Below are 220998 nucleotides of genomic sequence, written 5' to 3'. Positions count from 1 at the left end.
GAGACCTGCTCGCGCACTTCCATATGGCCGTGCAGATAGGCTTGCGCATCAGCGTCGGCAGGTGCGTTGGCGGTGTCGTGCAGGTCGGCCATGCGTTGAATCCCCTCGTCGTTATCGCGGACTTACACCGAGGCGCCCGCCCCGCTCAAGCCCGCAGTCATGCCTTGATCAGGCCAGCGCCTCGAACTGATCCACCAGACGCTCCAGCCTCTGGCAGCCCACGCTCCAGAAGGCCGGGTCGCGCGGGTCCAGGCCGAACGGCTTCAGCGCCTCGACATAGGTGCGCGATCCGCCGCCGGCCAATAGCTCGCGATACAGTGGCGTGAAGCCCGTCGGATCGTTGCGCCGCGCCTCCATCAGGGCCGCCACCAGCAGATCGCCGAACGCATAGGCGTAAACATAGAACGGCGAATGGACGAAGTGGCTGACGTAGGCCCACCAGTGTTCATAGCCGGGGTTCAGCTTGACCGACGGCCCCAGCGAGGCGGCCATCTCCTCCAGCCACAGCTGGTTGATGCGCTGCTGCGACACCTCGCCCTGCAGGCGCTCGTCGTGGAATCGGGTCTCGAAACGGTGGAAGGCGATCTGGCGCACGACGGTGTTCAGCCCGTCCTCGATCCGGCCGGCCAGCAGGCCGCGCTGTTCCGACTTGGGCGCCGTCGCCAGCAGGCGATCGAACGTCAGACCCTCGGCGAAGATGGACGCGGTTTCAGCCAAGGTCAGCGGCGTGTCGGCCAGAAGCGTGCCCTGATCGGCCGCGAGCGTCTGGTGGACGCCATGCCCCAGTTCGTGCGCCAGGGTCAGGACGTCGCGCCGCTCGCCCATCCAGTTCAGGAAGACATAGGGGTGGCGGTCGGCGGTGACGGGGTGGGCGTAGGCGCCCGACTGCTTGCCCGCCCGCGCCCGACCGTCGATCCACGGCTTGTCGAAGAAGCCGCCCGCCCGGTCGGCGAAATCGCCGCCCAGGTCCGAGAAACTGTCCAGCACGATCTCGCGCCCCTGGGTCCAGGTGAAGGCGCGTGGCGCAGTGGTCTCGATGGGGGCGTTGCGATCCCAATGGTCCAGCCGCGCCTTGCCCATCGCCTTGGCCTTCAGCGCATAATAGCGATGCGACAGGCGCGGATAGGCGGCGGCGACAGCCTCGGCCATGGCGTCCACGGCCTCGCCGTCAACCTCGTTGCCCAGGTGGCGGCTGTCGGCCGGACGTTTGAAACCGCGCCAGCGATCCTCCATCGCCTTGTCGGCGGCGACGGTGTTCAGCACCAGGGCCAAAGTCGGGGCGCGGGCGGCCAAAGCTTCCGACAGGCCCTCGGCGGCGGCCTTGCGGCGCGCAGGCTTGGCGTCAGACAGACGGTTCAGCGCCTCGGCCAGGGTCAGGCTTTCGCTGCCCGCTTTCGCACGCAGCGCGGCCAGCTGCTCATCGAACAGACGCGGCCATTGGGCGGTGATCGGGCCGCGCTCGGCGATGAAGGTCTCCAGCTCGGACGACAGCTCATGCGGCTTCATCGCCCGCACCCGCCGCAACCACGGCCGCCAGCGCGCCGCGCCGGCGTGGGCGGTCAGGGCGGCCTCCAGCGCCGAGTCGTCGATCTGATTGATCTCCAGCGTCAGCCAGACGGTGGGGGTGGCGATGGCGGTGATCTTCTCGCGCACATCGGCCTCGAACCCCTGGGCCGTCGCATCGTCGCGCGCGGTCGAGGCCGAGAGGAAGGCATAGGCGCCCAGCGCGCCCAGCACGTCCGACGCCTGCTCATACAGATGGATGGCCCGGTCCAGCACGGCGCCCAGGCCGGCGGCGTCCTGTTCGGCGGCCAGTTTCCCCTTCAACCCATTCAGCGAATCCACCAGGCCCCGCGCCTTTTCCAGGTCGGCCGCGACCTTGGCGTCGTCGCGCGAGGCGTAGAGGTCGGTCAGGTCCCACAGCGGGGCTTCGGTGCTGGGCGTCTTGAAGGGAGCGTTCATGACCCCTGTTCTGGGGATGTCGGACGACGGCTGCAACCTTCCGCCACGCTTTCTCGACGATGCCAGCCGTGCAATCCTGCGTTTTGGAGACATGTGAATGACCGAGACGACGCATCAAGACACCGGCCGCACAGGCCTGGGCGGGGCGTCCGGCCTGTTCGCGATTCGGTTGGCGACCGGTTTGGTCCAAGGCTTGGCGCTTTATCTGCTGTATCTGGCGGCCGACAAGAATGCCTGGCCCGAGACCCAGCCAGCCCTGTTCGGCGCCTTGGCCCTGGCGGCGGGTTATGGTCCCGTGGTCGTGCTGGCGGCGGCGGGGCGGATTAAGCCGCTGGCCCTAGCCCTGTGGACGGGCGTGGCTGCGGTGGTTCTGGCCTTGCTGGGCGCACACGACGTAGCGCGTCAGTCGGCGGACGCCTTCCGTCAGGCGCCCTTCCTCAGCTTCCCGGTCCTGGCGTTCGGCGCGGCGGCCCTGTTCATCGCCCATCACCTGATCGTCCCGGCGATCCGCGAACGGCGCTGGATCGTCGACTATCCCGAGTATTTCGATGTGGCCTGGAAGGCCGGGGTGCAACTGGCCCTGTCTCTGGGGTTCACTGGCGCCTTCTGGCTGCTGCTGCATCTGGGCGCGGCCCTGTTCAAGATGATCGGCCTCAGCTTCCTGCAGGATATCCTGCGCGAAGCCTGGTTTTCCATCCCCGTCACGGTCCTGATCTTCGCCACGGCGGTCCAGCTGACCGACGTGCGCGACGGTCTGATCCGGGGCGTGCGGACGGTGGCCCTGATGCTGCTGTCGTGGCTGCTGCTGGTGATCACCGTGCTGGTCGGCGGCTTCCTGGCGGCCCTGCCCTTCACCGGCCTGGACGGCCTGTGGGAGACGCGCAGCGCCACGGCCCTGGTCCTGTCGGCCGCCGCCGCCCTGATCGTGCTGATCAACACGGCCTATCAGGACGGGCGGCCCGACAATCTGCCGCCGGTCGTGCTGAAGTACGGTGTGCGCGTCGCCTCGGTGTTGATCGCGCCTCTGGTCATCCTGGCCCTGTGGGGACTGGGCCTGCGGATCGGCCAGCACGGCCTGACGCCCGACCGGATCATCGCCGCCGCCTGCGCCCTGGTGGGAGCGGTCTATGGCGTGGGCTATCTGCTGGCGGCGGCGAAGCCTGGCGGCTGGATGAAGCCGCTGGAGCGGACCAATGTCGTCGCCGCCGTCCTGTCGGTTCTGGTCATCCTGGCCCTGTTCAGCCCCCTGGCCGATCCCGCCATGATGTCGGTGAAGGATCAGATCGCGCGTCTGGAACGCGGCGCGGTCTCGGCGCGGGACTTCGACTATGATTTCCTGAGGTTCGAGAGCGGCAAGGTGGGGACGGCCGCCCTTGATGTGTTGACGCGATCCGCCAATGCCGAAACCGCGCGCCTGGCCCGCGCGGCCAAGGCCCGTGACTATCGTTCGGGCTCCACGCCACGCGATCGCCGCGACCGCGCGACGGCCATTCGGCTCCAGCCCGCGCTCGGCCAGACCATCCCCGCCAGCTTCACCGAGCAGCTCGAACGCCAGGTCGATCAGCTGTTCAACTGCACGAGCGACAGTCCGTGCACCGTGCGGACGCTGGATCTGGACGGCGACGGCCGAGAGGATGTGCTGGTGGCGATGGCGCGGACGGTCCTGGCCTATGATCAGGACGCCGAGGGGCAATGGCGCCTCGCCGCCCGCTATGAAGTTTCGTGCAGCCGCAACGCCGAGGCCCTGGAATCGGCTCTGAGCACCGGCGTGACCACGGCCCCGGCCGCCCTGCCAGACCTGGTCGTCGGCGGCCAGAAACTGCAGGCGTCTCCCGAGATTCGGTGCGACGATACTCGCCGTCGTTAACGCGGCGGACACCATGCCCTCTCACTCGATTTTCACCTCGACTTCCTAGAAATCGTCCCGAAACGATCCATCCGCGACGGGGGTGGGCGACAGCACAAGGGGCTTTCATGGCCAAGACCATTCTGGTCGTTGACGACGATCCGACCCAGCGCCGGCTGATCCAGGCCGTGCTGGAGCGGGACGGCAACGCCGTGGTCCATGCCGCCAGCGGGGGCGAGGCCATCGACCGGATGGTGCGCGGTGGCGGAGCCGATCTGATCCTGCTGGACATGGTCATGCCCGAGATGTCGGGGCTGGAATGCCTGGCCGAACTGCGCAGCGCCGGCATCAACGAGCCAGTCATCGTGCTGACGGCCAACGGCGGCATCGACATGGTGGTCAAGGCCATGCAGGCCGGGGCGCAGGACTTCTTCGTCAAGCCGGTCGGGCCGGAACGCCTGTTGGTCGGGGTTCGCAACGCCATGCAGATGAAGCGTCTGACGGCCGAGGTCGGACGCCTGACCAAGCGCGTCCAGGGCCGCACCAGTTTCGACGACATCGTGGGCGATAGCGCGCCGATGCGAATGGTCAAGGCGCTGGGCGCCCGCGCCGCCAAATCCTCGATCCCCGTCCTGATCACCGGCGAGAGCGGCGTCGGCAAGGAGGTCATCGCCCGCGCCCTGCACGGCGCCAGCGACCGGGCCGGCAAGCCCTTCATCGCCGTCAACTGCGGCGCCCTGCCCGCCAACCTGATCGAATCGATCCTGTTCGGGCACGAAAAGGGCGCCTTCACCGGCGCCGTCGACAAGACGCTGGGCAAGTTTCGCGAGGCGGACGGCGGCACCCTGTTTCTGGACGAGATCGGCGAACTGCCGCTGGACATGCAGGTCAAGCTGCTGCGCGCCCTGCAGGAAGGCGAGATCGATCCCGTCGGCGGCAAGCGGCCCGTCAAGATCGACGTGCGTATCGTCTCGGCGACCAATCGCGACCCCGCCCAACAGGTCAAGGACGGCGCTTTTCGCGAGGACCTGTTCTATCGCCTGAACGTGTTTCCGATCGAGACCCCGTCCCTGCGTGAGCGGCGCGAGGACATCGCCCCCCTGGTCGATCATTTCATCGCCCGCTTCAACGCCGAGGAAGGCAAGCGGATCGCCGGCTGCGCGCCCGAGACCCTGGCTCTGCTGCAAGGCTTCGACTGGCCCGGCAATGTGCGTCAGCTGGAGAATGCCGTATTCCGCGCCATCGTCCTGGCCGATGCGCCCTTCCTGCAGCCGCACGATTTCCCCGCCGTCTCGGGCGTCGCCGCCCCCATGCCGGACGCCCAGCCGCTGTATGCCGCCACGGCCGCCAGCGCCCAGGCCGATCACGCCAGCCAGGCGGACCAGCCGATCCGCATCCTGGACGACCGCGGGCATCTGCGGACCTTGGAAGACATCGAACGCGACCTGATCCAGCACGCCATCGAGGTCTATGCCGGCCATATGAGCGAGATCGCCCGCCGCTTGGGGATTGGCCGCTCGACCCTGTACCGCAAGGTCCGCGAACAGGGTCTGGAAGGTCAGCTGAAGGAAGCGGGCTGAGGCTAGATCGCGGGCGGACCATAGCGGTTCGCCGTCTTAGCACCATCGAGCAACAGCAGCACGACTAGGCCGATCAGACTGGCGATATAAAGCATGTTGTTCAGAAATAGCCCGAGAAACAGGGCCACTGGCGGGTTCGGATTATTGAGGACGCTGTTCATCAAAATCGGGAATAGCGCCAGCCCGATCAGCAGAAACACGATGGGCGGCAGTCCCCAATAGCCCGGCCTGCCCGTGTCATGCAGCCGCCTTGTCACAGCCGCAGAGAGCAGAGCGGCGGCGATCAGCACGACCCCGCCCACTCCGCCAATCATCAGCGGTATGTTCGGCATATCCGCCGTGCCCATAAGCAAACCCATCATCGCCAGGTTCATCGCCACTCCGATCGCGATGAAGGCCAGGACGAAAATCAGAATAGCGTAAGGCCAGAACTGTCCCCGCTTATCGCGCCCCTTGAAATCCGCCAGGCGTCGAAAGCCGGCCAAGATCGAATTCATTACTCATCCCCCACGATATCGGCGCCATCCTGAGGTTGATTCGAGCCTGACGTCTTGCCGCGTCCCCACCGCCGCTTCGGTTCTTCGCCGTTGGCCTTGGCGGTGATTTCCTTGAGCTTGCGGCCCTGCATGGCCGATAGGGCCTGACCCGGCGCGCCCTTTTCGGGGTCGGCGAAGGCGCGGCCGTGGGTCTTCACCCGCTCGCTGACCGAGTCGATGAACTCGCCTTCCCATTCAGACAGCGAAACGCCCGCCTTCTCTGCAGAGCGGCGGGCGCGTTTCAAAGCGTTGAGAGCAGCGCGTTTGGCGGCTTCGCGCTGTTGCTCAAATGGACTCGGGGTAGGCTTCTTGGCGAAGCCGTCGCCCTTCGGGCCGCCTGAGCGTGACAGCCCGCCTCCTGGCTTGAAGGGGGTGCGCTTCAAGCCGGGTCAGCCTCAGATCTCGCCGAGGGCCGACAGGTAGAGGTCCAGGATGGCGTCTTCTTCCTGGCGCTTGGCCTTGTCCTGCTTACGGATGCGGATGACCTTGCGCAGGATTTTGACGTCGTAGCCCTCGCCCTTGGCCTCGGCGAAGACCTCCTTCATGTCCGTCATGACGGCCTGCTTGTCCTCTTCGAGGCGCTCCAGGCGTTCGATGATGGTGCGCAGGCGGCCCTGGGCTGTCGCGTTTAGAATGTCGGGACCACCGTCGAAGGACGCGTCGTCAGCCATGAGGGATACTCCAGAAATCAGGCGCGGACGCTAACCATGCAATGGATGCGACTCAACCGCGAACACGAAAAAGGCCGCGGACAAACATCCGCAGCCTGTGGATCGTAAGGGCTTTTCGCCGCGCTATCGCCCTTTGGGCTACTTGAGCGCGACGCGGCGTGCGCACGCCGCCGAGGCGGCGTGCTGCAAACGCTGCTTAGCCCTGCTTCGCCTTGAAGCGCGGGTCGGTCTTGTTGATGACGAAGACGACGCCCTTGCGACGCACGACCTTGCAGTCGCGGTGGCGGGTCTTCAGGGACTTGAGCGAGCTACGGACCTTCATCGTCGGACGTCCTGAGAGAAACCAATAAGAAAGCCGCTGACCCGGTCGGATCGCGGCGGAGGCGGTCGTATAGAGAGAGGGGTTCAGAAGGTCAACCCGCCAAAGGCCAAAACCGCATAGAACCCAGGCCCAGCCTGCTCCAGTAGTCGCAACACCCGCCCATGCCGAACGTGCTCAAGTAGCCCGAAGGGCGATAGCACGCTCGAAAAAGGATGGAGGCCTGACCTCCGAGTCGAACGGAGGGTTTACGGGGTTGCACGCCCGCCGCGTCGCCACTCCGCCATCAGGCCGTCAGAGCTTGTGCGTCATTACGCCACACACGCTTAAGTCGTCCAATATAAAAGTGGTTAATACAGTGCATTGCACCCGAGCCGGGAGAAGCAAGGCAACGCTTTCGCCTCACAAGCGCTTTATGGCCGTGAAAAGGACATTCGCGCGGATGTCATTTCACGTCTGACCTCGGGGGCTTTAGTTTGAATCTCATGCGCTTTTCCTATCGCCTTCTTCTCATCGGCTGCGTCTCTGCCTGCGCCCCCATGTTGCCCGAGCCGCAGGTGGGTTTGCCGACGCCGCAGCCCCAGCCGCAACCGGGCGCGCCCGTCACGGCCCCTGCCTCCACGCCTCAGACGCCGCCTCTGGCCGCCTATGACCAGCAAGGGTTCGAGGGCTGGAAACAGGGGTTCCTGGCGCGCAAGGGCGGCGCCCGCCGCGCCGATTACGCCCGCGAACTGGACGGCCTGGCCCCCGATCCGACGGTGATCCGCCTGGACCGCAACCAACCGGAATTCTCCAAGCCCGCCGGCGCCTATATCCAGAATGCGGTGACGCCGGTGCGAATCGCCCAGGCCAAGCAGCGAATCGACCGGGTGCCGTGGTCGGTGGTCCAGCGGTTCGGCGTGCCGAGCGAAATTCTGGTCGGGGTCTGGGCGCAGGAGAGCGCCTTCGGTCAGGTCCAGGGCGACTATGACGTCATTCGCTCGCTGGCGACTCTGGCCTATGATGGGCGGCGTCGCGACTGGGCCGAGGGTCAGTTGAAGGATGCGCTGGACATCGTCGTGGACGGCCGGCGCGAGCGCTCGGGCCTGAAGGGCAGCTGGGCCGGGGCCATGGGCCAGACCCAGTTCATGCCCGACAACTATCTGCGCCTGGGCGTGGACCAGGACGGCGACGGCAAGGTCGACATCTGGCGCGACGACGCCGACGCCCTGGCGTCCGCCGCCAACCTGCTGGCCCAGGCCGGATGGAAGCGCGGCCAGGGCTGGGGCTATGAAGTGACCCTGCCCTCCGGCTTCGACTATGCCGAGGCGGAAGGGCCGAAACACAACTGGGCCTTCTGGGCGGCCAAGGGCGTGCGCCTGGCTCAGGGCGGCACGCCGAACGGGGCCGAGGCCTTGGAAGAAGCGACCATCCTGTTGCCGCAGGGCGCGAACGGGCCGGCCTTCTTGGCCCTGCCGAACCACTATGTGATCCGCCGCTACAACAACTCGGTCAGTTACGCCCTGGCTATCGGCCTGACGGCGGACGGGATCATGGGAAAGCCGGCCCTGAGCAAGGCCTGGCCCAACGACCCGTCGATGTCGCGCGAACAGCGGATCGGGGCGCAGCGCGCGCTGACCAAGCTGGGTTACGACACCCAGGGCGTCGATGGGGTGATCGGGTCCAACACCCGCGCGGCCCTGCGCCGCTGGCAGGTGGCGACGGGTCGGATCGCCGACGGCTATCTGACCCCGACGCTGGCGGACGAGCTGATCCGCCGGGCGAACTGAGGCTGCAAATCCGGGCATGGTTCGGCGCTCCTGCCTTTACGGGCGGAGGGGATGGAGGGCTGGGCGGAGCGCCGGGCCTTCGCCCGGAGTGTGATTAGAGATTACCGTTTCGACGAAGGGTATGACGCTCCGCGCGGTTGGTTGGCCTGCAAGCTCGGGGCGTCGAGCGGTGGCGGTCTTATCGCCTAACCCCATAAGCCTGCGACGGGTCGGCGGGGTCTGCGAAACCCCGTCCCGAGTGCGATCGAGTATCCCCCTCGACCCTCCGACGGCGCACCGTGTGTCGCTGCCAGCGCGAGCCGTTTCAGACCCGCTCCCGTTCCATCCGCTCCCGCCGCCGCAAGGTCGCAGGCCAAGCGAGCCCTCCGGGCGACGGGACGGCTTTAGAATACGCGCGTTTCAGAGGGGGGATGGGAGAAGGGTGACATAAATCGGCAAGCGATTGGATTCGCAGGGAATGAACCAGCGTCATTGTGATGGCTAGGGCGCGTTTCTCCCTCCCCTTCATGGGGAGGGGCGCGAAGCGGAGCGCAGCCGGGGTGGGGGCGTGTGAAGCACTGCCCCCGCTCTTACGGCCCCACCCGGATCGCTGCGCGATCGTCCCTCCCCATAAAGGGGAGGGAGAGGCGCCTGCGGGGCTTTTTGAGAACCTCCCAAGCTGCGCGAGGTGGAGGCGTTTAGCCCATCATCCGCCAGGTGGCGCCTTCGGGGCCGTCCATGACGACGACGTTCAGGGCGTTCAAGCGGTCGCGGATGCGGTCGGCTTCGGGCCAGTCCTTGGCCGCGCGGGCGGTCGTGCGTTTGTCGAGCAGAGCTTCGACCTCGGCGCGCAGTTCCACATCGGCGCCCAAGAACCAATCTTCCGGCGTCTCTTGAAGCACACCCAATAAATCAGCCATCTCGACCAGCGAAGCAGCGCCGAGGGCGATGCCTTTCAGATGATCCGGGGTGCGCGGCACGTCCATCATCTGCGTACGAACAGCACTGGCTATGGCAAAAAGGCCAGCGATTGCGCCGGGTGTATTTAAGTCGTCTTCCAATGGGTCTTCCACGTCGCTGGCGTAGACCGGCGGCACGAATGTCTTGGCCTGTATTTGAGCATTCGCCCATTGTTCCGGCGACAACAACGCCACGGCATCGCGCACCACGCCGTACAGGCGATCCAGCGACTTCTTCGACTGATCCAGCAAGCCTTGGTTCCAGTCCAGCGGCTGGCGATAGTGGGCGCTCAGCAGCGCCCAGCGGACGACCTCGCCCGGCATGGCCTGGACAAGGTCGTGCAGCAGCAGGACGTTGCCGATGGACTTGGACATCTTCTCGGCGTCCACGGTCAGGAAGCCGTTGTGCATCCAGTAGCGGGCGTATTCGTCATGGGCCTGATCGTCATGGGCGTGACCGTGGGCGCAGACGCCCTGGGCGATCTCGTTCTCGTGGTGGGGGAAGACCAGGTCGATGCCGCCGCCGTGGATGTCGATGGGCAGACCCAGGGTCTGTTCGATCATGGCCGAGCATTCGATGTGCCAGCCGGGACGCCCCTCGCCCCAAGGCGACGGCCAGGACGGCTCGTCGGTCTTTGAGGGCTTCCACAGGACGAAGTCGTGGGGGTTCTTTTTATAGGGCGCGACCTCGACGCGGGCGCCGGCGATCATGTCGTCCAAATTCCGGCCCGACAGGGCGCCATATGATTTGTAGGACGAGACGTCGAACAGGACATGCCCCTCGGCAGCATAGGCGCAGCCGGCGTCGACGATGGCCTGGATCTGATCGACGATGGCCGGGATATAGTCGGTGACGTGCGGCGCGAGATCGGGCGGGCTGACGTTCAGCAGCCCCATGTCGGAGAGATAGGCCGCTTCGTAGCGGGCCGTGACCTCGCCGATCGGGACGCCTTCGCGGGCGGCCTTCTGATTGATCTTGTCGTCAACGTCGGTGACGTTGCGGGCGTAGATGACCTTATCGACGCCATAGGTCCGGCGCAGCAAACGCACCAGGACGTCGAACACCACCGGCGGGCGCGCATTGCCGATATGGGCGTAGTCATAGACCGTCGGGCCGCAGACATAGAGGGTCACCCGGTTCGGATCGCGCGGTTCGAACAGGCGCTTTTCACGGCGCAGGGTGTCGTGGATGTGCAGCGGCATAGGAGAGGTGGACTTCGTTTTCTTGCAGGACGGAGGGTCCGTCCCATATAGCGGCCTGACATATAGTCTATCGTTTATAGAGGCGCCTGCCTCAACGGATCGAGTTCATGAGCGTCATCCCCGCCAAGCCCGTCCTCGTCAGCGACGACACTGTCGTGCGCCCCAGCCGCGAACAGGCGCTGGAGGCCGTGCGGACCCTGATCGCCTGGGCCGGCGACAATCCGAACCGTCCCGGCCTGATCGACACGCCGAAACGGGTGGTGGACGCTTACGGCGAATGGTTCGACGGCTATGACGCCGATGCGGGCAAGGAGTTGAGCCGCACCTTCGAGGACGTGACCGGTTACGACGACATGGTCATCCTGCGCGACATCGAGGTGGAGAGCCATTGCGAGCACCACATGGCCCCCTTCCTGGGCAAGGCCTATGTCGCCTATCTGCCCGGCGAGAAGGTGGTCGGCATCTCCAAGCTGGCGCGGGTGGTCGAGATCTATGCGCGGCGCCTGCAGAACCAGGAAACCCTGACCAACGACATCATCGACGCCATCGAATCGCACCTGCAGCCGCGCGGCGTGGCGGTGCTGGTGGACGCCGAGCATCAGTGCATGACCACGCGCGGGGTGCATCATCGGCACGTTTCGACCATCACGACCCGCTTCACCGGCGCCTTCAAGGACGATCCTGCCCTGACGGACCGTTTTTTGAAGCTGGCCAAGGCCTGAAGCCCGATCTGGCCCCCGCACGCTGCACGACTGTCGCGTATAATTGACGTTCGGGAACGGCAGATCGTTTAGAACCGCTTTACAAGCCCGCATCGGGACGCCAAGAACCGATCAAGCCTTCGGGCGATCCATAGGGAAATGTCGGCGCGGAACGCTGTCGGCGAGTAACGGAGACGAGCATGGCTGCGAAGATCGGCGGTTCCGGTGGGGACAAGCACACGATCGAACAGACGGCGGATATCAACATCACGCCGTTCATCGACATTCTGCTGGTGCTCATGATCATCTTCATGGTCGCCGCACCTATGGCGACCGTGTCGATCCGTCTGGACCTGCCGCCGGCGCAGCCGCCCACCAATCCGACCGAGGAAAAGGAACCGGTGTACATCACCATCCAGGACTCGGGTCAGCTGTTCATCGCCGAGAATCAGACCTCGATCGACAACCTGGCCGCTGACGTCTGCACCGCCCTGGGCGGCGGTTCCTGCCAGGAAGAGCGCGTCTTCGTCCGCGCTCAGCCGGAAGTGAAATATTCGCAGTTCATGGAAGTCATGAACAAGATGCAGGAGAACGGCTTCTTCAAGGTCGGTCTGCTGAACGAAGACATCGAATAGGACGTTCGTCCGTTCAAGAATCTGGGCCGCGTTCCGAAAGGGACGCGGCCTTTTTCTTTGCCGCCATGATCTGTGAGATAGGGGCTTGCCGGATCGACGTGACACCCCCTTGATGCCGCATCGGTTGTTCGAGGAGTTCGCCCATGCATCGTCGCACCTTCCTGTCCGCCCTGCCTGCTGGAGCCCTGACGGCCGGAGCAATGGCCGCGACGGCCACTCAGGCCAGACAGGTCTCCCCGACCGCCAAACCCACCGAAGCGCCCCCCGCCCCTGCCCGTCCTGATCCCTATGCTGGCGTCGGCATCGGCGACCGGATCAGCGGGCCGAAGTTCATGGGGCGGTCCACCGTCTGGGGCGCGAACGGGGCGGCGGCGACGGCCCATCCGGCGGCCAGCCTGATCGGCATCGACACGCTGAGGCGCGGCGGATCGGCCATCGACGCGGCCATCGCCATCAATGCGGCCCTGGGCTTTCTGGAACCGGTGGCCAACGGCATCGGCGGCGACGCCTATTGCATGCTGTGGGATCCCAAGCAGAAGAAGGTCGTCGGGCTGAATGGGTCGGGCGCCAGTCCGCGGGGCCTGAGCCTGGAGACGGCGCGGTCCAAGGCCATCGACGGCTATCTGCCCCGCTATGGCGCGGTGACGGTCAATGTGCCGGGCACGGTGGACGCCTGGTGGAGCGCGCACCAGCGGTATGGGAAACTGCCGTGGAAGGATGTGCTGCTGCCGGTCGCCGAACTGTGCGAACAGGGCGTGCCCGTGCCTCAGGTTATCGCCTACTATCTGGAACGCAACATGGCCGCCTTCGACCGGGGCGTGATCCCGATCGAGGAGAACGAGAACCGCAAGCGCATCTGGGCCGCGAACGGCGCGACGCCGAAAGTGGGCGAGATGTTCGCCAATCCCTTCCTGGGCAAGACCCTGAGGCTGATCGCCGAGGGCGGGCGCGACGCCTTCTATGACGGTCCGCTGGCCGATCAGATGGAGGCCTATTTCAAGCGAATCGGCGGCTGGATGACCCGCGCCGACCTGGCGGCCCACCACACCGAATGGGTCGAGCCGATCCAGACCAACTATCGCGGCGTGGACGTCTTCGGTCTGGGGCCGAACACCCAGGGCCTGTCGACCAACCAGATCCTGAACATCTGCGAACAGTTCGACCTGAAATCCATGGGCTTCCAGTCCGCCGCCTCGCTGCACGTCCAGGCCGAGGCCAAGCGGCTGGCGTTCGAGGACCGGGCGCGCTGGTTCGCCGACGACCGCTTCTCCAAGACCCCGGTCGAATGGCTGAACTCCAAGGCCTACGCGGCTGATCGGGCCAAGCTGATCCGGCCGGATCGGGTCATGGACCGCGTCATGCCGGGCGACGCCCCGCACCACGGCGACACCACCTATTTCAGCGTCGCCGACGCCGACGGGATGATGGTCAGCTGGATCCAGTCCAACTATCGCGGCATGGGCTCGGGCCTGGCGCCGGACAACGGCTCGGAGCCGCTGGGCTTCATGTTCCAGGATCGGGGCGAACTGTTCGCCCTGACCGACGGCCACCCCAACATCTACGCGCCGGGCAAGCGGCCCTTCCAGACCATCATCCCCGGTTTCGCGGTCAAGGACGGCGAGCCCTGGATGGCGTTCGGCGTCATGGGCGGCGCCATGCAGCCCCAGGGCCAGGCCCAGATTATCATCAACATGGTCGACTATGGCCTGGAGCCCCAGGCGGCGGGCGACGCCCCGCGCTGGCAACACTATGGCTCGTCCGAACCGACCGGCCAGCCGCAGGAAGGAACCGGCGTCCTGCATCTGGAGAGCGGCGTGCCCGAGGCGACCAAGGCCCAGCTGCGCGCCATGGGCTGGACCCTGGGCGAACCGGACGGCGGGTTCGGCGGCTATCAGAACGTGATGAAACAGATGAACCCCGGCGGCCGCTGGACCTATGGCGCGGCGACCGAGATGCGTAAGGACGGGATCGCATTGGCCTATTGAAGGCTGGACGTCCGGTCGCTCGGCGCTAAGGTGAGGCGGGGCTCTTGCCCCGTCAGAGGCCGTCTCGGCGCGACGCCCGGTCACGGGCGCGGTCAGCCGCAAAGGGGCGGCCTCTCGTGTTTGGTCACAACACAAAAGGACGCCCAGCGCCGGCCGCAAGGCAAGCCGTGGATGGGCCCTGCGGGCTTCGCGCCCCCGCCCCTCCGCCGCGGCGCCGGGTGTCTGTGTCACAGGAGGCGATGAATAATGAACGAGATCCCGACCTACGCTCTGGTCCTGATGGCCGTCGTGATCCTGGTCGGCGTGATCAGCTTGCTGAACGCCTTCCGGCGCGTGCGGGTCAACAGTTGGGAGCGGACGGCCGTCCATGTCGACGGCGTGTTGGACCGGCTGCTGGAACCGGGCGTGCATCGGCTCTGGAAGGGTCACGGTCGACTGACGGTCACGCCCATCACCCTGGACCAACAGATACGCTGGATCAGGGCCGATGTCCTGTCGTCGGAAAGGATGCCGCTGCGGCTCACCGCCTCCGTCCTGTTCCGCATCGAGAACGCCGAACTATCGGTGCGAGAACCCATCGATCCGCGCCTAGAACTGGCGGTCCAATCCGCCTTGACCCGTCTGGCGAGCGAGACCTCGCTGGACGCCCTGTTGGCCCACGCGCCTGAGACGGCGGACACCCTCTCCGCACACGTGGGCGAAATCGTCGGCGCCGCGAGAATCGAACGGGTCGAGATCAGCGCCGTCACACTGCCGCCCGAGATCCGCCGCCTGTTGAGCGACGTCGAGCGGGCGCGGCTGGATGGACTGGCCGCGCTGGAACGCGCCCGTGGCGAGCAGGCCTCCCTGCGCTCACTGGCCAATGCGGCGCGCTTGCTGAAGGACAATCCCGAACTGGCGCAACTTCGACTGCTGCAGACCGCCGAGAACGCCAAGGCCACCACTATCGTCATCGGCGACGACCGGCGCCGATGACCCACGACGAGGTCCGCGCCCTGCTGCTGTCGTTTCCGGGCGTCGAGGATGGCGTGTCCTATGGCGAGGCGTCGTACAAGGTGGCGGGGAAGTTCTTCACCTGGCTAAGGCCGGCGCTGGACAACAGCATCGTGGTGCATCTGGACAATCGCGATGAGCGCGACCTGCTGATCGAGATGGACCCGAAGACGTTTCATTTCACCGACCACTATCGCGACCATCCCATCGTCCTGGCGCGGATCGCGACGGTCGATCCGGTCTGGTTGATGGCGGCGCTGGACAGGCGATGGCGCAGGGTCGCGCCGAAAAGTCTGTTGAAACAGCATCCGCGTCTTACCGGAACGGGGTCGGGCGCCTAATTACACGCTCCCTGAACGCAGCGAAGGCGCGCCCCATGGCCTATGGCGACCAACCCACGATCACCGTCGACGACGTGCAAATCCCCCTGCTCGGTTTCGGCACCTGGCAGCTGGAGCCCGACGATGCACGACGCATGGTCGCCGAGGCGTTGCGGATCGGGTATCGCCACATCGATACGGCCTGGATCTACAAGAACGAGCAGGCCGTCGGCGAAGGCATCCGCGACTTTCTCGATTCTGGGAGCGTGGCGCGCGAGGACCTGTTCCTGACGACCAAGATCTGGGTCGAGCATTTCACCCATGACGCCCTGCTGAAACAGGCCGAGGAATCGGCGGCCAGCCTGGGCACGACGCCGGACCTCTTGCTCCTGCACTGGCCCAAGATGACGCCGTCGTTCGAGGAGACGCTGGGCGCGCTGAACGCAGCGAAGGACGCGGGGCTGACGAAGTCGATTGGCCTGTCCAACTTCCCGTCCAAGGAGTTCCGTCAGGCGCAGAGCCTGTCCAAGGCGCGTCTGCTGACCGATCAGGTCGAGCACCATCCCTATCTCGGCATCGATCAACTGGTCGCGACGGCGGCCGAGCTGGGCTCGTCGATCACCGCCTGGTCGCCGCTGGCGCAGGGCAAGATCGCCGACGACGCCACCATCAGCGAACTGGCCAAGGCGCACGGCAAGACCAATGGTCAGATCACTCTGCGCTGGCTGATTCAGCACGGGATCATCGCCATTCCTCGCACCACCAAGGAAAGCCGGGCGCGCGAGAACTTCGACATCTTCGACTTCGCCCTGACGGACGAGGAGATGCAGCGGATGGATGCGCTGGATCGCGGCGAAAGACTGGGCGACTGGCTGGACCCGGCGTTCGAATGGGACAAGACTGGCGCCTGATAGACGACGGAGGCGCCCGTGCTGCGTGCAAGAGACCGGCCCAGGCTGTGGCGTTCGACCTTTGCTGTCGTCGGCTGGGCTGCACTGGCGCTTCAATATATCCTGATGGTCGGGCCTGAGCCGCTCAAGGCGATGCCGGGCCTGACCGTCAACTTCTTCAGCTATTTCACCATATTGACCAATGTCCTGGCGGCGCTGGCCCTGACCGCGCCGCTGGTTCGGCCCGAGAGCCGGCTGGGGCGATGGGCGGCCAGCGAGGGCGTGCGCGCGGCCTTGGCCATGTATATCGCCGTGGTCGGCCTGACCTATCATTTCCTGCTGTCACACGTCTGGGATCCCCAGGGATTGGCGTGGATCGCCAACGGCCTGCTGCACTATGTGATGCCCATCGCGGTGGTGCTGGACTGGCTGATGTTCACGCCCAAGGGCCTGCTGCGGTGGCGCGATCCGTTGAAGTGGCTCGCGTTTCCCGTGATATACATCGGCTGGACGATGATCCACGGCTTCGCGTCGGGCTGGTGGCCCTACTGGTTCATGAACGTGCCCGTGCTGGGCTGGGCCAAGACCGGCTTCTGGGCCGTGGCCATGCTGGGTCTGTTCCTGGTGGTGGGGCTGGCGCTGGTGGGGCTGGATCGGGTGTTCGGCCGCGCGGCGCGTGACAGCGGGCTGCGTCCCGCCTAAGCGTCCCGATATGGCCTACAAATCCCTGCGTGACTTCATCGACCAGCTGGAAGCTCAGGGCGAGCTGGTGCGGGTGTCCGAACCCGTCTCCACCGTGCTGGAGATGACCGAAATCCAGACCCGGCTGCTGAGGAACGGCGGCCCGGCGGTGCTGTTCGAAAAGCCGGTCATGCCGGACGGCACGATCAGCCCCATCCCCTGCCTTGCCAATCTGTTCGGCACGGTGAAACGGGTCGCCATGGGGGTGACGCTGGAAGGCAAGTCGCGGACCACGGCGGGCGAGCTGCGTGAGGTCGGGGAGCTGCTGGCCTTCCTGAGGAATCCGACGCCGCCGCGCGGCCTGGGCGATGCGATGGAGATGCTGCCGCTGATGCAGACCGTCATGTCGATGCGGCCCAAGGTGGTGAAGAAGGCGCCGGTGCAGGAGGTGGTGCTGAAGGGCGACCAGATCGACCTGACCGCCCTGCCCGTCCAATCCTGCTGGCCCGGCGAGCCGGCGCCCCTGATCACCTGGGGCCTGGTCGTGACCAAGGGGCCGAGCGAAGACCGCGAGGACGACTTCAACCTGGGCATCTATCGGATGCAGGTGCTGGGCAAGGACAAGGCCATCATGCGCTGGCTGGCGCACCGCGGCGGGGCCCAACACTATGCCCGGCACAAGAAGGCCGGAAAGCGCGAGCCCCTGCCCTGCGCCGTCGTGCTGGGGGCCGATCCGGGCACGATTCTGGCCGCCGTGACGCCGGTGCCGGACACCCTGTCGGAGTATCAGTTCGCGGGCCTGATGCGGGGCGCCAAGGCCGAGCTGGTGCCGTGCAAGACCGTGGCGCTGATGGTGCCGGCCCAGGCGGAGATCGTGCTGGAGGGGCATGTCCTGCTGGACGAGTTCGAGGACGAGGGGCCGTACGGGGACCACACCGGCTATTATAATTCCGTCGAGAAGTTCCCGGTGTTTCAGGTCAGCGCCATCACCATGCGCAAGGACCCAATCTATCTGACCACCTTCACGGGCCGGCCGCCCGACGAGCCCAGCGTTCTGGGCGAGGCGCTGAACGAGGTCTTCATCCCCTTGCTGCGCCAGCAGTTCCCGGAGATCGTCGACTTCTGGCTGCCGCCCGAGGGGTGCAGTTACCGGATCGCCGTGGTGTCGATGAAGAAGGCCTATCCGGGCCACGCCAAGCGGGTGATGCTGGGGGTCTGGAGCTATCTGCGCCAGTTCATGTACACCAAATGGGTCATCGTCGTGGACCACGACATCGACGCCCGTGACTGGAAGGACGTCATGTGGGCCATCTCGACCAAGATGGACCCGGCGCGCGATATCACCGTAATCGAGTCGACCCCGATCGACTATCTGGACTTCGCCAGCCCCGAGAGCGGCCTGGGCTCCAAGATCGGCCTGGACGCCACCGACAAATGGCCGCCCGAGACCAAGCGCGAATGGGGCGATGAAATCCGCATGGACGAGGCCGTGATCGAGCGGGTTTCCGACATGTGGGACCGACTGGGCCTGCCCGGCGACGGCGCGCCGATCTGGAAATAGATCAGGCGGGGCCGGCCGCCGCGCCGAGAACGCCCAGGATCGCCACGACGGTGCCGACATAGTTGATCCGCGACCGGGTGTAGGACCGCACCCGGTCCTTGCCCCTTATCAGCCGCACGACGAAATAGACGAGGGTGTGGACGACGTAGAAGACGATCAACGGGCCGACCAATAGCGCCCCGAGCGCCCCGCCCCAATAGCCGACCGAGACCATCTGGGCGGCGGCTACGCCATTGAGCAGCAGGGCGATGACAAGGGTTAGGGCGATGGCGATGATCTGGTGCATGACGGGTCCGAAGCTGACGGCGATGCGAAAATAATGCGGTCAAGCTTGATTGGCTCCCGGCAATCCAGAGGCGAATTTTCGGCGGCCTGAAAACTGTGACCGGTCAATAACTTGCAATTTATTCGCAGTTAATCAGTGGTTTTCTGAGAACCCAACCTTGGCCGTGACGTTCTCCTTGTCCACTCCGGCCAAGCTGAACCTTGGCCGGTCCAGGAAGGGAAAATCACATGAAGTCTCGGACAGCTGTTAGCGCCATGGCCTTGGTCTGCGCGATGACGATGGGCCTTGCGGCCTGCGGACAGGGCGACGCCAAGGGCGGGGCCGATGGGAAACCTCAGTCGGTCAGCGCCGCGACGGGCAACGAGGCCACGCAGCAGAAGCAAGGCCTCTATACCGAAGGCTTCAACAAGCTGATCGACGAGCACTGGGGCGTGCCGGAAAACTTCGACAGCTATCAGAAGCTGGATATCCCGAACGCCAGCACGACCAGCTCGATCTCCTTCCCCGAGAACATCACCACGCTGGAAACGGCGATCGAGAAGCTGAAGGAAGGCAAGGCGCTGGCCGGCGGCAACCAGAGCCGACGCACCGATGCGGCCGTGGACAAGCTGCTGCCTCAACTGGAGGCCCTGTTGGCTCAGTGGAAGACGCTGGACCCCTATTATGAATCCCGCGCCTATCGCGAGGACGGCCTGGCCAAGGGCAAGGCGGCCCACGCGGCCCTGATGACCGCCTATCAGGGCGCGATCGCGGGGATCGGCGAACTGGATGCCGCCCTGAGCGAGTATCAGCGCGCCAGCAATGCGGCCAAGATCGAGGCCCTCACCAAGTCAGGCCACCCCGCCGAGGCCAGCCTGATCGACGCCATGCAGAAGGCCGATCACTTCACCACCGCCGTGATCGAGGACAATCCGGCCGAAGCGGATCGCCTGCTGCCCGAATTCGTCGCCGCAGCCGCCAAGCTGCGCACGGCCGAAGCCGGCCTGCCCGCGGACGACGAGAACAAGTCGGAGTTCGGCTCCATCGCCGGCTACGTCGACTCGATGATCGGCTCGTGGCGCGACTACAAGCAGAGCAAGAGCGACTATGAGCGCGAGAGCATCGTGGACGACTACAATCGCGCCATCGATCGCATGAACGACGTCGAAATGCCGGCCTGATGAGATCGCCACCTCTGTCGCTTGCAAGCGACAGAGGTGGCGGACTGGCGATGCGGCGCCAAACGGTCTAGCTATCGCGCCCTGACATCGGGGGATGGCTGTGAGCGCATTCGAATTTTTCTTCAGTTTTTACGGCCTGCTGCTGGGCCTTTCCGTCGCCGAACTGGTGGGCGGGTTCGCACGGGTGCTGCATGAGAAGCAGCGGATCCGGTTCGGCTGGTTGACGCCGATGCTGGCCCTGTTCGTGGCCATCGACATCGCCACGTTCTGGAACCAGGCCTGGGTCATCTTCCGGGGCGCGCCGTTCAACACCTTCGTGCTGATCGTCTCGCTGGCCATCGCCGCGACTTTCTATGTCGCCGCCAGCGTGACCTTCCCGCGCGTCTCGGCCGAGGGCGGCCAGGAGCGGATGAACCTGGACGACCATTTCTGGGCCAACCGGCGGCTGGTGTTCGGCTGCATCCTGGCGGCCAATCTGATTGTCGCCGTGATCGTGATCATCCTGGCTCAGCTCGATCCCGGCTTCGCCAAGGTCGCCAGCTCGGTGCGTCTGTGGGTCGGCGTCTCCATCTTCGTGATCGGCACCGCGACGGCGGCGTTCGCACCCTGGCGCAGGGTGGCGGTCGGAGCCCTGATCGTCGTGTTGCTCTACAGCCTCTGGGGCATGGCGAACTCGGCGGCCCTGCTGCTCAAGGCCGGCGGGTGGGCGCCTGCGCTGGGCGGCGGCGGTTGAAACCTTGTCAGCCGCCTTCTTGTAAGCCGGGCGCAATCGGCTCACGAAAGGCCATGCAATCCCCTCTTCTGGTTTCGGCCTTCCTTGCCGCCCTTGCCTGTAGCGTGAGCCCCGCCATGTCCCAGACGATCCCCAACACAGCCTCCTGGGACCAGGCTTTCCTGCCGCCCGCGCCGGCTTGGGACGGGGCATCCAAGGCCCTGCTGCGCGACGCTGGCGACCCGTGGGTCACGGCGTTCGAGGCCGATCCGGCGCATGACTTCTCACCCAACTACGCCGACACCCGCGCCTGGTTCGACCGTCTGGATCAAGCCAGCGACCTGGTACGCATCGAACAGTTCGGCGTCTCGCCCGAGGGACGGCCCATCTATGCGGTGATGGCGTCAAAGGACGGGGCGACCTTCGATCCAGCGAAGCCCGTGCTGATGATCCAGGCCGGCATCCACCCCGGCGAGATCGACGGCAAGGACGCGGGCATGATGCTGCTGCGCGACATCGCCTTCTACGGCAAGGACGCCCTGCTGGACCGGGTCAACCTGATCCTGATCCCGATCCTGAGCGTCGATGGCCATGAGCGGGCCAGCGCCTATTCCCGGCCGAACCAGCGCGGGCCGCGGATCCAGGGCTGGCGCAACACGGCGACCAACCAGAACCTGAACCGCGACTATCTGAAGCTGGACCAGCCCGAGATGCGGGCCGTGCGCGGCCTGATCCTGAAATACCGGCCGGACCTTTATGTGGACGTCCACGTCACCGACGGCATGGATTACCAGTACGACGTCACCTACGGCTTCAACGGCGAGGACGGGTCGTTCAGCCGCTCGCCGAACGGGTCGGCCTGGCTGGACAGCGTTCTCAAGCCGGCGATGAATGCGGCGCTGGAACGCGAGGGGCACATCCCCGGCGAGCTGGTGTTCGGCATGGATGACGACGAGCCCAGGAAGGGCCTGTCGGACGGCGGCCTGGGCGAGCGATTCTCCAACGGCTGGGGCTCGGCGGCCCATGTGCCGACCATCCTGATCGAGAACCACAGCCTGAAACCGCACGAGCAGCGTGTCTTGGGCACCTATGTCTTCATCGAGGAGGCGATGCGGTTGCTGGCCGATCAGGGCGCGGGTCTGCGCGCCGCGACCGATCAGGACAAGGCCCTGCGCCCGGCGCAGATCCTGGCCAACTTCGAGGCCGAGGAGACCCCGTCGTCCACCCGTCCGTTCAAGGGCATCCTGTACGAGATGTACGACAGCCCCGCCTCGGGCCGTCAGGAAATCCGCTGGCTGGGCCGGCCCGATCCCGAGCTGTGGCAGATGCCCTTCTATGGCTCCAAGCCGACCCTGACCCTGACGCGACCGACCGCCTATTGGGCGCCGGGCTATCGCACCGACATCATCGAGCGGTTGAAGACGCACGGGATCGCAATGGAGACGGTCGAGGCGCCGCGCACGTTGAACCTGTCGATGCTACGCCTGGTCGAACCCAAGCTGGCGGCGCGGGCCAACGAGGGCCACGTCCAGGCCTCGGTGAAGACGGTCCAGGTCGAGCGCCGCGACTGGACCTTCCCGACCGGATCGGTCCGGGTGCCGACCGACCAGCCGCTGGGCGACATCGTCGTGTTGCTGCTTGAGCCGCAGTCCAGCGAGAGCTTCTTCGCCTGGGGCATGTTCCCCGAGGTGATGAGCCGGGTCGAATATATCGAGGCCTACGCCATCGCGCCGCTGGCGGACAAGATGATGACGGCGGACCCCGCGCTGAAGGCCGAGTTCGAGGCGAAGGTGGCGGCCGATGCGGCCTTCGCGGCCGATCCGCAGGCGCGTCTGGCCTGGTTCTACGAACGCACGCCCTTCTATGACGACCACTATCTGCTCTACCCTGTCGGGCGCGAGGACTGATCGATGACCACACCCCTGATGTACGCCGTCCAGGCCGCCGCCCTGTGGAGCGGTCTGCTGATCCTGATGATGCTGGTGCTGTCGGGCGTCGTGGTCAGCGGACGGCGCAAGCATATGGTGTCGTTGGGTGACGGCGGAAACGCAGACTTGCTGGCCGCCAGCCGCGCCTTCGGCAATCTGACGGAGTATGCGACGCCGGGCATGATCGCCATGCTGCTGCTGGCGGCCGTGGGCGCGCCCGCCTGGATGGTTCACGGGGTGGGCGCGACCTTGCTGGCTGGACGAGTGATCCATGCGCTGGGCCTGCTGTTCCAGACAGGGCCGTCGCTGGGGCGGGTGATCGGCATGTTACTGACCTGGGTGGCGCTGTTGACGGCCGCCGTGGGCCTGATCGCCTTCGCCGTCGTCTGAGGCCAAGGACGCGACAGGTTGCGGTGCAGCAAGGCGTCCGCCATATCGGGGCATGACTGAAACCCTGGCTGCGCCCGTTTCCACCGATCTTCTCAACGACATCGTCCAGGCCGCGCTGAAGGCCGGCGCCGACGCCGCCGAAGCCGTCAGCGCCGATCGCCGGTCCCTGTCGGTCGGGGTGCGCAACGGCAAGCTGGAAGACGTCGAACGCGAGGAATCGCGCGACCTGGGTCTGCGGGTCTTTGTGGGCCAGCGCCAGGCGTCGGTCTCGGCCTCGGACCTGTCGCCCGCGACGCAGGCGCGGCTGGTCGAGCGGGCCGTAGCGATGGCGCGCCTGGCGCCGGAAGATCCCAACGCCGGTTTCGCCCCCGAGGATCGGCTAGCGCGCGGACCGTTCGTCGATCTGGACCTGTTCGACCCCAGCGAGCGCAGCGCCCAGGTCCTGGAACAGGTCTCGGCCGAAGCCGAAGCGGCGGCCTTGGCGGTGACGGGCGTGGCCCGCTCGGAAGGCGGCCATGCCGGCTGGTCTTCCACCCGCTGGCGTCTGGTGACGTCGCACGGGTTCGACGGCGCCTATGAAGGTTCGGCCTTCTCGCTGGGCGTCGGCGTCATCGCGGAAAAGGACGGGGCGATGGAGCGCGGCGGCGAGAGCCGTTCGATGCGCCACCTGTCCGATCTGCCGGGCGCCGAATTGATCGGGCGTACAGCGGGCGAGCGTGCGGTCGCCCGCACCGGCGCGCGCAAGATCGCCTCGACCACCGCCCCGGTGATCTTCGACAACCGCATGTCGGGCCAGATCGTGTCGCCGGCCATCGGCGCCATTTCCGGCCCTTCGATCGCGCGCGGCACCTCCTTCCTGAAGGACCGGCTGGGCCAGCGCGTGTTCGCCGAGGGCGTCACCCTGATCGACAATCCGTTCCGTCCGCGCGGCATGGGGTCCACCCCGTTCGACGACGAAGGCGTGGCGGTCGAGAAGCGCGCCCTGTTCGAGGATGGGGTGCTGAACACCTGGCTGTTGAACAGCGCCGCCGCTCGCCAGTTGGGTCTGGAATCGACCGGCCACGCATCGCGGGGCCTGGCCGGGCCGTCCGGCGTCTCGACCCACAATCTGCACATGGAGCCGGGCGAGCGGGATCTGGCGGGCCTGATGGCGGACGCCGGGACCGGCCTGCTGGTCACCTCGATGTTCGGGCCGTCGCTGAACGGTAACACCGGCGACTGGTCCGCCGGGGTGTCGGGCTTCTGGTTCGAGAACGGCGTGATCGCCTATCCGGTCAGCGAGGTCACCGTCGCCGGCAAGCTGACCGACCTTTATTTGCGCATCGAACGCGGCTCGGACCTGGAGTTTCGGGGCGGGTTCAACGTGCCCAGCCTGATGTTCGACGCGGTGGCCATCGCGGGCAAATGATCGACCGCTTCAAACAGGATTGGGGGGCCGATCTCGAACTGATCCGCCAGGCGGCCATCGACGCCGGGACGCTGGCCCTCGCCGAGCGCGAGGCGGGGCTGAAGATCGAGTCCAAGGTCGGCGGTTCGCCCGTCACCAGCGGCGACCTGAAGGTGGACGCCATGCTCAAGGACCGGCTGCTGTCGGCCCGGCCCGACTATGGGTGGCTGTCGGAAGAGACGGCGGATTCGCCCGAGCGTCTGTCGAAGCGTCGCATCTTCATCGTCGATCCCATCGACGGGACGGTCGCCTATATGAAGCGGACGCCGTGGTGGTGCGTGCCCATCGCCGTAGTCGAGGACGGCGAGGTCGTCGCCGCCGTCATCCATGCGCCCGAAGTCGAAGAGACCTATGTGGCTGTGCGCGGCGGCGGGGCCCGGCGCAACGACCGGCCGATCCACGCCTCGGATGTCGATACCCTGGAGGACGCCTCCATCCTGGGCGATGCGCGACTGATCGAAGCGCCCTGGTTCGACGACGAGCCCTGGCCGCCGATGCGGTTCTCCAAACGCAACGCCCTGGCCTATCGGATGGCGCTGGTCGCCGCCGGCGCCTTCGACGCCGCCCTGGCCCTGACGCCGAAGTGGGACTGGGACGTCGCCGCCGGCTGCCTGATCGCCCAGGAGGCAGGCGCCAAGGTCAGCGACCACCACGGGCGGCCGTGGGTCTTCAACCGGCCCGACCCGCGCCAGGCCAGCCTGGTCTGCGCCGCCCCGCTGATCCAGCCGATGATCGTGCGGCGCTGTAAAAACGTGCCGCTTTCGACCTAAGGCGAGGGCGGAAAAACCCCGGCCCACATTGATCCGGGGGCGTTCTCGGCCTATGCCGCGCGTAAAGCTCTCCCCAGCCTTCAGGATTTTCGATGACCGACCAGAACGCCGTCCCGCCGCAACTTCTGCACATCGTCATCGGCGGCGAGCTTCGTCACCTGGGCGAGCCGACGTTCCGCGATCTGTCGCAGGTCGAATTCGTCGGCGCCTTCGGCAGCTATGACGAGGCCAAGAAGGCCTGGAAGGCCCGCGCCCAGGCGACCGTGGACAACGCCCACATGCGCTATTTCATCCTGCACGCCCACAAGCTGATCGACCCGCGCGGCGACGCGGCCTGATACTGAGCCTGACCCTGCGACATCAGGGAGCCGAACCGGCTCCCTGGCCGGACGTTGAAGTCGGGATGCGAGGACGATCATGAACTTGGAACCCCACCAGACCTTTCAACTGGTCAGCCTGCTGGCGGTGCTGGGGCTGTTCTGCTTTTCGCTGCGCGACAAGATGAACTATGCGCGCTGGTTCAAGCGTTGGGAGGCCGAGCGCAAGGCCCGGCGCGACGCCGAACTGGCCGCCGAGGCGCGCGCGAACGGCGAAGGCGGCGCGGAACCGAAGACTGGTCCCTGGGGCTGAGGCCCACCCTCAAGTCCGTCACCCTCGGGCTTGTCCCGAGGGCCCACCGTTGGGCTGACGCGACCAGAGAAGCCGCGCGACGGCTCTGAAGTTCGAATGCGCGGCCGCCGTAGGCCCTCGGGACAAGCCCGAGGGTGACGGGTGGATAGGCTGCCCTACTCCCGCCGCAGCAGCTTGTCGGTCACCAGCGTGCCCCACCAGCCCGCCTTGAACTCGGCGCGGATGGCCTTGGGATCGTAGTCGGGGCTGTCGACCCAGTCGATGAAGCTGATCCCCTTCGGTTCGATCTCGGCGACGTATTTCTCCAGCGTATAGTCCAGCACGCCGGTCAGCCCCTCGCGCGAGTGCAGATATTTCTTGGACAGCTGTTTCATGGCGACCGAGATCGGTTCGCCCAGGTGGAAGTGGCGATAGAAGACCGCCATCATCCCGGCCCGGTCCGCGCCGGACTTGCAGTGGATCAGCACCGGATACTGGATCGTCTTGAACAGATCGCGCGCACGGTGGATGCGCACCGTCTCGGGCGGATCGCGGGAATCGAGCGGGGCGTCGATCAGGGTCAGGCCAAGCCGTTCGCAGGCCTCGCGCTCCAGCCAGTAATAGCCCTCGTCGCGTTCGCCGCGCAGGTTGATGACCGTCTTGACGCCCTTGGATTTCCAATAGGCCAGCTGGCGCGGCGAAGGCTGGTTGGTGCGCACCAGATCCGGCCCCAGCCAGTGGGCGTTGGAAAACGCCACGCGCAGAAACGCGTGGTCCGCCCAGAAATAATGCCAATGCGCCCGAAAACGGCCCATCGCGGTCGAGAGGTCGAAGCGCGCCATGCCCGCCAGATAGCGATCCGACGCCGCCGCGTCACCTGTCCCGGCTTGACTTGAACCGCCAGCCGTCCGACCGAGGGCCGATGACCGCCCCCGCTTCCGACACCATGCCGCTGCGCGCCCTGCTGGCGCGAATCTGGCGCGACTACCTGTCCAGGCACAAGGGATCGCTGATCCTGTCGGTGCTGTGCGCAGCGGCGACGGGCCTGCTGACGGCGGCGTTGCTTAAGCTGCTGGAGCCCGCGATCAACGGGCTGTTCCTGGGCGGGACGGAGCCCATCAGCATATTAGGCCTCTTCAGCTTTCCCGCCGACAAGGCGGTGATCTGGATCCCGGTCGCCATTCTGGCGGTCGCCATGATGCGGACCCTGGCGGCGCTGGGTCAGGCGGCCCTGGTCAACCGGCTGGGCCACACCATCGTCGGCGACATCCAGATCCGCCTGTTCGGGGCCATGATCCGCGCCGACCTGGCTCGGCTGCGCAGCCAGCATTCGGGCGGCTTCGTCTCCTCGGTCTTGTTCGACGCCAATATGGTGCGCGAGGCCTTCACCTCGGGCGTGGTCAACTACACCCAGAACCTGCTGACCCTGATCGCGGTGCTGATCTACATGGGGTTCATCGACTGGCAATTGACGATGGTGGTGCTGCTGGGCGTGCCGCTGGTGGCGCTGGTGCTGCGCCGGTTCGGACGCAAGACACGCAAGGCCGCCGTCGGCGCCATGGCCGAGACCGAGAATCTGTCCACTGCCCTGATGGAGAACCTGGACGGAGTTCGCCTGATCAAGATCGAGAACCGCGAGGCCGCCGAACAGGACCGCGTCGCCGAGGTGGTGGCCCGTCGCCAGCGCCACGTCATCAAGGGCGCCAACGCCCGCGCCTTCGCCGGCCCGTCCAGCGATCTGGTCGCCTATATCGTCGTCGCCGCCGTCATGGCCTATGCCGGATGGAGGGCGCAGTCGGGCGAGATGACGGTGGGCGGGTTCGCGGCCTTTATCGGCATGCTGCTGGCCGCCGGTCAGGCGCTTCGACAAGTGACCAATCTGGCGACAGTGATGAGCGAGGGCTTCACCGCCGCACGTCGCCTGTTCGGCGCCCTGGACATCGAGGCCGAGATTCGCGAGGCGCCGGATGCCGCACCCCTGGCGCCCGGTCCGGTCGAGGTGGTGCTGGATCAGGTGTCGTTCGCCTATGCCCCCGGCGGGGCGCCGACACTGAATGGCGTGTCGCTGAGAGTCGCGCCGGGCGAGACGGTCGCTCTGGTCGGACCATCGGGCGGGGGCAAGAGCACGATCCTGAGCCTGTTGCCGCGCTTCTACGACGTGACGGGCGGAGCGGTGACGATCAACGGCGCCGACGTGCGGTCGCTTCGCATCCACGATCTGCGCGACCATATCGCCCTGGTGACGCAGGAGCCCTTCCTGTTCGACGACACCATCGCCGCCAACATCGCCTATGGCCGGCCGGGCGCGACCCAAGCCCAGATCGAGGAGGCCGCGCGGTCCGCCGCCGCCCACGACTTCATCACGGCCTTGCCGCAAGGCTACGACACCCGCACCGGCGAGGCGGGCCTGCGCCTGTCGGGCGGCCAGCGCCAGCGGATCGCCATCGCCCGCGCCTTCGTCAAGGACGCGCCCATCCTGTTGCTCGACGAGGCGACCAGCGCGCTGGACACCGAGAGCGAGGCCCTGGTGCAGGCGGCGCTGGAACGGCTGATGCAGGGCCGCGCCACCCTGATGATCGCCCACCGGCTGTCGACGGTTCGCAACGCCGACCGCATCTATGTGATCGAGGCCGGTCGCGTGGTCGAGGAAGGGTCACACAACGCCCTGGTCGCCCGAGGCGGTCTCTATTCCCGCCTGGCCCGCCAGCAGTCGCTGGACGGCGTTCAGCCCACGGTCGAGACCGTCGCGTGAGGCCGTTTCGAAATCCCGTCGTCCAGTCCGCCCTGGCCTGGACCCTGGCGCAATGGATGCGGTTCTGCTTCGCCACCATCCGCTGGACGCACGAGAATCGGTCCGTCGCCGAAGAGGTCTGGCGCGCCGGCGGCGGGGTGCTGTGCGTCTTCTGGCATTCGCGCGTCGGCCTGGCCCCCGCCTCATGGCCCCAGGGCGAGGCCCAACCGGCGAAGGGCTTGATCTCACTGTCGGCGGACGGCGAGTTCTTCGCCAAGGCCGTCGGCCGCCTGGGCATTCCCGCCGTGCGCGGATCGTCGGCCAACAAGGACAAGGCGAAGGCGGCCAAGGGCGGTTCGCAGGCGCTGCGCGACGGCTTGAAACAGTTGAAGGTCGGCGCCCTGGCGATTACGCCGGACGGGCCGCGTGGTCCGGCCAAGGTCATGGCCGAGGGCCTGCCGCTGATGGCGAAGATGTCCAGGGCGCCGGCCCTGTTCATCGGCATTTCCTGCAACCCGGCGATCCGTTTGGACAGCTGGGATCGGGGCGTCGTGCCTATGCCGTTCGGCAAGGGCGCCATCGTCTGGGACCGCGCGGACTATCCGCAAGGCGCCGACATGGCCGAGGTGATCGCCGACTGGACCGCGCGGCTGAACGCCGTCGAGGCGCGGGCCGATGCGATCACGGGCCTGAAACCGTGAGGATGCAACCGTGACGCCGCTGCCGCTGATCGCCTATCGGCTGGCGACCCGCGCATTGGAGCCGCTGGCGCCGCGCCTGCTGGATGCGCGCGCGCGGCGGGGCAAGGAAGACCCGGTGAGGGTGGACGAACGGATGGGCTTCACCCGAACCGAACGACCGGCGGGCGATCTGGTTTGGCTGCACGGCGTCAGCGTGGGCGAGAGCCTGTCGCTGCTGCCCGTGGTCGAGCGGTTCGTGAAGGCGCGGCCGGACCTGACGGTGCTGGTGACGTCCAGCACCGTGACTTCGGCTCAGATCCTGGCTCAGCGACTGCCCGAAGGCGTGATCCATCAGTATGCGCCGGTCGATGCGCCGGGCGTGGTCGAGCGGTTCCTGGATCACTGGCGGCCGGGCCTGGCGGTGTTCGTCGAGAGCGAAATCTGGCCCAATCTGTTGCTGGAGGCGAAGCGGCGCGGCGTGAAACTGGCCCTGGTCAGCGCGCGGATCACCGAGAAGACGGTCGAGGGCTGGGCGCGGTTTCCGGCCTCGGCGCGGGCGCTGACCGGCGCCTTCGACCTGGTCCTGCCCCAGGATGCGGTCTCGGCCCAGCGGCTTGAGGGCATGGGGGCGCGGATCGACGGCCTGGTGAACCTGAAGTTGTCGGGCGAGCCTTTGCCGCATGACCCGGCGGCCTTCAGCCGTCTGTCCGCCGCCATCGGCGACCGGCCGGTGATCGTCGCCGCCAGCACCCATGAGGGCGAGGAAGTCGCCATCGTGCGGGCGCTGGACAGGCTGGGCGACCGCGTCTGCCTGATCCTGGCGCCGCGTCATCCCGAGCGGGGGACGCACATCGCCCAGGCCCTCCAGCGCGAGGGATACGCCTTCGCCATGCGCTCGCGCGGCGAGGTGATCGGGCCGGACACCGACATCTATCTGGCCGATACGCTGAACGAGATGGGCCTGTTCCTGCGGCTGGCGGACGTGGTCGTGATGGGCGGCTCGTTCGCGCCCGCCATCGGCCTGCCGCCGGTCGGGGGGCACAATCCGCTGGAGCCGGCGCGGCTGGGCAAGCCGACGATCACAGGGCCGGATGCCTCCAACTGGGCGCCGGTGACCTCCGCGCTTGCGGAGGCGGGCGGGCTGGTTCTGGTCCAGGCGCCGTGGGATCTGCAGGGCGTGATCGAGCCTCTGCTGGCGGACCTGGACGCGGCCAAGGCCATAGGCGAGCGCGGACGCCGTGCGGCGGTCGAGGCCGGGGGCGGGCTGGAGCGGCTGTGGGCGCTGCTGTCCCCGCTGACGCCGCAGAGGCAGGCCCGGCGATGAAGCTGAATACGCCGCGCTGGTGGTATGTCCGCGACAGCAACCATGCGCGTGTAACACGCACCGTGCTGAAACCGCTGGGCTGGATCTGGGCCGCCGTAACCGCGCGTCGGATCGCGCGGACGCAGTCAGTCGATCCCGGCTGTGCGTTAATCTCGGTCGGCAATCTGACGGTGGGCGGATCGGGCAAGACGCCGGTGGCGCGCGAGACCCTGCGGCTGCTGCGGGCGGCGGGGGTGGAGGCGCAAGGCCTGTCGCGCGGCTATGGCGGGCGGCTGGAAGGCCCCGTGCGGGTCGATCCCCAGGTCCACACGGCCGAGGATGTCGGGGACGAGCCGCTGATGCTGGCGCAGGGGTCGCCGGTCTGGATCGCGCGGGACCGGGTCGCAGGCGCCAGGTCTGCGGTCGTGGGCGGGGCGAAGGCCCTGGTGCTGGACGACGGCCATCAGAACCCGGCGCTGAAAAAGACCGTCAGCCTGATCATCGTGGACGGCGAGACGCGCGGCGACGAATGGCCGTTCGGCGACGGCTCGGTCTTTCCCTCCGGCCCGATGCGCGAGCCGTTGAAGGCCGGGCTGGCGCGCGCCGACGCCGTGGTGGTCATGCTGCCGACCGATGTGGACGACGCCGATCCCGAACTGCTGGCGGTGTTCGGCGCCCTGCCCGTCTTCGTCGCGCGCCTGACGCCGGAGGGTCCGCCGCCGTCGGGGCCTCAGGTCGGGTTCGCCGGCATCGCCAAGCCGTGGAAGGTCGAGCGGTCGCTGAAGGCGGCGGGCTGCGACCTGGCGGACTTCGTCCCCTTCCCCGATCATGCGGCCTATAGCGCCGCGACCATGACGTTCCTGACGGATCGGGCGGCGGTGTTCGACGCTGGGCTGGTGACCACCGAAAAGGACTGGGTCAGGCTGACGCCCGGCCAGCGCGCGCACGTCACGGCCTGGCCGGTCGTCGCCCGGTTCGAGGACGAGGCGGCCTTCGCCGCCTTCCTGACGAAGCGGATTCAGTCGGCGCGATAGACCACGCCGGACTTCATCACGAACCTCATCCGCTCCAGCTCGGTCACGTCGGACAGAGGATCGCCCGAGACGGCGACGATATCGGCGGGCATGCCGGGCGCAATCTTTCCGGCCTCGCTGGAAATCCGCAGGTGTTCGGCGGCGCCGACGGTGGCGGCCTGAATAGCCTCCAGCGGGGTCAGGCCGGCGCGGACCAGAAGCGCGAACTCTTGCGCATTGTCGCCGTGGGCCGAGACGCCGCTGTCCGTGCCGAAAGCGATCTTGACCCCGCCCTCATGCGCGCGGCGCGCCATGTCCAGCATCTTGGGCCCGGCCTCCAGCGCCTTCGCCGTCTGGGCCGGCGTGAAAAAGTTGTCCGAACCGGAGGCGACGCGGGCCACGAAATCACCGGCCAGCAGCGTCGGGACCAGCCAGGCCCCGTTCGACTTGAACAGGCGGATCGACTGGTCGTCCAGATAGGTGCCGTGTTCGATGGAATCGCCACCCGCTCGCAAGAAGGCGTTGATGCCATCGACGCCGTGGGCATGCGCCGTCACCTGGCGACCCATGCGGTGGGCGCTGTCGACGATGGCGGTCAGTTCGGGATCGCTGAACTGCTGGTTCAGGCCGGCGGCGGTGTTGGACAGCACCCCGCCCGTGGCCGTGATCTTGATGATGTCGGCGCCCGCGCGAACCTGGGTGCGGACGGCGCGCATGCAGTCCTCAGGCCCTGAACAGATGCTCTCGGACGACAGCAGGTGCATGACGTCTTCGCGATAGCCGTTGATGTCGCCGTGCCCGCCGTGGATCGACACCGACGAGCCCGCCGCGATGATGCGCGGTCCCGGCACGTCGCCGGTCTTGACCGCATTCCGCAGGGCGAAGATGGCTTCGTTCGAGGCGCCCAGATCGGCCACGGTCGTGAAGCCGGCCATCAGAGTGCGGCGGGCGTAGCGTGCGCCGACCATGGCCTTGTCCGCATCGGACAGGGTGACCTGTTCCAGCCGTCCATTGGGGTTCTGCTGGCTGGTCAGATGGACGTGGCTGTCGATCAGTCCGGGCAGGACGAAGGCCTGTCGCAGGTCCACGATCTTGCCCTGAGATGCATCGCCGACGAAGCCGTCGCGCACTTCGACGAACTGGTTCCCTCTGATCACGAGAGTTTTATCGCGCTGCACAACGCCGTTCGACGGGTCGGCCAGCAACCTTCCGGCCTCGACGAACGTTGTCGTGGGTTCGGACGAAACGTCAGCACCCGTGGGGCTTTGCTGGGCGCTGGCGCTCATGGCCGACGCCATCAGCGCCGCCAGTACGATTCCGAAACGCTTCATCGATCTCTCCCCGCGACACGTTGGCCGCAAAAATGCCCCACAAGGCTCAGGTTGCCTCGGCTGTAACCACCTGAAACAAACACGCCTCAAGACCAACCGCAACGAGGGCGTCGCATGCGGCTATCGAGACGAGGGCTAATTCTGGGTGGATCGGCCATGCTGGCGGGATGCGCCAGCGCAAGCGCCAAGGCGCCGCTGACCACGGCTCAGACCGGAGCCCCGATCGCGATGCCGCAGGTCGGATTGCCGACGGTCCAGACCGCAGCCCTGACGCCCCCGCCGCTCGATCCCCGCGGCCACGTACGCAAGGAACTGATGGAGCGCGCCATGACCGCGCTGGACACCCATCACCGCCACCTGCCGCTGCGCGACCGGATGTATCTGGTCGATTTCCAGAAATTCTCGGGCGAGGAACGCCTGTACGAAGTCGATCTGGTCGCCGGCGAGGTCAAGGTCCTGCGCACCTGCCACGGCCGCGGCTCCGATCCGGCCCACACCGGCTTCGCCCAGAGGTTCTCGAACACGCCCGATTCCAACATGTCCTCGGTCGGCGCCTATGCGACGGCGGGCGCCAACTGGGGCGCTCAGCAGGGGCCGAACGTCCTGCTGGACGGTCTGGAATACTCCAACGACAAGGCGCGCGAGCGGGCAATCATCATCCACGGCGCCGACTATGCCGACCCGGACTTCCTGGCGCGCGAAGGCAAGCTGGGCCGCAGCTATGGCTGTTTCTCGGTCGCCCACACCGACCTGCCAGGCTTGCGCGAACGCATGGGCGAAGGCCGGCTGCTGTTCGCAGCGGCTTAGGGTTTAACGCTCGGGCCGTCGGGCGGAGTGCCGGATGGTTACGACCTCCACCCGATCCGGCAGGATTGCGTAGCGGATAAGGTAAGGCTTCACGAGGGTCAGCTCGCGCGTTCCATGGATGGCGGGACGCCCTCTGTCCGCAAAATGCGCCAGGCTCTCGGCAGCGGCCTTCAATCGAATGAAAAAACGCGCTGCGGCGGCTGGGTTGAAGTCGGCGATATAGCGGCTGATGTCCTCAAGATCGCTCAGCGCCTGATCCGTCCAGACGACTAGCCGCATTTCGGCCGAGGCAGCGGATTGGCCGTCGACCACGACCCGACCCAACGCATGACCGTTTCGTTATCGACGACCCGTCCTGCCGCCGCGTCGGCCAAACCCCGCAAGGTCGCCGCCTCGTCCGCCGCGTCATCAGGCGTCGAGAACAGGTCTTCGTCGTCGTGATCGATTGCAGGATCAGCCATGGGTCAAACCCTATCACACCCCGCCGATACGGTCAGCCCCGCTCCAGCGCGCGCCAGCCGATGTCGGAGCGGTTGAAGCCGCCGGGCCAGTCGATCTTCTTGATGGCGTCATAGGCGCGTTCGCGGGCCTGGGTGATGTCGTCGCCCTCGGCGCAGACGTTCAGGACGCGACCGCCAGAGGCGGCCAGCAGCCCGTCGTCGCGGCGCTTGGTCCCTGCATGGAAGACCTGGACGTGAGGGCCGAAATCCTGATCGACGCCGCGGATGATCGAGCCTTCCAGCGGGCTGTCGGGATAGCCCTTGGCGGCCATGACCACGCAGATCACCGTCTGTGGCTTGAAGGCCGGCGAGGCCAGGCCAGAGACATCGCCGCGCGCGCAGCCCAGCAGATAGGGGACGATGTCGCCCGCCATCCGCATCATCAGCACCTGACATTCCGGGTCGCCGAAGCGAGCGTTGAACTCGACCACCTTGGGGCCTTCGTCGGTCGCCATCAGACCGGCGTAGAGGACGCCGCGATAGGGCGCGCCCTCCTCGGCCATCTTCTTGATGGTCGGCTGCACGATCAGGTCGTCGGCCTGCTGCACCAGGTCGGGTGTGAAAACGGGGGCCGGCGAATAGGCGCCCATACCGCCGGTGTTGGGCCCCAGGTCGCCGTCGAAAGCGCGCTTGTGGTCTTGGGCGCCGCCGAACAGCAGGGCGCGCTGACCGTCGCACAGGGCGAACAGCGAGCCCTCCTCGCCGTCCATGAACTCCTCGATCACGACGCGGGCGCCGGCCGCGCCGAACCGGCCGCCCAGCATCCGTTCGATCTCGGCCTCGGCGTCGGGGCGGTCGGGGCTGATGGCCACGCCCTTGCCGGCCGCCAAACCGTCGGCCTTGATGACGTAGGGCGGCTTGAACACATCCAGCGCGGCCTTGGCGTCCTTGACCGTGTCGTAGACGCCGTAACCTGCCGTGGGGATTTCGTGGCGTTCGAGGAAGGCCTTGGAGAAGGCCTTCGAGGTTTCCAGCTGCGCCGCCTTGGCCGTGGGGCCGAAACAGGGAATGCCGGCCGAGGCCAGACGGTCGGCCAGACCAGCGGCCAGCGCCACCTCGGGTCCGACCACGACCAGGTCGGCCTTGATCTCGCGCGCCAAGGCGGCCAGGCCGTCGGCGTCGTCGGCCTTGATCGCGCGAAGCTCGCACAGCTTCTCGATGCCGGGGTTGCCGGGCGCGGCGACCAAGCGCGTGACGAGCGGCGACTGGGCGATCTTCCAGGCCAGGGCGTGTTCGCGGCCGCCCGATCCGACGAGAAGGATGTTCATGAGACCGGGCAATGACCGGCCGTCGCCGGCCGGTCAAGCACCCGTCAAACTTAACGCCGCATTCAGCGCCCGATCAGCGTACGGGCGGGGTCCAGGCCGGCAGAGCTTGGAGCTGCCCGGCCGTCAGGTCGGTGACCAGATCCCTGTCGCCGTTGCGGTCGATCGGGGCCACGTCGGCGACCGGCACCCGCACCTTCATGTCGCCCGGCCCTTCCAGCTCGATCACCAGATGGGTCAGGGCGCCGGAGGCGTCCAGCACCAGGGTTTCGACATCGCCCAGATCGACATCGGCGCGCGAATACAGGTCCGCATCCTCCAACTGGTCGCGGGTCATGTTGAAGGCCAGGGCGGCGTTCGTCGCCGCCGTATCGGCCTGCTGGTCCGGCAGGGCGACGGGCGCGGCGCCCGGCGCGGGCGCCTGGACGACATCGTCGTCGCGATCCGAACAGGCGGCTACGGCGCCGGTCAGGCAAAGGACGGCGGCGAGCGGAATGAGACGGTTCATAGGTTTCCTGATGATCTAGAGCAGGGCAGAGGCGACATAGACGCCCAGCCCCAAAAAAATGATGCAGCCGATGATCAGCCATGGGCTCATGGCGCCGCCGCCTCCGGCGCGACGTTCGAGGTCACGCTCACGCGGGTTCTGGTCGGACGGATCGGTTCCGGGTGGGTCGGCTGCCATGAAAGTCGAACGGCGAGGCGCGCGCGGCGTTCCCGCGCGGATCGACGCAGGCTAGAATGGGCCGATGAGCGACGACTCCTACGTATTCGAGGGACCGGCCGAGGCCCCTGCCCCGCGCGATAACAATCCGCCGCTGTCGATCTCGGAGCTGTCCTTTGCGCTGAAGCGCACCCTGGAGGACCGGTTCGGCCATGTGCGGCTGAGGGGCGAGATCTCCAAGGTCAATCGCCACGCCTCGGGCCACATCTATCTGACGTTGAAGGACGATAAATCCGCCATCGACGGCGTGGTGTGGAAGGGGTCGGCGCGCGGCCTGGGCGTTCAACCCGAGGCCGGGCTGGAGGTCATCGTCACCGGCAAGATCACCTCCTATCCGGCGCGGTCGTCCTATCAGATCGTGATCGAGAGCATGGAGGCGGCCGGCGCCGGCGCTCTGCTGGCGCAGTTGGAGCGGCTGAAGGTTCGACTGCGCGAGGAAGGCCTGTTCGAACAGGGCCGCAAGAAGGCTCTGCCGGCCTTCCCCGCCATCATCGGCGTGATCACCAGCCCGACAGGAGCCGTGATCCGCGACGTGCTGCACCGGATCGCCGAACGCTGGCCCTGCCGGGTGATCGTGTGGCCAGTGGTGGTTCAGGGCGAGGCCGCCAGCGGCCAGGTGTCGAACGCCATTCGCGGCTTCGACGCCATGACGCCGGACGGAACGATCCCGCGCCCGGACCTGCTGATCGTCGCGCGGGGCGGCGGGTCGGTCGAGGACCTGTGGTGTTTCAACGACGAAGGCCTGGCCCGCACCGTGGCGGCGGCGCGCATCCCCATCATCTCGGCCGTGGGGCACGAGACGGACACGACCCTGATCGACTTCGTGTCGGATCGACGGGCCCCGACCCCGACCGGCGCGGCCGAGATGGCGACGCCGGTGCTGGCGGACCTGAGATACGCGGTCGCGGACATGGATCGGCGGATGCTCCAGGCGGGCGGGCGGCTGATCGAGGATCGACGCACGCGGCTGCGGGCCGTGGCGCGCGGCCTGCCGGCGCGGCCGGAGGACCTGCTGGCCCTGGCGCAGCAGCGGCTGGATCACGTGTCGAGCCGTCTGGGGTCGGGGCTGCAACGCAACGTCGCCCTGCACGAACGGCATCTGGCGGTGACGGGCGGCAAGCTGAGCCCCTCCCTTCTGCGCACGCGGATCGAGCGGGGTCAGGACCGGCTGCGCGGCGCCGGCGACCGGCTGGGCGCGGCCTTGCAGGCCGGCGTTGCGCGGGGCGAGCGGCGGCTGTTGCAGGTTTCCGTTCGCCTGTCGCCCGAGCCGCTGCACCGGCGACTGGATCAGCGTGAGGCCCGGCTTCACGCCGTCGGCGCACGGCTGGACGGCGTGATGCCGCGTCGGCTGGAGCGGGACGCCGACCGTCTGGCGGCCCTGTCGCGGGCGCTGACGACGCTGGATCCTGGCCGACCCAAGCCCGGCTTCGCCCGCGTCGAGGATTCGGACGGCGGCTGGATCACTTCGGCCAGGGCGCTGGAGGCCGGTCAGGCGGTCCGGCTGGTGTTCGGCGACGGCTCTCAACCCGCAACCATCGACGGCGGCGAACCCCGCCCGGCGTCGCCGCGTCCGATCGTCAAGCCAAAGCCGCCTGCGGCCGGTCAGGGCAGTCTGTTCTGAAGCGCGCCGTTTTCCGCTTCGCCCCGGCGCCGCTTCCTGCTAACCGCGCCGCATGAAGATCACGCGCCTCGCCGTCACCGCCTATGTGTTCGCCCTTCTGATCATCGTCCTGGATCAGTTGACCAAGGCCTGGATCATCAGCGGCCTGATGCTGCAGGAGGTCGGGCGCATCCCCGTGCTGCCGCCCATCTTGAACTTCAGCTGGGTCGAGAACACCGGCGTCAGCTTCGGCCTGTTCGGCGGAGGCGAAGCCCGGTGGGGCCTGGTGATCTTCTCCATCGTCGTCTCGGCGGGCCTGGCCTGGTGGGCGACCCAGTCGAACCGTCGCCTGCTGATCACCGCCATCGGCTTCGTCATGGGCGGGGCGCTGGGCAATGTGATCGACCGGATCCGCTTCGGCTACGTCGTCGACTTCATCGACTTCTCGGGCACGGGCGTCTTCCCCTGGGTGTTCAACGTCGCCGACAGCGCCATCACCATCGGCGTGGTCCTGCTGATTCTGGACAGCTTGGTGTCGGACAAGCCCGCGAAAGCCTGAGCCGGCTTTCCATTTTTCGAGCCTGATTCACGGCCTCGACGGGATCGCCGCTCGGCCGATCAGGCTCCGAGGTTGGCGTAGCCCCCGAAAAGTCGTAATCACCCCGTCTTCACTATGCCAACGGCGCTCTCGCAGCGCCTCGTGCATCAGCCGACCAGAGCCTGAAACCATGCGTATCCGCAGTGTCGCCGTCCTGACCCTCGTCGCCTCCTCCGCGCTTGCCGTTTCGGCCTGCGGCAGCCTGAAGCAGGGCATCGGCCTGACCAAGGTCGTGCCGGACGAGTTCGTCACCGTCTCCACCGCCCCGCTCAGCATCCCGCCCGAGTACGGCCTGCGCCCGCCCGCGCCCGGCCAGCCGCGCCCGCAGGAACTGGCCCCCGAAAGCGCAGCGCGTCAGATCCTTCTGGGTCAGCGTCAGGCCGTCACCCGCACGCCGGGCGAGCAGGTTCTGGTGGCCCAGGCCGGCGGCGAACAGGCCGACCCCCTGGCCCGCTACGTCGTCGACGACGAGTTCGGCGACCTGGCGCACAAGGACGAAAGCTTCGCCAACCGCCTGATGTTCTGGCGCAAGGACGACGCCTCGACCCAGGCTCCCACCACGCGCCAGACCGCCGAAGGCCAGAAGACCATCGACGCGACCACCGAGGCCGCACGGCTTCAGGCCCTGACCGGCGGCCAGCAGGCCATCACGATCCAGCCGCGCCGCAGCGGCGGCTTCAAGCTACCCGGCCTGTAAGATCGCAGACGACGGACGCTTGCCACGCGGGCGTCCGTCCTTATTGTAAACGGACCTGATCAGGAGCCGTTTGCATGACCGAGCCCACCGACATCGCCGCCCTGTCCGGCGTGGAGCAGTTGCGCCTCGGCCTGACCGGCGGGATGATCGCCCCGATCGCGCGCACCGTCGGCTTCGAACTGACAGAGGTCGAGGAAGGCCGCGTCGTCTTCGAGGCCATCCCCACCACCGCCGTCTACAATCCGCTGGGCAGCGTCCATGGCGGCTGGATCGCGACCGTGCTGGATTCGGCCTGCGGCTGCGTGGTCCATTCGACGCTGCGGCCGGGCCAGACCTATACGACGCTGGAACTGAAGACCGTGTTTCACAAGGCGCTGAGCGCGGGCACGCCGGTTAGGGCCGAGGGGCGGATCGTCCAGGCCGGTCGCCGCGACGCCTTCGCCGAGGCCGATCTGCGCGGACTGGACGGCAAGCTGTATGCGACCGCGACGTCCACCTGCCTGGTCATGGACCGCTAAGCGCAGCGAAGGTTTGCCGCGCCTCGCTTTAGCCGCTATCAGCGGCGAGCGTTGATGATCGGCCGCCGATCATCGGGCGCCCTCTCTCGCTGTCGGAAAAATAAGCTGATGCGTCGCGTGTTCACCGCCCTGGCCGCCCTCTCGATTGCGGCCTCCGTCCTGCCCGCCGCCGCCCAGGCCCAGACCTCGCCCCGCGACCGTGGGGGACAGCAACAGCCGGCCTCGGGCGAAGAAGCCGCCCCCAGCCGCGCACCGCGCATCGCTCCCTTGCGTCGCCGCGCTAATGCCGGTCCCTGCCCCTATGTGAAAATCCTCTACGACGCCGCCCGCTACGTCGAGCTGGAGGGCGGTCGCGCCGCCATTTCCAACGTCGGCTACACCGGCGAGATCGAAGGCATCACCTCGGACTGCGAATATCGCGAGGCCGATCCGATTCGCGTCGACATCGGCATGCTGTTCCAGCTGGGCCGCGGGCCTCAGGCGGCCAGCGACCAACGCACCTATCGCTACTGGATCGCCGTGACCGAACGGAACAGCGCCATCCTGTCCAAGGAATATTTCGACCTGCCGGTGAACTTCGAAGGCCAGCGCACCGCCTCGGTCACCGAGGAACGCACTATCGTCATCCCGCGCGCCGGCGTGGACACCAGCGGCGGAAACTTCGAAATCCTGGTCGGTTTCGACGTGACGCCGGAAATGGCCGAGTTCAATCGCTCGGGCAGCCGCTTCCGCGTCAACGCCGGCGCGACGCCCGCCGCGCCCGCCCCTGCCGCCGCGCCGAGCGAATAAATGGCCGATCTGAAGACCGTACTCAGCGAAGCGGTCGCCGCCGCCTTCGCCGCCGAAGGCGTGGATGCGGCCCTGGCGCGTGTCACGCCGTCCGACCGTCCAGACCTGGCCGACTTCCAGTCGAATGGCGCCCTGGCCGCCGCCAAGGCGTTGAAGGCCAATCCGCGCGAGTTGGCGACGAAGATCGCGGAACGCCTGACGGCCGATCCGCGCTTCACCTCGGTCGAGGTGGCGGGGCCGGGCTTCATCAATCTGAAGCTCTCTGACGCGCTTCTGTCCGAACGCGCCGCCGAGGTCGCGGCCGACGCCGAGCACGCCGGCGCCGCCGTCGTCGCCGATCCGCGCAAGGTGGTGATCGACTTCGGCGGTCCCAATGTCGCCAAGCCGATGCACGTCGGTCACCTGCGCAGCGCCATCATCGGCGAGAGCCTGAAACGGCTATTCCGCTTCCGGGGCGATCACGTCACCGGCGACGCCCACTTCGGCGACTGGGGCTTCCAGATGGGGCTGCTGATCACGGCCTGCGGCGACGAAGGCTTGGCCGATGGCTTCCTGGCGGAGGGCGACGGTCCCTTCCCGGCCGACAGCCCCGTGACCCTGGCCGATCTGGACCGGCTGTATCCGCTGGCCGCCGGCAAGGCCAAGGAAGACCCGGCCTTCCGCGACCGCGCCCGCAAGGCGACGGCGGAACTGCAGAACGGCCGCCCCGGCTATCGCGCCCTGTGGTCGCATTTCGTGGCGGTCAGCCGTGAGGCGCTGAAGCGTGAATACGGCGACCTGTCGGTCGATTTCGACCTGTGGAACGGCGAGAGCGACGCCGACCCGCAGATGCCGGAAATGCTGTCGCACCTGAAAGAGACCGGCCTGTTGGTCGAGGACGACGGCGCCCAGGTGGTGCACGTCGCCAAGCCGGGCGAAACCCGCAAGAAGAAGCTGGCCGACGGCTCGGTGATCGAGGCCCCCTCGCCTCCGCCTCTGCTGGTCATCAGCTCGGAAGGCTCGGCCATGTACGGCACGACCGACCTGGCCACGATCCTGGACCGCAAGAAGGCCCTGTCGCCCGACCTTGCCCTCTATGTCGTCGACGAGCGTCAGGCCGAGCATTTCGAACAGGTCTTCCGCGCGGCCTATCTGGCCGGCTATGCCGAACCGGGCGCGCTGGAGCATCTCGGCTTCGGCACCATGAACGGTCAGGACGGCAAGCCCTTCAAGACCCGCGCGGGCGGGGTTCTGAAGCTGCGCGACCTGATCGACCAGGCGACGGACAAGGCGCGCGAGCGGCTGCACGAGGCCAAGCTGGGCGACGACCTGTCGCCGGAAGAGTTCGAAGCCATCGCGCACAAGGTGGCCATCGCCGCCCTCAAGTTCGCCGACCTGTCGAACGCGCGCACCACCAGCTACGTCTTCGACCTCGACCGCTTCATGAGCTTCGAGGGCAAGACCGGCCCCTATCTGCTGTACCAGTCGGTCCGCATCAAATCCCTGCTGCGCAAGGGCGCCGAACAGGGGCTGACGCCCGGCACCATCGTCATCGCCGAACCGGCCGAACGCGACCTGGCCCTGACGCTGGACGCCTTCTCGACCGCCGTGTCCGACGCCTACGACAAGCGGATGCCGCACCTGGTGGCCGAACACGCCTATCGCGTGGCGCAGTCCTTCTCGAAATTCTACGCCGCCTGCCCCGTCCTGATCGCGCCGGACGAGGCCACCAAACGCTCGCGCCTCGCCCTGTCGGCGGCGGCGCTCAGCCAGCTGGAAATCGCCCTAAACCTGCTGGGCATCGACACCCCGGAGCGGATGTAGCGACCACGCCTGCGGTATGATAGCATTGCTATCGTCTGTTGGAGGCCGTCATGAACATCCATGTTCGTCATCTGGACGAAGCCACGGTGCAGGCGCTGAAGCAGCGCGCAGCCCGCAACGGCCGTTCGGCCGAGGCTGAGTATCGCGCCATCCTGACCGCTGCGGCGGCCGAGGAAGCCGATGGGTTCGACTGGATTCGGGTTTCCGACGACCTTCGCGCCCGCTCGGCCGGTCGGCATCATACGCCCTCCGAAGTTCTGGTTCGTGAAGGGCGAGACGAGCGGTGAAGGCCGTCATCGACTCCAGCGTCGTCGTCAAATGGTTCGTGAAGGAGGAGGACGCCGAGGCGTCGCTCGACCTGCGTTTCTTGCCTCTGGCCGCCCCGGACCTGCTTCTCGTGGAATGCGCCAATGTGTTCTGGAAGAAGGTGCGCAAGGATGAATACGCTGCCGACGACGCAGCCATGGCCATTCGCGCCATCGAACGCGCCCGCATCAGTCTCTCGCCCGTCCATGGTCTGGCCGGACGCGCGTTCGAAATCGGACGTGCGCTGGACCACGCGGTCTATGACTGCTTCTATCTGGCCCTGGCGGAACGCCTTGGCCTGCCGCTCATCACCGCCGACACCAAGCTGAAGACGAAGGCGACCGATTTCGCGTCGGTCCAAATACTCAGCCTGTCGAACTGGAAGACTGTTCTGAATGCCGACTGACCTCGACACCTACATCGCCGGCCTGCCCAAGGCTGAACTGCACTTGCACATCGAGGGTTCGCTGGAGCCGGAACTGATGTTCGAACTGGCGCAGCGCAACGGCGTCGCCATTCCCTACGACAGCGTCGAGGCGGTGCGGGCGGCCTATGACTTCTCGAACCTGCAGGACTTTCTGGACATCTATTACGCCGGGGCGGCCGTGCTGCTGACGCGCAGGGATTTCGAGGATCTGGCCTTCGCCTATTTCCAGCGCGCGGCCGCCGACACTGTGCGTCACGCCGAGATCTTCTTCGATCCCCAGACCCATACCGACCGGGGTGTGCCGTTCGGGGTCGTGGTCGAGGGGCTGATCGCGGGCATGGACCGGGCCAAGGCGGAACTGGGCGTCAGCAGCGGTCTGATCCTCAGCTTCCTGCGTCACCTGACCGAGGACGAGGCCTTCGCCACGCTGGAGGCGGCCAAGCCCTATCTGCATCATTTCATCGGCGTGGGGCTGGACTCGTCGGAGGTCGGTCATCCGCCGTCCAAGTTCCAGCGCGTCTTCGCCGCCGCGCGTGAGCTGGGCCTGAAACTGTGCGCCCACGCGGGCGAGGAGGGGCCTCCGGCTTATGTCCATGAGGCGCTGGACCTGCTGAACATAGACCGGATGGACCACGGCAATCGCTCGATGGAGGACGAGGCCCTGATCGAGCGGCTGGCGCGCGAGCAGATGACCCTGACCGTCTGCCCGCTGTCGAACCTGAAACTGTGCGTGGTCGATGACCTGAAGGACCATCCCGTCCCAGAGATGCTGCGCCGGGGCCTGCACGTCACCCTGAACTCGGACGATCCGTCCTATTTCGGCGGTTATGTGAACGACAACTACAGCCGGCTGGTGGCGGCGGTCGGCCTGACGCGCGAGCAGGTGACCCTGCTCGCGCGAAACAGTTTCGAGGGGTCGTTCCTGGGCGAGGCGGAGAAGGCGGCGTTCCTGGCGGAGGTGGAGGCCTACGCGGCGGGCTGACGCCATCCCCTCCCCCGTCATCCTCGGCCTTGTGCCGAGGATACACCCCTCCGCCGCACCGTCATTGTTTTGAGAGCGCGAGCGGCTGTGCCTCCAACCTGGATGTTCGCATCCGCCTGACCGTGGGTCCTCGGCACAAGGCCGAGGATGACGGATTAAAGCGTGCGCCAGACATCGCTCTGTCTTCCCGTCGCTGAATGTTCCTGATATGTTCTCGCTATGAAGCAGGCGAACGAAGACAGCGCGGGCCTACGCTGGCTGTTCGTCGATCTGAACGCCTTCTTCGCCAGCGTAGAACAGCAGATGAACCCGGACTGGCGGGGCAAGCCCGTCATCGTTCGCCCGGCGGAAAGCGAATACACCGGCGCCATCGCCGCCAGCTATGAGAGCAAGGTCTGGGGCGTCCACGCCGGGATGCGGGTGTCCGAGGCGCGCAAGCTGTGCCCCGGCCTGATCGTCGCCGAGGCGCGGCCGGACCTCTATGTCGCGGTCCACAAGAAGATCATGGCCGAGATCGACCGCCACGTGCCGGTGTGGAAGGTCGGCTCCATCGACGAATGTTCGTGCGAACTGCTCGGCCCGGAGCGTCTGGAAGCGAACGCCGTGGCCCTGGCCCGGCGGATTCAGGCGGGCATTCTGGGGAATGTCGGCGACTGTCTGCGGTCGTCCGTCGGGCTGGCGCCGTCGCGGTTTCTGGCCAAGACCGCCTGCGGCATGAAAAAGCCGGCCGGGTTAACGATCCTGAGGGCGAACGAACTGCCCGGCCCGCTGCTGGAGCTGCCGCTGTCGAAATATCCCGGGATCGGGTCGCGGATGCGACTGCGGCTGGAGGCGGCGGGTGTCACGGATACCGCCGGCCTGTGGGACATGAGCGCCAGACAGGCCCGCGCGGTCTGGAACAGCATCGAAGGCGAACGCATCTGGCGCGGCCTGCACGGCCTGGACAGCGAGCCGACGCCGGAGAAGCCGCCCGCCTCCATCAGCCACAGCCACGTCCTGGCCCAGGCCATGCGGACCCCGGACAAGGCGCGCGCCGTGGCGCGGCGGCTGGTGGTCAAATGCGGGGCGCGACTGCGGCGGATGGGCCTGACCGGGGCGAGCCTGACCCTGCATCTGGACATGGGGCCGAAGACCACGCCGAGAAGCGGCCGCCGGGGCTGGGAGACGGCGGCCATGAGCTGCGCCGTCGCGCCGACGCAGGACACCTTCGCCCTGCTGACCGCGCTCGATGGCCTGTGGCGCAAGGTCGAGCCTGAACTGGAGGCCGGACGGCTGAGCTATGTCGGGGTCGGGATTCATGGCCTGAAATCCCGCGACGCCTTCGAGACGGACCTTTTCGACACCGGCCCGGACCAAGGCGGCGAGGCCCCGTCCCTGCGCCTGTCCCAGGCGCTGGACGCGCTGAACCGCCGCTATGGCAAGGACACCGTCAGCATCGGCCCAAAGGCGGGCCTGCCCGAATATATCGGCGCCAAGATCGCCTTCACCCGCATCCCGGAAGCGGAGGATTTCTGGGAATGAGCCACCCTATCCCAGCAGGGACGCTGCCTCGATCTCCATCACCCCCAGCGCCCGGAAACTGTCCCGCGCAGCCGCCGCAGTTTCGGGCGCGATGGCGCGACTGGCGTCGGAGATGACCACGGCCTCGAAGCCTTCGCGCATCGCGTCCTCGGCGGTGAAGCGGACGCAGTAGTCGAAGGCCAGACCGGCCAGAAAGACGCGCGTCACGCCCAGTTCGCGCAGCAGGCCCGCCAGGCCAGTCGGCGTGTGGTGGTCGTTCTCGAAGAAGCCGGAATAGGAATCGACCGCCGGATTGTAGCCCTTGCGGATCACGGCCAGGGCCTTCTCGACCGTCGGCGCGACATCGGGATGGAAGCCGGCGCCGGGCGAGCCCTGAATACAGTGATCGGGCCACAGCATCTGGCGACCGTAACCGACCTCGATCTCGGTGAAGGGCGTCGCGCCGGGGTGGTTGGAGGCGAACGAAATCTGGTCCGGCGTGTGCCAGTCCTGGGTCACGACCACGCGGTCGAACCGATCCGCCAGCCGATTGATCAGCGGCATGATCCCCGCCCCGCCCGCGACCGCCAGACTGCCGCCCTCGCAGAAGTCGTTCTGCGGGTCGATGACCAGAAGGGCGTCTGTCGCCGCGATCTGCATCACACGCCCGCGTAGGCGTCGATCTCGTTGGCTGAGCCAAGCGCCACCGGAATGCGCTGGTGCAGATGTTCCGGCTGCACGTCCAGGATCGCCTGCACCCCGTCCGTCGTCGCCTTGCCCCCGGCCTGTTCGACCAGGAAGGCCATCGGATTGCCTTCGTACATCAGGCGCAGCTTGCCCGGCTTGTTCGGCTCGCGCTTGTCCCACGGATAAAGGAAGACCCCGCCGCGCATCAGGATGCGGTGCACATCCGCGACCATGGCCGCGACCCAGCGCATGTTGAAGTTCTTGCCGCGCGGCCCGTCCTCGCCCTTCAACAGGTCGCCCACATAGGTCTGCACCGGCTCGGACCAATGGCGCAGGTTCGACATGTTGATGGCGAACTCCCTGGTGTCGGGCGAGATGGCGATGTCGTCGTGGGTCAGCAGCCAGTCACCGTCGTTCGACAGGGTGAAGCCCTTCACGCCCGCGCCGGTCGTCAGCACCAGCATCGTCTGCGGCCCATAGACGGCATAGACGGCGGCGACCTGATTGCGGCCCGACTGCAGGAAGTCGGCCTCGGTCGGGGTCGCGGTCGTCGATTTCAGCACCGAGACGATGGTGCCGACGGGGGCGTTGATGTCGATGTTGGACGAGCCGTCCAGCGGGTCGAACAGCACCAGATATTCGCCGGCCGGATTGGAAGCGGGCTGGACCTCGTCCATCTCCTCGGACGCGACGCCGGCGACGGCGGGGCTGGCCAGCAGGGCGTTGGTCAGCATGTCGTTGGTCATGACGTCGAGCTTCTTCTGCTCCTCGTCCTGGACGTTGATCTGGCCCGACGCGCCGAGCGCCCCAGCCAGAGCTCCGCCGGCGACGACCTTGCTGATCTCTGAACAGGTCGCGGCGACGACGGTCAGGACCGTCTTCAGACCCTCGGGCGCGTCCAGGGCGGCGATGTGGGCGTCGAGGCTTGTGCGGGTCATGCGGTCGATCCGGTTCTGAAGTTCGCCCGTTCTTGGCGGGCGAGACGCGCGACGGCAAGACAGAAACCCTCTCCGCACCCTCCCGCCGTCATCCCAGGCCTTGTGCCTGGGATCCATACGCTCCGTCGAAGACGCGGCGCACCGGCGAGTACCGGGAGTATGGATCCTCGGCACAAGGCCGAGGATGACGGGATGGTGTTGGAGGATCAGATCGGCAGGATCGCCGTGCCGAACGCCCGCTTCAGCTCATGTGCAGCGAAGGTCTGGGCCGCAGCTGCGTCCGGCACGACCGTCGCCATGCCGAAGAACTCGTGCGTCGAACCGTGAAAAGTCTTGTGACGCACGTCCACGCCGGCCTGTTCCAGCTTCTCGGCCAGCAGTTCGCCTTCGGTGCGAAGCGGGTCGATCTCGGCGCAAATGACGGTCGAGGACGGCAGGCCGGCCAGATTCGCCTTCTCGACGATATTGATGCGCGGATCCTGGGCGTCGGCCTCGTTGGCGAAGATGTGCTTCACGAACCACTTCATCATCGGCTTGTTCAGCGGCTTGGCGTCGGCATTCTCGACGTAGGATTCATTGTCCATGTCCACCCCGGCGACCGGATAGACCAGCACCTGATGCTTGGGCGCAGGCAGGCCAGCGTCGCGCGCCATCATCGACACGCCGATGGCCAGGTTGCCGCCTGCGCTTTCGCCCATCACCGCCACCTTCTGCGGGTCGCCGTTAAAGCTCTGGGCGTTGTCCAGCACCCAGCGATAAGCGGCCAGGGCGTCGTCGTGGGCGGCGGGGAAATGGTGTTCCGGGGCTTGGCGATAGTGGACCGAGACCACGATCGCATCGGCCATCTTGGATACGCCGCGCGGGCCGCCGTCATAGACGTCCAGATCGGCGATCACGAAGCCGCCGCCGTGGAAATAAACCACGACCGGATGCAGCTTGTCCTCGGAATGGTCGTGCGGCTTGTAGATGCGGGCCTGGATCGGGCCGGCGGCGCCGGGAATGGTGATGTCGGTCGTCTTGACGCCCAGATCGCCACTGGGGTCCTTGCCGTCCTTGCGCAGCAGGGATTTCACGGCGTCGGTCGGGGTCGGTTGCTGACGCGCCTCAGCCGGCGACAGGGTCTCGATCGGCTTGCCGCCGAGAGACGCCAGTTCGTCCAGCACCTTCTGCATCGGGCCATCGGCCTTGGCGGGGGTGTCACGCGGCTTGTCGTTGTCGCCGAACAGCTTGTCTATAATCGACATTTTGGAATTCCTGGGTTTCGAACGGGGGTTCTTAACGACAACCCGCCCCACGCATCCTTGTTCCCCGACCGCTTGACTTGGGGCCAGAGTCGATGCCTTAGGTCGAGCGCTCTCGCGGGAGAGTTCGGAGTCTGGAAACAGGCCTCGACGCCGAAGGCGCAACCGCCCCGGAAACGCTCAGGCAAACGGACCGCGACAGCATACGGACGCTGGAAAGTCGCTCTTGATGGGCGCGCCGACGGAGCAAGGCGACATGATTTGGTCGCCGGAATCTCTCAGGCTTCAGGACAGCGGGGGCGCGAGGACGGCGGAGCTCCGCCACAACACGCGACCGTGAAAGCCTGAACCATGACCGACCAGACCCTGAAGACGACCGCTCTGAACGCCGCGCACCGCGCCCTGGGGGCTCGCATGGTGGGCTTCGGCGGCTATGACATGCCGGTTCAGTATGAGGGCGTGCTGGCCGAGCACCGCTGGACCCGCGAACACGCCGGCCTGTTCGACGTGTCGCACATGGGCCAGTGCAAGATCACCGGCGCCGACGCGACCGCCCAGTTCGAGCGGTTCGTGCCCGGCGACTATGCGATCCTGAAGGCCGGCAAGCAGAAGTATTCGCTGCTGCTGAACAAGGATGGCGGGATCATCGACGACCTGATGGCCGGCCGTCCCGACCACGACGGCCTGTTCGTCGTCGTCAACGCCGGCAACAAGGACGAGGACTTCGCCTTCTGGAACGCGAACCTTGAAGGCGACGCCAGGCTGACCGTGCTGGACCGCGCCCTGATCGCCATCCAGGGGCCGGAAGCCGCCGAGGTCATGGCCGCGCATGAGCCGATCCTGGCCGAGATGGGCTTCATGGAATGCGCCCGCCTGATGCTGTTCGGCGCCGACTGCTACGTCTCGCGTTCGGGCTATACGGGCGAGGACGGCTATGAGATTTCAATCCCCGCGGACCAGGCCGAGCGCGTCTGGAACACGATCCTTGAAGACGCCCGCGTCAAGCCGATCGGCCTGGGCGCACGCGACAGCCTGCGCCTGGAAGCCGGCCTGCCGCTGCACGGCCATGACATCGACCCGACGACCTCGCCGGTCGAAGGCGCCCTGACCTTCGCCCTTTCCAAGTCGCGCAAGGAACGCGCCGACTTCGCCGGCGCCGAGCGGATCCTGAAGGAACTGGCCGACGGTCCTTCGCGCGTCCGCATCGGTCTGATCGTCAAGGAAGGCGCCCCGGCCCGCGAAGGCGCCGAGATCGCCGACATCGACGGCAATGTGATCGGCAAGGTGACCTCGGGCGGCCCCTCCCCCACCTTGGGCAAGAACATCGCCATGGGCTTCGTTCCCCCCGCGTTTTCCGCGCTGGGCGCGGACCTGAAGGTCATCGTGCGCGGCAAGACCGCCGCCGCCGAAGTCGTCGCCATGCCCTTCGTGGCGCAACGCTATTACCGCAAACCGAAGACCGTCTGAGGATCAGATCATGAAGTTCACCAAGGATCACGAGTGGGTCAGCCTGGACGGCGACATCGCCACCGTCGGCATCTCCAAGCACGCCGCCGACGCCCTGGGCGACGTGGTGTTCGTCGAGGTGCCTGAGGTCGGCAAGACCGTCGCCAAGGGCGACAGCTTCGCCGTGGTCGAGAGCGTCAAGGCCGCCTCGGACGTCTACGCCCCCGTCTCGGGCGAAGTGGTCGAGGCCAACGACGCCCTGTCGACCGCCCCGGAAACCGTCAACTCGGCCGCCGAAGCCGACGGCTGGTTCGCCAAGATCAAGGTCTCGGACGCCTCGCAACTGGACGCCCTGATGGACCAGGCCGCCTACGACGAGTTCCTAAAGACCCTCTGATTTCCCCTTCCGCTCATCCCCGCGAAAGCGGGGACCCAGTTCTTTCGCAAGAACAGTGCTGGGATGAGCGGAAACATCACCGGCCACATTGGTCGCCCAAAGCACTAGGTCCCCGCTTTCGCGGGGATGAGCGGATTAGAAAATGCGTTATCTCCCCCTGACGCCCGACGACCGCACGGCGATGCTCGCCGCCATCGGCGCGAAATCGATCGACGACCTGTTCGTGGACGTGCCCGAGGCGGCGCGGCTGGACGGGCCGGTGGACCTGCCCCGCGTGGCGGGCGAGCTGGAGGTCGAGCGCGCCCTGTCCGCCATGGCGGCCAAGAACGCCACGGCCGGCGCCGTGCCCTTCTTCTGCGGCGCAGGGGCCTACAAGCACCACGTCCCGGCGACGGTGGATCATGTGATCCAGCGCTCGGAGTTCCTGACCAGCTACACCCCCTACCAGCCGGAAATCGCGCAGGGCACGCTTCAGTACCTGTACGAGTTCCAGACCCAGGTTGCGAACCTGACCGGCATGCCGGTCGCCAACGCCAGCCTCTATGACGGCTCGACCGCCATGGCCGAGGGCGTGCTGATGGCGACCCGCGTGACCCGCCGCAACAAGGCGGTGATCAGCGGCGGCGTTCACCCCCACTACGTCAAGGCGACCGAGACCGTGGTCCACGCCGTCGGCGTCGAGACCCAAGTCCTGGCCGCCGCCATCGACGCCGAGGCCGCCGTGATCGACCAGATCGGTCCCGACACGGCCTGCGTCGTCGTGCAGACCCCGAACGTCTTCGGCACGGCGACGGATGTGACCAAGATCGCCGAGGCCGCGCACGCCGCCGGCGCCCTGCTGATCGTCGTGGTCACCGAGGCCGTATCGATGGGCCTGCTGAAGTCGCCCGGAGAAATGGGAGCCGACATCGTCGCGGCCGAGGGCCAGTCGATCGGCAACGCCCTGAACTTCGGCGGTCCCTATGTCGGCCTGTTCGCCACGCGCGAGAAGCTGATCCGCCAGATACCCGGCCGCCTGACCGGCGAGACCGTGGACGCCGACGGCGAGCGCGGCTTCGTCCTGACCCTGTCAACGCGGGAACAGCATATCCGCCGCGACAAGGCGACGTCGAACATCTGCACCAATTCCGGCCTCTGCACCCTGGCCTTCACCATCCACATGAGCCTGCTGGGCGAGACGGGCCTGCGCAAACTGGCCCTGCTGAACCACGAGAAGGCCGTCGCCACGCGCGACGCCCTGGCGGCCATTCCCGGCGTCGAAATCCTGACCTCGCGCTTCTTCAACGAGTTCGCGGTGCGCCTGCCCCGAAACGCGGCCGAGGTCGTGGACGCCCTGGCCGGCCATCACATCCTGGCCGGCGTGCCCTACAGCCGCCTGGCCCCCGACGCCGGCATGGACGACGTCCTTCTGGTCGCCGCGACCGAGACGACGCTGGATGCCGACATCCAGATCCTCGCCAAGTCGCTCTCCAAAGTCCTCGGCGCGTAAGGGATAACGACCATGAGCACCATGAACACCATCGGCCGCCCGACCGCCCCCAACGAAGTCCAGTCCAAGCCCGCCACCCTGACCGGCGGCCGCGGCCTGTTGCAGAACGAGGCCCTGATCTTCGAGGGCGACGGCTGGGGCAAGACCGGCGTCGATCTGCCAGAACCCAAGACGGACGGCTCGGACCTGGGCGACCTGGTCCGCAAGGATCCGATCGGCCTGCCCGGCCTGTCGGAGCCGGAAACCATGCGCCACTATGTGCGCCTGAGCCAAAAGAACCACGCCATCGACCTGGCCATCTATCCGCTGGGTTCGTGCACGATGAAGCACAACCCGCGCCTGAACGAGAAGATGGCGCGTTTAGCCGGCTTCTCGGACATCCACCCGCTGCAGCCGATCTCGACGGTCCAGGGCGCGCTGGAGCTGATGGATACGCTGGCCCACTGGCTGAAGACCCTGACCGGCATGCCCGCCGTCGCCCTGTCGCCCAAGGCGGGCGCGCACGGCGAACTGTGCGGCCTGATGGCCATCCGCGCCGCGCATGAGGCCTCGGGCCAGCATGAGAAGCGCCGCAAGGTGCTGGTGCCGACATCCGCTCACGGCACCAACCCTGCGACCGCCGCCTTCGTCGGCTACACCGTCGTCGAGGTCGCCCAGACCGAGGACGGCCGCGTGGACGTGGCGGACCTGGCGTCGAAGCTGGGCGACGACGTCGCCGCCATCATGGTGACCAACCCCAACACCTGCGGCCTGTTCGAGCGCGACATCCTGGAGATCAGCCGCCTGACGCATGAGGCCGGCGCCTATTTTTACTGCGACGGGGCCAACTTCAACGCCATCGTCGGCCGGGTCCGTCCCGGCGACCTGGGCGTCGACGCCATGCACATCAACCTGCACAAGACCTTCTCGACGCCCCACGGCGGCGGCGGTCCGGGCGCCGGTCCGGTGGTGCTGTCGGAAGCCCTCGCGCCCTTCGCCCCCGCTCCATGGGTCGTGCACGACGCTGATGGCTATCGCCTGATCGAGCGCGAGGAAGACGAAGCGGTTCAGGCCTTCGGCCGTCTGTGCGCCTTCCAGGGCCAGATGGGCATGTATGTGCGCGCCCTGTCCTACATGATGTCGCACGGCGCCGACGGCCTGCGTCAGGTGGCGGAGGACGCCGTCCTGAACGCCAACTACATCAAGGCCCGCCTGTCGGACCTGATGAGCGCCGCCTTCCCCGACGGCCCCTGCATGCACGAGGCCCTGTTCGACGACGAATGGCTGAAGGGCACGGACATCACCACGCTCGACTTCGCCAAGGCGATGATCGACGAGGGCTTCCACCCAATGACCATGTATTTCCCCCTGGTCGTCCACGGCGCCATGCTGATCGAGCCGACGGAAACCGAGTCCAAGGCCGAACTGGACCGCTTCATCCACGCCATGCGCCTGTTGGCCGAGGCGGCGAAGGCCGGCGACGTTGATCGCTTCAAGGGCGCGCCCTTCCACGCCCCGCTAAAACGCCTGGACGAAACCCGCGCCGCCCGCTCGCCGGTCCTACGCTGGTCCGCGCCGGCAGGGTCGAACCAGGCGGCGTAATCTGCAAGTCGCCCCTTCCTTCGGGAAGGGGCTGACGCGGCCTCGATCTCGCACTAGGTCATGGTCATGACCTGGACCACCAACGACATTCCCGACATTTCCGGCAAGCTTGTCATCATCACAGGCGCGACCGGCGGTCTGGGACTGGAAACCGCTCTCGTACTGGCCGCAAAGGGCGCCGAGGTGGTGCTGGCGGCCCGCAATCCGAACAAGGGCGCCGAGGCCGAGCGATTGATTCGCGCGCGTCATCCGGCCGCCAATGTCCGATTCGACCTGCTCGACCTCGGCGACCTGGCGTCCGTGGCCGCCTTCGCCGATCGTCATCTGGCGGCCGGACGGCCCATCGACATCCTGATCAACAACGCCGGGATCATGGCTCTGCCGACGCGTCAGACGACCGTTGATGGCTTTGAGATGCAGTTCGGGACCAACTACCTGTCCCACTTCGCCCTGACTGGACGGCTGCTGCCCCTGCTGACCCAAGCCCAGGCACGCGTCATCCAACTGTCCAGCGTCGCGCACCGCCGCGGCCATATCCGACTGGACGACCTGAACGCTACGACCGGCTACAGCCCCTGGTCCGTCTATCAGCAGTCAAAGCTGGCCATGCTGATGTTCGCCATCGAACTGCAGCGCCGCAGCGACGCGCAAGGGTGGGGTCTGACCAGCGTCGCGGCCCACCCCGGCTTTGCTCGCACCGACCTGATCACAAACGGTCATGCCGGAAAGCCCGGCCTGTTCGCACGCGGCGCGCGGCTGCTGGAGGGCGTGCTCAGCCATTCCGCCGCTGACGGCGCCCTGCCGATCCTCATGGCCGCGACCCTGCCGAACGTGGCCCCGGCCGCCTATTACGGCCCCACGGGCTTTCAGGAGATGAAGGGCCCGCCGGGCGTTGCGGTCATCAAGCCCCAGGCCCGCGACGCCGAGGTCGCGCGCCGGCTCTGGGCGGAATCCGAGCGGTTGACCGGCGTCCGCTACGGCTGATCCGTGTCGCATCGGCAACAGCCGGCGAACGACTGCGGTTCATGACCAAAGCGTCATTCAGCGGACACCGATCCGCCATCGACGCAGAGCCTTAAGAGGTTTGTGGCAAGGTCGTCACGGCCGCCTTTTCCTTTCCCGACGAGGGATCGCGCGGCCGTGGCGACCGTTGTCATGACAACCTCCCCTCCCCATCTGGCGTATTCGTGACCTCCCTCTCCGTTCTCCTCGCTCAGCCTTCGAAACCGCGCAGCCGCACGCTGCGCCTGGTGAAACGCTGGGCGCTGATGATCGGCGGCCTGCTCGTGGTGCTGCTGGGGATTCTGATCGCGCCCCTGCCGGGTCCCGGCGGGATTCCGGTCATCGCCGTGGGCCTGATGCTGATCCTGAAGAGCTCGTTCTGGGCCAAGCGCCAATTCATTCGCGCCCAGTATGCCCGCCCCAAATGGGTCTATCCGTTCCGCCGCCTGATGCGGAAGAAGCCGGAGTTCGCGCCCGTCTTCTGGCAACAGGCCCTGCGCGCCGAAAAAGTCGTGACCAAGCGGTCCGGTCGTCGCCTGTCGCGCGGTCGCAAACAGGTTCGGCGGTATTTCCGCAAGCTGTTCCGCTAGTTAGCGGATATTGTTGCGGTTGCGTTGCTGCAACCGCTAACCACGGCAACGTGAACGCAGTCCTCCCCCGTCAGGCGTATCCTGTCTGCGCGTTATCAGAGAACCACTCATGCGTTGGGAGGCGCTAAGGTCATGATGTCACGCGTACAAAAGGGTCTGATCGCCGGATTTGCGGCGACCATGGCCGTATCCTTGCTCGAAATACCCAATCTGTTCCTCAACTGGTTCGATCCCTTCCAGGGGGTCATCGCCAGCATGATGGGCATGCCGGGAAATCTGGCCGCCGGGTGGGTGGTCCACGTCATCAGCGGCGTCTTCATCCTGGGGCCGCTGTTCGCCATCCTGTGTCCCCGACTGCCGACCGATACGCCCGAGACCAAGGGCATCGTCTTCGCCGTCGGCGCCTGGGTGCTGATGATGGCGGCCATCGTCATGTTCGGAAACTACCGGACCTTCACGGCCGGCGCCGGCTTCGGCACCTTCGCCTGGCTGCTGATCACCCACGCTGTGTTCGGCATCGTGCTGGGCAATGTCTATGCCCGGCTGGTGGCGCGCGACAAGCGTCTGGGCACCACGATCATCGGCGGCGCACACGCCCACTGAGCGCGATTTAATCGCTCAAGAAAAAGGCCCCCGACGTCGCCGTCGGGGGCCTTGTTTCATTCAGCGTCGATGCCGATCAGTTCAGGCGATCGCCGATCTGGGCGATGGCGCTGTCCAGCAGCGGATCCTTGGCGCCGCTGGCGATGCGGGCGGTCAGGATCTGTTCTGCGGCCTTGGCGGCCAGGTCGGCGGCGGCGGCCTTGACCTCGGCGGAGGCCTGGGCCTCGGCCTGGGCGATGCGGGTCTCGGCCATCTTCTGGCGACGGGCCAGGGTCTCTTCCAGCTTGGCCTTGGTCTCGACTTCCAGACGACGGGCGTCGGCTTCCGCCTGGGCCATCATCTCGGCGGCTTGAGCCTCGGCCTCGGCCTTCTCCTTGCGGATCTGGGCCAGCAGGGCCTCGGCCTCGGCGCGCAGACGAGCGGCCTCGTCCAGGTCCGCCTGGATCTTGGCGGCCTTGGCGTCCAGGGCCTTGGCGGCGATCTTGGGCACACCGGCGGCGACCAGGATGCCGAAGAACAGGATCAGGCCGATGCCGACCCAGATCTCCGCATTGGCGAAGCTCCAGATGCCGTGTTCGAAGATCAGGTTCATCAGGCGGCTCCCTTGACGGCGACCAGCTCGGCTGCGGTCGCGGCCTTGCCGGTCAGACGCTCGACCATGGCGGCGGTCGTGTCGGAGGCGATGGTGGAGACATTGGCCATGGCGGCGTCGCGCGTCTTGCCGATCGAGGCCTCGGCCTCGGCGATGCGGGCGTTGACGATCGCTTCTTCCGCAGCCTGGCGGGCGTTGGCGTCCTCGGTCACGCGCGCCTTGGCGGCGGCGGCCATTGAACGGGCGTCGGCGCGGGCCTTGGCGACTTCAGCCTGAGCGAGGGCTGCCTGTTCGGCGGCCTCGGCCTGGACCTGACGCGCGGTGGCGACGGCGGTGGAAATGGTGTCGGCCCGTTCGTCCATCACCTTGCGAAGGCGCGGCGCGAAGACCTTGGAGACCAGCAGATACAGGACGACGAACAGGATCAGCAGATAGCCGATCTGGCCCGCCCAGTGTTCGAACTGGAATTGCGGCAGGCCGCCCGAGCCGTGCTCGGCGGCGGTCGCCGTCTCGGCGTGCAGGTCCGCTTCGACCGAAGCCGGGACTGCATGGTTGGATTGGGTGCTGGCCATGAACCGTCTACTGCAGGATCAGATGAAGCGGCGCGCGGGCGAACCCCGCGCGCCGTAATCGGCTGATATCAGCCGAAGATCATCAGGATGCCGAGCACGAAGGCCAGGATGCCCAGGGCTTCGGCAAGGGCGGCGCCCACGAACAGGTTGCCGACTTGGCCGGCGGCGGCCGACGGGTTGCGCAGGGCGCCGGCCAGGAACTGACCGAAGATGTTGCCCACGCCCAGAGCCGAACCGATCATGCCGAGGGTGGCGAGACCAGCGCCGATGTATTTTGCGGCTTCAGCGTCCATGATTGTATTCCTAGATTAAAGTCGTTGGTGGTTGGGGTGAAGAGACTGGTCCGGCCCTTAGTGGGCGTGGTCCAGGTTGACCACATCATTCAGATAGATGCAGGCCAGAACGGCGAAGACGAAGGCCTGGAGGAAGGCCACGAGGAACTCCAGCGCGGTCAGGGCGACGACCATGCCCAGCGACAGGGCCGCGACCGGGAAGGCCAGCAGACCGATGCCGCCGCTCAGGCCCAGCATCCCCAGCGACACGACGAAGCCGGCGAAGATCTTAAGCGCCACGTGGCCGCCCAGCATGTTGCCGAACAGACGAAGCGCCAGGGTGACCGGACGCAGCAGGAAGGAGACGAACTCGATAAGGCCGACGACGGGGCGCAGCGCCAGCGGCGCGCCCATGGGCCAGAACAGCTTGAAGAAGCCCAGGCCGTTCTTGGCGAAGCCGACCACCAGCACCAGACCGAAGGTGATCAGGGCGAAGGTGATCGTGATGGCCAGCTGCGAGGTCGCCGTGAAGGTCAGGAACAGACCCAGGATGTTCATGCCGAGGATCAGCGTGAACAGGGTGAAGACGAACGGGAAATATTTGCGGCCTTCGTGACCGATGATGGAATCGGCCAGGTTGTCGATCAGGCCGAACATGCCCTCGCCCGCCGACTGCAGTCGGCCCGGCACGATCTTGGCGTTCGACGTGACGGCGGCCAGGAAGCCGACGATCACCACGAAGGCGGCCGTCATGGCGATGTGCGAATTGGTGATCGCCAGATCGACCACGCCCAGAACAGGCAAGGTCACGTCAGGAAGGTCGATGACCTTCTGAATCTGAAACTGATGAATCGGATCGGCCATGAAGCCCTATCGTTCCCCGTCTTCGTCGGCCTCGACATAGGGTTCGGCCGGAGCCGACGTTCCCAACGCCTTTGCCTGCGCCATCAGCCGGTTGGCTGTGCGGCGCGCCATGTAAATCGACAAGGCGAAGCCCAGAAGGACCCCGCCGATCAAACCCCACGGACGGATCCCAAGGACCCAATCCGCGATCGCCCCGAACGCCAGACCCACCAGGACGCCGCCGAGAAGCTCGGCGATGATCTTGTAGGCCTGACCCGACACCTGATGGCCGGTCAGCTCGGCGGATTTCTCCGCCGTGGTCCGCGCCTCCAATGCGGATGCGCTGTCTTGGAGGCGTTTGATCGCCTCTTCGCGCGATTCCGGCATGGGGGATAGGACCTGTGCGCTCAGCGTCCGGACGGTGCGTCCGAACGGGTCTGAATTCGGCGCGGAAACTAATCGTGAGCGGCCCATAGGTCAAGGCGTCGTGATCATGCTCTAAACCGTTGTAGAATTTCGACTTTCGCCGCCTGTGGACAAGCCGTGACGATGCGCCGCTGTTCACGGCGACAGAATCCCGCCCGTCTCGACACGGGTCCGATGGCGATCAGCGCCGCAAACGACTAGGTTCACGGTCATGAATGCGCATGTTCCTCCCCCCGCCGCTCCGCTTCGCCCGATTTCGGTGCGGTTGGCGACGCCGCGCGGCTTTTGCGCCGGGGTGGACCGGGCGATCCAGATCGTCGAACGCGCCATCGAGAAGTTCGGCGCCCCCGTCTATGTGCGCCACGAGATCGTTCACAACCGCCATGTGGTCGAGCGGCTGAAGGCGATGGGCGCCGTCTTCGTCAAGGAACTGGACGAATGCCCCGACGACCGCCCGGTCGTCTTTTCGGCCCACGGGGTGCCCAAGTCTGTGCCCGCCACCGCCCGGGCGCGCGAGCTGGTGTTTCTGGACGCCACCTGCCCCCTGGTGTCCAAGGTCCATGTCGAGGCCGAGCGCCACCACGCCGCCGGCAAGCACATCATCCTGATCGGCCATGCTGGGCACCCCGAGGTGGTCGGCACCCTGGGCCAGCTGCCGCAGGGCGCCATCAGCCTGGTCGAGACCGAGGCCGACGCCGAGTCGTTCGAACGCCCCGGCGACGCCCCCCTGGCCTATGCGACCCAGACCACTCTGTCGGTGGACGATACGGCGGGCATACTGAAGGTGCTGAAGCGCCGCTTCCCCGAACTGCCCGATCCGCACAAGGAAGACATCTGCTACGCCACCACCAACCGCCAGGACGCGGTCAAAGCGTTGGGCGAGGGCTGCGAGCTGGTGCTGGTGGTGGGGTCCAAGAACTCGTCCAACTCGGTGCGGCTGGTCGAGGTGGCGATGCGCGCCGGAGCCGGCGCTTCCTATCTGGTGGACGATGCCTCCCAGGTGGACTGGTCCTGGTTCGAAGGAGTCCAGACGGTCGGCGTCACCGCCGGGGCCTCTGCGCCCGAGCCGCTGATCGAGGGCCTGGTGGACGCCATCCGCGCCCGGTTCGACGCCACGGTGACCGAGGACGGCGGCGCCCGCGAGACCGTGACCTTCAAACTGCCGCGTCTGCTGACGGCCTAAATCGCTAACCCGCTGGGCGCGATGAAGCCCATCTCGTTTCAAATACCGTCACCCTCGGGCTTGTCCCGAGGGCCCACCGTTGGTCGCGCTCGACTGCAGACGTTGCAAGCCGTCGCCTGAACCCGTCCGCAACCTAGTTCGCATTCACCGTAGGCCCTCGGGACGAGCCCGAGGGTGACGGAAGTGGTTGGTGCAGAACCTACTCGACAGCTTCCAGCGGCAGGGCGACGCGGAAGGTGCTGCCCACGCCGGGTTCGGTCACGACCTCGATCTTGCCGCCCATCAGAGCCGCCAGGCCGTGCGCCGCGGTCAGGCCCAGGCCCAGGCCGTCGGCGGTGCGGGTGTTGCTCTCGTCGCCCTGGGTGAAGGCCTCGAACAGGCGCGCCGCCGCCGCAGGCTCCATGCCGGGGCCGGTGTCCTGAACTTCCAGCACCAGTTGATCGCCGGCGACGGCCCGCAGGGTGACCTGGCCCGTCCTGGTGAAGCGCACGGCGTTGTCGCTCAACGCCGCCATCAGCTTCTCGACATGGACCGGATCGCCCAGCCATTCGCCCTCGACGGCCTCGACGTCGATCGTCAGGCCCTTGGCCTGGGCCGCGCCACGGAAGTCGTTGGCCACACGCCCCAACAGGTTGTTCGGCCGGAACGGCCGCGTCTCCAGCGTCACCGCCCCGTCGCGCAACCGCACCACATCCAGCAGTTCCTCGATCAACCTCAATTGCTGACGACCCGACGCCTTCAGGATTTCCAGCCGGTCGCGCTGCTGCGGCGTGACCATATCGGCGCCGATCACCTCGGCCATGCCCAGGACGCCGTTCAGGGGCGTGCGCAGTTCGTGGCTGACGTTCGACAGGAAGCGGGTCTTGGCCTGGTTGGCCGCCTCCGCCCGCTCCAGCGCCGCCGACAGGGCGACCTCGGACGCCTTCAGACGGCGCACATCTGCGGTCGTGTTCCACAGCAGGGACGCCGTGCCGATGATCAGCACGATGAACAGCACCAGCAACAGCGGTCCTGCCTGGGTCAGGATCTGATAGCCCGGTCGTTCCGGCGCCCAGACGACGCGGCCCAACAATCCGCCCCTAGCCTCACGCACATCCACGCCGATCATGCCTTGGGGCGGTTCAGCGTCGCCAGGCTGAAAATGGATGCGGTCCAGCGCCAGTCGCGTCCGCAACAGGTCCAACTCACCCAGGAACGGCTTGAACGACGCCACCACCGGATCGGACGCGGGCGTCGGCCCCATCGCGGTGTGACGCACGACGGTGGACGCGCCCAGCACATAGACGGCGTCGCCCACCTGCACGAAGCCCGCCTTCAGACGAACGGCGGCGTCCGCCGTCAGCGAACGATCACGCCCCGCCGCCTCGGCGCGCAGCCGATCGATCAGAGGCCGGGCCGCCCTGGCGAATGGCTCGCCGGCTTCGAAGCTCTCGGGCGCACCTTGCGTGCTGATGCGGAACAGCCGGCCGCTGGCGTCATAGCCAAGCGTGAACTCGTGCTTGTGCTGCGCAGCGTAGAACGAGCCCAGGGTGCGGTCGTACCAGGCCACGTCGCCCGTCGCCATATGATCGACCGCCTCGTCCCAGACCGAGGCCGTGGTCAGGTTGTCGCCGATGATTTCCAGTGCGCGCGTCAGGCGCAGCTTGACCAACGCCTCTTCCTTGCGCGCCTGGTGCGCATCGATGCCCTGGCTGACCGTGCCCAGAACGCCCGCCATGCCGATGATGGACGCCAACATCAGGATCACCGCGATCCTGAACGTGCTCCACGCCCGCCAACCCGTTTTCGATGTCACGCCACTCATACCGGCTGCCTTAGATGGCGCTCACTAAGACAGCGTGAACGTGACGTAACGTCAGCGTGACTCGCCGACGAAATCCTGGGCGAACTCGGGCGCGTCGTCGTCGATGGGCAGACTGCCGTCCTCGTCGTCGGCCTCGGAGGCGCGGCTGGGGTCCGGCACCTCGAACCCGACCGGCAGCGACAGGTCCAAGAGGCCCGCCGCCTTCATCTCCTGCACGCCCGGCAGATCGTACAGCGTCGCCAGGCCGAAATGCTCCAGGAACCGATCCGTGGTCGCATAGGTCACGGGCCGCCCCGGCGTCCGCCGGCGTCCCCGCAACCGTACGAAACCCATCTCCAGCAACAGGTCCAGCGTGCCCTTGGAAATGGTCACGCCGCGCACGCTCTCGATCTCGGCGCGCGTGACGGGCTGGTGGTAGGCGATGATGGCCAAGGTCTCCAGCGCGGCCTTGGACAGGCGGCGAGGCTCCTCGCGTTCCTGCGTCATCATGAAGGCCAGGTCAGGCGCCGTGCGGAACCGCCAGCGGTCGGCGACGCACTCCAGCTCCACCCCCCGCCCCTCATAGCGGGCACGCAGGCCCGATATGGCGCGCGCCACATTGCAGTTCTCGGGCAGCCGCGCGGCGATCTCGGCGGCCGTCAGCGGCCCGGCGGCAGCGAACAACAGGGCCTCGACCCGCCGCTCGATCTCGGCCTCGTCGGGTTGGAAGGCGAGGTCAGACATGATTTCCCCCCGCCATATGACCGTCATCCTCGCCCTTGTGGCGAGGATCCAGACTCACGGTCTTTCCGAGGGTGCGCCCATGCCGGACGCCGGGAGTCTGGATCCTAGGGACAAGCCCTAGGATGACGGACAGAAAGAGAGAAACCATCACCCCATCAGCTCCAGCGGCTGGCCCTGCCCGCGCCGTTTCAGGAACAGCTCGGCGAACGCCTGCGTCTGTCGAATGTCCATCGCCCCCTCCTTCACCAGCTCCAGACTGGCCGACAGGGTCGAGGCCGTAAAGCTGGCCTGGCTGGGGCCGTCTTCGCCCTCCCGGTGCGGCGCCACCTGATCCAGCGGGGTCCAGTCGGCCAGTTTCGGCATGATCTCGCGCAGCCAGTCGCGCGCCGCCTCCAGCGCAAAGGCCTCGACCCGCTGGCCGGGGGCATAGCGCCTGCCCTCCTCGCGCCGACGCTGCACCACATAGGCGCTCATCAGTTCATACAGGCTGGCGTCGATCCGGTCCGACGGCACGATCACCGTCGCCTCGGGATCGCCGCGCGTGAAGACGTCGCGCTTCAACTGGGGCCGCGCCATCAGCTGCTCGACCGAGCGCCGCATGGCCTCCAGCTTCTGCAGGCGGAAGGCCAGGGCGGCGGCCATCTGCTCGGCCGGCGGCTCCTCGCCCTTGTCTTTCTCGGTGCGCGGCAGCAGCAGCCGCGACTTCAGATAGGCCAGCCACGACGCCATCACCAAGTAGTCCGCCGCCAGGGCGAAGTTGCGCCGCCGCGCCTCGTGCACGAAGGCCAGATACTGTTCCGCCAACTGGGTGATCGACAGCTTCAGCAGATCGACCTTCTGGTTCCGCGCCAGGGCCAGCAGGACATGCAGCGGCCCTTCATACCCGTCCAGATCGACCACGAACGCCTCGCGATCCTCGACCTCGGCGACGGCGGTGAAGTCCAGATTCGGCTGAAAGGACTCAGACATTTTCCCTTGGCCTACCGCGCTTCGCGCTGCTTGAGGCCGGGACGGCCCAGGCGGCTCATGCCTGCGCCTCACCCACGTCCGGCCCCTTGGCGACATCCAGCCGGCCGCCCATGGCCTTGAAGAAGCGGTCATGCCCAGCGACCGGATCAAGCGGCTCCGGCGTGCGCACGATCCGCGCCATCGCCGCCTCGGCCCGCGCCTTCGCCCTCCCCTTCAGCCTGCCGGTCGCCTCGGCCACCGCCTGCATCTCGGCCATGTCGCCGTTGCAGTGCAGAACCACGTCGCACCCGGCCTTCAGCGACCGATGCGCCCGCTCGCCCAGCGATCCGCTCAGCGACTGCATCGACAGGTCGTCGGTCATGATCAGGCCGGAAAAGCCCAGATGCTCGCGCATCATCTTCACCGCCTTCTTCGACTGGGTCGCCGGCCGCTTCCTGTCCACGGCGGTGAAGACGATGTGCGCGGTCATGGCCAGCGGCATGTCCGACATCGCCTTGAACGGCGCGAAGTCCCAGCCGTCCAGGGTCTCGAAATCGGCATGGACCGTCGGCAAGTCCTTGTGGCTGTCGGCGAACGCCCGGCCATGGCCCGGCATATGTTTGATGCAGGGCAAGACACCGCCCGCCAACAACCCTTCAGCCGCTGCGCGGCCCAGCAGGGTCACGGTCTGCGGATCCTGGCCATAGGCGCGGTCGCCGACGATGTCGTGGGCGCCGGGCACAGGTACGTCCAGCACAGGCAGCAGATCGACGTTGATCCCGACCTCGCGCAGATCATGCGCCATCAGCCGCGCGCCCAGCCGCGCCAGTTCGCGCGCCGACAGCGGATCGTCGGTCGCCTTCAGATAGGCGTTCCCAGGTGGATATTTGGGCCAGTGCGGCGGCCCCATCCGCTGGACCCGGCCGCCCTCCTGATCGATCAAGATCGGCGCGTCGGCGTCTCCGATGGCGGCCCGCAGTTCGCAGGTCAGCGCCCGCACCTGATCTGGCGTGTCGATATTGCGCCGGAACAGGATGAAGCCCCACGGTCGCGCCTGCACGAAGAAGGCCCGCTCGTCCTCGGTCAGCCGATGGCCCGAACAGCCGTAGATGGCGGCGGAGGTCATGCCGCCCCCCTGACCGCCATACTGGCCGTCGCCCTCGGGACAAGCCCGAGGGCCCACGGTTCAGCGCCCAGAATCCATGAACGAGACGCACATCCCCTCCCCTCGCCCCTTCGACCGCGATGCGGACGGGTGGGCCCTCGGGACAAGCCCGAGGGTGACGGAAGGCAAAACCGCATCACCGAACGATGCAGTCCCGCCCGGCGGCCTTCAGCGCATTGCAGAAGGCGACCGCCCGCTCGCGCGACAGGCCCGAGAAGGCCGTGCGGTACAGGGTCGAACCGCTGGACGAGGTCACTTCGGTCACGCGCTTTTCGGCGCCCGAGGCGAACGAGCCGAAACGGCCGGCGACGGCGGCGTATTCGCGATCCGCGATCTCGGTCGAGGAGAAGGCGCCGATCTGAACCGAGGCCGAACCGCCCGCAGCGGCCGTGGCCTTGGTCGCCGGAGCGGCGACAGGCGGCGCGGTCGTCGGACGCGGCGTCGGCGCGGCGGGGGTCGCGGCCTTGGCAGGCGGCAGGCCCTGGCCGGTCGGCGCAGCGGTCGGCGGCGCGGCGGGCCGCGGCTGGGGCGCTTCCGGCGGCGGGGTGAAGGTCACGGGCGCGTCGGTCGTCTCGCCCTCGTCGCGATAGACGCGCACGCCGGCGGCCGGATCGATCGGCTGGGCGTCCACGGGCGGCGCCGTCTTCATCTCGCCGACGGGCTGGCCCACGGCGGGCGGCGCGTCGGTCGAGGCGCGCATGCCCGAGCGATAGAAGAAGATCACGGCCACGATCAGCAGCAACAGGACCACCGCGCTTATGATCAGGGTGACCGGCGGCGCCTTGCCCCCGCCCGAGCCGCCCAACCCAGAACCAATGGCGCGGCCGCTGCGCGGATCATAGGAATTGCGACGAAACGGCAGGTCGTCATCGGTCGGGGGGGTATAGGCGCCCCGGCCCGGCTTGTTGTCGTCTTCAAAGGACATGGTCGCGCTCCGCCGTCTGTCAGGCGCGAATCGGCGCGCCGAACGATCACTCTACGCCCCCGCGTGCATCTTTCGAATCACAGATCGAGGGCGAGGTCGAGGCTGAACAGTTTCTGGTGCACTTCTATGGCGTAACGGTCGGTCATGCCGGCGATATAGTCGCAGACGGCCCGCGCCCGCTGTGTCCGGTCACTGGTCAGGGCGGGCGTGCTCCATTCCGGCGGCATAACCTCCGGTTCGGCCATGAACAGCTCGAACAGTTGCGACAGCACCCGCCGCGCCTGGCTGCGCGTGCGGTTGACGCGGTAATGGCGATACATCCGCTCGAACAGGAACTTCCTCAACACCGCCAAATCCGCGTGCATGGCGTGCGAGAAATCGACCATCGTCCGCCTGGCCAGACGCACGTCCTCGGTCGTGACGATCCGGTCGTCTTCCAGCCGCCGCGCCGTCTCGGCCAGCACGTCCTCGACCATCACGCCGATCATCCGCCGAACGGCCTCGATCCTCAGCATCCGGTCGTCGATGCCCGGATAGTCGCGACGCACCTGCGCCAGCATCGGTCCGATCAGCGGCACCTGATCCAGGTCCTGCAGGGTGATCAGCCCCGCCTGCACCCCATCGTCCACATCGTGATTGTTGTAGGCGATGTCGTCGGCGACGGCCGCGCACTGGGCCTCCAACGAGGCGAACGTCCCGAGCCGCAGGTCCCAGCCCGCCTCCCCGCCAGTCCTGTAGGGCCGCACCACCGACCATGCCGGTTCGTCCAGCCGGTGCGCCACCGGGCCGTTGTGCTTGATGACCCCCTCGACCGTCTCCCAGCTCAGGTTCAGCCCGTCGAACTGCGGATAGCGGTTCTCCAGCTCGGTCACGACCCGGAAGCTCTGGACATTGTGGTCGAAGCCGCCGTGCCCGGCCATCTGCACCACCAGCTCGTCCTCGCCGGCATGCGCAAAGGGCGGATGGCCCAGGTCGTGCGCCAGGGCGATGGTCTCGGCCAGATCATCGTCCAGCCGCAGCGCGTGGGCCAGCGACCGTGCGATCTGGGCCACCTCCAGCGAATGGGTCAGACGGGTGCGATAATGATCGCCCTCGTGCGCCACGAAGACCTGTGTCTTCTCCTTCAACCGCCGAAACGCCGTCGCATGGATGATCCGGTCGCGGTCGCGTGCAAAGGCCGTCCGCGTGCGGCTGGCCGGCTCGGGAACGCGTCGCCCCAGGGTCAGGTCGGCGCGTTCGGCGTAGGTGGCGAGGTCTGTGTGGCTCAAGTGATCAACTTTGAAGCGGGCGGCCCTTTGCGAACGCCCTTGCGCGCCTCATATAGACAGCCGTGAGCACCGTCCAATCCACAGAACCGTCCACACCCGCCTTCAGCGTCGCCACGCGCGCGCCGGAGGGCATCGTCCTGTCCGCCAGCGCCGCCAAACGCCTGGCCAAACTGGGGGCGGCCGAGGGCAAGACCCTGATGCTGCGCGTCGCGGTGGACGGCGGCGGCTGTTCGGGCTTCCAGTATCGGTTCGAACTGGTCGAAACGGCCGAGGACGACGACCTGCGCATCCAGGCCGACGGACAGGCCGCCCTGATCGACCCGGTCTCGGTCCCCTTCCTGAAAAACTCCGAGATCGCCTACATCGACGAACTGGCCGGCGCCCAGTTCGTCGTCCGCAACCCCAACGCCGCCTCCAGCTGCGGCTGCGGCGTCAGTTTCTCGATCTGAAGCCTGAGGCTGGCCTTGCGGGCCGGAGCCTGCGCTGCATGATGGGATAGTCGCGCTATCTGACCGTCTTGCGGAGACCCACATGCTCAGCCTCGCCCTCGCCCTGCTCGCCGGCCCGGTCTCGACCGACATCGCCCTGTCGTCAGAGCCCGCGCCGCTGCACGGAACCCTGCTGACGCCGGACAGCGCGAGCGCCGTCGCCGTCATCCTGCCCGGCTCCGGCCCGACGGATCGGGATGGGAACAGCCCGCTGGGCGTCGCGGCCTCGACCTATCGCCTGCTGGCCGAGGGTCTGGCGGAACAGGGGATCGCCACCGTCCGCATCGACAAGCGCGGCATCGCCGCCAGCGCGGCGGCGGGTCCGGCCGAGGCCGATCTGCGCTTCGACGCCTACGCCGCCGACGCCCGCGCCTGGGCGACCGAGGCCGCCGCGCGCACAGGCCTGCCCTGCGCCTGGCTGATTGGCCACAGCGAGGGCGCCCTGGTCGCCCTGAAGGCGGTCGAAAACGACGACAAGGTTTGCGGTCTGATCCTTCTGTCCGGCGCCGGCCGCCCGGCAGGCGCAGTGCTGCGCGAACAGCTGGCCACCCTGCCCGAGCCGATGAAGACCCAGGCCTTCGCCGCCCTGACCGCGCTTGAGGCCGGCCGCACCGTCGCCGACACGCCGCCTGCGCTGGCGGGCCTGTTCCGCCCCTCGGTCCAGCCCTATCTGATCTCGTGGCTGCCGCTGGACCCCGCCGCCCTGCTCGCCGCCTACGACGGCCCGGTCTTCATCGGCCAGGGGACCACCGACCTCCAGATCGGCGTCGCGGACGCCCAGGCCCTGGCCGCCGCCGACCCCAAGGCCACGCTGAAACTCTGGGACGGCGTCAACCACCTCCTCAAAACCGCCCCCGCCGACCGCGCCGCCAACATGGCGACCTACGCCGACCCGGCGTTACCGCTCGCGCCGGGCGTGGCGGAGGATGTGGGGGCGTTCATTCGGGCGAACGGGAGGCGTTAAAGCCGTCGTCATGCGTTTACGGGGCGGATGACAAAACTTTAAACTGACGTCGGCGCGCAGTCTGTCATGCTGAAGCTCTGATCCGGGGAGCCCACAATGATGCAGTCGAAATCCATGTCCGTCTGGGCGCCTCGCATCGGCGCCGCGATGCTGATGACGGTCGCCGGCGGTCTTGCGATCAACGCCTCAGCTCAGACGGCGGCGGGCGGTTGGCTCGTGGATGCGGCGCGCAATCGCGAGACCGAGGCCGCGCGCGTCTTCATCGCCAGAGGCGCGGACGTCGATCATGCCCGCCTTGGCGACGGCACGCCCCTGATCGTCGCCGCTGCTCAGGGCGACATCGCCATGGTCCGACTGCTGCTGGAGCAGGACGCCGACGTCAACAAGCCTGTCGCCGGCGACGGCAATCCGCTGATCGCGGCCGCCGCACATGGCCGCACGGAAGTAGTCGATTACCTGATCACAAAGGGCGCCGATGTGAACGGCATCGTCGCGGATGACGAGACGCCTCTGATCAATGCGGCGCGTGAGGGGCATCTGGAGACGGTTCGCCATTTGGTCGCCAGGGGCGCGGACGTCAATCTCGCCGTTCGGGCCGAGCTTGTGTCAGGCGGCACCGAGTTGCGGTCCCCCTTGAACCAGGCACGCCGCAATCACCACCGTGAGGTCGCCGCCTTCCTCATCGCGCAAGGCGCGAAAAGCTAGATCGAGCAGCCTACTCCCCCAACGTCCCACGCGCCTCATCCGCCAAGGCGAAGAACCGTTCCCGCACCTCCGCCGCAAACGGGTTGTCGCGTTCGATGGCGCGGAAGACGGCGGGGCTGTCGTGGCGGACCATGTCGACGGCCTGCATCAGCCGGTCGAAGCTGGCGGTGGTCATGCGCGCGGGCAGGGGCTCCATGGCCATCAGGACGCGGGCGATCAGGTGGGTCAGGCCCTGGACCGTGGCGGCCTCGCGGTCGTGATCCTCGGGACTGACTGAAAAGACCTTCAGCCCCAGCGCCCGGCGGCAGAAGGCGGCGACGCGGCGGGCGTCCTTTCCGCCGCGCACATCGCACACGGCGATGCGCAGGCCCGCGATGCCGTCCTTGCCGCTCTGCGGGCCGAACAGCGGGTGGGTTCCGACGATCCGCACGCCTGGCGGCAGCAGGGCGTCCATCGCCTGCGCCGGCTTCACCTTCACCGAGCCCACGTCGATGACCAGGGCGTCGGGCGCCAGATGCGGGCGGATGGCGGCCAACGTCGCGTCCAGCGCCTCGACCGGCACGGCCAGCACCACCGTCGGACAGGCGGCGGCGGTCGCCAGGTCGGTCAGGGTCGCGACATTCTCGCCGTCCGTCGCTGCGGGATCATGGGCGAGGATGTCGAACCAGGGCGACAGATGCCACGCCGTCAGCCGCCCGAAGGCGCCGAAGCCGATCAGGCCGAGCTTTTCCGTTACCACCGTCACCCTCGGGCTTGTCCCGAGGGCCTACGGCGGACGCCCCCCGAACCGCGACGCGGAGGCGACGGCGCGTCACCCCCCGTCACCGTGTGCGCGGAACGGTGGGCCCTCGGGACAAGCCCGAGGGTGACGGATTTTATGTGAAGCCTCACAGCGTCTCCATGAACCGCACCGGCCGCCCGTGCGCCGATCCGATCAGTTCGCCGTCCTGCATCACCACCCGGCCGCGCACGATGGTCGCCATCGGCCAGCCGGTCGCCTCGACGCCGTCGAACGGAGTCCAGCCGCAGCGTGTCGCCTGCTGGTCGTGCGTGATCGTCTTCTTCGCCTTCAGATCGACGATGGTCAGGTCGGCGTCATAGCTGACGGCCATCCGCCCCTTGTTCGCCGTGCCGAACACCCGCTGGGCGCCGGCCGAGGTCAGGTCGATGAACCGCTCCAGGCTCAGCCGCCCATTCGCGACATGCGTCAGCATCAGCGGCACCAGCGTCTGCACCCCCGGCATGCCCGACGGCGAGGCCGGATAGGGTTTGGCCTTTTCTTCCTTGGTATGCGGCGCGTGATCGGAGCCCAGCACGTCGGCGACACCCTGCTGCATCCCCCACAGCCACAGGGCGTCCACATGCTCCTGTGACCGGATCGGCGGGTTCATCTGGGCGTAGCTGCCCAGCCGCTCATAGGCCTCGGGCGCGACCAGGGTCAGGTGCTGGGGCGTGATCTCGACGGTGGCGACATCCTTGTGGAAGCGCAGATACTCCATCTCGTCCTTCGTCGTGACGTGCAGCACATGAATGCGCGCGCCCGTCTCCTGGGCCAGGCCGACCAGGCGCCGCGTCGAGCGGATGGCGCTTTCGGCGTCGCGGACCTCGGGGTGGCTGGTCCAGTCGCCGGTGCGGGCCAGGCCGCGACGCTCGACCAGTCGGTATTCGTCCTCGGAATGGAAGGTGGCGCGGCGGCGCACGTTGGACAAAACCTTCCTCACCCCCTCGTCGTCGGCGATCAGCAGGTCGCCGGTCGAGGCGCCCATGAAGACCTTGACCCCGCAGCAGCCGGGCAACCGCTCCAGCTCCCCCAGATAGTCGGCGTTCTCGTGCGTGCCGCCGATATAGAAGGCGTGGTCGGTCCACATCCGGTCCTTCGCCCGGACCAGCTTGTCCGCCATGGTGTCGGGATCGGTGGTGTTGGGATTGGTGTTCGGCATCTCGAACACGGCGACGACCCCGCCCAGGGCCGCGGCGCGGCTGCCCGTCTCCAGATCCTCCTTCCACTCCAGCCCCGGCTCGCGGAAATGGACCTGGGTGTCGATCACACCCGGCAGGACCGTCAGGCCCGTGGCGTCGAACACCTCTCCGGCCGAGGCCTGCGACAGGTCGCCGATGAAGGCGATCTTGCCGTCGATCACCCCGACGTCGGCCAGCCCCCGCCCCGCATGGTTCGCCACCTCGCCGCCGCGGACGATCAGGTCATAGGTCTGGGTCATGGGGCGGCTCCTGCGGATGTTTCCGAGGTTCTAGCGGATGCCGCGCCATTCGTGAAAGCGACTAAACCCTCTCGCTCCCCCCGCGGGGGAGGGTGGTCAAGCCGCAGGCGAGACCGGGTGGGGAGGGCAAAGCAATACGGCACAGGTCCGTCGCAGGATCGCCGGGCCGCCCCCACCCGGCCGCTTCGCGTCCACCCTCCCCGGACGGGGAGGGAGATCGGGGTCAGCTCCGCGCCTTCAACATCCGCATCGCCGCCTTCAGCACCCGTTCCCACGGCAGGTCCATCATATGCTGGATCGCCTGGTTCAGCCGCGGGTCCAGCTTTTTGAACTCTTCAAACGTGCGTGGCCCCCGCACGGCCTCGCCCTTCCACGGTCCACGCACGGTCTCGTCCGACGGCCCGAACACCGCGACGACCGGCACGCCCGACGCCACGGCCAGCTGGGTCCAGATCGAATCCGCCCCGACGTACAGCACCGACTTGGACAGAGCCGCGACGGTCTGCAACCGCGTCAGCTTGCCTTGCAGTTCGATCACCCGCGCGCGCGGCACGGCGTAGCGGATGGTATGCGCCGCCTCGCGGTCGATCTCCTCGCCCACGATCATCAGCCGCCCGCCCGCCAGCGGCCCGTCGTCCGCCAGCAGCTTGGCCGCCACCTTGGCGTAGCGTTCGGCGGGCCAGCGCTTGCCCATCCATTCCACGCCCGGCCCGACCGCCAGGATCGGCCGGTCTTCCTCAGAACTGGCGCCGCCCGTCGCCGGGATCAGCGCCTCGACCTGCGCCCGCGTCTCATCCGACACATAGAGCCGGGGCGTCGGGATCTCCTCCGGCTCCAGCTTCAGCACCGCCGCCGCCGCTTCCACGGCATGCAGCCCCGGCGCATCCTTGCCCCGCACCGCCCGCTTTTGCCGCCTCAGCTTGCCCGACAGGTCCGAGCCGCGCATGTCCACGACCAGGCCCCATTTGGTCCCGCGCACCTGGTTCCACAGGGCGATCCATTCGAAATGGCCCTCGCGCTCCAGCACGATCAGCTTGGTCAGGCGCGGCGTATCGGCGAACAGCGGCGCGCTGGCGGCCGATCCGACGATGGTGAAGGTCGCATGCGGCAGGCTCTCGACCAGATGCGCCAGCACGCCCGAGGACAGCACGGCGTCCTCGGCGTCCGCCTCGGCGATATACAGGATGGGAAACCGCCCGATCATCCGTTGACGGATACAGGGATTCTATCGGCGGTTCAGCGCCAAACGCGTGTTTCCACAGGCAGGCGTCCTGCGTTACAGCGACGCGCATGAGCCAGTCCCCCGACCCTGCAGCCACCGCCGCCCTCAAACGCTTCAAGGCCCAGCGCGTCACGGCCATCTATCGGCTGGACCTGATCGCCAAGGGCGCGACCATTTCCTACGAGGACGGCACGCCCATCGACATGGCCTCCGAAAAGGCCCGGCTCGAAGCCGTCGTCGCCGACATGGACCGCCGCATCGCCCAGCTCGAACGCGCCCAGAAGACTGACGCCAAGGGGTGAGCCTTCCCCTCCTCCCCGGCCGAACCTGCGGCGGTTGCGTCGAATGCTGCCGTGTCATTCCGCTGGACCTGCCGGAACTGGCCAAGCCGACCGGCGAACTGTGCGCCTATTGCGTCGACGGCGCCGGTTGTTCGGTGCACGCCATCCGTCCCAGCACCTGTCGCATCTGGTTCTGCCTTTGGCGCGTGGTCGAGCTGTCCGACGACTGGCGGCCAGACCACAGCGGCGTCATCGTCCGCCCCGACGGGGTCGAGGACGGGATCATCACCCTGTATGTCCTGCGCCGTTCGGACTTCCTGGCCTCGCCCGAGTTCTTCATGACCGTCGCCGGCTGGATCGCCGAGGGGATCGAGGTGGCCCTCAGCATCCCTGGCCCGGTCGGGACCTATCCGGCCCGCGCCGTCGTCACCGATTGGCTGCGTCCGGCGATCGAGGACGGCGACCCGGCCGCCTTCCTGTCCCGCGTCCTGCGCTCGCTCGACACCCTGGCCGAGCATGATTTCCAGCCCGACGGCGTCGTGGCGCGATATGCCGTGACAACCCAGGATGGACCCGCAGCTTAGCCGAAGCTTAAGTCCTTGCCGCTATTCCAAAATCTGTAACGCCGCCGCTTTGAGAGACACGCCGGAAATGCAGGCCTGGGACGCGCTTCGACGCCCGATCTGGATGTTCGATCCGTCCGCCATGCGAGGCGTATACGCGAACGCCGCCGCCCTGGATCTGTGGGGCTCCGACAGCCTGGACGCCTTGCTGGCCCGCGACTTCAGCCAGATGTCCCCCGCCGTCCTGGCCCGCACCGAACGGCTGGCGCGCGAGACGGCGAACGGCGAAACCCTGTCCGAACACTGGACCTTCTATCCGAACGGCCGCCCGCTGACGGTGACGGCGATCATCTCGACCCATTGGCTGGACGACGGCACGCCGGTGCTGCTGTTCGAGGCCGCCTCCATTGAGGTCGAAAGCGAGGAGCGTCGCGCGGTCGAGGCCCTGCGTCACACCTCCACCCTGATCTCCCTGTTCGACAGCGAAGGCCGCCCGCTGTTCTCCAACCCGGCGGCCTTCGCGGCCTATGGCTCGACCACCCACCCCTTCGAAGCCCGGTTCGCGGAGCCGGAACGCGCCCAGCCCATGCTGGCCGCGGCCCTGTCCGGCGACCTGTCCTCGGACGTCTGCGAGATCATCACCCGCGAGGGCCTGCGCTGGCACCACCTCGACATCCGCCCGGTCATCGATCCGGTCACGGGCCAGCTGGGCGTCATGCTGACCGAGATCGACGTCACCGAACGGGTCGAGGCCGAACAGGCCCGCGTCGCCGCCGAACAGAAGACCGCCATGGCCGAGGCACGTCAGAAGTTCCTGACCGACATGTCGCACGAACTGCGCACGCCGCTGAATTCGGTCATCGGCTTCTCGGACCTGTTATCCAAGGCCGGCCTGGCCCAGGAACACGCCGACCACGCCGCCCGGATCAACGGCGCGGGCCAGCGCTTGTTGTCCGTGGTTAACGACATGATCGACCTGTCGGCCGACAACGTCATTCCCCTGCCGACGCCCGATGCCGTCATCGAGGAACCCGCGCCCGCCAATGAAGACGCCGCCGCCCTGCGCGTCCTCTATGTCGACGATCACGACAGCAACCGCGCCCTGGTCATGGCCGTCATGTCCGCCCAGGGCATCGTCTGCGCCACCGCCAACGACGGCGCGCAAGGGGTCGAGGCGGCCCGCGACGGCGACTGGGACGTGATCCTGATGGATATCCAGATGCCGGTGATGGACGGCGTCGATGCGACCCGCGCCATCCGCGCCCTGCCGGGTCTGGTCGGCCGCACGCCGATCCTGGCCCTGACCGCCAACACCCTGCCGGAACAGTTGATCCAGTACGAGGAGGCCGGCATGGACGACTGTATCGCCAAGCCGATGAACATCGTCGATCTGGTCACCCGCGTCACGGCCTGGGGCGCCAGCGACTGGCGCAACTTCGATCCCCTGTTCGATCCCGAGGCGGCCGCCGTCGCCTAAATTCGGCGCGGCGTCTTCTGGAGCCGCCGCCTGCGCCCTATCTTGGCCCCATGCCCATCGCCCGTCTCGACAGCCGCGCCCTGATCTCCGTTACGGGCGAGGACGCGAAACCCTTCCTGCACAATCTGCTGACCCAGGATGTGGAGACGCTGGCGGAGGGCGAACTGCGTTTCGGCGCCCTGCTGTCCCCCCCCGGCCGGCTGCTGTTCGACCTGTTTATCCTGGGCGAAGCTGACGGTGTCCTGCTGGATGTCGCGACTGAGCGCCGCGACGCCCTGCTCCAGCGCCTGTCGATGTACAAACTCCGCGCCAAGGTCCAGGTCGCCGCCGACGACCGCCCGGTCTTCGCCGCCTGGCCCAATACCGCACCCGGCTTCATCCCCGACCCCCGCACCCCGCTGATGGGCGGCCGCCTGTATGGCGAGGCCACGCCAGACGCCGCTCAGGCCGACTACGACGCCCACCGCCTGTCCATCGGCCTGCCCGATCCGACCGCCGATGCCCCTCAGGACAAGACCTATCCGATCGAGGCCGATTTCGACCTGTTGAACGGCATCGACTTCCAGAAGGGCTGTTTCGTCGGCCAGGAGACCACCTCGCGCATGAAACGCCGGGGAACGATCAAGAACCGGATGCTGCCGCTCGACTTCGACGGCCCGCCCCCCGCCTTCGGCGCCGAGGTGCTGAAGGGCGAACTGCGCGCGGGCGAGGTCCTGTCCGGCCGAGACGGTTCGGCCATGGCCCTGCTGCGGATCGACCGGCTCGACGGCGACCTGACCGTGGACGGCCGCCCTGTGCGCTTGCGCAAACCCGCCTGGATGGGCGAGGACGTCCTCCCTTCCTCCAACCTTTGAGTCCCCCGCCATGAAGATCGCCGACCAGATCGTCCTCGTCACCGGCGGCGCACGCGGCGTCGGCGCGGCCGCCGTTCGCGCCTTCGCCAACGAAGGCGCCCGCGTGATCATCAACTGGCGCGCCAGCGAGGGCGCCGCGACCGCCCTGGCCGCCGAGATCGGCGACCGCGCCGTCGCCCTCCAGGCCGACGTGACCGACCGCGCCGCCGTCGACGCCATGGTCGCCGCCGCGCAAGGCCATTTCGGCGCGCCCGTCACCACCGTGGTCAACAACGCCCTGGACTACAGCTTCAACGGCGACGCCCGGTCGCAGATGACCGATATCGGCTGGGACGAACTGGCGGCCCAATTCTCGACCGTCGTGCGCGGCGCCCTGAACGTCATCCAGGCGACCGCCCCCGGCATGGCGGCGGCCCGGTTCGGCCGCGTCGTCAACATCGGCACCAACCTGTTCCAGAACCCGGTCGTGCCCTATCACGACTACACCGCCGCCAAGGCCGCCCTGCTCAGCCTGACCCGCACCGCCGCCGGCGACCTGGGCCCCGACGGCATCACCGTCAACATGGTCTCGGGCGGCCTGCTCCGCACCACTGACGCCAGCGCCGCCACACCCGAAGCCGTCTTCGACCTCATCGCCGGCATGACGCCGCTGCGGTCGGTGACCACCCCCGAAGAATTTGCCGACGCCGTCCTCTTCTTCGCCTCGCCGTGGAGCCGTGCGGTGACCGGTCAGAACCTGGTGGTGGACGGCGGATTGGTGCGGGACTGAGGCCCATCCCCACGCGCTTCCTTCTCCCATTGGGAGAAGGTGGCCCGGAGGGCCGGATGAGGGGTTACGGTGTGGATCGCGTCGCACAACCTACCCCCTCACCCTTTCGCGCCAGAACGCCGGCTATCGCCGCCGTGCGCTCAAGCCCTCTCCCCATGGGAGAGGGGCGGAAACAACGAAATCGCGCCACCCATCCTATCGCAGCGAAACTTCCGCCCACATTTCCGCGAGTTGAAGACCACCAGCGTCAATCGACTTACCCCTCCTCCAACCGCCCTTACAATGCGCGGGTTTAGGGCCGGAGGAGACGAAAACTTGGACTCGTTGGACTCGTTGGACTGTTTTTTTCGCAGTCCAACTTCGCCCAGCCAAATTGCACTTTCTTGCACTTTGCACTGTTTTCGCAGGTGCAGTGCAATTCCGCCCCACCACCGATTTCAGACAATTGAGACTATTCAGACGGTGTTTTTCCGCCGCCGAGTCTGAAAACCCGCCCTTCCCCTCACCAGAACAGACTGGCAACCTCCGGCCATGACCGACTCACACGCAGAAGGCCGCTGCGGCTGGTGCGGGACCACCGACCCGCTCTACATCGCCTATCACGACACCGAATGGGGTGTGCCGGAACGCGACCCGCGCGCCCTGTGGGAGAAGCTGGTCCTCGACGGTTTCCAGGCCGGGCTCGCCTGGATCACCATCCTGCGTAAACGCGAAGGCATCCGCGACGCCTTCGACGGCTTCGACCCCGAAATCGTCGCCCGCTATGGCGAGGACGACATCCAACGTCTGTTGAACGATCCCCGCATCATCCGCTCGCGCGCCAAGATCAACGCCGCCATCCGGGGCGCCCAGATCTGGCTGGAGATGCGCGATAACAACGAAGACTTCTCCGCCTGGCTCTGGTCCTTCGTCGACGGCGAACCGATCCAGACGACCTACGCCGACTTCCGCCAGGCCCCGACCCAGACCGAACAGTCCGTCGCCATGGCCAAGGCGCTTAAGAAACGCGGCTTCAACTTCTGCGGCCCCGTGATCGTATACGCCTTCATGCAGGCCGTGGGCATGGTCAACGATCACCAGACGACCTGCTTCCGTCACGCCCAGGTTCGTGCGATGGCCGCGCATGGCTAAAGCCCCTGTCCGCGTGAAGACCGCCCGCACCGCCCCGACGCTGTCGCTGGAGGTCGCACTGATTCAGCGCGTCGGCGGCCTGGTGTGCGGCGTGGACGAGGCGGGGCGCGGACCGTGGGCCGGCCCGGTGTCGGCCGGAGCGGTCATCCTGAACCCCGACGACCTGCCCTTCGGTATCGACGATTCCAAGGCCCTGACGGAAAAGCGCCGCGCCGCTCTGGAACCCGAGATCAAGGCCCGCGCCATCGCCTGGGGCGTCGGCTTCGCCTCGGTGGAGGAGATCGAGGAACTGAACATTCTGCACGCCACCGGCTTGGCCATGTGTCGCGCCATCGAGGCGCTGCAGGTCCAGCCTGTCGCCGCCCTGGTTGACGGCAACTATCGCTTCAAACTGCCGTGCGAGATCCAGACCGTGGTCGGCGGCGACGGCCTGTCGCTATCCATCGCAGCGGCGTCGATCCTGGCCAAGACGGCGCGGGACCGTCTGATGATCGATCTGGACGCCCAATACCCCGGCTACGGCTTCGCCAGCCACAAGGGCTATAACGCGCCCATCCACCAGAACGCATTGAAAACATTAGGGCCCTGCCCCGCCCATCGGCGCAGCTGGTCGCCGATCAAGGCCCTGCTTCAAGACGCTTGAAGACGCCTCAGATGTGCATGAAGCCGCCCAGCAGCGCGCCCATCAGGGCCGCCACGGCGGCTCCGGCCAGCGCCATCATCCAGCGCGGCGGCGGGCTCAACTCGGGTTCAAGATCGACATGCTCGACCGACTGCGTCGCCTCGTTCGGTCGGCTATAGCGGGCGGCGTTGTGAGTGAAGGTCGGCCGTGCACCGGCCGCCGGCGCATCCCGGCCCCAGCCGCCCTCGGCGACGCGCGGAGCCCACGAACGCGGTTCCGCAGCGGGTCGGACGCGGTAATCGTCTGTGCGATCGGTGGTCGGATAGGTGTGCGGGCGCGGTTGCATACATCGACAACGACACGCCGCGATTCGCGTTCCGCAACTTGCGACTGTTGTTTTCGCTGCGCTTATGCGGCCACAGGCAGTTCGATCGGCCGATCCGTGACCACAAACAGGTGTTCGACGTTCTTCAGCCGCCCGACCTGACCGACCTTCTCGCCCTTGGGATTATGGATGCCGATCCGGGCGCCGACGTAACGCGGATGGGCCATCGACAGCACCTGGACATGGCCTCGCGCCGACAGCATCTCGACCAGTTCGGCCCGGCTCAGATACCCCTCGTCGTTGAAGCTGACGATCAGGTTCGGGGCCTTGACCCGCTCGATCACGGTCCTCAGCGCCGGGCCGATGCCGGGTCGGCTGTTGAAGGCGCTCTTGCGCGTCCTGACGTCCACCCGCTTGTTGGCGATCCCATAGGTCTCGGGCCGGTCCCACAGCACCAGGCTCTCCCAGCAGTGGTAGTTGGCCAGATAGGAATGCTGGTTATAGGGCGGGTCCAGATAGACCAGGTCCGCCTCGACCTGTTCGGCGATCTCGATCGCGTCGCCCTGCGTCGCCCTGCACGGCCCGCCGTCCACCGCCGCGACCATGTCCGGCGTCCGCAGCTCCAGCGTCTTCAGCGCCCTGGGCGCCCATTGCTTCATATAGGCCATCTGAACCCCGGCCGTGGAATCCACCCGATCCGCCGCCTCCATCAGACTGACCAGGACGATGGCCTTCAACTCGGGCTCCAGCCCCATGGCCTCGATCCGGTCGCGCATGGCGTCGATGCGCGCGCCGTTGTCGGGGTGGAAATAACGGGCGTCCTGGCAAAAGGCTTGGGTGAACCATCCGGCCTCGGGCTTCACCGTCCGCAACTCGGCCAGCACGGTCTCGACCCTGTCGATCCACCGCTCCCGATCCGCCTGGACATAGGCGGTCGCCAGGGCGTGGGCATAGGCGTTGTAGTCGTTCGACCAGACCTGGAAGCCCTGCTTCTTCAAGGCATGACCGACCCGCGCCGTACCCGAGAACAGGTCGCACACCCGCCCGCCCTGGGGCAGGACGCCGGCGACGGCGCCCGTCACATGGCCCAGCAGGGCGCGCTTGGAGCCGATGTATTTGATCATGACGCGGCCCGACTCATCCGCTCACCATAGCCGCTTCGCGCCCGACAGGGAGAGGTCCAGTTGGTGCGGGCGGCCGGGCTTGAACCGGCAAGGACTTTCGTCCGGCAGATTTTAAGTCTGCTGCGTCTACCAGTTTCGCCACGCCCGCGACCGGACCGGCTGTATAGCCAGCCCGTTCGTCGGGGCCAAGCGGGCTTAGCGCGCGGCGGGAGCCGCCGGCTTCATCGCACGGAAATCCACGTCGGAATCGGCGATCAGCCACAACAGGCCAGCCCAGGCGGCGACGTTCTGGTTCAGTTGCGCCGGGTCGATCTTGTCCAGCGTGTCGTTGGCGGTGTGGTGCAGGTCGAAATAGCGCGTGCCGTCCTGGGCCAGACCGAAGAAGGGCACGCCCAGCGGTCCCATCGGGCCGACATCGACGCCGCCATCGGTCTCGACCTCGTTCGAGGCCAAAACGCCGATGGGATAGAGGACACGCGTGGCGGCCTTCTGGAAGTCCGAACCTTGCGCGCCGGCGGGCAGGCGCAGGGCATAGACGCGGTCGGCGCCGAAATCGCTTTCGCCAGCGATGATATGCTTGTCCAGGGCCGCGCCTTGGCCCCGCGCATAGACGCCGCCGCCGTTGCCGGTCTGGGGCGTCGGCTGGGACACCTCCTCCGAACCGTAGAAGATCACGCGCAGGGTGCGGGCCGGGCGGCGGCCGCTGTCGGCGATGGCCTTGGCCGCCGCGACGGTGATGGCGCCCCCTGCCCCGTCGTCGATGGCGCCGGTGCCCAGGTCCCAGCTGTCCATGTGCGAGCCCAGGACGATGACCTCGTCCGGGCGTGTCGCTCCAGGCAGGTCGCCTATCACGTTCTGGCTGGTGGTCCGATAGGTGCGGGCGGTCGAGGTCAGGTGCATCCGCACCGGCTGACCCAGGGCGACCAGGCGGCTGACCTGATCGGCGTCGGGTGCGGCCAAGGCGAAGGCGGGGATGGTCGGCTTGCCGTCCACATAGCGGGTCGTGCCGGTGTGGGGCATACGGTCCTCGTCCGAACCCACCGACCGCATGACGAAGGCCGATGCGCCCTTGGCCGCTGCCACGCCGGGGCCGGCGCCGCGCACGCGGGTCTGGGGACCATAGCCGGAGCCGTCCTGCATGGGGTGCATCTGGCCCAGATCGACATAGACGATCTTGCCCCGCACGGCGGCGTCAGGCGCGGCCTGCAAATCCTCGAAGGTGGAGAACCGGACGATCTCGGCCTCGACGCCATTGCGTGGCGTGGCGGGCGAATGGCCCAAGGCGGCGGCGACCAGGGCCTGGGCGTTGTCGCCGACGATGGCGGCCGAGCTTTCGCCCCGCTCCCATCCGACCAGCGGGAACTCTTCGATGCGCACGTTCTGGAAGCCGTTGGCGCGCAGATAGTCGGCGGCCCAGGCGGCGGCCTGCTGCTCCGCGCGCGAGCCGGCCGGGCGCGCCCCGAACCGCGTCGTCAGCTGGGTGACATAGTCCATGGCGATGTTGGAGCGCATCGCGGCGTCGCGCACCACGATGGCCTGATCCACCGTCGCGGCGTCCTGGGCGTTCGCGACAGGGGCGAAGGCGACGAGACCCAGCGCAACGGCGCTGGCGGTCAGCAGGTGGATGGACATGGGCAGGCTCCGAACTCAGGCAAGAGCCGGAACCTAGGTAGGTTCAGTCGTTCTGGAAATAGGGTTCGACCGGGCCCTGCAGTTTGACGGTCAGGGCCTTGCCCTTGCGATCGACACGATTGCCCAGCGCCAGACGCACCCAGCCCTCGGAGACGCAGTATTCCTCGACATTGGTCTTTTCCTCGCCCTTGAAGCGGATGCCGACGCCACGTTGCAGCATTTCGGCGTCGTGATGGGGGCTGGACGGATCGACCGAGAGGCGATCGGGAGGCGTGTCGGACATGGTCTTCGAGCGAGCTCAGATTTTCGGCAAGGCGCGGTGATAGACGCGCGCGCGCCTCATGCCAATCCGAAACCGGGCGGCGGCGTGCTTATGGCAGCAGATGATAGTGCTGGACCACGGCGGCGATCATCACGGTTCCCGCCGTGGGAACGGCCAGGATGATGGCGCGGCGCAGGCGATGCGCGACGTAAAGCAGTTCTCCGACCATGGCGTCATCCTCGATGTGGTCGCTCTCTGACGGAGCGTTCGAAGATCATTGGTCGAACTGATCATCCCGTCGAGACGAAACGTCCGATCAGGGACCACAAATATCGTTACTGCACAGTTTGGCGCGGCTGGGCGTTGGGGGCGGCCGACGGCTGATAGGCCTGGGGACCGGCAGGCGGCGTAGCGGCGGGCGTCGCCGGACGACGTGCCGGCGTCGCAGCAGGGCGACGGGCGGGCGTGGCGGCAGGACGAGAGGCCGCTGGCCGGGGCGTCGGACGGGCCGCAGGCGTCGCGGTCGCGGCGGTTGGCTGCGCAACCGGCGCGGACGCAGGGGTTGCGGCGGCGGGCGTCGCAGCCGGCGGCGGCGTCGCGGCTTCGGCGGCGGCGGCGCGGGCGGCCATCTGCTGGGCCTGGAAGCGGGCGGCCAGCTTCTCGGTCAGTTCCTTGGCCTGGGGCGCCGTCATCTGGGCCATGATGGCGGCCAGGGTGCGCGGGCGCATGGCGGCGGCGACCGGCAGACGCACCCGGTCTTCCAGCGTCGCCATGACGGGGGCGGCCTCCTTGGGTCGCATGGCGGAATAGACCTGGACCAGGCGGTCGATCTCGGCCTTTTCGCGCTCGTCCACCTGACCGAGCATCTGCTTCATCTCGGCCTTAAGCGCCGCCAGCGCCTGGATCTTGGCCTCCAGCTTCTGTTCGGCGGCGACCATCAGCGGCAGGGTGGTGGCGAAGTCCTGATCGCGAGCGTCCAGCGCGGCGCGACGTTGCGACAATGACTGGATGATCTTCAGTTCGGCGGGCGAAATTCCGGCCTGCTGGGCCAGTTGTTCGGGCGACAGGGCGGAACAGGTCCCCGGCAGGACAGGCTTGATCGGCGCGCCGGCTGCAGCCGGCGCCGCCTCCTCGGCCCAGGCCTTGGCGCCGTCGAACAGGCCGGGCGCCACGCCGATGGCGCGCACGGCGACCACCCCGCCGATGGCGATGGCGATCAGGGGCAGAAGGCGGGGTAGACGGGCCATGAAATGGGGTTCCGAACTCAGGCGGCGAACAGGTCGTCGTCGAGATTACGACGCGCGGCGTTGAGGCTTTGTTTGGCGGAATGGTTAGCGGAGCGTCCGGCCGTCAGGGCATGGACGATGGCGGCGACATTGTCGCGACCGGCCGGGGCGGCGCTCGCTGCGGCGCGACGGCTGGTCGAGGGGCTGGCCAGACCCTGGATACGCTCGGCCAGAGCCGCCATGCGCTCGGCGCGTTCCTCGTCTTCGGTCGCGACCGGGGCGGCGACGGCGACGGGCGCGCGGCGGGCCGGCTCGTCCTCGACGATGCGAACGGGCGCGACGGCAGGGGCGCGGGCGATCAGGGTTTCGAGCTGGGCCTTCACCTCACGCGCCTTGATGATGCGGTCGTGCAGCAGGTCCGTCTCCTGGCCAGAGGCGCGCAGGGTCGCCAGGGCATTCTCGGCGCGACCGGCGGCGTTGTTCAGCTCGCTCACCGCCTGGGCGAAGGCCAGTTGTCCGGCGCGCAGGGCGGCCAGCTTGCGTTCCAGCTTGATGCCGTAGCCGACCGCTGCGACCAGCAGCAGCATCAGCACCGCGTCCATGATCATTCCGGCCATCAGACATTCACTCCCAGGCGGGCGGCGGCTTCGGGATTGACCGGCCCTTCGACGCGTATGGCGATGTGCTGACCCTTGCGGCCCATGCGGCCGGTGGTCAGCGGTATGGAACCGGCGCGGATCGAGACCTCGGAATCCGGCGTCGCATTCAGCATCAGCGTGTCGCCGACCTTGAGATTCAGCACGGTCGAGAGCGGCATCTGCTGCTCGTCCAGCACGGCGCGGACCTCGGTCTCGGTCGTCCATATCTCGGTGGCCAAGTGGCCTTCCCAGATGTTGTCGCGGCCGAACTTCTCGCCCATGAACTGCTGCAGCAGCATCTTGCGGATCGGCTCCAGCGTCGCATAGGGCAGCAGCAGTTCGATCCGGCCGCCGCGATCCTCCATGTCGATCCGCAGCTTGATCAGGATGGCGGCGTTGGCCGGGCGCGCGATGGCGGCGAAGCGCGGATTGGTCTCCAGCCGGTCTAGGTTGAAGTGGACGGGCGTCAGGGGCTCGAACGCCTGGCGGGCATCGTTCAGCACCACCTCGACCATCCGCTGCACCAACACGCGTTCGATGGTGGTGTAGGGCCGACCCTCGATCCGAAGCGCCGCCGTGCCGCGGCGACCGCCCAGCAACACATCCACGATCGAATAGATCAGGTTGGAATCGACCGTCAGCAGCCCGTAATTGTCCAGCTCCTCGGCGCGAAACACCGCCAGGATGGCCGGTAGCGGGATCGAGTTCAGATAGTCGCCGAACCGGATCGACGAGATGTTGTCCAGGCTGACTTCGACGTTGTCGGAGGTGAAGTTGCGAAGGCTGGTCGTCATCAACCGCACCAGGCGGTCGAACACGATCTCCAGCATCGGCAGCCGCTCGTAGCTGACGAGCGCGGAGTTGATGATGGCCCGGATGCCCGAGCGTTCCGAGCCGTCGTCGTCGCCCAGGTCGAAGCCCAGCAGGCTGTCGATCTCGTCCTGGTTCAGGACGCGTTCGGACAGGGCGTCGCCGGGATCGCCTAGACCGCCGAACGGGTCGAGCTGGGCTGCGTCGGTCATGCCTATTGCACCAGCATTTCTTCGATCAGCACGGCGTCGATCTTGCCCGGCGCGGCGATCAGATTGACGCGGCGCAGGATCTCGGCCCGCAGCTGATAGGTGCCGGCCGAACCGCTCAGGTCCTCGGGGCGCAGCTCGCGCACGAAGCCGGTGAACATGTCCTGCAGGCGCGGCATCTCTTCCTGCAGATGGGTCGCCACCTCGGCGTCCTGCATTTCCAGCGTCAGCTTCAGCTTCAGGAAGGTCGGACGACCGTCGGGCGACTGAATGTTCATCACCATGTCCGGCAGGGTGTAGAAGGTGACGCCGTCAGGCCCCGGCGCGATGACGCCCAGCGACGGGTCCGCCTCGCCGCCCTCGGCGCCGCCGCCGTGACCGCCGGCTTCCTTCTTCTCTTCCTTGCCGTGCTCGGCCTTCGCGTCCGCCTTCTCTTCGCCGTGCCCCGCTTCAGCCTCGGCGCCGTGCGCCTCTGCGGGCTTGGGCTTCAGCATGAAGAAGGCGGCGGCACCGCCCCCGCCCAGCACCAGAAGCGCGACAGGCGCGATGATGAACAGCAGCGGCAGCTTCTTTTTCTTGGGTGCGGCGGCGTCGTCGCCTTCGACAGCGGCCTCGCCCTCCTTCACGGCAGGCAGATTGGCGTCCGCAGCGGGATCACCCTTCTTCTTGCCAAACTTGAACATGCGCGCGCCCCGGAGACTCTCTCATGACGAGGATCGTCGGGTTTGGTTAACGCGACGTTTACAATGGGCAGGATTTGCCGGGTCATCTGGGGGTCGATGGCGCTCAAACCCGCATTCCGCCTGGATTAACCCTGTTGGCACGGCTGTTGCGAGGGACGAGAGCGAAGGAGCACGCCTCTCGTGGAAAACGCCGCCTATATTGGACTGTCACGCCAGATGACGCTGCGCCGCGAACTGGACATCGTGGCCAACAACGTCGCCAACGCCAACACGACCGGCTTCAAGGTCGAGCAGTTGATGCTGGGGACCGAGATCGGCCAGCGCGCCCGCAACGACTCCATCCGCCCCTCGGCCAGCTTCGTGCTGGACAACGGCGTGGGACGCGATTTCGGCCAGGGATCGATGCAGCAGACCGGCCGCGCCCTGGACTTCGCCATCGCCGGCGAAGGCGCCTTCTTCACCGTGCGCGATGGCGCGAACGGCGAGGCCTACACCCGCGACGGCGCCTTCACGATGGACCCGGAAGGCCGCCTGACCACCAAACAGGGCCAGGCTGTCCTGGGCGGCGGGGCCGAGATCGTCCTGGACCCCAACCTTGGCGCGCCCAGCGTCGGCGCCGACGGCACCATCACCCAGGAAGGCCAGGTCACCGGCCGTCTGTCGGTCGTGCGTTTCGAGGCGCTGGGCGTGCTCGAAAAGGGTGGCGACAGCCTGTACCGCAACAACTCCAACACCCAGCCGATCGAGGCGGCCGACGCCCAGGTCCACCAGGGCTCGCTGGAATCGTCCAACGTCAACTCGTTGATCGAAATCACCAATCTCGTCGAGATCAGCCGCGCCTATGAGAGCATTTCGCGCATGATCGAAAACACCAATGACCTTAGCCGTCGCGCCGTCGAGCGCCTCGGCAAGGCCGCTTAAGGGAGCCCCTCAAGTAGCGAGACGCCGAGCGTCGAGCGATAGGGAGAAAAACAATGCGCGCACTTCGCACCGCCGCCTCGGGCATGGCCGCCCAGCAGCTGAACGTGGAGGTCATCTCCAACAACATCGCCAACATGAACACGGTGGGCTTCAAGAAGCAGCGCGCCGAGTTCCAGGATCTGCTCTATCAGAACGTCGAACGCATGGGGGCCCAGTCCTCGTCCGCCGGCACCGTGGTTCCGACGGGCATCCAGATCGGCGCGGGCGTCAAGGCCGGCGCGGTCTACCGGGTCACCGAACAGGGCACGCCCCAGGCGACCGGCAACCCCTACGACATGGCCATCGACGGCAAGGGCTATTTCCAGATCACCCTGCCCTCGGGCGAGATGGGCTATACTCGCGCCGGCAACCTGCAGGTCAGCCCGGAAGGCCAGATCGTCACCGACGACGGCTATCTGCTGGAACCGGCCATCACCATCCCGCAGGACACCACCAAACTGTCGATCTCCAAGACCGGCCTGGTGCAGGTGACGCAGGACGGCCAGACGGCCCCGACCACGGTCGGCCAGATCGAACTGGCCAACTTCTTCAACGAAGCCGGCCTGGAAGCCATCGGCGACAACCTGCTGCTGGAAACCGCCGCCTCGGGCCCGGCCATCGTCGGCACGCCCGGCGACATCGGCTTCGGCCAGGTCATGCAGGCCTATACGGAGTCTTCGAACGTGGACGCCGTGTCGGAGATCAGCGCCCTGATCGTGGCCCAGCGGGCCTACGAGATGAACTCAAAGGTCATCAGCACCGCCGACCAGATGCTGTCGGTCGCCTCGCAAGTGAAGGGCTGAGCCATGACCCTGATCCGCTCTCTCCTGCTCGCCGCCACCGTCGGCGCCATGTCCAGCGCTGCATTCGCCGGCCCCGTCGTCCTGCGCGCCAATCCCGTCGATGACGACGGCCGGGTCACCCTGGGCGATCTGTTCGAAGGCGCGGGCGCCGCGGCCAATGTCGCCGTCGCCGAGCGCGTCGGACCCTCGGTCGTGCTGGAAGCCGGCCAGCTTCAGGCCCTGGCCCGCCAGGCCGGCCTCGACTGGAGCAATCCCAACGGTCTGCGTCGCGTCGCCGTGCGTCGCGCAACGGGTCCGGTCCAGACAGCGTCGGACGTGACGTTTCAGCCTGTGGCGCAGTCCGCCGTCCAGCCGGTCGCACGCGCCGCCTACCGCTCCGGCGCCGCACCGCAGGTCATCGCCCGCAACGATATGGTGCGCGTCACCTATCAGGTCGGCGGCGTGAACCTGGCCGTCATGGGCAAGGCCATGCGCAGCGCCGGCCTGGGCGAACCCGTCGCCATCATGAACACCACCTCCAACCGCGTCATCGACGCGGTCGCCTCCGGTCCCGGCCAGGCCATCGCCGGCCCCGCCGGCGACGCCGCCCGCGCCAATCCCCAACAGTTCGCCGCCCGCTAGGGAATCCTCGTCATGCGTAAAGCCATCCTGAGCCTCGCCGCCCTCACCTCGATCATGGCCCCGCTGGCCGCCTGCTCGACCGTCGCCGAGACCGTGCGCGGTCCCGAACTGGCCCCCATCGGCTATCCCGCCGCCCTGATTCCGGCGCAGCAGGCCTATCTGCCGGCGCGCGAGACCGCGCCCGCCAGCGCCAACAGCCTGTGGCGCACCGGCGCCCGCACCTTCTTCGGCGACCAGCGCGCGCGCCACATCGGCGACATCCTGACGGTCAAGATCGACATCGACGACCGCGCCCAGACCCAGAACTCGACCCAGAGGTCACGCTCCAACAACATCACCAGCGGCGTCTCCAACCTGTTCGGCCTGGAAAGCAGCCTGGGTCGCGCCTTCCCCGGCGGTTTCGATCCTTCCGCCATGGTCGGCATGGAGGGCGATCTGAAATCGGCGGGCTCTGGAACCGTCAACCGCGCCGAAAAAGTGTCGCTGACCATCGCCGCCGTCGTCACGGATGTCCTGGCCAACGGCAATCTGGTGATCCAGGGCCGGCAGGAAGTGCGCACCAACCGCGAGGTCCGCGAACTGACCGTCGCCGGCATCGTGCGGCCCGAGGACATTTCGTCCGCCAACGCCATCAATCACACCCAGATCGCCGAGGCCCGCATCTCTTACGGCGGTCGCGGCGACGTCAGCCGCGTTCAGGCCCCGCCGGTGGGTCAGGCTCTGGTCGAGCGGTTCAGCCCGTTCTGATCGCCGCCGTGAACTGTTGACGGATAACCGCGTTCAGCCTTGATGCGTCGGTCTGGTCTATTGCGGTTATGGCCGGGTCTGACGACATTGGGGACGACGCGACGATGCGCGTTGTCGGCGGGGGCTGACACATGATGCTTATTCTTTCCGCCGTGATGGCGGTCGCCATCCAGGCCGCGCCGACCGCCGGCTGGACCTGGAGCCTGTACGAAGGCGACGGCCCCCTGGTCCTGGCCAACGAGGTGCCCGACACCGCCAATCTGCGCGCGACCCTTCAGTGCCAGCCGGGTTCGGGCGCCGTCTCGGTCGCGGTCTATGGCGACGACGCGACGGCCGGTTTCGCCCGCATCACCGCCGGCGGCGTCACCGCCACCAGCGAGGCCCGTGTCGGGCGCGGCGGCAAGCTGGAGACCGCGATCCCGGTCGATCACCCCGCATTTTCGGCTTTCGTCGCGGACGGCCGCATGACGATCACGGTCGGCGTCGACGCCGACACCATCACCGTCGAACGCCCCCACCTGGCCAAGCTTCGTCGCTTCGCCGACCGTTGCGCCGGATAGGAAGCCCATGCGTCTGTCTCGCCTGATTCTGCCCCTGACCGCCCTGTCCGCCCTGGCGGCCTGCGCCACCAACGCGCCAGCCCCGGTCGCGAATCTGGAGACGGCGGCTTCGGCCCCTGCCCCCATGCCCGGATACGACTGGTTCCTGAACCGCGACGGGCAGGAGGCGATCCTGGCTTACGGCGTGGCCAACAGCGACGAGGTCAAGCTGCATCTGCTCTGCCAGGCCGGCTCCGGCGCGTTGGAGCTGACGGCGGCCAGCGAAAAGCCCGGCCGCGAAATCCATCTCGAATCGGGCGGCGACACCGAACGCTATCGCGCCTCGTCCGAACCGGCGGGCGTACATGATGGCGAACTTCTGACCGCCCGAGCCACGACCAAGGATCCGGTCTTCCAGCGTTTCCGCCGCCTGGGCTGGATCGCCTCATGGTCGGACGACGAACGCCACATCTACGCCGCCCATCCGGCCGCCAAGGCGGGAATCGAGCAGTTCTTCACCGTCTGCGGTTGACGCATCGGTCACGCTCGGCTTGCGTGCGCCCCCTAACAGGAGGGGCGTGATGAAGTTTTCCCATTTGGCCATCGCGGCCTTGCTCGCGAGCGCGTCGCCGCTGGTCGTCGTTGCGCAGACCCCGCCCGCCGCGGTCGCAGCGACACCGGCCGACACCGCGCTGAATGCCGTCATCGCCGACTATGAGACCTATCTGAAGTCCGTCGATCCCTTCTCGGCCAGCGGCGAGGGTGATGTGGAGGCGATGGGTCGGGTGCCCGACCTGTCGCGCGAATTCGAACTGGCCCAGCGCGCGCCGCTGGAAGGCTTCGTGCGACGGCTGAACGCCATCGACCCGGCAAGTCTTTCCCATGCCGGCGGCATCAACCACGCCTTCCTGCTCTACACCCTGAACCGCAGCCTGGAGGGGCTGGACTACGACACCAGCCGCCTGGCCTTCGACAGCGAGGGCGGCCCCGGAACCTGGGCTCTGTATGTCGGCGGCAGCACCCGCCTGAACTCGGTGGCGGAGGCCGAGGCCTATATCAAACGCATCCGGGGCTTCGGGACCATCTACGCCCAGACGACGACCAACGCCCGGCGCGGCCTGGACACCGGCCTGATTCAGGCCCGGTCCGTGACAGAGAGCGCCCTGACGCTGGCGCGCAACGATGTGGCGATCAAGCCCGACGCCGAGCCGCTGCTGAAACCCCTGACCACCCTGCCCTCGACCGTCCCGCAAGCCGAGAAGGATCGTCTGACCGCAGCTGCAACAGCGGCGGTTTCGGAGGCGATATTGCCTGCTCGCCAGGCCTGGCTGGCCTTCCTGGAGACCGACTATCTGCCCAAGGCGCCGGTAGAGCCGGGCATCGGCAATCGCCCAGGCGGCAAGGAACTTTACGCCTATCTTGTGCGCGGCCACACCACCACCGACCTGACGCCGGACCAGATTCACCAGATCGGGCTGGACGAGGTCGCCCGCATTCGCGCCCGCATGGAGGTGGAGATGAAGGCGTCGGGCTGGACCGGCGACTTCGCCGGCTTCCTGAACTTCCTGCGCACGGATGCGCAGTTCTATGCGACCAGCCGCGAGGCCCTGCTGCAACAGGCGTCGGAGATGGCCAAGCGCGCCGACGGCGGCCTGCCGCCCCTGTTCGCCACCCTGCCGCGCCTGACTTATGATGTGCAGCCCGTGCCGCCACAGATCGAGGAAAACTACACCACCGGCCGCTACAACGGCGGTTCGATGCAGAACGGCGTCGCCGCACATTACATCGTCAACACGTCCAAGCTGGACCAGCGCCCGCTGTACGAACTGCCGGCCCTGACCCTGCACGAGGCCGTGCCCGGCCACCACCTCCAGATCGCCCTGCAGCAGGAGGCGCCCGGCCAACCCTATTTCCGGCGTCAGGCCAATGTCAGCGCCTATACCGAGGGCTGGGGGCTTTACGCCGAATATCTGGGCGAGGAGATGGGCTTCTACCGCACGCCCTACGAACGGTTCGGCCGACTTTCCTACGAAATGTGGCGCGCCTGCCGCCTGGTCGCCGACACCGGCCTGCACTGGATGGGCTGGACCGAGGAACAGGCCCGCGCCTGTTTTCGCGACAACTCGGCCCTGGCGCCGCACAACATCGAGACCGAGCTTCAGCGCTATATCGGCTGGCCGGGTCAGGCCACGGCCTACAAGATCGGCGAGATCCGCCTGCGCGAGATCCGGGCGCGGGCCGAGCGGGAACTGGGGCCGAAGTTCAATGTGCGCACCTTCCACGATGCCCTGCTGGTCGAAGGCCCGCTGCCGCTTGCGCTGCTGGACCAGCGCATGGATGCGTGGATCGCGGAGCAGAAATGACTTTCACCTCCCCGTTCGCGAAGGCCGACGGGGAGGTGAGCGTTACGCCCAGTCCGGTTCCGGCAGCCCCCTCGACCGCAGGAATTCCGGGTTGAACAGCTTGGACGCATAGCGCGATCCCGGATCGCACAGGCAGGTCACGATGGTCTTGCCCGGCCCGATTTCCCTAGCCAATCGCAAGGCCCCCGCGACATTGACCCCGGCCGACCCGCCCAACGACAGGCCTTCGTATTTCACCAGATCGAACAGGATCGGCAGGAACTCCGCATCCTCGATCCGGTAGGCGTGGTCGGGCCGGAACCCTTCCAGATTACCCGTGATCCGCGCCACCCCGATCCCCTCGGTGATGGACGAGCCCTCGCCCTTCATCTCGCCTTTGTTGAACCAGTTGAACATGGCGGCGCCGGCCGGGTCGGCCAGGGCGATCGTCACGTCCGGGTTCTTCTCGCGCAGATAGGCGCCGCCCCCCGCGATGGTGCCGCCCGAGCCGACAGCCGAGACGAAGGCGTCCACATGACCGCCCGTCTGCGCCCAGATTTCAGGCCCTGTGGTGTTGTAGTGGGCCTCGCGGTTGGCGGTGTTGTCGAACTGGTTGGCCCAGATCGCGCCCGCCTCTTCGCTGTCGTTCAGCTCAGACGCCAGACGCCCGGAATAGTGGACGAAATGGTTGGGGCTGGAGAAAGGGGCGGCGTCCACCTCGACCAGGCGCGCGCCCAGCGACCGGATGGCCGACTTCTTCTCTTCCGACTGGGTGCGCGGAATGACGATGACCACCGGATGGCCCAGGGCCGCGCCGACCAGAGCCAGGCCGATGCCGGTGTTGCCAGCCGTGCCCTCGACGATGGTTCCGCCCAGCTTCAGCGCGCCGGACGCCCGCGCGCCCTGGATGATGGACAGGGCGGCGCGGTCCTTGATGGAGCCGCCGGGGTTCATGAACTCGGCCTTGCCCAGGATTTCGCAGCCCGTCGCGTCGGACAGACGGTTCAGGCGCACCAGCGGCGTATTGCCGATCAGGTCGATGACGGACGGTGTGACGGACACGTTTCAGCTTTCAGGCGAGGTCGAACGACAGGAGATCAGGCCGCGACCTGACGCTTGCCTAGGTGGATGCCGCACTCGACCTTGTCCATCCCCGACCAGCGTCCGGCGCGCGTATCTTCCCCATCCTGCACCGCGCGGGTGCACGGCCAGCAGCCGATGGAGCGATAGCCCTGCTCGACCAGCGGGTGACGCGGCAGGTCGTTCTCGTCCAGCCAGGCCTCGACATCGTCGGCGTCCCAGTTCGCCAGCGGATTGATCCGCAGAACCCCATCCAGCACCTCGAACGGTTTTAGCTTGGCCCGCGTCGCGGCCTGATAGCGTTTGCGCCCGGTGATGACGGCATTGAACCCCACGGTCGCGCGGGCCAGCGGCCGCACCTTCCTCAGGTCGCAGCAGGCGTCGGCGTTCGTTTTCCACAGGTCGTCGCGGGCATCCAGCGTCGCCTTCTCGCCCGCGTCCGGCGTGACCAGCCGCACGTCGGTCAGGCCCAGGGCCTTGGTCAGATGGGTGCGATAGGACAGGGTCTGCAGGAAATGCTGGCCGGTCTCCAGGAAGACCACCGGCACGTCCTTGTTCTCGCTGGCGATGATGTCCAGCAAGGCGGCGGACTCGGCCCCGAAGGACGAGATGGCGCCGACCCGCAGACCCAGCGCGGGGTCCAGCGCCGCCTTCACGATTTCGGACGCGTCCTTGCCCGACGTCTCGCGGTTCAGCCGATCGGCCAGCGCATCCAGATCGCGGTCGTTGGACGCCGCACGCCGCCGCTGCCAGATGGTCGGCGCGGGATCGACGGCGGGCTGATAGGAGGCGCTGAACGCCTGGTCCATCCGGTCCCAGGCCGAGGCGTCGGCGCCCGGCGCCAGTTCCACCGCGTCGAAGCCCGAACGCCGCAGGTGCCGCGCCTGATCCGGCAGCACCTTGCCCGCCGCAATCAGACGCCCGGCATAGCCCCGCTCGCGCAGCACCGCCGCCAGCGAGAAGCCGCGCCCGTCTCGGAAGGCCTCGAACTCCAGCACCAGGGTGTCTTCATGGGCGGCGGCCGCCTCGACCTCTTCCAGCGGCGCGGTGACCGACAGGCGCAGCCCGTTCTGAATGCCTTCAAGCCGTTGCATCGAGCGTCTCGTATATGGCGTCGCGGAAGGGGTCGGGGCCGACACGGCGCACCGTGTCGATGAACCGCTCGCCGTCCGTGCGGATTTGCAGATAGCGGTCCAGCGTCCGCTGGATCGCAGGCGCGACCTCGTCCGCCGGCAGGCTCTTGCCCACGATGTCGCCCAGAGCCGCCTGTTCGTCGGGCGAACCACCGACGGTGATCTGGTAGTATTCCTCGCCCTTACGATCGACGCCCAGCACGCCGATGTGGCCGACGTGGTGGTGGCCGCAGGCGTTGATGCAGCCGCTCATATTGATGCGGACCGGCCCCAGCCGTTCCTGATAGTCCATGTCGGCCAGCCGCTTGGACAGGGCCTGGGCCACCGGGATCGACCGGGCGTTGGCCAGGCTGCAGTAATCCAGCCCCGGGCAGGCGATGACGTCGGTCGCCAGATCGGCATTGGCGGTCGCCAGCCCCGCCTCGCGCAGCGCCCTCCACAGCGCCGGCACGTCGTCCAGCTTCACATGCGGCAAGACCAAGTTCTGCTCATAGGCGGCGCGCAGTTCATCGAACGAATAGCGCTCGGCCAGATCCGCAACCGCGTCCATCTGATCCGCCGTGATGTCGCCCGGCACCCCGCCGACCGGCTTCAGCGACACCACCACCGAGGCGTAACCCGCCTGGCGGTGACGGCGGACATTGTTGCGAGCGAACCGGGCGAAGTCGGGATCAGCCAGCAGGGCGCGGTCGAACGGCGCGCTGGCCTTGGGCAAGCCCTCGAACGGCGGAGGCGCGAAATAGGCCTGGATCCGCGCGGTCTCCTCCTCGGGAATGCGCAGGTCTTCATGGCGCAGGGTGGCGTAATGCTTGTCCACCTCCTCGCGGAAGGCCTCCAACCCGACCGAGGCGACCAGGATCTTGATCCGCGCCTTATGGATATTGTCGCGTCGTCCAAGCAGGTTCCACGCCCTCAGTATGGCGGTCAGATAGGCCAGCAGGTCCGCCGCCGGAACGGCCGACGCGATCTCCTGCGCGATGTGCGGCAGACGCCCCTGGCCCCCGCCGACGAAGACGCGGAAGGCGGTCCCGCCGTCCTCGCCCTTGACGATCTGCAGGCCCACGTCGTGGGTGCGGATCGCCGCCCGGTCCTTCTCGGCCCCGATCACCGCGATCTTGAACTTGCGCGGCAGGAAGCTGAACTCCGGGTGGATCGTCGACCACTGGCGGATGATCTCGCACCAGGGCCGGGGATCCTCGATCTCGTCGTCGGCGGCGCCGGCGAAGACGTCGGTGGTGGTGTTGCGGATGCAGTTGCCGCTGGTCTGGATGGCGTGCATCTCGACCTCAGCCAGGTCGCTCAGGATCGCCGGCAGGTCGGTCAGGGCCGGCCAGTTATACTGGATGTTCGTCCGCGTGGTGAAATGGCCATAGCCCTTGTCATAGGTGCGGGCGATATGGGCCAGCCGGCGCATCTGGCGGCTGTTGAACGTCCCATAGGGAATGGCGACCCGCAGCATATAGGCGTGCAGTTGCAGATAGACGCCGTTCATCAGCCGCAGCGGCTTGAACTCATCCTCGGTCAGGGCGCCGGACGCGCGGCGCGCCACCTGATCGGAAAACTCCTCGACCCGTTCACGCACCAGGGCATGGTCGAACTCGTCATAGCGATACATCAGCCGACGCCTCCCGCGACGCTGTGGCCCACGGTCGGTCCAGCCGAACGGATGCGCTCCTTCAGCCGGTCACGGCCCGACGGCGTGTGGCCCTCCACCTCGACGGCGTAGGGATTGACGAAGATATCGGGTCGTCCGGCGACTTCGGCCAGCACGATCTCGGCCGTGGCCTCGTCCAGCACCGAGGCCTGGTCGATGCGCTCGACCGGCTGGTTGTCTATGCCCACATAGATGACGCGGCCGTCCGACAGGCGGTTTGCGGTGACAATCTTCACGCCGCGACCTCCGCCCGAACGTCCAGCTGGGCCGCCGAGAAGGCCGCCGTCTCGCCGACGAACAACAGGGCCGGTCCCGTCAGATTGGCGCCGCGCACCAAGGCGCCCAGCCCGTCCAGTCGGCCGGTCAGAACCCGCTCGTCCGGTCGGCTGCCGTTCTCGACAATGGCGACGGGGGTGGAGCCCAGTCGCCCGGCGGCGATCAGCTTTTCCGCCGTCTCCGCGGCCCGGTCCGAGCCCATGTAGATAGCCAGGGTGTGGTTCGGTCCGGCCAACCGCGTCCAGTCGGCGTCGACTCCGCCCGGCTTGGCCTGGGCCGTCACGAAGGTCACTGCCTGGGCGTGGTCGCGGTGGGTCAGCGGAATGCCGGCCGAGGCGGCACAGGCCAGGGCCGCCGTAACCCCGGGCACCACGAAGACCGGCACGCCCGCCGCCCGCATGGCCTCCAGCTCCTCGCCGCCGCGCCCGAAGACGAAGGGATCGCCGCCCTTCAGCCGCACGACCCGATGGCCGGCGCGCGCCTCCTCGATCATCAGGGCCTCGATCTGGTCCTGCGGCACCGAATGCTCGCCGCGCGCCTTGCCGACATACAGGCGCTTGGCGTCGCGCCGCGCCCGCTCCAGCACCGCCTCGGGCACCAGACGGTCGTGGATGATGACGTCGGCGTCCTGCAGCACGCGCAACGCTTTCAGCGTCAGCAGTTCAGGATCGCCCGGCCCCGCGCCGACGATATGGACCACACCCTGTTCCGGCGCTGCCGAATTCAGCAGACGCAGCATCTCGCGCCGCGCCTCGGCCGTGCGGCCTGCCGCCGCCAGATCGGCCGCCGGTCCCCGAAACGCCTTTTCCCAGAAGCGACGCCGGGCCATGAAGTCGGGCACATTGGCCTTGACTGTGTCGCGCAGCTCGCGCGCCAGCCTGGCCACATTGGCCAGACCGGCCGGAAGCACACCCTCGATCCGCGAGCGCACGTCGCGCGCCAGTATGGGGGCCGATCCGCCGGTGGCGACCCCGATCACCACCTCGTCGCGGTCGATCAGAGCCGGCGTCTGGAAGTCACTCAAATGGGGCTTGTCCACCACATTGACCTGGGCCCCCGCCGCCCGCGCCAGGGCGCCCAGCCGCGTCAGCTCATCCGCATCGTCCAATGCCATGAAGACCAGCCGCGCGCCCGCCAGATCGTCGGCCTCGGGGGTGCGCAGCACCGGCTCCGGCGCGCTCAGCGGGATTTCCATCCGCGGCGGCGCGCCGTCGGGCGCAAACCACACCACCTCGGCCGGCGTGTTCAGGAACAGTCGCAGCTTCGCCAGGGCGGGTTCGCCGCCGCCGATGATCACGATCTTTGCGGCCTCCAGCGGGATGGAGGCAAGGAATACACGCATCGTCTTGCTTTCAGGGCCGTCGGGAGGGGAAACAGGGACGACGGCAGGACGCGAACCTTCGACTTCTGCGTCCATGGCCGCAAACCAGATTGCCTTTGTCTCGCTGATAGGATTTCTATCCGCGATGGTCCGATCCCTGCTCCCGCTCAACGCCCTGCGCGCCTTCGAGGCCGCCGCGCGGCATCTGAACTTCTCGCGCGCCGCCGACGAACTGTCGGTGACCCCAGGCGCGGTCAGCCAGCAGATCCGCCTGCTGGAGGACATCGTCGGCGGGCCGTTGTTCGTGCGCGAGGCGCGCGGGCTGCAACTGACGGACCTCGGCCGCTCGTCCGTGCCGCTTCTGCGCGAGGGGTTCGAACGGCTGATGGACGCCTCGGCCCTGTTGCGCGAGCCGCCGCGTCGCAAACAGGTGTCGATCAGCGTCGCGCCCGGCTTCGCCTCAAAATGGCTGATGCCGCGCATGGACGACTTCCACACCGCCCATCCCGAGATCGAGCTGTGGATCTCGGCCGACATGGAGCCGGCGGACCTGACCGAAGGCAAGGTGGACTTGGCCGTCCGCTATGGCCCCGGCGACTATCCCGGCCTGACCGTGGACCGGCTGATGACCGAGACGGTCCTGCCCGTCTGCGCCCCGTCGCTGATGGACGGGGACAAGCCCATTCGCAAGCCGGGCGACCTGATCGGCCATACCCTGCTGCACGACATGTCCAACGACGGCGATCCCAGCCGACCGGACTGGGCCATGTGGTTGAAGGCGCGCGGCATTCGCCATCCCGATCCGCGTCGAGGCTCGCGCTTCAACCAGTCGGGCCTGCTGATCGAGGCCGCCATATCGGGACGCGGCGTGGCCCTGGCCAAACGCACCCTGGCCCAGGCCGACCTGGCCTCGGGTCGTTTGGTCGCCCCCTTCCCCGACGGCTCGGAAGCGGTCGGCTTCGCCTATTACGTCGTCCAGCCCCGCGACCGCCCGCCCTCGCCCAGCGCGACCGCCTTCGTCGGCTGGCTGAAGAAACAGGCCGTGGATCACGACAATACGATGGGTCAGCTGTAGGCTCAGGCCTCATATCGAAAGGACATCCGCCATGGCTGACGAAAAGGCTCCTCGCCTCGCGGTCCTTATCGACGCGGAGAACGCCTCCGCCCGGATCGCAGAGGCGCTGTTCAACGAGATCGCCACCTTGGGCGAGGCCTCGGCGCGGCGCATCTACGGCGATTTCGCCAGCCCGCAGATCGCCGGCTGGACCCGGGTTCTGGCCCGCTTCGCCATCCAGCCCCAGCAGAATTTCGCCAATACCAAGGGCAAGAACTCGGGCGACATCGCCCTGGTCATTGATGCGATGGACCTGCTGCATTCGGGGCGGTTCGACGGCTTCTGCCTGGTGTCGTCGGACGCCGATTTCACCCGACTGGCGGCCCGCATCCGCGAGGAAGGCGTCGATGTCTATGGGTTCGGCGAGCAGAAGACGCCCGAAAGCTTCCGCCAGGCCTGCACCCGCTTCATCTATACCGAGAACCTGATCGCGCCCGTTCCGGCCGACGCGGGCGCCAAGTCGCCCGTGGCCGAGGCGCCGGCGACCAAGCGCAAGCCGTCGGAGGCGGCGCGCCTGATCGCGGCCATCATCGCCGATATGGACGAGGACGGCGACGGCTGGGTGGCGGTGGGCGGCATCGGCAATCGGCTGCGCAACGCCCATCCCGACTTCGATCAGCGCACCTATGGCTACGCCAAGCTGTCGGACCTGATCCGCGCGACCGGCCGGTTCGAGGTGGAGACGGGCGAACGCGGCGCGATGCGGATTCGCGACCGCGCCTGACGGGTTACGCGCGGACGGCCTGACTGGCGGACACGCCCAGGGCCTGAAGCGCGGCGGCGGTGATGTGTTCGGCGTTCAGGCCGGCCTGGGCGTACATGGCCATCGGCGCATCCTGATCCTGGAACACGTCGGGCAGGTTCAGGGTGCGGATCTTGAGCCCGCCGTCCAGCGCGCCCTTCTCGGCCAGCAGTTGCAGCACGAAGGCGCCAAAGCCGCCCATGGCGCCTTCCTCGACCGTGATCAGCGCCTCGTGCTCGCGCGCCAGACGCAGGATCAGATCGGCGTCCAGCGGCTTGGCGAAGCGGGCGTCGGCGACGGTGGCCGACACGCCCTTGGCGGCCAGCATGTCCGCCGCCTTCAGCGATTCCTGCAAGCGCGTGCCCAAGCTCAGGATGGCGACCGAGGTTCCCTCGCGCACGATCCGGCCCTTGCCGATCTCCAGCGGCGCGGCGAGGTCCGGAATTTCAACGCCCACGCCGTCGCCGCGCGGATAGCGGAAGGCGCTGGGGCGGTCATCGATGGCCAGCGAGGTCGAGATCATCGCCGCCAGTTCCGCCTCGTCGGCGGCGGCCATCAGCACCATGCCGGGCAGCGCGCCCATGAAACCGATGTCGAACGATCCGGCATGGGTCGCTCCGTCCGAACCGACCAGACCCGCACGATCCATGGCGAACCGAACCGGCAGCGACTGGATCGCCACATCGTGCACCACCTGGTCGTAGCCGCGTTGCAGGAAGGTCGAATAGATGGCGCAGACCGGCTTCATCCCGTCCGCCGCCAGGCCGGCCGCGAACGTCACCGCGTGCTGTTCGGCGATGCCGACGTCATAGGTGCGCTCCGGGAAGGCCTGACCGAACAGGTCAAGCCCCGTGCCCGAGGGCATGGCCGCCGTGATCGCCACGATCGACGGATCGATCCTGGCGTGTTTGATCAGCTCGGTCCCGAACACCTTGGTGTAGCTGGGCGTATTGGAGATGGCCTTGGCCTGTTTGCCCGACACCACGTCGAACTTGACCACGGCATGCAGTTTGTCGGCGCTGCTCTCGGCATGGGTGTAGCCCTTGCCCTTTTGCGTCACGACGTGAACCAGCACGGGCCGGTCCTCGATGGCGGCCGCCTTCTTCAGGATCGGCACCAGATTGTCCATGTCGTGGCCGTCGATGGGACCGACGTAGTAGAAGCCCAGCTCCTCGAAGAAGGTGCCGCCGGTGACCATGCCGCGTGCATATTCCTCGGCCTTCTTGGCCGCCTTTCGGAAGGGGCGCGGCAGGTGCTGGGCGACGGATTTACCCAGCCGCCGCACGTTCTGATAGGCCCCGCCCGACACCAGGCCGGCTAAATAGGCGCTCATCCCGCCCACCGGGGGCGCGATGGACATGTCGTTGTCGTTCAGGATGACCATCAACTGGCCGCTGGTCGCCTCGGCGGCGTTGTTCATCGCCTCATAGGCCATGCCGGCCGACATCGAGCCGTCGCCGATGACGGCCACGACGCGGTTCTTCTCGCCCTTCTGGTCGCGCGCGGCGGCGAAGCCCAGGGCGGCGCTGATCGAGGTCGAGGCGTGGGCGGCGCCGAACGGATCGTATTCGCTCTCGCTGCGCTTGGTGAAGCCCGACAGGCCGCCGCCCTGGCGCAGGGTGCGGATGCGGTCGCGCCGTCCGGTCAGGATCTTGTGCGGATAGCACTGATGGCCGACGTCCCAGATCAGGATGTCCTTGGGCGTCTCGAACACATGGTGCAGCGCCGTGGTCAGCTCGACCACGCCCAGGCCCGCGCCCAGATGGCCGCCGGTGACGGACACCGCATCGATCGTCTCGGCGCGCACTTCCTGCGCCAGCTGTTTCAACTGGGCGATATCGAAGGCCCGGGTGTCGGCCGGGAATTTGACGGTGTCGAGAAGCGGGGTGTTAGGCATCTAGGATATCTAATCCGGGACGAGTGCTTAGGCGAGCGTCCATGTTGTCGTAGGGGTTTTCTTTCAACCCCCGAAAGGCTGTTTCGGTCCCGCGAGTTGGATAGCCAATCTTGCGGAGTCCCCCCGTGTGGAAATCCAGATCAAACCGTCCGTGGCCGTCGCAATCAATTTGTCGAGCCACAGAAAGCCCGCGCGACGCCTTTCCCTAATAGCGAAATCGAGGTGTTCGAGCTCTTCAAACTGAATATCGCGGATAACCGTCGCAAGACCGGGATCATGCGTTGTCGCCCAGGCAATTTGCTCGTCCAAGTGCTTATGAACAGTCCGCTCGACAGCTTCGGTGCAAGCCAGGATCGCCTCGCGCCCCAACAAAGCCGACGCCAGTCCAAGGATTCCGCCCCCGACCGTCCATATCCACATCATGCGGCAGGGCTTGGCTTGTCGCGCCGGCATGAGCGCCCCAAAGCGCATTTGGTGAGTCAGTTCGTGCGACAGCGCCTCACGAAGAAACGGAGTCAGATCGGGAGCTCGCCACTTCGAGACGACAATCTGTGCGCGATAGATGAGGATCGCACCAGACTCGCCGCCATGGTTCACACGCAGAATTCGGGCTGGAATGGTCGCATTCCAAGCCAAGGCTTCAGGACCGGCGCTTTAGCACAAAGTCCACGCTGGCTCTGAGGGTTTCGGCGTCTTCGCCAAAGGGCTCCAGGTGCGAGCGGGCTTGGTTTGCAAGATGCGCGACCCTGTGTCGCGCCGCTTCCAGACCCAGAAGGGTGACGAAATTGGTCTTGCCCAGGGCCGCATCCTTGCCGCCGGCCGCCTTGCCCATCTCCTCGGCCGACCCTTCGGCGTCCAGCAGGTCGTCGACGATCTGATAGGCCAGGCCGACATCGTGGGCGAAGCTGATTAGGGCATGCTGCTGCGACATTGAGGCATCGGCGATGATCAGCGGGATTTCGAAGGCATAGGCGAACAGGGCGCCGGTCTTCAGCCGCTGCATCCGTGCGACGCCGCCCAGGTCGTCGCGCACGCCCAGCAGATCGATCATCTGACCACCCGCCATGCCCCGTGCGCCGGACGCCAGCGACAGCCGCGCCGCCAGCTCGCAGCGCACGGCCGCATCGTCGTGGGTGTCTTCGTGCAGGATGATGTCGAAGGCGGCGGTCTGAAGCGCATCGCCGGCCAGCACCGCCGTCGCCTCGTCATAGGCGCGGTGAACCGTCGGGCGCCCGCGACGCACGTCGTCGTCGTCCATACACGGCAGGTCGTCGTGAACCAGGCTGTAGGCGTGGACGCATTCCAGGGCACAGGCGGCGCGCAGCACCGACCGCTCGTCGATGTCGAACAGGCGCGCGGCCTCCAGCGCAAAGAACGGCCGCAGCCGTTTGCCGGGGCCCAGCGCCGCATAGCGCATCGCCTCGGTCAGGCGCGATTCGGGGCCTTCGGCGCGTGGCAGCAGTTCATCCAGCGCGACCGTGACCAGATCGGCGACCTCGGCCACACGATCGATCACCGCCTGCTCGGGCGAGTTTGCAGCGATGACGCGGTTCAAGACGATCGACCGCTCATTCGAAGGACGCCGCCTCGACACCCTTGGCCTGGCCGTCGGGGCCGACCACGATCTTTTCGACACGCAGCTGGGCCGCCTTCAGGCGCGCCTCGCAATGCGCCTTCAGCTTGGCGCCCTCTTCGTACAGGGCGATGGATTCTTCCAGCGGCGCCTGGCCGGACTCCAGGCGGGACACGATGGTTTCCAGACGCTGCAGGGCGTCTTCGAAGCTGAGATCGGCGGGGATGGCGGCGGCGGTGTCGGTCATGGCGCGGACCCTAATGGGGCGCAACCGCCGCATCAATGTCAGAAGCGGCTATCGTTTCTCGTAGCGCCGCTGGGACCAGTATTTGAAGCCCTGGTTGTGGACCAGTTTCCAGCCGTCGGCCTTCAGCGCGCGGCCGACCATATGGTTGAAATAGCCGTGGGCGAAGACCAGCACGTCCTGGCCGCTCTCGGCCCGCGCGATCAGCTTGTGCGCCGCCTGATCGGCGCGCGCCTCGGCCTGGGCGCGGGTCTCCTGGCCGTCGTGGTGGTCGAAGGCGTGCCACCAGAAGCGCGACACCACGCCCCACCATTTGGGCGACAGCTTGATCCATTCAGGGATAGGCGGCGGCGGCAGGGGCGCCTCGATGAACATCACGTCGGCCATCACCTCGCGCCCGGCGGCGGCGGCGGCGGCGGTTTCCTGGGCGCGCTGGCGGGTCGAGGCGTAGATGGCCCCGGCGCCTTGCGCAGCGGCGACCAGTTCGGGCGGCGGCGTCTGACCGGCCAGCAGACCGCCGATCTCGTATTTCGCCCACCACTCGCCGTACTGGCGCGCCGTGATCAGGCATTTGCGCGACAGGGCCGGCTCACCGTGGCGCGTCAGGATGATGGCGCCGGGCCGCAGGGCCACAAGCGCGCCGACGGATGCCGCAGCATCAGGCTGGGACACGGACGGTTCGGTCGAATCGAGGGACAGGGCGGGGGCTGACATGACAAACGGACGGGCCTTTGGTTTCAAGGCGTTAAGCGTCCTCAGTCCTCCCCGAGCGCGGCGACGTGGGCGACCGCAGAGCGGCCTAGTCCTTCAAGGTCGTAACCGCCCTCAAGCGCCGACACAACCTTGCCCGAACACGTCCGACGCGCGACCTCCAGAATCGCACGCGTCGCCCAGGCGAAATCCTCGGCCTCCAGCGACTGATGCGCCAGCGGATCGCGCCTGTGGGCGTCGAAGCCGGCCGAGATCAGGATCAGGTCCGGCCGAAACGATTCCAGCGCCGGCATCAGTCCGCCGGCGAAGGTCGCGCGCCAGTCTTCTCGCGCCGCATGGGGAACGACCGGGGCGTTGACGATGTTGCCGACCCCGGCTTCGGAGGCCGCCCCCGTGCCGGGATAGAGCGGCATCTGGTGGATGGAGGCCAGGAACAGGCTGTCGTCGTCTTCGAACGCGGCCTGGGTGCCGTTGCCGTGGTGAACGTCGAAATCCACCACCGCCACCCGCGCCATCCCTTCGGATTGAGCCACGCGCGCCGCGACGGCGACGGAGGAGAACAGGCAGAACCCCATGGCGCGATCCGGCTCGGCATGGTGGCCCGGCGGACGAACGCCGGCGAAGGCGCGGTTCATCTCGCCCCGCGCCACGGCCCGCACCGCGTCGATCGCCGCTCCCGCCGCCAGTCGCGCGGCCGGCACGCTGCCGGGCGAAAGCACGGTGTCGGCGTCCAACTGGATCATCCCCTCGACCGGCGACGCCTCCAGCAGGCGCGCGACATAGGCGGCTGGATGCACCCGCTCCAGATCCGCGACCTCGGCCGGGGTCGCCGCGCGTTGGTCGCCGGCCAGCCCTGCGTCGGCCAAGGCCTCCAGCACCGCCTTCAGACGCTCGGGACTTTCGGGATGTCCCGCGCCGGGCGCGTGAGACAGCATCGACGGATGGGTGAAGATCGGCAGAGGGTTCATGGCGGGTTGGTCATTTCTCGGATGCGCCTTGCGGCCAGCCTATCGCAAGCCGATGTGCAAGGCGACGAAACAAGCCCGAGGAGATCGTCATGAAGGCCATCGGCACGACCGGCCCCCGCCCCGCGACCGACCCCGCCGCCCTGGTCGCCTTCAACGCGCCCGAACCGATCCTGCGCCCGCGCGACCTGCTGGTTCAGGTCAAGGCCGTCAGCCTGAACCCCGTGGACACGAAGGTGCGCGCCAGCCGCCAACCCGAGGAAGGCCAGACCAGCATCCTGGGCTATGACGCGGCCGGGGTGGTGATCGGCGTCGGCGACGACGCCAGCCTGTTCAAGGTCGGGGACGAGGTATTCTACGCCGGCCAGATCGACCGGCCCGGCTCCAACGCGGAACGCCAGGCCGTGGACGAGCGGATCGTCGGACCCAAGCCTAGGTCCCTGACATTCGCAGAGGGCGCCGCCCTGCCCCTGACGGTCATCACGGCCTGGGAGCTGTTGTTCGACCGGTTGAAGGCCGGCAAGGACGAGGATGAGACCCTGCTGATCGTCGGCGGCGCGGGCGGGGTCGGCTCGGCCCTGATCCAGATCGCCCGCGCCGTCACCAACCTGCGTGTCGTCGCCACCGCCTCGCGCCCCGACACCCGCCAATGGTGCCTGGACCTGGGCGCCCACGCGGTGATCGATCACTCCGGCCCGATCGATGAAGCCCTGACGGCGGCCGGGGAACGCGCCCCGAAATATATCGCATCCCTGACCCACACCCAGGCCCATTTCGAAGCCTTGGCCCGCGCGGTGGCGGTGCAGGGCGTGATCGGCGCCATCGACGACTTCAAGGGGCTGCCGGTCGAACTGCTGAAGCAGAAGGCGGCGGGCTTCGTCTGGGAGTTCATGTTCACTCGACCCGTGCAGCAGACCCCCGACATGATCGAACAGCACAGGTTGCTGACCGAGGTCTCGCGTCTGGTGGACGCCGGCGCCGTCCGCACCACCCTGACCGAAAACCTCGGCGCGCTGTCGGTCGAAAATCTGCTCGAAGGTCACCGCCGGCTGGAAAGCGGCGCGACCATCGGCAAGATCGCGCTGGACGGCTTTTGACGTCTGCCTCTATGGGCGGATCATGACCGAGATCATGATCCGCCAGGCCCGCCTCGACGACGCCGCCGCACTGGGCGCCCTGGGTCGCCAGACCTTCATTGACACCTTCGTCGAGGGGTTCGGCATTCCCTATCCCGAGGCCGATCTGAAGGCCTTCCTCGACGCCAGTTTCGATCCCGAGCCGACGCGGAAAAAACTGGCCGAACCGGGCTGCGCCTGGTGGGTGGCCGAGCGGGACGGCGAACTGCTGGCCTTCGCCAACGCCGGTCCCAACGGCCTGCCCCATCCCGAGGCCCAACCGGAGCATATGGAGTTGCGCCGCTTGTATGTGTCCAAGGCCGCGCAGGGTCTGGGCCTGGGCACGAAGCTTCTGACCCTGTCGTTGGACTGGATGGAGGCCCACACGAAAGGTCCGCTGTGGATCGGCGTCTGGAGCGGCAATGACAAGGCCCAGCGCCTGTACGCCGCCTATGGGTTCGAAAAGGCCGGGGAATACGACTACCCCATCGGCGCCTGGCGCGACCACGAGTTCATCTTGAGACGCGGATAGACTATGTTGTCGATATGACCCGCGCCGAACTGCTGGAAAAACTGCGCGACCTGAAGCCCTGGCTCGAAGAACAGGGCATCGTCAACCTGCGCCTGTTCGGCAGCTACGCTCGGGACGAGGCGGGACCGGACAGCGATGTCGATCTGCTGGTGGACGAAGTCGGGCCCACCGCCCCGTGGGGTGGGCTGCCGGTGGAAGATGCTTTGAGCCACAGGCTCGGCGTCAAGGTCGAACTGATCCTGGATCGTTCTCTGACCAACCCGTACATTCGCCACACGGCCGAAAGGGACGCCCTTGTGGTCTGACCCCCGAGACGCCGCTCATGTGCATGAAATGATGGCGCGCATTGCTGAGATCGAAAGCCTGGTCGCCGATCAGGACCGTGACACCTTTTTGTCGGACATAGCCTTACCACACGCCCTGGCCCTGCATTTCCTGGTTCTGGGCGAGACGGCCAATAGGCTGTCTGATCAATTCCGGGCAGCGCTGCCGCAGATCGAGTGGCGCAAGATCGTCAATCTCCGGCACCTGATCGCTCACGAATACCGTCGGATCGATCACGCTGAGCTTTGGCGTCTATCGCTGACGCATATTCCTGAGCTGAAGTCGGCTTTGCCGTCGCTGCCGCCCCCCTCCGAAATCTTCTGATGCTCCTGCCCCTCTTCACCGCCCTGCGCGACGCCAAGGTTCCGGTGTCGATGAAGGAATGGCTCCATCTGATGGAGGCCATGGATCGCGATCTGGCGGGGCGTGAGGTCGAGACCTTCTATCACCTGTCGCGTGCGGTACTGGTCAAGGACGAGAAACACTATGACCGGTTCGACCAGGTGTTCGGGACCGTGTTCAAGGGCGTGGAGTCGGTTGGCGCGGGCGAGGACCTGACCACCGACATTCCCGAGGACTGGCTGCGGCTGCTGAACGAGAAATATCTGACCGACGAGGAAAAGGCCCAGATCGAGGCGCTGGGCGGGTTCGACAAGCTGATGGAGACGCTGAAACAGCGGCTGGAGGAGCAGCACGAACGCCATTCCGGCGGCTCGAAATGGATCGGCACGGGCGGGACCAGCCCGTTCGGCCACGGCGGCTACAACCCCGAGGGGGTGCGCATCGGCGGACCGGGCAAGCACGGCCGGGCGGTCAAGGTGTGGGAGAAGCGCGAGTTTCGAAACCTGGACGACACGGTCGAACTGGGCACGCGCAACATCAAGGTGGCGCTGCGTCGCCTGCGCCGGTTCGCGCGCGAGGGGGCGGCGGAAGAACTGGACATCGACGGCACCATCGACGGTACGGCGCGCCAGGGCTGGCTGGACATTCGGATGCGGCCCGAGCGTCGCAACACGATCAAGGTGCTGCTGTTCCTCGACATCGGCGGCTCGATGGACGGGCACATCAAGCTGGTCGAGGAGCTGTTCTCCGCCGCCAAGACCGAGTTCAAGAACCTGGAGTTCTTCTACTTCCACAACTGCCTTTACGAGGGAGTCTGGAAGGACAACCGGCGTCGGCATAGCGAGCGGATCGCGACCTGGGACCTGCTGCACAAATATCCGGGCGACTGGCGCGCCATCTTCGTCGGGGATGCGACCATGTCCCCCTATGAGATCACCATGCCGGGCGGTTCCGTCGAGCACTGGAACGAGGAGGCCGGCGCCGTCTGGATGAAGCGGGTGCGTCAGCAGTGGGACAAGTCGATCTGGCTGAACCCGGTTCAAGAACGCTACTGGAGCTACACCGCCTCGGTCGGCCTGCTGCGCGAGGTGATGGAGGAGCGGATGTTCCCCCTGACGCTGGAAGGTCTCGACAAGGCGATGCGCGCCCTGACAAGGTAGGTTTCGCGTCACGGGCGAGTTTCCTGCCCTACGACCACATCGAGGGGTCTTGTCCATGATCGCCGCCGCCTTCGCCCTGCTTCTGTTTCAGCAACCCGCCCCGACCGTGGTGTGGGAGGCGCCTGCGCCAGACCCCGTGGTCGAGACGCCCGCGCCGGCGGTTCAGCATTCCGTGCCGGCGTGGGGCTTGGCCGATCCTTTCGGGTTCGAGCGCGCGCGGTGCAGTCCGCTGGTGCGCGGCGCCAAGTCGATGGAGACCTGTCAGACCGAGGTGCGTGAACAACTGGCCCTGGCCATGGGTCCTGACCTGCCAGACGCCCTGCGTCCTAGTGGGATGGCGGGCGACTGCCAGATGATCCAGGCCAACGCCGGCGGCTCGGCCTATGCCGTTCAGTGCGGGCCGCAATCGCGGGTTGCCAGCGCCCCTTCAGCCTTGCGGGAAATGGACTGCCGTCCCCGCCCCGTCGAAGGCGGGTTCAGTTCGGAATGCCGCCCCGTCGATGCGAAGGACAGCAAGGGCCTGTCGATCAATCTTTGGGGCGACAAGGACTGATCGAGACGCAGAAACGCCGCCCGCTTTCGCGGACGGCGTTTCCTAATCTTCGCGCAACTCTAGTGAGGCTTAGGCCTTGTCGCGGAGGCTGTCCTTGACGCCGCCGACGGTGTTCTGGACCTTGCCCTCGACCTGGTCGGCCTTACCTTCGGCCTGCAGTTTGGTGTCGCCGGTCACCTTGCCGACGGTTTCCTTGATCTTGCCGCCGATGTTCTTGGCGGCGCCTTCGATACGGTCGTGATCAGCCATCTGTAATCTCCGTTTTCAATAGCCGCGACAGGGCGTTGCGGGTTGAAAAAGAAACGGCATAGCCGCGCCCTCGTTCCGTACGGCTCAGCTTGCGCGACGCAGCCAGACAGCGACCGCCCAGGCGTGGGAATCGTGCCTCAGGCGGGACAGGGCGAAGGTCGGATCCAGCCACACCAAGGTGTGGTCGTCCTCGCATTTCGCATCCGGGTTTTCGGCGGTGACGGTCGCCGTCCAGAAGCCGCCGACATTGTTCACCGGCTCGCGCGTCGAGCGCACGAAATACTGGCTGGCCTCGGCTATGCGGTTCAGCGGCGCGATGGTTAGGCCCGTCTCCTCGACGAACTCGCGCTTAAGGGCCTGGACCTCGGTCTCCTCGACATCGACGCCGCCGCCGGGCAGGTCGAAATAGGGACCGGCCTCGCGCTCCACCCGGACACAGGCGATCAGACCGTCGCGTTCGACGATGCCGAACGCCGTGGCGCGGTGACGATAATCGGAAGCGGGTTTGCGAACGCCGAACTGCAACATGACGGATACCGACCCTAGAGGTCGAACGACAGCCTGGCGCGCACGCCCTTGTGGGCGCCGTCGAACTCGACGACCGAGCGCAGACCCGAGGCCATAGCGGAAATGATCTTGCCACCCAGACCCGTGCCCTTGGGCGTGCCGTCGCCCATGCCGGGGCCGTCGTCCTCGACCATCAGGGCGACCTTGTTGTCACCCTCGCGGCGCAGATGGATGCGGATTTCGCCGCCCTGCCCCGGCGAGTAGGCGTATTTGACGGCGTTGGTGACCAGTTCGGTGACGATGACGCCGATGGACACCGCCTGGTCGGTCGTGACCGACAGGGGTTCCGCGTCCAAGGTCAACTTGGGCGATCCCTCGCCCGGCCCGATGGACTTGGACAGTTCGTCCATCAGTCCCACCAGATATTCGTCCATTGCGACAGTGCTCATATCGCCCGAGGTGTAGAGGCGCCGGTGAACGTGAGCCACGGCCTCGATGCGCGCCTGAGACTCGCGCAGCGCATCCCTGGCGCCTTGATCGGTCACGTGTCGCATCTGCAGAGACATGAAGCTGGACACCAGCTGCAACGAGTTGCCGACGCGGTGATTGACCTCACGCAGCATCGCCTCGGCCCGGTCGCGCGCCAGGCGGATTTCTTCCTGGGCCAGGTCGTTCTCGCGCTGGAGCCGGCGACGCAGCAGGGCGTCTTCCAGCGCCGAGCGCAGCAGGGAGGTGAAGTCCTCGGACACGTCCTTGATGACATAGTCGGCCGCGCCGGCACGCAGGGCCGCGACCGCGATCCGCCCCTCTTGCGCGCCCGTCACATAGACGACCGGCGGCGGCGCATTCAGCGCCATGATGTCGGGCAGGACGTCCAGGCCGTCGCGTGTCGGCATGTAGTGGTCCAGGGCGCAGACATCGTATTCGTGCTGCTGCAACAGCGCCAGCCCCGCGTCCCCGTCGGGGGCGCAGGTGACGGCATAACCGTGACGCACCAGTTCCTTCTCGACCAGCCGGGACAGGCCCCGGTCGTCGTCGATATAGAGCAGGCGGATAGGCTGCGGCGTCTCGATCGTCAGATCTCCGGCGCCTGGATGACCGACAGGAACAGGCCCAGTTGGCGGATGGCGCCGGCGAAGGATTCATAATCCACCGGCTTGGTGATGTAGACGTTGCAGCCCAGGTCGTAGCAGCGCTGGATCTCGACCTTGTCGTCCGTGGTGGTCAGTACGACGACCGGCGCGCGCTTCAGACGGTCGTTGCCCTTCACCTTCTCCAGAATGTCGGTGCCCGACATATCGGGCAGGTTGAGGTCCAGCAGGATCAGCAGCGGCCCGTTGTTCAGGATTTCGTCGCTGAACAGATAGTCGAGCGCCGCACCGCCCTCGTCAAAATGCTTGATTTCGTTGTTGATGTTGGCCCGGCGGATGTTCTTTTCGATCAGCTTGGCGTGGCCGTGGTCGTCTTCGACCATGATGATTTTGACGGGTTGCGTCACAGCGCGCCTCCGGGTTCAGCTAGGATCAGTCGTTTGGGGAATTTCAGCAGGAAAGTCGAGCCTTTGCCCAACTCGGACTCCACGTCGATGGTCCCGCCGATCCGGCGCACGCTGTTCCTGACGAAGGCCAGCCCCAGCCCCTCGCCCGACCGGTCCTGCTTGCCGGACCGGCGGAACAGTTCGAAGATTCGCTCGTGGTCGCGCGGCGCGATGCCCCGGCCGTTGTCGGCGACGCGATAGACGACCCAGCCGCCGGGCACGTCCTCGCCCGACACCACGATCTCGCCCGGTCGGTCCGCGTCCAGATATTTGACGGCGTTGTCGATCAGATTGCCGACGATCTGCTCCATCGAAATACGGTCGCTTTCGATTTCCGGCAGAGGCTGCACCTCGATGCTTGCGCCCGAGGCCTCGGTCTGGTGGTGAACGCTGTCGGCGATGTTCTGGGCCATGGCCGTCATGTCCAGCGTCTCGGGCAGCAGATTGCGGCGGCCCTCGCGCGACAGCTTCAGGATGGCGTTGATCAGCCGGTCCATCTTCTCGGTCGAGGCGCGGATGAAGCCGATGGCCTCGGGCATGTCCTCGCGGACGGCCATGATCACGTCGGCGTCGACGGCGCGCGTCTTTTCGGCGTCGGCGATGGCCTTGTCGACGACCCTGCCCGCCTGCTCCAGCTCGGAGGTATAGCCCATGACGTTGACCAGGGGCGCGCGCAGGTCGTGGCTGACGATATAGGCGAAGCGCTGGATTTCCTCGTTGGCGCGCATCAGGTCGCCGGTGCGTTCGCGCACCTTGTCTTCCAGACCGGCGTTGGCCGCATCCAGCGTGGCGCGGGCGGCCTGAAGTTCAGACACGTATCGCCGAACCATCCAGGCCGACAGCAGCGCCAGGACGATCACCAGCAGGCCGGCGATGGCGTTCATCGTCACCGTCAGGACGCCAAAACGGTCGGAGGCCTTCCTGCGTTCGGCGATGCGGGCGGACTTGAGGGCGTCGAAGGCGTCCACGGCGGCCCGCAGTTCGTCCATATAGCGCTTGCCTTCGCCCGACCGAACGGCCTGGATCGACTGACCGATCCGCCCCTGCTGGGCCAGGGTCACGGTCCGTTCCATCTCGGCCCACTTCAGGTCCGCCAGGCGATGGATGAGATCGACCGGCCCCTTCAGCGTCGGATCCTGCGCCGCGCCTTCGTCGAGGAAGGCGACCGCCGGCTTCATCTCTTCCTGCGCCTGCCGATAGGGCTGAAGGAAATCGCTGCGGCCGGTCAGCAGGAAGCCTCGCTGAGCGGTCTCGGCGTTCAGCATGGAAATCAATGTCGTGCGCGACGCCCGCCGCATCAGCTGGGCATGTTCGATGGTGCGGTTCACGGAAGCCGTACGCTGGATCATCACGAAGGTGGTCGCATTGACGACGATCAGCAGGCCGAAGACCAGGATCAGCATGGCCGACATCGACCGCGCGAGCGACGACGTGCGGGTGAAGTCGCGCAATCGCGACCATTGGGACCGAGGACTTGGGATCATGACGGTGGAGCTTTAGCGGCGTGCTGCGCCGCGTCAAACGTCAAACTGATTCCGCCGCGTTTACAGGCCTTTGTCAGACCTGGCCCAGTGTACGCAACCGCGCCTTGGGGTGGATCTCGTTCTGGCTCATCACCACGGTCTGGCCCCGGAAACGCTCGATGATCGAGCGGACATAGGGGCGCGTCATGGGCCCGGTCAGCAGCACCGGATTCTCGCCCGTCATGGCGATCCGTTCGAAGGTATCGCGCACCGAGCGGATGAAGTCCTGAAGCCGCGACGGCGCCATGGCCAGCTGCTTGTCCTCGCCCTGCCCGATCAGGCTTTCGGCGAAGGCGGCCTCCCACTCCGGCGAAAGGGTGACGATGGGCAGCGCGCCCTCGCCGTCCTTGTTCTGCCAGCACAGCTGGCGGCCCAGGCGTGCGCGGACATGTTCGACCAGGGTGGTGACGCTGGAGCTGTGGGGCGCCGCCTCGGCCAGGCCTTCCAGAATCGCCGGCAGGTCGCGGATCGACACCTTTTCGCGCAGCAGCGATTGCAGCACCCGTTGCAGGGTGGTGACCGTGACCACGCTGGGGACCAGTTCCTCGACCAGCTTCTTCTCTTCGGCGCCCAGTTCCTTCAGCAGCTTCTGCACCTCTGCATAGGACAGCAGGTCCGCCATATTGTCCTTCAGGATCTCGGTCAGGTGGGTGGTCAGCACCGTCGAGGGATCGACCAGGGTGTAGCCCCGGAACGTCGCCTCCTCGCGCATCCCCTCTTCGATCCAGGTCGCGGGCAGACCGAAGGCCGGCTCGCGCATGTGTTCCCCCGGCAGTTCGACCTGACGTCCAGACGGGTCCATCGCCATCAGATGTCCCAGTCGCACCTCGCCCGCGCCGCTCTCCATCTCCTTGATGCGGATGGCGTAGCCTTGGGTCGGCAGGCGCATGTTGTCGAGGATGCGCACCTGGGGAATGACGAAGCCGTATTCCTGGGCCAAGGACCGCCGCAGGGCGCGGATCTGATCGGTCAGTCGACGGCCCTCCAGATCGTTGATCAGGCTGAGCAGCGAATAGCCCAGCTCGATCTTCACCTCGTCGATGGTCAGGATGTTGGAGATCGGCTCTTCGACGTCTTCCTTGGGCTTGGCGGCGGCGGCGGTCGCGGCGATCTCCGCCTCGGTCGGTTGCGGCCTCAGCCGGTTGCGGCCCAGCCTCCAGGCCATGAAGCCCGAGCCGATGGCGAGGGCCGCGAACGGCAGTAGAGGCATGCCGGGGATCAGGCCGATCAGGCCGGCCGCACCCGACACCACGCCCAGCGACACGGGGTTGGTGGCCAGTTGGGTGACCATGGCCTTATCCGCCGTGCCCTCGACGCCCGCCTTGGATACCAGGAAGCCGGCGGCGATGGAGATGATGATGGCCGGGACCTGCGTCACCAGGCCGTCGCCGATGGTCAGCTGGACATAGGTGTTGGCGGCCTCCATCGCCGGCATGCCGTGCTGCAGCGTGCCGATCAGGATGCCGCCGATGGCGTTGATGAAGGTGATGATCAGGCCGGCGACGGCGTCGCCGCGCACGAACTTGGAGGCGCCGTCCATGGCGCCGAAGAAGGTCGATTCCTGCTCCAGCTCCTTGCGACGCAGCTTGGCCTGCTCCTCGGTGATCAGGCCGCTGGACAGGTCGGCGTCGATGGCCATCTGCTTGCCCGGCATGGAATCCAGGGTGAAGCGGGCCGACACTTCGGCGATCCGGGTCGAGCCCTTGGTGATGACGACGAAGTTCACGACCAGGATGATGGCGAAGATGATCACCCCGATGATGAAGTTGCCGCCCATCATCAGCTGGCCGAAGGCGTTGATGACCTGACCTGCGGCGTCGTGGCCCTCCTGGCCGTGCGTCAGGATCAGGCGCGTCGAGGCCAGGTTCAGGCCCAGGCGGAACAGGGTCGAGACCAGCAGCACCGTGGGGAAGATGGCGAAGTCCAGCGGCCGCTTCATCATCACGGCGGTCATCAGGATCAGCACGGACGAGACCAGCGAGATCGCCAGCAGGAGGTCCAGAAGCATCTTCGGGACCGGCAGGATCAGCAGCATGATCACGCCGATCACGCCGACCGCCATCAGCACTTCGCCGCGGTTGACCCAGCCCAGGACGTCGCGCCCGGTGGGGCGCGCCATGCCGTCCTTCATCATCATGGGCGTTTCAGTCACGCCCCAGCGCCTTCAGAGCCCGGCGCGTCGCCTCGGCGATCACGGCCGCATTGTCGGCGTCGGACGATGCCCTGTTCGCATGATAATAGACCGCCACGATCACCGGTCGGCCGGTCGGCGGATACAAAAGGCCGATGTCGTTAGTCGGACCATAGCCCCCCGTCCCCGTCTTGTGCGCCACACGCCAACCGGCGGGCGCCCCAGCCCTAAGACGATTCTGGCCTGTCGGCGTATCCGTCATCCAGCGCAGCAGCATAGTCCGCGACGCGGCGTTCAGCGGCGACGTTTCGTCGAGGAACAGACGCCGGATGTTGGCGACCGACTGGCCCGGCCGGATCGTGTCCTTGTCGCCGTCCAGCCGGTTCATCTCGGGTTCGAAACGGTCGGCTCGGGTGCTGTCGTCGCCGATGTCGCGATAGAAGGCCTGCATGGCCGACAGGCCGCCCATCGCTTTGAGCAACAGGTTCGCGGCGGGATTGTCGCTGACCTCCACCGTGCCCTTCATCAGTTGTTCGACCGACAGGCTGCGGCCGACTGCGGGCTCAGTGACTGGCGCGTGATCGATCATGTCGGCGGCGGTGATCGGAATCCGACGATCCAGACGCTCTTGCCCCGCCTGAACCCGAAGCAGGGTCGCGGCGGCCAGATACATCTTGAAGGTCGAGCAATAGACGAACCGTTCGTCGCCGCGCCAAGACAGGCTGCGGCCCGTAGCCGTGTCCTGGGCGACGAAGCCCAGACGGCCGCCGTTGCCCGTTTCTAGGTCCAATAGATCGACGACCTCAACCGGGACGGCTGCTGGCGCGGCAGGTTGGAAGGCCGCTCGCGGAGAACACCCCATAACGCCCAAGGCGCCAAGGCCCGTCAGGACACGTCTGCGCTCCACGGACACACGCATTCGGTCAGGCCGCGTAACCCGAGGCCGAGACGCCGCTCATGGGCGCGGGGATGGCCGTGCCGTCGTCGGAATATTCGTTCAGCTTGTTGCGCAGGGTGCGGATCGAGATACCCAGGATATTGGCCGCATGGGTGCGGTTGCCCAGGCAGTGGGTCAGGGTGTCCAGGATCAGGGTCTTTTCCATCGCCGCCACGGTCTGGCCCACGAAGCTGCGGGTCACGGCGTCGGCGGCCTGTGCGGCGCGGGCGGCGATGCCCCCCTGTCCGCCGTCATAGGCATGGCCCGTCATCGCGCCCGCGCCTTGACCCGACAGCGGCTGACCGTCCGGCAGGCGGATGGCGTCCACGTCGATCTCGGGACCGACCGCCAGCAACACCGCGCGGTGCATGGCGTTCTCAAGCTCGCGAACGTTGCCGGGCCAGCGATGGGCGGCGATGGCCTGGCGCGCCTGGGCCGAGATCGGGCGAACGGGCACGCCGTTGGCGGCGGCGTATTTCTTGATGAAGTGATCGGCCAGAACGACGATGTCGCCCGGACGCTCGCGCAAAGACGGCAGACGCAGGTTCACGACGTTCAGGCGATACAGCAGGTCCTCGCGGAACACGCCCTCCGCCACGGCCTTGGCGAGATCGCGGTTCGAGGTGGCGATGATGCGGATGTTGACCGAGACCGGCTTGGAGCCGCCGACGCGGTCGATGACCCGTTCCTGGATGGCGCGCAGCAGCTTGGCCTGAAGCCGGGCGTCCATCTCCGAGATTTCGTCCAACAACAGCGTGCCGCCGTCGGCCTCCTCGAACTTGCCGATGCGGCGCGCGACGGCGCCGGTGAAGGCGCCCTTCTCGTGCCCGAACAGCTCGGATTCCAGCAGGTTGTCGGGAATGGCGGCGCAGTTGACGCTGATGAAGGGGCGTTCGGCGCGACGCGAATGCTCGTGCAGATACCGGGCCATCACCTCCTTGCCGACGCCGCTTTCGCCGGTGATCAGGATCGAGGCTTCCGAGCGTGCGACCTGGTCGGCCAGTTGAAGCACCGCCTTCATCGACGGGTCGGCCGAGATCATCGGCTTTTCGTCATCGGCGACGGCCGACAGGACGGCGGCGATCAGTTCGGCGTCCGGCGGAAGCGGGATGAACTCCTTTGCGCCGGCCTTGATCGCGGCGGCGGCCTCACGCGCATCGGCGTCGATGCCGAAAGCCACGACCGGGATGGTGATCCGCTCGGCCTCGTTGGCGGCGATCAGGGCGGCGATGTCCAGTTGATAATCGACCATCAGCAGGTCCGCGCCCTGCCCCCGGCGCAGTTGCTCGGTCGCCTGATCGGCGCGCTCGACGTGAGTGACCTTGGCGCCGTGCGCCATGGCCATCTTCACCGCCGAAGCGAGCTGCCCGCTCAGTCTGCCTACCACCAGAAGACGCATCGTTCTTCTCCCTTAATCTCTAAAATCGGTCGCCGATCAGGCGCCCGAATCCTCGGTCTTGATGATTTCCGTCATGGTCACGCCCAGCCGGTCGTCGACGACGACGACCTCGCCGCGCGCGATCAGACGGTTGTTGACGAAGATGTCGATCGCCTCGCCGACCTTGCGGTCCAGCTCCAGCACCGACCCCTTGTTCAGCTTCAGCAGCTGGGCCACCGACATGTGCGACTTGCCCAGCACGGCCGAGATATTGACCGGCACGTCGAAGACGGTGGCCAGGTCGGCGGCGGTCTTGTCGCCGTGATCGTCGATCGGCGGCGGGCCGGAAAGGCTGGAGAATTCCTCCAGCGCCAGGTCGTCGGATGCCATCAGAACATGCTCCTGTCGACGGGAAGGGATTCAGCGTGTCCGGCCTCGGCCGCCAGGGCGGCCGTCAACGCCTCGGCGACGCGGTCGGCGGACCCTTTGGGATCATGGTCGGCGCGACCGTCGGCCCATTCCAGCTGGAAGGCCGTCTGCGCCATGCCCGGCTCGTCACGGAAGGCGACCACGCCGGTGAAGCCGCTGTCGGCGCAGGCCTGCTGGATCAGGGCGCGCGCCTCGTCGTCCAGGCCTGGGGTCCGCACCACCAGGCGAGGCGAGGCGTCGATCTCCTGCGCCAGCATCTCCAGCGCGGCCTTCAGCGGCGCCTGCGGAAAACGCTCCAGCGCGGCGCCGCCGATGGCGCGGGCGGCGGCCAGGGCCAGGTCGGCGGACTGTTCGCGGTGCGCCTGGGCCACGGCCTTCAGCGTCGGCATGGCCGAGGCCACCGACTGGGCGATGTTGCTCAGGGCCATGGCGCGGATGTTTTCGATCTCGCCCAGCGCCTGTTGGCGCGCTTCCAGCCGTCCCTGCGCTACCAGGGCATCGACCTCGGCCGGCAGATACGAGCGTTTGGCCGGCGTCCAGGCTCCGGGGCGCACGACCGTGCCGTCGGCGTCGAACTCGGTGTCGAAGGCGAAGAGGTGACGGATTTCGGGGGAATGGGTCATGTCAGTAGATCAGCTCGTCGTCGGAGCCCTGGCCGGCCAGCATGATGTCGCCCTTGGCGGCCAGGTCCTTGGCGACCTGAACCATGGCCATCTGCGCCGCATCGACGTCCTTCAGACGCACGGGGCCCATCGACTCCATGTCTTCGCGCATAATCTTGGAGGCGCGTTCGGACATGTTGGAGAAGAACATCTCGCGCAGCCCCTCCGAGGCGCCCTTCAGCGCCAGGCCCAGCGAATCCTTGTCCACGCCGCGCAGCAGGGTCTGGACGCCGCCGGGATCCAGCTTGGACAGATCCTCGAACACGAACATCAGGGCGCGGATGCGCTCGGCCGACTCGCGATTGCGCTCTTCCAGTGCGCCGATGAAACGGGCCTCGGTCTGGCGGTCGAAGCTGTTGAAGATGTCGGCCATCATCTCGTGGCTGTCGCGCTTGGACGTGCGCGCCAGGTTCGACATGAATTCGGTGCGCAGCGTCGCCTCGATCTTGTCCAGGATCTCGCGCTGCACCGGTTCCATGCGCAGCATCCGCTGCACACATTCCAGAGCGAAGTCCTCGGGCAGGCTGGTCAGCACGCGGGCGGCGTGATCCGAGCGCACCTTGGACAGGATGACGGCGACCGTCTGGGGGTATTCGTTCTTCAGATAGTTGGCGAGGACGGCCTCGTTCACATTGCCCAGCTTGTCCCACATGGTGCGACCGGCCGGACCCCGGATCTCCTCCATTAAGCCGTCGACGCGATCCTTGGGCAGGAAGGCGGCCAGCAGCTTCTGGGTCTGTTCATAGCTGCCCATGACCGAGCCGGAGCCCGACAGACCCGAGACGAACTCGATCATAAGGGCCTCGACGGCCTCGGCGCTGACATTGCCCAGCGTCGCCATGGCCTGCGAGATCTCCTTGACCTCGTCGTCGTCCAGACGCTCCCACAGGGCGGTGTGCTCTTCGCCAAGCGCCAGCAGGATGACGGCGGCCTTCTCCGGCCCCGTCAGCTTGTTGGGGTCGTCGATCGCAGCCTTCTTGTTGACCAGCTTCGCCATCAGCCTTCGGCCACCCAGGTGCGCAGGATGCCGGCGGCGTCATCGGGATGGGCCTGGACGAAGTCGGCGACCTTCTTGACCGAGGACGCCTTCACCTGACCCTCGATGCGGGCGATGTCGATCTTGTGATCCATTTCGGACGGGGCAGGCAGCTGAACCAGTTGCGGCTGTCCGTCGGCGCCGATCACCGTTGTCGCCACCGTCGTCACCGGCATGCCGTTGGCGCCGATGACGGCCGGCAGGTTCGTCCCGCCCGAGGCCGTCTTCAGCAGCGGACGCAGCACGAAGAAGATCAGCAGCAGGGCGACGACCGTCAGTATGCCCAGCTCGATGAAGCGCATGATGTCGTTCTTGGAGAAGTCCAGCATTGACGACTTGCCTTCCAGACCGCCGGCGATGCCGGTGTCGTGGTTGAAGCGGACGTTGATGACCTCGATCTTGTCGCCGCGCGTCTCGTCGATGCCGGCGGCGGCGGCGACCAGCGACTTGATCTGGGCGATCTCCTCGGCCGTGCGCGGCGCATAGGTCGGTTCGCCCTTGCCATCGGCCGCGGGCGTCCATTTGCCGTCCACGGCGACGGCGACGGCCAGCTTCTTGACCTCGCCCGGCTCCTTGGTCGTGGTCGTGGTGGTCTTGGAGATTTCGTAGTTGGTGGTCTCGGCGTTTTCCGAGTTGGTCGAACCGGCGGGCGTGGCGCCGGGCGCCGCGCCGCCGGGGATGTTGTTCGTCGCGGTGACGCCGCCGTCGGGCTGGGCGGTATTGTCAGCGGATTGCGAGCCGTTGGTGGTGGTCGAACGGACCACCTGGCCATCGGGATCGAACTTCTCTTCCTGGGTGGTGGCGCGGCTCTGATCGATGTCGGCCGTCACCTGAACCCGAGCCGAGCCGATGCCCACGACGCCTTCGACGATGTCCTTGATGCGCGCTTGCAGCTGGCTTTCGGTATTGCCCTTGGCCTCGGCGGCGGAGGCAGACGAGAATGTGCCGTCGTCGCTGCCTGCGGCCAGGGTGCGGTTGTTCTGGTCCGCCACGGTGACACGGTCCGGTTTCAGGTTCGGCACCGACGAGGCCACCAGGTTGCGGATGGCCCGCACCTGATCGGCGCTCAGGTCGCGCCCGCCCAGCCCCACCAGAACGGCGGCGGTCGGATCGCCTGCGGCGGAGGTGAACATCTCGCGGCGCGGCATGGTGATGTGGACGCGGGCGGCGGTGATGCCCCGCATCGACATGATGGTGCGCGACAGTTCGCCCTGCAGCGCACGCTGCTCGTTCAACTGCTGCTGGAACTCGGTCTGGCCCAGGACGGACTGATTGTCGAACAGCTCATAGCCGACCGACCCCGAGGTCACGAGGCCCTTCTCGGCCACCAGCATCCGCGCCGTGCCCACGTCGTCGCGGTTGACCATGACGGTCGAGCCGTCGCCCTTGGACGTATATTTGATGCCGGCCTGATCCAGGGCGGTGGTGATCTCGCTGGCTTCGCGCAGATCGAGGTTGGAATAGAGCAGCGCGTCGGGCGCCTGGCCCATGCGCAGCATGACGGCGACCAGCACGGCGGCCACGCCCGCGGCGACGCCGAGGACTGCGGCCAGACGGCCGATCCCGAACTTCTGCAACGCCGCTGTGAAGCCGCCCACGCGTCCCCGCCCCATACACGCGGGAGACACAAACGCCCCGCTAGGCAGAAAATGCCGCCTTGATGGTAAACGTCGCGTTAAGAGACGTTTACGGGCGCGCCGAAGATCGGGTTTCCAACTGCGGCAGCACCGCCGGCGCGCCTGACGGCAGGGCCGCCTTTGGGTCCTTCAGCCACGACACCACGTCGCGATAGACGATCTCGGCGTCCAGATCGCGGTTCAGCAGATGCCAGCCATTCGGATACCAGGCCGTGCGCAACGTGCCGCCTTCAGCCTCGGCCCGTCGCAAGGCCAACCGCATCGGCCCCCTCTTCACCACCTCGTCGTGGGCGCCGTACATCAGGATGGCGTCGCCCCGGATGCGGCCCAGGCTGCGCGACGAGGTCTCCATCAGATCGACCAGCCCATAGACGGTGTCGAACCGGGTCGCGAGAATGCTCATCGGGTCGCGCCCGTTGCGGATCAGCTCCAGCGTATTGGACGAGGCGTGAATATCGCGCGTGATGAACTCGGGCGGCTCCAGCGCCACGTCGCCCAGGGCGCGAGCGGCGATATTCAGCGCCGCGCTGTTCAGCGGCCCTTGCGTGGACCAGCCCCAGACGCCGGGCGCCAGCAGCACCACCCGATCCGCATCGGGCGGATTGTCAGAACCAAAGGCCGCCGCCGTCACCGACCCGCCCATGCTCTCGCCCACCACCGCGATGACGGCGTTGGGATAGCGGGCGCGGGCCATGGCCGTGATCTCGCGAAGGTCGTCGGTCATTCTCTGTTCGCCGGCCCACTCGCCCCGCCCCGGCGATGCGCCGAACCCGCGCTGGTCGTATGACCAGGTCTCGATCCCCTGCTCGGCCCACCATGGGCCGGCCAGACGGAAGCTGGCGTCGTGGTCGTTCATGCCGTGCAGCGCCACGATCACCGCCCAGGGCGTGCGATCCGTCGGCCCCCAGCGCAGATAGGGCAGTCGCGCCCCGTCCGACATGACCAAGGCGCGATCCTCGACATGAGCGCCCGCAAACCCTGGCGGCGGCGTCAAAGGCGGCTGAATATAGGGCGTGGCGCAGGCGGACAGGGCGAGCACAGCCGCCAGCGGGATCAACTTGGAGAAATGCAAAACCATCGGCCCCACGCATCGCCTCATGAAAGAACTTGGTCCCCGCCTTCGCGAGGACGAGCGGTCGCAGAACTCAGGATAGAACGCACCCGTTCCCGCAGATAAGGAACCACCTCGGCCTCGAACCACGGGTTCTTCCTCAGCCAGGCCGTATTGCGCCAGGACGGATGCGGAAGCACCACCAAGTCGGGCGCATACTCCCGCCACGCCTGCACCGTCTCGGTCATGTTTCGCTTGACCCGATCGCCCAGCGCCCAGGCCTGGGCATAACCGCCGACAAGCAATGTCAGCTCCATCTGCGGCAGGGCCTCCAGCAACTGCGGTCGCCACAGGTCCGCACACCGCGTCGGCGGCGGATAGTCCCCACCCTTAGGCGCCGTCCCCGGATAGCAGAAGGCCTGTGCCGCCACGCCGATGCGACGTTCGGCGTAGAAGGTGTCGTAGTCCACGCCCATCCAGTCGCGCAGCCGGTCCCCCGATGGATCGGTGAACGGCAGGCCGCTTTCGTGCACCCGCCGCCCCGGCGCCTGGCCGCAGATCAGCAGCCGCGTCTCGGGAAACACCCGCACCACCGGACGCGGCGTGTGCGGCAACACGCCCGCACAAGCGCGACAGGCGCGGATGTCGCTCAGGACCTCTTCGAGATTTCCCCCGATCCGCTCATCCCCGCGAAAGCGGGGACCCAGATCTTTGGGCGCTCCCCTTTCGCCGATTTTCAGCGATATCGATCCCAAACGCCTTGCCTCACGAAAGGACTGGGTCCCCGCTTTCGCGGGGATGAGCGGAGCGCTTAATCCTCGATGTCGTCTTTGGCTGCGGGCGGACGGCGGCTCAGAGCCTGGGCCGTCTCTTCCTCGGTCGCCTGACGCAGACGCGTTACGCCGCGGACGTGGTCTGGATCGACCGGCTTGCCCTTCTTGGTGATGGTCAGCTTGCCCTGGCGCATCAGGCTCAGCGCGATGGCGCGGACCTTGGGCAGCATGCGCTGCCATTGCTCCGGCTGTAGCTCTTTGGCCACTTCGGCGGGCTCAATGCTCTTGCCGGGCTCAAGCGCGGCGATTTTGTTCAGGATTGCGGTTTCGATCGGATCGCTCATTGCGCCTATATGCTGCAACGCACGCCCATAAGTAAGGCCAAGTCTGCATGCCCAAGAAAATCACCATCACCGAGGGCGAGTTCGCCGGCTGGCAGACCTACGATCTGCACGACACCTTCGACACCGTCGTCGGCCCCTTCTACGGGCGGCCCGACCCCGACGGACACATGCGCTGCGCCTTCCGCGCCGAGCAGAAGCACATGAACGCGGGCGGCCGGATGCACGGCGGCTGTCTGATGACCTTCGCCGACATCGCCATGTTCCAGATCGCCTATCAGGAGATGGAGGGCGCCTCGGGCGTCACGGTCCAGCTGGATTCGACCTTCATCGACGGCGGCTATGTCGGCGAACTGATCGAAGCGACGGGCCAGGTCACCAAGGCGGGCAAAAGCCTTATCTTCGTGCGCGGCCAGATCAACACCGGCGACCGCCTGCTGATGACCTTCTCCGGCGTCATCCGCAAGTTCACGCCACGGTGACCGACTACAGCCGCAGTTTCGGCGGTGCAGCCCTCGGCGCACGCCTGCGCCGGGCGTCCGAACGCATCGATCGGGACGGCACGCGGGTCTATGCGGCCCAGGGCATAGAGTTTGAGCAGCGCTGGTACGGCATCCTGCGCCAGTTGGTCGAACACGACCGGCCCATGGGGGTGGGCGAGATCGCCGCCATCCTGCGCATCACCCACGCCTCGGTCAGCGAGGCCAGTCGCTCGATGGAGAAACGCGGCCTGGTCGAGTCCGCGGCCGCCCCCGAGGACGGCCGCCGACGCCTGTTGCGTCTGACGACTGCCGGTAAGGCCTTGGCGGCCGAACTGACGCCTTTGTGGAAAGCCTTCAGCGACGCGGCGGTGGAGTTGAACGCCGAAGCGGGCGATCTGGTGGATCTGCTCGACCGTCTGGACGACGCCCTGGACCGCCGATCCATGTTCGACCGGATCCTGTCCAAAATTTCACTGGACCCGAAAGCGCCCGAAGACGAATAGGTAGGCCCCTACATACATTCATCCAAGGCGGAGCCTGCAGCCATGATCATTACGCGTCGCCTCCTGTTAGGCGCAGCCGCCGCCTCGTCCGTCACGGCCTGTGCGGGCCTGCCCCGCCCCTCGACCGTGGACGCCGCGCGCGTCTATCGCGACGCCATCGTGATCAACGGCAACCTGGTTCTGCCGATCGATCCCGACACGCCTCTGGACCAGGAGACGCGCGACATCATCAAGGCGTCGGGCCTGACAGCGGCTAAATTGACCATCGGCGGATCCGGCGGCGAGACACGGGCCGAAACCGCAGCCTCCATCGCCGTCATCGACAAGACCGTGGCGCTGAACCCCGACATCTACATGAAGATCACCTCGACGGCGGACTTCGCGCGCGCCAAGGCGGCCGGCAAGCTGGGCATCATCTATTCGTTCGAAGCGGCCGAAATGCTGGAGGGCGACATCGACGCCATCGACCAGTTCAGCGCCGCCGGCGTTCTGGTGATGGGCCTGAGTTACAACCTGACCACCCCCTTCGCCTCGGGCACGATGTCGCCGACCTCCACAGGCCTCACGGATCTGGGCCACGAGGCGGTGGCTCGCATGAACGCCCGTGGCGTAGCCATCGACGTCAGCCACAGCGACGAACTGTCCAGCCTCGGCGCCATTTCAGCCTCGACCAAACCCGTCCTCATCACCCATGCCGGCGCCAGCATCGTCCACGCTCATCCGCGCAACAAGTCCGACCGGCTGATGCGCGCCCTGGCCCTGGGCGGCGGCGTCATGGGCATCTACGAACTCAGCTATCTGACGACCGCACCGGCCCAGCCCTCGCTCGATGTCTATTTCGCCCACCTGACCCACGCCCTGGAAATCTGCGGCGAGGACCATGTCGGGATCGGCAGCGACGCCCTGCTGTGGCCGTTCGACACCTCGCCTGAAAGCATGGCCCAGTGGAACCAGAGCCTGGAACAGCGAAAGGCCTCAGGCGTCGCCGCGCCGGGCGAAGGGCCGCCGCCGTTTGTGACGGGACTGAACCGCCCCGACCGATGCGCCGTCATCGCCGACGGCCTGGCCAAACGAGGCTATCGCGCCCGGAGCATCGACAAGATTCTGGGCGGCAACTTCCAGCGCGTCTTCGCCGAGACCTGGACGGCCTGAGGCCGCCCGGCCGTGTTCGATCAGCCGAACACGGCCGCCGGCATGACCCCGACGATGGCCGCGCTCATGGCCGTGGCCATGAAGCCGGCAAACAAGGCCTTCCAGATCAGGCCCAGCACCTCTTCGCGCCGTTCGGGCATCAGCACCGAAAGGCCGGTCACGGTGATGCCGACCGAGCCGATGTTGGCGAAACCGCACAGGGCGTATGTCATCAGCATCCGGGTGCGCTCGCTCATGGCGTCGGCGGGGATCTTGCCCAGGTCGATGAAGGCCACGAACTCGGTCAGGGCCAGTTTGACGCCCAGCAGCCAGCCAGCGGTGCCTGCCTCGCGCGCATCGACGCCGATCAGCCAGGCCAGCGGCGTCAGCAGGACACCCAGGATACGCTCGACCGTCAGCGGCTCGCCGAAGACGATAAAGCCGCCCAGCATGACGTTGACCAGGGCCACCAGGGCCACGAAGACGATCAGCACCGCCGAGATGTTCAGCACCACCATCAGGCCGTCCGACGTGCCCTTGGAAATGGCGTCGATGGCGCTGTCGTATTTCAGGGCCGAGTCGTAGCTGATCGACTGGGCGGCTTCCTTGTTGGGTTCCGGCACCATGATCCGCGCCAGCAGCACGCCGGCCGGGGCCGAGACGATGGAGGCCACCAGCACGTGGCCGGCGGCGTTGGGCAGGGTCTGCGACAGGATGCTGGCGTAGGCGACCATGGTCGAACCGGCTACCGTCGCCAGGCCCACGGTCATCATCAGGAAGATTTCGGACCGGCTCAGCTTGTCCAGATAGGCCTTGATGACGATCGGGCTTTCGATGGTGCCCAAGAAGATGTTGGCCGCCACCGCCAGGGCCGAGGCGCCGCCCAGGCCCATGGTGCGCTGGAACAGCAGGCCAAAGCCGCGGATCAGCCACTTCAGGATCTTCCAGTGCCACAGCAGCGCCGACAGGGCCGAAATGACCATGATCAGCGGCAGGACGTTGAAGGCGAAGGTGAACAGGGCGCCTTCGTTCTGCACCGCATAGGGCTGATCGCCCCCGCCCAGATAGCCGAACACGAACCGCGTCCCCTGCGCTGTTGCGACCGCCAGTCCGTCGATGGCGCCCGTCACGGCCGTCAGGACCGCGCGAGATCCCGGAATGGCGAACAGGGCCAGGACCAGACCGGCCTGAACCAGCACGGCGCCGATCGCCAGCTTCCACGGGAAGACGCGGCGGTTCTCGGAGAACGCCCAGCAGATGGCGACGATGACGACCAGGCCGAACAGGCTCTGGAGGTTCAGCAGACTGAACATGAAAGACGATCCCCGTATCCGGCGCGCCCGCCGGTCTTCATTCGCTTCAAGGACAAAGCAGCGCGGCTGGCAAGCGAAACGAAAAAGGGCGGCCCCTGGGGACCGCCCTCATCATGCCGTCGCGACCGGATCAGAGCTGGCCGCGCACCAGCTTGCCGTAGTGGTCCATCAGGTCCAGCGACAGGGCGCCCGGCGTGAAGCGATACTCGCCAACCTCAGCGACCGGGGTCACCTCTACGGCCGTGCCGGTCAGGAAGCACTCCGAGAAGTCCGACAGTTCTTCCGGCTTGATCTCGCGCACCACGACCTCGATGCCCTTTTCGCGGGCGATCTCGATCACCGTCTGACGGGTGATGCCGTCCAGAATGTGCTCGACGTTCGGCGTGTGGATGACGCCGTCCTTGACGAAGAAGACGTTGGCGCCGGTCGCCTCGGCGACATAGCCGCGCCAATCCAGCATCAGGGCGTCGGCGAAACCGTTACGCTCGGCCGTGTTCTTGGACATGGTGCAGATCATGTAGAGACCCGCCGCCTTGGCCGTCGTCGGCGCCGTCGCCGGATCGGGGCGACGCCACTTGGCCCATTCCAGTCTCAGGCCGCGCGCCTTGACCTCGGGGTCGAAATAGCTGGGCCAGTCCCACACGGCGATGGCCAGATGGACCTTGTTGTTCAGCGCCGAAACGCTGGTCTGTTCCGGGCCGAGGTAGGCGACGGGACGCACGTAGCAGTCCGTCAGGCCGTTCTTGGCGCAGGTTTCCTTACAGAAGGCGTCGATTTCAGCGACGCTGTAGGGTATCTCGAAGTCGAGCAGGTTGGCGGACCGCTTCAGGCGCTCGGAATGCTGCGTCAGCTTGAAGATTTCGCCGGCGTACATACGCTCACCCTCGAAGACCGACGAGCCATAGTGCAGGGCATGGGTCAGAACGTGCGTTTTCGCTTCCCTCCAGGGGACGAAATCGCCATTCACCCAGATCCAGCCGTCACGATCGTCGAAAGGAACGAAGGCCATTGAAATACGTCTCCCGCGAAATTGACGGTGTTAGAGCCTCACGAATCGCTCAGGTCAACGCCCGCAGCGGGGGAAACGTCGCATGAGCATGACGGAATCGCGCTCGAACGGCCGTTCGGGCCCCATTGCCGGCCCCGGCGTGGGCCGCCATCTGCTGATCGTCGACGATGACGATCGCATCCGCGAGCTGTTGAAGGAATTCCTGGCGCGCGAAGGCTACCGGGTCACCGGCGCCGCCCACGCGGCCGCAGCCAAGCGGATGATGGAGCTGATCGAGTTCGATCTGGTCGTGCTGGACGTCATGATGCCGGGCGAAAGCGGGCTGGACCTGACCAGCTGGGTTCGCGGCAAGGCCGAACTGTCCAAGACGCCGGTGCTGCTGCTGACGGCGCGCGGCGATCCCGAGGACCGGATCGAGGGCCTGTCGCGCGGCGCCGACGACTATATGTCCAAGCCGTTCGAACCGCGCGAGCTGGTGCTGCGCATCGACGCCATCCTGCGCCGCACCGGCGGCAAGCCGATCGGTCCCAAGGAGATCAAGCTGGGTACCGCCGTCTTCGACATGGAACGGCTGGAGCTGATCCGTGACGGCGCGCCTCAACGCCTGACCGAGGCCGAGGCGCAACTGCTCAAGACCCTGGCCCTGCACGCCCACGCTCCGGTCGAACGGATGAGCCTGTCGCCCGACACCGCCGACATCACCGGCCGCGCCGTGGACGTTCAGGTCACGCGCCTGCGCCGCAAGCTGGAGGTCGACCCCAAGAACCCGCGCTATCTCCAGACGGTGCGCGGCGTCGGCTATATGCTGGCGCCCGACTGATCCGATGCGGCTGCTGCCCGCCTATCTGTGGCCGCGGTTCCTGAAGCGGCGCCTGCCGACCTCGCTGTGGGGCCGGTCGCTGCTGATCATCGTCCTGCCGGTGCTGGTCATGCAGATGGCGGTGACCTGGGTCTTCTTCGACGCCCACTGGCAGACCGTGACCGCGCGCCTGTCCGAAGGCCTGGCCGGCGACATCGCCTGGGCCGTCGAAAGCTATGAGGATGATCCCAGCCCGGCCAATCTGGAAAAGCTGGCCAATCGCGCCGAGCGGTCGATGTCCCTGTCCATCGTGCTTCAGGAAGGCCGCACCCTGCCGACGGAAGAGCGGCGCGGGGCCATCGGCGTGGTGGACCGGGTGCTGGACAAGGCCTTGGACGCTCGTGTGGACCGCCCCTACTGGTTCGACACCACCCGCTACCCCGCCTATGTCGACATTCAGGTGCAGGAGCCGCAGGGCGTACTTCGCATCATCGCCCCGCGCGAACGCGCCGTGGCGACCCAGGCCCACATCTTCGTCCTGTGGCTGGCGGTGGCGACCGTCCTGCTGATGGGCGTGGCCATCCTGTTCATCCGCAACCAGGTCCGCGCCATCGAGCGGCTGGCCGACGCGGCAGAGGCCTTTGGGCGCGGCGAGACCGTGCCCCGGTTCAAGCCGCATGGCGCACGCGAAGTGCGCGCCGCGGCCGTCGCCTTCATGGCCATGCGCGACCGCATCCAGCGCCACATCGACCAGCGCACCGCCCTGCTCGCCTCGGTCAGCCACGACCTGCGCACGCCCCTGACCCGTCTTCGTCTCGAACTGGCCCTGGCCCCGCCGTTCAAGCGCCAGGCCGCCATGCGCGGCGACCTGGACGAGATGGAGCATATGATCGACGAATATCTCGACTTCGCCCGGGGCGAGGCCGGCGAACCGCCCAAGCCGGTGTCGATCTCCGACCTGCTCAAGGCGGCCGGCGAAGACGCCCGGCGTGTGGGCGCCGAGGTCCAGGTCCTGGTCCCCGAGGGCATGACGGCGTCCGTGCGTCCCCTCGCCTTCAAGCGCGCCCTGGTGAACCTGGCCGGCAACGCCGCCTCGCACGGCGAACATGTGCGGCTGTCGGGCCGGGCCCTGGCGTCCGGCGGGCTGGAGATCATCGTCGAGGACGACGGGCCGGGCATCCCCGAGGCCATGTATGACGAGGCCTTCCGCCCCTTCTCGCGCCTGGACGAGTCTCGCAATCAGAACCGCAAGGGCGTCGGCCTGGGCCTGGCCATCGCCCGCGATGTGGCGCGCGGTCACGGCGGCGACGTCACCCTGGACCGGAGCGACCTCGGCGGGCTGAAGGCCACGATCCGCGTGCCGGGAACCGTCACGGTCGCCGAGATCGCCTGAGGCCTTTCAGCTTTCGTCGGTCGGGGGCTGGCGAAACGGCCTCGCAAGGGTCATCTTGGTTCCGACAGGGCTTGGAGATGAACTCGATGCGTAGACTTGCCTTCTTTGCACCCTTGGCCGCGACCCTCGCAGCCGCCGCCATGGCCCAGGCGCAGGCCCCGACCGTGAACGTCTCGGTCGGCCCGGAACTTCAGCGTCAGGTCGAAAAGCTCGGCGACCGCGAGGTCAACGAACAAATCGCCAGCCTTCAGGCCGAGGTCGGCAAGGCGTTGGAGCAAGGCTACCCCGGCGCCACGGCCAATCTGATCCTGACCGACCTGAAGCCGAACCGCCCGACCTGGGAGCAGGTGCGCCAGACGCCGGGCCTCGACCCCATCAACAGCGTCTCGATCGGCGGCGCGGCGATCAAGGGTGAGATCGTCACGGCGGACGGCCAGACCTTGCCGGTGAACTATTCCTACTTCTCGCCCAACCTCGCCGATGTCTGGGGCTACAGCGTCTGGCGCGACGCAGACCGCGCCTTCGAGCGCTTCGGCAATCAGATCGAGCGCGGGCGCTTCTAACCCATTTCGCGGTTGCGTTTGACCGCCGCCGCGACCGTCTCGTCCAGCATCGCCGTCAGGCGGCCGTCCTTCGCCATGGCGTCCAGCCCGGCGCGGGTCGAGCCGCCGGGAGAGGCGATCCGGCCGATCAGGGCGTCCAGCCCATCTTCCCCCATCGAATCCGCTGCGGACCTGAGCGTCGCGCGCGCCAGCACGTCCGCCGTCGCCGCATCCAGCCCCGCCGTCTCTCCGGCCCGCGCCAGGGCTTCGGTGAAGGCGTAGAAATAGGCCGCGCCCGATCCGGCCACCGCCGTCGCCGCATCCATCAGGGCCTCGTCGGCCAGCACCACGGTCTCGGCCATCGGCTCGAACAGCGCCCGCCCGATGTCCTCGGCTCGCGCATCCGCCGACCAGACCGAGGCCACGCCGCGTCCGCGCGACACACCCGTCGTCGGCATCACCCGCACGATGGGCCAGCCACCGATTCCCTCGGCCAACGTCGGCGCGGTCACGCCCGCCATCACCGACAGGATCACGGTCCGGTCGTTCAGGAACGGCGCCAGCGGGGCCATCACCTCACGCCACAGCGCCGGCTTGACAGCTAGCACGATGACAGCGGCCTCGGTCAGCGTCTCCAACGGGGGATTGATCCGCGCGCCCTTTACCCGCGCCGCCTCGGCGGTCGGCTTTTCTGACGGACTGAGGATGATCAGGTCGGACGCCGCCACCGTCGCGGTCAGCAGCCAGCCTTCCAGAATGGCGGATCCCAGCCGGCCGCAACCGACCAGGACGACGGGACCGAAACCGGCCATCAGGCAGTGCCGACGGTCTCGAACAGGCAGGCGTCGATCGCCTCCTGCGGCTTCTTGTTCCCGCGCACCATGAAGTCGAAGGCGGGGTAGTAGCGGTCTGAGGCCTCGATGGCCGCGTCGATCATGGACGCAGCCTGGGCCAGGGTCGGGCGCTCGCCCATCGGCAGGGCCAGCGAGTGACGGAAGACGATCTCGCCATCCTCGGCCCAGACCTCGAAATGGCCCATCCAGGTGCGCTGGTTGATCAGGCCGACCAGTTCATAGGCGGCGGTCTTGCGGCTCTTGGCCACCTTCAGGTCCAGCGCGCAGCACAGCTGAAGGCAGTCGCCCTCGGGCCGCCAGGCGAACCACAGCTCATAATCCTTCCAGTCGCCGGCTAAGGCGAATGCCAGGTCGCCGTCATCGGTGCGGTCGAACGGAAGATTCTCGGCCGTAAGAACATGCTCGACGACCTCAAGCGGGTCGAAGGGCACGTCCATCTCCTCTGGCCGGGCGATATCCATCAATTGTCTCGATTCGAGCTGCATCCGCGAGAATCGCGGGCGTTAACAGAACGGTAAGCCTGTTCGCAGATTCGGCTCAACCGGCTGCGTCCCCGGGTTGAGTTCCATCTGTGGACGTTCCCTTCGCAGGCTTTGCGGCCGGCTTTTTTGCTGCCTTAAGCTCCGCGATCTCGGCCCGCAGGGCGGCGATCTCGTCTTTCAGCACATCGAATTCGTCGCGGCGGACCAGGTCCATCTCGGCGGCGATCCGGTCGGCCTGGGCGCGCCAGGCGGTCTTGGCCTCTTCGCCTGCGGCCTGGGCCAGGCCCATGGCGCCGGTCGTCAGCTTGGCGAACTCGTCCAGGATGGGATTGCGGGTCTGCATGGCGGCTCCGACCTCAACGTCGTTAACGAAGGTTCACCGACTATGGTGAACGAAACCTTTCTTTCTGCTGCTTCGCGGATGCCATCAAGGCGTTGTTATTCGTCTTCACAGGCGACGGACGCAGCGACGCTTGCTAAACCGCCCTTCAGAGACTGCCCTTCACAGGAACGCCCCTTGCCCTTTCCCGAATTCGATCCGGTTCTGATCCACCTCGGACCGCTTCCGATCCGCTGGTACGCCTTGGCCTATGTGGCGGGCATCGTGCTGGGCTGGTGGTATGCCGCACGCTTGGCCAAGACCCAGCGACTGTGGGCGCCGGGCAAGCCGCCCGTCACCACGACGCAGCTGGACGACCTGGTGCTGTGGATCGTCCTGGGCATCATCCTGGGCGGCCGGCTCGGCTATGCCCTCTTCTACAAGCCGGCCATGTACGGCCAGCTGTTCACCGGCCAGACCCTGGGCGAACGGTTCGAACTGTTCCAGCTCTGGACCGGCGGCATGAGCTTCCACGGCGGCTTCCTGGGCGTGGTCGTGGCCATCGCCCTGTATGCCCGCTCGCAGAAGATCGACATGCTGCGCCTCGGCGACATGGTCGCTCCTGTGGTGCCCATCGGCCTGATGTTCGGCCGCCTGGCCAACTTCATCAATGGCGAGCTGTGGGGCCGCGAGACGACCGTTCCATGGGCCGTGCGCTTCTGCAACGCCCGCATCGAACAGATGTACGGCTTCTGCCCCGCCGGCGACGCGCCCCGCCACCCCAGTCAGCTCTATGAGGCCGGGCTGGAAGGGATCGTCCTGTTATCCATCCTGTCCATTGCGATCTGGAAGTTCGACCTGCTCAAGAAGCCCGGCTACATCACCGGCCTGTTCCTGGTCGGCTACGGCGTCTGCCGCGCCGCGCTGGAGAATGTGCGCGAGCCTGACTTCGGCATGCCCGACTTCCCGCTGGGCCTGACCATGGGGATGATGCTGTCGATCCCGATGATCCTGGTCGGCGCCTGGCTGATCTGGCGCGCATGGAAGCGTCCGCCAGTCGCCGCCGAGGCATGAGCGAGGCGCAAACCCTCAAGTCCCGTCTGGCGCGAGAGATCGCCCTGACGGGTCCGATGACGGTCGCCGACTACGTCACCCGCTGCCTGCACGATCCCAAGGGCGGCTACTATGCCTCGCGTCCTGACCTGGGCGCACGCGGCGACTTCATCACCGCACCCCTGGTTAGCCAGATGTTCGGCGAACTGATCGGCCTGTGGGCGGTCGAGACCTGGAACCGCCTGGGCGCACCCGAACGCTTCCGCCTGGTCGAGGTCGGTCCCGGCGACGGCACATTGATGAGCGACGCCCTGCGGGCCGCTCGCCTGGTCCCCGGCTTCCTGGAAGCCTGCGACCTGATCCTGATCGAACCCAGCGCTCCCTTGCGCGATCTTCAGGCCAAGGCCCTGGCCGGCGCTGACCTGTCGCCCCGCTGGGTGCGCGACCTGACGCGGATCGAAACCGACGCCCCCGTCATCCTGATCGCCAACGAGGTGCTGGACTGCATGCCCGCGCGTCAGTTCGTGCGCACCGACGGCGGCTGGGCCGAACGCCGCATCGGCGTCACCGACGACGGCGACCTGATCTTCGGCCTCACCGCCATCTCCGGCGGCTTCCACAAGCCCGATTTCGACATTGCGCCGGGCGGCATCCTCGAAATCTCGGAGCAGCAGGCCCTCTTCGGCCGCGACCTGGGCCTGTTGATGAAGGCCGCTTCGGGCGCCGCCCTGCTGATCGACTACGGCCGCGCCCGGCCCGAGGCTGGCGACACCCTCCAGGCCCTGCGTCGCCACCAGAAGGTCGATCCCCTGTCGACGCCGGGCGAGGCCGACCTGACCCAATGGGCCGACTTCCCCCTGGTCATGGAGGCCGCTGTTCGCACCGGCGCCGACGTCACCGGCTGCCTGCCCCAGGGCGAGTTCCTGCGCCTGCTGGGCATCCAGGCCCGCGCCGAGGCGCTGACGACCAGCCGGCCCGAAGCCGCCGCCGTCATCGCGCGCCAGCTGGACCGGCTAACCGGCGACGATCAGATGGGACGCCTGTTCAAGGCCGCCGCGATCTTTGCGCCCCGATCCCTGATCGTGCCCGGCTGGGACGCGTGATATAGGTGGGGGCATGAGCGATCTGGCCCCCATCACCCACCCGCTTCTGACCGCCGCCGGCATCGCCCACGGCTACTTCACCCGCGCGGGCGGCGTCTCGACCGGCCTCTACGAAGGCCTGAACGCCGGCGTCGGCTCAAAGGACGATCCCGCCGCCGTCGCCGAAAACCGCCGCCGCGTCGCCGCCCATTTCGGCGCAGACGCCGACCATCTGAACGGCTGCTACCAGATTCATTCCGCTGTCGCCCGCGTGGCGGAAGGACCCTGGCATGGCGACAGACCCGAAGGCGACGCCGTCGTCTCGGCCGAGCCTGGTCTGCTGTGTTCGGTCCTGACCGCCGACTGTGCGCCGGTTTTGCTGGCGGATCCCGAGACCCGCATCGTCGCCGCTGTCCATGCCGGCTGGAAGGGCGCGCTAGGCGGCGTAATCCATTCCGCCGTCACCGCCATGCAGGCCCTGGGCGCCGATCCCCGCCGCACCCTGGCCGTCGTCGGCCCGTGCATCGCCCCCGCCAGCTACGAGGTCGGCGTCGATTTCGAGGACCGCTTCACCCACCACGACCCCGGCAGCGACCGCTTCTTCTACCCCGGCGAGACCGACGACAAACGCCAGTTCGACCTGCCCGGCTTCGTCCTGTGGAGGCTGCAGCAGGCCGGCGTCGGCCAGGCCGTCTGGACCGGCCACGACACCTGCGCGGACGCGGAGCGCTTCTATTCGAACCGCCGCGCCTTCCAGCAAGGCGAGCCGGATTTCGGGCGGTTGATCAGCGTGATTGGAGCTTAGCGCATAAAGCCTCTCCCTCCCCGTTCCGGGGTGGGGGCGGCCCGGCAGGGATGCACTTGCCTGATGTAAGAAGAGGTCTGTGGGGCGTCACTTGGCCCTCCCCACCCGGTCTCGCCTATGGCTCGACCACCCTCCCCGTTCCGGGGAGGGATAACGCGGGCTCAGCCCACCCGCGCCAGCTCCGGCACGCGCGTCACTTCGCGCCAGGCATGGGGCGCAGCCAGCAGCGCCCGCACCAGACGGTTGTTCAGCGCGTGACCGGCCTTATAGCCCTCGTAACGGGCCAGCAGAGGCGCGCCCAGGACATACAGGTCACCGATCGCATCCAGCGCCTTGTGACGCACGAACTCGCGTTCCATGCGCAGGCCGCCGGGATTCAGGATCTCGTCGCCGTCGATGACCACGGCGTTCTCCAGCGAACCGCCGCGCGCCAGGCCCGCCTGACGCAGGGCCTCGACCTCATGGGCGAAGCCGAAGGTGCGGGCGGCCATGATGTCATTGCGGAAGGTCGGCTCGTCCACCACGAAGTCGATGACCTGGTTGCCGATCACGGCCGACGGGAAGTCGATTTCGAACCGCATCTCGTAACGGTCGCACGGCAGCAGGGCCGCGTGCTTGTCGCCTTCGGTGACGTGGACCGTTTCCAGGATTTCGATATAGCGCTGCGGCGTCGGTTGCGGACGGAAACCCGCCCGGTCCAGCAGTTGCACGAACTCCAGCGCCGATCCGTCCAGGATCGGCAGCTCCGGTCCGTCCACCTCGATCACGGCGTTCGACACGCCCAGCGCGGCGAAGGCGGCCATCAGATGCTCGATGGTCGACAGACGAACGCCGGCGCCGTTCTCGATCATCGTATTCAGGCGGGCGTCCACGACGGCCTCGCCCGACACCGGAATACGGTTGTCGCGGTCGGTAATGTCGGTGCGCACGAAGACAATGCCCGTGCCCGAAGGCGCAGGCCGAACCGCCAGCCGCACGCGGCGGCCGGTATGCACCCCGACGCCGGCGATGATGGCCGGGGCGACGATGGTGTGTTCGTGATGGTCGTTTCTGACCGACAAACTCAAACTCGCTCTTGGTTCTGCGCGCCGCACACCATGCGGATTACGCCCTAGGTTTCATGTAGCGGGCATGCCGCAACCGCGAAATCAAAGTCCGGTTTCGGATTGTTTCGGTCTGGGACACATCCTGAAACGAAGAACGCCCCGGAGCCGGGCTCCGGGGCGTTCCATCGTCACTTGGGTTGTCTAGTTGGCCAGACGGCGGAGAAAGGATGGGATTTCCAGGTCGTCATCGGCCTGTCCCGCCTCCGGTTCCGCTTGCTGCGCCGGTTGGGCCGACCCACGCGCTTGATGCGTAGGCTGGGGTGCATAGGAGGCCTCGTGCTGAGGCTGGGTGCGCTTGCCGCGACCGAACAGGCTCCAGCCGCTGCGGCGGTGATCGCGGTCATCATAACCGTCGTCGGCCTGGGGCTGCGCGACAGGCGCGGCGCGTTCACGCTCGACGTACAGGTCGCCCTGCGGCGCGACGCGAGGAGCCGGAGCGCGGGTCTCATATTCCTCGACCCACGGATCGACGATGGGATCCAAGGCGCGCGGCTGCTGTTCGGCGACGCGGATCACCGGCTCGGGCCGCGGTTCCGGCTCGCGAGCGGCTGGAGCCTGAAAGGTCGGCACGACCGGCGCCGCCTCAATGCGGGGCTCGGGCGCACGCGGGGCTTCCGCACGCACCGGCTCGCGATACATATCCCGCGTCGGTTCCGGCGCGCGCGACGGCTGCGTGCCATACAGACCACCAGCCGAACGGCGGGCGTCATGACCGGCCAAAGGCGCGCTGGCGGCCGGTGGGGCGATGGGTTCGATACGCTTGATCTCACCCTCGTCCATGCCGGTGGCCACGACCGAGACGCGGATCTTGCCGTCCAGGGCGGGATCGAAGGCCGCGCCGAAGATGATGTTGGCGTCGCCGTCCACCTCGGCCGAGATGGCGTTGGCGGCCTCGTCGACTTCCAGCAGGGTCATGTCCAGACCGCCGGTGATGTTGACCAGCACGGCCTTGGCGCCCTTCAGCGAGGTCTCGTCCAGCAGCGGGTTCGCGATGGCGTTCTGGGCGGCCAGCAACGCGCGGTCGTCGCCCGAGGCCTCGCCCGTGCCCATCATCGCCTTGCCCATCTCGGACATGACGGCGCGGACGTCGGCGAAGTCCAGGTTGATCAGGCCTGGCAGGATCATCAGGTCGGTGATCGAACGCACGCCCGAGTGCAGCACCTGGTCGGCCATGCCGAAGGCGTCGGCGAAGGTGGTGCGTTCGTTGGCGACGCGGAACAGGTTCTGGTTCGGAATGACGATCAGGGTGTCGACATAGCGCTGCAGCTCGGCGACGCCCGCGTCGGCCAGGCGCATGCGGTGACGGCCTTCGAAGGTGAAGGGCTTGGTCACGACGCCGACGGTCAGGATGCCGCGATCACGCGCGCACTTGGCGATGACGGGGGCCGCGCCGGTGCCGGTGCCGCCGCCCATGCCGCAGGTGATGAAGACCATATGCGCACCTTCCAGGTGCTGATGAATCTCGTCGGCGGATTCCTCGGCGGCGTTCATGCCGACTTCGGGGTGGGCGCCCGCGCCCAGGCCTTGCGTGATGGTCTCGCCCAACTGGATGCGGCGATCCGTCTTGGCGAAGCTGAGGTGCTGCGCGTCGGTGTTGGCCACGACGAATTCGACCCCTTCGAGGCCGGCGTCGATCATGTTGTTCACGGCGTTTCCGCCGGCGCCGCCGACGCCGAACACGACGATGCGGGGCTTGAGTTCAGTGTGTTGCGGCTTGACCAATGAGAGCGACATTTCTTTTTCCGACCTGCTGACCCGCCCCTTCAAACCAACCGACCGCCCCGCCGAATCGCTTTGGTTATGAGCGCGTTAAGGATTGCGCCCATGAAGGTTAAGAGAAGGTTACGGCGATAATGTGAGTCGGGTCACATCCAACACCTTTTACGGACAAGACCCACCATTTTGAACGCCACAACAAGCTTTGCACTGCGTGAGAAACGCAAAGAAAAGGGCCCGGGTGTTTCCCGGGCCCTCAAACTCACCAGCTTCTGTCCGGTTAGAACCGCATCTGGACCGATGCCGTCCAGCGGCGACCAATGTTGTCGATATAGGCTCCATTGAAGAACCCATTAGATCCCAGAGCGTCTTCGTCGGTCACGTTGTCGATGACCAGTTGTGCACGGGTGTTCTCCGTAACGTCATAGCCAAGCGACAGCGAGTGCAAAGTGTAACCATCGTACCGAACGATCGGCTGGAACTCGATCCCGATCGGGGTGCCCGCAGACTTGATCCGGGTCGCATCCTGGATTTCCGTCGTCCAGCGCGCGTTGAAGCGGCCAAGATCATAAAGCGCCGTCAGTTGAGTAGACCAGACAGGATTGGCCAAAGTGTCTTCAGCCGACTGAGAGTCGCTGAAATCACCCGTTCCCGACGTCGTGTATTCGAGCAGGTAGTAGATGTTGCCTCGGAAGCTCAGCTTGCCGAGATCGCGGTTAGCCGAGAAGACATCCCCCAGATCCATGCTGTAGCTGAAATTCGAGTTGATCGCCTTAACACGCGTTCCACCCAGGTTGAAGAAGGGCAGTTCAAACCCGTTGGTGAAGTTGAAGTTCGTGTCACGGCGAATGCCGGCGCAGCTATTCACACCAATGTCGCCGGAGTTGTCCGGGAATCCTGCACTATCGTAGCAGAATTCGGCCGCCGGTTGTGCCAGCAAGGGGCCAAGAGCGCCGGTGACCGTAATCTCCAGATAGTCTGCAGCAAAGATGAAGTTCGGAATGAACCGAGGTGTCGCGACGAAGCCATAGGTGAAGGAATCGCCCTCTTCAGGACGTAGGGCTTGAGTGCCGGAGATCAGACCGGTGAACGCAGCGCCTGACGGCGTGAAGTTGGTGTTCAGGAAGTTTTCGGCGCTGGCCCTGTCGGTGATCGAGACCGATCCCGAAGAACCCGTCAGTGTCCCTCCGTTGTCGGCCGCTCGGTTCAGAACGTCCGTGATGCAGTTCGAACGACGCGTGGCGGGATTCGGGCCTACGCTGATATTCGCGGTGGAGCAGGGATCCGCCGACGACGTGAAGAAGGGTTGGCCGCCCAGGAACAGCTCGACGATGCTGGGCTGACGGACCGACTTCGAGATGTTGCCACGGAACAGGATATCTTCCGATGGCCTCCAGGTTCCGGCCAGAGTGTAGATTTCCTCGACGTCGCCCTTGTAGCTAGGCGTACGCAGGGTGCCGGTCGTATCGCGGAAAGCAGGCGCGGAGCCCTCAAGCTGAGTATAGCGGATCGACGGGTTGAATTCCAGGGATTGGAAGAACGGCAGAGTGAAATCACCGCCGAAGATCGGAATGCGCAGCTCCAATCCACCTTCCTTGGTCTCGACTTCAGCGAAAGTCGTCGCCGATGGCGCCGATCGCGTGGCGCCGATGCGGGTCGCTTCATCGACGGTATATGCAAGCTCTTCCTTGCGATACTCGCCCGACAGAGCGAACTGGATCGGACCGGCAGGTAGATTGATCACTTCACCGCCGAAGATCGCCTGAGTGAAGTTCTGCGTCGATTCATTGTTGAAGAAGTTGCGGACGCTGATGAAGTCCTTTGCAGCTTGTGAGGCGCGCCCCTCGCCGAAGATATTCAGAGGTTGGCAAGCATCAAGCAAGGCCTGGGTGGCGTTGGTCTGGAACACGACCTGCTCGCGAACGCCGTCGGTGCCCACGCGACTGATGACGTTGGCCTGCGTCCCAGGAATCTGGCCGCCGTAGGTTGCGAGATAAGAAGCCAGGGTGGGCGTAGCGGCCGACCCTGCGCGGCAACGCGTCACGCCACCCTGATCTACGGCATCGATAGCCATGGCGAACGCAACGTCATTGATCGCGCTGAACTCGACATTTGTTTCGGCCTTGCCGTAGGTATGCGACAGCTCCCAGTTGAAGTTCCGATCAAACAGACGGAAATCACCTTCGAAGCCGTTGACGGTGCGGAAGGTCTTATTGGTCGAGACCTGCGACAAGTCGTTGACGATATCCTCGTTGTAACGAGAGACCGTGAAGTTGCCGGTGATGCCCGCCGCAGCCAAGGCTGCGCGGTTCTGCGCCGTCAGGAACGGATGGTTTGCATTCACCAGGATGGCCGCATTTTCGGTCGAGCTGGAGGATACGCCGTTGAACAGGCCGCCTGTGCCGATCGGATTGGTGACCTTGATGTCGGAATACAGGTTCTCGGTGAAGAACCGGATATTGTCGGTCACGCGGTAGCTGCCGATGATATTGCCGACATTGCGCTCTTGCTCGACCCGCAGGACAGTCGAGTCGGTGCGGTTGGCGCCATCTCCGCCCACACCCGTAGCAAACGTGCCTGGCGTGTTGGGGCCGCCTATTCCCAGCGTGAAGGTTTCCAGATTCCCGTCGCGATTGAAGCGAAGCGGGACAGCCAAACGCGGCAGGACGCCAGATCCGACACCGGTGTTGGCGATGTCGGGAAGGCCGGCCAGGAAGCTACCGGCGAAGGCATTCAGCGGCGTATTGGGATTTGCGGCGTAGTATTCACGCGCTGTGGGGTTACGCTGCTGCAGAACCTGCAAAGCTGCTGCACGAACCTGCGCGGCCGTAGCGCCAGTGGGAGCCGCGACGCCGTAGAAAGCGAAGACTCGCGCCGCATTTGCGTCTTGGGCGGCCGTGGTGGCGCCCGGCAAAGCCGAAGGCGCAAAGTTACAGATGCGAGCGTTCGCGGCGGCAGCAGCAGCGGCTTGCGCCGTGGAGAAAGCCCCGCCGTTGCAGAGGTTAGGTGCGCCCGGGATTTGCTGGAGAGTGCCTGAGATAAAGGACGAAGCCGGCGGCGCGATGCGCGCAAAACCAGGCTGAGTCACGACCGACTCCGAAGTGCCGCTACCTGCGACGGTGTTGAAGACAACACCGCCGAACGAGTTGTTAATCTGCCGACGGCTGCGCGTGTAGATTGTCGAAGGAATGCCATCTACGCCGCCGGCGAGGAAGGCAGTCGAACCGACAACTCCAGGCGTATACGCAGGATTGCGGAAACCACCGTTCAAGAAGTTGGAGATATCACCTTGGTTGTCGGACCGGAACGGACGAGCATTGGCCAGGACACCATCAATCTTGCTATACTCACCAGACACGGCGATGTTCAGGCGGTCATCCAGGAACGAGCGGCCGACTGTCGCGTTGACTGCGATACGACCTGCATCATTATACTCGAAGGTTTGGCCTCCGATGATGTTGATCTCCGCGCCTTCGTACTTATCCTTCAGGATATAGTTGACCACGCCGGACACGGCGTCGGCGCCATAGGTCGCAGCGCCGCCGACAGTCAGGATGTCGACACGATCAATCAAAGCAACCGGAATGGTCGAGGCGTCCACCTGCGAGCCGGTTTCGTTACCTGACACGAAGATGGTCGCCGAGTTGTTCGAAACGAAACGACGTCCGTTGACCAAGGTCAGCGTACGCGCCGTACCCAGATTTAAAAGGTCGATATAGGTCACGCCCAAAGAGGCGGTCTGACCACCATTGGTGCCATTCAAGCTGGCGCCGCCGCCGACCAGCGGAATGTCGTTAAGAACGTCGCCCGCGTTGGTGAACAAACGTTGTTCGATGTCCTGCGAACCGACCTGAACGCCAGGAATGACGCCCTCATACTGAGGGCGCGGGATTCGCGAACCCGTAACGACGACTTCCTCCACCGTGGCCGCGTCTTCATCGGAAGCTTGCGTGGTCGATTGCGACGAAGTGGTGGTCGGTTGCTGCGCAGGCGTCGTCTGCGCCCATGCAGGGGTGGACACCGCAATCACGCCAGCAAGGATGGTCGTGCCGAATAGGTAATTTCTCTTGATCATTGATTGCCCCAGGGTTCGCAGCAAAAGCGACGTTAGATGAACATTCTGTCATCTAAGCCGGCGATGCGATCAAGCGATTTGTGTCCCAATGGGGGCGAAATGCGTCAGAGATGTCTCTTAAGCGACACAAATTCGACAGCTTCCATCGCTCAGAGATTATCCCGCAACCACCCTGCCACCCGACCCACCACATTACCACGATGGATACGTGGCGCATCCGCAGCCGTGATCTGGCGCGCCATCAGCTTGCGGGCTGACACCGCCTCGCGCGGGCCATAGGCGGCGCGGAGCAGGACGCCGGCTGTGGCGCAGAAGGCGGGGCCGGAGGCGGCGTCGGCCAAATGTGGCGCCCGTTGGGGTTTTCCGAGGCGAACGGGGCGGTCAAACACGCGTACCGCCAGTTCGCGCACGCCGTTCAGCTGGCTGGCGCCGCCGGTCAGGACCAGGCCCGCGCCAGGCTCAAGGCCGACGCCCGCGTTCTTCAGCCGATCGCGCAGCAGTTCGAGGGTTTCCTCTACGCGGGGGGCGATGACGGTCTTCAGCATGGCGCGCGGGACGATGACCGGGCCGGCGGAGGCGTCCTCGCCGCGCGGCGGGGCCTCCAGCATCTCGCGGTCCTCGTTGGCGCTGGCCATGGCCGAACCGTGCAGGGTCTTCAGCCGTTCGGCGCCCGCCTTGGATGTCGACAGACCGCGCGCGATGTCGGACGTGACGTGATCACCGCCGACGTTCAGGCTTTCGATATGCAGCAGGGACCGTCCGCCCCACACGGCGGCGCTGGTCGAGCCGCCGCCCATGTCGATGCAGACCGCGCCCAGGTCCATCTCGTCCTCTTCCAGCGCGGCCAGAGACGACACGACGGGCGCGGCGGCCACGCCCTGCAGGTCCAGATGCGCCAGCTCCAGGCAGTGGCTCAGGGTCGTGAACACATTCTCGGCCATGGAGACGACCAGCAGGTCCAGCCCCAGCGAGCCGCCGCGCATCGAACGCGGATCATGCACGCCGCGCGCGCCGTCCACCGACCAGGCGATGGGCAGGACGTGGATGGGCCGACGGTTGGGCAGGCGAATCTGCGCCAGGGCCATGCCGATGGCGCGCGCCAGATCGGCGTCCCCGACCGGATTGGCGCCCAGGGACACCCGGGCCTGGACCCGGTGGCTGGCCATCTGACCGATGGCGGTCGTCACGACGACGCCGGAGACGGGGCTCTGGGCCGCGCGCTCGGCGCGTTCGACGGCGTGGCCGATGGCCTGGGCGGCCTCGTCCATATTGATGATGGCCCCGCCCTTCACGCCCTTGGACTGGACATGGCTGGCGCCCGCGACGCGAATGGTGCGGTCGGCGTGGCGCACGCCGTCCGGCTTCATGATGAAGCACGAGACCTTGGACTGGCCGATGTCCAGCGCGGCGATCACGGGGGCGCGACCGGCGCGAGGATCCATGCCCCGACCCTGATCGTTCGCCGCTCCGCGTTGCTTCGTCGCCATCTGTTTTTCGTGTCCTAAGCGTCGCCGGTGGGTCGCACGGCGACCTCGTCCGGGGTTCTGAGATCGACGCGGGCGAAGCCCAGGTCGAGCAGGCGTTCGCGCTGGTCCAGCGCATCGAGGCGGATCAGGGCCGCCTCCTGTTCGGTGGCGGGCAGCTGGATCAGGCTGCCGTCCTTGAGACGCAGATCCCAGCGGCGCTCGTCCACGCGCACCAGGGCGTCCACCATCCCCATCAGGCGCGGACGCTGGGCCAGCAGAGGCAGGATCTCGCCGGCCGCCACATCGGCGCCCTTGCCGACGACCAGCGGCAGGGTCGGATAGCGGCGCGCATCGGCGCCCGCGATCACCTGGCCCCGGTTGTCGATGACCTTGATCTGACCGGCCTCCTGCCAGACGGCGAGGCGGTCGTGTTCCTTGATCTCGACGATCAGGGTGTCGGGCAGCAGGCGCACCACGCGCGCCTCCTTGACCCAGCCCACGCCCTGCACTCGGTCGCGGATCGCGTTCAGATCCAGACTGGTGATCGGCTGGCCGGAATACAGACCCAGCGCCTGCTGGATCGCCGGCTCGGCCTCGGGCGAGGCGCCGGTGATATGCACCCGCTTGAGCGTCAGCCCCATTCCGGCCGTCAGGTTGTCGATCCCGTGCGAGACCGACGCACCGATCCGCTCGGCCCGCGCGCCCGTCGCCAGAACGCCGACCAGCAACAGCGCGCCGGCGCCCAGGGCGATCACGGCGGTGCGGGGTGAGATATCGACACGGCCGATGGCGGCCATCTTGCCGGGAATGGCGGACGCGTTCTTGGCCCCGCCACGCGACCGCCCTCCCCCTTTGGGAGCCGCGCCGCGTTGTGGAGCCTGATTAGAACTCTGTCGCCGACCGCCGCGAACTACCGCGGGCATGAGGCGTCCTCCACCATCCACCGAACCAGATCATCGTAGCTCATTCCGGTGTAGGCCGCCTGCTCGGGCGCGAGCGAAGTCGGGGTCATGCCGGGCTGAGTATTGACCTCCAACAGGACCAGATCGTCCTTAACATCGTCATAACGGAAGTCGGATCGCGACACGCCGCGGCACCCCATGGCGACGTGGGCGGCCTCGGCCTGGCGCAGGGCCGCCTCGAACACATAGGCCGGCAGGACGGCGGGCAGGACGTGAACCGACCCACCCGGCGCATATTTGGCCTCGTAGTCGTAGAATCCCTTGGTCGGGGTGATGTCGGTGACGGTCAGGGCGCGCGGCCCGGCCGGTTCGCCCAACACCGTGACGCACAGTTCCTTGCCGGCGATATAGGGTTCGACCACCACCTGTTGGCCATAGGTCCAGCCGGGCTCGCCCACCTCGGCGACGGGCCGATTGGCGCCCTCGCGCACCAGGAAGACGCCCACGGACGACCCCTCCGCGTTCGGCTTGACCACATAGGGCGGCTCGATGACGTGGCGGCTGGCGACCTCGTGGCGATCATACAGACCGCCGCCCGGAACCTTGATGCCGGCCGCCCGCAAGACGGCCTTGGACTTGTCCTTGTCCATCGCCAGGGCCGAGGCCAGCACGCCGGAATGCGTATAGGGAATCCGCAGCGTCTCCAGCACGCCCTGAACGCAACCGTCCTCGCCCCAGGCGCCGTGCAGGCAGTTCAGCACCACATCGGGCCGGATCAGGCCGGACAGCACATTGGCCAGGTCTCGCCCGGCGTCCACGCGACTGACGCGCACGCCCTGCCGCTCCAGCGCCTGCGCGCACTGCTCGCCCGAGGAGAGGGACACCTCCCGCTCTGCGGAAAGGCCGCCCATCAGGACGGCGACATGAAGGTCTGTGAAAGCGCGGGCCATGACGTCTCCGATTGCGGCCTACATGTTTAACAAGCCATCAACCTTCTCGCCCCCGCGATTGAAATTTTGTGGTTAGCCCACCCGACCGATGCGCTTGATCTCCCATTCCAGCTGAACGCCGGTCTTGGCCAGGACATCGGCGCGCACCGTCTCGCCCAGGCCCTCGATGTCGGCGGCAGTCGCCTCGCCGGGGTTGATCATGAAGTTGGAGTGCAGGTCGCTGAACATGGCGCCGCCGCCGGTTTCGGCGTGCAGCTTGCCGCGCCAGCCGGCCTCGTCCACCAGCTTCCACGACGAATGGCCGGGTGGATTTTTGAAGGTGGAGCCGCCGGTCTTTTCACGGATCGGCTGGGTTGTCTCGCGACGGCTGGTGATCTCGTTGATCCGGGCGGCGACAGCCTCGGGCGCGTCGGGCGTGCCGCGATAGGTGGCCTCGACCCACAGGATGTCGGCCGGGGCCTCGCTATGGCGATAGGTGTAGCCGAAGTCGGCCAGAGCGTAATCGACCCGCTCGCCCTTGCGGTTCAGTCCCCAGGCGGAGACCAGCACGTCCTTCGTCTCCGCACCGTAACAACCGGCGTTCATGGTCAGGGCGCCGCCAACGGTGCCCGGAATGCCGGCATAGAACTCCAGCCCGGCGATCCCCGCCTTGGCCGAAGCCTTGGCGACCATGGAGTCCAGCGCGCCCGCGCCGGCCGTGATCGTGTCGCCGTCCGTCGTGATCTGCGCCCACGGCCGCCCAGCCAGGCGGATCACCACCCCCTCGACCCCGCCGTCGCGTACAATGACGTTCGAGCCGACGCCCAGCACGGTCACGGGGACGGCCGGGTCCAACGCCTTCAGGAAGTCAGCTAGGTCATCAGCGTCCGCCGGGATGAACAAGGCCTCGGCCGCGCCGCCCACCCGGAACCAGGTGTAGGGGCCAAGGGGTTCGCCACGCAGCAGCTTGCCGCGCACGGAAGGAAGATCGTCACTCAGAGTCATGCGATGTCCGATAAAGGCGCCGGCGCCGAAGTCAAAGCATAGACGAACAAGGCCGCTGGCCTGCCCCGTCCTGCATGCCTAGGGTCGCATCATGAAACCCGTTCAAGTGGTCAAGATCCTCGCTCTCTCCATGGTTCTAACGGCGGTCATGCTGATGGGCTGGATCGGGCTCGTCTACGCCGTAAACACCTATACTGTGATCGCCATCACCGCCGAGGAAGTCTTGAACCTGATTCTGGTCGGGTTCGTCGCCGTAATCGGCCTGCCCATTCTACACGCCGCGACCTATCGATGGTTCTGGCACATCCGACGCAAGCAGGCGGCTGGCGAATTCCTGCTCGGCGAGGAGATGCCAGGCTTTGGTTCAGAGTCCACCCAGCCGCCTCCACGGATCAAGTGGAGGGCGCGCCAGATCGCCGTCTACGCTCTCTTGTATCTGGTCGGAATGAGCTCGCTGATGGCCGCCTACGCCCCCTTGGGCCATCAAGAAGCACTGACCTCATTCCTTTGGCGGTTCAGCGCAGGTCGGGCATCATTTTCTAGCCTGGTTCAACTGGTCATCGTCTTCTTGCCGATGGCGCTCTGTTTTGCCTGCCTCATCCCATTGTTCGAAGCGGACCGGAAACGGCTTACCGCCGGAGGCCTGAGTGAACAGGAGGTACTCGACATCCGCGGGCGACAGGAGTGGCTGTCCTCCTTCGCCACCGCCTTTGTGATGGCTGGCTTCCTGGCCTTCATCGCGGGCAACATGATCCTTGCCCATCTCTGAGGCGCGGACCGTCAGCCGTTCAACGCTTCCAACTGCCCCGGCAGGGCATAAGCCCAGGACGTGATGTCGCCGGCGCCCAGCAGGACGACCAGATCGCCCGCCTTGGCCTCGCTGGCGATCACGCCCGGCAGGGCCTCGACGCCGTCCAGCGCCTGAACCGAGCGGTGACCGAAGCGGCGGACGCCGTCGACCAGGGCGTGCTTGTCCACCCCGTCCAGCGGCCCCTCGCCGGCGGCATAGACGTCGGCCACGATCACGGCGTCGGCGTCCGAGAAACAGGTCGAGAACTCTTCCATCAGGTCGCGCAGGCGGGTGTAGCGGTGGGGCTGAACCACGGCGATGACGCGGCCGTCGCCCTCGGCGCTCTGCACCACCTGGCGCGCGGCCTTCAGCACGGCGGAGATCTCGACCGGGTGGTGGCCATAGTCGTCCACGATCCGCACGCCCCCGACCACGCCCGTGGTGGTGAAGCGGCGCTTGACCCCGCCGAAGCCGGCCAGGCCGGTCCTGATCGCCTCGTCGGCCACGTTCAGCTCGCGCGCCACGGCGATGGCGGCCAGGGCGTTGGCGATGTTGTGCCCCCCGGCCATGGGCAGATACAGGGCGTCGATCCGCGTCTCGTCGGCGTCCGCGCCCGCGCCCTTGAACACCACGTCGAACCGGCAGCCGTCCGGCCCCATGTCGATGTTCTCGGCCCGCACCATGGCCTGAGGATTGACGCCATAGGTCACCAGCCGCCGGTTATCGATGGCGGCGACCAGTCGCTGCACCTCGGGGTGATCCAGGCAGACGGCGGCGAAACCGTAGAAGGGGATGTTTTCGACGAAATCGATGAAGGCCTTCCGCACCCCGTCGAAGTCGCCGTAGTGATCCAGGTGTTCGGGATCGATATTGGTCACGATGGCCGCCGTCGATTTCAGGCGCAGGAAGCTGCCGTCGCTCTCGTCCGCCTCGACCACGATCCAGTCGCCGTCGCCGACCTTGGCGTTGGTGCCATAGGCGTTGATGATGCCGCCGTTGACCACCGTCGGATCCAGCCCGGCCGCATCCAGCAGGGCCGCGACCATCGAGGTCGTCGTCGTCTTGCCGTGCGTGCCGCCGACCGCGATCGAGAATTGCAGCCGCATCAGCTCGGCCAGCATCTCGGCCCGTCGCACCAAGGGGATGCGCCGCTCGCGGGCCGTCTTCATCTCAGGGTTCTCGGCCTTGACCGCCGTCGAATAGACCACGGCCGAGACGCCTTCGCCCACGTGGGCGGCGTCATGACCGATGAATATCTTCGCGCCCAACGTCTCCAGACGTTCGGTGTTGGCGCTGGCCTTGGCGTCCGAGCCCTGCACCGAATAGCCGATCTTGAGCATGATCTCGGCAATGCCGCTCATGCCGATGCCGCCGATGCCGACGAAATGGACGGGACCGAGGTCGAACGGGACAGGGCGAAGGCGTGCGATCATCGTCGCGTCATAGACTCCGCCTCGCCGCATGCGAAGGGCGCGCCGCATACGGAGCGAACTTTTCTGAGGGCGATGACCGCGCCGCGTGTGCGCGATGCCGCACAGAACCATCGCATCCCCGCGACGTTGTGATGGTAACGCGCGCCGCACCCCTGTCGACGCCGCCGCCCCAAGGTTTCCAGATGGCCAAAACACCCACCCCCGCCGGTGCGTCCACGCTCGGCAATGCCGGCGAACTGCACCAGACCGCCTCAACGCCCCAGACCCGCACCACGACCAATCACGGCGTCCCGATCAGCGACAATCAGAACTCGCTCAAGGCCGGCCCGCGCGGCGCGACCCTGCTGGAGGACTTCATTCTTCGCGAGAAGATCCAGCATTTCGACCACGAGCGCATCCCGGAGCGGATCGTCCATGCCCGCGGTTCGGCCGCCCACGGCTTCTTCGAACTGACCGACAGCCTGTCGGACTTCACCACCGCCAAGATCCTGACCGAGGTCGGCAAGAAGACCGAGTTGTTCACCCGCTTCTCGACCGTCGCCGGCGGTGCGGGGTCGGTGGACACGCCGCGCGACGTGCGCGGCTTCGCGGTCAAATTCTATACGACCGAGGGCAACTGGGACCTGGTCGGCAACAACATTCCCGTCTTCTTCATCCAGGATGCGATCAAGTTCCCCGACCTGATCCATTCGGTGAAGATGGAGGCCGACAAAGGGTATCCCCAGGCGGCCAGCGCCCACGACACCTTCTGGGACTTCATCGGCCTGATGCCCGAGAGCATGCATATGGTCATGTGGGCCATGTCGGATCGCGGCATCCCGCGCAGCCTGCGCATGATGGAAGGTTTCGGCGTCAACACCTTCCGCCTGCTGAATGCGGACGGCGAGGCGACCCTGGTCAAGTTCCACTGGCGGCCCAAGCTGGGGACACAGTCCACCTGCTGGGACGAGGCGGTCAAGATCGCCGGCGCCGACCCCGACTATCACCGCCGCGACCTGTATGAGGCCATCGACCAGGGCGACTTCCCGGAGTGGGAGTTCGGCGTGCAGCTGTTCACCCAGGAACAGGCCGACGCCCTACCCTTCGACATCCTGGACGCCACCAAACTGGTGCCGGAAGAGGATTACCCGATCCGCGTGATCGGCCGCATGGTTCTGGACCGCAACCCCGACAACTTCTTCGCCGAGACCGAACAGGTCGCCTTCCTGCCGACCAATATCGTGCCGGGCATCGACTTCTCGGAAGATCCGCTGCTGCAGGGCCGCTTGTTCTCCTATCAGGACACCCAGCTGTCACGCCTGGGCACGGTCAACTTCCACCAGATCCCGATCAACCAGGCCAAGGGCTGCCCCTTCCAGAACTTCCAGCGCGACGGCCATATGCAGATGGCCGTGCCCAAGGGCCGCGCCAACTACGAACCCAACAGCCTGGCCGAGGCGGGCGAGGACGGCGGCCCGCGCGAGGATCCCAAGGGCGGCTTCCGCACTGCGCCCATTCCGGTCGAGGGCGAAAAGGTCCGGCTGCGCGCCGAGACCTTCGCCGACCACTACAGCCAGGCGCGGCTGTTCTTCCGCTCCCAGACCGAGATCGAACAGGCCCACTTGGCAAGCGCCATCGTGTTCGAACTGTCCAAGGTGTCGCTGACCCACGTCCGGGAGCGCGTTCTGGCCAATCTCCAGAACGTCGATGAAACCCTGGCCCACCGCGTCGCCGACGGCCTGAACCTGCCCCTGCCCAAGGCGTCGGAACCGGCCGTCGCCCCCATCGACCTGGAGGCCTCGCCTGCCCTGCGCATCGTCGGCAAATATCCCGACACCCTGAAGGGCCGAAAGGTCGCCATCCTGGTCGCCGACGGATCCGACGGCGCGGTCATCGACGCCGTTCGTGCGACGGTCGAGAGCGACGGCGGCTCGGTCTTCATCGTCGCGCCCAAGATCGGCGGCGCAAAGCTGAAGGGCGGCAAGACCCTGATCGCCGACGGGCAGCTGGCCGGCAGCCCGTCGGTCCTGTTCGACGCGGTCGCCATCGTCCTGTCCGACGAAGGTTGCGCCCAGTTGCTCAAGGAAGGCGCCGCGGTCGATTTCGCCAAGGACGCCTTCGGTCACCTCAAGGCCGTCGGCCACACCCCCGAGGCCCAGCCCCTGCTGGACAAGGCGGGCGTCGAGCCGGACGCAGGCGTAATCGATCTGTCCAAGGACGCCGAGGCCTTCCTCGCCCCCGCCCGCACCCGCCAGTGGGATCGCGAGCCCAAGGTGCGCATGTTGGCCTGAGGAAAAGCGGAACCGGCGCGATCATCTCGCGCCGGTTACCCGACCTTAACCACAAGGATTCACCATAGCGGTCTCATTGTTCCGGGGCCGCGTTTCCATGTCCGATCTGAAGACTGACGTCATTCACCGTGGCGACTGCATCGAAGTGCTGAAGAGCCTGCCCGACGCCTCGGTGGACATGGTCTTCGCCGATCCCCCCTATAATCTGCAGCTGGGCGGCGACCTGCTGCGTCCCGACAATTCCAAGGTCGACGCCGTGGATGACGACTGGGACAAGTTCGACAGTTTCGCCGCCTACGACGCCTTCACCCGCGCCTGGCTGGCGGAATGCCGCCGCGTGCTGAAGCCCGAGGGTTCGATCTGGGTGATCGGCAGCTACCACAATGTCTTCCGACTGGGTTCGGCTATCCAGGACCTGGGTTTCTGGGTGCTGAACGACATCATCTGGCGTAAGTCCAACCCGATGCCGAACTTCAAGGGCACCCGGTTCACCAATGCCCACGAAACCCTGATCTGGGCCGCCAAAAGCCGCGATCAGAAGCGCTACACCTTCAACTACGATGCGATGAAGGCCTTCAACGAAGACACCCAGATGCGCTCCGACTGGACCTTCGCCCTGTGCACGGGCGAAGAGCGTATCAAGGACGCCGACGGCAAGAAGGCCCATCCGACGCAAAAGCCCGAGGCCCTGCTGCACCGCGTCCTGCTGTCGGCGACCCGCCCCGGCGACGTGATCCTGGACCCCTTCTTCGGCACCGGCACCACCGGCGCCGCCGCCAAACGCCTGGGCCGCCACTATATCGGCATCGAGCGTGACGAGACCTATGCCGATGTCGCCGCGACCCGCATCGCCTCGGTCATCCCCGCCAGCGCCGAAGACCTGATGGTCACAGGCTCCAAGCGCTCAGAGCCCAAGGTGCCCTTCGGCGCCCTGGTCGAGGCCGGCCTGCTGCATCCCGGCGACCGTCTGTACTGCCCCAAGGGCGAGCGCGAGGCCCGCGTCCGAGCCGACGGTTCGCTGGTGTCCGGCTCGCTCAGCGGCTCGATCCACAAGCTGGGCGCCCTGTTTGAAAACGCCCCCGCCTGCAACGGCTGGACCTACTGGCGCTTCAAGACCGACCAGGGCCTGAAATCCATAGACGCCCTGCGTTCGGAGGTCCGCGCCGCGATGTAGGCCGGTGCGACGCCGCGTCGCATCAGCCACATCAATCACTTAGCCTCGCGGATACGCTGCAAACGTACGAATCCGCACACTGAAATTGGGTCAGCTTCGCTGTAACCCACCGAAACCTATGTGAAAATTCACATCGAGCGGTGGAACTTCGCAGTTGCGAGATCATTGTTGTCTATGGCCCCCGCCAGAAGCGGGGTCGGAGCACAACATCATGAAGATCGCGCAGGTCACCCCGCTTTACGAGGCCGTGCCTCCGAAGCTTTACGGCGGCACTGAACGCGTCGTCGCGCACCTGACCGACGCCTTGGTCGATCTGGGTCACGATGTCACCCTGTTCGCCAGCGCCGACGCCCAGACCAAGGCGCGCCTGGTGCCCGTCCGCGATCAGGCCATCCGCCTGGACCCCGCCCCGCTGAAATCTGACCTCGCCGCCCACCTGTCCATGCTGGGCGAGGTGATGGATCGCGCCGACGAGTTCGACGTGATCCACTTCCACACCGACATGATCCATTTCCCGCTGTTCCGGGAACTGGCGGACAAGACGATCACGACACTGCATGGCCGCCTGGACATGAAGGACCTGCCCGGCGTCTATGCCCGCTGGAGCGAGTTCGGCCTGGTCTCCATCTCGGACGACCAGCGCAAACCCCTGGATTTCGCTAACTGGAAGGCGACCGTGCATCACGGCATGCCCGGCGAACAGTATCTGTTCTCGCCCAAGTCCGAGGGCTACCTCGCCTTCCTGGGCCGGATCTCGCCGGAGAAGCGTCCAGACCGCGCCATCGAGATCGCTACGAAGCTTGGCAAGCGCCTGAAGATCGCCGCCAAGGTGGACGCCGCCGACAAACGCTATTGGGAGGAAACCATCCGCCCCATGGTCGAGGGCAATCCCATGATCGAGTTCATCGGCGAGATCGGCGACCATCAGAAGTCCGCCTTCCTTGGCGGCGCCGACGCCCTGCTCTTCCCTATCGATTGGCCCGAGCCTTTCGGTCTGGTGATGATCGAGGCCATGGCCTGCGGCACGCCGGTCGTCGCCTTCCGCTGCGGCTCGACGCCAGAGATCATCGAGGACGGCGCCACCGGCTTCCTGGTCGACACGATGGAACAGGCCATCGCCGCCGCCGGCCGCGCCCACCTGCTGGACCGCGAGGCTGTCCGCGCCCGTTTCGACCTGCGGTTCTCGGCCACCGCCATGGCGCGCCGCTACCTGGATGTCTACGGCGACCTGCTGGCCCGTCGTCCCTTCGCCGAGGCGCCGCTGGGCAATGTGATTACGCCCTTGCGTCCCATCGAAGAAGATCGCAGCTTCGCCGCCATCGCCTAAGCGTCGCAGCCGACGATTATCCAAGAAAAACAGGCGGCGGAGGTGAACCCTCCGCCGCCTGCTTCATTTCATCACTCAAGCGGCCCCTCAGCGCCGCATTCGGGTGCGACACGTTCGGCCAAGGCCTCAAACGACGGGGAAGAGACCGCATGGACGACGCCTATTCCACCCAGCTGACCGCCGGCGAAACCGTTGAGGCTTCCGGCCTCGAACAGTTGATGGCGCTGAAGGACGGCGACACCTTCTTGGTCGCGGACGGCTGGGGCGACATGAGGGGCGGCGCCGACGGCCTGTTCGCCGACGACACGCGCGTCCTGTCGCGCTGGGCCATGACGGTCGGTTTGCTCAAACCCTCCCGCCTGTCCTCGGGCGTCAGCCAGGACAACGTCTTCTTCTCCTGCCACACCACCAACCGCCCACTGCCCCCGATGGGCGGACGCTCGGCGCCGGCCGGCGTGCTGCATATCGAGCGGCGTCGCTTCCTTTGGGGCCGGCGGATGTTCGAGCGGATCCAGATGGTCAACCACGGCGTGGAGGACATCCTTCTGCCGCTGGCCTTCGACTTCGGCGCCGACTTCGCCGACATCTTCCAGGTGCGCGGCACGCCTAGGACGAAGCGCGGTACGATCCACACCCCGACCACCGATGGTCGCCGCGTCACCTTCCGCTACACCGGCCTGGACGATGTCGAACGCTCCAGCTGCCTGGCCTTCTCCGAGCCGCCCGCCCGCCTGACGCACCAGCGCGCCGAGTTCATGTTCAGCCTGCCCAAGGGCCGGGCCATGGACCTGTTCATCGAATGCGGCGTGGATTCGTGCGAGGCGCCGGACGCCGGACGCTGGCGTCGAAACGCCGTCCAGGCCCGTCTGGCCATGCGCGCCAAACGCCGTCGCGGCGCCTCGGTGCGTGGGCCGCGCAGCCCGCGGTTCAACGACTGGCTGGATCAGTCGCGGGCCGACATGGCCTTGCTGACCACCGACCTGCCGACCGGCCCCTATCCCTATGCCGGCACGCCCTGGTTCTCGACCCCGTTCGGGCGCGACGGCATCATCGCCGCCTGGCAGATGCTGTGGCTGGATCCGTCCCTGGCCAAGGGCGTCCTGACCTATCTAGCCTCGCGCCAGGCGACCGAGACCTCGCTGTTCCAGGACAGCCAGCCCGGCAAGATCATGCATGAGACGCGCGGCGGCGAGATGAGCGCCCTGCACGAGGTGCCCTTCGGCCTCTATTACGGCGGGGTCGACACCACCTGCCTGTTCATCGCCCTGGCCGGAGCCTACGCCAACCGCACCGGCGATCTGGACCTGATCCGCACGCTCTGGCCCAACCTGATCGCCGCCGCCGACTGGATGCGCGACTATGGCGACAGCAACAACGACGGCCTGATCGACTATCAGCGCGGCGCCGACACCGGCCTGTCCAACCAGGGTTGGAAGGACTCGGAAGACTCCATCTTCCACGCCGACGGCCGCTTCCCCAAGGGCCCGATCGCGCTGCTGGAAGTCCAGGGCTACGCCTTCGCCGCGTGGAAGGCTCTGGGCGACCTGGGCGACCGGCTGGGCGACGACCTCGCCGACGAATGGCGGATGCGCGCCGAACGGGTCCGCGCCCTGGTCGAGGACAAGTTCTGGATGGAGGACGAGGGCTTCTATGCCGTGGCCCTCGATGGCAACGGCGAACAGTGCCGCGCCATCGCCTCGAACGCCGGCCACCTGCTTTTCACCGGCCTGCCGTCGCTGGAGCGCGCGCGTCGCGTCACCAAACGCCTGCTGTCGGCCGAGTTCCGCACCGGCTGGGGCATTCGCACGCTGGAGCTTGGCCAGGCCCGCTTCAACCCGATGAGCTATCACAACGGCTCGGTCTGGCCCCACGACACGGCCATGGCCGCCGCCGGAATGGCAAACTACGGAGAGCGCGACGCCGTCGCCGCCATCCTGGCCGAAATCTACGCCGCCGCCGCCCACTTCCACCTGCGCCTGCCCGAACTGTTCTGCGGCTTCCCGCGAGAACCGGGCGAGCCGCCCATCGCCTATCCGGTCGCCTGCCTGCCCCAGGCCTGGGCGGCGGGTTCAGTATTCCTGATGCTGCAAGCGACGCTGGGCCTAACCATCGACGCCTGGACCGAGACCGTCGATTTAGCCGACCCCGTCCTGCCCGCCGGCCTGGACCGGCTGAGGATCACCGGCCTGGAAGTCGGCGGCTCCGTCGTCGATCTGAACATCCAGCACGCCGGAGGCCGCGCCGTCGTCATCCCCCATCACAAACAGGGCAAGGTCGCGATCCGCACCCTGCGGTGAGCTCTAGGTGAAGAGATCGGGCGCGCTTGCCCGGTCCAGCGCCTTGGCGAACACGGTGGGCAGGGCCGCGCGCGCCGCCTCGACCGGCATCCAGCGCCAGGGGCCGGCCGACTCGCCGCGCGCCGTCATCACGGTCAGGGTCAGGCTGAAGTGGGTGAAGACGTGTTCGACCGCCCCCGCCTCGCGCCAGTCGGCAGGCATCGGCGCCGCATCTGACGGCGCGTCGGTCGTCCAGTCGCTGGTCGGCAGGCCCAGCATTCCGCCCAACAACCCCTTGTCCGGCCGCGTCTCCACGGCCACCCGCCCCTGATCGTCGACCAGCACATAGGCCACGCCGCGCCGGTGCGGCCGATCCGCCTTCTTGGTTTTCAGCGGAAACCGCGACGGTTCGCCGCTGGCCAAGCCCAGACACTCGCCTGCCACGGGACAGGCTCCGCACGACGGCGACTTGGGCCGACACACCGTCGCGCCGAGGTCCATCAACGCCTGCGCCCAGTCGCCGGACCGCTCGTCAGTAATGAACAGACCTGCCAGTCGCCTCAGTTCGGGCCGGGCGGCGGGGACCGGCGTCTCGACCGCGAACAGCCGCGCCATGACCCGCTCGACATTGCCGTCCACCACATTGGCCGCCCGGTCGAAGGCGATGGAGGCGACGGCCGCCGCCGTATAGGCGCCCACGCCCGGCAGGGCCAGCAGGGTGGCCTCCGTATCCGGAAACACCCCGCCATGTTCGCCCGCCACCGCCCGCGCGCAGGCCAGCAGGTTACGGGCGCGGGCATAGTAGCCCAGCCCCGCCCAGGCCCCCATCACCTCCGCATCCTCCGCCGCCGCCAGATCCGAAACCGTGGGCCAGCGCGTGGTGAAAGCGTGGAAATAGGGCGTCGCATGCGGAACGGTCGTCTGCTGCAACATGACCTCCGACAGCCAGACGCGGTAAGGCTCGGTCCGCGCCGCGCCCACGGCCGCCCGCCACGGCAGGCTGCGCGCATGGCCGTCGTACCAAGCGAGCAGCTCAGATCGGATCAGGTCTATGTCGGGAGAGACGCAAGCCATGGAGCGGGCTATATAGACCCATGCGCCGCACGCTGCCCACAGACGCCGAGGTCCGCGAGATCCTGTCTCGCCGCCGCACCCGTCCGGTCCCCCGGCCGGCGCCGCGCGCGGGCAAGGCGCTGACGCCTCTGATCAAGAAGCTGGACGAGCAGTTCGGACGCGGGGCCGGCGCGCTGGAACCCCGCTGGCGCGAGATCGTCGGCGACCGTCTGGCCCGCGTCACCCGCCCCCAGAAACTGACCAAGGGCAAGGGCGGCCAGCCCGGCGTTCTGGAGCTGCGCGTCGCCGGCGCCGCCGCCCTGCTGATCCAGCATCAGTCGGAAGACATCCTGGCCCGCGTCAATCTGTTCCTGGGCGCCGGAACGGTCGATCGCCTTCGCATCGCCCAGGGGCCGGTCGCCCCCCTGAAAGACGCCGCGTCGCGCCCCAAACGTAGCGCCAAGCCGCCGCCCTTGCCCGCCCAGGCCGAGGCCGATCTCGCCGCCTCCATCGCCTCCGCCCCCGACGATCTGCGCGCCGCCCTGGCTCGCCTGGGCCGCGTCGCCCTGTCACGCACCGACAGGCAGGATTGACAAAACTTCGCCGCTGGACACCTTGGACCTCAGCATGGAGGAGTGAGAGGGTGGTTAGGCTAGGCAAAAAAACGATCCTTGGAGCCAAGGTTTTTGTCGGCTCGTTTATCGGGGTGGCGCTTGCTTTTGGCATCGTGAACACGATGCTCCTTACAAAGCCCGTTACAGCTGGTCTGGCTCTCCAAGGCGTGATTTTCGCCACGATCTTCGCGGTCGTATCGACTGCTATCGAACTCATCTTCGGCCAGAGACAAAGACGGCTTGAGCAACCCGTCGCCAACGATCTTTGATCACCGCGAAGTTCGCGTTATCAGGGTGGTGTGGCCCGGAAAAAGCCGCACCTGTTCTCGACTAGTCTGGGGTTGCGCCGTTCCGGGGGAATCGCGCCACCATTCGCCAACGATCCGATCAAGGAAGTCCCATGGCCGACACTGAATCCCGCTTCGTCCGCATGAGCCGTCGCGCGGCCATCACCGGCGCCGCCCTGGCGACCATGGCTCTGGCCGCGTGCGGCGGCGGATCCAAGGGCGCGGCCGAGGGCGACATGGGCCTGGGCGCGCCGGAGGGCGCCAAGGTCACCGTGGTCGAATACGCCTCGGTCACCTGCCCCCACTGCGCCCTGTGGCAGAAGAACACCTGGCCGGCGTTCAAGGCCAAATATGTGGACACCAACAAGGTCCGCTATATCTTCCGCGAACTGCCGACCCCGCCGGTCGACGCCGCCACCGCCGGCTTCCTGGTCGCGCGCTGCGCCGGACCGGACAAGTATTTCGACGTCGTCCACCAGCTGATGGCGACCCAGCAGGAGATGCTGACCTCGTCGCCGCGCGAGTGGCTGCTGCGCACCGCCCAGGCCGCCGGAATGTCCGAGCAGCAGTTCAACGACTGCGTCACCGACAAGGACGCCGTCGCCGCCATGGAGAAGCGCGTTCAGGCCGCTCGCACCCAGGGCGTGACCGGCACCCCGGCCTTCTACGTCAACGACACCCAGGTCATCTCCCCCGGCGGCGAAGGCGCCAGCCTGGCCGACCTGTCCACCGCCATCGACGCGGCTCTGGCCAAGTAAGATGATGCGACGCGCCTTCATCGCCCTGTCGTTCGCCGCCGTCTTGACTGCGGCGCCGGCCTTCGCCGCCGACGCGCCCCCGCCCGTCACGGCCCAGGACCACGTCCTGGGTCGCGCGGATGCGCCGGTGACAGTGATCGAATATGCGTCCTTCACCTGCTCGCACTGCGCGGACTTCCACAACACCGTGCTGCCGGCGTTCAAGGCCAAATACATCGATACCGGCAAGGTCCGGCTGGTGCATCGCAACCTGCCGACCGCCCCGGCCAATGTCGCCGCCGCCGCCGCAGCGGTGGCCCTGTGCGCCGCGCCCGAACGCTACTTCGACGTGGCGACCGTCTTCATGCGCGACCAGGCCAATCTGCAGACCACGGGGCCTCAACCTTGGTTCGCAGCCGGCATCGCCGCCAGCGGCAAGACGCGCGAGCAGATCGAGACCTGCCTGGAAGGCCCGACCATCCGCGCGGCCCTGGACGCTCAGATCGAGGGCGCACGCGCGGCCGGCGTCACCGGCACGCCCAGCTTCTTCGTCAACGGAACCGCCGTCGCCGATCATTCGCTGGACGCCCTGTCGGCCGCCATCGACCCCTTGCTGCGCCGGTAGTCCGCCAGGGCGATGCAGTTTCAGCGCCTCCGGCTCGTCGGCTTCAAGTCGTTCGTCGACCCGGCGGAGGTGCACATCGAATCCGGCCTGACCGGGGTCGTCGGCCCCAACGGCTGCGGCAAGTCCAACGTCCTTGAGGGCCTGCGCTGGGTCATGGGGGCCAACTCGGCTAAGGCCATGCGCGGCCAGGGCATGGACGACGTCATCTTCGCCGGCGCGGCGGGCCGTCCCCCGCGCAGCCATGCCGAAGTCAGCCTGACCATCGACAATGCGCAGCGTCGCGCGCCCCAGCCCTTCACCGACGCACCCGTTCTGGAGGTGTCGCGCCGCATCGACCGGGGCCAAGGCTCGACCTATCGGATCAATGGCAAGGAGGTGCGTGCGCGGGATGTCCAGCTGCTGTTCGCCGACGCCTCGACCGGCGCAAACTCCCCTGCCCTGGTGCGTCAGGGCCAGATTTCGGAGCTGATCGCCGCCAAGCCGCAGAACCGCAGACGCATCCTGGAAGAGGCGGGCGGCGTCGCGGGCCTGCACACCCGCCGCCATGAGGCCGAACTGCGCCTGAAGGCGGCCGAGACCAATCTGGACCGGCTGGACGACATCGGCCGCGAGCTGGAAACGGCGCTGAACCGGTTGAAGCGCGAGGCCCGTCAGGCCGAGAAATACAAGAAGATTTCCGCCGAGATCCGAGCGCTTCAGGCCGCGCTGCTGTTCGTCCGCTGGAACGACGCCAGGCTGGCCGCCGAGGCCTCAGCCGAAGAACTGCGCGACGCCGACCGGGCCGTCGCCGACACCACGACCGCCGCCGCCGCTGCTCAGACCGCCGCCTTGGTCGCGCAGGATGCCCTGAAGCCCGCTCGGGAGGAGGACGCCGTCGCCTCGGCCCTGCTGCACCGCGCCAGCCTGGAGCGCGACCGGCTCGACATGGCCGAACAGGCCGCCCGCGCCGAGGTGGACCGGCTCAAGGCCGAGGCCGCCCGCATCGCCGCCGACGTCGAGCGTGAAACCAATATGTCCGCCGACGCCCAGCGTGAACTGGACCGGCTGGACCACGAACTGACCCGGCTGAAGGCCGAGATCGCCGCCGCCCCCGAACGCGGCCCGGAACTGGACAAGGCCCTCGCCGCCGCCGAGGACGCCCGCAAGGCCGCCGACGGCGAGGTGGAACGCCTGGCCGGAACCCTGGCCGCCGTCGAGGCCCGCGCCAACGCCGAGACGGCGCGCAAGCGCGACGCCGAAACCCGCCTGGCCCGCGTCATCAGCCAGCACGATCAGGCGAAGCGCGAACGCGAGGTCCTGGGGCCGTTGGAGACGCCCGAGCTGGAGACCGCCCGCCAGGCGCTGGAGACCGCCCAGGCCGAGCTGACCGCCGCGCGCGAGGCCGTCGAGGCGGCCGAGGCCAAGCGCGGCGACCTGGCCCGAACCGAGCAGGAGGCCCGCACCGCCGCCCGCGCCGCCGAGGATCGACTCGGCCGGCTTCAGACCGAGGCGCGGGGCCTGGCCCAGCTGCTGGTCACCGGCAAGCGCGACCATCCGCCTGCCTTGGACAAGGTGCGCGCCGACAAGGGCTACGAGGCCGCCCTCGCCGCCGCCTTGGGCGACGATCTGGACGCGGCGCTGGACGCGAAGGCCGCCGCCTATTGGGGCGGGGCGGACGCACCCTCCCCGTCTTGGCCCAACGGGGTCGAGCCGCTGTCGGCCCACGTGCAGGCCCCGGACCAACTGGCCGCGCGCCTGGCTCTGTGTGGCGTCGCGCCCAAGGCCGACGCCGCGCGACTGGCCCAAGCCCTGCCTCTTGGCGCACGCTTGGTGACGGTCGAGGGCGACCTCTATCGCTGGGACGGGTTCGTCAGCCGCGCCGAGGCGCCGCGCCCCGCCGCCGTTCGCCTGGCCCAGCGCACGCGGCTGGCCGAGCTGGAGGCCGAGATCGATAAGGGCAGACCCGTCCTGGATCAGGCCCAGGCCGCCCAGAAGACCGCCACCGACGCCTTCCGCGCCGCCGAGGAGGCGGTGAAGAGCGCCCGCCTGGCCCCCTTCGCCGCCGACAAGGCCGTGACCATGGCCCGCGACCGCGTCGAGACCCTGGCCCGCGACCAGGCCCGCCGCGAGGCCCGCGCCCAGGCCTTGGACGACACGGTGACCCGTCTGGCCGCCGAGGTCGCCGAGGCTCAAGGCGCGCTGGACGCCGCCCACACCACGGACGCCCCGTCCGAGACCCTGTCGGGCCTGCGTGACGAGCTGACCGCCGCCCGGGCCGCCGCAGACACCGCCCGCCTCGCCGCCCAGACCGCCCGCTCGGACCGTGACGCCGAGGCCCGCGACCGTCAGGGCCGCGAACAGCGACTGAGCAGCCTGACCCGAGCCCGCGACGGCTGGGTCACGCGGTCCAAGGACAGCGCCGCCCGCGTCGCCGCCCTGGGCAAGGACGCCGACAAGACCGCCGCCCTGCTGAAACAGGCCGAGGTCGCACCCCAGGGCTTCGCCGAACAGCGCGGCAAACTGCTGGATACGCTGACCGCCGCCGAACAGCGCAAACAGGCGTCATCGGACGCCATGGCTCTGGCCGAGACGGCGGCGACCGAGGCCGACCGCGCGTCGCGCACCGCCGAGACCGCAGCGTCGCAGGCGCGCGAGGCCCGCGCCGGCCTGTCTGCACGCGCCGAGGCCGCCGCCGAGAAGCTGACCGAGGCCGAGACCACCCTGCGCGAGACGGCTCAGATGTCGCCCGACGAACTGGGACGCAAACTGACCGACGACGCCATTGCCCGCCCGCCTGACGCGGCCGGGGCCGAGAGTCTGCTGTACGGGCTGGAGCGCGAGCGCGAGGCCCTGGGCGCCGTCAACCTGCGCGCCGAGGACGAGGCGGTGGAATACGGCGACCGGCTGAACAGCATGAAGTCGGAACGCATCGACCTGACCCAGGCCATCGCCAAGCTGCGCGACGGCATCGACGAGCTGAACGCCGAGGGGCGCGAGCGGCTGGTCGCCGCCTTCGACGTCATCAACGCCAACTTCAAGAGCCTGTTCGAGGCCCTGTTCGGCGGCGGCCAGGCCGAGCTGAAACTGGTCGAGAGCGACGATCCGCTGGAGGCGGGGCTTGAGATCTACGCCTGCCCGCCCGGCAAGCGGCTGTCGGTCATGAGCCTGATGAGCGGGGGCGAGCAGGCCCTGACGGCGGCGGCCCTGATCTTCGGCGTCTTCCTGGCCAACCCCGCGCCCGTCTGCGTACTGGACGAGGTGGACGCCCCGCTGGACGACGCCAATGTGGATCGCTTCTGCCGCATGCTGCACGAGATGCGCAGCCGCACCGACACCCGCTTTATCGTCATCACCCACAACCCCGTGACCATGAGCCGGATGGACCGCCTGTACGGCGTCACCATGCCTGAGCGCGGCATGAGCCAGCTGGTCAGCGTGGACCTGCACCAGGCGGAGACCCTGGTCGCATGATCGCCCTGTTGCTGGCCTCGCTGCTGACTCGGGCCGATCCCCAACTGGTCGAGACCGGCGTCGGCCGGTTCGCCATCTACGCCGACGTCGCTTCCATCGAACAGGACGGCGATATCGCCCATATGCGTGAGCTGCAGGTGACGGAGACGGGGTTCAAGGTGGGGGACGTGACCTATGTCGGGGGCTGGTCGCGGTGGGCCTTCGACTGCCGGACGAAGACGGCGGACCGACTGGACTTCGCGTCCTTGAAGTCCGACGGAACCGAAGGCCCGGCGACGGCCGATCCGGCCCCGCCCTATGCCGCCGCGCCCGGCGGTGATGCGGCGGAACTTCTGGCCGTGGCCTGTGGCGACAGGATCAGTCCCGAGACGCTCACGCTGGACGAAGCAATCCGTCGGGGCCAGGCGGCGCTGGCGGACTGACCGGCCGCTCTTCCCCCTGCGGCCATTCCAGCCGATCCCGCGGCAGGGCTTCGCGGCATTCGTCCCGCATGAAGGCCATCAGCTTCTCACGGATTTCGCAGCGCAGGTCGAAGGCGACCGGGGCCGAGCGGGCGCTGGCCAGGCAGCGGACCTGAAGCACCCGTTCGGTGATGTCCGTCACCTGCATGACCTGGACGTCGCCGTCCCACAGTTTCGAGCTCTTCACGATCCCCTCGAACGCCTCGCGCAGCCGATCGATCGGGGCCTCGTAGTCGACGTAGAAGAAGGCTGTGCCGATCAGCCGGGCGTTCTCGCGCGTCCAGTTCTGGAAGGGTTTGGTGATGAAGTAGGACAGGGGCAGGACCATGCGCCGCCAGTCCCACAGCTTGACCACCACATAGGTCGCGGTGATCTCCTCGACATTGCCCCACTCGTTCTCGACGATGACGGCGTCGTCCAGGCGGATCGGCTGGGTCAGGGCGATCTGGATGCCGGCGACCATGTTCGTCAGGATCGGCTGAAGCGCCAGACCGGCGATGATGCCGACGACGCCGGCGGAGGCCAACAGGCTGACGCCCCACTGGCGGAAGCCGGCGATGGTCATCAGGGCCAGACCGACGGTGACGATGAACAGCACCACCTTGGCGACCCGCTGCAGGATGCGGGTCTGGGTCAGGTGTTTCCTGGCCAGCAGATTGTCTTCGACGGCGACATTGTACCGCTTCAGATGCATGACCGACCACATGTCGAGCATGCCCGACGCCAGCCAGCCCAGGGTCAGGACGAACAGGAACTGCAGGACGTTGCGGATGTCCTGGGACGGGCCGGGGTCCATCGGCGAGACGGTGACGCCGATGCCCACGCCGATGATGATGATGAGGACGCGCAGCTTGGTGCGGGCGCGTTCGACCACGCCGCGCCAGAAGACGTCCTTGTTCTTGACCACTCGCCGCAGGATGGCGAAGGCGATCTTGTGCGTCAGCCAGCCGCCGCCGACGAAGACCAGCAGGACCAGGATGACGACCGCCCATTCGGGCAGCCAGTCGAAGCGGTGCCACAGGGCGCGGATCTGGCGGGTGACGGCGATGATTTCGGGAGGCATGGGCTTCCTAACGCGTCAGGGCCGAGAGGGTTGAGGTCTCCTCCCTGTCGCGAAGCGATGGGGAGGTGGCGCGGCGCATCTTGCGCCGTGACGGAGGGGTTTTGACCGCATCGCAGGCGGCTGTGGGGCGTCAAGAGCCCCTCCACCGCTTCGCGGTCCCCCTCCCCACAAGTGGGGAGGAGACATTATGGGCGCCCCGCCGTCGCCTCGACCAGATCGGCCAGGCGCTGGGCGGCGTCGGGGATGGCGACGGTGCGGGCGGCGGCGGACATGGCGGACAGGCGGGCGGGGTCGGACAGGACGGCGTTCACGACAGCGGCGAGACGTTCGACGGTCAGGTCGTCTTCCGCAATGACCTCGGCCGCGCCGGCGTCGGTCAGGGCCTTGGCGTTCAGGCGCTGGTGGTCGTCGGTGGCGATCTTTAGCGGGATCAGGACGGACGGCAGGGCAGCGACCGCCAGTTCGGCGCAGGTCGAGGCGCCGGAACGGCCCACCACCAGATGCGCCCTGGACAGCCGCTCGGCCATGTCGCGGAAGAAGGGGGCGACCTCGGCCTCGATCCCGGCCTCCAGATAGATCTGGCGCGCGGCCTCCAGCGTCTCGGGCCGCGACTGCTGCTGCACCTTGAGGCGACGGCGCAGGGCTTGCGGCAGGGCCGCCAGGGCGCGGGGCGTGGTCTCGGACAGGATGCGGGCGCCCTGACTGCCGCCGGTCACCAGCACATGGATGGGGCCGTCAGCGGCGGGGGTGACATAGGGGCGGTCGAACAGGGCGCGGATTTCGGCGCGCACCGGCGAGCCGACGACATGAGAGCGGCCCTGGACCTTGGCCGGCGCCCGCTCCAGCGTCGGGAAGGACGAGGCGACCTGACCGACATAGGGGGCCAGGATGCGGTTGGTGCGGCCCAGGACCGCGTTCTGCTCATGGATCACCGTCGGCCGCTGCGACGTGACGGCCGCGACCAGGGCCGGGGCGGACGGATAGCCGCCAAAGCCCACGACGATGTCGGCGCCCAGCCGGTCGAAGGCCGTGCGCGCCTGGACCACGCCCCTGAAGATGGCGACGCCCGCCTTGATCAGCCCCAGCGGGCCCGAGCCGGTGGCGGCGTCCAGAGCCAGGCGTTCCTCGGCCGGAAAGGCGTGGGCGTATTGCTCGCCCCTATGATCGGTCGCCAGCACCACCCGCCAGCCGCGCGCCGCCATCTCGCGCGCCAGGGCCTCGGCCGGGAACATATGGCCGCCGGTGCCGCCGGCGGCGACGACGCAGAGCTTGGTCATGGGGCGGGCTCCGAAAAAAGAGGGTCTGAATAGTCTGAACCGTCTGAAGTTCAGACGGTGGAGGCGTGAAAAACACCGTCTGAAGAGTGCAATTCGTCTGAAATCGGCGGTGGACGGGTGGGGTCGAGGATGGGTCGGCGACAGGATCGCACGGTTTTGGGGTGTGGTAGGTCGATTGCCCCGAAAAATGCATATAACGCTGAAAACGCGCCCTTTTTTCTTCCGCCCTATGCTGACTAACCTTCTCGTCATCCTCGCCCTTGTGGCGAGGATCCAGACGCCCGGTATCGACCGAAGGAGTCCGAATGGGCGAAGCGGAGTCTATGGATCCTAGGCACAAGGCCTAGGATGACGGAGTTCTAGTGAATTACAGCAACCGCCGGCGTCTTCCCGGCAGGCTGGCGCCGGGTTCGTAGGCGCCGGGGCGGCGACGGGTCAGGGCGAGGGCGAAACCCATGGTCAGGCCCATGGCCAGCATGGACGAGCCGCCGTAGCTGATGAAGGGCAGGGTCATGCCCTTGGTCGGGATCAGGTTCAGGTTCACCGCCACATTGATGCAGGCCTGAAGCCCGATCAGCATGAACAGGCCCGCCGCCGCCGTCTGTTCGAACGGGTCGGTCAGCTTCATGGCGCGTCGCATGCCCCGGATGACGATGAAGGCGTAGAGGCCGATCATCATCAGGCTGAGGATCAGGCCGAACTCCTCGGCGCCGACGGAGTAGATGAAGTCGGTATGGAGGTCGGGCACGCGGCGCTTCATCACGCCCTCGCCGATGCCGCGACCGAGCAGGCCGCCCGCGCGAATGGCTTCGGATGCGCTGTCGATCTGGTGGGTGTCGGTGGTCTCGGGCGAGAAGAAGCGGCTGAGGCGGTCGCGCATGTGGCCGAAGACGAAATACAGCGACACCAGCCCCGCCATGCCCGCGCTGGCCAGGACCGCCATCCATTTGAACGGCACGCCCGCCATGAAGAACACGGCCATGAAGGTGGTGGTGATCAGCAGGGTCTGGCCGATGTCGGGCTGGATCAGCAGCAGGGAGACCGTCAGGGCGTAGAATCCGAAGGCGATGGTGACGCCGGGCACCCCCTGGCCCTTCTGCGCCTCGGCGAACATCCAGGCGGCGAAGACGATCAGGCCGGGCTTGGCGAACTCGGACGGTTGCAGGCTGAACGGGCCGAAGTTCACCCAGCGGGCGGCCCCCTTCACCGTGTCGCCGATGAACGGCAGAGCCATCATCACCAGGATGGCGCCGAACAGGGCCAGGACCGCGATGCGGCGCACCCCGCGCGGCGACAGCAGCGAACTGGTCAGCATCAGGCTCAGGCCCAGGCCCGAGAAGACCATCATCCGCCAGGAATAGTGGAAGGGATCGGTGATCGATTCATCGGCCAGGATGGCGGCGGGGCTGGAGGCGAAGCTGAGCGCCACGCCAAGCCCCATCAGCGCCAGCGCCGCGCCCAGCAGGCCGCGATCCACGGTCCAGAACCACTGGGCGACGTGGCTCTGGTCGTTACGCGAGAAGGCGGGGGTGTAGGGGGCGCTCATGACGCGGTTTCCGGGACGGCCCCGAGGGCCAGGACGGCGGCGCGGAAGGCTTCGCCCCGCGCCTCGAAGTCGGGATACTGGTCGAAGCTGGCGCAGGCGGGGGATAGCAGGACGATCTGGTCTCCGCCGGCGGATGCGGCGTCGGCGGCGGCTGCGGCCACGGCGGCGTCCAGGGTTCGGGCGATGACGTGGGGGGTGTCGGCCAGCGTCGCGGCGAAGGCCTCGGACGCTTCGCCGATCAGATAGGCCCTGGTCACGCGCGGGAAGAGGTCGGCCAGGTCGTCTATGCCGCCGGCCTTTGGCACGCCGCCCGCGATCCAGAAGACGTGGGGGTAGGACGACAGCGCCTGGCGCGCGGCGTCGGCGTTGGTGGCCTTGGAGTCATTGATGAAGCGGACAGGGCCGAGCCGGCCGACGGCCTCCATGCGGTGGGCCAGGCCGGGGAAGGACAGCAGTCCGGCGACGGCGGCGTCATGCGAGACGCCCAGCCGACGTGCTGCCCCATAGGCGAAGGCAGCGTTCTGACCATTATGCCGACCAGGCAGGGAACGAGCACAAGTCAGATTGGCGATGCTTTCCACCTCACCGCCCTTCTCCATTGTGAGTTTTCCGCTGACCGCCCGGAACCCAAAACCGCTGACAAAGGCATTCAGCGGCTGGGACGTCATATCTCCCTCGGTCCGTGTGCTGACACAGGCGAGCGCCCAGTCATCACAAACGTCCTCTGCGACCCAATAGGACCACTCATCATCAATACTGACCATTGCGGCACGCGCGCGTGCTTCGCCCGGATTCGCAAACAGCCGACGCTTGGCCGCGACGTAGCCCTCCATCCCGCCATGCCGGTCCAGATGGTCGGGCGAGATGTTGGTCAGGATGGCGACATCGGGGGCGAAGGTGGTGGTCAGGTCCAGCTGGTAGCTGGAGACCTCGATCACATAGACGGCGTCGGGCGTCGGGGCCGGCAGGGCCAGGACGCCGATGCCGATGTTGCCGCCGACATGGACCGTCAGACCCGCTGACTTCAGCACCCAGCCGATCAGGGCGGTGGTCGTGGACTTGCCGTTGGTGCCGGTGATGGCGACGACGCGGGACCGCTGGTCCTTGGGCAGGGCGGTCAGGGCGCGGGCGAACAGTTCGACGTCGCCGATGACGGGCACGCCGGCCTCGCGCGCCTTGTCGACGCTCCAGTGCGGTTTGGGATGGGTCAGGGGCGCGCCGGGCGACAGGACCAGGGCGGCGAAGCCCGACCAGTCGGCCGCGGTCAGGTCCTCGACTGCGAAGCCTTCGGCCTCGGCCTGCATCCGGCCCGAGACGCCGTCGTCCCACAGGATGGGGATCGCGCCCCCGGCCTGGAGCGCGCGCGCGGCCGTGATCCCCGACCGTCCCAGGCCGAAGACCGCGACCCGCCTGCCCTCATAGCCGGGAACGGGGATCATCGGATCAGCGCAGCTTCAGCGTGGACAGGCCCAGCAGGGCCAGGGCGCCGGCGATGATCCAGAAGCGGATGACGACGGTGGATTCCGGCCAGCCCATCTTCTCGAAATGGTGGTGGACCGGCGCCATCAGGAAGATGCGTTTCTTGGTCAGCTTGTAATAGCCGACCTGGATCATGACCGAGGCGGCCTCGGCGACGAACAGGCCGCCGACGATGCCCAGCACCAGCTCGTGCTTGGTGGTGACAGCGATGGCGCCCAGCGCGCCGCCCAGGGCCAGCGAACCGGTGTCGCCCATGAAGATCTTGGCCGGAGGGGCGTTGTACCAGAGGAAGCCCGCGCCCCCGCCGATCATGGCCGCGCAGAAGATGGCCAGTTCGCCCGCGCCGGGGACATGGTGGACCTGAAGATACTGGGCGAAGACGAAGTTGCCGGCGAGGTAGGAGATCACACCGAAGGCGCCTGCCGCCATCATCACCGGCACGGTGGCCAGGCCGTCCAGACCGTCGGTCAGGTTCACCGCATTGGAGAAGCCGACGATGGTGAAGGCCGCGAACGCCACATAGAACCAGCCGATGTTCAGCAGCACGGCCTTGAAGAACGGAAACGCGATCGAGGTCTCAAGCCCCGGCGAGGTCGGCGAGACCGTCATCCACAGCACGGTCAGGGCGCCGGCGACGACGGCGACGACCGTCTGGGCCAGCAGCTTCTGCTTCGAGGTCAGGCCGGCCGAGGTCTGTTTGGTCACCTTGGCGTAGTCGTCGATGAAGCCCAGCACGCCGAAGGCCGCCGTCACGAATGACACGATCCAGATATAGGGGTTGGTCAGGTCGCCCCACAGGAAGACCGCCACGCCGATGCCGGCCAGGATCATCAGCCCGCCCATGGTGGGGGTGCCGACCTTGGACAGGTGCGAAACGGGGCCGTCGTCGCGGATCGGCTGGCCCCGGCCCTGTTTGGTGCGGATCCAGTTGATGAAGCGGCTGCCCATGGCCACGGCGACGATCATGGCCGTGGCCATGGCCAGGGCGACGCGCACGGTCTGGTACTGGACCAGGTTCAACAGCGGATACTGGTGCGCCACGTCGGCGTAATAGAGGTACAGCAGATAGAACATTCTCGTTCCCTATCGCGTCGCGGGCGGCGTGTCGCGGCCTTGAAGATCGGCCAGCGCCTTGGCCACCAGCGAGGCCTTGGACCCGTTCGAGCCCTTGACCATGACGACGTCGCCGGGCGCGACCAGAAGCGCCGCCTCGGTCGCCAGTTCCGCCGCCGTCGCGCGCCAGACGCCGCGTCGAGAGGCCGGCAGGGCGTCATACAGCCAGCGCATCTCGGGACCGGCGGCGTGAACCAGGTCCAGACCGACCGCGTCGATGGGGGCGGCGAGGCCTTCGTGCAGGTCGCGGCTCTGGTCGCCCAGCTCCAGCATGTCGGTCAGCACCACGACACGACGGCCCGAGACGCTGCGCGCACCCAGGGTCTTGAACCCGGCGGCCATCGACAATGGATTGGCGTTGTAGCTTTCGTCGATCAGGGTGAAGGCGCCGCCCGGCGTCGTGACCGTGCGGGTCTGGCCCCGTCCCGCCAGCGGCTGGAACCCGGCGAGGGCCTCCAACCCCGTGTCCAGCGTCACGTCGAGCGCGTCGAGCATCAGGAGAACGCACAGGCTGTTCAGGCCCCAGTGGGCGCCGGACTGGGCCAGGCGATAGTCGATACGGCGACCGAACAGTTCGGCGGCGACGGAGGCGCCCTCCGCGTCCGCACGGAAGTCCAGCAGGCGGGCGTCATGACGGGCGTCCGAGCCGAAGGTCAGCAGGCGCGCGCCGACGGCCTGGGCCGCGTCGCGCAGCACGTCGGAGAAGGCGACGTCGCCGTTCGCCACGGCCGCGCCGCCGGGAACCAGGCCCTGGAAGATTGACGCCTTCTCGCGCGCGACGCCGGCCTCGCCGTCCGCGAAGGCCTCGATATGGACCGGGCCAACGGTGGTGACGCAGGCGGCGTGGGGGGCGACGAAGCGCGACAGGGGCGCGATCTCGCCGGGCGCATTCATGCCGATCTCGAAGACGGCGCGCCGGGTCTCGACCGGCATCCGGGCCAGGGTCAAGGGAACGCCGATATGGTTGTTATAGCTCTTGATCGAGCCGTGCGCGGGACCGGCGAGGTCGAGGCCGGCCTTGATGGCTTGCGTGACGCTGGTCTTGCCGACGCTGCCGGTGACGGCGCCGCGCTTGACGTGAGGCGCGCGCTCGCGGGCGGCGACGCCCAGGGCCTCCAGACCGTGCAAGGTGTCGGGAACGACGACATAGGCGCCGCCCTCGACCGGGTGTTCGACCAAGGCAGTCGCGGCGCCGGCGGCGAAGGCGTCACCTGTGAACTCATGCCCGTCGCGCGCACCCTTCAGCGCCAGGAACAGGTCGCCGGGGACGATCTCGCGACTGTTGTAGGTCACGCCCGTGATGGGGCGGTCGTCGCCCTGCAGCACGCCACCCGTGGCGGCGGCGACTTCGGCGGCCGTCCAGAGCGGGCGGGCGGATGTATCAGGCATTCAAAGACAGGGCCTCGGACGCGACGGTGGCGTCGTCGAAGGGGTGGGTCACGCCCGCGACGATCTGCCCCTGTTCATGCCCTTTTCCGGCGATGACCACCACATCCCCGTCGCGCATCATTTCGACGGCGGCCTCGATGGCCGCGCGGCGGTCGCCGATCTCGATGGCGTCGGCGCAGCCGGCGCGGACCTGGGCGCGGATGGCGGCGGGATCTTCCGAACGCGGATTGTCGTCGGTGACGATGGCCACGTCGGCCAGACGCCCGGCGATTGACCCCATCAGCGGACGCTTGCCCCGATCCCGGTCGCCGCCGGCGCCAAAGACGACGATCAGTCGGCCGGTCGCGTGGGGACGCAGGGCGTTCAGCACGGTCTCCAGCCCGTCGGGGGTATGGGCGTAGTCGACATAGACCTCGCCGCGCACTCTGGTTTCTTGGCCGGTCTCGGCGCCGTCGATCCGTTGCAGACGACCTTGGGCGCCGGTCAGGCCCTCCAAGGCGCCGATCACGGCGTCGGCCGGATCGCCCGCCGCGATGCACAGGCCCGCCGCCACCAGGGCGTTCGAAGCCTGGAAGGCGCCGGCCAGCGGCAGCAGGATTTCATGCACCTGACCGCGCACGTCCAGGGTCAGGCGCTGGCCCTCCGGCGTCGCGCGACGGCCGATCAGGGCCAGGTCGCGCCCCCGCTCGCCCACGCCCATCACGCCCAGGCCCGCCATGATCGAGGCCGAGGCGAAGGCGGAATAGGCGTCGGAATCGGCGTTCAGCACGGCGGTGCGGCCGCGCGGCAGCAGGGTCTCGAACAGGCGCATCTTGGCGGCGCGATAGTCCTCCATCGTGCCGTGATAATCGAGGTGGTCCTGGGTCAGGTTGGTGAAGGCGGCGGCCTTCAGCGCCACCCCGTCCAGCCGGCGCTGATCGATGCCGTGAGACGAGGCCTCCAGCGCGACATGGGTCACGTCCTTGGCGGCCAGTTCGGCCATCAGGCGCGCGGCCTCGGCGGCGTCGGGGCTGGTCAGGCCGGGGCCGGTCAGGGCGTAGGTCTTGGCGCCCTTCTGGCCGATGACGCCCAGGGTGCCCATGCTGGCGGACTTGTGGCCGACGCCGGCCCAGATCTGGCGACAGAAGGTGGCGACCGAGGTCTTGCCATTGGTGCCGGTGACGGCGACGCAGGTCTTGGGCTGGACCCCGTAGAAGCCGCGCGCGGCGATGGCGTAGGCCCGGCGCACATCGCCCGAGGTAACCAGGACCGGCGCTGCGCCGTCGGGCGTATCGGTCGGGGCCAAGACCGCCGCCGCGCCCTGGGCCAAGGCCTGCGGGATGAAGGCGCGGCCGTCGGCGGCCGTGCCCGGCAGGGCGACGAACAGGGCGCCGGGGGCGACCTTGCGGCTATCGGCGGTCACGCCGGTGATGATGGGGTCCGAGGACACGTCGCGTCGCAGCAGGTCGGACAGGTGAAGGGCGCTCACAGGCCGTCCCCCGCCACGTCCTGATATTCCGGCACTTTTTCGCCCAGGGCCGTGCGCCAGCGATCCTCGCGGCGTTCGACGCCCAGGAAGCCGGCGATGCGGTCGGCGATGTTCTTCACGGCCGGCGCGGCGACATAGGCGCCGGTCTTGGGATAGGTCCCCGGCTCGTCCATGACGATCAGGATGGCGTAGCGTTTGCCGTTCAGCGGGCCGTCGACGGGGAAGACCGCCGCGAACGAACCGAGCGCGTGGCTGGGGTCGTAGCGGCCGTTGACCAGCTTGTTGGCCGAGCCGGTCTTGCCCCCGACCCGCAGACCCGGCGCATCGGCGAACCCGCCCGAACCCTTGACGACGTTGCGACGCAGCAGGTCCAGAATGGTGCGCGAGGTCTCTTCGGTGACGACCTGCTGGGGCTGGGCGCCGCGCGCGCCGCCCTTGCGCAGGCTCAGCGGGATCATCCGCCCGCCGTTGGTCAGGGCGCCCATGGCCTGAACTATCTGGGCCGGGGTGATCATGATGCCGTAGCCGAACGACAGGGAGGCCAGGGTGGAGTTGTCCCAGCGACGCGGCACGACCGGCTTGGCCGATTCCTTCAGCTCGATGGTCGAGGCGTCCAGCAGGCCCAGGCGGCGGAAATAGTCCCGCATCGTGTCCGGCCCCATCTGCACCGCCAGTTGCGAGGTGCCGATGTTGGACGAGTGCAGATAGACTTCCTCCAAGGTCATCACGCGGTTCTGGGCGTGGAAGTCCTTGATCTTGCGGTCGCCGATCTGGAAGGCCTGGGAGGCGTCGAACAGGGTGTTCATGTCGGCCCGACCGGTGTCGAGACCGGCGGCGACAGTGAAGGTCTTGAACACCGACCCCATCTCGTAGTGACCCGAGACGGCGCGGTTCAGGGTCGCGCCGTCGGGCGCGGCGTTGCGGTTGGACGAGTTGAAGGTCGGCCAGCTGGCCATGCCCAGGACCTCGCCGGTCTGGACGTCGGTGACGATGCCCACGGCGCCCTTGGCCTGGGCCTTGATCGCGGCGGCGGCCAGTTCGTTTTCCAGCACGCCCTGAACGCGCAGGTCGATGGACAGGGGGAAGCTCTCGCCCCGCTGGCCCGCCGCGCGGATCTCGTCGTTGAAGGCCAGTTCGGCGCCCGAGACGCCTCGCCCGCCCGTGTCGGCGTCGCCGATCAGGTGAACGGCCGAGGTTCCCAGCGGATAGGCGCGGCGGTCTTCGGGTTCGAACGTCACCCCGCCCAGGGCCAGGTCGTGGACGGCGGCCTTTTCCTGGGGCGTCAGGCCGGTCAGGGCGATCAGGCGGCGCTCGCCGCCCAGCACCTTCTTCAGCCGCTCGGCGGAGATACGCGGCAGGGCGCGGCGGATCTGGCGGTAGGCCAGGTCGCGGTCCCAAATCTGCGCCGGGTCCAGATAGAGGCCGTAGTGGACGATGTTGGTGGCCAGCAGTTCGCCGTTCCGATCCGTCAGATCGCCGCGCACCAGGGCGTTGGGATTGACGCCCGAACCGCGCCCGTTCGCCTCTGCGAACAGGGCCTTGTACGAGGCGCCGACGGCCAGGGCGCCGAAGACGCAGGAAAAGACGATCAGGATCAGGAAGATGCGGACGCGGGTGTCCTCTTCCGGCCGGGCGTCGGCGCGGGCGCGCTCGAACCCGTGTTCCAGACGCCAGATCAGTTCCGACAGCCAACGCCAGAAGGGCGACAGCCGACCCTGAAGATCGACGCCGGGCGCGGGGCGGTGATAGCGGTGGTCCTGAACGCTCATTGCGCCGGCTCCGGCGCGGGAGCGGCGTCTTCAACCACGGCGGGGGCCGCAGCGGGGGCGACGGCTGCGATCGAGGCCGGGGCCGGCACGGGCTTCAGCTCGGTCAGCTGGGCTTCCTTAGCCTGGCGATGCACGTCCACCGGCGCCATGCCGATCTGGCGCGACAGGGCCTCCAGACGCGCGGGCTGTTCCAGGCGGGCGACCTCGGCGCGCAGCAGGCGGACCCGCTGGCCGTTCTCGCGGATATCCTGTTCCAGCTGGGCGATGCGGCTGCTCTCGCGCGCCGCAGCCGCCTTGGCCGCATAGACCGACACGATCATGATCGCGACCAGGGCCACGCCGATGATCTCGATCCAGCGCACGCCGCGCACCTTCCAGTCGAACAGGCGCTGAAGGGCGGTGCGGGAATAGGTGAAGAAGGGCGCCGTGGTCATGCGGCCCCACCCGAAATCTTGCCCCAGGCCGGGGCGTCGGTGCGGACGGCGGCGCGCAGCTTGGCCGAACGGGCGCGGGGATTGGTCGAACGCTCTTCGTCGCCCGCCTCGCGCGCGCCCTTGAACTGAAGCGTAAAGCTGGGCTTGCGCGGATCGACGGCCATGGGGGCGTGACGTGAGCCGGCGGGGCTGTTGCCCGTGCGCTCGGTCATGAAGGCCTTGACGATGCGGTCTTCCAGCGAATGGAAGGTCACGACCGCCAGACGCCCGCCGGGGGCCAGGGTCGCCTCAGCCGCCTCCAGCCCGCGCTCCAGCTCGCCCAGTTCGTCGTTCACCGCGATGCGCAGGGCCTGGAAGACCCGCGTCGCCGGATGGATCGGCGCGCCGCGACGGCCACCCAGGGCCTTTTCGACCACCTCGGCCAGATCGAGGGTGCGGGTGAAGGGCTGCTCGACGCGGCGGCGCAGGATGGCGGTGGCGACGCGGCCCGACTGACGCTCTTCGCCATACAGTTTGAAGATATGGGCCAGCGGACCGTGGTCCCAGCCGTTGACGATGTCGGCGGCCGTCGGGCCGTCGTCGGACATCCGCATGTCCAGCGGCCCGTCGCGCATGAAGGAGAAGCCGCGCTCGGCCTGGTCCAGTTGCATCGACGAGACGCCGATGTCGAACACGGCGCCGTCCAGCTTTGCCTTGCCGCTGTCGGCGAAGGCTTGAGCCAGACCCGAGAAGGGGGTGCGGATCAGCTGAAATTGGCCGGGGAAGTCGTTGGCGACGGCGTCGGCGTGCGGCTGGACCGTCGGGTCGCGATCCAGGCCGATGACCTGGGCGCCGGTCTTCAGGATGGCGCGGGTATAGCCGCCGGCGCCGAAGGTGGCGTCGATCACGACGTCGCCGGGCGCGGGCGCCATGGCCTCGATCACCTCGGCCAGCAGGACGGGGGCGTGGGGCGCATTGGTGGAGGCGTCGGTCACGATCCGCCCCCCGCCAGCTTCATCTGGGCCGCCAGTTTCAGGGCGCCGATCTGGGCCATGCCGGCCTTGGCCAGGGCGCGCTGCTCAGCGCGACGGGCAGCCCATTTCTCGCGCGACCAGATCTGGAAACGGTCGTTCAGGCCGACGATGACGACGGTGTCGTCCAGTCCGGCTTCAGAGCAAAGCGCTTCGGGCAGGGTGATGCGGCCGCCGGAATCATAGGCCAGGCGGACCTGCTCGCCCATGACCTGCCACTCCAGCGCCGAACGCTCCTCGGAGCCGAATGGCAAGGCTTCGATCATCTCGGCATAGACGGCGAACAGGCGGTCGCCGCCCGCTTCGAGGCAGTCCGCTTCGATGGAGGGGAAGATGAAGACGCCGCCGGCTGCGCCGTTTTCGGTCGTGCGGAAATCGTTGGGGATGAGGAGACGGCGCTTGCCGTCCAGCTGCTTCTCATAGGTCGAGAGAAACACGCCCTGCCAATCGAACCTTTCGGCCCGCCCCTAGATGCCCTGACGAACGCCCGCCGCGCCCGCCTCTCAGCCCCAAATCATGATTGTGGGATAGCATGGGATCAGATGGGCCTCAATGGGATCGAAGCCAAGATTTAACCATGTTTTGACGTGTGACGACTTAAGCACGCTCGAACAGTCGGAACATACACGGAACAAACGAAGTATTCACAGGCTGTGAGGCGTTCTAACCTTCCTTGAGCAGACAATAGGTTAACGACCGCAAACCTGCGGGACCGCTGCCAGAACGCTGAAATGCGGGGATAATCCGAACTCGGATCGGGCGACGCGCAATGGGAAGGCGCCAACGCTCCCCACCCAATGGGCCTCAAGCAGCGCGAAGCGCGATAGGCCCTCAAAAAAATATGCCAGACGGCCTGTAAGCCGGGTTTTGTTCCGCTCCGAGGCCGAAGCCTGGATCGGCGACGATCATTCCTCTGGACCGTCCATTGCTGAACGGTTCTCGCGACCTACCCGGACATCTGAGGCGGTGAGCCCCGCGAGGCGAACCTCGCGCGATGTCCCTATTTGGTCTTGCTCCAGGCGGGGCTTGCCATGCCGTCCCTGTTGCCAGGCACGCGGTGGGCTCTTACCCCACCCTTTCACCCTTACCGGCCTCGCGAGGCCGGAGGTTTGCTTTCTGTGGCGCTATCCCTCGGGTCGCCCCGGGCGGAAGTTATCCGCCGCCTTTTCACCGTGGAGCCCGGACTTTCCTCGACGGACGCGAAGTCCGCCGCGACCGCCCAGCCGTCTGGCGCGCGCTAGATGCGCCGCCGCGCCGCCGAGGTCAACCAACGGATGCGGCGGCAGGCGAAATGGGCTATGGTCTATGCATGGCCGAACCCGCCTCCAACATCGCCAATCAGGAAAGCACGGAGCAGCGTGAGCGCCGCCTGACCTGGGAGCGGGCGCGCATCGCGGAAGCCGACGCGGACATCGCCGCCGGGCGCGTCATTTCCGGCGATGAAGCCCTGGAATGGCTGGATCGCTGGGCGGCAGGAGAAGACCTCGAAGAACCCAGCCTCAGCTGAATGAGCGGCCCTTATCAGGTCATCTTCACCGCTCGGGCGCGCGTCGATTTGCTCGCGGTGCGGCGCTGGCTGTATCAGCCCGGCAGCGGCCTGAAGGCGCGCCTGCGATCCGCCCGCATCACGCGCGCCATCGTCGAACTGCAGTTCACGCCGTTCCGATGGCCCGAGGGTCAAACGTCAGGCGTTAGAGAGCGCCCCGTCGAGGGCTATCGCATCCTGTATCGGATCGACGATGGGGACCGCACCATTTCGATCATCCGTGTCTTCGGCCCCTTCCAGGACCGCGCGGACCTCTAGTTCAGCACACCCGTGACGCTTTCGGTGCTGGCGAGTTGGAGCAGGCCGACCAGGCGGGCGCGGGTTTCGCCGTCGGCGACGCCGTCGACGCGGGCCGGTCGCCAGTGGCGCTGAAAGGCGCGGACGGCGGTTTCGGTGTCGGCGTCATAGTCGCCGCCGGGTTTCAGCCCGTAACCCAGACGATGCAGGCCGGCGCGCAGGACCATGGCGCCAATGCCCTGATCGCCTCTTTGCAGCAAACCGCCCAAGGCCTGGATCCGTTCGGGGGCGGGTTCGAACCACAGGCCATGACCGGCCTCGGCCAGACGCTTCCAGGCGAAGAGTTCGCCGGGATCTTCCTTGCGGTCCGGCGCCAGGTCGGAATGGGCGATGATACGGCTGTCGGCGATGGTCCAGCGGCTGCGGATGTCGCCGATCAGGGCGATGAGCGCCGCGACCTGGGCCTTGGGAAAGGCGCGATAGCCGAACTCGTGGCCGGGATTGACGATCTCGATGCCGATAGAGGCGGCGTTGCAATCGTCCTCGCCCTGCCAGAGGCCGCGACCGGCGTGCCAGGCGCGGCGTTCCTCGGGGACCAGTTGGAAGATGCGGCCGTCTTCCTCGACCAGATAATGGGCCGAGACCTTGGCGTCGGGGTCGCGCAGGCGCTCCAGCGCGGCCTCGCCCGTCTGCATTCCCGTATAATGCAGCACCAGCATGTCGGGCGGCGCACGGCGCGCGTCGAAGTTCGGCGAAGGCGCGTCGATGTAGGAGGTCATGGGAAGCGCCAGCTCAGCGGCCGTTGCGTTCCCAGCCGTAGGCGACCCAGGCGCCGTCCACCTTGTGCGCCTCGATCAGGTCGGGATCGCCGTTGCGGCGGCGCGGGGTCGTGTTGCGGCGGGTGCGCATGACCAGTCCGACCAGAAAGACCAGCACGCCTGCGATTAAGGCGATCACGGCCACCGCTGCGGCAGTGACGACGGCCAGCACCGCGCCTACGGCCATGGCGCAGACGGCGGCGATCATGCCGGCGACCCACATGACGGAGGCCACGAGGCCGTTGGGACGGCGACGGGCGACGAAACCGATGGTGGCGAGACGTTCAGGCTGGAACATGGATCATCCTTTCAGGCGATCCGAGGAACGCCTGACATGCAATGTCGGTCCATCGGGGCCTGCGGTCAATGGACCGCGACGCACGGTCGCGTGTGTCGCGGTCCCTCAGAAGATCGGCTGGTGGGCCAGGACCACGGCGCCCTCGCCGCGCATCCGGTCGCTTTCGACGCGGCGCATCACGGCCTGAGCCTGGGGATCGGCCATGACGCCGCCCAGCATGACCAGGGCCTTGGTCGCCTCGGTCTGGACGCCGAACATCTCCGACAGGGCCTCGAACGGCGACTGCTGCTTAGGGAAATGCTTGAAGCGGACGGGCTCGTTGGACGGGATCTTGGCCAGTTCGCGGGCCTTGTTCACCGCCTCGGTCACGCCGCCCAGCTGATCGACCAGGCCCAGAGGCAGGGCCTGCGCCCCGGTCCAGACGCGGCCCTTGGCGATCTCGCGCACGCGATCGGGCGACAGCTTGCGGCCCGTCGCCACGCGGGCGATGAAGTCGTCGTAGATCCGGTCCATCGAGCCGGCGAAGGCTGCGCGCTGTTCCGGCGTGAACTCCTGCGTCGGCGAGAAGGCGTCGGCGTACTGGCCGCCCACCGTCAGCTCGCGCATGTCGACGCCGAACCGGCCCAGCGCATCGGCCAGCACGAACTTGCCGCCGAACACGCCGATCGAGCCGGTCAGGGTCGAGGGCTGGGCCACGATCCAGTCGGCTTCCGAACTGACCCAGTAACCGCCCGAGGCGGCATAGGCGCCCATGGAGACCACCACCGGCTTGCCCGCCGCCCGCGCCGCGCGCACGGCGGCCAGAATCTGTTCCGAGGCTTCCGGCGAGCCGCCGGGCGAAGAGACGCGGAAGACGATGGCCTTGACGCTCTTGTCCTCGATGGCGTCGTAGATGGCCTCGGCCGTATCGTCCGAGTGGATCGAAGAACCGCCGCCGAAGCTGCCACCGCCGCCGCGACCGGTGACGATGGCCCCCTCCCCGCCGACGATGGCGATGGCGTTCTTGCCCGAGCCGGTGCGTTCGCCCTGCTGGCTGGCGTATTTGCCGAACTCGACGATCTCGGCGCCCTTGCCCGCGCGGGTCTTGATGGCGGCCTCGGCCTCCTCGACCTGGCCGACCTTGTCGATCAGCCGGTTGGCCAGGGCCTGGGGCGCCGAATAGGGGCCGGCCTCGATGATCGTCTTCAGCGCCGGCGCGGTCGTCTTGCGATCCTTGGCGGCGTTGGCCAGGGCGCTGTCGTAGATGGACGTCATCCAGGCGGTCATGGCCTCGCGGTGCGGGCCGGTATAGTCGCTCTGGGTGTATTCGTTGACGGCGTTCTTGTATTCGTAACGCTGTTCGAAGTTCGGTTTGACGCCATATTTCTCGAAGGCGCGACCCAGGAACAGGCTGTCGGCCGAGAAGCCCGTGGCTTGGAAGCCGGCGGTGTTCTGCATCCACAGTTCCGACGCCGAGGCCCCGACCATATAGGTGGACATCACCGCGCCGACCGGCGCGAAGCCCTGGCTGTGGGCGATGACCGGCTTGCCCGAGTTGCGGAAGCGGTGGATGGCCTGGCGCAGTTCGTCGGCGGTCGCGGGCGTCATGCCGCTTTCCGGCAGGCGGATCAGCAGGGCCTTGACGCTGTTGTCGCCCTGGGCCTGATGCAGGCCGTCCACGACCTGGGTCAGGGCCAGGCCCGAACCGCCGAAGGCGGCGAACGGATTGGACGACGGCTGGTCGCTGATCCCCTCGCGCAGATCCAGTTCCAGCACCGTGTTCGCCGGGGTCGTCGGCTTGGACGATGAGGCGACGGCGACGGTCAGCAGGACAACGGGAATGACGACGACAAACAGGATCAACCCGGTGAAGACACCAAGGACCGTCAGGAAGAATTGCTTCATCGGATTGGGAAACGCGCGCTCGCAGGCCGGAAATGGCCAATCCAGCATAGGGGGCCGGGGGCCGTCGTCAAATGAAGCTCGCGCAATATCCCGGCCGTCCACGCGTTCGCACCCGCAACCCGTTTGCTGCGGCGCGGCGCCCCGATTGATGCGGGGCTCGGAAATCCCTATATGAGCGGCCTGTGAGCGAGGGCCTGCGCCCCGCGTATATTTGGAGACCGGGCAATGCTGGTCACCCTAATGAAGTCCAAGCTGCACCGTGCGACGGTGACCCAGGCCGATCTCGACTATGAGGGATCGATCGCTATCGACATGGACCTGCTGGACGCGGCGGGCATCTATCCGCACGAACAGGTCGATGTGCTGAACATCACCAACGGCGCGCGCTTCACCACCTACGCCATTGAGGCCCCGCGCGGCTCGCGCGTGATCGGCGTCAACGGCGCCGCCGCCCGCCTGGTCCAGAAGAACGACAAGGTCATCGTGGTCACCTATGGCCAGATGCCCCAGGAAGAAGCCCGCCAGTGGAACCCCAACGTGGTCCTGCTGGACGACGCCAACGAGATCAAACACGCCTAGCCGGTCCCCCTCCCCACATCGTGGGGAGGGGGACCGCGAAGCGGTGGAGGGGCTCTTTCCGCCCCACCGGACATCAAAAAGGCCCGCCGTCGCCGGCGGGCCTTTCTTCATTTCGGCCGATCAGATCACCGGGCGATATCGTAGACGCCCGTGATGTCGATCCGCACCGTCAGTTCGCCGGCGGCGACCGGGGTGCTTTCGGCGCGGTCCATCGACATGGCGCGCGCGGCGAACATCGGCATCGGCGGCTGGGGCGTATAGCCGCCGCCTTCGGTCAGGTTGCGGATGCCCGACAGCTGAACGTTCAGCGACTGGGCGTACAGCTGAGCCTTGGCCTGCAGGTTGCGCACGGCCAACTGGCGCGCCTGGTTCTCGGCCGCCGTAGGATCCTTCAGGCCGAAGCTGATGCCGTCGATCTGGTTGACCCCGGCGGCGACAACGGCGTCGGCCGTCGTACCGACCTTGGTCAAATCGTTGATGACCACCGTCACGCGGTTGACCGCCTGATAGCCGCGCAGCTTGGGCGGTTCGTTCTGCACATAGTCGTATTGCGCCGACAGGTTCAGGCCCGAGGTCTGGATGTCGCGCTCGGCGATGCCGCCGCGACGCAGGGCGGCGACGACGCGCGTCATCTGCGCAGCGTTGTCGCGCATGGCCTCTTGAGCGGTGACGGCCTCGGTCTGCACGCCGAAGGTGATGGTGGCCATGTCGGGCGCGGCCTTGACCTCGCCATAGGCCGACAGGTTCAGCGACGGCGCAGGTTGCATCATGTGCATGGCTCCCATCGAAGGTTCAGCGGTCTGGGCCCCCGTTTGGGCCATGGCGCGCGGCGTGGCGGCGGCCAGGAAGGCGGCGGCGGCCACGGCGCCGCCCAGGGCGATGGTCTTCAGCGACACGGTCTTCAGGGGGGCGGCGGCCAAGGTGCGGGTCATGCGTCTTCTCCGTAAGCGATCCAGGACGGCGCGTTCGCCGATCCGTTGCAACGACCTTGGCCGTTCTCGCCTGAATGAACGCCCGTGAGGCTTGGCAGTTTCCGTTCATCTACGTGAAATCGCCGAAAGATCGCCTTCTTGAGCGCCCCCCGCTTGGCAAGCCGCGCCCGCGCCTGCTAGGCGAGACCCCTTCCGCCGAGGCGCGCCTTGGGGGCCTGTAGCTCAATGGTTAGAGCCGACCGCTCATAACGGTCTGGTTGGGGGTTCGAGTCCCTCCGGGCCTACCACCCTCTATGTTTTCATCAATGAAAACAAGGGGATATAAGGTTTGACACTCAGGGTTTGACACCGAGCGCTCAAATTCAGGCTTTGCCAGCTTGGCGATGGCTGCATGAGTGAGGCGCCTGATCACGCAAACTCTGGCAGTTTGTCTTCGGCGAGCATTTCCACCATCGCGGATCGGGTGACGCCCAATCGGTTAGCCGTTTCGTCGATCGCAGCCAGAATGCCAGAATCGATTGATAGGTTCGCTTTTTGCGGACGCCCCAGGCGCTGAACGAGCATGACCGTTCCAAACATTGCGCCACTAGAAAAATCCTCTGCGAAAAGAGGATCGGATCGGATCGCATCAGGTCCGCGAGGAACAGGCATGGCTTGTCCTTTGGCGGCATAGGTTTCCGCCCAGGCGCGAAGAGCCTCCTGCGCATTATTCAGCGCTTCCTCGATTGTATCGCCCATGGCCGAGCAACCTGACAAATCGGGAAAGACTACGCCGTAAGCACCCGCTTCTCCATCTATGAGAACGGTATAATGGGTCATGAAAATCCAACTTGAGCGAGCCGCACATTAGTGGGGCCGCGAGGCAGACACATCCTTCACCAACCGGCGGCTCGTGCGATGTGTCGCGATACGCCAGAAGACAGTGTCTTGTGGCGAGGAACGATTATGGACGCGTCGAAGTCAGGATGAACGAATTCATCGTGCTTCTTTCCTCCCTGGTTAAGCCATCCTTCTTGCGTGAGTCGACGAACGATCTTCGGTCTGCTTGTTTCTAACACTTGGGGCTTTCCCGGTTTGATGGCGTATTTTCTTATCGTAGGTCACGATATCTTCCCTCAGTGATGGAACAGCAGGCGCATATTTATGCGCCTAGAATGTTATGTCAATGGCCATTACGCGTCATCCCTCCAGATACCAGACCCATGAAAGTTCGGTTTTTGGAGTCGCGAAGCGATTGCGTGTTCGAAATCCAACCCTCCCCTTCACACCAAGCCCCTCCTATATCGCCAGCCTGTTCCCCTTCGGAGTTCCCCCATGGCCTATGTCGCTCGCACCGATCGTCCCTCGGACAAGGCCGCGCGCTATCTGGAGGTCGAGGCGGAGATTTTGGCCGTGCTGGAGGGGGAGCCGAACGTGACGGCGCGGATGGCGACGGTCGCGTCAATGCTGGCGGATGCGTTCGAGCATTATTTCTGGACCGGCTTCTATGTCGTGGCGCCGGACAAGGAAGATGAGCTGGTGGTCGGGCCGTATCAGGGGACGCTGGGGTGTCTGCGGATCGCGTTCGGGCGCGGGGTGTGCGGGACTGCGGCGGCGACGCGCCAGACGCAGCTGGTCGAGGACGTCCACGCCTTTCCCGGTCACATCGCCTGCGACAGCCGCTCGGCCAGCGAGATCGTGGTTCCGGTGCTGGACGCCTCGGGCACGCTGATCGCGGTGCTGGACGTGGATGCGACGACGCCGGCCGCCTTCGATACCGAGGATCAGGCGGCGCTGGAGCGGTTGATGGCCAAGGTTTTCGCGGCAGGTTGATCCCGCCGCCCCCGGCTCTATGGTCCCCGGCGACATGGAGGATCGGATGACACAGCGGACAGTCGCAATCACGGGCGGGCATGGCGTTCTGGGCCGGGCGGTGCTGGAGGCGGCGTTGAAGGCCGGCTGGCAGGTCGCCGTCATCGATCATGCGGCAGGTCATCCTGTGCCGCAGGGCGTGCTGGAGGTCGGCGGGGTCGATCTGACCGACGCGGGCCAGGCGCAGGGGGCCGTCGATGCGGTCATCGCCCGGTTCGGGCGGCTGGACGCCCTGTTGAACATCGCGGGCGGCTTCGTCTGGCAGACGACCGACGATGCCGAACCGGCCTGGGACCGGATGCACGCCCTGAACGTCATGACGGCCGTAAACGCCAGCCGCGCCGCCCTGTCGGCGCTGAACGCCTCGCCCGAGGGACGGATCGTCAATGTCGGATCGGCCGCCGCGTTGAAGGCCGGCGCCGGCATGGGGCCCTATGGCGCAGCCAAGGCCGGGGTCCACGCCCTGACCCAGGCGCTGGCGGAAGAGCTGAAAGCCACCTCCGTCACCGTCAACGCCGTCCTGCCCTCCATCATCGACACGCCCGCCAACCGCAAGGACATGCCCGACGCAGATCCGGCGACCTGGGTCGCGCCGGCCGATCTGGCGGCGGTGATCCTGTTCCTCGCCTCGCCCGAGAGCCGCGCCATGACCGGCGCCCTGGTCCCCGTGACGGGCCGCGTCTGATGCGAAGCGACCGCGTCCGCAGCGTCCTTTATCTGCCGGCCTCCAATGCGCGGGCGATCGAAAAGGCGCGGACGCTGGATTGCGATGTCGCCGTGCTGGATCTGGAGGACGCGGTGGCGCCCCAGGCCAAGGCCGATGCGCGCGCCGCCGCCGTCGAGGCGGTTCGGGGCGGCGGGTTCGGGCCGCGCCTGGGCGTGCGGGTCAATGGCTTGGACACCGAGTGGGGGCTGGACGATCTGGCCGCGATGAAGGCGGCGGGGGCCACGCTGGTGGTCGCGCCCAAGGTGGAGACGCCCGAGGCGGTCCATGCCCTGTCCGCCGGCCTGGGCAAGGACTGCGCCCTGTGGGCCATGATCGAGACGCCGCGCGCCCTGATGGCCCTGGCCGACATCGCCACGGCGGACGGGGCGTTGGATGGGCTGATGCTGGGGGTCAACGACCTGGCCAAGACGCTGGGGACCGGAGCGTCGCCGGATCGCGAACCGTTCCAGCCGTGGCTGGCGCTGCTGGTCGCCGCCGCGCGGGCCAATGGATTGCTGGCCATCGACGGGGTGTTCAACCGGATCGACGATGCGGACGGCTTGGCCGCCGAGGCGGCGCAGGGACGACTGTACGGGTTCGACGGCAAGAGCCTGATCCACCCGTCCCAAATCGCCGGGGCCAACGCCGCCTTCTCGCCGTCGGACGCCGAGATCGCCCAGGCCCGCGCCATCGTCGCCGCCTTTGCGCAGCCGGACGCGGAGGGTCAGGGCGCGATCCGCGTGAACGGGGCCATGGTCGAGCGGCTGCATCTGGAGCAGGCGCAGGCGCTGCTGGCGCGGGCGCAAGGCTGACCCTTCCGTTTCCTCCCCACTTGTGGGGAGGGGGCCGCGTAGCCGTGGAGGGGCTCTTGAAGCGCCACCGATCTGTGATGCGGTGAAGAACCCCTCCGACTCTCCGCTACGCTTCGAGCCATCTCCCCATGAAATGGGCAGGAGACGGTGGGATCGGGCCTAGCGGGTGTGAAGCATCCGCCCTAAACCTCGCGTCGAAACTCAGCGGACCCGCCTTGACCCTATCTGCCGACACGCCTTCGAGAATTCTGGCCTGGGTCTGCGCGCCCGGCGTGCTGAAGGTCCCGTTTCTCGACGTCTTCCTGGCCGACTACGACCTGCGTCGCCTGCCGGGGGACGAGGTTCAGGCCGTGCTGGGCTGGGGGATGAAGCCGACGGCGGCGGCGGGGCGGCGTTGGGCGCAGAAGAACGGACGGCCCTATGTGGCGCTGGAGGACGGGTTCCTGCGCTCGGTCGGCATCGGCGAGGCGGGAGCGACCAGCCTGAGCCTGATCGTCGACGATCTGGGCGTCTATTACGATGCGACGCGGCCCAGCCGTCTTGAGAAGTTGATCCAGACGGCCGACGACTGGTGCGACGCGGCCATGACCGCCCGGGCGCGGGGTCTGATCGATCGCATCGTGGCGTCAGGCGTGTCCAAGACAAACATGGGCGGGCCGCTGGATCCGCGCCTGCTGAAGCCCGGTCGGCGTGTGTTGATCGTGGACCAGACGTTCGGGGACGCCTCCATCGCCCATGGACTGGCGACGGGCCAGAGCTTTGACGAGATGATCGCCGCCGCCCGACGCGACGAACCCGACGCCCAGCTGATCGTCAAACGCCACCCGGCGGTGGCGGCGGGTCGAAAGCGCGGCTGCGTCACCGACCTGTCCGGGGTCACCCTGGTCGATACGGACGTGCGGCCCGCCGACCTGCTGGCGGCGGTGGACGCGGTCTATTGCGTCACCTCGGCCCTGGGGTTCGAGGCCCTGTTGCGGGGCCTGCCGGTGCGCTGTTTCGGGGCGCCCTTCTATTCCGGCTGGGGCCTGACGACCGATGCGGTCCAGACCGGACGGCGTGGGCTGACGCGCTCCATCGAACAGGTCGCCGCAGCCGCCCTGATCGCCTACAGCCGCTATGTCGATCCCGTCACTGGCGAGCGGTGCGAGGCCGAACAGGCCTTGGAACGGTTGATCGCTCTGCGCGACCGGGCCGACCGGCTGGCGGGGTCGTGGTCGGCGGTGGGGTTCGCCCCGGCCAAGCGTCCGCCCGTGCGTCGCCTGCTGAACTCGCCCAAGGCGACGATGCGTTATTTCATGTCGCCGTCGCGCGCCGCCGCCCATGCAAGCGCCACAAACGGCCGTCTGATCTGGTGGGCGGGCAAGGAGAGCGAGGCGACGCGTCAGGCGGCGGCTTCATTCGCCGGCTCGACCGTGCGGATGGAGGACGGCTTCATCCGATCGCGCGGCCTGGGGTCGGATTTCGTGGGGGCCCTGTCAGTCGCCCTGGACGACCAGGGCGTCTATTACGACCCGTCGCGTCCGTCGCGGCTGGAGACCCTGATCGAGACGACGGAAGCGACGCCGCAGCAGTTGGCGCGCGCCGCCGCGCTGGGCGCGCGCATCGTCCAGGCGGGTCTGTCGAAATACAATCTGAAGGGCCAGGCGCCGGCGGATTGGCCCGCCGACCGCGACATCCTGCTGGTCGTCGGCCAGGTCGAGAACGACAAGTCGATCCTGCTGGGCTGCGAGCCGGACCTTGCCACCAACTCCGCCCTGGTCGAAGCCGCGCGGGCGGATCATCCCGACGCCTTCCTGATCTATCGCAATCACCCCGACGTGCTGGCGGGCAATCGGCCGGGTCGGCTGGACGCCTCGGCCATGGCCTCGGTGGACGCCAGCGCCGATGGGCTGGACATCATCGACTGCCTCAACGCCTGCCGACGCGTGGCGACCCTGACCTCGCTGACCGGGTTCGAGGCGCTGATGCGGGGCAAGGCCGTGTCGGTCTATGGCCGGCCCTTCTATGCCGGATGGGGGCTGACGGACGACCGGCTGACGTTTGCGCGCCGCACCCGCCGCGCGACCGTAGATCACCTGATCCTGGCGGCCCTGATCCATTATCCGATCTATGTCACGCCGTCGGGCTGGCCCTGCGAGGCGGAAGACCTGGTCCAGGCCCTGATCGCGGCGCGCGACCAGCCCACGCCCAAGGCGCCGCGCGGTCAGATCCAGCGCTGGGCTGCGGGCATAATCGCCAGTCTCGACCGCAGGCCGCCGCCGTCCTATTAAGGGGGTTCGTAAAGGAAACCCGCTTCCCGTGTCCAAAGCCGTCATAGCCGCCACCGGCCTCTTCACCCCCGAGCAGTCGGTCTCCAACGCCGAACTGGTCGACAGCTACAACGCCTGGGCCGACGGCTGGAACGCCCGCCACGCCGCCCCGATCGAGGCCGGCGAGCTGGAGGCCAAGGCCCACTCCTCGCCCGAGTTCATAGAGAAGGCGTCGGGCATCAAGAGCCGGTTCGTGCTGGACAAGGCCGGGATCATCGATCCCGAGCGGATGGCCCCGAACCTGGCCGAACGCTCCAACGACGAAATCTCGATCCTGGCCGAGATGGCGGTCAAGGCCGCGCGTCAGGCCATCGAGGCCTGGGGCAAGCCGGTCAGCGAAATCGGCGCCGTCCTGTGCGCCGCCTCGAACATGCAGCGCGCCTATCCCGCCATGGCGATCGAGGTTCAGCAGGCTCTGGGCATCGAGGGCTTCGCCTTCGACATGAACGTGGCGTGCAGTTCCGCGACCTTCGGCATCAAGACGGCGACGGACTTCATCGCCGGCGGCTCGGTCAAGGCCGTGCTGATGGTCAACCCGGAGGTCTGTTCGGCTCACCTGAACTTCACCGACCGCGACAGCCATTTCATCTTCGGCGACGTGGCCACGGCGGTGATCGTGGAGTCTTCCGAGACGGCGGGACCGGGCGGCTGGGACGTGCTGGGCACGCGACTGAAGACGACCTTCTCGAACAATATCCGCAACAACTTCGGCTTTTTGAATCGAACGGAACAGCCCACCGACGCCGTGGCCGCAACGGCCTCAAGCAGCGCAGCGATAGGCCAAACGGACAAACTTTTCGTCCAGCAAGGACGAAAAGTCTTCCGTGACGTGGTGCCGATGGTGTCGGACATGATCGTGGATCACGCTGGCGAACTGGGCCTTGATCCGCACGACCTGAAGCGGCTGTGGCTGCACCAGGCCAACATCAACATGAATACGATGATCGGCAAGAAGGTGCTGGGGCGCGAGCCCTCGGCGGACGAGAACGTCATCATCCTGGATGACTACGCCAATACCTCCTCTGCGGGCTCGATCATCGCCTTTCACCTGCACAACGACGGGTTCGAGGCGGGCGACACCGGCCTGATCTGCAGTTTCGGCGCGGGCTATTCTGCCGGGACGGTCTTCGTCAGGAAGCGCGCCTAAGACCTACAGCCGGGGCAGGAACAGGACGAAGTCCAGGCTCCACAGCCCCGGCCCATTGGCGATCAGCCAGATCAGGATCACCATCAGCAGGGTCTCCGGCAGGTCGAAATAGCTGGACAGGCGATAGCCGAGACTGGTCCCCTCCACCGACTTGGACGCCACCGTCACCAGGGCGACCAGGCTGATGATCAGCAGCACCAGCGCCGCCAGGCTGGTGAACAGGCCCATGATCAGCACGGCGCCGAAGGCGAACTCGCACACCGACACGAACCGGGCGGTCTGGCGCGGGGCGGCGATGCCGGCCTCGACCATGGTCTTCTGCATCTTCTCGGCCTGGGCCGGGGTGAACAGCTTGTAGAAGCCGGACAGGAAGAACATCCCCCCGACCACGACCCGCGCGATCAGGGGCGCGATATCCATCAGCGCCGGGATGCCCAGGCCGAAGCCGCGATAGAGGTCGATCATGAGACGAAGGCTCCGCTGGATGGCGGAGCCTTCAATGCCTCACGGCCTGGGCGGTTGCCCCGGCGTGTGCATCGTCTTCCATTCCATCGCCCGGCGGACGCGGTATTCGGCGGTCTTGATCGCGACCGCCGCATCGAGATTCTTCATGGTTTTCCCTTAAGAGAACCAAAGCGTGCGACCCGCGTTATGTCAGGTTAATTCCCGTCCATGATGATTATTGCCCGGCCACGCTTGAAACTGTCACAGGATTTTGCAACGCATTCGATTGTCGAGAACAGGGGATTTCCCAGATGGCTCACATGACACCGAAGCAGGTGCTGGAAAGCTTGGCCAAGGACATCGCCGCCGTGCTGAAGAGCATGGGCGGTTCGGCCCACCAGAATATGGTGGTCGATTGCGTCGCGGCGATGAAACGTCAGCGCGGCGAGGCGGTCAATCCGCCCGATCTGCGCCAGAAGATCATCGAGACCTTCGAACAGTACCGCGACTGGTTCGTGCGTCCGTTCGGCGAAGGCTCTCAACGCTGGGCCCTCGCGGGCGACTTCGCCTGACATCATTGTCCCGAACGCGAAAGGCGCGCCCCTTACGGAGCGCGCCTTCGTCGTTTTGACTGACCCTAAAGATCAGAAGCGACGGATGTAGCTGACCGAATAGGCGTCGGCCTTGCCCGCATCGTCACGGTAGTCGCGACGGGTCCAGTCGGCCCGCACGCCGTTCACGCCATCGACGTAGTAGTTGGCGCCGGCGCCGTAGTTCCAGCTGTCAGCGCCCACGTCGGCGTTCGCGCCGGGGAACTCCTGCTTCAGCTCGGTGTGGCCGTAGCCGCCGCGGGCGAACAGTTCCAGCTTGTCGGAGACCGGCACCTTGCCGACCACGTAACCGGCGGCGTCCCACTCGTGCTTGATCGAGCCATCGACGCCCGCGACGGTGAAGTCGTCGTCCTTGACGCCGACCGAGGCTTCGGTTTCCAGCGCGATGTAACGGTTGAGGTTCACGCCCAGACGACCGGTGACGGCGCCGGTCGTTGCATTGTCGCCTTCAAGATGAGTGTAGCCCAGCGAGCCGTAACCGCGCGGCTCGGGATTGGTTTGAGCAAAGGCCGGAGCGGCGATTGCGGAAACGGCGACGGCGGCGAGAAGAATGTTACGCATTGTTTCTTATTAACTCCTAGATGTGATGACCGAACCGATCATCAGCCCCATCCAGCGAGTGCTTAAATAGGTCAGGGCTTCATCTGTTCCAGAGGCTGAGAAACACTACGAATGCCTGTGGACGCCAGGACACATACGGCGTTCCGCCAAGGTTGGCGGTTTTGTGACAAAGAAAAAGGGCGGCCTCTGCAGAGGCCGCCCTTCGATACTTCCCACACCGTCATCCTCGGGCTCGACCCGAGAACCAGGCGCTGGACAGGCTATGCTTCAAAGTCGTCGCACCAGCGGCGGCGCCTTCGATCCTCGGGTCGAGCCCGAGGATGACGGGGGGTGAGGCGAGATCGCCGCTGCCGTTCAGCGGTCCTTCTCGCGCTCCACGTTCAGCGCCGCCTGCGCCGCCGCCAGACGAGCGATCGGCACGCGGTAGGGCGAGCAGGACACGTAATCCAGACCAGCCTTCTCGCAGAAGGCGATCGACGACGGATCGCCGCCGTGTTCGCCGCAGATGCCCAGCTTGACCTCGGGCCGCACCGCGCGACCCCGCTCGGCCGCGATCTCGATCAGGCCGCCGACGCCGTCCTGGTCCAGACGCACGAAGGGATCGGTCTCGAAGATGCCCTTGTCCAGATAGGCCTGCAGGAACCGCCCGGAATCGTCGCGGCTGATGCCGAAGGTCGTCTGGGTCAGGTCATTGGTGCCGAAGCTGAAGAACTGGGCGTATTCCGCCAGATCCCCGGCGCGGATGGCGGCGCGCGGCAGTTCGATCATGGTGCCGACCAGATAGTCGATGGTCTCGCCTGTTTCCTCGAAGACGGCCTTGGCGGTGCGGTCGGTCAGTTCGCGCAGGAACTTCATCTCCAGACCCAGGGCGACCAGCGGGTGCATGATCTCCGGCAACGGAGCCTGACCCGATGTCTTCTGCACCTCCAGCGCCGCCTCGATGATGGCGCGAACCTGCATCTCGTAGATCTCGGGGTAGGCCACGCCCAGGCGGCAGCCGCGATGGCCCAGCATGGGATTGGTCTCGTGCAACTCCTTGGCGCGCCGCTTCAGCTTTTCAGCGTCGATGCCCGACGAGGCGGCCAGGGCGTCGATGTCTTCCTCGGTGTGGGGAATGAACTCGTGCAGCGGCGGGTCCAGCAGGCGCACCGTCACCGGCAGCCCGGCCATGATCTCGAACAGTTCGACGAAGTCCGACTTCTGGAACGGCGCGATCTTGGCCAGGGCCGTGCGGCGCCCGGCCTCGTCGTCGGCCAGGATCATTTCGCGCACGGCGGCGATCCGGGTGTCGTCGAAGAACATGTGCTCGGTCCGGCACAGGCCGATGCCCTCGGCGCCGAAACCGCGCGCGGTCTTGGCGTCCAGCGGCGTCTCGGCATTGGCGCGCACCTTCAGGCGACGCACCTTGTCGGCCCAGGCCATCAGGGTCTGGAAGTCGCCGGTCAGTTCGGGCTCGATCATCGGCACGGCGCCGTCCAGCACCTCGCCCTTGGAGCCGTCGATGGTGATGACCTCGCCGGCCTTGAAGGTGCGGCCGCGCGCGGTGAAGGTGCCCTTGGCCTCGTCGATGTGGATCTCGCCGGCGCCGGAGACGCAGGCCCGCCCCATGCCGCGCGCCACGACGGCGGCGTGGCTGGTCATGCCGCCGCGCGCGGTGACGATGCCGCGCGCCGCATGCATGCCGTGGATGTCCTCAGGCGAGGTTTCCTCGCGCACCAGGATGACCGCCTCGCCCAGGCCGGACATGCGCTCGGCCTCGTCGGCGTCGAACACGATCTTGCCGGTCGCGGCGCCGGGCGAGGCCGGCAGGCCGGCGGCGACCACGGTGCGGGCCGCATCGGGGTCCAGCGTCGGGTGCAGCAGCTGGTCCAGAGCCGACGGCTCGACCCGGCTGATGGCCTCTTCCTGGGTGATCACGCCCTCGGCCGCCAGGTCCACGGCGATCTTCAGCGCCGACTTGGCCGTGCGCTTGCCGTTGCGGGTCTGCAGCATCCAGAGCCGGCCCTGTTCGACCGTAAACTCGATGTCCTGCATGTCGCGATAGTGGCTCTCCAGCGTGTTCACCACCGTGACGAACTGACCGAAGACTTCCGGCATGGCCTCTTCCATCGAGGGGGCGGTCTCGCCCATCTCCTCGCGGCCGATCTTGGTCAGGGACTGCGGCGTGCGGATGCCAGCGACCACGTCCTCGCCCTGGGCGTTGATCAGGAACTCGCCGTACAGGCGCGCCTCGCCGGTCGAGGGGTTGCGGGTGAAGGCCACGCCGGTCGCCGAGGTCTCGCCCATATTGCCGAACACCATCGACTGGACGCTGACCGCCGTGCCCCAGCTTTCGGGGATGTCGTGCATGCGGCGATAGAATTTGGCCCGGTCGTTCATCCAGCTGGCGAAGACCGCGCCCACGGCGCCCCACAGCTGGTCCTTGGGATCCTGCGGGAAAGGATGGCCCAGCTCGCGCTCGACCACGGCCTTGTAGTCAGCGACCACCTTCTGCCAGTCCTCGGCCTTCAGGTCGGTGTCAACGGTGACGCCCAGCCGGTCCTTGTGCTGGTCCAGAACCTCTTCGAAATCATCGTGACTGAGGCCCAGCACGACGTTCGAATACATGGTGATGAAGCGGCGATAGGAGTCGAAGGCGAAGCGGCGGTCGCCCGACAGTTTGGCCAGGCCCTCGACCGTCTGGTCGTTCAGACCCAGGTTCAGGACGGTGTCCATCATTCCCGGCATCGACGCCCGGGCGCCTGAGCGCACCGAGACCAGCAGCGGGTTGTTCACGTCGCCGAACGTCTTGCCGACGATGGCCTCGACCGCGTCCAGCGCGGCCTTCACCTGGGCTTCCAGATCGGCGGGATAGGTCTCGCCATTGGCGTAATAGTGGGTGCAGACCTCGGTGGTGACGGTGAAGCCTGGCGGGACCGGCAGACCCAGCGACGACATTTCCGCCAAATTGGCGCCCTTGCCCCCGAGAAGGTTCTTCATCGACGCGTCGCCGTCGGCGGAGCCTCCGCCGAAGCCGTACACCCACTTGGTCATCTTGCAGTCCCTGAGCTTTTCGGATCGTCCGGCGGGTTGGCCCCGCTCGCACATGCAGCACGATCTAGCGCGGAGGAACCGGCTTGACCATGGCGGATGTAACAATACGTGAGGAGGTAACCGGTTTCCTGGTCGCTCGCGCGAAGAGGGGCGCATCCCCCTCACCTCTCCGCGCGCGAAGGCGCGTGGGGAGGACAGATCGCGCAGCGATCAGGAGGGGGCGACTCCGGCGCCGGTGATGACCGGCTCAGCTTCAGACACCCCGTCGCCCCCACCTGGCGCTCGCTGACGCGATCGCCTGTCCTCCCCGTCGGCCTTCGCCGACGGGGAGGTGAAGGATCAGCCCGCGATCTGGCCGAAGTCGGCGACCTGGCCCATCACGTCGCGCACTTGGCCCAGCAGTTTCAGGCGGTTGTCGCGTTCCTCGGCCACGTTGGAGTTGACCAGCACGTCCTCGAAGAACCGGTCCACCGGCGCGCGCAGACGCGCCAGCGCCGTCATGGCGGCGGCGAAGTCCTCGGTTTCCAGCGCGGCCTCGACGGCGGTGCGAGCGGCGCCGACGGCGAAGGCCAGGATGGTCTCGGGCTCGGGCTGGTTCGGCAGGCCGGTCTGGACCATGCCGGTCGGCAGCGGGCCTTTCTTTTCCTCGGCGCGCAGGATGTTGGAGGCGCGCTTGTAGCCGGCCAGCAGATTGGCCCCGTCGTCGGTGGCGAGGAAGGCGGCCAGCGCCTCGACCCGACGCACGATGCGGACGAGGTCGTCGTCGCCCAAGGCGAAGACGGCGGCGACGAGGTCGTGACGCTGGCCCCGGTCGCGGAGGAGGACGGTCAGGCGGTCGGCGAAGAAGGTGCTGACCTCCATCGCAATGGCAAAAGCTCGATCACTTGTTTGAGCAACCATCTCGGAAGCTCGATTAGGGCTTAGAAGCGCAAGACTTTCCTCAGCAGCAACCTGAGCGGATCGGATACCAAACTGATCGCGCAACTCCAGAGCCAACGTGACTGCTTGTTCAGCGTTCTCACGGTCGGGGTAGGTCAGCGCATGTGCGATAGTCGCTGGCATAAATCGAATGAGGCTCAACCGAAGGTCATTCTCCAGCACCAGCCGGATGACGCCCAGCGCCGCTCTCCGCAGCGCGAACGGATCCTTCGACCCAGTGGGCTTTTCGTCGATGGCGAAGAAGCCGACCAGGGTGTCCAGCTTGTCGGCCAGGGCGACGGCGACCGTGACGGGCGCGGTCGGGACCGTGTCGGCGGGGCCTTGGGGTTTGTAGTGGTCGCGGACCGCGTCGGCGACGGCGTCGGAATGGCCGGCGAGACGGGCGTAATAGCCGCCCATGATCCCCTGCAGTTCCGGGAATTCGCTGACCATGCCCGACAGCAGATCGGCCTTGGACAGGCGGGCGGCGGTTTCAGCTTCGGCGGGGTCGGCGCCGACCAGGGGGGCGATCTCGCGGGCCAGGGCGGCGATGCGCTCGACCCTCTCTGCCAATGTGCCCAGTTTGGCGTGGAAGGTCACGCCGGACAGTTTGGCGTTCCAGGCGGCGAAGCCGACCTTCTGGTCCTCGTCCCAGAAGAAGCGGGCGTCGTTCAGGCGGGCGGACAGGACTCTGGAGTTGCCGGCGGCCAGGGCCTTGCCGCCGTCGGTGGCCTCGACATTGGCGACGACCAGGAAGTTGGGGGCGAGCCCCTCTTTCGCGGGATCGCGGACGGCGAAATACTTCTGGTGCACCTTCATCGACAGGCGCACGACCTCGGGCGGCAGGGCTAGGAACTGCGGGTCCATGTCGCCCAAAATCGGGGTCGGCCATTCGGCGAGCCCCGCCACCTCGTCCAGCAGGCCGTCGTCATCGACCAAAGCGAGACCCCGCGCGGCGCAGGCGGCCTTGGCCTGTTCCAGGATGCGCAAGCGTCGGTCGGCTGCGTCGATCAGGACGAAGTTCTTTTCCAGCTGGGTGCGGTAGTCGACGAAATCGCTGACCTTCAGCGGCTGGCCCGAACCCATGAAGCGGTGGCCCTCGGTGATGGCGTCGGATTGAATCCCGTCGATCTCAAACGGCACGACCTTGCCGTCGAAGATGCACAGGATGCGCTTGATCGGCCGGACCCAACGCAGGGTTCCGGAGCCCCAGCGCATCGACTTGGGCCAAGGGAAGGTGCGGATCACCTGGTCCACCGTCTCGGCGACAAGATCGGTCGTGGCGCGGCCCTTGGACGACAGGACGGCGAACAGGACGCCGTCGCGTTCGGTCAGTTGATCGCGGGTCAGGCCGGTCTTGCGCAGGAAGCCTTCCAGCGCCTGTTCCGGCGCCGAGGCGCGCGGGCCCTTGACCTCTTCCTCGCGGTCGGGCGTCGCGACGGGCAGGCCGTCGATGACCAGGGTCAGGCGGCGCGGGCCGGCATAGGTCGTCAGCGCGTCCCAATTCAGGCCGGCGGCCTTCAGCCGGTCGGAGACCATGCGCTCCAGGTCGCGCGCGGCGCCCTGCTGCATGCGGGCGGGGATTTCTTCGGAGAAGATTTCGAGGAGGAGTTGGGGCATCAGTCGGCGGACTCTTCGGTCGTGGCGGCAGACCGCATCAGGGTAAGGGCGACGTCCCGCAGAGCCAGCGGCGCGTCGGCCGCACCCGGCTCTGCGCTGAAGGCGATGTTCAGCAGGAAGGGGCGCGGGGCCAGGAAGGCGGTCTGCAGGATGCCGAACCATTCGTCGCTGACCACGACCACGCCGCGCCAGCCGCCGGGCTGTGCTGTCAGGTGGCCGCTAAGATCATCGACGGGACGGACGATGCGAACCTCGGCCCACGACTCCTGGCCTTCGATTTCCACGCGGCCGCTGGAAAACAGCGAGATCGGCTCGCCGGGGTGCTGCTCCAGATTGATGTCGGCCAGATCGAAGGAGAGAATTCCAGAGACAGTGCTCACGACGCGGCCTTTTCGTTTTCGACATAGGCCAGGGCGCAGGCTTTGCAGAGGTCGCGGATGCGGCCGATGTAGCTCTGGCGTTCGGCGACGGCGATGGCCCCGCGGGCGTCCATCAGGTTGAACAGGTGGCTGGCCTTCAGCACCTGGTCATAGGCGGGCAGGACCAGAGGCTGGCCTTGCGGGCCACGCATGTCCAGCAGACGCGAAACCTCGGCCACCATGTCCTCGAACCGGCGCTTCAACCCGTCCACGTCATAGCCGTGGAAGTTGGCCTCCGACTGCTGGCGCTCGTTCTCCAGGAAGACCTCGCCGTATGTGAGTCCCTCCTTGGTGAACTTCAGATCGTAGACGTTGTCCACGCCCTGCACATACATGGCCAGTCGCTCCAGCCCGTAGGTCAGCTCGCCCGACACCACATCGACCTCGATGCCGCCGACGCCCTGGAAATAGGTGAACTGCGTCACCTCCATCCCGTCGCACCAGACCTCCCAGCCCAGGCCCCAGGCACCGACGGTCGGGTTCTCCCAGTCGTCCTCGACGAAGCGGATGTCGTGCAGTTTCGGGTCGATCCCGATCGCCGCCAGCGAGCCCAGATAGAGCTCCTGAAGGTTGTCCGGGTTCGGCTTCAGGATGACCTGGTATTGGTAATAGTGTTGGAGGCGGTTCGGGTTTTCGCCATAGCGGCCGTCGCCGGGGCGGCGGCTGGGCTGGACATAGGCGGCCTTCCACGGCTTGGGGCCGAGCGCGCGCAGGACGGTGGCGGGGTGCAGGGTCCCTGCCCCTACCTCGATGTCATAGGGCTGGAGAATGGCGCAGCCCTGGTCGCCCCAATATTTGTGGAGCGTCAGGATCAGGTCCTGAAACGCGAGCGGCTCGGTCGAGGTGGTCAAATCGGGCTCTTGGGGAGGGGTGCAAAAAGACGGCGGACCATAGGGCCCGCCGCCTTCCGCTTCAACACGCTACCAAGCGAGCGCGTGGGTGACCCGAATTATTGACCCAGCTTACTGGGGAGTCGGGTTGGCTTCGTCGCCGCCGTCAGCGGCGGGATCGGCCGCATCGACCGGAGGCGTGGCCGAGGGATCGACCTGACCATCGGTCGGGTTGGCGACCGGGGGCGAGGCCGTGGTGGTGGTCGCAGCAGCCGGTTCACCCGTCGGGGCCGTTGCAGGCGCGGCCTCGGCGGCCGGAGCAGCCTCTTCCGCAGGAGCGGCGGCTTCAGCCGGAGCAGCGGCTTCTTCATCGCCCATGGCGGCCATGGAGTTCGCCGGGTTCAGGACCTGATCGATCGGGAAGATGGCGCCGTTCGAGGCGTCCAGTTCAGCGCTGACCACTGTGGCGCCGTCAGCCTTGATGGCCGAGCCGGTGCCGTCCAGCAGGACCTGGCTCTCGGCGGCGGTCGGAACGCCGCCCTTCTTGCCCATGATCTGGTCGGGCGTCACGTCGGCGACGATGACGTGATAGAGCAGCAGCTGACGCAGTTCGGCGGCGTTGGCCGGATCCATCAGACGCGTGCGGTCGGCCTCGGGCAGGGCGGCGAAGGCCGCGTCGGTCGGGGCGAAGATCGAGATGGCCGGGCGCGTCGCCAGGGTGTCGGTCAGTTGCGCTGCATCGAGGGCCGCCAGAAGGGTGGTGAACTGGCCGCTCGCTTTCAGCTTGTCGACGACGGTCTCGCCGGCGGCCGGCGTGGCGGCCTGGGTCACATCCGTTGCAGCCGGGGCTGCGGCTTCAGCGGCCGGCGCCGATGACGCGGGCGCGGCAGGCATGGACGGGTCAGTCTGCGGCACGGGGGCCTCGGCCGGGGCGGGCGAGGTCGGCGGGGTGACGTCCTGAGCGAAGGCGGGCGCGGCCATCAGGGTGACCACGGCGGTTGCGGCAAGCAGTTTTGCACGAAGCATGACGGTATCCTTTTTCTGTTTGAGGATCGCCAGGAGGGGGAGCGGCGACCCGTTCCAGTCATCGGAACTGCGGACTCAAATCAGAACACCGTGATCTGGTTCCGAGACGCCGAAACAATTCGTAACGATTGTGATGATCAAGGCGAGACCTTGGCGATATCGGCGTTCCAGAGGGCGAATGGCCAGTATTCGGCCACAAAGCTTGAACGCTACTGAACGGCCAGGCGCGTTGCTGTGACCCAGGCGTGGGGGTGTGCGGCGGCGAGCGTACGCGCCGCCGCCTGGGCCGCCGCCTCGGTGGGATAAAGGCCGAACACCGTCGCGCCCGAACCGGACATGCGGGTCAGGGCGATCTCCGACGTGGCGGAGACGGCGGCGAGCGCGTCCGCGATGGCGGGCGTCAGGGCCAGCGCCGGGAGTTGGAGGTCGTTGCGCTGAACCGACAGCCAGTCGATGACGGCGGCGACGGACCAGTCGCGCGGCGGATATGGTCGGTCGGCCGCGCGCATCGGTCCGGCGTCATAGGCCCGATAGACGGCGCCGGTTGGGGACAGGACGCCGGGGTTGAACAGGACGGCGGGCAGAGGCGGCAGACGCGGCTCGTCGGTCAGCACGTCTCCCCTGCCCTCAGCCCAGGCGGTGCGCATGCGCAGGCACATGGGACCGTCCGCGCCGACGACGCCGGCGACCGCCTCCAGCGCCGCATCGTCGATGTCCAGCGACAGGGCCTGACGCACCAGCTTCAGCGCCGCGCCCGCGTCGGACGATCCGCCGCCCAGCCCGGCCGCGATGGGCAGACGCTTGTCCAGCGTCACCTTCAGCTTCGGCTCTGCGATGCCTGAGACTTCGCCCAGGCGACGAAGGGCGCGCAGGATCAGGTTGTCGGGCGTGACGCCCAACGCCTCACCGAACGGGCCGGTCACATCGAGAGACAGGCTGTCGGCCGGTTCGACCGAAACCTGATCGCCCACATCGGCGAAGGCGACCAGGCTGGACAGCGGATGATAGCCGTCGGCGTCCACCGCCCCGACATGCAGGAACAGATTGATCTTGGCCGGAGCCAGGGCGGTCAGCACGGGCATGGAAACTATTGAGAGACGCCCTTGGCGGGCGCGGCGCCGTCCAGCCCATTGGCGATCTTACGCTCGACATCGGCGCGGCGCTCGGGTTCGGGCTCCAGCACCAGGACGCGGTTCCACAGCCAGACCGCCTCGCGTTCGCGGCCCACCCGCCAATAGGCGTCGCCGAGGTGGTCGTTGATCTCGGCGTTGGACGGCTCCTTGTCGACGGCCTGTTCCAGGGTGTCGACGGCGGTTTCGAACTGGCCCTGCTTGAACTGGGCCCAGCCCAGCGAGTCCTGGATGTTGCCGTTTTCGGGCTCCAGCGCATGGGCGCGGGCGATCATCTCGGCGCCCTCCTGGACCCGCAGGCCCTTATCGACCCACAGATAGCCCAGGTAATTCAGCATGTCGGCGTCGTTGGGCGCGGTCTGGAGCGCGGCCCACAGCTCGGCCTCAGCCTCGGGCGTGCGGCCCAGGGCCTCATAGGCGGCGCCGCGCAGGAAGTGGACGCTGGCGCCCTGATCGGCGGTGTTAAGCACCGGGCCGTCCAGCAGGGTCAGCGCCTCTTCATGCTGTTTCAGCTGCATCAACTGGCCCGCCAGGACCAGGGCGATCCGACGGTCGTCGGGGCTGGCGGCGGCGGCGAGGCGCAGTTCGGCCAGGGCGTTGTCCGACTGGCCGTCCTCTTCCAGCGCAATGGCCAGCTGGGCGCGGGCGGCGGCGTAGAGCTGGGGATCGTCGGTCCCGACGCGCGACAGGGCGCTGCGGGCGGCCGACTTCAGACCGGCGCGCGACAGCACCTGGGCCAGCTGGAACTCGGTCTCGTCGTCGTCGTGCAGGTTCTGCGCGAGCCGCAGATAGACGGCGGCGAATTCGTTGCCGCGCTCGGCCGACGCCTGGGCTGCGGCGGTGATCAGGCCCTGGGCCGCGCCTTCGCGGAAGTCGGGCAGGACCGGCGGCCGACCGCCGTCGCGCACCCGCTGCAACGCGCGGACGACGCCGGGATCGACCGGTTGCACCGCGATCGCGGCCTCATACAGGGCGATGGCGTCGTCGCGACGGCCGCGCCGTTCCATGAACTCGCCATAGGGGCGTTTGAATAGGGCGCCGACACCGGCCACGTCGGCGGCGGCCTTCAGCTCGACCTCGGCCTCGGCATAGTCGCGGCGCTTTTCCAGCAGCGCGGCGCGGTTCATGCGGGCGAAGGCCAGGGTCAGGGGATCGCCGCTGATCGGGGCGGGCTGAAGCGCGCGGCTCCAGTCCCCCGCCGCCGCCGCGATCCACGGCGCGACCAGCAGGCCGGCGCGAGCATGGGGCGCGCCGATGGGCTGCTGGGCCAGGGCGGCGTTGGGCGTTTTTGCGTCGCCGCGCACGAACTCCTGAACCAGCCGGACCAGGCGCCCGCCCTCGACGAAGGCAGGCGAGGCCGTCGCATCGGTGGGCGCCAACGCGGCCGCCACGTCCAGATCGCCGGTCAGCAGGGCCGAGGTGAAGGCCTGTTCGCGCACGCGCGGCTGTTCCGGCGCCAGTTGCTCGGCCTGGGCCAGATAGTTCGAGCCGATTGCACCCTCGCCCTGCATCAGGGCCAGCTTGCCCGCCAGATACAGGCCATAGGCGCTGCGCCCCTCGGCGTTCGTGGGGATCGGCGCCCAGACCGCTGGGATGGGCGGCGTGACCGGGGTGTCGGTGATGATGATGAAGGGATCGGGCGCAGCGTCCTGGCTGGACGGCGCCTGATCCGAAGGCGCCTGGCCCGGCGTCGGCTCGCCTGGCTTGAGGATGATCGCCGGAGGATGGGTTTCCGGCGTCGGCGCGGCAGGCGGGGTTTCCTGTGCGCCGGCCTGCCCGGCGGCGGCCAAGGCGAGAACGGTCAGGGAGGCGGCGAACAGACGCGAATGAGGAGGGCGCGAACGGGAGGCGATCATGCCTCGACCCTTCACGCTTTTGCGGCGGCGGGCAAGGGCGGAACGCGCCCCTGCCCCGTTCCGTCACATGTTCGGATAGTTGGGACCGCCGCCGCCCTCGGGCGTGGTCCAGACGATGTTCTGCGAAGGGTCCTTGATGTCGCAGGTTTTGCAGTGGACGCAGTTCTGGGCGTTGATGACGAAACGCGGATCGGTCTTGGCGACCTCGTCGGCATAGACGACCTCGTAGACGCCCGCCGGGCAGTACAGCCGCGCCGGTTCGCCGTATTTGGGCAGGTTGACCTGAATCGGCTTGGACGGGTCCAGCAGCTTCAGGTGCGCGGGCTGATCCTCTGCATGGTTGGTGTTGGAGATGAACACCGACGACAGCTTGTCGAACGACAGCTTGCCGTCCGGCTTGGGATAGCGGATTTCCTTGTGCTTGGCGGCCAGCTCGGTCGAGGCGGCGTCGGTCTTTTCGTGCTTCAGCGTCGGGATCGGCGACCAGCCGCCCAGCAGGGTGCGGCACCACATGTCGAACATGCCGAACGCCCCGCCCAGGGTCGTTCCGAACTTGCTCAGCAGGGGCTTGGCGTTCTTGACGACCGACAGCTCCTTGTAGACCCAGCTCTTTTCGAAGGCGGTCTGATATTCGACCAGTTCGTCGCCGCTGCGCCCGGCCTGAACCGCGTCATAGGCGGCGTCGGCGGCCAGCATGCCGGTCTTCATCGCATTGTGGCTGCCCTTGATGCGGGGCACGTTCACGAAACCGGCCGAACAGCCGATCAGGACGCCGCCGGGGAACGACAGCTTGGGTATCGACTGCAAGCCGCCCTCGGTGATGGCGCGGGCGCCGTAAGAGATGCGCGTGCCGCCTTCCAGGTGCGGGGCGATGGACGGGTGGTGCTTGAAGCGCTGGAACTCGTCGAACGGCGACAGGAACGGGTTCTTGTAGTTCAGGTGCACGACATAGCCGACGGCCACGTAGCGGTCGCCGAAATGATAGAGGAAACTGCCGCCGCCGGTGTGTTCGTCCAGCGGCCAGCCGGTCGTGTGCTGGGCCAGGCCGGGCTGGTGCTGCTCGGCGGGCACCTGCCACAGCTCCTTCAGGCCGATGCCGTATTTCTGGGGCGACTTGCCGTCCTGGAGCTTGTGTTTGGCGATGATGGTCTTGGCCAGGGAGCCGCGCACGCCCTCGGCGATGAAGACATATTTGCCGTGCAGTTCGATGCCGGGCTGGAAGTCGTCGGTCGGCTTGCCCTCGCGGTCGATGCCGAACACGCCGGCGACGACGCCCTTCACACGGCCCGTCTCTTCTTCCCAGACGACGTGACTGGCGGCCATGCCGGGATAGACCTCGACGCCCAGGGCCTCGGCCTGTTCACCCAGCCAGCGGGTGACATTGCCCAGCGAGGCGATGTAGCAGCCGTGATTGTGCATGAAGGGCGGCAGCAGGGGCATGGGCAGTGACGCCTCGCCCTGCGGACCCAGCAGCAGGAACTTGTCCTTTGTGACCGGCGTCTCCAGCGGCGCGCCGCGTTCCTTCCAGTCAGGGAACAGCTCATTCAGCGCCTTGGGATCGATGACCGCGCCCGACAGGATATGGCCGCCGACCTCGGCCGCCTTTTCCAGCACGGCGACGGTGATGTCCTTGCCGTCCTTTTCCGCGCGCTGCTTCAGGCGGATGGCCGCCGACAGGCCGGCCGGGCCGCCGCCGACGATCACGACATCGTATTCCATGACCTCGCGCTCGACGCCGTCCAGCGCCTCCAGTGGCGGCAGATTGTCGATGATCGCTTCCTGACGGGCGTTCTCCGCGCCGCCTTCGATGGCTTCTTCGGCCATGATTTCCCCTGAATCCCGGTTGTCTGTGTGGTTATGCCGCTTATCGGAAGGTGACGCGAGGGCGGTCAAGGCTTATCGGTAGCCCGAGACATGAACGCGCAACCCCATGACATCGCTGCAGTCGAAAGCCTGCTCGCCTTCTGGCGGGATGCAGGGGTGGACGCCTGCTATGGCGATGCGCCCGTCGACCACACCCATGTGGCCCCGCCGCCCGCCGTGAAAGCGGTGCAGAAGGCGACCGCCTCGGTCGTCATGCCGCTGGTCGGCGCCAACGCCGAGGACGCCATCGCCGAGGCGCGGCGACTGGCCTCGGGCGCAGCGACCCTGCAGGATCTGGCGGCGGCCGTCGCGGCCTTCGAGGGCTGTCCCCTGCGCGGCATGGGCGCAACCCAGTCGGTGTTCGGGCGCGGCAATCCCAACGCCTCGGTCCTGATCATCGGCGAAGGCCCCGGCGGGGACGAGGACCGGATGGGTCAGCCCTTCGTCGGCAAGGCCGGTCAGTTGCTGGACCGGATGCTGGCGGCGGCAGGCCTGACCGACAAGGTCTTCATCACCAACACCGTCTTCTGGCGCCCGCCCGGCAATCGCACGCCCAGCCCGCAGGAGCAGGCGGTCTGCGCCCCCTTCGTAGAGCGCGCCTTTGCTCTGTTGCAGCCCAAGGCCGTCCTGCTGCTGGGCGCGGCCTCGGCCAAGTCCGTCCTTCAGGCCGAAGAGGGGATCATGAAGCTGCGCGGCAATTGGAAAGAATGGCGCCTGGCGGAGGGCGCGGTGTCCGCCCCCGTCATGCCAACCCTGCATCCGGCCTTCCTGCTGCGTCAGCCCCAGGCGAAACGTCAGGTGTGGAGCGACCTGCTTTCGCTGGCCGTTCGCCTTGAAACGGACTCGGTTGAAGAACAAGGCTAATCGCTGCATGCTCGCATGCTGACGACCGATCGCCATACACGCGCCTAGTAGATTACGCGCGTCGCCAACGAGGGGGCCGCCGCTTATGTTTCTGTTCCGCCGCGCGTTCCTCGCGCCGACGCTTGCTGTTGCTTTCAGCGCCCTGGCGGGCGCGGCCATCGCCGAAACGCCTTACGGATCAACGGCCGAATCGAGCGCCAGTTCCACGCGGCCCACCGCGCTCAGCTCTGCGGACCGCATCTCCTACACCACCGCCTTCGACGCCCTGCGGCGCGGCGACATCGAGACGGCCCGCGCCTCGGCGCGCCAGGCGCAGGACCGGGTCCTGCTGGGGCAGGTCGAGTTCGAAAGCCTGTTCCACCCCGACCATGTCGCCACCTATGAAGAGCTGACGGCCTGGCTGGAAACCTATTCCGACCTGCCCTGCGCCGACCGCGTCTATACGCTGGCCCTGCGTCGCCGCCCCGACGGCGCGCCTGAGCCGGCGCGGCCCGGCGGCGTGATCGGACGCACCTGGAACAGTCTGGTGACGGCTGTCTCAGGCGGCGGCGGGGTCGATGATCCGGCAAAGGCGGCGCGCGTCGCCTACAACAACGACGACCTGACCGGCGCCTCGGCCATGGGCCGCCAGATCGGCGACTGGTGGACCGTCGGCCTGGCGGAATGGCGCCTGGGCCAGTTCCACGAATCCTTCGCCGCCTTCGAGCGCGTGGCCAACGATCCGACCGAAGACCCCTGGGTTCGCGCCGGCGCCGCCTATTGGACCGCGCGCGCCGCCGGCCAATCGGGCCGTCAGGATCGCGTGACCGACTATCTGCGCCTGTCGGCCCAGTGGCCCGCCACCTTCTATGGTCAGATCGCCCTGCGTCAGCTGGGCGAGGAGCCGACCATCGAAAACATGGGCCCGCGCGCCTATGAGGCCGAGCCGCGCCTGCGCCGCGCCGCCTATGTGCCCCAGAGCGCCGCCGTCGAGCCGACCGCGCTGGAAGCCTTCGTCCAGGCCGACGCCCGCGCCCGCCGAACCGTCGCCTTCTATGAGGTCGGACGTCGCGCCGACGCCGAGACCGAGCTGCGTTCCGGCCTGCGCACCGCCGTCGGCGACGCGGCCAAGATGTGGACGGCCCTGGCGCGCGCCATCATGCCGGTCGGCAATGCGGACGCCACCCGCATCGACGCCACCCGCTATCCGATGCCGGACCTTGCGCCCGAAGGCGGCTTCGTCATCGAGAAGTCGCTGGTCTATGCGCTGGCGCTGAAGGAAACCGACTTCAATCCCAACGCCCGCTCCAGCGTCGGCGCCTATGGGCTGATGCAGGTCATGCCGACGACGGCGGCCGAGATGACGGGGGATCGCACCTTCGTCTCCGACCCGTCCAAGCTGCTGGTCCCGGCCGTGAACATGCGACTGGGCCAGACCTACATCAACCGGATGCTGGCCCTGCCGGCTTTCCAGGGCGACCTGCTGCGGGCCGTGGCCTCCTACAACGCGGGGCCGGGGCCGATGCTGTCGGCGGTGCGCAAGCTGGGGCCGGATGCCGACCCCCTGTTGCTGATCGAGACCATCGACGTGCCCCAGGCGCGCGATTACGTCGAAAAGGTCATGGCCAGCTACTGGATCTATCAGCGCCTGTTCGGCGGCCCGCTGAAGACGCTGGACGCCCTGGCCTCGGGAGCCCGGTCCGTGCCCATGGCTCTGGACTATGTCGCGCCGCCGCCCCAGACCCAACCGGGGGCCCAGCCGGTGCTGATCGCCGAAGCGACCACCGTCGCCGGCGCGCGCTAGAAGACCGTAAACAGCAGGCTGGCCCAGAAGGCCGCGCCGATCAGGGCCGCCAGACCATAACCCATCACCGGATGAATGCCGCGCGAGGCGGGTTCGGCCGGATGGGTCGGGAGAGTCGGGCTTTTCATCCCTCACACATAACAGCGTCCGCTTAACGCAGCGTCAGCCGGGATGGTTTTCGCCCGTTAAGCCCCCGTCGAAGCCAAGGCGGCGGCCTCCCATTGGCGGAAGTCGGGATGGGCCAGCAGGGTGTCGGCGTAGGCCTGGGCCGTCCCGTCATCGCCGTGGGCCGCCAGGTCCAGCTGGAAATGACGAATGCGTGCGGCGACCGGCGTGTAGAAGGCGTCCGGCACAGACCATTCTCCGAACAGATAAGGCCCGCCGTCACCGAACCGGTCGCGCATGCCTCGCCACAGTTCGACGATGCGGCGCAGATCCTTGTCCAATCCCGGATGGTGCGGCGTGGGGGCCCGGCTGGGGCCGACCATCCAGTGATCGGGGCCGGTCGAACAGGCGGTTCGCAAGGCGGTGAAACCCCCGTGCATCTCGCAGGCCGCGGATCGCGCCAGCCAACGCGCATGGGCGTCGGCGGGCCAGAGTCGCGCCTCGGGATAGCGTTCCGCCGCCCACACGGCGATGGCCATCGAGTCCCAGATCACCTCGCCGTCGACCTTCAAAACCGGAACCTGGCCGGTGGGCGAGTGTTCGCGAATCCGACGATCGGTGTCCGGCCGGTTCAGCGGCACGACGATCTCGTCGAACGACGCGCCGCAGTGTTTCAGCACCAGCCAGGGGCGCAGCGACCATGTCGAATAGGCCTTGTCGCCGATCACCAGTTCCATGTCGTCCTCACCTTGGAAACGTGGCGACCATCAATGGCTGGACGCAAGCTTCAGCACAACCAGTCCCGAGGCCACCAGCACCACGCCTGCGATCCTGAGCGGCGTCAGCGGCTCGCCCAGGAAGACCGCCCCAACCACGAAGGCGCCCACCGCCCCGATCCCGGTCCAGATGGCGTAGGCCGTGCCCAGCGGCAGGGTCTTCATCGCCATCGACAACAGGCCGAACGATCCGATCATGAAGACCAGCATGCCGACGGTCGGCCACGGCTTGGTGAAACCGGCCGACGCCTTCATCAAAAAGGCCCAGACGACTTCGAGCAGGCCGGCGAGAAAAAGGAATATCCAGGCCATGATAGTCTCCCTTTGCATGGCGAGCCGGGTCGTCCCGGCGGTCATGCCCGATGAAGGGAGAGGTCGTCCTCTGGGGCGATATCTGGGACAGGCCGACGGGAAGTCAAGCGACGAACCTTGACTCCGAGCCCCTTGAGACCGACACGACCGGCCCATGATCACGCGCTATTCCCGCCCCGTCGCCGCCGCCCTCTGGTCTCAAGAGACCAAGTACAAGATCTGGTTCGAGATCGAGGCCCATGCCGCCACCAAGATGGCCGAGCTGGGCGTCATCCCGCAGGAGGCGGCGGACGCCATCTGGGCCAAGGGCAAGGATGCGACCTTCGACGCCGACCGCATCGACGAGATCGAACGCACCACCAAGCACGACGTCATCGCCTTCCTGACCCATGTGTCGGAAATCGTGGGCGAGGAAGCCCGCTTCCTGCACCAGGGCATGACCTCGTCGGACGTGCTGGACACCTGTTTCGCGGTCCAGCTGGCCCGGTCGTCGGACCTGCTGATCGACGGCGTCGACCGCGTCCTGGCCGCGCTGGAGAAACGCGCCAAGGAGCATAAATACACCCCGACCGTGGGCCGCTCGCACGGCATCCACGCCGAGCCGGTGACCTTCGGCCTGAAGCTGGCCGGCTATCACGCCGAGTTCCAGCGCGCCAAACGCCGCTTGATCACGGCCAAGGAAGAGATCGCCACCTGCGCCATCTCGGGCGCTGTGGGCACCTTCGCCAACGTCGATCCGGCGGTTGAGCAATATGTCGCCGACAAGATGGGCCTTCAGGTCGAGCCGGTCTCGACCCAGGTCATCCCGCGCGACCGCCATGCCGCCTTCTTCGCCGCCCTCGGCGTCGTCGCCTCTTCGGTCGAACGCCTCGCCGTCGAGATCCGCCACCTGCAGCGCACCGAGGTGCTGGAAGCGGAAGAGTTCTTCGACAAGGGCCAGAAGGGCTCGTCGGCCATGCCGCACAAGCGCAACCCGATCCTGACCGAGAACCTGACCGGCCTGGCCCGTCTGGTCCGCTCGGCTGTGACGCCCGCGATGGAAAACGTCGCCCTGTGGCACGAGCGCGACATCAGCCACTCCTCGGTCGAGCGCGGCATCGGCCCGGACGCCACCATCCACCTGGACTTCGCCCTGCAGCGTCTGGCGAATGTGGTCGAGCGGCTGAATGTGTACCCTGAGAACATGCAGAAGAACATCGACCGCCTGGGCGGTCTGGTTCACTCGCAACGGGTCATGCTGGCCCTGACCCAGGCCGGCGTGTCGCGCGAAGACGCCTATGCCGCCGTGCAGGAGAACGCCATGAGGGTCTGGCGTGGCGAAGGGGTCTTCATCGACTTCCTGAAGGCCGACGACCGCGTCACCCTGCCCGCCGAACAACTGGAAGCCCTGTTCGACCTCGACTACCACACCAAGAACGTGGACGTGGTGTTCAAGCGGGTGTTCGGAGACTGAGGCCATGAGCGAGCGCACGATCCGGCTCAATCCCCGGCTCGATCCCCGCGACTATGCGGCGGCCTATGCGCGCGACGGCATGGTGCAGGTTCCCGACCTGCTGGACGAGGCCAGCGCCGAATGGCTGGACCTCGCGCTGGAACACGACACGGCCTGGCATCTGTCGCTGAAGACCCCCGAAGGCGGCAAGCTGCTGTCGCCGCAGGACATGGCCGAGTTGAGTCGTGAGGCGGTCACCGCCAGAATCCAGCACGCCCTGTCGGAAGGCCGCACCGGCTTCTCCTTCATCTATCTGGCCTACCCGATCATCCCGGCCTTGCTGACCGGCAAGGATCCGGGCCACGCCACCCATGTCCTGCTGCAATTCTTCAACGACACCCCATTCACCACCTTCGCCAAGGCAGTGACGGGCGAAGCGAGCGTGACCAAGATCGACGCCCAGGCGACCTGGTTCCGGCCCGGCGACTTCCTGACCCAGCATGACGACACGGGTGTGGGCGAACGACGCGCGGCCTATACGCTGGGCCTGTCGCGCGACTGGCGACCCGACTGGGGCGGCCAGCTGATGTTCCACGATGCGAACGGCGACATCGAGCGCGGCTTCAAGCCCGGCTTCAACGTCTGGACCGTGTTCAAGACGCCCCGAATGCACTCGGTCGCGCCGGTCGCCGCATATGCCGGAGGCAAGCGCCGTTCGATCACCGGCTGGCTGCGCGACGATCCGCCGGTCAAGTGACGGACTCTAGCGGCGACCGCAGGCAGGGGTTCGCCCCCGTGGTCGATACGGGGACGCGACTTCTGATCCTGGGCAGCCTGCCGGGCGACGCCTCACTGAAGGCGGCGCAGTATTACGCCCATCCGCGCAACAGTTTTTGGCCCCTGATCGGCGGGGTGCTGGGCGAAGACCTGGCCGCCCTGCCCTATGAACAGCGCCTCGACCGGTTGAAGGCGCGCGGCGTCGGCCTGTGGGATGTGATCGCCTCAGCGGAACGGTCGGGCAGTCTGGATGCGGCGATCCGGTCGCCCGAGGCGGCCGATCTGCGGGGTCTGGTCGAAAGCCTGCCGGAGCTGCGGGTCGTCGCCTTCAATGGCGGGCTGGCGGCGAAGCTGGGGCGGCGCATCTTGAGCGATCTGGAGGGCGTCGCCCTGGTCGATCTGCCGTCGTCCAGCCCCGCCCATGCAATATCCTTGTCGGCAAAGGTGGACAGCTGGGCCATACTGGGGAAGTTTCTTCCCGGATAAGCCTGCCGCCTGATGATCCTGACCCTCTCCTGCCCCGACCGCCACGGCATCGTCGCGGCCGTTTCCGCCTTCCTGCTGGAGCGGGACGCCAACATTTCCGACGCCCAACAGTTCGGCGACGCCTCCAGCGCCACCTTCTTCATGCGGGTGGTGTTCGAGCCGGCGGACGGCGACGCCGAGACCGCGATACGCGATGCCTTCGCGCCCCTGGCCGAGCGGTTCGCCATGGACTGGACCCTGCGCGGCCCCGCGCCGCGCAAGGTGATGATCCTGGCGTCCAAGTTCGATCACTGTCTGGCGGACCTGCTGTACCGCTGGCGCATCGACGAACTGCCGATGCAGGTGACGGCGGTCGTGTCGAACCATCCGCGCGAGCTGATCGGCCATGTCGATCTGGGCGACCTTCCCTTCCACCACCTGCCCGTCAGCGCCGCCGACAAGCCGGCGCAAGAGGCCGAACTGCTGCGGCTGATCGAGGAGACGGGCACCGAACTGGTCGTGCTGGCGCGCTACATGCAGGTTCTGTCCGACGACCTCAGTCGCAAGCTAGAGGGGCGCTGCATCAACATCCACCACTCCTTCCTGCCCGGCTTCAAGGGCGCCCGTCCCTATCACCAGGCCCATGCGCGCGGGGTGAAGGTGATCGGCGCCACAGCCCACTATGTCACCCCCGACCTGGACGAAGGCCCCATCATCGAACAGGACGTGGAGCGGATCAGCCACCGCGACACGCCCGAAGATTTGATCCGCAAGGGGAGAGATATCGAGCGCCGCGTCCTGGCGCGCGCGGTTCGTCGCCATCTGGAAGACCGCGTTTTGCTGCACGGCACAAAGACGGTGGTATTCGAAGACTGAATGGTGAAGCTGCGATTTCTTGTCGCGCACCACGCATCCTTTATGCGGTTTCGAACGTAACGTTCCCGTTACCGCCTTGAGAGCGGCCCAAAGGGAACGAAACACAATGACAAATCTTCGCAATCTCATGCTCGTCGCCGTATCCGGCGGCGCGCTGATGGCGCTGGGCGCCTGCAACAACAACGAACCGGCTGCTGCGACGCCGGCTGAATCGACCGCCATGGCCCCGGCCGAGGGCGCCGCCATGGCCCCCGCGACCGATCCGATGGTGGGCGGCGCCGCCATGAGCGCCAACGAGACCATCGTCGCCAATGCGTCAAAGGCGTCGAACCTCAGCACCCTGGTGTCGGCCGTGACCGCCGCCGGTCTGGTCGAGACGCTTCAGGGCCCCGGCCCCTTCACCGTCTTCGCGCCTGACAACGCCGCCTTCGAGAAGATCCCCGAGGCGACACGCACCAGCCTGATGCAGCCGGCGATGAAGGCCGACCTGACCAAGATCCTGACTTACCACGTGGTCGCCGGTCGCCTGACGGCGGCCGACATCGCCGCCCAGGCCCAGGCCAACGGCGGCACCGCCACGCTGAAGACGGTTCAGGGCGAAGAACTGAAGGTCTCGGCCGGCCCGAACAACACCTGGGTCATCACCGACGCCAAGGGCGGCAAATCCACGATCACCCAAGCCGACGTGGGTCAATCCAACGGCGTGGTCCACGTCGTGGACACGGTTCTGATGCCGTAAAAAATAATTTGATTTCGGGCGGAAACGCCTGAAACCAAATCTCGGCGCTCGTGTTCTTCAAGGGCGCGAGACGCACACTACGCCGGGTGAGACATCCCCCAACGTCCCCGGCAAAAAGAAAGGGCCGCACTTTCCCCCGGGTGCGGCCCTTTCGAATTCTCAGAAATCAGCCCTCAGGCCTAAGACTACTCGCCGGCGCGAATGCCTTCGCGCGCGATAGAGGCCAGTTCGTCGATCTTGGAGCGAATCTCGCCTTCCGACACCGACAGGCCCGAGGCCTTGAAGTCGCCGGCGACCTTGCGGAACACGTCCTCGTCGCCTGGCTGTTCGAAATCGGCGCGCACGACGGCGGCGGCATACTGATCCGCGCTCTCGCTCGACAGGCCCATCTTTTCGGCAGCCCACAGGCCAAGCATCCGGTTGCGCCGGGCGATGGCCTTGAACTCCTGCTCCTGATCGAGGGCGAACTTGGCCTCGAAGGCCTTTTCCCGATCGTCGAAGGTCGTCATTTCGCTCAGCATAGCTCCGTACGCCCCGCTAACGTCGGGGCAACGGCCGTCTATAGACCGCCCATCCCTGAACGCAACATGACTTCACTCGGGTGGACATCCTGTCCCCATCCTTTGCGCGCGTCGCCATCCTCATTTGTATCGAGGCCCGCCTTCGGCTAAGGAGACGCCGAACGAGATTGACTGCCCGAACGATTCCGAAACGCGCCGCCAGGACCGGGTCTTTCCCATCCAAAAATGGCAGCGCGATTTTTGTTTCTGGAGGGCGCCCGTAAGCCGGGACCGGACCATGAACAGCAAGCGCAAGAAGATCTACGAAGGCAAGGCCAAGATCCTGTACGAAGGACCCGAGCCCGGCACCCTGATCCAGTATTTCAAGGACGACGCCACTGCGTTCAACGCGCAGAAGAAGGCGGTCCTCGAAGGCAAGGGCGTGGTCAACAACCAGATCAGCGAATTCATCATGTCGCGCCTGAACGGCATCGGCGTGACCAACCACTTCATCAAACGCCTGAACCTGCGCGAGCAGCTGATCCGTGAAGTCGAGATCATTCCGCTGGAAGTCGTCTGCCGCAACATCGTCGCCGGCTCCATGAGCCAGCGCCTGGGCATCGAGGAAGGCACGCCCCTGCCCCGCTCGATCATCGAATTCTACTACAAGAAGGATGAGCTCAACGACCCGATGGTCACCGAAGAGCACATCACCGCCTTCAACTGGGCCTCGACCCAGGAGCTGGACGACATGCTGGCCATGACGGTGCGCGTGAACGACTATCTGTCGGGCATGTTCGGCGCGGTCGGCATCACCCTGGTCGACTTCAAGATCGAGTTCGGCCGCGTCTGGGAAAACGACTTCAGCCGCGTGCTGCTGGCCGACGAAATCAGCCCCGACAGCTGCCGCCTGTGGGACACCACCACCGGCGAGAAGCTGGACAAGGATCGCTTCCGCCGCGACCTGGGCAATGTCATCGAGAGCTATACCGAAGTCGCGCGTCGCCTGGGCATCATGAAGGGCATGCCGACGGTGATCCAGGGCGGCCTGCATTGATGAGCAGCGTCGAAGAAACCGGAGCCGTGTTCGCCCACGACGTCGACATGACGGGCGTCGCACGGTTTCGCCACTTCGGCGCAGAAGGCCCCCTTTACGAAATCCTCGGTCCCAGCGGCGACGACAGGGTTCGGATTCGTGTCGTCCAAAGCGGCGAGGAACTGACCTATCCCGCCGCTGCCGCCCGACAGGATCCCAGGGCCTGATGTTCGCTATCGCTTTCGACCTGGTGGTGGCCGAAACGGAAGCCGTCCATCCGAAAGGCGTGACCCAGGCCTATGACGAGATCGGCCGCACGCTCAAGCGCTACGGCTTTGCTCGCATCCAGGGCAGCGTCTACGTCACCGAGGTCGAGGATCTGGCCAATCTGCTTCAAGCCATGAACGCGCTGAAGGCGCTGACCTGGTTCCCACAATGTGTTCGGGATGTTCGAGCCTTCCGCATCGAACAATGGTCCGACTTCACCCCCTTCATGAAAGGCAACGGCTGATGGCCAAAATCAAGGTTCACGTCTTCCTCAAGCCCGGCGTCCTGGACGTCCAGGGCAAGGCCGTCGAAGGCGCCCTGCAGGGTCTGGGCTGGTCGGGCGTCTCGAACGCCCGCGTCGGCAAGCTGATCGAGTTCGACCTCGCCGGCGCCGAAGACCCCCAGGCCGAGGCCAAGAAGATGTGCGAGCAACTGCTCGCCAATACGGTGATCGAAAGCTACCGCATCGAGGCGACCTAAACCCTGCCGTCTTCTCCCCATGTCATGGGGAGAAGACGGTTGCATCCTTCGCCATCGACGCCAGTTTAGCAGACGGCTTGATTGACGGAGCGCCAATGACCTTCACCCTTACCTCTACCGACATCCAGGACGGCGGCGTGCTGCCGGACGCCCAGGTTCACGCCAAGGGCAACCAGTCGCCCCACCTCGCCTGGTCCGGCGCGCCGGAGGGCACGAAGAGCTATGCGATCACCTGCTATGATCCCGACGCGCCGACCGGCTCGGGCTTCTGGCACTGGACCGTGGCCAATATTCCCGCCGATGTGACCGAACTGGAGGCCGGGGCCGGATCGGCCGGCGGTCACCTGCCGCATAGCGCCATCCAGGGCCGCACGGACTATGGACAGGCCGGCTTCGGCGGCGCCGCCCCGCCTCCCGGCCATGGTCCGCACCGCTACATCTTCACCGTCTTCGCCGTGGATGTGGAGAGCCTGGACGTCACGGCCGACAATTCCGGCGCCGTGTTCGGCTTCAACCTGCATTTCCACACCCTGGCCAAGGCGTCGATCACGGCGACCTACGAAAACAAGGGCTGATCGGCCGGCCGCCCTTGTCGTGTCATGAACGCTGATTAGTTTGCAGCGCAACATGACAGACTCCGCCCTCGACACCGCCCTTCCCATCCGCTCGCGCGGGGCGGTCGCCCTTGTGTTGATCGCCCTGGCCATGGGCGGGTTCGCCATCGGCGTGACCGAGTTCGCGGCCATGAGCATCCTGCCCGACTTCGCCGCGGGCCTGGGCGTCGATGCGCCGACCGCCGGCCATGTCATCAGCGCCTATGCCGCCGGCGTGGTGGTGGGGGCGCCGATCCTGGCGGTGCTGGGGGCGCGGCAGCCGCGCTGGCGTCTGCTGATCGGCTTCATGGCCCTGTTCGCCGTCGGCAATTTGCTCAGCGCGCTGGCGCCCACCTATGGCTGGATGCTGGTGTTCCGTTTCCTCAGCGGCCTGCCGCATGGGGCCTATTTCGGGGTGGCGGCCCTGGTCGCGGCCTCCATCGTGCCGCTGCATTTCCGAACGCGCGCGGTCTCGACCATTCTGATGGGACTGACGGTCGGGACGGTGCTGGGCGTGCCGGTCGTCAACATCATCAGCCATGCCTACGGCTGGCGCTGGACCTTCGCCATCGTGGGCCTGCTGGCCGTGATCACCATGGCCCTGGTCGCCCTGTTCGCCCCGCGCGATCCGGCCCATCCCGACGCCAGCCCCTGGCGCGAGCTGGGCGCCCTGAAGCGCAGTCAGGTCTGGCTGACGCTGGGCGTCGGCGCCGTGGGCTTCGGCGGCATGTTCGCCGTCTACGCCTATCTGGCCTCGACGCTTCAGGCGGTGACGGGCGTGGGGGCCGAGGTCCTGCCCTGGGTCTTCGCCGTGTTCGGGGTCGGCATGTTCCTGGGCAATATCCTGGGCGCCTGGGCGGCCGACCACGTGGGGTTCAAGGCGGCCGGCGGCCTGTTGCTGTGGAGTGCGGCGGCCCTGGCTCTGTATCCCATGGCGGCGTCGAATCTGTGGGCCGTGATGGGCGTCGTCTTCCTGATCGGTGGAGGCGGCGGCCTGGGCTCGGTGTTGCAGACGCGGCTGATGGATGTCGCCGGCGACGCCCAGACCCTGGCGGCGGCCCTGAATCACTCGGCCTTCAACACCGCCAACGCCATCGGCCCCCTGCTGGGCGGCATGGCGATCGCGGCGGGTTACGGCTGGACCTCGACCGCCTGGGTCGGCGTCGGACTGTCGCTGGGCGGGTTCGCCATCTTCGTCGTCGCCTGGCTGACAGGACGGTCGCGCGTGACGGCCTGACAAGCCGATCGAACCCTGCTAAAGGGCCGCGCCATGAGCGCAGCCGTCATCGTCTTCCCCGGTTCCAACTGTGACCGCGACTGCAAGGTCGCCGTCGAACGCTCCACTGGCGAGCCTGTCTCGATGGTGTGGCACGCCGAGACTGAACTGCCCCAGGGCCTGGACCTGATCGTCATTCCCGGCGGTTTCTCCTATGGCGACTATCTGCGCTGCGGCGCCATGGCGGCCCAGTCCCCCGTGATGCAGGCCGTCAAGAAAGCCGCTGACGACGGCGTCGCCGTGGTCGGCATCTGCAACGGTTTCCAGATCCTGTGCGAGGCCGGCATGCTGCCCGGCGCCCTGCTGCGCAACAAGGGCCTGAAATACGTCTGCAAGCCCATCGCCCTGACGGTCGCCAACGCCCAGACCCGCTTCACCGCCGGCTATGAAGGCCAGGCCGAAGTGACGATGACCCAAGGCAACGGCGACGGAAACTTCTTCGCCGACGCCGAGACCTTGGCCCGGATCGAGGGCGAGGGCCAAGTCGTGTTCCGCTATGTCGATAATCCCAACGGCTCGGTCAACGACATAGCCGGCATCCAGAACGCACGCGGCAACGTCCTGGGCATGATGCCTCACCCCGACCGTGCCTTCGAGGCCGAACTCGGCTCCGCCGACGGCGCGACGCTGTTCCAGAGCATCTACGCGGCGGCTTGACGGCAATCTGAAGTTAGGGCGCATTTGCCGAATGCGCAGACCTCTTCGACTCACCGTCCCCGTCCTTCTCGCCCTTTCCCTAGCGGCGCCCGTCCTGGCCCAGGAACTGCCAACGGATGCGGATGACTGGACGCTACAGTCAGCGCCAGAGAGAAAGGCCGTCGTTGCAGGGATCAACTTCACCAGCGGCCTGAGTGTGGCGGCACGGTGCGTCGATGGCGTCTACGATGTCCTGATTACGGGACTGCCCGAAGCGCCGCCCAGAACCATGTCGCGCGAACTAGGCATTCAGATGGGCGATGCTCCCGAACCTTACACCTCGGTATGGACGGTCGGTACGCGACGCGACACAGCATTCAGCCGCATACCCGCTGTCGTCGCGCGCGACTTGGCAAAGGGTGGAAAATTTCAGGTGGTGGTTCCGGCAACGGGTAGCAGCCGACGGACCCGCTATGTCATGGACGTCACGCCATCCAGCACCGCGATCGAGCAGACGCTGACAGCGTGCGGCAGACCCATGATCGATCCGCGAGAAGTCCGCGCCGAGGAGATCGACGGCAATGGCCAAGATGGATTGCCGACCAGCGTGGCCTGGCAAACCGTGCCCCGACCGACCTTTCCCGCTTCCGTCAACGGCAGAAGCCCCACAGAAGGTTATGTCGTCCTGTCCTGCGTCGCCGACGAACGTGGCGGCCTTGGCGAGTGCGTGACGGAAAGCGAGCAGCCGGCCGACTATAATCTCGGCCGTTCCGTCGAACGGTCGCTGACGCGCGCGCGCATCAGGTTGACGGACGAGGCGGCGACCACAGGGCGCCCGTTCGCCGGACGCATGATCCGCTTCGCCGTCAACTTCAAGATGGAGCCCTGAGGCCCGTCTCAGATGTTCTTGATCTGCGACCGACCGTCGGACAGGTCGGCGGCCTCGTCGGCTTCGACCTCTTCGTGGTCGAACGCCTTTTCGCCGGCCTCACGCTGGGCGGCCAGTTCGCGAGCGCCGAGGCCCAGGCCCTGTTCAATAGCGTGATTGGCCTCGACTTCGTCGGTTTCGAAGGCGGGGGTGTTATCGGAAGCGTCGGTCATGGTCGTGTCTCCTGTTCGCAGACTCAACCGATCGTCGCCCGGCGCGGTTCCCTCTATTCGCGCAGCAGCGGCGTCAGGCTGGCGCGCGACAGGGGCGTGAAGACATAGCTGCGCGTGCCGGCATAGACCGTCACCTCATGCGATTGGGGGCGCTGCATCAGGGACGGATCCTCGAACCCGACCGTGCGGCCGGAGGCGATGTCCTTGGCGGTCATGCTCAACGCCGCCGGCCGCCCCCCGGCCGAGGGAAGCGTGCGCAGGAAGACACCCACGGCGTTGGCCTGTTCTTCGGGGCTGGAGGCGGCCTGGACGCGCGCCCAGGCGTCCTGAGCCGCCTGGGTGTCGGCGCGGGCCTCGGGTGCGGGTTCGTTCATGGTCTGGCTCCCGGCGGGCGCACCGCATGCGGCGACGAACAGGGCGGCGAGGCCCCCTGTCATTCTGGCCCAGGTCATATCAGCGAAGCGCCTGCGAGACCCAGTCGGAGAAGTTCTGGAGGTGGCGGCTCTCAACGGTGGACCCCGCGTTCATGATGCTGTCGAGATCGTCGACATGGGCGCCACCAGTATACTCGTCGTCCAGGCCCAGCATATGGCCGAATTCATGCGCGGCGCCGGACTGAAGGACGCCGTCGCCCGCGCCCTTGTTCACGCCGATCACGTCGTTGCTGTCCAGCGAGGCGAAGTTGGTGCTGGGGCTCATATAGCTGCGCACGAACTGGCCGGGCGCGGCGCGGACCACGTCGATATTCCAGTTTTCGCCGGTCATGGTTTCGCGGGTGTCCAGCTTGATGTCCAGCTTGACCTCGCCGCCGTCGGGCGCGGTGCGGATGGCGCGACCGTCCCACACCGCTTCGACCGACTTCTGATAGTCGGCCATGAAGGCCTGTTTCTCCTGCTCGGTCCATTGCAGCGCATTGCCGGCGGGGTCCGTGCCCTGATTGAAGTTGAAGTCCACGCCCATGTGGACCTCCAGCGTGTAGTCGCCGCTGGGCTCGCGATAGAGCTGAAGGTCATAGGCGTCCTTGACGCCCAGAGGATCGGCCGTGATCGCATTGTCCGACTGAACCAGCTTGCGCTCCTCCGCCTGTGGCGCAGACCCGCCGCCTTCGTCGCCGATGCCCAGCTTTTCCAACACCGACTGGATGGCCTGTTTCAGTTCGGAGAACAGGTCGCCGATGTTCGTCGTGGCGGGCGACGAGCCCAGAAACGCGGCGCTGGTTGCGCTGGTTGCGCTGGTTGCGGATGCGGCGAAGCTCATGGCGAGGGTTCCATCGTTCGTGACCCCGCACCGTATCGGCTAACCGCCCTGACTTTCTGCTGGGGATTTCCCTAGGTCATTCGATTGACCGCCATGAACCATATGCCGCATTCGGGCGTAGTGACGGTCAAGCTGTTCATGCACTGGAATCCGAATGTCATCCATCATCCGCCCCACACCGCGCCAGCGCACCCGTCGCCTGGTCGTTCTGCTCGCCGCCCTGTTCGCCATCGTCGTGCCTGTGGTTCAGAACCTGGCCGGTCTGGGGCTGAACCAGGCCGAGTTCGCCGCCGACGGGAACACCACCCTGCGGGTCGCAGGCTACGCCTTCTCGATCTGGGGTCTGATCTATGTCGGCATCCTGGCCTATGCGATCCGTCAGGCCCTGCCTCAAACCGGCGAAAGCCCGCTGCTGGGCCGGATGGGCCTGCCGTCCGCCGTCGCCTTCTTCGGCATCGGCTTCTGGATCATCGTGGCGGCCATGAACCTGAAGGCCGCGAGCGTGGGGGTGATCTTCGCCTCGCTGATCGCCCTGCTGTTGCCGCTGCTGGCGGTGTCGGGCCATATCCGCGCGCTGAGGCTGATGGATCGCGAGCGTATCCTGCTGGTCTGGCCGCTCGCCGCTTTGGCCGGCTGGCTGACGGTGGCCGCGCCGCTGAACCTGATCACGACGGTTACGGCGTTCGACGCCCTGCCTGCCGCCCTGTCGCCCAGCCTGTGGGCCATCGTCGCCATCGTGGCGGTCGTGGTCGTCGCCCTGGCGGTGACGGCGGTTCTGCGCACGATGGCCTATCCGCTGCCGACGGCCTGGGGCCTGCTGGGCGCCTTCGTCGCCGAACAGGCGGACAAGCCCGCCGTCGCCTTCACCGCCCTGGCCGGCGCCATCGTCCTGCTGGTCGGCGGACTTCTGCTGACCTTCCGCCTGCGGCCGGGCGTCGAACGCGGCCGGTAAGGCTCAGGGCTTGGGTGTATCGGTGACGGCGTCGTCCTGAGGGTCGTGATCGTCGGCGCCGATGTCGAAGGCGCCGCTTTCATCGAAGCCGACGCTACCAACCCCGACCGCCGAGCCAGTCAGTCGCTGACGGCGGCTGGCCAGCGCAGCCTTCGGCGCTGCGGCGTCCATCTGGCGTGTAGTTTCAGGGTCGTTCGACCGGTCCATCTGCTGACCTGAGGCCGGGACGATGCGGTCTGTGTGAGGCTTGCTCATGCCGGGTCCTCCTCGGTGTCGTCGGCCTGTTTCTGGGCCTTTTCGGCCAAGGCTGAGGCGCCGGCGTCGTCGGCGGCGATCTCGGGCAGGTCGTCGTCTTGGGGCGTTGCGGCGGGGTCGATGGGGGTGTCGGTCATGGCGGCTCCTGTGGTTGTCGTCGGAATCAACCGTCTGCGATGTTCGATGTTCCCCGATCTTGCGCCGTGCGGGCTGACATTTGGCCCATCTGCGGCTAGAAGCGCCGCCCATGAGCGCTCCGCAAAAGACCCCCGAAAAGTCGATGGCTGAATTGGCCGCCGAATACGGCCTGGCCCCCAATGAATATCAGGTCGTCCTCGACCGGCTGGGCCGCGAGCCCAACCATGTCGAACTGGGCGTCTTCTCGGTCATGTGGTCCGAGCACTGCTCCTACAAATCGTCCAAGATCCATCTGGGCAAGTTCCCGACCACCGGCGATCGCGTCATCTGCGGTCCGGGCGAGAACGCCGGCGTGATCGACATCGACGACGGCGACGCCTGCATCTTCAAGATGGAGAGCCACAACCACCCCTCCTACATAGAACCCTATCAGGGCGCGGCGACGGGCGTGGGCGGCATCATGCGCGACGTCTTCACCATGGGCGCCCGCCCGGTGGCCCTGCTGAACGCCCTGCGCTTCGGCGACCCCAGTCACGAGAAGACCAAACGCCTGGTCAAGGGCGTCGTCTCGGGCATCGGCGGTTACGGCAACTGCGTCGGCGTGCCGACCGTGGCGGGCGAGACCAACTTCCATTCGGGCTACAACGGCAACATCCTGGTCAACGCCATGTGCGTGGGCATCGCCAAGTCGGACAGCATCTTCTATTCGGCCGCGCCTTCGGCGGGCCTGTCGGTGGTCTATTTCGGCTCCAAGACCGGCCGCGACGGCATCCACGGCGCGACCATGTCCTCGGCCGAGTTCGACGACGAGTCGGAATCCAAACGCCCCACCGTCCAGGTCGGCGACCCCTTCGCCGAGAAGCTGCTGATTGAGGCGACGCTGGAGCTGATGGCCTCGGGCGCCGTCGCCGCCATCCAGGACATGGGCGCGGCGGGCCTGACCTCCTCCTCGGTCGAGATGGCCGGCAAGGGCGGCGTCGGCATCGAGCTGAACATGGACGCCGTGCCCCAGCGCGAAGAGGGCATGACCGCCTATGAGATGATGCTGTCGGAAAGCCAGGAGCGGATGCTGGCGGTCCTGAAGCCCGGCCGCGAGGCCGACGGCGAACGCATCTTCAAGAAGTGGGGCCTGGACGCCGCCACCATCGGCATCACCACCGACACCGGCCGTCTGGTGCTGAAGCATCACGGCGAGACCGTCTGCGACGTGCCGCTGGCGCCCCTGTTCGACGACGCGCCCCTCTACGACCGCCCCTGGGTCCAGCCGGTGCTGCAGCCCAAACTGAACCCCGCCGAAATCCCCGCCCCCGAGAACTGGGCCGATGCGGTGATGAAGGTCATCGCCTGCCCCGACATGGCGTCCAAGCGCTGGATATGGGAGCAGTACGACCGCCACGTCATGGCCGACACGCTGCAGGACTCGGCCACCGGCGCCGACGCCGGCGTGGTGCGGGTGCATGGCACGGACAAGGGTCTGGCCGTGACCTCGGACTGCACCCCCCGCTACGTCCAGAACGACCCCTATGAGGGCGGCAAACAGGCCGTGGCCGAGGCCTGGCGAAACCTGACCGCCGTCGGTTCGCGCCCCATCGCCATCACCGACAATCTGAACTTCGGCAACCCCCAGCGCCCCGAGATCATGGGCCAGATCGTCCGCGCCATCGACGGCATGGCCGAAGCCTGCCGCGAACTGGTCTTCCCGGTCGTGAGCGGAAACGTGTCGCTGTATAACGAGACCAACGGCGTCGCCATTCCGCCCACCCCGACCGTGGGCGCGGTGGGCCTGCTGCCCAACTACGACGTGGTGACAAACTTCTCGACCATGGCCGAGGGTGATGCGCTGGTCCTGATCGGCCAGACGCACGGCGAACTGGGCGCCTCCATCTATCTGCGTGAGGTCCTGGGCCGCGAGGACGGCGCACCGCCGCCCGTCGACCTGAAGCTGGAAAAGAAGACCGGCGACTTCGTGCGCGACCTGATCGAGGCCGGCGACCTGACCGTGGTCCACGACCTTTCGGACGGCGGCCTGATCGGCGCCGCCGCCGACCTGGCGCTGGCCTCCGACGTCGGCGTGACCCTGGACGCCTCCAGCGCCACCCACGCCCATATATTCCTGTTCGGAGAGGACCAGGCCCGTTACCTGGTCGCCGTGCCGGACGCCGACGCCATCATCGCCAAGGCGCGAGAGGCCGGCCTGCACGCCTCGGTCGTCGGCCGCGCGGGCGGCGACGCATTCGCCTCCACGGACCTCTTCAGCATCCCCGTCGCCCATCTGCGCGAATGGCACGAAGGCTGGATGCCGGGCTGGCTGGGCGACGCCGCATGATCCGCGCCGCCCTGCCTATCGCGCTGCTTGGCTTGCTGGCGGCCTGCGACGGCGGCGGCGATCCGGTGGAGCAGGCGCTGCGCGACACATCGGCCGCCAACCATGCGGCGGCGACCCGCACCACGGCCGAGACCCAGGCCGCCAGCCATGCGGGTCACGCCAAGTCCGACCCTACGCCCGGCGATGAGGCCTTCGCCGCGTCCGAAGCCGAGATGCACGAGAAGATGGCCGCCGCATCCGGCCAGACGATCGATCAGGCCTATGTCGCCAAGATGATCGCCCACCACGAAGGCGCCGTCGCCATGGCCAAGGTCGCCTTGCGCGACAGCCGCGACCCCGAAATCCGCCGCATGGCCCAGATCGTCGTCGATGCCCAGACGCGCGAGATCGCCGAAATGAAGGCCTGGGCGCCGACATCCGCTCCGGCCAACTGAGGATGACCAAGGGACCCTATCTCGGCGGTGGAAAACGGGCGGGTCCCTCCAAGGCCAAGGCGGCGCCGACTGGACGCTCTCGGGCGCAGAAGCCGGAACGGCCTGCCGGACGCCCGTCGTCCAAGCCGTCACAGATCACCAGAGACGAACTGAAGCATTTCGCCTTTCGCGATCGCTCCAAAGAGGCGTTCCTGGACGAGCTCGACCCCCTGCTCCGCGCCTGTTTCAAGGGCGGCTTCACCCGACCCAACGAGGTCGCCGGCCTGCTGAACAAGGCGGGAAAGACAACCGCCTGCGGCCAGCCGTGGACGCCCCACCTGGTCTGGGGTCTTCAACGCTTTCTGTTCGAGCGGCGCGAAAAGAAGAGAGCCTCTCAAACGGCTCCGGCAGCGCCGTCGGCTCCTGTTTCGAAGCCCGCGCTCTCAAGCCAACGCGCGAAGGATTCAGCCGCTGAAGATATGGCGCGGTTGCTCGGCGCCATCGGCAGGGCGTCACGCCCTCGCTGACGTCATTGATCGGCAGGCTTCACGCCACTTGCAGTGTCCTCAATATCCCTCATATTGAGGAACGAGGAGAGCGTCATGTCGAACTCTATGACCTTGAATGTCCGCGTCACCGGCCCGTTGAGTGAGTTCGTTTCACAAAACGTGGGCAAAGACGGCGCCTATGAGAACGTCAGCGAGTATGTCCGCGATCTGATCAGACGCGACCGCGAGCGGGCTGAGGCTGCGAGTTTCGAGCGGATCAAAGCCGAGCTGACGGCGGCGTTCGCTGCGCCTGATTCCAGCTATACGGCCCTCGACGCCGACGCCGTGTTCGCTCGCAACGCCCGACGCTGAGCGCCGTGGCCGACTTTCGAATTCAGGAAGCGGC

The 220998-nt window shown here is 67.1% G+C and carries 233 protein-coding genes, 3 tRNA genes, 1 other RNA gene and 2 riboswitches (2 of these 239 only partly in view); of the genes, 118 read left to right on the top strand and 119 right to left on the bottom strand.

The genetic code is table 11. From position 1 onward, the window contains the following. Positions 1-92 carry the start of an aa3-type cytochrome c oxidase subunit IV gene (locus tag ACQY72_RS15050; RefSeq protein ID WP_428154558.1) on the bottom strand. 181 nt of this gene lie to the left of the window's left edge, so 92 of the gene's 273 nt are visible here — the first part of the coding sequence; it begins with the start codon at positions 90-92; its stop codon lies beyond the left edge, outside the window. A 76-nt stretch (positions 93-168) separates the two neighbouring features. Next, a complete protein-coding gene (locus ACQY72_RS15045) occupies positions 169-1962 on the bottom strand; it encodes a M3 family oligoendopeptidase (RefSeq protein ID WP_428154557.1) in 1794 nt (597 codons plus the stop codon). Between the two features lie 97 nt (positions 1963-2059). Here ACQY72_RS15045 and ACQY72_RS15040 point away from each other — a divergent pair, with 97 nt between their 5' ends. Continuing rightward, complete coding sequence (locus ACQY72_RS15040) at positions 2060-3829, top strand: DUF4153 domain-containing protein (protein ID WP_428154555.1); 1770 nt, start codon at positions 2060-2062, stop codon at positions 3827-3829. 107 nt (positions 3830-3936) lie between these two features. Continuing rightward, positions 3937-5388, top strand: a complete 1452-nt coding sequence (locus ACQY72_RS15035) for a sigma-54-dependent transcriptional regulator (RefSeq protein WP_428154553.1) — start codon at positions 3937-3939, stop codon at positions 5386-5388. Between the two features lie 2 nt (positions 5389-5390). Here the strand turns inward: ACQY72_RS15035 and ACQY72_RS15030 are convergent, their stop codons facing one another. The 5 genes from ACQY72_RS15030 to ACQY72_RS15010 all read right to left on the bottom strand — a co-directional run bounded on the left by ACQY72_RS15030 (position 5391) and on the right by ACQY72_RS15010 (position 7207). Beyond that, positions 5391-5885: a DUF805 domain-containing protein gene (locus ACQY72_RS15030; RefSeq protein WP_428154551.1), complete on the bottom strand. Its 495-nt coding sequence runs from the start codon at positions 5883-5885 to the stop codon at positions 5391-5393. Continuing rightward, entirely contained in the window at positions 5885-6307 is a 423-nt protein-coding gene (locus ACQY72_RS15025) for a hypothetical protein (RefSeq protein ID WP_428154549.1), read from the bottom strand. The genes ACQY72_RS15030 and ACQY72_RS15025 overlap by 1 nt, the downstream gene beginning before the upstream one ends. Before the next feature lie 12 nt (positions 6308-6319). Next, on the bottom strand, positions 6320-6595 hold the full coding sequence (locus ACQY72_RS15020; RefSeq protein WP_135195123.1) for a DUF2312 domain-containing protein: 276 nt from the start codon (positions 6593-6595) through the stop codon (positions 6320-6322). Between the two features lie 196 nt (positions 6596-6791). Continuing rightward, positions 6792-6917 carry a type B 50S ribosomal protein L36 gene (gene ykgO / locus ACQY72_RS15015; protein ID WP_008263184.1) on the bottom strand — a complete coding sequence of 42 codons (126 nt, stop codon included), beginning with the start codon at positions 6915-6917 and terminating at the stop codon, positions 6792-6794. Positions 6918-7130: 213 nt separating this feature from the next. After that, positions 7131-7207 (bottom strand) — tRNA-Ala (locus ACQY72_RS15010). 192 nt (positions 7208-7399) lie between these two features. Between ACQY72_RS15010 and ACQY72_RS15005 the strand changes: the two genes are divergently transcribed. Beyond that, a complete protein-coding gene (locus tag ACQY72_RS15005) occupies positions 7400-8683 on the top strand; it encodes a lytic murein transglycosylase (protein ID WP_428154548.1) in 1284 nt (427 codons plus the stop codon). 677 nt (positions 8684-9360) lie between these two features. Here ACQY72_RS15005 and cysS read toward each other — a convergent pair. Next, complete coding sequence (cysS, locus tag ACQY72_RS15000) at positions 9361-10824, bottom strand: cysteine--tRNA ligase (RefSeq protein WP_428154546.1); 1464 nt, start codon at positions 10822-10824, stop codon at positions 9361-9363. Between the two features lie 107 nt (positions 10825-10931). Here cysS and folE point away from each other — a divergent pair, with 107 nt between their 5' ends. The 8 genes from folE to ACQY72_RS14960 all read left to right on the top strand — a co-directional run bounded on the left by folE (position 10932) and on the right by ACQY72_RS14960 (position 18590). Next, positions 10932-11546: a GTP cyclohydrolase I FolE gene (folE, locus tag ACQY72_RS14995; RefSeq protein ID WP_428154544.1), complete on the top strand. Its 615-nt coding sequence runs from the start codon at positions 10932-10934 to the stop codon at positions 11544-11546. A 179-nt stretch (positions 11547-11725) separates the two neighbouring features. Beyond that, the gene (locus tag ACQY72_RS14990; RefSeq protein WP_428154543.1) at positions 11726-12160 is read left to right on the top strand and encodes a biopolymer transporter ExbD; all 435 of its coding nucleotides are present in this window, start codon (positions 11726-11728) and stop codon (positions 12158-12160) included. A 143-nt stretch (positions 12161-12303) separates the two neighbouring features. Next, complete coding sequence (locus ACQY72_RS14985) at positions 12304-14145, top strand: gamma-glutamyltransferase family protein (RefSeq protein WP_428154541.1); 1842 nt, start codon at positions 12304-12306, stop codon at positions 14143-14145. Positions 14146-14391: 246 nt separating this feature from the next. Further along, a complete protein-coding gene (locus tag ACQY72_RS14980) occupies positions 14392-15120 on the top strand; it encodes an SPFH domain-containing protein (protein ID WP_428154540.1) in 729 nt (242 codons plus the stop codon). Further along, entirely contained in the window at positions 15117-15479 is a 363-nt protein-coding gene (locus ACQY72_RS14975; protein ID WP_428154538.1) for an MmcQ/YjbR family DNA-binding protein, read from the top strand. The genes ACQY72_RS14980 and ACQY72_RS14975 overlap by 4 nt, the downstream gene beginning before the upstream one ends. Before the next feature lie 35 nt (positions 15480-15514). Continuing rightward, positions 15515-16369, top strand: a complete 855-nt coding sequence (locus tag ACQY72_RS14970; protein WP_428154537.1) for an aldo/keto reductase — start codon at positions 15515-15517, stop codon at positions 16367-16369. Between the two features lie 18 nt (positions 16370-16387). Further along, positions 16388-17050: a Pr6Pr family membrane protein gene (locus tag ACQY72_RS14965; protein ID WP_428154535.1), complete on the top strand. Its 663-nt coding sequence runs from the start codon at positions 16388-16390 to the stop codon at positions 17048-17050. Between the two features lie 10 nt (positions 17051-17060). After that, positions 17061-18590, top strand: coding sequence for a UbiD family decarboxylase (locus ACQY72_RS14960; RefSeq protein ID WP_428154534.1), 1530 nt, complete (start codon positions 17061-17063; stop codon positions 18588-18590). A 1-nt stretch (position 18591) separates the two neighbouring features. Here ACQY72_RS14960 and ACQY72_RS14955 read toward each other — a convergent pair whose 3' ends face one another. Then, positions 18592-18876 (bottom strand): hypothetical protein, encoded by a 285-nt coding sequence (locus ACQY72_RS14955; protein ID WP_428154532.1) that lies wholly within the window; start codon positions 18874-18876, stop codon positions 18592-18594. Positions 18877-19103: 227 nt separating this feature from the next. On the opposite strand from ACQY72_RS14955, the gene ACQY72_RS14950 reads away from it, so the two are divergent. The 8 genes from ACQY72_RS14950 to ACQY72_RS14915 all read left to right on the top strand — a co-directional run bounded on the left by ACQY72_RS14950 (position 19104) and on the right by ACQY72_RS14915 (position 25913). After that, entirely contained in the window at positions 19104-20036 is a 933-nt protein-coding gene (locus ACQY72_RS14950; RefSeq protein WP_428154531.1) for a DUF3829 domain-containing protein, read from the top strand. A gap of 100 nt (positions 20037-20136) precedes the next feature. Continuing rightward, on the top strand, positions 20137-20769 hold the full coding sequence (locus ACQY72_RS14945; RefSeq protein ID WP_428154530.1) for a hypothetical protein: 633 nt from the start codon (positions 20137-20139) through the stop codon (positions 20767-20769). Positions 20770-20885: 116 nt separating this feature from the next. Continuing rightward, positions 20886-22655, top strand: a complete 1770-nt coding sequence (locus ACQY72_RS14940) for a M14 family metallopeptidase (protein ID WP_428154529.1) — start codon at positions 20886-20888, stop codon at positions 22653-22655. A gap of 3 nt (positions 22656-22658) precedes the next feature. After that, the gene (locus ACQY72_RS14935; protein WP_346496343.1) at positions 22659-23066 is read left to right on the top strand and encodes an MAPEG family protein; all 408 of its coding nucleotides are present in this window, start codon (positions 22659-22661) and stop codon (positions 23064-23066) included. A 52-nt stretch (positions 23067-23118) separates the two neighbouring features. Continuing rightward, positions 23119-24474: a TldD/PmbA family protein gene (locus tag ACQY72_RS14930; protein WP_428154527.1), complete on the top strand. Its 1356-nt coding sequence runs from the start codon at positions 23119-23121 to the stop codon at positions 24472-24474. Beyond that, positions 24471-25283 (top strand): 3'(2'),5'-bisphosphate nucleotidase CysQ, encoded by an 813-nt coding sequence (locus tag ACQY72_RS14925; protein WP_428154526.1) that lies wholly within the window; start codon positions 24471-24473, stop codon positions 25281-25283. The genes ACQY72_RS14930 and ACQY72_RS14925 overlap by 4 nt, the downstream gene beginning before the upstream one ends. Positions 25284-25375: 92 nt before the next feature. Then, positions 25376-25621: a DUF4170 domain-containing protein gene (locus tag ACQY72_RS14920; protein WP_017505336.1), complete on the top strand. Its 246-nt coding sequence runs from the start codon at positions 25376-25378 to the stop codon at positions 25619-25621. A 79-nt stretch (positions 25622-25700) separates the two neighbouring features. Continuing rightward, on the top strand, positions 25701-25913 hold the full coding sequence (locus ACQY72_RS14915) for a hypothetical protein (RefSeq protein ID WP_428154525.1): 213 nt from the start codon (positions 25701-25703) through the stop codon (positions 25911-25913). Positions 25914-26068: 155 nt separating this feature from the next. Here the strand turns inward: ACQY72_RS14915 and ACQY72_RS14910 are convergent, their stop codons facing one another. After that, entirely contained in the window at positions 26069-26734 is a 666-nt protein-coding gene (locus tag ACQY72_RS14910; RefSeq protein ID WP_428154524.1) for a fused DSP-PTPase phosphatase/NAD kinase-like protein, read from the bottom strand. Between the two features lie 80 nt (positions 26735-26814). On the opposite strand from ACQY72_RS14910, the gene ACQY72_RS14905 reads away from it, so the two are divergent. The 4 genes from ACQY72_RS14905 to lpxK are packed head-to-tail and all read left to right on the top strand — an operon-like array spanning position 26815 to position 31640. Then, on the top strand, positions 26815-28644 hold the full coding sequence (locus tag ACQY72_RS14905) for an ABC transporter ATP-binding protein (RefSeq protein WP_428154523.1): 1830 nt from the start codon (positions 26815-26817) through the stop codon (positions 28642-28644). Further along, on the top strand, positions 28641-29324 hold the full coding sequence (locus ACQY72_RS14900) for a lysophospholipid acyltransferase family protein (RefSeq protein ID WP_428154522.1): 684 nt from the start codon (positions 28641-28643) through the stop codon (positions 29322-29324). Before ACQY72_RS14905 ends, ACQY72_RS14900 begins: the two co-directional genes overlap by 4 nt. Positions 29325-29334: 10 nt before the next feature. Then, entirely contained in the window at positions 29335-30627 is a 1293-nt protein-coding gene (locus ACQY72_RS14895; protein ID WP_428154521.1) for a 3-deoxy-D-manno-octulosonic acid transferase, read from the top strand. Beyond that, on the top strand, positions 30624-31640 hold the full coding sequence (gene lpxK / locus ACQY72_RS14890) for a tetraacyldisaccharide 4'-kinase (protein WP_428156724.1): 1017 nt from the start codon (positions 30624-30626) through the stop codon (positions 31638-31640). The genes ACQY72_RS14895 and lpxK overlap by 4 nt, the downstream gene beginning before the upstream one ends. On the opposite strand, the gene ACQY72_RS14885 is transcribed toward lpxK, so the two are convergent. Further along, positions 31625-32950: an amidohydrolase family protein gene (locus ACQY72_RS14885; protein WP_428154520.1), complete on the bottom strand. Its 1326-nt coding sequence runs from the start codon at positions 32948-32950 to the stop codon at positions 31625-31627. The two genes, lpxK and ACQY72_RS14885, sit on opposite strands and share 16 nt — an antisense overlap. Before the next feature lie 114 nt (positions 32951-33064). Here ACQY72_RS14885 and ACQY72_RS14880 point away from each other — a divergent pair, with 114 nt between their 5' ends. Then, entirely contained in the window at positions 33065-33757 is a 693-nt protein-coding gene (locus tag ACQY72_RS14880; protein WP_428154519.1) for a murein L,D-transpeptidase catalytic domain family protein, read from the top strand. A gap of 3 nt (positions 33758-33760) precedes the next feature. Here the strand turns inward: ACQY72_RS14880 and ACQY72_RS14875 are convergent, their stop codons facing one another. The 5 genes from ACQY72_RS14875 to ACQY72_RS14855 form a co-directional block, all read right to left on the bottom strand. After that, positions 33761-34069, bottom strand: coding sequence for a type II toxin-antitoxin system RelE/ParE family toxin (locus ACQY72_RS14875; RefSeq protein WP_428154517.1), 309 nt, complete (start codon positions 34067-34069; stop codon positions 33761-33763). Continuing rightward, on the bottom strand, positions 34027-34218 hold the full coding sequence (locus ACQY72_RS14870; RefSeq protein WP_428154515.1) for a CopG family transcriptional regulator: 192 nt from the start codon (positions 34216-34218) through the stop codon (positions 34027-34029). The genes ACQY72_RS14875 and ACQY72_RS14870 overlap by 43 nt, the downstream gene beginning before the upstream one ends. A 32-nt stretch (positions 34219-34250) precedes the next feature. Continuing rightward, positions 34251-35525 carry a phosphoribosylamine--glycine ligase gene (gene purD, locus ACQY72_RS14865; protein WP_428154514.1) on the bottom strand — a complete coding sequence of 425 codons (1275 nt, stop codon included), beginning with the start codon at positions 35523-35525 and terminating at the stop codon, positions 34251-34253. A 73-nt stretch (positions 35526-35598) separates the two neighbouring features. Next, positions 35599-36030: a hypothetical protein gene (locus ACQY72_RS14860; protein ID WP_428154513.1), complete on the bottom strand. Its 432-nt coding sequence runs from the start codon at positions 36028-36030 to the stop codon at positions 35599-35601. A gap of 15 nt (positions 36031-36045) precedes the next feature. After that, positions 36046-36207, bottom strand: a complete 162-nt coding sequence (locus ACQY72_RS14855) for a hypothetical protein (RefSeq protein ID WP_428154512.1) — start codon at positions 36205-36207, stop codon at positions 36046-36048. A gap of 64 nt (positions 36208-36271) precedes the next feature. Between ACQY72_RS14855 and xseA the strand changes: the two genes are divergently transcribed. From xseA to ACQY72_RS14805, 10 genes are all read left to right on the top strand, one after another. Beyond that, entirely contained in the window at positions 36272-37867 is a 1596-nt protein-coding gene (xseA, locus tag ACQY72_RS14850; RefSeq protein ID WP_428154511.1) for an exodeoxyribonuclease VII large subunit, read from the top strand. 52 nt (positions 37868-37919) lie between these two features. Beyond that, positions 37920-38405, top strand: coding sequence for a signal peptidase II (gene lspA / locus ACQY72_RS14845; RefSeq protein ID WP_428154510.1), 486 nt, complete (start codon positions 37920-37922; stop codon positions 38403-38405). A gap of 169 nt (positions 38406-38574) precedes the next feature. Further along, entirely contained in the window at positions 38575-39141 is a 567-nt protein-coding gene (locus ACQY72_RS14840) for a DUF3035 domain-containing protein (RefSeq protein ID WP_159849999.1), read from the top strand. Between the two features lie 74 nt (positions 39142-39215). After that, positions 39216-39659, top strand: coding sequence for a PaaI family thioesterase (locus ACQY72_RS14835; protein WP_428154508.1), 444 nt, complete (start codon positions 39216-39218; stop codon positions 39657-39659). Between the two features lie 108 nt (positions 39660-39767). Then, complete coding sequence (locus ACQY72_RS14830) at positions 39768-40448, top strand: Tat pathway signal sequence domain protein (RefSeq protein ID WP_428154506.1); 681 nt, start codon at positions 39768-39770, stop codon at positions 40446-40448. Then, on the top strand, positions 40449-42251 hold the full coding sequence (gene argS, locus ACQY72_RS14825; RefSeq protein ID WP_428154505.1) for an arginine--tRNA ligase: 1803 nt from the start codon (positions 40449-40451) through the stop codon (positions 42249-42251). It abuts the gene before it with no gap. A gap of 50 nt (positions 42252-42301) precedes the next feature. After that, positions 42302-42538, top strand: coding sequence for a FitA-like ribbon-helix-helix domain-containing protein (locus tag ACQY72_RS14820; protein ID WP_425984937.1), 237 nt, complete (start codon positions 42302-42304; stop codon positions 42536-42538). Next, on the top strand, positions 42535-42963 hold the full coding sequence (locus ACQY72_RS14815; protein ID WP_428154503.1) for a type II toxin-antitoxin system VapC family toxin: 429 nt from the start codon (positions 42535-42537) through the stop codon (positions 42961-42963). Before ACQY72_RS14820 ends, ACQY72_RS14815 begins: the two co-directional genes overlap by 4 nt. Then, positions 42953-43966, top strand: coding sequence for an adenosine deaminase (locus tag ACQY72_RS14810; RefSeq protein ID WP_428154501.1), 1014 nt, complete (start codon positions 42953-42955; stop codon positions 43964-43966). Before ACQY72_RS14815 ends, ACQY72_RS14810 begins: the two co-directional genes overlap by 11 nt. Before the next feature lie 219 nt (positions 43967-44185). Continuing rightward, positions 44186-45487 (top strand): type VI secretion protein ImpB, encoded by a 1302-nt coding sequence (locus tag ACQY72_RS14805; protein ID WP_428154500.1) that lies wholly within the window; start codon positions 44186-44188, stop codon positions 45485-45487. A 6-nt stretch (positions 45488-45493) separates the two neighbouring features. Here ACQY72_RS14805 and ACQY72_RS14800 read toward each other — a convergent pair whose 3' ends face one another. The 3 genes from ACQY72_RS14800 to ACQY72_RS14790 form a co-directional block, all read right to left on the bottom strand. Then, on the bottom strand, positions 45494-46126 hold the full coding sequence (locus tag ACQY72_RS14800; protein WP_428154498.1) for a nicotinamidase: 633 nt from the start codon (positions 46124-46126) through the stop codon (positions 45494-45496). Next, positions 46126-47091 (bottom strand): class 1 fructose-bisphosphatase, encoded by a 966-nt coding sequence (locus ACQY72_RS14795; RefSeq protein ID WP_428154497.1) that lies wholly within the window; start codon positions 47089-47091, stop codon positions 46126-46128. The genes ACQY72_RS14800 and ACQY72_RS14795 overlap by 1 nt, the downstream gene beginning before the upstream one ends. Positions 47092-47297: 206 nt before the next feature. Continuing rightward, the gene (locus tag ACQY72_RS14790; protein ID WP_428154496.1) at positions 47298-48335 is read right to left on the bottom strand and encodes an alpha/beta hydrolase; all 1038 of its coding nucleotides are present in this window, start codon (positions 48333-48335) and stop codon (positions 47298-47300) included. Positions 48336-48440: 105 nt separating this feature from the next. After that, positions 48441-48538: riboswitch (glycine riboswitch) on the top strand. Positions 48539-48542: 4 nt separating this feature from the next. Continuing rightward, a riboswitch (glycine riboswitch) is annotated at positions 48543-48628 on the top strand. A 55-nt stretch (positions 48629-48683) separates the two neighbouring features. On the opposite strand from ACQY72_RS14790, the gene gcvT reads away from it, so the two are divergent. The 7 genes from gcvT (at position 48684) to ACQY72_RS14755 (ending at position 55440) form a co-directional block, all read left to right on the top strand. Further along, positions 48684-49799 carry a glycine cleavage system aminomethyltransferase GcvT gene (gene gcvT / locus ACQY72_RS14785; RefSeq protein WP_428154495.1) on the top strand — a complete coding sequence of 372 codons (1116 nt, stop codon included), beginning with the start codon at positions 48684-48686 and terminating at the stop codon, positions 49797-49799. 10 nt (positions 49800-49809) lie between these two features. Then, entirely contained in the window at positions 49810-50175 is a 366-nt protein-coding gene (gcvH, locus tag ACQY72_RS14780; RefSeq protein ID WP_428154493.1) for a glycine cleavage system protein GcvH, read from the top strand. Between the two features lie 142 nt (positions 50176-50317). Beyond that, complete coding sequence (gene gcvPA / locus ACQY72_RS14775; protein ID WP_428154492.1) at positions 50318-51664, top strand: aminomethyl-transferring glycine dehydrogenase subunit GcvPA; 1347 nt, start codon at positions 50318-50320, stop codon at positions 51662-51664. Between the two features lie 12 nt (positions 51665-51676). Next, a complete protein-coding gene (gene gcvPB, locus ACQY72_RS14770) occupies positions 51677-53245 on the top strand; it encodes an aminomethyl-transferring glycine dehydrogenase subunit GcvPB (protein ID WP_428154491.1) in 1569 nt (522 codons plus the stop codon). A gap of 66 nt (positions 53246-53311) precedes the next feature. Next, complete coding sequence (locus ACQY72_RS14765; protein WP_428154490.1) at positions 53312-54229, top strand: SDR family oxidoreductase; 918 nt, start codon at positions 53312-53314, stop codon at positions 54227-54229. Positions 54230-54432: 203 nt separating this feature from the next. Continuing rightward, complete coding sequence (locus tag ACQY72_RS14760) at positions 54433-54837, top strand: hypothetical protein (protein WP_428154489.1); 405 nt, start codon at positions 54433-54435, stop codon at positions 54835-54837. Positions 54838-54972: 135 nt separating this feature from the next. After that, positions 54973-55440, top strand: a complete 468-nt coding sequence (locus ACQY72_RS14755) for a DUF6789 family protein (protein ID WP_428154487.1) — start codon at positions 54973-54975, stop codon at positions 55438-55440. 76 nt (positions 55441-55516) lie between these two features. Here ACQY72_RS14755 and ACQY72_RS14750 read toward each other — a convergent pair whose 3' ends face one another. From ACQY72_RS14750 to ACQY72_RS14730, 5 genes are all read right to left on the bottom strand, one after another. Further along, positions 55517-56032, bottom strand: a complete 516-nt coding sequence (locus ACQY72_RS14750) for a F0F1 ATP synthase subunit B (protein ID WP_428154485.1) — start codon at positions 56030-56032, stop codon at positions 55517-55519. Further along, positions 56032-56604 carry a hypothetical protein gene (locus tag ACQY72_RS14745; RefSeq protein ID WP_428154484.1) on the bottom strand — a complete coding sequence of 191 codons (573 nt, stop codon included), beginning with the start codon at positions 56602-56604 and terminating at the stop codon, positions 56032-56034. The genes ACQY72_RS14750 and ACQY72_RS14745 overlap by 1 nt, the downstream gene beginning before the upstream one ends. Positions 56605-56672: 68 nt before the next feature. Further along, a complete protein-coding gene (locus tag ACQY72_RS14740) occupies positions 56673-56897 on the bottom strand; it encodes a F0F1 ATP synthase subunit C (RefSeq protein WP_008261286.1) in 225 nt (74 codons plus the stop codon). Positions 56898-56954: 57 nt separating this feature from the next. Continuing rightward, a complete protein-coding gene (locus ACQY72_RS14735; RefSeq protein WP_426019768.1) occupies positions 56955-57740 on the bottom strand; it encodes a F0F1 ATP synthase subunit A in 786 nt (261 codons plus the stop codon). Between the two features lie 6 nt (positions 57741-57746). Beyond that, positions 57747-58106 carry an AtpZ/AtpI family protein gene (locus ACQY72_RS14730; protein WP_135195075.1) on the bottom strand — a complete coding sequence of 120 codons (360 nt, stop codon included), beginning with the start codon at positions 58104-58106 and terminating at the stop codon, positions 57747-57749. A gap of 250 nt (positions 58107-58356) precedes the next feature. On the opposite strand from ACQY72_RS14730, the gene ispH reads away from it, so the two are divergent. After that, positions 58357-59328 carry a 4-hydroxy-3-methylbut-2-enyl diphosphate reductase gene (gene ispH, locus ACQY72_RS14725; protein ID WP_428154482.1) on the top strand — a complete coding sequence of 324 codons (972 nt, stop codon included), beginning with the start codon at positions 58357-58359 and terminating at the stop codon, positions 59326-59328. 199 nt (positions 59329-59527) lie between these two features. Here the strand turns inward: ispH and ACQY72_RS14720 are convergent, their stop codons facing one another. The 6 genes from ACQY72_RS14720 to ACQY72_RS14695 form a co-directional block, all read right to left on the bottom strand. Next, complete coding sequence (locus ACQY72_RS14720) at positions 59528-61066, bottom strand: sensor histidine kinase (RefSeq protein WP_428154480.1); 1539 nt, start codon at positions 61064-61066, stop codon at positions 59528-59530. A 117-nt stretch (positions 61067-61183) separates the two neighbouring features. Further along, positions 61184-61855 carry an SMC-Scp complex subunit ScpB gene (gene scpB, locus ACQY72_RS14715; RefSeq protein ID WP_428154479.1) on the bottom strand — a complete coding sequence of 224 codons (672 nt, stop codon included), beginning with the start codon at positions 61853-61855 and terminating at the stop codon, positions 61184-61186. Positions 61856-62002: 147 nt separating this feature from the next. Then, positions 62003-62824: a segregation and condensation protein A gene (locus ACQY72_RS14710; protein WP_428154477.1), complete on the bottom strand. Its 822-nt coding sequence runs from the start codon at positions 62822-62824 to the stop codon at positions 62003-62005. 55 nt (positions 62825-62879) lie between these two features. After that, on the bottom strand, positions 62880-63929 hold the full coding sequence (nagZ, locus tag ACQY72_RS14705; RefSeq protein WP_428154476.1) for a beta-N-acetylhexosaminidase: 1050 nt from the start codon (positions 63927-63929) through the stop codon (positions 62880-62882). A 175-nt stretch (positions 63930-64104) separates the two neighbouring features. Beyond that, the gene (locus ACQY72_RS14700; protein WP_428154475.1) at positions 64105-64893 is read right to left on the bottom strand and encodes an SPOR domain-containing protein; all 789 of its coding nucleotides are present in this window, start codon (positions 64891-64893) and stop codon (positions 64105-64107) included. Between the two features lie 77 nt (positions 64894-64970). Beyond that, a complete protein-coding gene (locus ACQY72_RS14695) occupies positions 64971-66161 on the bottom strand; it encodes a deoxyguanosinetriphosphate triphosphohydrolase (protein ID WP_428154474.1) in 1191 nt (396 codons plus the stop codon). 131 nt (positions 66162-66292) lie between these two features. On the opposite strand from ACQY72_RS14695, the gene erpA reads away from it, so the two are divergent. The 3 genes from erpA (at position 66293) to ACQY72_RS14680 (ending at position 68318) form a co-directional block, all read left to right on the top strand. Then, positions 66293-66610, top strand: coding sequence for an iron-sulfur cluster insertion protein ErpA (gene erpA / locus ACQY72_RS14690; protein WP_428156723.1), 318 nt, complete (start codon positions 66293-66295; stop codon positions 66608-66610). An 82-nt stretch (positions 66611-66692) separates the two neighbouring features. Then, on the top strand, positions 66693-67613 hold the full coding sequence (locus ACQY72_RS14685; RefSeq protein ID WP_428154472.1) for an alpha/beta hydrolase: 921 nt from the start codon (positions 66693-66695) through the stop codon (positions 67611-67613). 96 nt (positions 67614-67709) lie between these two features. After that, positions 67710-68318 carry an ankyrin repeat domain-containing protein gene (locus ACQY72_RS14680; protein ID WP_372693509.1) on the top strand — a complete coding sequence of 203 codons (609 nt, stop codon included), beginning with the start codon at positions 67710-67712 and terminating at the stop codon, positions 68316-68318. 10 nt (positions 68319-68328) lie between these two features. Here the strand turns inward: ACQY72_RS14680 and ACQY72_RS14675 are convergent, their stop codons facing one another. The 3 genes from ACQY72_RS14675 to ACQY72_RS14665 form a co-directional block, all read right to left on the bottom strand. Then, entirely contained in the window at positions 68329-69063 is a 735-nt protein-coding gene (locus ACQY72_RS14675; protein ID WP_428154471.1) for a prephenate dehydrogenase/arogenate dehydrogenase family protein, read from the bottom strand. Between the two features lie 142 nt (positions 69064-69205). Beyond that, positions 69206-70537 carry a dihydroorotase gene (locus ACQY72_RS14670; RefSeq protein WP_428154470.1) on the bottom strand — a complete coding sequence of 444 codons (1332 nt, stop codon included), beginning with the start codon at positions 70535-70537 and terminating at the stop codon, positions 69206-69208. A 223-nt stretch (positions 70538-70760) separates the two neighbouring features. Next, positions 70761-71741: a glycosyltransferase family 9 protein gene (locus ACQY72_RS14665; RefSeq protein ID WP_428154469.1), complete on the bottom strand. Its 981-nt coding sequence runs from the start codon at positions 71739-71741 to the stop codon at positions 70761-70763. Positions 71742-71827: 86 nt separating this feature from the next. Between ACQY72_RS14665 and ACQY72_RS14660 the strand changes: the two genes are divergently transcribed. The 7 genes from ACQY72_RS14660 to ACQY72_RS14630 all read left to right on the top strand — a co-directional run bounded on the left by ACQY72_RS14660 (position 71828) and on the right by ACQY72_RS14630 (position 77477). Next, positions 71828-72061, top strand: a complete 234-nt coding sequence (locus ACQY72_RS14660) for a hypothetical protein (RefSeq protein ID WP_428154467.1) — start codon at positions 71828-71830, stop codon at positions 72059-72061. Continuing rightward, positions 72058-72624, top strand: coding sequence for a hypothetical protein (locus ACQY72_RS14655; RefSeq protein WP_428154465.1), 567 nt, complete (start codon positions 72058-72060; stop codon positions 72622-72624). The genes ACQY72_RS14660 and ACQY72_RS14655 overlap by 4 nt, the downstream gene beginning before the upstream one ends. Before the next feature lie 67 nt (positions 72625-72691). Next, the gene (locus tag ACQY72_RS14650; protein WP_428154464.1) at positions 72692-74080 is read left to right on the top strand and encodes a response regulator; all 1389 of its coding nucleotides are present in this window, start codon (positions 72692-72694) and stop codon (positions 74078-74080) included. A 50-nt stretch (positions 74081-74130) separates the two neighbouring features. After that, the gene (locus ACQY72_RS14645; RefSeq protein ID WP_428154462.1) at positions 74131-74934 is read left to right on the top strand and encodes a YgfZ/GcvT domain-containing protein; all 804 of its coding nucleotides are present in this window, start codon (positions 74131-74133) and stop codon (positions 74932-74934) included. 10 nt (positions 74935-74944) lie between these two features. After that, positions 74945-75703 carry a 3-oxoacyl-ACP reductase gene (locus ACQY72_RS14640; RefSeq protein WP_428154461.1) on the top strand — a complete coding sequence of 253 codons (759 nt, stop codon included), beginning with the start codon at positions 74945-74947 and terminating at the stop codon, positions 75701-75703. A gap of 531 nt (positions 75704-76234) precedes the next feature. Next, the gene (locus ACQY72_RS14635; RefSeq protein ID WP_428154459.1) at positions 76235-76834 is read left to right on the top strand and encodes a DNA-3-methyladenine glycosylase I; all 600 of its coding nucleotides are present in this window, start codon (positions 76235-76237) and stop codon (positions 76832-76834) included. After that, complete coding sequence (locus ACQY72_RS14630; protein ID WP_428154457.1) at positions 76827-77477, top strand: ribonuclease HII; 651 nt, start codon at positions 76827-76829, stop codon at positions 77475-77477. Before ACQY72_RS14635 ends, ACQY72_RS14630 begins: the two co-directional genes overlap by 8 nt. A 7-nt stretch (positions 77478-77484) precedes the next feature. Here the strand turns inward: ACQY72_RS14630 and ACQY72_RS14625 are convergent, their stop codons facing one another. The 9 genes from ACQY72_RS14625 to ACQY72_RS14585 form a co-directional block, all read right to left on the bottom strand. After that, positions 77485-77802 carry a hypothetical protein gene (locus ACQY72_RS14625; RefSeq protein WP_428154455.1) on the bottom strand — a complete coding sequence of 106 codons (318 nt, stop codon included), beginning with the start codon at positions 77800-77802 and terminating at the stop codon, positions 77485-77487. 62 nt (positions 77803-77864) lie between these two features. Then, on the bottom strand, positions 77865-78905 hold the full coding sequence (locus ACQY72_RS14620) for a DNA adenine methylase (protein ID WP_428154454.1): 1041 nt from the start codon (positions 78903-78905) through the stop codon (positions 77865-77867). A gap of 61 nt (positions 78906-78966) precedes the next feature. After that, positions 78967-79053: transfer RNA gene (locus ACQY72_RS14615), tRNA-Leu, on the bottom strand. 47 nt (positions 79054-79100) lie between these two features. Then, entirely contained in the window at positions 79101-80537 is a 1437-nt protein-coding gene (locus tag ACQY72_RS14610) for a M20/M25/M40 family metallo-hydrolase (RefSeq protein WP_428154453.1), read from the bottom strand. A gap of 43 nt (positions 80538-80580) precedes the next feature. Beyond that, a complete protein-coding gene (locus ACQY72_RS14605) occupies positions 80581-80820 on the bottom strand; it encodes a DUF3297 family protein (RefSeq protein ID WP_428154452.1) in 240 nt (79 codons plus the stop codon). Between the two features lie 314 nt (positions 80821-81134). Continuing rightward, the gene (locus tag ACQY72_RS14600; protein ID WP_428154451.1) at positions 81135-82046 is read right to left on the bottom strand and encodes a MotE family protein; all 912 of its coding nucleotides are present in this window, start codon (positions 82044-82046) and stop codon (positions 81135-81137) included. 17 nt (positions 82047-82063) lie between these two features. Next, positions 82064-82642 (bottom strand): DUF6468 domain-containing protein, encoded by a 579-nt coding sequence (locus tag ACQY72_RS14595; RefSeq protein WP_428154450.1) that lies wholly within the window; start codon positions 82640-82642, stop codon positions 82064-82066. Next, positions 82642-83685, bottom strand: a complete 1044-nt coding sequence (gene fliM / locus ACQY72_RS14590) for a flagellar motor switch protein FliM (protein ID WP_372693138.1) — start codon at positions 83683-83685, stop codon at positions 82642-82644. The genes ACQY72_RS14595 and fliM overlap by 1 nt, the downstream gene beginning before the upstream one ends. A 2-nt stretch (positions 83686-83687) precedes the next feature. After that, the gene (locus ACQY72_RS14585; protein WP_428154448.1) at positions 83688-84365 is read right to left on the bottom strand and encodes a flagellar basal body-associated FliL family protein; all 678 of its coding nucleotides are present in this window, start codon (positions 84363-84365) and stop codon (positions 83688-83690) included. A gap of 180 nt (positions 84366-84545) precedes the next feature. Between ACQY72_RS14585 and flgF the strand changes: the two genes are divergently transcribed. From flgF to ACQY72_RS14550, 7 genes are all read left to right on the top strand, one after another. Then, positions 84546-85286, top strand: a complete 741-nt coding sequence (gene flgF / locus ACQY72_RS14580) for a flagellar basal-body rod protein FlgF (protein ID WP_135195044.1) — start codon at positions 84546-84548, stop codon at positions 85284-85286. Between the two features lie 53 nt (positions 85287-85339). After that, positions 85340-86128, top strand: coding sequence for a flagellar basal-body rod protein FlgG (flgG, locus tag ACQY72_RS14575; RefSeq protein ID WP_428154446.1), 789 nt, complete (start codon positions 85340-85342; stop codon positions 86126-86128). 3 nt (positions 86129-86131) lie between these two features. Then, positions 86132-86749, top strand: a complete 618-nt coding sequence (locus tag ACQY72_RS14570) for a flagella basal body P-ring formation protein FlgA (RefSeq protein WP_428154444.1) — start codon at positions 86132-86134, stop codon at positions 86747-86749. A gap of 12 nt (positions 86750-86761) precedes the next feature. Beyond that, the gene (gene flgH, locus ACQY72_RS14565; RefSeq protein WP_428154443.1) at positions 86762-87496 is read left to right on the top strand and encodes a flagellar basal body L-ring protein FlgH; all 735 of its coding nucleotides are present in this window, start codon (positions 86762-86764) and stop codon (positions 87494-87496) included. A gap of 131 nt (positions 87497-87627) precedes the next feature. Continuing rightward, on the top strand, positions 87628-88056 hold the full coding sequence (locus ACQY72_RS14560) for a hypothetical protein (protein ID WP_428154441.1): 429 nt from the start codon (positions 87628-87630) through the stop codon (positions 88054-88056). Between the two features lie 7 nt (positions 88057-88063). Further along, complete coding sequence (locus ACQY72_RS14555) at positions 88064-88567, top strand: hypothetical protein (protein WP_428154439.1); 504 nt, start codon at positions 88064-88066, stop codon at positions 88565-88567. A gap of 49 nt (positions 88568-88616) precedes the next feature. After that, entirely contained in the window at positions 88617-90398 is a 1782-nt protein-coding gene (locus tag ACQY72_RS14550; protein ID WP_428154438.1) for a DUF885 domain-containing protein, read from the top strand. 42 nt (positions 90399-90440) lie between these two features. Here ACQY72_RS14550 and ACQY72_RS14545 read toward each other — a convergent pair whose 3' ends face one another. Genes ACQY72_RS14545 through cysG form a run of 5 tightly spaced genes read right to left on the bottom strand, consistent with a single transcriptional unit; the run spans position 90441 to position 95862 of the window. Further along, positions 90441-91439, bottom strand: a complete 999-nt coding sequence (locus ACQY72_RS14545) for a cysteine synthase A (protein WP_428154436.1) — start codon at positions 91437-91439, stop codon at positions 90441-90443. 35 nt (positions 91440-91474) lie between these two features. Then, entirely contained in the window at positions 91475-92551 is a 1077-nt protein-coding gene (locus ACQY72_RS14540; protein ID WP_428154434.1) for a phosphoadenylyl-sulfate reductase, read from the bottom strand. After that, positions 92538-94205, bottom strand: coding sequence for a nitrite/sulfite reductase (locus tag ACQY72_RS14535; RefSeq protein WP_428154433.1), 1668 nt, complete (start codon positions 94203-94205; stop codon positions 92538-92540). The genes ACQY72_RS14540 and ACQY72_RS14535 overlap by 14 nt, the downstream gene beginning before the upstream one ends. Continuing rightward, positions 94205-94480 carry a DUF2849 domain-containing protein gene (locus tag ACQY72_RS14530; RefSeq protein WP_428154432.1) on the bottom strand — a complete coding sequence of 92 codons (276 nt, stop codon included), beginning with the start codon at positions 94478-94480 and terminating at the stop codon, positions 94205-94207. Before ACQY72_RS14530 ends, ACQY72_RS14535 begins: the two co-directional genes overlap by 1 nt. Then, positions 94477-95862, bottom strand: coding sequence for a siroheme synthase CysG (cysG, locus tag ACQY72_RS14525; protein WP_428154430.1), 1386 nt, complete (start codon positions 95860-95862; stop codon positions 94477-94479). The genes ACQY72_RS14530 and cysG overlap by 4 nt, the downstream gene beginning before the upstream one ends. A gap of 124 nt (positions 95863-95986) precedes the next feature. On the opposite strand from cysG, the gene gcvA reads away from it, so the two are divergent. Both gcvA and ACQY72_RS14515 read left to right on the top strand, forming a co-directional pair. After that, positions 95987-96916, top strand: coding sequence for a transcriptional regulator GcvA (gene gcvA, locus ACQY72_RS14520; protein ID WP_135195033.1), 930 nt, complete (start codon positions 95987-95989; stop codon positions 96914-96916). Positions 96917-96947: 31 nt separating this feature from the next. Next, on the top strand, positions 96948-97679 hold the full coding sequence (locus ACQY72_RS14515) for an NYN domain-containing protein (RefSeq protein ID WP_428154429.1): 732 nt from the start codon (positions 96948-96950) through the stop codon (positions 97677-97679). Positions 97680-97683: 4 nt separating this feature from the next. On the opposite strand, the gene dxs is transcribed toward ACQY72_RS14515, so the two are convergent. The 6 genes from dxs to ACQY72_RS14485 all read right to left on the bottom strand — a co-directional run bounded on the left by dxs (position 97684) and on the right by ACQY72_RS14485 (position 103090). After that, on the bottom strand, positions 97684-99594 hold the full coding sequence (gene dxs, locus ACQY72_RS14510) for a 1-deoxy-D-xylulose-5-phosphate synthase (RefSeq protein ID WP_428154427.1): 1911 nt from the start codon (positions 99592-99594) through the stop codon (positions 97684-97686). 63 nt (positions 99595-99657) lie between these two features. After that, positions 99658-100230, bottom strand: a complete 573-nt coding sequence (locus ACQY72_RS14505) for a demethoxyubiquinone hydroxylase family protein (RefSeq protein ID WP_428154426.1) — start codon at positions 100228-100230, stop codon at positions 99658-99660. Positions 100231-100234: 4 nt separating this feature from the next. After that, positions 100235-101110: a polyprenyl synthetase family protein gene (locus tag ACQY72_RS14500; RefSeq protein ID WP_428156722.1), complete on the bottom strand. Its 876-nt coding sequence runs from the start codon at positions 101108-101110 to the stop codon at positions 100235-100237. A gap of 52 nt (positions 101111-101162) precedes the next feature. Further along, positions 101163-101414: an exodeoxyribonuclease VII small subunit gene (locus tag ACQY72_RS14495; RefSeq protein ID WP_008260204.1), complete on the bottom strand. Its 252-nt coding sequence runs from the start codon at positions 101412-101414 to the stop codon at positions 101163-101165. A gap of 48 nt (positions 101415-101462) precedes the next feature. Continuing rightward, the gene (locus ACQY72_RS14490; RefSeq protein ID WP_428154425.1) at positions 101463-102125 is read right to left on the bottom strand and encodes a histidine phosphatase family protein; all 663 of its coding nucleotides are present in this window, start codon (positions 102123-102125) and stop codon (positions 101463-101465) included. Between the two features lie 41 nt (positions 102126-102166). Continuing rightward, positions 102167-103090, bottom strand: coding sequence for a histone deacetylase family protein (locus ACQY72_RS14485; RefSeq protein ID WP_428154423.1), 924 nt, complete (start codon positions 103088-103090; stop codon positions 102167-102169). 89 nt (positions 103091-103179) lie between these two features. On the opposite strand from ACQY72_RS14485, the gene ACQY72_RS14480 reads away from it, so the two are divergent. Genes ACQY72_RS14480 through ACQY72_RS14455 form a run of 6 tightly spaced genes read left to right on the top strand, consistent with a single transcriptional unit; the run spans position 103180 to position 107113 of the window. Further along, positions 103180-104184: a zinc-binding alcohol dehydrogenase family protein gene (locus ACQY72_RS14480; protein WP_428154421.1), complete on the top strand. Its 1005-nt coding sequence runs from the start codon at positions 103180-103182 to the stop codon at positions 104182-104184. Between the two features lie 22 nt (positions 104185-104206). Further along, positions 104207-104734 carry an N-acetyltransferase family protein gene (locus ACQY72_RS14475; protein ID WP_428154420.1) on the top strand — a complete coding sequence of 176 codons (528 nt, stop codon included), beginning with the start codon at positions 104207-104209 and terminating at the stop codon, positions 104732-104734. A 14-nt stretch (positions 104735-104748) separates the two neighbouring features. Continuing rightward, entirely contained in the window at positions 104749-105039 is a 291-nt protein-coding gene (locus ACQY72_RS14470; protein WP_428154419.1) for a nucleotidyltransferase family protein, read from the top strand. A 28-nt stretch (positions 105040-105067) separates the two neighbouring features. Then, positions 105068-105382: a HepT-like ribonuclease domain-containing protein gene (locus ACQY72_RS14465; RefSeq protein WP_428154418.1), complete on the top strand. Its 315-nt coding sequence runs from the start codon at positions 105068-105070 to the stop codon at positions 105380-105382. Further along, positions 105382-106560 carry a vWA domain-containing protein gene (locus tag ACQY72_RS14460; protein ID WP_428154417.1) on the top strand — a complete coding sequence of 393 codons (1179 nt, stop codon included), beginning with the start codon at positions 105382-105384 and terminating at the stop codon, positions 106558-106560. The genes ACQY72_RS14465 and ACQY72_RS14460 overlap by 1 nt, the downstream gene beginning before the upstream one ends. A 55-nt stretch (positions 106561-106615) precedes the next feature. Then, the gene (locus ACQY72_RS14455) at positions 106616-107113 is read left to right on the top strand and encodes a hypothetical protein (RefSeq protein WP_428154416.1); all 498 of its coding nucleotides are present in this window, start codon (positions 106616-106618) and stop codon (positions 107111-107113) included. Positions 107114-107182: 69 nt separating this feature from the next. Here ACQY72_RS14455 and ACQY72_RS14450 read toward each other — a convergent pair whose 3' ends face one another. The 15 genes from ACQY72_RS14450 to ACQY72_RS14380 form a co-directional block, all read right to left on the bottom strand. Beyond that, on the bottom strand, positions 107183-107362 hold the full coding sequence (locus tag ACQY72_RS14450; RefSeq protein WP_428154415.1) for a CsbD family protein: 180 nt from the start codon (positions 107360-107362) through the stop codon (positions 107183-107185). Between the two features lie 84 nt (positions 107363-107446). Further along, positions 107447-107890, bottom strand: coding sequence for an NUDIX domain-containing protein (locus ACQY72_RS14445; RefSeq protein WP_428154414.1), 444 nt, complete (start codon positions 107888-107890; stop codon positions 107447-107449). 14 nt (positions 107891-107904) lie between these two features. Beyond that, positions 107905-108909: a histidine kinase dimerization/phosphoacceptor domain -containing protein gene (locus ACQY72_RS14440; RefSeq protein WP_428156721.1), complete on the bottom strand. Its 1005-nt coding sequence runs from the start codon at positions 108907-108909 to the stop codon at positions 107905-107907. Positions 108910-108944: 35 nt separating this feature from the next. Continuing rightward, positions 108945-109367 (bottom strand): response regulator, encoded by a 423-nt coding sequence (locus ACQY72_RS14435; RefSeq protein WP_372693163.1) that lies wholly within the window; start codon positions 109365-109367, stop codon positions 108945-108947. Next, the gene (locus tag ACQY72_RS14430; protein ID WP_428154413.1) at positions 109364-110809 is read right to left on the bottom strand and encodes a sensor histidine kinase; all 1446 of its coding nucleotides are present in this window, start codon (positions 110807-110809) and stop codon (positions 109364-109366) included. Before ACQY72_RS14430 ends, ACQY72_RS14435 begins: the two co-directional genes overlap by 4 nt. Positions 110810-110963: 154 nt before the next feature. After that, a complete protein-coding gene (flhA, locus tag ACQY72_RS14425; protein WP_428156720.1) occupies positions 110964-113066 on the bottom strand; it encodes a flagellar biosynthesis protein FlhA in 2103 nt (700 codons plus the stop codon). Positions 113067-113073: 7 nt separating this feature from the next. Then, positions 113074-113850: a class A beta-lactamase gene (bla, locus tag ACQY72_RS14420; protein ID WP_428154412.1), complete on the bottom strand. Its 777-nt coding sequence runs from the start codon at positions 113848-113850 to the stop codon at positions 113074-113076. Positions 113851-113983: 133 nt separating this feature from the next. After that, a complete protein-coding gene (locus ACQY72_RS14415; RefSeq protein WP_428154410.1) occupies positions 113984-115396 on the bottom strand; it encodes a sigma-54 interaction domain-containing protein in 1413 nt (470 codons plus the stop codon). 36 nt (positions 115397-115432) lie between these two features. Then, the gene (gene fliN, locus ACQY72_RS14410; RefSeq protein WP_135195017.1) at positions 115433-115765 is read right to left on the bottom strand and encodes a flagellar motor switch protein FliN; all 333 of its coding nucleotides are present in this window, start codon (positions 115763-115765) and stop codon (positions 115433-115435) included. Continuing rightward, entirely contained in the window at positions 115765-116427 is a 663-nt protein-coding gene (locus ACQY72_RS14405) for a flagellar assembly protein FlbE (RefSeq protein WP_428154409.1), read from the bottom strand. Before ACQY72_RS14405 ends, fliN begins: the two co-directional genes overlap by 1 nt. A 1-nt stretch (position 116428) precedes the next feature. After that, complete coding sequence (gene fliG, locus ACQY72_RS14400; RefSeq protein WP_135195015.1) at positions 116429-117463, bottom strand: flagellar motor switch protein FliG; 1035 nt, start codon at positions 117461-117463, stop codon at positions 116429-116431. Continuing rightward, the gene (gene fliF, locus ACQY72_RS14395) at positions 117463-119100 is read right to left on the bottom strand and encodes a flagellar basal-body MS-ring/collar protein FliF (RefSeq protein WP_428154408.1); all 1638 of its coding nucleotides are present in this window, start codon (positions 119098-119100) and stop codon (positions 117463-117465) included. The genes fliG and fliF overlap by 1 nt, the downstream gene beginning before the upstream one ends. A gap of 88 nt (positions 119101-119188) precedes the next feature. Continuing rightward, entirely contained in the window at positions 119189-120217 is a 1029-nt protein-coding gene (locus tag ACQY72_RS14390) for an alpha/beta fold hydrolase (RefSeq protein WP_428156719.1), read from the bottom strand. Positions 120218-120234: 17 nt separating this feature from the next. Then, the gene (locus tag ACQY72_RS14385) at positions 120235-120807 is read right to left on the bottom strand and encodes a uracil-DNA glycosylase family protein (RefSeq protein ID WP_428154407.1); all 573 of its coding nucleotides are present in this window, start codon (positions 120805-120807) and stop codon (positions 120235-120237) included. A 194-nt stretch (positions 120808-121001) separates the two neighbouring features. Then, positions 121002-121307, bottom strand: coding sequence for a DUF3253 domain-containing protein (locus tag ACQY72_RS14380; RefSeq protein ID WP_428154406.1), 306 nt, complete (start codon positions 121305-121307; stop codon positions 121002-121004). Between the two features lie 47 nt (positions 121308-121354). Between ACQY72_RS14380 and ACQY72_RS14375 the strand changes: the two genes are divergently transcribed. Genes ACQY72_RS14375 through ACQY72_RS14365 form a run of 3 tightly spaced genes read left to right on the top strand, consistent with a single transcriptional unit; the run spans position 121355 to position 123441 of the window. After that, the gene (locus ACQY72_RS14375; protein WP_346493918.1) at positions 121355-121786 is read left to right on the top strand and encodes a PaaI family thioesterase; all 432 of its coding nucleotides are present in this window, start codon (positions 121355-121357) and stop codon (positions 121784-121786) included. Continuing rightward, positions 121783-122289: a MarR family winged helix-turn-helix transcriptional regulator gene (locus ACQY72_RS14370; protein WP_428154405.1), complete on the top strand. Its 507-nt coding sequence runs from the start codon at positions 121783-121785 to the stop codon at positions 122287-122289. Before ACQY72_RS14375 ends, ACQY72_RS14370 begins: the two co-directional genes overlap by 4 nt. A gap of 42 nt (positions 122290-122331) precedes the next feature. Further along, a complete protein-coding gene (locus tag ACQY72_RS14365) occupies positions 122332-123441 on the top strand; it encodes a dipeptidase (protein ID WP_428154404.1) in 1110 nt (369 codons plus the stop codon). Between the two features lie 20 nt (positions 123442-123461). Here ACQY72_RS14365 and ACQY72_RS14360 read toward each other — a convergent pair whose 3' ends face one another. Together ACQY72_RS14360 and ACQY72_RS14355 are read right to left on the bottom strand one after the other, a co-directional pair. Further along, entirely contained in the window at positions 123462-124733 is a 1272-nt protein-coding gene (locus ACQY72_RS14360; RefSeq protein WP_428154403.1) for a NupC/NupG family nucleoside CNT transporter, read from the bottom strand. A 130-nt stretch (positions 124734-124863) separates the two neighbouring features. Next, positions 124864-125742 carry a branched-chain amino acid aminotransferase gene (locus tag ACQY72_RS14355; protein WP_428154402.1) on the bottom strand — a complete coding sequence of 293 codons (879 nt, stop codon included), beginning with the start codon at positions 125740-125742 and terminating at the stop codon, positions 124864-124866. Between the two features lie 88 nt (positions 125743-125830). Between ACQY72_RS14355 and ACQY72_RS14350 the strand changes: the two genes are divergently transcribed. From ACQY72_RS14350 to ACQY72_RS14340, 3 genes are all read left to right on the top strand, one after another. Continuing rightward, complete coding sequence (locus ACQY72_RS14350) at positions 125831-126562, top strand: response regulator (RefSeq protein WP_428156718.1); 732 nt, start codon at positions 125831-125833, stop codon at positions 126560-126562. 4 nt (positions 126563-126566) lie between these two features. After that, positions 126567-127934, top strand: a complete 1368-nt coding sequence (locus tag ACQY72_RS14345; RefSeq protein ID WP_428154400.1) for an ATP-binding protein — start codon at positions 126567-126569, stop codon at positions 127932-127934. Positions 127935-128020: 86 nt separating this feature from the next. Further along, positions 128021-128497: a hypothetical protein gene (locus tag ACQY72_RS14340; protein ID WP_428154399.1), complete on the top strand. Its 477-nt coding sequence runs from the start codon at positions 128021-128023 to the stop codon at positions 128495-128497. Here ACQY72_RS14340 and ACQY72_RS14335 read toward each other — a convergent pair. The 3 genes from ACQY72_RS14335 to ACQY72_RS14325 all read right to left on the bottom strand — a co-directional run bounded on the left by ACQY72_RS14335 (position 128494) and on the right by ACQY72_RS14325 (position 130155). Then, positions 128494-129288: a pyrroline-5-carboxylate reductase family protein gene (locus ACQY72_RS14335; protein WP_428154398.1), complete on the bottom strand. Its 795-nt coding sequence runs from the start codon at positions 129286-129288 to the stop codon at positions 128494-128496. The genes ACQY72_RS14340 and ACQY72_RS14335 overlap by 4 nt on opposite strands. After that, positions 129288-129791 carry a YbjN domain-containing protein gene (locus ACQY72_RS14330; protein WP_087119719.1) on the bottom strand — a complete coding sequence of 168 codons (504 nt, stop codon included), beginning with the start codon at positions 129789-129791 and terminating at the stop codon, positions 129288-129290. The genes ACQY72_RS14335 and ACQY72_RS14330 overlap by 1 nt, the downstream gene beginning before the upstream one ends. A 76-nt stretch (positions 129792-129867) precedes the next feature. After that, positions 129868-130155: an accessory factor UbiK family protein gene (locus tag ACQY72_RS14325; protein WP_428154396.1), complete on the bottom strand. Its 288-nt coding sequence runs from the start codon at positions 130153-130155 to the stop codon at positions 129868-129870. Between the two features lie 174 nt (positions 130156-130329). Here ACQY72_RS14325 and lgt point away from each other — a divergent pair, with 174 nt between their 5' ends. The 3 genes from lgt to pgeF are packed head-to-tail and all read left to right on the top strand — an operon-like array spanning position 130330 to position 133071. Continuing rightward, complete coding sequence (lgt, locus tag ACQY72_RS14320; protein ID WP_428154395.1) at positions 130330-131205, top strand: prolipoprotein diacylglyceryl transferase; 876 nt, start codon at positions 130330-130332, stop codon at positions 131203-131205. After that, positions 131202-132287, top strand: a complete 1086-nt coding sequence (locus ACQY72_RS14315; RefSeq protein ID WP_428154394.1) for a class I SAM-dependent methyltransferase — start codon at positions 131202-131204, stop codon at positions 132285-132287. Before lgt ends, ACQY72_RS14315 begins: the two co-directional genes overlap by 4 nt. A gap of 13 nt (positions 132288-132300) precedes the next feature. Further along, entirely contained in the window at positions 132301-133071 is a 771-nt protein-coding gene (gene pgeF / locus ACQY72_RS14310; RefSeq protein WP_428154392.1) for a peptidoglycan editing factor PgeF, read from the top strand. 161 nt (positions 133072-133232) lie between these two features. Here the strand turns inward: pgeF and lpxC are convergent, their stop codons facing one another. From lpxC to murB, 7 genes are all read right to left on the bottom strand, one after another. Beyond that, entirely contained in the window at positions 133233-134132 is a 900-nt protein-coding gene (lpxC, locus tag ACQY72_RS14305) for a UDP-3-O-acyl-N-acetylglucosamine deacetylase (protein ID WP_428154390.1), read from the bottom strand. 186 nt (positions 134133-134318) lie between these two features. Beyond that, positions 134319-135911 carry a cell division protein FtsZ gene (gene ftsZ / locus ACQY72_RS14300; protein ID WP_428154389.1) on the bottom strand — a complete coding sequence of 531 codons (1593 nt, stop codon included), beginning with the start codon at positions 135909-135911 and terminating at the stop codon, positions 134319-134321. Positions 135912-136173: 262 nt separating this feature from the next. Then, positions 136174-139968 (bottom strand): TonB-dependent receptor domain-containing protein, encoded by a 3795-nt coding sequence (locus ACQY72_RS14295; protein WP_428154387.1) that lies wholly within the window; start codon positions 139966-139968, stop codon positions 136174-136176. A 149-nt stretch (positions 139969-140117) separates the two neighbouring features. Next, the gene (gene ftsA, locus ACQY72_RS14290) at positions 140118-141410 is read right to left on the bottom strand and encodes a cell division protein FtsA (RefSeq protein WP_008263640.1); all 1293 of its coding nucleotides are present in this window, start codon (positions 141408-141410) and stop codon (positions 140118-140120) included. 59 nt (positions 141411-141469) lie between these two features. Next, positions 141470-142357 (bottom strand): cell division protein FtsQ/DivIB, encoded by an 888-nt coding sequence (locus ACQY72_RS14285; RefSeq protein WP_428154385.1) that lies wholly within the window; start codon positions 142355-142357, stop codon positions 141470-141472. After that, positions 142345-143286: a D-alanine--D-alanine ligase gene (locus ACQY72_RS14280; protein ID WP_428154384.1), complete on the bottom strand. Its 942-nt coding sequence runs from the start codon at positions 143284-143286 to the stop codon at positions 142345-142347. The genes ACQY72_RS14285 and ACQY72_RS14280 overlap by 13 nt, the downstream gene beginning before the upstream one ends. A gap of 72 nt (positions 143287-143358) precedes the next feature. Beyond that, positions 143359-144270, bottom strand: coding sequence for a UDP-N-acetylmuramate dehydrogenase (gene murB / locus ACQY72_RS14275; protein ID WP_428154383.1), 912 nt, complete (start codon positions 144268-144270; stop codon positions 143359-143361). Positions 144271-144361: 91 nt separating this feature from the next. Between murB and ACQY72_RS14270 the strand changes: the two genes are divergently transcribed. Further along, positions 144362-145039 carry a hypothetical protein gene (locus ACQY72_RS14270; protein WP_428154382.1) on the top strand — a complete coding sequence of 226 codons (678 nt, stop codon included), beginning with the start codon at positions 144362-144364 and terminating at the stop codon, positions 145037-145039. An 11-nt stretch (positions 145040-145050) separates the two neighbouring features. On the opposite strand, the gene murC is transcribed toward ACQY72_RS14270, so the two are convergent. Next, positions 145051-146493 (bottom strand): UDP-N-acetylmuramate--L-alanine ligase, encoded by a 1443-nt coding sequence (murC, locus tag ACQY72_RS14265; protein WP_428154380.1) that lies wholly within the window; start codon positions 146491-146493, stop codon positions 145051-145053. 182 nt (positions 146494-146675) lie between these two features. On the opposite strand from murC, the gene ACQY72_RS14260 reads away from it, so the two are divergent. The 4 genes from ACQY72_RS14260 to ACQY72_RS14245 all read left to right on the top strand — a co-directional run bounded on the left by ACQY72_RS14260 (position 146676) and on the right by ACQY72_RS14245 (position 153561). Next, positions 146676-148763 carry a catalase gene (locus ACQY72_RS14260; RefSeq protein ID WP_428154378.1) on the top strand — a complete coding sequence of 696 codons (2088 nt, stop codon included), beginning with the start codon at positions 146676-146678 and terminating at the stop codon, positions 148761-148763. 97 nt (positions 148764-148860) lie between these two features. Continuing rightward, complete coding sequence (locus tag ACQY72_RS14255) at positions 148861-149937, top strand: site-specific DNA-methyltransferase (RefSeq protein WP_428154376.1); 1077 nt, start codon at positions 148861-148863, stop codon at positions 149935-149937. 211 nt (positions 149938-150148) lie between these two features. Beyond that, positions 150149-151264, top strand: coding sequence for a glycosyltransferase family 4 protein (locus ACQY72_RS14250; RefSeq protein ID WP_428154375.1), 1116 nt, complete (start codon positions 150149-150151; stop codon positions 151262-151264). 149 nt (positions 151265-151413) lie between these two features. Continuing rightward, a complete protein-coding gene (locus ACQY72_RS14245; RefSeq protein WP_428154373.1) occupies positions 151414-153561 on the top strand; it encodes an amylo-alpha-1,6-glucosidase in 2148 nt (715 codons plus the stop codon). Positions 153562-153564: 3 nt separating this feature from the next. Here the strand turns inward: ACQY72_RS14245 and mutY are convergent, their stop codons facing one another. After that, positions 153565-154614, bottom strand: coding sequence for an A/G-specific adenine glycosylase (gene mutY, locus ACQY72_RS14240; protein ID WP_428154371.1), 1050 nt, complete (start codon positions 154612-154614; stop codon positions 153565-153567). A 20-nt stretch (positions 154615-154634) separates the two neighbouring features. Between mutY and ACQY72_RS14235 the strand changes: the two genes are divergently transcribed. From ACQY72_RS14235 to ACQY72_RS14210, 6 genes are all read left to right on the top strand, one after another. Next, positions 154635-155186 carry a DUF721 domain-containing protein gene (locus tag ACQY72_RS14235; protein WP_135194978.1) on the top strand — a complete coding sequence of 184 codons (552 nt, stop codon included), beginning with the start codon at positions 154635-154637 and terminating at the stop codon, positions 155184-155186. Positions 155187-155236: 50 nt separating this feature from the next. Beyond that, entirely contained in the window at positions 155237-155476 is a 240-nt protein-coding gene (locus ACQY72_RS14230) for a hypothetical protein (protein ID WP_428154369.1), read from the top strand. Between the two features lie 131 nt (positions 155477-155607). Next, positions 155608-156252: a DsbA family protein gene (locus ACQY72_RS14225; protein ID WP_428154367.1), complete on the top strand. Its 645-nt coding sequence runs from the start codon at positions 155608-155610 to the stop codon at positions 156250-156252. Between the two features lies 1 nt (position 156253). Further along, positions 156254-156856 (top strand): thioredoxin domain-containing protein, encoded by a 603-nt coding sequence (locus ACQY72_RS14220; protein ID WP_428154365.1) that lies wholly within the window; start codon positions 156254-156256, stop codon positions 156854-156856. Positions 156857-156868: 12 nt separating this feature from the next. Further along, on the top strand, positions 156869-160306 hold the full coding sequence (smc, locus tag ACQY72_RS14215) for a chromosome segregation protein SMC (RefSeq protein WP_428154363.1): 3438 nt from the start codon (positions 156869-156871) through the stop codon (positions 160304-160306). Further along, positions 160303-160728 carry a surface-adhesin E family protein gene (locus tag ACQY72_RS14210; protein WP_428154361.1) on the top strand — a complete coding sequence of 142 codons (426 nt, stop codon included), beginning with the start codon at positions 160303-160305 and terminating at the stop codon, positions 160726-160728. Before smc ends, ACQY72_RS14210 begins: the two co-directional genes overlap by 4 nt. On the opposite strand, the gene ACQY72_RS14205 is transcribed toward ACQY72_RS14210, so the two are convergent. The 12 genes from ACQY72_RS14205 to rnpB all read right to left on the bottom strand — a co-directional run bounded on the left by ACQY72_RS14205 (position 160679) and on the right by rnpB (position 174546). Further along, complete coding sequence (locus ACQY72_RS14205; RefSeq protein WP_428154359.1) at positions 160679-161830, bottom strand: mechanosensitive ion channel family protein; 1152 nt, start codon at positions 161828-161830, stop codon at positions 160679-160681. The genes ACQY72_RS14210 and ACQY72_RS14205 overlap by 50 nt on opposite strands. A 185-nt stretch (positions 161831-162015) precedes the next feature. Then, complete coding sequence (gene murG, locus ACQY72_RS14200) at positions 162016-163107, bottom strand: undecaprenyldiphospho-muramoylpentapeptide beta-N-acetylglucosaminyltransferase (protein ID WP_428154357.1); 1092 nt, start codon at positions 163105-163107, stop codon at positions 162016-162018. Between the two features lie 367 nt (positions 163108-163474). Then, positions 163475-164653, bottom strand: a complete 1179-nt coding sequence (locus tag ACQY72_RS14195; protein ID WP_346493985.1) for a putative peptidoglycan glycosyltransferase FtsW — start codon at positions 164651-164653, stop codon at positions 163475-163477. Continuing rightward, the gene (murD, locus tag ACQY72_RS14190) at positions 164650-166092 is read right to left on the bottom strand and encodes a UDP-N-acetylmuramoyl-L-alanine--D-glutamate ligase (RefSeq protein WP_428154355.1); all 1443 of its coding nucleotides are present in this window, start codon (positions 166090-166092) and stop codon (positions 164650-164652) included. Before murD ends, ACQY72_RS14195 begins: the two co-directional genes overlap by 4 nt. 4 nt (positions 166093-166096) lie before the next feature. After that, complete coding sequence (gene mraY / locus ACQY72_RS14185; protein WP_428154353.1) at positions 166097-167206, bottom strand: phospho-N-acetylmuramoyl-pentapeptide-transferase; 1110 nt, start codon at positions 167204-167206, stop codon at positions 166097-166099. Between the two features lie 9 nt (positions 167207-167215). Then, positions 167216-168634, bottom strand: a complete 1419-nt coding sequence (locus tag ACQY72_RS14180) for a UDP-N-acetylmuramoyl-tripeptide--D-alanyl-D-alanine ligase (RefSeq protein WP_428154351.1) — start codon at positions 168632-168634, stop codon at positions 167216-167218. Then, a complete protein-coding gene (locus ACQY72_RS14175) occupies positions 168627-170102 on the bottom strand; it encodes a UDP-N-acetylmuramoyl-L-alanyl-D-glutamate--2,6-diaminopimelate ligase (RefSeq protein WP_428154349.1) in 1476 nt (491 codons plus the stop codon). The genes ACQY72_RS14180 and ACQY72_RS14175 overlap by 8 nt, the downstream gene beginning before the upstream one ends. Then, positions 170099-171871, bottom strand: coding sequence for a peptidoglycan D,D-transpeptidase FtsI family protein (locus ACQY72_RS14170; RefSeq protein ID WP_428154347.1), 1773 nt, complete (start codon positions 171869-171871; stop codon positions 170099-170101). Before ACQY72_RS14170 ends, ACQY72_RS14175 begins: the two co-directional genes overlap by 4 nt. Beyond that, positions 171868-172305 carry a cell division protein FtsL gene (ftsL, locus tag ACQY72_RS14165; RefSeq protein WP_428154345.1) on the bottom strand — a complete coding sequence of 146 codons (438 nt, stop codon included), beginning with the start codon at positions 172303-172305 and terminating at the stop codon, positions 171868-171870. The genes ACQY72_RS14170 and ftsL overlap by 4 nt, the downstream gene beginning before the upstream one ends. Further along, the gene (gene rsmH, locus ACQY72_RS14160; protein ID WP_428154344.1) at positions 172302-173279 is read right to left on the bottom strand and encodes a 16S rRNA (cytosine(1402)-N(4))-methyltransferase RsmH; all 978 of its coding nucleotides are present in this window, start codon (positions 173277-173279) and stop codon (positions 172302-172304) included. The genes ftsL and rsmH overlap by 4 nt, the downstream gene beginning before the upstream one ends. After that, positions 173276-173752 carry a division/cell wall cluster transcriptional repressor MraZ gene (locus ACQY72_RS14155; RefSeq protein WP_428154342.1) on the bottom strand — a complete coding sequence of 159 codons (477 nt, stop codon included), beginning with the start codon at positions 173750-173752 and terminating at the stop codon, positions 173276-173278. The genes rsmH and ACQY72_RS14155 overlap by 4 nt, the downstream gene beginning before the upstream one ends. A gap of 403 nt (positions 173753-174155) precedes the next feature. Next, positions 174156-174546, bottom strand: an RNA gene (gene rnpB / locus ACQY72_RS14150) — RNase P RNA component class A. Between the two features lie 78 nt (positions 174547-174624). Between rnpB and ACQY72_RS14145 the strand changes: the two genes are divergently transcribed. Beyond that, positions 174625-174822 (top strand): hypothetical protein, encoded by a 198-nt coding sequence (locus ACQY72_RS14145; protein ID WP_428154341.1) that lies wholly within the window; start codon positions 174625-174627, stop codon positions 174820-174822. Further along, on the top strand, positions 174823-175119 hold the full coding sequence (locus tag ACQY72_RS14140; RefSeq protein WP_428154340.1) for a type II toxin-antitoxin system RelE/ParE family toxin: 297 nt from the start codon (positions 174823-174825) through the stop codon (positions 175117-175119). Here ACQY72_RS14140 and ACQY72_RS14135 read toward each other — a convergent pair. The 3 genes from ACQY72_RS14135 to sppA all read right to left on the bottom strand — a co-directional run bounded on the left by ACQY72_RS14135 (position 175116) and on the right by sppA (position 178098). Further along, positions 175116-175877, bottom strand: a complete 762-nt coding sequence (locus ACQY72_RS14135; RefSeq protein WP_428154338.1) for an N-acetylmuramoyl-L-alanine amidase — start codon at positions 175875-175877, stop codon at positions 175116-175118. The two genes, ACQY72_RS14140 and ACQY72_RS14135, sit on opposite strands and share 4 nt — an antisense overlap. 13 nt (positions 175878-175890) lie before the next feature. Further along, positions 175891-176214: a hypothetical protein gene (locus ACQY72_RS14130; protein ID WP_428154337.1), complete on the bottom strand. Its 324-nt coding sequence runs from the start codon at positions 176212-176214 to the stop codon at positions 175891-175893. 105 nt (positions 176215-176319) lie between these two features. Beyond that, entirely contained in the window at positions 176320-178098 is a 1779-nt protein-coding gene (sppA, locus tag ACQY72_RS14125; RefSeq protein WP_428154335.1) for a signal peptide peptidase SppA, read from the bottom strand. Positions 178099-178323: 225 nt separating this feature from the next. Between sppA and panD the strand changes: the two genes are divergently transcribed. Further along, a complete protein-coding gene (gene panD / locus ACQY72_RS14120; protein WP_159849611.1) occupies positions 178324-178677 on the top strand; it encodes an aspartate 1-decarboxylase in 354 nt (117 codons plus the stop codon). A 125-nt stretch (positions 178678-178802) separates the two neighbouring features. Here panD and ACQY72_RS14115 read toward each other — a convergent pair whose 3' ends face one another. Then, positions 178803-179609 (bottom strand): SIMPL domain-containing protein, encoded by an 807-nt coding sequence (locus ACQY72_RS14115; RefSeq protein ID WP_428154333.1) that lies wholly within the window; start codon positions 179607-179609, stop codon positions 178803-178805. Between the two features lie 211 nt (positions 179610-179820). Between ACQY72_RS14115 and ACQY72_RS14110 the strand changes: the two genes are divergently transcribed. After that, a tRNA-Ile gene (locus ACQY72_RS14110) sits at positions 179821-179896 on the top strand. A 121-nt stretch (positions 179897-180017) separates the two neighbouring features. On the opposite strand, the gene ACQY72_RS14105 is transcribed toward ACQY72_RS14110, so the two are convergent. Together ACQY72_RS14105 and ACQY72_RS14100 are read right to left on the bottom strand one after the other, a co-directional pair. Continuing rightward, positions 180018-180428 (bottom strand): type II toxin-antitoxin system HicB family antitoxin, encoded by a 411-nt coding sequence (locus tag ACQY72_RS14105; RefSeq protein WP_428154332.1) that lies wholly within the window; start codon positions 180426-180428, stop codon positions 180018-180020. Positions 180429-180484: 56 nt separating this feature from the next. Further along, the gene (locus ACQY72_RS14100; RefSeq protein WP_428154330.1) at positions 180485-180667 is read right to left on the bottom strand and encodes a type II toxin-antitoxin system HicA family toxin; all 183 of its coding nucleotides are present in this window, start codon (positions 180665-180667) and stop codon (positions 180485-180487) included. A gap of 256 nt (positions 180668-180923) precedes the next feature. On the opposite strand from ACQY72_RS14100, the gene ACQY72_RS14095 reads away from it, so the two are divergent. The 5 genes from ACQY72_RS14095 (at position 180924) to ACQY72_RS14075 (ending at position 186434) form a co-directional block, all read left to right on the top strand. Beyond that, complete coding sequence (locus ACQY72_RS14095) at positions 180924-181421, top strand: GAF domain-containing protein (RefSeq protein ID WP_428154329.1); 498 nt, start codon at positions 180924-180926, stop codon at positions 181419-181421. 46 nt (positions 181422-181467) lie between these two features. Then, the gene (locus tag ACQY72_RS14090) at positions 181468-182145 is read left to right on the top strand and encodes an SDR family NAD(P)-dependent oxidoreductase (RefSeq protein WP_428154328.1); all 678 of its coding nucleotides are present in this window, start codon (positions 181468-181470) and stop codon (positions 182143-182145) included. Then, positions 182145-182978, top strand: a complete 834-nt coding sequence (locus ACQY72_RS14085) for an HpcH/HpaI aldolase/citrate lyase family protein (RefSeq protein WP_428154327.1) — start codon at positions 182145-182147, stop codon at positions 182976-182978. The genes ACQY72_RS14090 and ACQY72_RS14085 overlap by 1 nt, the downstream gene beginning before the upstream one ends. A 215-nt stretch (positions 182979-183193) precedes the next feature. Beyond that, positions 183194-185248 (top strand): capsular polysaccharide biosynthesis protein, encoded by a 2055-nt coding sequence (locus ACQY72_RS14080; RefSeq protein ID WP_428154326.1) that lies wholly within the window; start codon positions 183194-183196, stop codon positions 185246-185248. Between the two features lie 28 nt (positions 185249-185276). Then, positions 185277-186434: a beta-ketoacyl-ACP synthase III gene (locus ACQY72_RS14075; RefSeq protein ID WP_428154325.1), complete on the top strand. Its 1158-nt coding sequence runs from the start codon at positions 185277-185279 to the stop codon at positions 186432-186434. A 3-nt stretch (positions 186435-186437) separates the two neighbouring features. On the opposite strand, the gene ACQY72_RS14070 is transcribed toward ACQY72_RS14075, so the two are convergent. After that, complete coding sequence (locus ACQY72_RS14070) at positions 186438-186899, bottom strand: DoxX family protein (protein ID WP_428154323.1); 462 nt, start codon at positions 186897-186899, stop codon at positions 186438-186440. Positions 186900-187198: 299 nt separating this feature from the next. Here ACQY72_RS14070 and ACQY72_RS14065 point away from each other — a divergent pair, with 299 nt between their 5' ends. After that, entirely contained in the window at positions 187199-187450 is a 252-nt protein-coding gene (locus ACQY72_RS14065) for a hypothetical protein (RefSeq protein WP_428154321.1), read from the top strand. Between the two features lie 72 nt (positions 187451-187522). Here the strand turns inward: ACQY72_RS14065 and ACQY72_RS14060 are convergent, their stop codons facing one another. The 9 genes from ACQY72_RS14060 to ACQY72_RS14020 form a co-directional block, all read right to left on the bottom strand. Further along, positions 187523-188050 carry a porin family protein gene (locus ACQY72_RS14060; protein WP_428154319.1) on the bottom strand — a complete coding sequence of 176 codons (528 nt, stop codon included), beginning with the start codon at positions 188048-188050 and terminating at the stop codon, positions 187523-187525. 354 nt (positions 188051-188404) lie between these two features. Then, positions 188405-191083, bottom strand: a complete 2679-nt coding sequence (gene ppdK, locus ACQY72_RS14055; protein ID WP_428154317.1) for a pyruvate, phosphate dikinase — start codon at positions 191081-191083, stop codon at positions 188405-188407. A gap of 339 nt (positions 191084-191422) precedes the next feature. Continuing rightward, positions 191423-193621 carry a glycine--tRNA ligase subunit beta gene (glyS, locus tag ACQY72_RS14050; protein ID WP_428154316.1) on the bottom strand — a complete coding sequence of 733 codons (2199 nt, stop codon included), beginning with the start codon at positions 193619-193621 and terminating at the stop codon, positions 191423-191425. Continuing rightward, positions 193621-194001: a hypothetical protein gene (locus tag ACQY72_RS14045; RefSeq protein ID WP_428154314.1), complete on the bottom strand. Its 381-nt coding sequence runs from the start codon at positions 193999-194001 to the stop codon at positions 193621-193623. The genes glyS and ACQY72_RS14045 overlap by 1 nt, the downstream gene beginning before the upstream one ends. Further along, on the bottom strand, positions 193998-194891 hold the full coding sequence (locus ACQY72_RS14040) for a glycine--tRNA ligase subunit alpha (RefSeq protein ID WP_428154312.1): 894 nt from the start codon (positions 194889-194891) through the stop codon (positions 193998-194000). The genes ACQY72_RS14045 and ACQY72_RS14040 overlap by 4 nt, the downstream gene beginning before the upstream one ends. A 111-nt stretch (positions 194892-195002) precedes the next feature. Then, positions 195003-195896 (bottom strand): fasciclin domain-containing protein, encoded by an 894-nt coding sequence (locus tag ACQY72_RS14035; RefSeq protein ID WP_428154310.1) that lies wholly within the window; start codon positions 195894-195896, stop codon positions 195003-195005. A 209-nt stretch (positions 195897-196105) separates the two neighbouring features. Then, on the bottom strand, positions 196106-196978 hold the full coding sequence (locus ACQY72_RS14030) for a 4-(cytidine 5'-diphospho)-2-C-methyl-D-erythritol kinase (RefSeq protein ID WP_428154308.1): 873 nt from the start codon (positions 196976-196978) through the stop codon (positions 196106-196108). Between the two features lie 5 nt (positions 196979-196983). Further along, positions 196984-198882: a tetratricopeptide repeat protein gene (locus tag ACQY72_RS14025; protein ID WP_428154307.1), complete on the bottom strand. Its 1899-nt coding sequence runs from the start codon at positions 198880-198882 to the stop codon at positions 196984-196986. 63 nt (positions 198883-198945) lie between these two features. Then, positions 198946-200601 (bottom strand): electron transfer flavoprotein-ubiquinone oxidoreductase, encoded by a 1656-nt coding sequence (locus ACQY72_RS14020; protein WP_428156717.1) that lies wholly within the window; start codon positions 200599-200601, stop codon positions 198946-198948. Between the two features lie 195 nt (positions 200602-200796). Here ACQY72_RS14020 and ACQY72_RS14015 point away from each other — a divergent pair, with 195 nt between their 5' ends. Together ACQY72_RS14015 and ACQY72_RS14010 are read left to right on the top strand one after the other, a co-directional pair. Continuing rightward, complete coding sequence (locus ACQY72_RS14015) at positions 200797-201609, top strand: uracil-DNA glycosylase (RefSeq protein WP_428154305.1); 813 nt, start codon at positions 200797-200799, stop codon at positions 201607-201609. Positions 201610-201694: 85 nt separating this feature from the next. Next, complete coding sequence (locus ACQY72_RS14010; RefSeq protein ID WP_428154304.1) at positions 201695-203392, top strand: lytic transglycosylase domain-containing protein; 1698 nt, start codon at positions 201695-201697, stop codon at positions 203390-203392. Here ACQY72_RS14010 and ACQY72_RS14005 read toward each other — a convergent pair. From ACQY72_RS14005 to ACQY72_RS13995, 3 genes are read right to left on the bottom strand one after another with little or no spacing between them, the layout of a single operon-like run. After that, a complete protein-coding gene (locus tag ACQY72_RS14005) occupies positions 203389-203520 on the bottom strand; it encodes a hypothetical protein (RefSeq protein WP_428154303.1) in 132 nt (43 codons plus the stop codon). The genes ACQY72_RS14010 and ACQY72_RS14005 overlap by 4 nt on opposite strands. A 57-nt stretch (positions 203521-203577) precedes the next feature. Continuing rightward, complete coding sequence (locus ACQY72_RS14000) at positions 203578-204234, bottom strand: glutathione S-transferase family protein (RefSeq protein ID WP_428154301.1); 657 nt, start codon at positions 204232-204234, stop codon at positions 203578-203580. A 30-nt stretch (positions 204235-204264) separates the two neighbouring features. After that, positions 204265-204585: a DMT family transporter gene (locus ACQY72_RS13995; RefSeq protein WP_428154300.1), complete on the bottom strand. Its 321-nt coding sequence runs from the start codon at positions 204583-204585 to the stop codon at positions 204265-204267. Between the two features lie 154 nt (positions 204586-204739). Here ACQY72_RS13995 and purB point away from each other — a divergent pair, with 154 nt between their 5' ends. The 5 genes from purB (at position 204740) to ACQY72_RS13970 (ending at position 208874) form a co-directional block, all read left to right on the top strand. Beyond that, positions 204740-206038: an adenylosuccinate lyase gene (purB, locus tag ACQY72_RS13990; RefSeq protein ID WP_428154299.1), complete on the top strand. Its 1299-nt coding sequence runs from the start codon at positions 204740-204742 to the stop codon at positions 206036-206038. A 4-nt stretch (positions 206039-206042) separates the two neighbouring features. Beyond that, a complete protein-coding gene (locus tag ACQY72_RS13985) occupies positions 206043-206774 on the top strand; it encodes a 2OG-Fe(II) oxygenase (protein WP_428154297.1) in 732 nt (243 codons plus the stop codon). Then, positions 206771-207280, top strand: a complete 510-nt coding sequence (locus tag ACQY72_RS13980) for a DNA-deoxyinosine glycosylase (protein WP_428154296.1) — start codon at positions 206771-206773, stop codon at positions 207278-207280. Before ACQY72_RS13985 ends, ACQY72_RS13980 begins: the two co-directional genes overlap by 4 nt. Before the next feature lie 12 nt (positions 207281-207292). Next, on the top strand, positions 207293-208135 hold the full coding sequence (purU, locus tag ACQY72_RS13975) for a formyltetrahydrofolate deformylase (protein WP_428154295.1): 843 nt from the start codon (positions 207293-207295) through the stop codon (positions 208133-208135). Positions 208136-208241: 106 nt separating this feature from the next. After that, complete coding sequence (locus ACQY72_RS13970; RefSeq protein WP_428154294.1) at positions 208242-208874, top strand: fasciclin domain-containing protein; 633 nt, start codon at positions 208242-208244, stop codon at positions 208872-208874. 185 nt (positions 208875-209059) lie between these two features. On the opposite strand, the gene ACQY72_RS13965 is transcribed toward ACQY72_RS13970, so the two are convergent. Further along, a complete protein-coding gene (locus ACQY72_RS13965) occupies positions 209060-209383 on the bottom strand; it encodes a DUF1476 domain-containing protein (RefSeq protein ID WP_426019842.1) in 324 nt (107 codons plus the stop codon). A 289-nt stretch (positions 209384-209672) separates the two neighbouring features. On the opposite strand from ACQY72_RS13965, the gene purC reads away from it, so the two are divergent. The 8 genes from purC (at position 209673) to ACQY72_RS13925 (ending at position 214551) form a co-directional block, all read left to right on the top strand. Further along, positions 209673-210431, top strand: coding sequence for a phosphoribosylaminoimidazolesuccinocarboxamide synthase (purC, locus tag ACQY72_RS13960; RefSeq protein ID WP_159849540.1), 759 nt, complete (start codon positions 209673-209675; stop codon positions 210429-210431). Then, positions 210431-210637, top strand: coding sequence for a DUF5397 family protein (locus ACQY72_RS13955; protein WP_135194925.1), 207 nt, complete (start codon positions 210431-210433; stop codon positions 210635-210637). Before purC ends, ACQY72_RS13955 begins: the two co-directional genes overlap by 1 nt. Beyond that, positions 210637-210921, top strand: a complete 285-nt coding sequence (locus ACQY72_RS13950; protein ID WP_428154293.1) for a virulence factor — start codon at positions 210637-210639, stop codon at positions 210919-210921. The genes ACQY72_RS13955 and ACQY72_RS13950 overlap by 1 nt, the downstream gene beginning before the upstream one ends. After that, positions 210921-211157, top strand: a complete 237-nt coding sequence (purS, locus tag ACQY72_RS13945) for a phosphoribosylformylglycinamidine synthase subunit PurS (protein WP_428154292.1) — start codon at positions 210921-210923, stop codon at positions 211155-211157. Before ACQY72_RS13950 ends, purS begins: the two co-directional genes overlap by 1 nt. Before the next feature lie 95 nt (positions 211158-211252). Continuing rightward, positions 211253-211732, top strand: a complete 480-nt coding sequence (locus ACQY72_RS13940) for a YbhB/YbcL family Raf kinase inhibitor-like protein (protein ID WP_428154291.1) — start codon at positions 211253-211255, stop codon at positions 211730-211732. A gap of 52 nt (positions 211733-211784) precedes the next feature. Then, on the top strand, positions 211785-212987 hold the full coding sequence (locus ACQY72_RS13935) for an MFS transporter (RefSeq protein WP_428154289.1): 1203 nt from the start codon (positions 211785-211787) through the stop codon (positions 212985-212987). 33 nt (positions 212988-213020) lie between these two features. After that, complete coding sequence (gene purQ / locus ACQY72_RS13930; protein WP_428154287.1) at positions 213021-213683, top strand: phosphoribosylformylglycinamidine synthase subunit PurQ; 663 nt, start codon at positions 213021-213023, stop codon at positions 213681-213683. A 31-nt stretch (positions 213684-213714) separates the two neighbouring features. Further along, positions 213715-214551 (top strand): hypothetical protein, encoded by an 837-nt coding sequence (locus tag ACQY72_RS13925; protein WP_428154286.1) that lies wholly within the window; start codon positions 213715-213717, stop codon positions 214549-214551. A gap of 8 nt (positions 214552-214559) precedes the next feature. Here ACQY72_RS13925 and ACQY72_RS13920 read toward each other — a convergent pair whose 3' ends face one another. From ACQY72_RS13920 to ACQY72_RS13910, 3 genes are all read right to left on the bottom strand, one after another. Then, complete coding sequence (locus tag ACQY72_RS13920; RefSeq protein ID WP_428154284.1) at positions 214560-214763, bottom strand: hypothetical protein; 204 nt, start codon at positions 214761-214763, stop codon at positions 214560-214562. Between the two features lie 53 nt (positions 214764-214816). Beyond that, the gene (locus tag ACQY72_RS13915) at positions 214817-215137 is read right to left on the bottom strand and encodes a hypothetical protein (protein WP_428154283.1); all 321 of its coding nucleotides are present in this window, start codon (positions 215135-215137) and stop codon (positions 214817-214819) included. Positions 215138-215216: 79 nt separating this feature from the next. Further along, complete coding sequence (locus tag ACQY72_RS13910; RefSeq protein WP_428154282.1) at positions 215217-216020, bottom strand: hypothetical protein; 804 nt, start codon at positions 216018-216020, stop codon at positions 215217-215219. Positions 216021-216174: 154 nt separating this feature from the next. Between ACQY72_RS13910 and ACQY72_RS13905 the strand changes: the two genes are divergently transcribed. Beyond that, complete coding sequence (locus ACQY72_RS13905) at positions 216175-216972, top strand: hypothetical protein (RefSeq protein ID WP_428154280.1); 798 nt, start codon at positions 216175-216177, stop codon at positions 216970-216972. Positions 216973-216975: 3 nt separating this feature from the next. Here the strand turns inward: ACQY72_RS13905 and ACQY72_RS13900 are convergent, their stop codons facing one another. Beyond that, positions 216976-217227, bottom strand: a complete 252-nt coding sequence (locus tag ACQY72_RS13900) for a Tat pathway signal protein (RefSeq protein WP_428154278.1) — start codon at positions 217225-217227, stop codon at positions 216976-216978. Further along, positions 217224-217364, bottom strand: a complete 141-nt coding sequence (locus ACQY72_RS13895) for a hypothetical protein (RefSeq protein WP_428154276.1) — start codon at positions 217362-217364, stop codon at positions 217224-217226. The genes ACQY72_RS13900 and ACQY72_RS13895 overlap by 4 nt, the downstream gene beginning before the upstream one ends. 110 nt (positions 217365-217474) lie before the next feature. Here ACQY72_RS13895 and purL point away from each other — a divergent pair, with 110 nt between their 5' ends. The 5 genes from purL to ACQY72_RS13870 form a co-directional block, all read left to right on the top strand. After that, positions 217475-219691 carry a phosphoribosylformylglycinamidine synthase subunit PurL gene (gene purL / locus ACQY72_RS13890; protein ID WP_428154274.1) on the top strand — a complete coding sequence of 739 codons (2217 nt, stop codon included), beginning with the start codon at positions 217475-217477 and terminating at the stop codon, positions 219689-219691. Then, a complete protein-coding gene (locus ACQY72_RS13885; RefSeq protein ID WP_428154272.1) occupies positions 219688-220125 on the top strand; it encodes a DUF305 domain-containing protein in 438 nt (145 codons plus the stop codon). The genes purL and ACQY72_RS13885 overlap by 4 nt, the downstream gene beginning before the upstream one ends. A gap of 2 nt (positions 220126-220127) precedes the next feature. After that, positions 220128-220631: a hypothetical protein gene (locus ACQY72_RS13880; RefSeq protein ID WP_428154271.1), complete on the top strand. Its 504-nt coding sequence runs from the start codon at positions 220128-220130 to the stop codon at positions 220629-220631. A 75-nt stretch (positions 220632-220706) separates the two neighbouring features. Then, positions 220707-220964: a ribbon-helix-helix domain-containing protein gene (locus ACQY72_RS13875; RefSeq protein WP_428154269.1), complete on the top strand. Its 258-nt coding sequence runs from the start codon at positions 220707-220709 to the stop codon at positions 220962-220964. Positions 220965-220969: 5 nt separating this feature from the next. Then, positions 220970-220998 carry the beginning of a type II toxin-antitoxin system RelE/ParE family toxin gene (locus ACQY72_RS13870; RefSeq protein WP_428154267.1) on the top strand. Its footprint extends 286 nt past the window's final position, so only the first 29 of its 315 coding nucleotides appear in the window; the start codon lies at positions 220970-220972; its stop codon lies off the right edge, out of view.

It is taken from the genome of Brevundimonas sp., from assembly GCF_965279155.1.
Taxonomy (GTDB): domain Bacteria; phylum Pseudomonadota; class Alphaproteobacteria; order Caulobacterales; family Caulobacteraceae; genus Brevundimonas.
The sequence above is the reverse complement of the archived record's forward strand: the minus strand, read 5'-3'. Positions and strand labels throughout refer to the sequence as shown.

Coding starts and splice junctions, on each gene's coding strand:
- ACQY72_RS15045 (WP_428154557.1), bottom strand. CDS start 1,962: ATGAACGCTCCCTTCAAGACGCCCAGCACCGAAGCCCCGCTGTGGGAC.
- ACQY72_RS15040 (WP_428154555.1), top strand. CDS start 2,060: ATGACCGAGACGACGCATCAAGACACCGGCCGCACAGGCCTGGGCGGG.
- ACQY72_RS15035 (WP_428154553.1), top strand. CDS start 3,937: ATGGCCAAGACCATTCTGGTCGTTGACGACGATCCGACCCAGCGCCGG.
- ACQY72_RS15030 (WP_428154551.1), bottom strand. CDS start 5,885: ATGAATTCGATCTTGGCCGGCTTTCGACGCCTGGCGGATTTCAAGGGG.
- ACQY72_RS15020 (WP_135195123.1), bottom strand. CDS start 6,595: ATGGCTGACGACGCGTCCTTCGACGGTGGTCCCGACATTCTAAACGCG.
- ykgO (WP_008263184.1), bottom strand. CDS start 6,917: ATGAAGGTCCGTAGCTCGCTCAAGTCCCTGAAGACCCGCCACCGCGAC.
- ACQY72_RS15005 (WP_428154548.1), top strand. CDS start 7,400: ATGCGCTTTTCCTATCGCCTTCTTCTCATCGGCTGCGTCTCTGCCTGC.
- cysS (WP_428154546.1), bottom strand. CDS start 10,824: ATGCCGCTGCACATCCACGACACCCTGCGCCGTGAAAAGCGCCTGTTC.
- folE (WP_428154544.1), top strand. CDS start 10,932: ATGAGCGTCATCCCCGCCAAGCCCGTCCTCGTCAGCGACGACACTGTC.
- ACQY72_RS14990 (WP_428154543.1), top strand. CDS start 11,726: ATGGCTGCGAAGATCGGCGGTTCCGGTGGGGACAAGCACACGATCGAA.
- ACQY72_RS14985 (WP_428154541.1), top strand. CDS start 12,304: ATGCATCGTCGCACCTTCCTGTCCGCCCTGCCTGCTGGAGCCCTGACG.
- ACQY72_RS14980 (WP_428154540.1), top strand. CDS start 14,392: ATGAACGAGATCCCGACCTACGCTCTGGTCCTGATGGCCGTCGTGATC.
- ACQY72_RS14975 (WP_428154538.1), top strand. CDS start 15,117: ATGACCCACGACGAGGTCCGCGCCCTGCTGCTGTCGTTTCCGGGCGTC.
- ACQY72_RS14970 (WP_428154537.1), top strand. CDS start 15,515: ATGGCCTATGGCGACCAACCCACGATCACCGTCGACGACGTGCAAATC.
- ACQY72_RS14960 (WP_428154534.1), top strand. CDS start 17,061: ATGGCCTACAAATCCCTGCGTGACTTCATCGACCAGCTGGAAGCTCAG.
- ACQY72_RS14955 (WP_428154532.1), bottom strand. CDS start 18,876: ATGCACCAGATCATCGCCATCGCCCTAACCCTTGTCATCGCCCTGCTG.
- ACQY72_RS14950 (WP_428154531.1), top strand. CDS start 19,104: ATGAAGTCTCGGACAGCTGTTAGCGCCATGGCCTTGGTCTGCGCGATG.
- ACQY72_RS14940 (WP_428154529.1), top strand. CDS start 20,886: ATGTCCCAGACGATCCCCAACACAGCCTCCTGGGACCAGGCTTTCCTG.
- ACQY72_RS14935 (WP_346496343.1), top strand. CDS start 22,659: ATGACCACACCCCTGATGTACGCCGTCCAGGCCGCCGCCCTGTGGAGC.
- ACQY72_RS14930 (WP_428154527.1), top strand. CDS start 23,119: ATGACTGAAACCCTGGCTGCGCCCGTTTCCACCGATCTTCTCAACGAC.
- ACQY72_RS14925 (WP_428154526.1), top strand. CDS start 24,471: ATGATCGACCGCTTCAAACAGGATTGGGGGGCCGATCTCGAACTGATC.
- ACQY72_RS14920 (WP_017505336.1), top strand. CDS start 25,376: ATGACCGACCAGAACGCCGTCCCGCCGCAACTTCTGCACATCGTCATC.
- ACQY72_RS14915 (WP_428154525.1), top strand. CDS start 25,701: ATGAACTTGGAACCCCACCAGACCTTTCAACTGGTCAGCCTGCTGGCG.
- ACQY72_RS14910 (WP_428154524.1), bottom strand. CDS start 26,734: ATGGCGCGCTTCGACCTCTCGACCGCGATGGGCCGTTTTCGGGCGCAT.
- ACQY72_RS14905 (WP_428154523.1), top strand. CDS start 26,815: ATGACCGCCCCCGCTTCCGACACCATGCCGCTGCGCGCCCTGCTGGCG.
- lpxK (WP_428156724.1), top strand. CDS start 30,624: ATGAAGCTGAATACGCCGCGCTGGTGGTATGTCCGCGACAGCAACCAT.
- ACQY72_RS14885 (WP_428154520.1), bottom strand. CDS start 32,950: ATGAAGCGTTTCGGAATCGTACTGGCGGCGCTGATGGCGTCGGCCATG.
- ACQY72_RS14880 (WP_428154519.1), top strand. CDS start 33,065: ATGCGGCTATCGAGACGAGGGCTAATTCTGGGTGGATCGGCCATGCTG.
- ACQY72_RS14870 (WP_428154515.1), bottom strand. CDS start 34,218: ATGGCTGATCCTGCAATCGATCACGACGACGAAGACCTGTTCTCGACG.
- purD (WP_428154514.1), bottom strand. CDS start 35,525: ATGAACATCCTTCTCGTCGGATCGGGCGGCCGCGAACACGCCCTGGCC.
- ACQY72_RS14860 (WP_428154513.1), bottom strand. CDS start 36,030: ATGAACCGTCTCATTCCGCTCGCCGCCGTCCTTTGCCTGACCGGCGCC.
- ACQY72_RS14855 (WP_428154512.1), bottom strand. CDS start 36,207: ATGGCAGCCGACCCACCCGGAACCGATCCGTCCGACCAGAACCCGCGT.
- xseA (WP_428154511.1), top strand. CDS start 36,272: ATGAGCGACGACTCCTACGTATTCGAGGGACCGGCCGAGGCCCCTGCC.
- lspA (WP_428154510.1), top strand. CDS start 37,920: ATGAAGATCACGCGCCTCGCCGTCACCGCCTATGTGTTCGCCCTTCTG.
- ACQY72_RS14840 (WP_159849999.1), top strand. CDS start 38,575: ATGCGTATCCGCAGTGTCGCCGTCCTGACCCTCGTCGCCTCCTCCGCG.
- ACQY72_RS14835 (WP_428154508.1), top strand. CDS start 39,216: ATGACCGAGCCCACCGACATCGCCGCCCTGTCCGGCGTGGAGCAGTTG.
- ACQY72_RS14830 (WP_428154506.1), top strand. CDS start 39,768: ATGCGTCGCGTGTTCACCGCCCTGGCCGCCCTCTCGATTGCGGCCTCC.
- argS (WP_428154505.1), top strand. CDS start 40,449: ATGGCCGATCTGAAGACCGTACTCAGCGAAGCGGTCGCCGCCGCCTTC.
- ACQY72_RS14820 (WP_425984937.1), top strand. CDS start 42,302: ATGAACATCCATGTTCGTCATCTGGACGAAGCCACGGTGCAGGCGCTG.
- ACQY72_RS14810 (WP_428154501.1), top strand. CDS start 42,953: ATGCCGACTGACCTCGACACCTACATCGCCGGCCTGCCCAAGGCTGAA.
- ACQY72_RS14805 (WP_428154500.1), top strand. CDS start 44,186: ATGAAGCAGGCGAACGAAGACAGCGCGGGCCTACGCTGGCTGTTCGTC.
- ACQY72_RS14800 (WP_428154498.1), bottom strand. CDS start 46,126: ATGCAGATCGCGGCGACAGACGCCCTTCTGGTCATCGACCCGCAGAAC.
- ACQY72_RS14795 (WP_428154497.1), bottom strand. CDS start 47,091: ATGACCCGCACAAGCCTCGACGCCCACATCGCCGCCCTGGACGCGCCC.
- ACQY72_RS14790 (WP_428154496.1), bottom strand. CDS start 48,335: ATGTCGATTATAGACAAGCTGTTCGGCGACAACGACAAGCCGCGTGAC.
- gcvT (WP_428154495.1), top strand. CDS start 48,684: ATGACCGACCAGACCCTGAAGACGACCGCTCTGAACGCCGCGCACCGC.
- gcvH (WP_428154493.1), top strand. CDS start 49,810: ATGAAGTTCACCAAGGATCACGAGTGGGTCAGCCTGGACGGCGACATC.
- gcvPA (WP_428154492.1), top strand. CDS start 50,318: ATGCGTTATCTCCCCCTGACGCCCGACGACCGCACGGCGATGCTCGCC.
- gcvPB (WP_428154491.1), top strand. CDS start 51,677: ATGAGCACCATGAACACCATCGGCCGCCCGACCGCCCCCAACGAAGTC.
- ACQY72_RS14765 (WP_428154490.1), top strand. CDS start 53,312: ATGACCTGGACCACCAACGACATTCCCGACATTTCCGGCAAGCTTGTC.
- ACQY72_RS14755 (WP_428154487.1), top strand. CDS start 54,973: ATGTCACGCGTACAAAAGGGTCTGATCGCCGGATTTGCGGCGACCATG.
- ACQY72_RS14750 (WP_428154485.1), bottom strand. CDS start 56,032: ATGAACCTGATCTTCGAACACGGCATCTGGAGCTTCGCCAATGCGGAG.
- ACQY72_RS14745 (WP_428154484.1), bottom strand. CDS start 56,604: ATGGCCAGCACCCAATCCAACCATGCAGTCCCGGCTTCGGTCGAAGCG.
- ACQY72_RS14740 (WP_008261286.1), bottom strand. CDS start 56,897: ATGGACGCTGAAGCCGCAAAATACATCGGCGCTGGTCTCGCCACCCTC.
- ACQY72_RS14735 (WP_426019768.1), bottom strand. CDS start 57,740: ATGGCCGATCCGATTCATCAGTTTCAGATTCAGAAGGTCATCGACCTT.
- ACQY72_RS14730 (WP_135195075.1), bottom strand. CDS start 58,106: ATGCCGGAATCGCGCGAAGAGGCGATCAAACGCCTCCAAGACAGCGCA.
- ispH (WP_428154482.1), top strand. CDS start 58,357: ATGAATGCGCATGTTCCTCCCCCCGCCGCTCCGCTTCGCCCGATTTCG.
- ACQY72_RS14720 (WP_428154480.1), bottom strand. CDS start 61,066: ATGTTGGCGTCCATCATCGGCATGGCGGGCGTTCTGGGCACGGTCAGC.
- scpB (WP_428154479.1), bottom strand. CDS start 61,855: ATGTCTGACCTCGCCTTCCAACCCGACGAGGCCGAGATCGAGCGGCGG.
- ACQY72_RS14710 (WP_428154477.1), bottom strand. CDS start 62,824: ATGTCTGAGTCCTTTCAGCCGAATCTGGACTTCACCGCCGTCGCCGAG.
- nagZ (WP_428154476.1), bottom strand. CDS start 63,929: ATGACCTCCGCCGCCATCTACGGCTGTTCGGGCCATCGGCTGACCGAG.
- ACQY72_RS14700 (WP_428154475.1), bottom strand. CDS start 64,893: ATGTCCTTTGAAGACGACAACAAGCCGGGCCGGGGCGCCTATACCCCC.
- ACQY72_RS14685 (WP_428154472.1), top strand. CDS start 66,693: ATGCTCAGCCTCGCCCTCGCCCTGCTCGCCGGCCCGGTCTCGACCGAC.
- ACQY72_RS14680 (WP_372693509.1), top strand. CDS start 67,710: ATGATGCAGTCGAAATCCATGTCCGTCTGGGCGCCTCGCATCGGCGCC.
- ACQY72_RS14670 (WP_428154470.1), bottom strand. CDS start 70,537: ATGACCCAGACCTATGACCTGATCGTCCGCGGCGGCGAGGTGGCGAAC.
- ACQY72_RS14665 (WP_428154469.1), bottom strand. CDS start 71,741: ATGATCGGGCGGTTTCCCATCCTGTATATCGCCGAGGCGGACGCCGAG.
- ACQY72_RS14660 (WP_428154467.1), top strand. CDS start 71,828: ATGAGCCAGTCCCCCGACCCTGCAGCCACCGCCGCCCTCAAACGCTTC.
- ACQY72_RS14650 (WP_428154464.1), top strand. CDS start 72,692: ATGCAGGCCTGGGACGCGCTTCGACGCCCGATCTGGATGTTCGATCCG.
- ACQY72_RS14645 (WP_428154462.1), top strand. CDS start 74,131: ATGCCCATCGCCCGTCTCGACAGCCGCGCCCTGATCTCCGTTACGGGC.
- ACQY72_RS14640 (WP_428154461.1), top strand. CDS start 74,945: ATGAAGATCGCCGACCAGATCGTCCTCGTCACCGGCGGCGCACGCGGC.
- ACQY72_RS14635 (WP_428154459.1), top strand. CDS start 76,235: ATGACCGACTCACACGCAGAAGGCCGCTGCGGCTGGTGCGGGACCACC.
- ACQY72_RS14630 (WP_428154457.1), top strand. CDS start 76,827: ATGGCTAAAGCCCCTGTCCGCGTGAAGACCGCCCGCACCGCCCCGACG.
- ACQY72_RS14625 (WP_428154455.1), bottom strand. CDS start 77,802: ATGCAACCGCGCCCGCACACCTATCCGACCACCGATCGCACAGACGAT.
- ACQY72_RS14620 (WP_428154454.1), bottom strand. CDS start 78,905: ATGATCAAATACATCGGCTCCAAGCGCGCCCTGCTGGGCCATGTGACG.
- ACQY72_RS14610 (WP_428154453.1), bottom strand. CDS start 80,537: ATGTCCATCCACCTGCTGACCGCCAGCGCCGTTGCGCTGGGTCTCGTC.
- ACQY72_RS14605 (WP_428154452.1), bottom strand. CDS start 80,820: ATGTCCGACACGCCTCCCGATCGCCTCTCGGTCGATCCGTCCAGCCCC.
- ACQY72_RS14600 (WP_428154451.1), bottom strand. CDS start 82,046: ATGGCCCGTCTACCCCGCCTTCTGCCCCTGATCGCCATCGCCATCGGC.
- ACQY72_RS14595 (WP_428154450.1), bottom strand. CDS start 82,642: ATGGCCGGAATGATCATGGACGCGGTGCTGATGCTGCTGCTGGTCGCA.
- fliM (WP_372693138.1), bottom strand. CDS start 83,685: ATGACCGACGCAGCCCAGCTCGACCCGTTCGGCGGTCTAGGCGATCCC.
- ACQY72_RS14585 (WP_428154448.1), bottom strand. CDS start 84,365: ATGTTCAAGTTTGGCAAGAAGAAGGGTGATCCCGCTGCGGACGCCAAT.
- flgG (WP_428154446.1), top strand. CDS start 85,340: ATGCGCGCACTTCGCACCGCCGCCTCGGGCATGGCCGCCCAGCAGCTG.
- ACQY72_RS14570 (WP_428154444.1), top strand. CDS start 86,132: ATGACCCTGATCCGCTCTCTCCTGCTCGCCGCCACCGTCGGCGCCATG.
- flgH (WP_428154443.1), top strand. CDS start 86,762: ATGCGTAAAGCCATCCTGAGCCTCGCCGCCCTCACCTCGATCATGGCC.
- ACQY72_RS14560 (WP_428154441.1), top strand. CDS start 87,628: ATGATGCTTATTCTTTCCGCCGTGATGGCGGTCGCCATCCAGGCCGCG.
- ACQY72_RS14555 (WP_428154439.1), top strand. CDS start 88,064: ATGCGTCTGTCTCGCCTGATTCTGCCCCTGACCGCCCTGTCCGCCCTG.
- ACQY72_RS14550 (WP_428154438.1), top strand. CDS start 88,617: ATGAAGTTTTCCCATTTGGCCATCGCGGCCTTGCTCGCGAGCGCGTCG.
- ACQY72_RS14540 (WP_428154434.1), bottom strand. CDS start 92,551: ATGCAACGGCTTGAAGGCATTCAGAACGGGCTGCGCCTGTCGGTCACC.
- ACQY72_RS14535 (WP_428154433.1), bottom strand. CDS start 94,205: ATGTATCGCTATGACGAGTTCGACCATGCCCTGGTGCGTGAACGGGTC.
- cysG (WP_428154430.1), bottom strand. CDS start 95,862: ATGCGTGTATTCCTTGCCTCCATCCCGCTGGAGGCCGCAAAGATCGTG.
- gcvA (WP_135195033.1), top strand. CDS start 95,987: ATGGTCCGATCCCTGCTCCCGCTCAACGCCCTGCGCGCCTTCGAGGCC.
- ACQY72_RS14515 (WP_428154429.1), top strand. CDS start 96,948: ATGGCTGACGAAAAGGCTCCTCGCCTCGCGGTCCTTATCGACGCGGAG.
- dxs (WP_428154427.1), bottom strand. CDS start 99,594: ATGCCTAACACCCCGCTTCTCGACACCGTCAAATTCCCGGCCGACACC.
- ACQY72_RS14495 (WP_008260204.1), bottom strand. CDS start 101,414: ATGACCGACACCGCCGCCGCCATCCCCGCCGATCTCAGCTTCGAAGAC.
- ACQY72_RS14490 (WP_428154425.1), bottom strand. CDS start 102,125: ATGTCAGCCCCCGCCCTGTCCCTCGATTCGACCGAACCGTCCGTGTCC.
- ACQY72_RS14485 (WP_428154423.1), bottom strand. CDS start 103,090: ATGAACCCTCTGCCGATCTTCACCCATCCGTCGATGCTGTCTCACGCG.
- ACQY72_RS14480 (WP_428154421.1), top strand. CDS start 103,180: ATGAAGGCCATCGGCACGACCGGCCCCCGCCCCGCGACCGACCCCGCC.
- ACQY72_RS14475 (WP_428154420.1), top strand. CDS start 104,207: ATGACCGAGATCATGATCCGCCAGGCCCGCCTCGACGACGCCGCCGCA.
- ACQY72_RS14470 (WP_428154419.1), top strand. CDS start 104,749: ATGACCCGCGCCGAACTGCTGGAAAAACTGCGCGACCTGAAGCCCTGG.
- ACQY72_RS14465 (WP_428154418.1), top strand. CDS start 105,068: ATGATGGCGCGCATTGCTGAGATCGAAAGCCTGGTCGCCGATCAGGAC.
- ACQY72_RS14460 (WP_428154417.1), top strand. CDS start 105,382: ATGCTCCTGCCCCTCTTCACCGCCCTGCGCGACGCCAAGGTTCCGGTG.
- ACQY72_RS14455 (WP_428154416.1), top strand. CDS start 106,616: ATGATCGCCGCCGCCTTCGCCCTGCTTCTGTTTCAGCAACCCGCCCCG.
- ACQY72_RS14450 (WP_428154415.1), bottom strand. CDS start 107,362: ATGGCTGATCACGACCGTATCGAAGGCGCCGCCAAGAACATCGGCGGC.
- ACQY72_RS14445 (WP_428154414.1), bottom strand. CDS start 107,890: ATGTTGCAGTTCGGCGTTCGCAAACCCGCTTCCGATTATCGTCACCGC.
- ACQY72_RS14430 (WP_428154413.1), bottom strand. CDS start 110,809: ATGCTGATCCTGGTCTTCGGCCTGCTGATCGTCGTCAATGCGACCACC.
- flhA (WP_428156720.1), bottom strand. CDS start 113,066: ATGATGATGAAGGACGGCATGGCGCGCCCCACCGGGCGCGACGTCCTG.
- ACQY72_RS14415 (WP_428154410.1), bottom strand. CDS start 115,396: ATGCGTCTTCTGGTGGTAGGCAGACTGAGCGGGCAGCTCGCTTCGGCG.
- fliN (WP_135195017.1), bottom strand. CDS start 115,765: ATGGCATCCGACGACCTGGCGCTGGAGGAATTCTCCAGCCTTTCCGGC.
- ACQY72_RS14405 (WP_428154409.1), bottom strand. CDS start 116,427: ATGACCCATTCCCCCGAAATCCGTCACCTCTTCGCCTTCGACACCGAG.
- fliG (WP_135195015.1), bottom strand. CDS start 117,463: ATGGCGAAGCTGGTCAACAAGAAGGCTGCGATCGACGACCCCAACAAG.
- ACQY72_RS14390 (WP_428156719.1), bottom strand. CDS start 120,217: ATGGTTTTGCATTTCTCCAAGTTGATCCCGCTGGCGGCTGTGCTCGCC.
- ACQY72_RS14380 (WP_428154406.1), bottom strand. CDS start 121,307: ATGAGCGATCCGATCGAAACCGCAATCCTGAACAAAATCGCCGCGCTT.
- ACQY72_RS14375 (WP_346493918.1), top strand. CDS start 121,355: ATGCCCAAGAAAATCACCATCACCGAGGGCGAGTTCGCCGGCTGGCAG.
- ACQY72_RS14365 (WP_428154404.1), top strand. CDS start 122,332: ATGATCATTACGCGTCGCCTCCTGTTAGGCGCAGCCGCCGCCTCGTCC.
- ACQY72_RS14360 (WP_428154403.1), bottom strand. CDS start 124,733: ATGTTCAGTCTGCTGAACCTCCAGAGCCTGTTCGGCCTGGTCGTCATC.
- ACQY72_RS14355 (WP_428154402.1), bottom strand. CDS start 125,742: ATGGCCTTCGTTCCTTTCGACGATCGTGACGGCTGGATCTGGGTGAAT.
- ACQY72_RS14350 (WP_428156718.1), top strand. CDS start 125,831: ATGACGGAATCGCGCTCGAACGGCCGTTCGGGCCCCATTGCCGGCCCC.
- ACQY72_RS14345 (WP_428154400.1), top strand. CDS start 126,567: ATGCGGCTGCTGCCCGCCTATCTGTGGCCGCGGTTCCTGAAGCGGCGC.
- ACQY72_RS14340 (WP_428154399.1), top strand. CDS start 128,021: ATGCGTAGACTTGCCTTCTTTGCACCCTTGGCCGCGACCCTCGCAGCC.
- ACQY72_RS14335 (WP_428154398.1), bottom strand. CDS start 129,288: ATGGCCGGTTTCGGTCCCGTCGTCCTGGTCGGTTGCGGCCGGCTGGGA.
- ACQY72_RS14330 (WP_087119719.1), bottom strand. CDS start 129,791: ATGGATATCGCCCGGCCAGAGGAGATGGACGTGCCCTTCGACCCGCTT.
- ACQY72_RS14325 (WP_428154396.1), bottom strand. CDS start 130,155: ATGCAGACCCGCAATCCCATCCTGGACGAGTTCGCCAAGCTGACGACC.
- ACQY72_RS14315 (WP_428154394.1), top strand. CDS start 131,202: ATGAGCGAGGCGCAAACCCTCAAGTCCCGTCTGGCGCGAGAGATCGCC.
- pgeF (WP_428154392.1), top strand. CDS start 132,301: ATGAGCGATCTGGCCCCCATCACCCACCCGCTTCTGACCGCCGCCGGC.
- ftsZ (WP_428154389.1), bottom strand. CDS start 135,911: ATGTCGCTCTCATTGGTCAAGCCGCAACACACTGAACTCAAGCCCCGC.
- ACQY72_RS14295 (WP_428154387.1), bottom strand. CDS start 139,968: ATGATCAAGAGAAATTACCTATTCGGCACGACCATCCTTGCTGGCGTG.
- ftsA (WP_008263640.1), bottom strand. CDS start 141,410: ATGGATCCTCGCGCCGGTCGCGCCCCCGTGATCGCCGCGCTGGACATC.
- ACQY72_RS14285 (WP_428154385.1), bottom strand. CDS start 142,357: ATGCCCGCGGTAGTTCGCGGCGGTCGGCGACAGAGTTCTAATCAGGCT.
- ACQY72_RS14280 (WP_428154384.1), bottom strand. CDS start 143,286: ATGGCCCGCGCTTTCACAGACCTTCATGTCGCCGTCCTGATGGGCGGC.
- murB (WP_428154383.1), bottom strand. CDS start 144,270: ATGACTCTGAGTGACGATCTTCCTTCCGTGCGCGGCAAGCTGCTGCGT.
- ACQY72_RS14270 (WP_428154382.1), top strand. CDS start 144,362: ATGAAACCCGTTCAAGTGGTCAAGATCCTCGCTCTCTCCATGGTTCTA.
- murC (WP_428154380.1), bottom strand. CDS start 146,493: ATGATCGCACGCCTTCGCCCTGTCCCGTTCGACCTCGGTCCCGTCCAT.
- ACQY72_RS14260 (WP_428154378.1), top strand. CDS start 146,676: ATGGCCAAAACACCCACCCCCGCCGGTGCGTCCACGCTCGGCAATGCC.
- ACQY72_RS14255 (WP_428154376.1), top strand. CDS start 148,861: ATGTCCGATCTGAAGACTGACGTCATTCACCGTGGCGACTGCATCGAA.
- ACQY72_RS14250 (WP_428154375.1), top strand. CDS start 150,149: ATGAAGATCGCGCAGGTCACCCCGCTTTACGAGGCCGTGCCTCCGAAG.
- ACQY72_RS14245 (WP_428154373.1), top strand. CDS start 151,414: ATGGACGACGCCTATTCCACCCAGCTGACCGCCGGCGAAACCGTTGAG.
- mutY (WP_428154371.1), bottom strand. CDS start 154,614: ATGGCTTGCGTCTCTCCCGACATAGACCTGATCCGATCTGAGCTGCTC.
- ACQY72_RS14235 (WP_135194978.1), top strand. CDS start 154,635: ATGCGCCGCACGCTGCCCACAGACGCCGAGGTCCGCGAGATCCTGTCT.
- ACQY72_RS14225 (WP_428154367.1), top strand. CDS start 155,608: ATGGCCGACACTGAATCCCGCTTCGTCCGCATGAGCCGTCGCGCGGCC.
- ACQY72_RS14220 (WP_428154365.1), top strand. CDS start 156,254: ATGATGCGACGCGCCTTCATCGCCCTGTCGTTCGCCGCCGTCTTGACT.
- smc (WP_428154363.1), top strand. CDS start 156,869: ATGCAGTTTCAGCGCCTCCGGCTCGTCGGCTTCAAGTCGTTCGTCGAC.
- ACQY72_RS14210 (WP_428154361.1), top strand. CDS start 160,303: ATGATCGCCCTGTTGCTGGCCTCGCTGCTGACTCGGGCCGATCCCCAA.
- ACQY72_RS14205 (WP_428154359.1), bottom strand. CDS start 161,830: ATGCCTCCCGAAATCATCGCCGTCACCCGCCAGATCCGCGCCCTGTGG.
- murG (WP_428154357.1), bottom strand. CDS start 163,107: ATGACCAAGCTCTGCGTCGTCGCCGCCGGCGGCACCGGCGGCCATATG.
- ACQY72_RS14195 (WP_346493985.1), bottom strand. CDS start 164,653: ATGAGCGCCCCCTACACCCCCGCCTTCTCGCGTAACGACCAGAGCCAC.
- murD (WP_428154355.1), bottom strand. CDS start 166,092: ATGATCCCCGTTCCCGGCTATGAGGGCAGGCGGGTCGCGGTCTTCGGC.
- mraY (WP_428154353.1), bottom strand. CDS start 167,206: ATGTTCTATCTGCTGTACCTCTATTACGCCGACGTGGCGCACCAGTAT.
- ACQY72_RS14180 (WP_428154351.1), bottom strand. CDS start 168,634: ATGCCTGATACATCCGCCCGCCCGCTCTGGACGGCCGCCGAAGTCGCC.
- ACQY72_RS14170 (WP_428154347.1), bottom strand. CDS start 171,871: ATGAGCGTTCAGGACCACCGCTATCACCGCCCCGCGCCCGGCGTCGAT.
- ftsL (WP_428154345.1), bottom strand. CDS start 172,305: ATGACCACGGCGCCCTTCTTCACCTATTCCCGCACCGCCCTTCAGCGC.
- ACQY72_RS14145 (WP_428154341.1), top strand. CDS start 174,625: ATGGCCGAACCCGCCTCCAACATCGCCAATCAGGAAAGCACGGAGCAG.
- ACQY72_RS14140 (WP_428154340.1), top strand. CDS start 174,823: ATGAGCGGCCCTTATCAGGTCATCTTCACCGCTCGGGCGCGCGTCGAT.
- ACQY72_RS14135 (WP_428154338.1), bottom strand. CDS start 175,877: ATGACCTCCTACATCGACGCGCCTTCGCCGAACTTCGACGCGCGCCGT.
- ACQY72_RS14130 (WP_428154337.1), bottom strand. CDS start 176,214: ATGTTCCAGCCTGAACGTCTCGCCACCATCGGTTTCGTCGCCCGTCGC.
- sppA (WP_428154335.1), bottom strand. CDS start 178,098: ATGAAGCAATTCTTCCTGACGGTCCTTGGTGTCTTCACCGGGTTGATC.
- panD (WP_159849611.1), top strand. CDS start 178,324: ATGCTGGTCACCCTAATGAAGTCCAAGCTGCACCGTGCGACGGTGACC.
- ACQY72_RS14115 (WP_428154333.1), bottom strand. CDS start 179,609: ATGACCCGCACCTTGGCCGCCGCCCCCCTGAAGACCGTGTCGCTGAAG.
- ACQY72_RS14105 (WP_428154332.1), bottom strand. CDS start 180,428: ATGACCCATTATACCGTTCTCATAGATGGAGAAGCGGGTGCTTACGGC.
- ACQY72_RS14095 (WP_428154329.1), top strand. CDS start 180,924: ATGGCCTATGTCGCTCGCACCGATCGTCCCTCGGACAAGGCCGCGCGC.
- ACQY72_RS14090 (WP_428154328.1), top strand. CDS start 181,468: ATGACACAGCGGACAGTCGCAATCACGGGCGGGCATGGCGTTCTGGGC.
- ACQY72_RS14085 (WP_428154327.1), top strand. CDS start 182,145: ATGCGAAGCGACCGCGTCCGCAGCGTCCTTTATCTGCCGGCCTCCAAT.
- ACQY72_RS14070 (WP_428154323.1), bottom strand. CDS start 186,899: ATGATCGACCTCTATCGCGGCTTCGGCCTGGGCATCCCGGCGCTGATG.
- ACQY72_RS14065 (WP_428154321.1), top strand. CDS start 187,199: ATGACACCGAAGCAGGTGCTGGAAAGCTTGGCCAAGGACATCGCCGCC.
- ACQY72_RS14060 (WP_428154319.1), bottom strand. CDS start 188,050: ATGCGTAACATTCTTCTCGCCGCCGTCGCCGTTTCCGCAATCGCCGCT.
- ppdK (WP_428154317.1), bottom strand. CDS start 191,083: ATGACCAAGTGGGTGTACGGCTTCGGCGGAGGCTCCGCCGACGGCGAC.
- glyS (WP_428154316.1), bottom strand. CDS start 193,621: ATGCCCCAACTCCTCCTCGAAATCTTCTCCGAAGAAATCCCCGCCCGC.
- ACQY72_RS14035 (WP_428154310.1), bottom strand. CDS start 195,896: ATGCTTCGTGCAAAACTGCTTGCCGCAACCGCCGTGGTCACCCTGATG.
- ACQY72_RS14030 (WP_428154308.1), bottom strand. CDS start 196,978: ATGCCCGTGCTGACCGCCCTGGCTCCGGCCAAGATCAATCTGTTCCTG.
- ACQY72_RS14025 (WP_428154307.1), bottom strand. CDS start 198,882: ATGATCGCCTCCCGTTCGCGCCCTCCTCATTCGCGTCTGTTCGCCGCC.
- ACQY72_RS14020 (WP_428156717.1), bottom strand. CDS start 200,601: ATGGAATACGATGTCGTGATCGTCGGCGGCGGCCCGGCCGGCCTGTCG.
- ACQY72_RS14015 (WP_428154305.1), top strand. CDS start 200,797: ATGAACGCGCAACCCCATGACATCGCTGCAGTCGAAAGCCTGCTCGCC.
- ACQY72_RS14010 (WP_428154304.1), top strand. CDS start 201,695: ATGTTTCTGTTCCGCCGCGCGTTCCTCGCGCCGACGCTTGCTGTTGCT.
- ACQY72_RS14005 (WP_428154303.1), bottom strand. CDS start 203,520: ATGAAAAGCCCGACTCTCCCGACCCATCCGGCCGAACCCGCCTCGCGC.
- ACQY72_RS14000 (WP_428154301.1), bottom strand. CDS start 204,234: ATGGAACTGGTGATCGGCGACAAGGCCTATTCGACATGGTCGCTGCGC.
- ACQY72_RS13995 (WP_428154300.1), bottom strand. CDS start 204,585: ATGGCCTGGATATTCCTTTTTCTCGCCGGCCTGCTCGAAGTCGTCTGG.
- purB (WP_428154299.1), top strand. CDS start 204,740: ATGATCACGCGCTATTCCCGCCCCGTCGCCGCCGCCCTCTGGTCTCAA.
- ACQY72_RS13985 (WP_428154297.1), top strand. CDS start 206,043: ATGAGCGAGCGCACGATCCGGCTCAATCCCCGGCTCGATCCCCGCGAC.
- purU (WP_428154295.1), top strand. CDS start 207,293: ATGATCCTGACCCTCTCCTGCCCCGACCGCCACGGCATCGTCGCGGCC.
- ACQY72_RS13970 (WP_428154294.1), top strand. CDS start 208,242: ATGACAAATCTTCGCAATCTCATGCTCGTCGCCGTATCCGGCGGCGCG.
- ACQY72_RS13965 (WP_426019842.1), bottom strand. CDS start 209,383: ATGACGACCTTCGACGATCGGGAAAAGGCCTTCGAGGCCAAGTTCGCC.
- purC (WP_159849540.1), top strand. CDS start 209,673: ATGAACAGCAAGCGCAAGAAGATCTACGAAGGCAAGGCCAAGATCCTG.
- ACQY72_RS13955 (WP_135194925.1), top strand. CDS start 210,431: ATGAGCAGCGTCGAAGAAACCGGAGCCGTGTTCGCCCACGACGTCGAC.
- ACQY72_RS13950 (WP_428154293.1), top strand. CDS start 210,637: ATGTTCGCTATCGCTTTCGACCTGGTGGTGGCCGAAACGGAAGCCGTC.
- purS (WP_428154292.1), top strand. CDS start 210,921: ATGGCCAAAATCAAGGTTCACGTCTTCCTCAAGCCCGGCGTCCTGGAC.
- ACQY72_RS13940 (WP_428154291.1), top strand. CDS start 211,253: ATGACCTTCACCCTTACCTCTACCGACATCCAGGACGGCGGCGTGCTG.
- ACQY72_RS13935 (WP_428154289.1), top strand. CDS start 211,785: ATGACAGACTCCGCCCTCGACACCGCCCTTCCCATCCGCTCGCGCGGG.
- purQ (WP_428154287.1), top strand. CDS start 213,021: ATGAGCGCAGCCGTCATCGTCTTCCCCGGTTCCAACTGTGACCGCGAC.
- ACQY72_RS13925 (WP_428154286.1), top strand. CDS start 213,715: ATGCGCAGACCTCTTCGACTCACCGTCCCCGTCCTTCTCGCCCTTTCC.
- ACQY72_RS13920 (WP_428154284.1), bottom strand. CDS start 214,763: ATGACCGACGCTTCCGATAACACCCCCGCCTTCGAAACCGACGAAGTC.
- ACQY72_RS13915 (WP_428154283.1), bottom strand. CDS start 215,137: ATGAACGAACCCGCACCCGAGGCCCGCGCCGACACCCAGGCGGCTCAG.
- ACQY72_RS13910 (WP_428154282.1), bottom strand. CDS start 216,020: ATGAGCTTCGCCGCATCCGCAACCAGCGCAACCAGCGCAACCAGCGCC.
- ACQY72_RS13905 (WP_428154280.1), top strand. CDS start 216,175: ATGTCATCCATCATCCGCCCCACACCGCGCCAGCGCACCCGTCGCCTG.
- ACQY72_RS13900 (WP_428154278.1), bottom strand. CDS start 217,227: ATGAGCAAGCCTCACACAGACCGCATCGTCCCGGCCTCAGGTCAGCAG.
- ACQY72_RS13895 (WP_428154276.1), bottom strand. CDS start 217,364: ATGACCGACACCCCCATCGACCCCGCCGCAACGCCCCAAGACGACGAC.
- purL (WP_428154274.1), top strand. CDS start 217,475: ATGAGCGCTCCGCAAAAGACCCCCGAAAAGTCGATGGCTGAATTGGCC.
- ACQY72_RS13885 (WP_428154272.1), top strand. CDS start 219,688: ATGATCCGCGCCGCCCTGCCTATCGCGCTGCTTGGCTTGCTGGCGGCC.
- ACQY72_RS13880 (WP_428154271.1), top strand. CDS start 220,128: ATGACCAAGGGACCCTATCTCGGCGGTGGAAAACGGGCGGGTCCCTCC.
- ACQY72_RS13875 (WP_428154269.1), top strand. CDS start 220,707: ATGTCGAACTCTATGACCTTGAATGTCCGCGTCACCGGCCCGTTGAGT.